Genomic DNA, 164,271 nt, shown 5'->3' on the forward strand with positions numbered 1-164,271 from the left:
CGTTCGGGTTTCATAAAACAAAGGTAAGCAAAGGTAGCTAATTTTAAAACTTAACAACCAGAAATTTCCGCTGAGCCAAGTGATACCACTTGTGCAGCCGTAGAAATCGTTGTCTGTCTGGGTCGTGAACGTTTCTACTTTTCAATCGGTATCTTTCTGAATGCCACTCAATGGCTGGATGGTAAGGTAATCAACCATCCCAAGGCAGCCATTTTCAACGAACAGATTCAAAAGAAGGTAACGGAGTTTGAACGTATCATCATTGCTATGGAAGTAAATGGTGACGATATGACCACCCAACAATTCAAAACCTATCTGTCATCAGATGGCAGCAACCGACGCAACTTCATGGCATGGATGCGCGAACGTATTCAATCCCGCAAAATGAGAGAAGGAACGCGCAAGGGACATTTGACCACTTATAAAGCCCTTCAGCGTTTCGGCAAATTCAAGACATTCGATGATGTAACCCTTACTCACATCTATGAATTTGATATGTTCATTCGTGAAGAAGAGACTTACACATCTACAGGCAAGCTCATTGAACGTAGTCAGGCAGCCATCCACAATTATCACAAACGATTCAAGAGTTACGTCAGCGAAGCCTTCCGTTTGGGGCTTATCAAAGAGAATCCATACAACCGCTTCCAAGACAAACGTGGTGAGAAGGGCAAACGCCCACATCTCACCAAAGACCAGATAAAACGGTTGATTGCCATTCGTGAAGAGTCTGCAGACAGAGTAGCCAATAAATACCTTGACTTCTTCCTCTTCCAAATTTTTACGGGCATGGCGTATAGCGATGCCAAGTCGTTCGACTATACCCAGCACATCATCACGGTAGATGGGCATGCTTACATTGATGGGCATCGAATGAAAACAGGAGAGGAATTCATCACCCCAATCCTTCCCTATACCCAAAAGATTTTGGAACGGAACGACTACAAACTTCACATCACTTCCAACCAAAAGTACAACCAATTCCTGAAAGGTGTCGGTTTGGCTCTCGGTTGCAGTTTTCTTTTGACCACCCATGTGGCCCGCCACACCTTTGCCTGTACCATCAGTTTAGGCGAAGGAATCCCTAAGGAAGTTTTGCAGGTAATGATGGGACATTCTTCCATCAGAACAACCGAACTCTATGCCAAGCTTCCCATGGAGTTCGTCACCCGTAATCTTGACAAAAAGCTTTTCCATATTTGGGGATAACACTTCCTATTAAGCGTAAGAAAAGCCGCATTGCACCACCTGAAACGAGAGGTCAATGCGGTATCTCTTTTTCCATCCCATTTCTACGTTCGGGCTTGCCCGTTATCCACACAAAAACATAGTTGGGTAGCCTAATTCCCCGAAGTGATAAATCACACGGGTGGAGTGTACACTGGAATCAGCAAGCTGAGTAGAGGATTATGTAGACAAACCATCTATAAACATCGAAAAGAAGGTCATAAAAAAGGTCATCACTGTGACCTTTTTTTGTGACCTTTTTTAATCTTGCTTATTTTCAGCAATCACTCATTACCATTTACAATTTTCCAATGTCCACCTTTGGCAGCACCCTCACGTTGTATAAGTCCTAATTTCTTTAAGCGATCAAGATTATACTTGATACCATCCTCTGTTGAATTATCTATATGTAAGGCCAAATCTTTACGAGATGCAGCAGGATTTATCGCCAAGTAAGCCAAAATATCTTTCTGCATCTTGGAAAGTTTCTGGGTAGTTTTCTGGGTAGTGTCTAAGTTGGTGTCTGAGTTAGTGCCTAAGTTGGTGACTAAGTTAGCAGATGCATTAGGTCGTTTGAATGTAATCTAAACAAGTAAACCATCCGTTCTATATTCAAGTTCTGAAATCTTTTCATGTAAAATCGATGTGTGTTATTACGCAAAGAAATGTTTCTTGAAAAAGGCAGATATTTTGTGATTAGCTCTAAATAAAATAAAAAACGAAAAGAAATTTACCATATTATTTGTTGTGTTGAAAAATACATCTATCTTTGCACAAACTTAAAATAAGTGAAGCATGAAACTCAATAAAATAAAAATTTCGGGTATTTTCAATCTGAAGGATGTCGAAATATCTTTGGATGATTTAAGTGCATTGATTGCGCCTAACAATTATGGCAAAAGTAATGTGCTTCGTGCCATTGATTTCGGTGTCTTTTTTATGGAGGCTTCTTTAAAGAGAAAGTTATCATTGATGCGCAATCGTTCTCTCATACCCATTAATACAGCTTTGGAAGGTACTCCGTTTTCTTTTGAATTGGAAGGAGAATTTTCTAATGGAGAGAAAACATTCAGCTTTGTTTACGGCTATTCTTTTGAGTGGTGGAAGACCTCAAAAGATGATGGCGCCAGAATTATAGGTGAATACTTAAGAATGAAATCAGATGATGACTTGAAGTTCAGAAGTTATATCAATCGTGAAGATACGAATGTTGCTTATTATTTGGCTTCACCAACTGGCCGTTGTTCCAAACAACTTCTTGTCGATAACAATATATTGGCATTAAATAAATTGGCTAATTTTGATGACCTTTTCTATATTGACTCTATTCGTCAATTGAACAGATTGGATGTTCGGGAAATAGGCACTTTGCAACATCCGGATAGCTTGTTTAACATGATAGCACCGGACGATGATGTGAATGAGTTAAGTTTGGATTATCCTCGTGAGTCCAAAGTTGGCTATTATCTAAATAGTTTGAAAAAACTTGCTCCCAATAAATACGAATTACTGAAAGATGTAGTAACGGGACTATTGGTAACAATTGAGGATTTTGAACCTGTACAAATAGATTTACGTAAAGATGTAGAAGAGGAGGAAACGAAAGATTTGCCTTTCCGTTTACCGGAAACCTTTTACGATGTTCGTGTAAAGGAAAGATACAATAACCAATATACTTCCATCAGTCGCATTTCTTCAGGGTCAAAGAAAATATTCTTTATCCTAACTTTGGTGATAGCTGCGGAAATAAATAAGATTCCATTGCTTTTGTTGGAAGAGTTGGAGAATTCCGTACATCCAAGACTATTGCAGAACCTGTTAACGGCAATTGTGCAATTAGCGGGCGATACCAAAGTGCTGATTACAAGCCATTCACCTTATTTGATTAAGTATTTGGAGCCGACTAAGATGAAATTTGGTATTCCTACCGAATTGGGGGTTGCCGATTTTCGAAGCCTCAAACCCAATAAGGTAGCCAAGGTATTGAAGAATGCATCAGCGGAAGAAGTCTCTGTGGGTGAATATATGTTTGAGATGTTACTTGACATGGATTGTAACGATGAGTTGATTAACGAATATTTCAAGTAATGGGAAAAGGACAATCAAAATCACATATAGTTATATTCGTCGAAGGAGACACGGACCAGATATTCTTCGAAGGCCTGTTGGAATACTATCGGAATCATTCTTCTACTCCCGTTCATTCATGTGAAGTGAAGAATTTAAAAGGTGTGTCCCGATATACAAGCAAGGTTATAGGCAAGCTTAAAAATGAGATTTGTCCTAAGGCTCGCAAGAAAGGTATGGAAGTGAAAGCAGTTTGTTGCAGCTACGACACCGATGTCTTTGAATTTGCAGAACGCCCCATCGTTGATTGGAAGAAGGTGGAACGTGAAGTAAAAGCATTGAAGATACAGAACTTCTGCCAGATTAAAGTGGAACGTATGATAGAGGACTGGATTTTGGATGACATAGCAGGACTTTCCAGATATTTGAAACTGAATGAAGTTCCAAAGTTATCAGGTGATAATGCCTTTAACAAAATCCAAACTCTGTTCAAACGGGCTAACAAAGTTTACTTGAAAGGCATAAGTATAAAAGGATTTGTTGGAGAAATGGATTTTACACCAATCCGCAAATGCCGCAAATCAGCATTGAGTGAACTTGAAACATTGTTGAACGTAAATATAGATTAGGCCGATGAAATAGTAGTACTGTGACTATAAAAAAGAAGGAGAAAGCACCGCCAAGTAACCTCTCCTTCCAGAAAATTTAATATGGTTGTAATATTTTCCGACAGAATAGTCACCTGTCGTTCTTACAAATACGCTGCAAAGGTAAGGCTTTTATTTGGTTTTTACAAATTTCAGCCTCCTTTGTTGCCTATCTACAACCCTCCGGCAAGTTCTTGTCGCCGTATTTCATTAACAATTTATTAATGCTAAAAGTTTTCTTATGATAAAGAAAAATCAGCATGTTGTCCCCGTTGGTACTAAATGGGGAGTGAAAGGGGAGGGTAATTCTCGATATACAAAGGTTACCGATACTCAGAGAGAAGCTATGGTTGTAGCCCGTACGATTGCACGGAATATGCAATCAGAGTTAGTAATTCATGGAAAAGATGGTCGTATTCGCCAAAAGGATTCTTATGGCAATGATCCGTTTCCACCAAGAGGGTAAATATATGAAATTAGTAGTATTTAATGTCGGAAGCGCACTTTGTGTTTATGCGGAACATCAAACAACTCGAATCGTATTTGATATTGGGAAAGGAAATAACTTTTCACCAGTTAATGATTTTCTTTTACCTTTATATGAAAAAAGAGGAGAGCATAGATTGAAAAATAGAAATAATAGATATGGTATTAGTCAATTAATTGTTAGTCATCCACACAAAGATCATATTTCTGATATACAGGAATTTGATAAAAATTTTTATGCACATTTGTTGACAACGCCCAATTCTAAATCACCGAATGGAAATCCTCAAAATATTAATTGGAGAAAAATTACAACTCCTGACGATCCTGATGTGAAATATTTAAAACGAATGAAGATAGGAAGAAATTTACCGTTAAGAAGTTTTGATAGTGAACATCTTAAAATAGGTTATTTATGGCCATTAGATGTTGAAAACAACTCAGAACTTCTCAATGAGAGTTATACAAATAACGTAAGTATAGTATCCTTCTTGTCATTCGGGAATTATCGTGTTTTCTTACCTGGAGATTTGCAGAAGTTGGCAATGGGTGAATTTCTTAATAAAAAAACATCCATAAGAAATTCTTATGCAGAATCCATTAGAACAGAGTTAGCAAATGGAGTAGATTTTCTTATTTGCCCTCATCATGGTTTGAAATCATCCTTTTCTGTTGATTTGTTTTCATCGATGAAGGATGGAAAAACAAATAAATTGAATATCATCCCCGAAAAGTCTCTGTCAAGCGATGATGTAAGAACAGTTGATAGTCGCTATAGTACTTCTGAATATTGTAAAGGTAACAATAATCTATCTACTAAAGATAAACCTGTTTATCAAAGAAAGACTAGTAATGGTCATATTTACATAAACGAGAATGGTGATGTTGAGGTGCTAACTGATATAACTGATGTTATAAATCGTTTTTTATCGTAATTTGTAAAGCCGCTCTAAACTATGCAGAGCGGCTTTTATCTATTCGGTCACTAATTTGTCGAATTTTCTTTTTATAGGAAAAAATACAAATGAAAAAAGCTATGACATAAAACAAACATTCTGCAACTATCATAGATATATATATTGAAACGTATTTATCATATAAGAGACATATGAAAAACACGAATATGGCCATAGCAATATTTCTACAAACATTAGCTTCCTCCAAAAGAATAGGTATTTTTGCATCTTTAAATGATGCTTCCAAATATTCATTTTTATTTCTCCATTTTAAGAACTTCTTATTATTCCAATGAAGCCGAATAAGAAGTGGTTCCAAAAAAAGAGATGCTAATTTGGCAATAAATAATCCCATCACATAGCACACAATGAGAGTCTTTAAAATACTCTCGTCCACATATCCAAGTTGGGTATAATGGCATAATAACATATTGTATACAAAACCTACAAGAAGATAATTGTATAAATTATAAGACGATATTTTAGACAATAGTTCGCTCATTTTATTAACGTTTTTATTCCTCCTCCAACTTCAACCCCAATTGTTGGGCAGATTCCTTCACTACTTTATAAATCTGTGCAGATTCATCGAGCGGTTTGGATGAAGTTGATTTTGCTTTAAATGAAACTTCTATTTCCAAATTATTTTGGCTTAATGGAACAACAAAACTAGAGAATAGCTGCGTCCATTGCTCAACAGGTACTTTACCGGAAACTTTGATAGATTTGAACTTGCGAACAATAGGAACTGGCGTCTCGCCTGATTGTCCTTCCGCAGTATCAGTTGCGGGTATTTCACTACCCGTAGAAGTGTCAGCCTCAGTGTTAGATAATTCTTCATGCTTAGGCATAACGGATTTATCCACCAACCAATATTGACGGTCTTCAATATTCAATCCAAAGACATCTTCACGATGATAGATGCGTGAATAGTTTCCTTCTTCACCGAATGCTACGTTGAATTCCCCATTGTAACAATACTTTTGAATCGTGTTGACAACAGCATCACGACTTGTTATCATTGGTTTATCATCGTATTGCAGGAATGCTTCGTACAATGCTGTTACATTGATTGGGCTGTCGATAGTCGGATACAGACGATTCGTTTTCAGTGTTCCTATACCTATAGAACGTATCAGCCATTCTTCTTCAATAATGGCATCCAGCAATTTTTCAGTGATTTGCGTTTGCATATCGCGAGCAAAGTCACGCAATTCAACAGCTTCCAATCCGTCTGTCACTGAGTAGCGCATGGCTATGTTATAGACAGAGATGAGCTGTGCATTGGCTTGTGCATTGGCTTCGTTCTTCTTATCTGCAATGTCCCGTTTCTGATCTGTATCCAACTGACCACTGTATTCGTGTTGCACCCGTTCACAAGCCAAATACTCTGTCAGCTTGGATTGCAACAATCCAAGTTGGCTTTCCGAACAAGTCAAATAGAAAATGGTGTTGCGGAAAATACGTTGACTTGTACCTTTCTTCGTAGCTATCTGCTCTACATGGTTTTCAACCTTCTTGCTGATGGAAGTCGCTTGTGTGGCATAGTCAGGACTCAATATGACCAATGTCAACGTCTTCTGTTCAGGAACATCACTGGACGGATTTATCAATACTCGAAGTTGACTGTTTCCATTGATTTGGCTATTCAAGCGTTTCAGTATTTCGGCCTTTACATCGTTGGCAGAAACTTCTGACTTGGCACTATTAATTAATATATTAATGTTAGGCTTGGCTTGGAACCAATAGCTCTTAGTGCCAACGTTTGTGGCATATAAATAATAAGCGACTCGCTCCAATTTGTTGAGTGCATTATTAATTTCACTATGCTGGAATGCTGATGGACGAAGCATACAAAGTTTTAATTGTTCGATGCTTAATCCTTTGCTTTGTGAGCCACCGATGCTGCCCATTAATAGTGTTGTTGCGATACCTTGTGCTAAATTGTATTTGAAAGTATTGCTTTGTGGATCTTCATTGTCAATTTTATACGCATTGCTTGATGTTCCGATGATATCAGCATGCATCACCGTTTCCCACTGGCTTCCCATCAAGCTGGTAATTGTACTCGTCAATGTAGGCAGATTGGTCAAGTTGACATCAGAAGTATGTATCAATGCTTGTGAACCACTCAATGAACCTCTGCGATTCCAAAGGTCTTTGATGATAGACGCCAACAAGCGCAACACACCACGAGTTCGTTGGAAGCGCGAGTCGTTACCCCATTTCAAGCGGAACATATCTATCAGTTCGGGATGGAACGGGTATGCCTTGCGCATTTTGTTGATGTAATCCGTGCGGTCTGCTTCGACTGGTAAGTCCGAACGTCTGTTATGATACGTATTCTTATATCGTGTCAATACCTGTTCTATCACCTCTGGATTACCAACGTTTTCAAATAGGCGACGGCGAACCACTTCAAAGATTTCTTCGTCATCTACAGGTTTTATACCAGTACCCACACGTACAATGCGGTTTTCAAGGGACGAAAGAATTTGTTGTCCGATTTCTGATGATGCCACTTCAGTTGCACTGGCTGGCAGGGTTGCTATTAATACACATTTGGGAACTGCTGCAACCGATTCGGTCAATGTCTGCAAGAAACTTACAGTCTGTGTATAAAGTGTTCCTTTGCCCACAATCGTTCCATTGGCTTTGTTGCAATAGTCGGCCAGCTCATCCACCAATATCAGCGAAGGAGTATGCTGTTCTAGGATAGGTTTGAAAATGGAAGATGTCGGAGCCGTCCTGCTTTCATCATTGGCACGTACCTTATTATATCCTTCCACTCCTCCCAACTGATAGGCGAGTTCTCCCCATAGGGTATAGATGGTGATACCTTCGTTGGTAGTGCGCCCTTGTACTACGTCGGTTGTATTGTTCGTGAATACAGCAACCTTGGCGTTATCAAAATTGGGAACTACACCCTCTTGCAACAAATTGGCAGTATAGGCCGAATTCAGCAATGAACGTCCTGCATTGGCTATATGAAAGAGTGAAATCAAGGTATGTGTCTTACCACCACCAAAACCCGTTTGGAGTGATACAACCCGGTTTTCACTTTCTTCACCATTCAAAGCGCGAATAACCCGGTTTGCAATATCGCGAAGTCCGGCTGTAACGTAAGTCTTTTCAAAGAACATCGTAGGATTGCTATAGACTTCCTGACCGATTCCCAAGGCCACTTCGCTCAGGCTTGCTGCAAATACCGATTCATCCAAAGCACTGTTACGAATATCATAGTGAGGATATACGTTGGTAAACCAGGCTGGGATAGGTGCATCCTCACGCAATGCATTTACCTGTATGTTGGTGACAGGTTGAGGTATAGTCGCGGTTGGTTGGACTATCGTTTGTGTCTGTCCCTTGATGTTATCTATCTCCGTCACCAGTTCGTCCATCTTCATTAACTTGGCGGCTTGTTTGATGTAGAGATAGGCACCTTCTATCTCTTCGTTGTCCAAGGCTTGGTAATGGTTACACTTGTTACGGATGTCCTTTAGTTCTTGCAAATAGCTGATGAACTTGTTGGCTTTGTCGAGATTTTCAAATTCCAATCCTAATTCCCGTTTGAATCCAATGGCGAAATCCGGCAAGTTGTTGTAGTCAATGAAATACATGCACGATTGGTTTTCGCCTTGTGCTCTCATGGCTTGGTTCCAAGTAGTTTGTCTTGCCGGTTTTAATCTGGCAAAAAACAATCCTTCCCATGGTTCATTAGGGAAATGTTGCTGTAAGAAACTTACCACAAATGGACGCATGGCATCCAAAAATATGCCTAATGCTTTATGTATCTTGTCATTCATAACTTTCAGGTATTAACGGGTTATTCAAATAATGTTCCTTGGGTATAGGTTATTTCGTCACTACAATGCTGTATCAAGTCGGCAGAGTTGGAAATCAATCCTTGTACTTGTGTCAAATCATCACCTTCGGGAAGCAGTTCTTTCAATGATGCCAATACTCGCCAGAAAGGACTGCTTGCTTCGCTGCCAACTATCTTGATGTGTCGTAATATTTTGCCTCGGTCACCACTATGCCAATTGTCCATAGCCCGGTGTACTTGGTCAATCAATGGGTCGCTGGCTTCTATACCGAGTTTGTCTTTCACTACACGCTCTTTGTAGGTTGCTAAATGTTGCTTGTTGCCTGTACGGATAAGTAGATGCTTGTCAAAGATGTCGCTGATATTTACGCTCATTCCCACACGAGCAAATTTGGCGGCATCGTCAAAATCTGTATCGCCCATGCCATTCATCTGTAGCCAACCGATGTAGAAACGGGTGTATTCATCCAAACCTTCGAAACCTCGCAAAAGAGCATTGAAAGCGGATAATTTAGCAAGTTCTAATAACTCACCCACTGTAACTTCACTGCCGTCAGCTTTTTCTACTGTTTCATATTTACCAAATTCGCTTACAGCTTGACCAAAGCAAGCGGTAAGCAAGTCTGCACCACGGAAACCAAGTTCATAAAGTGCATTTACTTCTTCGGTAACTTTGGCTTCAATAGCTTTTTTTACTCGTTTAAAACTTTCAAAGCCATTGCGTTCAGAAGGACGACATGAAACCGTGACAGAACTTTCCAGATAAGCCATTTGCGATTTTAATGCTCCTGTCATTTCTGTGTCCATAGGCCAACTTCCCGTTATATTCATCTGAGAACCAATGATGGAATTACATAAAGTTGTCCATGCTTCCGTACTTTGATGAGCAAACATAATGCTCACAATATCATTCGTTTGATATTCTATAGTTCTAAATATATCCGTCAGTTTCCTTTCAAAATGTTCTTTTGCCTTGTCAATGCTATTACCGTGATGATGCTTTAAGGCCGTACATTCATCGGTTTTGGGAGTCTGAGGAGTTGCAAAATTTAAAGGATACAAAGTTCCTAATGTTCTTTTAAGCCATACATAGAAAAATTCTGATATATCAGCGTATGCTATCGCATCGTAATAAGGCGGATCAGTTACGACTGCATTTAATGATTTTTTCTCAAATTGTGATTTCTCTCCACTAGATGCATTTTTCAAAATAGCGGCAAAAGGATAATCACACTCAGATTCAATATAACGTGTTAACCATTCTAATTGATTCAATGCACTTCCAGAACTAGAACAAAAAGGATTTGATTCTGGATAATCAAAAACCATTGGAATAGCTTGTCTTCCCATTGGACGTTCTAATTTTTCACCTCCTATATGCCACACACCAAAAGATGTGTTGGCTATAGCTATTCTATCTACAAGAATTGCTAATAGAGTGGCTAAAGCTTTATCGTAAGATGTGTTTCTCTGTATGGATAATAGTTTTATTTGACGAACTAAATTGTTCAAGAAAAATATTTGTCTTTCAGAAAACATTTCACCATACAATTCAATTCCCCAACCAGGAGTATTAAAGTTTCGATTATTACCAACCTCCATACGTTCTGTTGGCCGTTCTTGGTTCTTAGGAACGTACTCTAGAGATTCAAATTCCGCTCTGTTAGGCAAACGATAATCTTTTCCTATTGGTGATTCAGTTATAACGGCAAGAAGTCTTTCACGTGTCTTTTTTGCCTTGAACTGTTCTTTCAATTGTTCCGTTGTAGTAACACTTCCACAGCAAGGACAAGTTAAAACACAACGATTATTCCATCCAGGTAAATTTTTCTCATCATATTTCCCATGCTTTATTTCAAATTGAATGTCCGTTCCATTGATAATAGGATTCAGATATACCTTTTTTGACTTGGTATTGGCCAAATAGAATTGTTTCAAAAGAGGCACCTCTGCCCTACAAGATGGATTGGAGCAAGTAGCAGTACGTGCCCAATAATAAGCGACAGGTTTATTACCCTTTTCATCTGCAGGATAAAGATGACCTACTTCAGCCTCTGTCGTAGCCAATAATTTCTTGGCATAAAATTCCACATCAAACGAAAGGCGGTTTGGTATTTCCACATTACCTGTAGGCATAACGCCAAACTTCTCTGTATAAAGCTTTACTCCTTCCTTACCGTAAAGAGCCATAAACTCTTCGTGGGTATAAGTGATGGGCTTGCCATACTTTTGCGGGAATTCTACAGAACCTTTCTCTATGATATGTGCCACCGGATTAATGTCGTTACCATACGAACAACATCCCAGTCGGGCTGCTTCCAATGGGATGGCACCACCGCCAGCAAAGGGGTCGAATACGCTTGGCATCCGATTTTGGAAACTCTCTATAGCGGCTTGCAAGGCCGTTTCTTTAACTTCTACATCTGCCGAAGCAAGATGACGGTTAGGGGTGTTATACAAATTATTTTCAGCTTCTTTGATAGCATTGAAAGCCAAATCAAACTCTGTGGCCAGTTCTTTGTAAGATGCCTCCGGATGACGCTCGGCATTATAAGCCACCCATATCAGCAAACGGGCCAAGCGAAGCACAACTGGGTCGTTCTTGCTTTCCCATTTGATCAAACAGCCTTCTTGTATTTGGTCTTTGGATGGTGTTGATTTTCCAGCCAACATATTCAGTTGACACTGGTGTGAGAACTTACCAATAAACATCAATAGACGGTTGCGAAGTGTATCCGGCATCGGGTCATAGATGGCAGTATAAGGAATATCAGGATAAGGTGCATAGAGCAAATTGTTTGCCAACATATCTTGTACGGCATCACAAAAAGCTTTCGGACAGTTGGCGTCCAAAGGGTCGGGTACCAAGCTGGCAAATATGACCGCACGACATACAGGCAGTGGACGGCGTGCCCACCACAGGTGCAAAGTTGATATATGTCCGTGACGGATAGATTTGTCTCGCACGCTCTCTGCCGAGATTTCCTTAATCGGCAAGGCAACTTCTATGAGTTTTTTGGCTTTTGTCATAGTATGATGTTTTTCTTTTATTCCTTTATGTATTTTTGTTGCCACTCTTCCAATGGCAAGTAATATTGAACTCCCTTCGACATCTTTTCAAACGATAGACGTTCGGCCGGGTTCTGTATGCGATATAGTGTAGGAGTGGTTTTGCAATTCACGACAATGTAGAGCCATGCTTTGTTTCCCAATTGAGCCAAACGGTTCCATTCATTTTCAGAAAGTATGACACCATCGGTAGTTGCACGACCTTTCACCTCGATGTAGCGTTTCATTTCGTAAGCATCGATGCTCTTGATGTCGTAGCCCAAATTCTGTTCCGACACATCTTCGGGAGTACGTCCTTGACTCGTTTCATATTCCATCGCAAATTGCATGGCAATAGCTTCTACCTCTTCATCACGCTTCATGTGGAAATGTTGTTCGTATTCCACTTGCGAAAGCGGCACCACGTAGGCACATCCAATAATTTCAGGTTCTTTGGGTGATACCTCGGTCATCTGACCCATTTCCGCAATACGCTCTTCCCGTTTGTGCATCAACTCCTTTTTCCGCTCAATCTTATGCTGTAACTTTTCTTGCAACTTCATATCCCCCATGAATGCCTTCATCTGCATTTCATTGATGGCAATATCCAAGTCCATGATGATTTGACTGAAAGCCGTTCGGAGGTATTCCTGACGTTTGGCTGAGTCTTCCCCAACCTTCACTTTCGTTTCTTCAAACAAAGGTAAGGTAATATTCTCGAACGCCCAACTCATCACTTCATGACTTTGTACTGTTTCGGGTGGCAATATCTCCTTGGCAAATTGCGATGGAGCATGCAAATCGAGGAACTTGGCCGGAGAAGTGCTATGGTAAGAACCGTCAGTCGTCTGATAAATGAAGCTTAACAGTTCGTTGGCAATACTGTCGTCTCCCTTGTTGGGACGATTGTCTGTAATCTGGTTCTTGACAAAGAAGGCAAAATACTCTTCGGTGTCTTCCGGTGACACCAATATGGTACCTTTCAGCATCTCTTCCTTGAATTCCTTACGCACACAATCCACCAAAGCATCAAATAGAGCATTACCTGGATTGATGTAATGTACTTTGCCCAAGATGGCAGCCGTATTCTGATAGTCAAGGAATATCTGTTTGTCGAAACAGAATAGCAGCTGGCTGAGATTATCGGCCAATATATTGTAACTTTCCTTCAACTGTTTGCTCAAGATGTCAGGAATGGATGTTATCTTGTAGATTCCTTTTTGCACAGCTTCGTATTGACCACCTAAATAGCAGAATGCCCGTTCAAAGAACAATTGGATGTAGATAGGTTGCAACCGTTTTTCATCAGAATCCTCTTTCAGTATGCGGGCATCCTTGTAATCGACTTCACTATGTGCTATGGCATTCTGTTGCTCTTCGATGCGATTCTTGAACTCAGATTCCAATTGTTGATTGTTCTGATTCAGGAATAGGTCGAGGTCGGACTCCTTACCATCGAATACAGAAGAAATGATAGCTTCAAGGCTTACATCTTTCAATACATCTTGAATCACATCATACACACGGTCATCTCCCATACTCTCACGGATAACATCCAGCTTGGTAAGCAACTTGGAGAGCACTTGACCTTCGCGTGTATTGTCTGCAACCATATTGAATACAAGCACATCCTCCTTTTGTCCATAACGATGGATACGTCCCATACGCTGCTCCAAACGGTTGGGATTCCATGGTATATCCCAGTTGATAAGCAATCGACAGAATTGCAAGTTGATACCTTCGCCGGCAGCATCGGTTGCAATCAATATCTGAGTATCGGGTGCCATGAACTGCCATTGTGCGGCACGGCGGTCATCGACCGACAAACCTCCATGAATGACTGCCACCTTGTAGCCGTTATTGGTGAGGCGTTCTTGCAAATAGAGTAGCGTATCTTTATGCTCTGTAAAGATAACGAGTTTCTGTCCGTCAATGACACCTTGACTTTTCAGCAACTCTTTGAGTTGAATATATTTCTTTTCTTCTTGATTCTGATTGTAAAGTTGGTTGGCAATATCATACAGACGTTTAACCTCTTGGGCTTCATTGGCTATCTCAATCAAACTCTTTGATGTCGTAAAGAGTTTGAACTTCTTCGGATCAGAAAGAATGTTGTCAAGTGCATCCTTTTCATCATCTTCCAAGTCATCGTACTGGTCCATGTTATCCACATCCACCAATTCCAACTTCTGACGCTGCTTCCAAATGTTCGGATTCTTGTTGACTTCATCCACAATACCCTGCAACGCATTCCAACGTTTGAAAAGTGTGTTTTTGATGGCAAAGATGGAACTGACCAAACGGCGTTGCATCACGGCCAAGGCCAAAGTTACATGAATATTCTTTTCCTCGGTGGCTTCTTCCTTGCGTTGTGTCAAGTAATTGGTCACTTGGTCATACAGGTATTTCTCTTCGGGAGTCAGTTGGTAAGAAATGGTTTTGGTAAAACGATTCTTATAAAGCGGATTACCATTCCAGTCTTTCATATCCTCCTTCAAACGACGAATGAAGAACTTGTTCAGTCCATCCTTGCTAAGTTCCTTTACACGTTCTGTTGCCACATCGTCTGTAGCAAATATATCTTCATCCAATAACTGAAGTAACTTTTTGAACGTATCGGTACGTCCTCGGTGTGGAGTAGCAGTCAGCAACAACATGTGCTCGCATTGTTGAGAAAGTACGTAAGCAGCTTCGTAGCGTTTGGATTTATAGGTTTTCTGTCCATATTCGTAAGCCGACAATTTGTGCGACTCATCAAAGATAACCATATCCCAACTGGTATTGCTTACTACAGAAAGTACATCCTCCCGACTGATAAAGTCGATAGAAGTAACGATTTTGTTGGCTGTACGGAAAATATTAGGATCAGCAGTAAACAGACTGCGATTGACAAGTGTGAAAGGTATATTGAACTTGACACCCATTTCGTCTTCCTGCCATTGTTTGGTCAAGCCACCAGGAGTAATAATCAGAATACGTTCAACAATACCACGCATGATAAGTTCCTTCAAAAGAAGGCCTGTCATAATCGTTTTTCCTGCACCGGTATCGTCAGCCAACAGGAAACGAATCTTAGGCTGGGGTAACAAGAACTTGTAAACAGCTTCCACCTGATGGGGAAGAGGGTCAACCACACTACAGTTGATGGCAAACAACGGGTCGAACTGATATGCTGAATGTATACGCTCGGCCTCAGCAAACATCACAAATTTTTCAGGATTACCCTTAAAGTTAAATTCCCCTTCGGATGTCAATACTTCCAAATACTCGAACTGCTCTTTGGTAATCACTTTGGTACTAGTCTTGTTGGTAGTAACACCCGTGTATTTGATAGAATACATGTTTCCCAGTGCCTGTACTTTAATGACAGTTACAGGCTCAGTTGGTATCAGATTCTTAATGATTTGGTTGACTTCTATCATAATTATTTCTTCAATTCAATATTATCAACCAATAAATCCTTCGCTTCAACCCCTAAAAGGGAAGCAATCTCATACAATAATTCAATACTTGGCTGTCTGCGATTACAGACATAGGCATTGGTCTGGCTAAAACTTTTGCCTATCTTTTCTGCCAGCCAAGTTTGTTTAATGCCTTTTTCTTCAAGTACTTCTTTTATCCGATTCATATTTATTACTTATTTGTGAATGCAAAAATATGAAAAATAATGCGATAAAAAGAAGAAATGAGAGAATATGTTATATTTGAAGTATCATTTTATTGAATATCTATGTTTATATCCTTCTCATACTTCCCCCTCAACGACTTCTCTCGAATAACCACAACATGCATGTTGGCTCTTAGACGGTCAAAGGTGCGAAGTCCGTATTTGGTTTTGATTTCTTCCAAAGTCAGGTTGGTATTGGTAACAAGTAGAGTCCCGTGTTTCTCTATGCCATCGACAATTTCGGAAAAAACGATGTGAGAATTTCCATAATCGTAGAATGTTCCTTCAATACCGAAATCGTCTATGGCAATGAATCGTTGACGCAAAGAACTACGATATGTCGCTTCGTTGCAAAGTTCTGTTGCTTGGTATCGTGAAAAGACTTTGTGTAATGCCATTCGGAATATTAAAGGGATAACTTTCATACAGATTTCGGATTTCCCGACTCCTGGTGGACCAATCAGCAATAGACCTTTTCCTTGATTGTCAGTTAGCCAATTTACTATTTGGTCATAATCAGCAAGCCATTCCACTTTGTGGTGCATGACTTCTTCAAGTCCAGCAATTAAAGCTTCTTTGGCATTAGGGATTCCAAAACGAAAAGGTATTGATGCATAGTCATCATCATTCTTCCGTGCCTCTGAAATAGCATGTTGAAAATCTTCTCTTGTCAATCTCATCATTGCCATTGTTCGATAGGTTTGTATTTATCTAATGAATCATCTGCAAGTATAAGTCCCTGTTGCGACGTGTTTTTACGCAGCGACATAGACGGCTTACAGTTTCCTTGTTTGCATACCCAATTAACGAAATGCCGTTTGGTGTCTTCCTCTGTTTTTCGATTGACACCACTTGCGTGAAGATAACGAAAGAATTGTGCCAACAAGGTTGCCATATCGGTTGATGATGCAACCATATTTTTACCAGACAAGTATTCTTTTACTTTTCCCTTCCATTCCATATCAAGCGAAAGCACTTCTTCCAATTCTTCAATAGAAAGCATAGAATGTTCTTCGTGTGTGCGTTGACTTATAACTTCTTTGTCTATATCTACTTCTTTATTATTGAGGGTCAAGTCTTCCGTCAAGTGTACAGACAAGTCCTCCGTCAATTCAAGTAGCAAATATTTGGACGGTTGAAAGCGAGTTGTTCCATTGGTAAAACTTATCAGTTTTCTTTTCGCCAATCGTTCTCTGGCTGTTACCAATGTTTGTTTCGACATCCGAAGTCGGTTGCAAACATGAAAGGTAGGGCAAGAAAAAGGCATTTTCCAATGAAACTTGTTGCACTCGTTGACAAGAAAGGCATAAAGAGCGACTTCGCTTGCAGCAAAGGATTCGTAGGCCGCCAGTCGCCAAAATTGGTTCATGTAGTCAATATACGTCATAAGCAGACCCTCTTTTATGCAAACTTTGTCAACAGTTCACGGTCAAGAATTGTATCGTCAATCTCCATCCGACTAAAGTACAACCGACTGGCACTTCTATGAAATGGAAGCTGTCCCCGTTGACATCGCTTGCGCACGGCATCTGTAGATATGCCAAGATAATCGGCAACCTGTTTTATATTCATCACGTAATCTGCCTTCCGTTGTAAAAGGATGGCAGCATCATCTACAATGCGAGAGAAATTCTCTCCATTCGCTTCTTTTTGTTTCTTCGTCAATGTCTTCATACGCTTAATTTTTGAAATTTTGTGTTGCGAAGTTACAGACGAAGACACAAATGGACGAAAGTACAAAAGAAAATCAGTCAGAATTTAGGTTTTATTGTGTTTGGGCGAAAAATCATACTCTTATTTCATACTCGTAAAACAATGAACCAACCCCAAACAGCCGTTTGAGATTGGTTCGATTATTACTTTTAATATGCAATTCAATTATTGCAAGGGTCTCTATAAAAATAGGTTTCCCCATTTTGATTTTCGACAATTTTAGAATAAGAGTATTTATCTATCATAATCGTATAACAACTATGAAGACTCAAAACTGCATCGTTTAATGAAGGGAAGTCTTCCAAATCAATAATATTTAAACCGACTTCTTTACAATCATCTTTTGATAATCGTCTTGCATGAGAGCAGGTCGTTTTATGATTTAAAAACTTGTCTCTAATTTTTTCTATATCTATATTTGGATATACCTTGGGAATCCATTTATCCATTAATTCATTAGACCACCTAATCGCATTTTCACATTCATGAATAATCGTAGCACCTGGATATTTTGCAATGAGAGTTTGCCACAAACCTATGGTATTTGGATTTTCTGCAATTTCTTCTTTTGCTTTTTCAAACTCATCAATAATGGCTTGGCATGCGACACCGTTATATTGAGGATCAACAGGCCCCAAGCAAGATTGTTCTCCCATTAGTATTGCTTTAGAAAATAATGCAATCATAGTTCCTGCAGACATTGCAATTTGTGGAATAATAACACGAATATCTCCATTAAAAATTTTATGTAGATAATTAATTAAATTTTCCATTACAGCCAAATCACCTCCGGGTGTATGTATTATTATGTCTAAACCCATACCTTTGTCTAATGAATGAGTTATAGACATAAAAGCATTTTTATCCAATTCATCAATCATGGTATGAACTGTAGGTTGTTTCAGCCACCCAGAATAATAAGAAATCACATTACGGCCAGTCTCACGATGAATAATCTCGAAATACTCTTTACGCATTCTATCAAGGGCATTTACTTGGTTTGAGGCTTCAACCTCTGTTAAGATTTTGTTCCAGTTTGGCATATCTATTCTTTTTAAAAGTTAATATTATATCTGGTTAACAGAATAATTACTAAAATGTTCATCAAATAAAACATTTATTGCATTTGTAGATGTTTTATTCCATTTGTTGCTCATGAGTAGAATTTATTTTGTACCTTTGCATTGTGGTTAGGAATAACATCGAAACCACATGCGAGTTAATTAATGTGTTACACTTTTTGTGTTACATCCTAATAATGAACCCTTTTATGACAGGGCATAGGGCCTTGGAAAAGAAACAGATAACGCAAGGAAATAACCGAAAGGTACAAAATCCAAGCGGATCACCAAAGAATCAGAGAGTTACACCAAAGTAACTCTCTTTTTTTATGCCTTAAACGCGCCGGTTTACATGGTTCAGTTAAACCGAGAGTTAAACCAAGAATGGATTTTCCGGATCAGTTTTCCAAAATATTCTTGGCGTATCAGCCTTTCCCTTCAGCTCCCACTAGAAAGTTCGAAGCATTTATGCCCTCATGCCCTCACTGCAAACATAACAAGCTAACTATAAACCATTTATACGCCAATGGTAAAAATACTTGCTCTCACTCATACCCTCATGCCCTCACTACATTTTCAAGGAAAATTTCACATAGCATACTGTTTATCAATCATATACTCTATTTTTTATAAACTATTCCAGCTTGACACAAAGTAGAGCATTCCAAGGCTTTTTCTTAAAAAAAGCACCATAAAAGATTTGTACCTCCAAGGAATGACGGCTTACGATGCATCGGCAGAGATAAAAAACACCCCTGCCCTGATGTGGATTTTCATTCTGAACGTATGGAAGTTCATATACATACATATAAGAATGAATATAATATATGTATAACCCTGTACATACACCGGATTCATCACTAAAAAATTTTACCTGTATCCCCAAACCTTTCCCGCCGTATGATTAAGGGTTTTCTTCCCGTCTGTTTTATCTCCGCAAGCCTTTGGAGTTATCTCCATAAGCTTTGGAGTTATCTCCCAAGGCTATGGAGTTAACTCCAAAGGCTATGGAGATAGAATACATCCGCATAAAAAGGGTTAATCTGGAGATAGAAAAGGCTTAGGCAACAGGGCTGGATGCGATATGCATTCTTTTAATCCCGCCGACGGATTATTATTTTTCCGTATCTCCTCCTCTTGAATGTCACAACAGCAGAAAAACCGGACCGACAAACTTCTTTCACACACACTACAGATGTTTATACCGAGCCTGAAAAAAGATATGAATGGAACAATAAAAACAACCTTCATTAAATTTCTACCACCTCAATTTACCAACTGTTCAAACAAATGGCCACACTGTTCTATTTCTCCCTTTTAAACATAAATAATACCGATGGCTTGTTCATTCCTAAAATAATAAATACCTTTGCAGCCTTAATAAAAAAGCAATGAAGTTTGATATAAAAAAACATATTTATTTAATACTTTTATTCATCTTATCTTTCACTGTAGAGACAGCTCAGTCACAAGAAGTTACCAACATCCATATAGCAGCGACAGATACGGTGCCAACCTATACCAGCGACTCTGCCGTTATCAATTTCTTAAAGGATGCCGGCATTCCTATCACCCAAAACAGCAAACTGAAATTATTAAAAAGCGGTCGGGCCAAATTCATCGATCTCTTTGAAGAAATACGGCATGCCAAACATCATATCCACTTAGAATACTTCAATTTTCGTAACGATTCCATAGCGAACGCACTATTTGATTTATTGGGAGAAAAAGTGAAAGAAGGAGTGGAAGTCAGAGCTTTGTTTGATGCCTTCGGCAATTTGTCAAACAACAAGCCATTGAAAAAGAAACACATACAAGCAATCCGTGACAAAGGAATCGAAATTGTCAAGTTCGACCCTTTCAAATTCCCCTATATCAATCATGCCCTGCACAGAGACCATCGCAAGATTGTAGTCATAGACGGAAAAATAGGATATACCGGTGGCATGAACATAGCCAATTACTATATAAAGGGTCTGCCGGAAATAGGCGACTGGCGCGACATGCATATCCGTATAGAGGGAAATGCCGTAAACGAATTGCAGGACATCTTCCTGGCCATGTGGAACAAAAGCACTAAACAACACGTAAGCGGAAGCCAATACTATCCCCTACGAAACGATTCTACTTTCAAGGGAAATAAGAATGTAGCCATTGTAGACCGCATTCCGAAAAAAGAGCCCAGACTGATGAGGCAGACTTATATCAAGTCCATTGATGCCGCACAGGATAAAATACAAATAGTGAATCCCTATTTCACTCCCATTCCAAGCATTAAAAAAGCCATAAAACGTGCGTTGAAGCGAGGCGTTGAAGTAGAAATCATGATACCGGGCAAATCGGATATTCCTTTTACCCCCGATGCCGCGTTCTATACAGCAAACAAGCTGCGTAAGAAAGGAGCAAAGATTTATGTGTACAATGGCGGGTTCCACCACTCTAAGATCATGATGGTGGACAGCCTGTTCTGCACTGTGGGAAGTACGAATCTGAACAGCCGCAGCCTACGCTATGACTATGAGGTCAACGCTTTCATTTTTGACAAAGAAACCACACATGAACTGAACACCATGTTCGAGCATGACAAGCTGGACAGTACCCTGTTTACCAAGGAAGAATATAAAAAACGCTCCGGATGGAAACGCTTCGTCGGTTGGTTCGCCAATCTGTTCACTCCGTTCCTATAGACCTCTGCCACTTCCCCAAACAAAGGTTTACAGATTGTTTCATCTCCTGCAAGGACGGGGCTTATCCCATCCGCAAGTATTCTCCATGCAGTAAAGCTTGACAGGTCATCATCAAAGAGAGCAATGCCTGTAAGCAGGAGAAATGTTACTCCACCATCACGGACGGTATCCCTGACAAGTGTGGAAAACCACGGCTTAGCTGCAAGGAAACGCTTTTCTCTCCGTATGTTTCACTTTATTATAGAATAAAGATAAAATAAATCGCTTTTTCATCCCCATAAACTACGATATTTTTCTTATTTTTGCCCAAATATGTAATTCCGCCCGAGAAGGCATAAGAGAACGAGACAGAACGATGAGAGTAGTTGATTTAATAAAAAGCACGGACAATACGGCTTTTTCTTTTGAAATTCTCCCTCCGCTGAAAGGAACGGGTATTGAAAAACTGTATAAAACGGTTGATACGCTACGCGAATTCGACCCTAAATATATCAATATTACAACCCACCGCAGCGAATATGTGTACAAGGAGCTGGGAAACGGGCTGTACCAACGTACACGCCAGCGCCGCCGTCCCGGAACAGTTGCTGTTGCCGCCGCTTTGCAGAACAAATACAATATAACGACAGTGCCACATATCCTGTGCAGCGGTTTTTCCCGCGAAGATACAGAATATGTATTGTTAGATCTACAATTCCTGGGCATCACCGACTTGTTGGTACTGCGTGGTGACAAGGCAAAGCACGAATCAGCTTTCGTACCCGAAAACAACGGTTACAACCACGCCATAGAACTGGAAGAGCAGATCAATGATTTCAATAAAGGCGTATTTGTAGACGGTTCCCCCATCAAGGTAACAGGAACTCCGTTCAGTTATGGAGTAGCCTGCTATCCTGAAAAACACGAGGAATCACCCAATATGGAACAAGATATTTATTGGCTGAAGAAAAAGATTAAAGCAGGAGCTGAATATGCTGTGACACAGATGTTCTATGACAACCGCAAATATTTCGAATTTGTAGAAAGGGTAAGAAAAGAAGGAATCAATGTACCTATTATTCCGGGTATCAAGCCTTTCCGCAAATTATCCCAGCTGAACACGATACCCAAGACGTTCAAGATAGACTTGCCGCAAGAACTGGCAAGCGAAGCGATGAAATGTCAAACAGATGAAGAAGCGGAAAGTCTTGGCATAGAATGGTGCATACACCAGTGCCGTGAATTAATAGCCTGTGGGGTTCCCAGCATTCATTTCTATACCGTAAGTGCCGTGAACAGTGTAAAGGAAGTTGCAAAAGCAATTTATTAAACAGTAAATAAATGACTATAAAAAGCAATGTTATTTAAAGATGTAATAGGACAAGAGGAAGCAAAACAGCGGCTCATAGCCGAGGTAAAAGAAGGAAGAATCCCTCATGCACAACTGATTTGCGGTCCCGAAGGTACAGGAAAGTTGCCTTTGGCAATAGCTTATGCCCGTTACATCTGCTGTGAAAACCGTGGTGAACAAGATGCCTGCGGAATTTGCCCCACTTGTGTGAAATTCAATAAACTGATACATCCCGACCTGCATTTCGTTTTTCCTGTTATCAAGAAAAAAGCCGGAAAGGATACCGTATGCGATGATTTCATAGCAGACTGGCGCAACTTTGTCCTGCAGAACCCATATTTTAATCTGAACCATTGGCTGAAAGAGATGGGAGCAGAAAACCAACAGACACAAATCTTTGTAAAAGAGAGCGATGAGATTGTACGAAAGCTCAGCTTGAAATCCAGTCAAGGCGGTTACAAAATCATGATTATATGGCTTCCCGAAAAGATGAACGTGGAATGCAGCAACAAACTGCTGAAGTTACTGGAAGAGCCTCCTGCCATGACTGTCTTTTTATTAGTATCCGAAGAGCCTGATGCCATTTTGCAAACGATCCAAAGCCGTACCCAACGATTTAACATTCATGGGATCAAAGAACCTGAGATCTCAAAAGTATTGCAAACCAAATACGGACTACAACCGGAAGATGCTGACGATATAGCACACCGCTCAGAAGGCAATTTTCTGAAAGCACTGGAAACCATACATCTGAGCGAGGAAAACAAACTGTTCTTTGAACTCTTTATAAATTTGATGCGCCTTTCCTATCAACGGAAGATACGCGAAATGAGACAATGGAGCGATGCGGTAGCCTCCATGGGGCGTGAACGTCAGAAGAATTTTCTGGCCTACTGCCAACGTATGATACGAGAAAACTTCATATACAACTTTCATCAACGTGATTTAGTGTATATGAATCCCGAAGAACAAAATTTTTCCACCCGTTTCGCACCGTTTGTCAACGAGCGGAATGTGATGGGCATAATGGACGAACTTAGTGAAGCACAATTACATATAGGACAGAATGTGAATCCCAAAATGGTGTTCTTTGATTTCTCTTTAAAAATGATTGTGCTATTGAAAAATTAAAAGTTGAGAATTGAGCATTAAAAAATAACAGAACCGCATGGCATTTATTTCTTAGTTCTCAATTTTCAATTCTCAATTAAAACAGAATTATGGACAATGAATTCAAATTAAAGAACGGAAGCGGCTGTTTGTGTTGCAAAGGCTGCGGACGACAGGATAAGCAGCTGAACACCTACGACTGGCTGGCTGATATTCCCGGCAACACCGAGGAACAGGAAATGGTTGAAGTTCAATTCAAGAATACCCGCAAAGGGTATTATAAGAACAGCAACAAACTGAAGCTGGAAAAAGGGGATATAGTAGCTGTAGAAGCAAGCCCCGGACACGATATCGGTACAGTAACCCTGACGGGAAGATTGGTACCTTTGCAAATGCGTAAGGCAAACATCAAACCCGATGCCGAAATCAAGCGTATCTACCGCAAGGCAAAACCTGTAGATATGGAAAAATACGAGGAGGCAAAAGCCAAAGAACATGACACAATGATCCGGTCCCGCCAGATAGCCAAGAATCTGAACCTAGACATGAAGATCGGTGATGTGGAATATCAAGGCGATGGCAACAAAGCTATCTTTTATTACATCGCGGACGAACGTGTAGACTTCCGCCAACTGATCAAAGTACTGGCCGAAGCTTTCCGTGTACGTATAGAAATGAAACAAATTGGCGCCCGTCAGGAAGCCGGACGCATTGGCGGTATCGGACCTTGCGGACGTGAATTGTGCTGCGCTACCTGGATGACAAATTTTGTATCTGTATCTACCAGTGCGGCACGTTATCAAGATATTTCTCTGAATCCCCAAAAGTTAGCCGGACAATGTGCCAAGCTGAAATGCTGCCTAAACTATGAAGTAGACGCTTATGTAGAGTCCCAAAAACGCCTTCCAAGCAAAGAAATGACTTTAGAAACGACGGATAGTACATTCTATTTTTTCAAAGCGGATATTTTGAAGGGAACTATCATGTACTCTACTGACAAAAACTTCATAGCTAATGCCGTAACCATCACCGCACGCCGTGCTTTTGAAATTATTAATATGAACCGACGGGGTGAGAAACCGGAAAGCTTAACCGAATCTGTCAAAAAGAACGAACCTCAAAAGCCCGTTGATTTAGTAGAACAAGAAAGCTTAACCCGATTCGACAAACGAAAAGGCAACAACAGCAACCGAAAGAAAAAACGTAAGCCGGAAAATAACGGTAATAACGGAGAAGGTACTCCCAATGAAAACAGACGTCCGCAACAACCTAAAGAGAACCGGTCACAACAACCCAAAGAAAACCGGCCACCTAGAGAAGGACGTCCCAAACAACCTAGAGAGCCTAAAGAAAACAAGGCTCAGCAGCCACGCGAAGAGAACGGAAACCGCCCTAAAGAAGAAAATCGCAACAGGGAAAGTCGCAACCGGGAAGAACGCAGTCGTGAAAATCGGGAAGACGGAAACCGGAACCGCAATAAACGCCGCCCCAATAATGGTAATAATGAAGGAGGCAGTGAAAACCGGAATAACGGAGGAGGAAAGGAAAATGACAACAAGAACAACGGAAACAATAGCCAAATCCCGAATGAAAAGCCACAAACTCCTGTATCAACTAAAGAATAAACTGACATGGCTGCCAATACTCATATTGGCAGCCTGTCAAAACAATATCATCTATCACTCTTACGCCCCCGTCCCCCTTAACGGATGGGATAAAAGTGATACTCTTGTTTATACCCTGCCCAATTCTATCCCTGCCGGAAATTACGAAGCAGAAATCGGTATCCGTTATCAAGAATCTTATCCTTACAGAGATATTTGGCTAGAAGTCAGCCATAACACAAAGGATACTTTGACTTACGTCACAGACACTTTACAACTTTTTTTGGTTGACGAAGCTGGAAATAAAACAGGAAATGGTCTTTGTGGATTATATCAATGTGACCTGCCTTATAAAGCATCTATTCCTATCCGTACAGAAGGAAGCGCACGTACTTTCCGCATCGTCCATATCATGACGGACAACCCGTTGACGGGAATCAGCGATATAGGTATCCGGTTGCGCAAACCGGAAAACCAATAAGCTCTAACGTTTTCCCCGCCCTGCATCAATACGCAAGAATACAAAAAGCAAGATCGTAAATCCCCACAAAGAAGATCCCCCATAACTGAAAAAAGGCAGTGGTATGCCTATAACGGGAGTCAGTCCTAAAACCATACCTATATTAATAAACAGATGGAATAAGAAAATGCTTAATACCGAATATCCATAAACACGGGCAAAACGAGTATGCTGACGCTCCGCCACCACAATAAGACGCAAAATAAGTCCGGTAAAAAGAAACAATACGGCCGCCGAACCTATAAAGCCTTCTTCTTCCCCTACCGTACAGAAGATAAAGTCTGTATCCTGTTCAGGCACATACTTCAGTTTAGTCTGTGTACCATTCAAAAAGCCTTTCCCCCATAAGCCTCCCGACCCAATAGCAATCTTACTCTGATTCACATTGTATCCTGCCCCCGCCAAGTCTTCCTCCATACCAAGCACCACTTTAATACGTATCTGCTGATGTGGCTCCAGCACATTATTGAAAACATAATCGGCAGAAAAAAGAAATCCCACCGAACCTATCGCAAATAGAGCAATATAAAAATAATTACGCATACGTTCATGCATAGAAAGGAAGATCAAATAGAACAATAAAACTACGCACAATCCATATTGGAACCAAGTAATGTCAAAAGGGATAACATAATACGAAAATAATAAAGCCAGCAAGGTACCACCAACACCAATCCCTCCGATATACCACACTACCGATGCTTTTTTGCAATAACTATTAACTAATAAAGCAGAAAGGATGACTATCAGCAGCAACACAGAAAATTCACCGATGGAAGTACAGTCATCCGCCATCAATTCATTGCCAAAACGGATTCCAACTACAAAATAGACCACGGCGCAAATCCCGGCAAACAAAATAGAACCCGGCATCCCCTCCCGGTACAACATAAAAAAGAAAGCCAGATAAACCAAAGCCGACCCCGTTTCCCGTTGCAAAATAATAAGCAGCATGGGCAGCAACACCATCCCTACCACAGGCAATGAATACTTTAACTTACTCATTGTAAACCCGTAGACATTCATAAATTTAGCCAAAGCCAGCGCCGTGGCAAATTTAGCAAATTCCGCCGGTTGCAAACTTACAGGTCCGAATTTTATCCATGAGTAAGATCCCTTAGTATCCTCTGCCAGAAAAGGTGTTATCAACAACAGCAGCATCATGCCTCCATATAAAATGTAAGCAAACATATCATACAACTTATCCTCCAACATCATCAGGATAAATCCGAGCCCCAAAGAGCAACAGATCCATACAAACTGTTTTCCTGCCCTAGTGTCGAAACTAAAAAAATCAATCTCACCATAATCATAGCTGGCTCCACATACGCTGAACCATCCAAAGATAACCAGCATCAGATAAATGCAGATAGTCATCCAGTCCACTGATTTCCATATACTATCGTTCGTGTATGCCATAATCTATTCGTCTGTTTTGTATTTCCGCCGCTTTCGCCTCACTTTCCGGTGAAAGTTCGCCTTTTAAATATTTCTCCATCATCAATGCACCGATAGGTACACCATAGGTTGCTCCCCAACCTCCATTCTCTACATAGACTACCACGGCAATCTTAGGATCATTCATTGGTGCAAACCCCATAAAAGCAGAATGGTCCTTTCCACGGTTTTGCGCCGTACCTGTCTTGCCACACACTTCAATTCCCGGAATATTCGCATTACGGCAAGTTCCTCCCAATACTGCCGAACGCATACCTTCGACTACCGTCTGATAATGTTCACGGCTTACTTTAGTATAACGTTTGGTCGTATACAGGGTATCCAACGGCTCGTCTTCCACTTCTTTCACTACATGCGGAGTAATATAATAGCCCCGGTTAGCAATAGTAGCCCCAAGGTTAGCAATCTGCAACGGAGTAGCCGTCACTTCCCCCTGGCCGATGGAAATAGAAATAATCGTCAGTCCGTTCCATGATCCCCGATAGTTCTTATCATAATAAGCAGCATTCGGGATCATCCCACGCTTCTCACCCGGAAGGTCTACTCCCAAAGGATAACCAAATCCCATAGAAACCATATAATCACGCCATGTATTCATGGCAGTCTGTACAGAACCATACTTCTTCTTCGCCCCTATCATGTGAAACAACCCCCAACAGAAATAACCGTTACAGGAAGTTGCAATGGCAGGCACCAAAGGCAGGGGCGACCCATGAGAGTGGCAGCCCACCCTAAGACCGGCATACACAAAGCCATGATAGCAAGAATAGGCTGTCTGAGGAGTAATAATCCCCTCTTGCAGGAAAGTCAACGCCTGAGTAGTCTTGAAAGTAGATCCCGGTGGGAATTGCCCCATAATAGAACGGTTCAGCAATGGTTTCCAACTGTCACGCGCCAGTTCCAGATGATTTTTACCCCGTTGGCGCCCCACCATCAATCTTGGGTCAAAAGTGGGAGCAGATACCATACAAAGTATTTCTCCTGTGGATGGCTCGATAGCCACTATACTGCCTATCTTCCCTTCCAACAGACGCTCTCCCAACATCTGAAGCTCTATGTCTATACCTAGTTTCAGATTCTTCCCCGGAACGGGAGTCTTGTCATATTTCCCGTCCATATACCGTCCCTGAATACGTCCACGGGCATCGCGCAGTAATATCTCCACTCCTTTCTCGCCCCTCAACTGTTTTTCGTATGAGCGTTCCACCCCCTGTTTCCCTATGAAGTCACCGCGTACATAGTAATCATCGGCTTCAATATCCCCCTTGGACACTTCTGCAATATCTCCCAGAACATGAGCAGCCGCATTGTAATTATACTGGCGGATAGTACGCCGCTGAATATAGAAACCGGGAAACTTGAACAGTTTTTCTTGGAAGACTCCGCACTCTTCTGCCGAAAGCTGGGTCATAAATACCTGATGAGTATATGGAGAGTAGCCCGGATTGGAACGTCTGTCCTTTATCTCGCGGATACGCTTTTTAAAATAGTCGGGGGTAATATTCAATGTTTTACATAAATCAAGCGTATCAAGGTTGTGCACCTCTTTCATCACCATCGTAACGTCATAGGCAGGTTGGTTATACACCAGCAGGTTACCGTTCCGATCGTACATCACCCCACGGCTAGGGTATTGTGTCTTGTTCAGAAAAGCGTTGCTATCGGCGTTCTTTTTATAATCCTCACTCATAATCTGCAAGGTAAAAAGACGTATCAGGTAAATCAGCACAATAACGATCACCGATGCACCGATTACATATTTCCGCTTCTCCAGATTATAATCTCTTTCCACTATTTTTTCCTCCTGATCGCCTCAGCACACAATATACAAATGATGGTTATTGAGGCATCTGTCAATATTTTCAACAATAAGACAGGCAGGTTGAAGAATGAAAAAGTATCTATGACAAGTAAAATGGTACAAAATAAGAAAGTACACAATAAGATATACCGGAAGAAAGGCGAGAATCCCATACTCTTGATACCCGGTTCAAAATCCTCGACGCTATCGCGGAGCGTGACTAATCGTAATACAGGTTCACGCATAAAAGCCAGTACAGTGGCCGCAGCCGCATTCATCCCCGGAGTGTTGCCTAATATATCGACTGTCAATCCCAACAGGAATGCCCATATCATAAGGACATTACGGCTAACTCCCGAATTGTACTTCAAAACAAAATAGATAAAAAAGAAAGGAGTGGCATACCCGTTGATATGCATATGATTCAGCACCAGCACTTGCAACAGTACCAGTCCGATAAACCACTCTATTCTTTGTAGATAAGTCAACATCAACCTTCTTACTTAGTCGTTTTTACCTGCTTTTCCAACTCCAATTGTTCCTCCTGCCCTTTTTGGGCAATTACGCGCACATCATTCAAACGGGCGAAGTCCGTAAATAGTTTCACCCGCAGCAAATAAGACAAGCCATCGTGACTATCGGCGATATCATCTACCGTACCCACCGGAATGCCGGAAGGGAAAACAGCACTGTGTCCACTGGTTACAATGGTGTCACCTAAAGAAAATAATGAATGACGGGGCATATCCTTTATAAAAGCAAATTCGGATGAACCGCCATCCCATTTCAAGAAGCCGAAATAATCACTCCGTTTTATCTTACAGCTAATACTGCTTTTGGAATTCAATACCGGAATGACAATGGAGTAATGTGGAGAGGTGAGATAAACAATACCAACCACACCGCTTCCATTTACCACTCCCATCTCACTACGAATGCCATCCGCTTCTCCTTTGTCAAGTGTAATATAGTTATCAGCATGAGTCACACTGTTATTTATCACGCTAGCCTTGAATATATCATATCCTGCCAATGCTTCCTGCTTAAGCTGTTCTACACCACTGCTGTCTTCCGTCGCTTCAATCAAAACTTTACGGATACTCTCCAACTGCAATTCCAGTTCCACATTTTTCTGTACCAACTCATCGTTGATCGTTTTCAGATGAAAATATCCGGTAACATTATTGGCTGCATCATACATAGCTCCCGAAACAAAATTAGCAGATGTAAAGAACGCACTCCCCTGATAACTGTTGAAGCGGAATAATAAAGCAAAACTGATTATCTCCAAAAGAACAAAGAGAAACCAGTAGTTATACTTTAAAAAGAAATTCAGCAGATTTTTCATTAATACCAATTGTTCAATGTGCTAATTTGCCAATGTGCCAATGTACTGCGCTATCCATACCGCATGGCATTAGCAAATTAGCAAACTGCCTCATTAGCAAATCATTTACCGCATCAAAAAAGAGAAACGATCTACATTCTTCAGTGCAATACCGGTACCTTTCGCCACACTCAGCAAAGGATCTTCGGCTATATGGAACGGAATATTGATTTTGTCTGTCAGACGCTTGTCCAAACCGCGCAGCAAAGCACCACCACCAGCCAAATAAATACCGTTCAAAACAATATCAGCATAAAGTTCAGGCGGAGTCTGTTCCAATGCACTAAGGATAGCTGTTTCAATTTTTGCAATACTCTTTTCCAAACAATGCGCCACCTCCTGATAACACACCGGAACTTCCATGGGAAGAGCAGTGATACGGTTAGGCCCGCGTACAATGTAATCTTCGGGAGCATCATCTCCCAAATCAGTCAAGGCAGCGCCTACATGTATCTTGATACGTTCGGCCATACGTTCACTCACCTTCACATTGTGCTGGCGGCTCATATATTCCTGAATATCGGCTGTAAGATCGTCACCGGCAATACGTATCGAATTGTTGGAAACAATACCACCCAATGAAATCACGGCAATTTCTGTAGAACCACCACCTATATCAACAATCATATTACCTTCAGGAGCCTCTACATCAATGCCGATACCAATAGCCGCGGCCATAGGTTCAAAAATCAAATAAACATCCCGTCCTCCCGCATGCTCAGCACTGTCACGTACCGCACGAAGCTCTACTTCAGTGCTACCTGAGGGAACTCCGATCACCATACGCAAAGAAGGAGAAAAGAAACGATTACCCATGTTCACTTTCTTTATTAAACCGCGCATCATCTGTTCACAGGCATTAAAGTCGGCAATAACCCCGTCGCGTAGCGGACGTACAGTACGAATATTCGGATTTTCCTTCTCGTACATCATTTTAGCCCGTTCGCCTACGGCAATCATCTTGTCGGTACGGCGATCAAGCGCAACGACCGAAGGTTCGTCCACTACAATCTTCCCGTTATTTAAAATGATGGTATTGGCAGTGCCAAGGTCCATCGCAATCTCTTGTGTAAAGGAGAATAATCCCATAAATTCATTTACAATTTAGCAATTTACAATTGACATTTGCAATTTACCATTTACCTGAACAATGCTGTATAAACAGTCCGATTGTAGCCGCAAATGGTAAATTGCAATGATCTTAGTGTTTAAAGTGACGAATCCCTGTAATGACCATAGCTACACCATGTTCATTGCAGTATTGGAAAGTCAACTCGTCTTTTACAGAGCCTCCCGGCTGGATAACAGCTTTCACACCCTCCTTATCCGCTATCTCTACACAATCGGGGAAAGGGAAGAAAGCATCACTGGCCATCACTGCGCCATTCAAATCAAACTCAAATGATTTTGCTTTTTCAATGGCTTGTTTCAATGCATCCACACGTGAAGTCTGACCTACACCGCTAGCCAGCAGTTGTTTGTTCTTGGCCAGTACAATAGCATTACTTTTACTATTCTTCACAATCTTATTTGCAAATAACATATCTTCTATTTCAGTCGCCGTAGGAGCTTTTTCAGTAACCTGCTTCAAGTCGGCAGGAGTTTCCACGTCCAGGTCTCTTTCCTGAACCAAAACCCCATTCAATAAAGAACGGAATTGTTTCTTCGGCAATTTAGCTTCCTTACGAACCAAAATAATACGGTTCTTCTTCTGTCCCAGAATCTCTAATGCATCTACATCATAATCCGGAGCAATAATTACCTCAAAGAACAGTTTATTGATTTCTTCCGCTGTTTCTTTATCAATCACGGCATTAGTAACCAACACACCTCCGAAAGCCGACACCGGATCGCCTGCCAACGCATCTTTCCATGCTTCCAGCACAGTAGGGCGCGAAGCTAATCCACAGGCATTATTATGCTTCAGAATGGCAAATGTCACCTCATCAAATTCATCAATCAAATCAACGGCCGCATTGATATCCAACAAATTGTTATAGGAAATTTCTTTTCCATGAATCTGGTCGAACATCGCATCCAGATTTCCATAGAAATAACCTTTCTGATGAGGATTTTCACCATAACGAAGTTGTTTTTGTTCTTCCACCGCGCAACGGAAAGCCGAACCTTCACCACCATCAAAATAGTTAAAGATAGCAGAATCATAATGAGAAGAAACAGCAAACGCTTCTTTTGCGAACCAACGGCGTTCCTCGCGTGAAGTAGTAGCGCCATGTTCCAGCAACATATCACGGAACGGCTTATATTGTGCCTGACTAGCGATAATCACCACATCATTAAAGTTCTTAGCAGCAGCACGAATCAAAGAAATACCACCTATATCAATTTTTTCGATGATAGCTTGTTCTTCGGCCCCCGAAGCCACAGTTGCCTCAAACGGATACAGGTCAACGATGACCAAATCTATTTCGGGTATTTCATATTTTTCTATCTGTTGCATATCTTGTTCCAAACCACGACGGCATAAAATACCTCCAAAGACTTTAGGATGCAGTGTCTTCACACGTCCGCCCAAAATAGAGGGATAAGTAGTAAGATCCTCCACCGCTTTGCAAGGGAAACCTAAAGATTCGATAAACTGTCTTGTACCTCCTGTTGACAGGAACTCTACTCCTTCTTCGTGTAGTTTGGTTATAATCTCGTCCAAACCTTCTTTGTGATAAACCGACACCAATGCGGTTTTAATTCTCTTAGCCTCTGACATTTTTTATAGATTAAGTATTTGGGCTACAAAGGTATAAATTTTCACTCTATAAATTCCACACATAAACGTGAAATATTATTTATCCACTCATATTTGTTTCAAAAAAGAAGAGATCCGCCACTAAATATGGATAATAATAAATTAAAAATCAAGTTGTGTGAATCCGTGCAATCCGTGGCGAACAAAAAAACGCCTGTAACACAAATGTAACATATATGACATTTTATCATAATATACCTCCCGTACCTTTGCGCCCAATAAAATAGAGAGACAAAATTATATGGAAACAATGTTTTTGGGAATCGTCGTATTCCTTTTTCTGCTAGCTATATTCGATTTGGTAGTAGGCGTCAGCAACGACGCAGTGAACTTTATGAATTCCGCCATCGGTGCTAAAGCCGCGTCATTCAAGACCATCATCGCCATTGCCGCTTTCGGTATCTTCATCGGCGCCACACTGAGCAACGGTATGATGGAAATCGCACGGCACGGTATTTTCAGGCCTGAACAATTTTATTTTCAGGAGTTAATGTGTATCTTTCTAGCAGTTATGGTAACAGACGTAGTCCTATTGGATATTTTCAATTCCTTAGGAATGCCTACCTCCACTACCGTATCCATGGTATTCGAACTATTGGGAGGTACTTTCGTTCTAGCTCTTATCAAAATAGCAGGAGACGAAACTGGAATGCTAGGATTTGCTGATCTGCTGAATACGGAAAAGGCATTGTCCGTCATTTTAGGTATCTTCCTCTCAGTAGCAGTAGCTTTCTTCTTCGGCACATTAGTACAATATCTCTCCCGTCTTCTCTTCACATTTAATTATACAAAGAAACTGAAATACACTATCGGACTGTTCGGCGGTATTGCTGTTACGGCCATTATCTACTTCATGTTGATAAAAGGTCTGAAAGATTCCGCCTTCATGACCACCGAAAACAAACATTGGATTCAGGAAAACACCTTGATGTTAGTAAGTTGCAGTTTTGTGTTCTTCACCATTCTGATGCAAATATTGCATTGGTGCAAGATAAATGTATTCAAGGTGGTGGTAATGTTAGGTACTTTTGCCTTAGCTATGGCTTTTGCAGGCAATGACTTAGTAAACTTCATCGGTGTGCCCTTGGCAGGTTTCTCAGCTTATACAGACTTCATGGCTAATGGAAACGGTGAACCAATGGGATACTTGATGAACTCACTGAATGGTCCGGCTAAAACCCCATTTCTTTTTTTATTTTTAGCAGGCGTCATTATGGTATATGCGCTGATTACTTCAAAAAAAGCGCAAAATGTAGTGAAGACTTCGGTAGATCTCTCGCGTCAGGATGAAGGTGACGAAATGTTTGGTTCTTCCGCTGTAGCACGCAGTATTGTCCGTTCTACCATGAGCGCTTCGGAAAGTATAGCCAAAATATTGCCCGACAATCTGAAACGATGGGCCGACAGCCGTTTTAACAAAGATGTGATGATTATGGAGAACGGGGCAGCATTTGATTTGATACGCGCTTCTGTCAATTTGGTACTGGCCGGTCTGCTCATAGCTTTGGGAACCTCTTTGAAACTCCCTCTTTCTACCACTTACGTAACTTTCATGGTAGCTATGGGTAGTTCATTAGCCGACCGTGCCTGGAGCCGTGACAGTGCCGTATACCGTATCACCGGTGTGCTTTCTGTTATCGGTGGATGGTTCATCACTGCCGGAGCCGCTTTCACTATCTGTTTTGTGGTTACGCTCATCATGTATTATGGAGGCACATTCGCCATGTTGGCCCTTATTGCACTTGCCATCTTCTTATTGGTGCGCAGCAACATACACTACAGCAAGAAACAGAAGGATAAAGGCAAAGACGACATATTCTCCCGCCTCATTGCCAGTAAAGACAAAGAAGAGCGTTGGAGATTGCTCCGCCAGCATGTAAATAACACATTGGTAGCCGAAATGGCATTCACCAATGAAACCTACCGGCAGATAACCGACGGTTTCATCAACGAAAATCTGAAAGCTCTGCGCAAGGCCGTGAACAATACCGACAATCAGAAAGAAATGTTAAAAAAGATACGCCGTAAAGAAATACTAGGTCTGCGCCGTATAGACAACTTTACTGCTATCGAGAAAAACACTTGGTTCCACTTGGGAAGCAACAGTTGTGAACAAATGCTTTACTGTCTGAAACGTATCTGCGATCCTTGTAAAGAACATGTGGACAATAAGTTCACCCCATTATCGGAACGTGCCACTAACGAGTTCATCCCTATCCGCGATGAGATGACCGCATTAATGACCAAGGCTACTGAAGTACTTGCCAACAAGGCCTACGATCAGACTGATGCCTTGCTACGTGAAGGCGCCCTTCTGAAAGGCAAGATCTCTACCTTGCGCAAAGAACAGATGGACCGCATACAAGAACGGGATGTCAATGTAAAAGCTTCCATGGTGTACCTCAATGTATTGCAGGAATCACAAGAATTGGTTTCCTACTGGCGTCATCTGTTACGCGCCGACCGTATGTTCCAGACTGATTTGAAAAAATAAAAAGATTTATATTCCTATTATATGTTTTTTAAGATAACTTCTTTCCTCCAATTGAAGGAAAGAAGTTATCTTTGTTTCGTATATATAGACATTATTTAAACAAACCTATGGAAAACCTCAAAAAAATTATCAAACAGTTCCCCAAAGTGGGTGAAGTGAAAGAAATCAAAGCTTTGACATCCGGCCTCATCAATCAGACTTATCTGGTAAAATCGGTATCTCCTGAAGAGCCTGACTATGTATTGCAACGAATCAACCATTTAATATTTACCAATATTGAAATGCTGCAACACAATATAGAAGTAGTAACCAGACACATCCGCCAAAAGCTGGAAGCCAGACACGAAGAGGACATTGAACGTAAGGTACTCCATTTTCTACCTTCCACCAATGGCAAGACCTATTTCTATGACGGAGAAGGTTATTGGCGAATTTCAATATTTATTCCGCGTTCACAAACATTGGAAACAGTTACACCGGAATCTTCCTATCTGGCAGGACTGAAGTTTGGTGAATTCCAGGCCATGCTGGCTGATGTGCCCGAACAACTCGGAGAAATCATCCCCGATTTCCACAATATGGAATTCCGCTTAAAACAATTACGTGAAGCCGTATCCGCCAACATATCCGGCCGTTTGGCAGAAGTACAGGACATAGTGGACGCTATAGAAAAAGATGCTGATACGATGTGCAGCGCTGAACGTTTTTACCGTGAAGGCAAATTGCCCAAACGCATCTGCCACTGTGACACAAAAGTAAGCAACATGTTATTTGATGAAAACGGAAAAGTGTTGTGTGTCATTGACCTGGACACGGTAATGCCCAGTTTCATTTTCTCCGATTTCGGTGATTTCCTCCGTTCGGCAGCCAATACCGGCAAGGAGGATGAGGCTGATTTAAATAAGGTGAAGTTCAACATGGAAATCTTCAAAGCATTTACCAAAGGTTATATTGAATCGGCCCGGACTTTCCTGACTCCTCTCGAAATAGAAATGCTACCTTACGCTGCCACCCTGTTCCCCTATATGCAAGCTGTACGCTTTTTAGCAGATTATATAAACGGAGACACGTATTATCAAACCCGGTATAAAGACCATAATCTGGTACGCACCAAAGCGCAGTATAAACTGTATCTGGAAGCAAAATCCGCTACACCGGACATGAAGGCTTATATCAACAGTCTGCTATAATATAAAAACAACAAGGAGCACAAAGGTATCTTAATGACACGAACCTCTGTGCTCCTTTCATATTCGTCCGGCAATGACCCTAAATCTACCGTTTCGGTATATCTACCGATTTTTCACTTTTCCCTTTCAGATGTTCGGAAAAGTAATCAACCAGTTTCCAGTAGAAATATTCATTCATATCACCGAATCCATGACGCTGTTGAGGAAGAATCAGCATATCAAAACGCTTCCCGGCACGAATCAAGGCGTCAACTACCCGCAAGGTATTGCCCGGATGCACATTATTATCAATATCACCATGAATCAGTAACAAATTTCCTTTCAATTGCTTCGCTATTTCAGGATTAGTAGCAATCTTATAAACGAAAGTTGTATCCCCTTTCTCACTCACCACCTCTTTTACGCCGTGATGCGTTTCACTCCACCAACGGTTATAGATATTGTTATCATGATTTCCGGCACAAGAAACAGCCACTTTGAAGAAATCCGGGTATTGGCACATAGCCGCCGTACTCATAAATCCACCTCCCGAATGTCCATGAATACCAACCTTATCTATATCTATAAAATGATGACGCTGCGCCAATTGCTCGATAGCATATTTATGATCGGCCAGCGGATAATCACGCATATTTCCATATCCATAATTATGATACCATTTAGAGCGGCTAGGATGCCCGCCGCGTTGTCCCACAGAAATAACAATAAATCCGGCCTGTGCCAAACGGTCGGTACGGGGGCTCATACGGGTAAACGGATAATAAACACCTTCCACCTGTGGCCCAGGATAAACATAATCCACAATAGGATAAACCTTAGTTGAGTCAAAATTAAAAGGTTTATACATCACACCATACAGATCTGTCACGCCATCAGCCGCCTTTACCTTAAATATTTCCGGAAATTTATAACCGGCAGCAAAAAGCTGTGAAAAATCACTCTCCTGAATATCCATTACCTTATTGCCATTAGTATCCAGCAGGATGGCGCAGGGCACCGTATTTACACGCGAATAGTTATCCACCACAAAACGAGCATCATCATCCACTTCCACACGATGGAAATAATCCCCTTTGGTCAGTAATTTCAAACCGCTGCCATCCAGATTCACACGATACAAATGTTCATAATAAGGATGTTCTTTCGCATTCATTCCATTGGCAGTAAAATAAATCACACGCGCCTTGTCATCTACTTTCAAGATTTCCTCCACGTGCCAGGGACCTTTTGTGATACGATTTTTCAAATTACCCTGATCATCATATAAATAAAGATGTGCCCAACCATCACGCTCACTCCATTGAATAATTTCCTTTCCACCATTCAAGACTCTTAAAGGACGAGTTTCCTGATAGGTATTCATCCGTTCCTTTATTACTGGTACAACAGAATCCTGTCCTATCGTATAGGAACAAACATCAATCCGATGTAAATCACGGCTGCTGCGGGTCAGGAAGAAACGGTTGTTATCACCCTGCCAAACGGCAGCCTGATCTTCCATATCACGCTGTTTTTGCATCATTGGTTTGTATTCCAGGCCAATGCTTTGATCTTTATAAGCTGCTACTTTAATTTCCTTACGTTTATTATCAACCAAGTCAAACAAGTACAGGTGTTCTATGGGAGCTTCCTTTTCTCCCGGCATCTGGTATTTATAAGTTTCCAATGTGGGACGTGGACAGGCCATCGAATTTATTACCCATAACTCTTTCACAGCGCGATCGTCAGAAACTGTCATAGCAAAATAACGTGAATCCGGAGACCACACTCCACCTACACGACGACGCTTGCCATTACATAAAGTATCTGTATTCAACATACTATAGGGAATACCATAGCCAAAATCCTTCATGCCATCTGTAGTAAGCTGGATTTCCACGATCGTACTATCCTTTTCATTTTTTTTCGCCTTTTCATAATCTTCACGACTCATGCGATACAAATTCAAATCCTTGGCATAAATCACCGTTTTACCATCAGGAGAGACCGATCCCCAATAGATTTTCTTCAGGTCGTCTTCTTTATCTTTCAGATGAGTCAATTTACGGGTAGGATAGTCATAAGAAAAATAAAAGATTTCCTTCTCATTCTTCTTGTCCTTCTTATCCTTGCCATCTTTCTTTGGTGTCGCATCTTTTGTTGACTTTACTTCAAAAGTAAAGGTACGCCCATCTTCTTCCGCTTTCAGATTTGTGATTGGCAAATGGCGTGCCTCAAAGGGATCTTTTACAATTTCGGTAAGCTGGGAAGCTAATTCATCCCTATCAAACAAAAGCTTCTTTGTCCGGGCAGCCGGATCAACCACATACCAAAAGGTTCCTTCACTTGTTTTGTACTCGAACCAGAAATTATTACCTTTCTGGAACCAATGCGGATCCACCACAGTAGAAAACAACATGGTGTTCAATTTTTCTTGTGTGTATTTCTCTGCCTGCAGATATTCCGGCAAGCGTTCCTGCGCTTTTGCAACAGAAACTGTCGTACACAGACCGCCCATTAAAAGGGTAATGAATAGCATTTTCCTCATAGATTGAACTTTTATCGTGTTTATAAAAAACAAACATACACAAAATTCTTCATTTAACAATCTTAAACAAAGAATTTTGTGTATGTTTGTTTCATTTATCCTTTTCTTATCAGAAACTATACCCTGAAGTAAAGCTAACCATATGATTCCGTATCCTTAAATCATTCTGTTCCTTATTATATTTTCCCCAAGCCAAATCATACCCGATAGTAAATGAAATCCGTTTAACAGCAATCCCGACAGAAGCCGTTCCTCCCCAATCCAAACGAGGGGACGCCTCAAAACCAAATTCCTCATTTACTGTTTTTCCTTTAAATGTGCCAAACCGGTAATAATCATTCCGGTATTCGTACTGTCCAACACCTGTTTCTTCATCTATATTATATTTTGAGGAAGAAACATAAGCATTAGTACGTCCACCAATTCCTACAGCTACATAAGGTCCTACTGCTAATTTAAGACGCACATCATCACAAAGTTTAAACCCCCAATGAGCCATAACAGGCAATTGCAAATAATAACGCGTGGACTCAACATTCGTTTTTTCATAATCCATGCTAAATCCTCCCCCTGTTGATATGTTTCCCCAGCTCATAGGATGATACCCACCTTTCTGCATTAAGATATAAACCCCGGACTTCAAGCCAAAAGAAGGCTTCTTTCCCACCCCTTCCTTTAACTGATACAACACACCGGCACCGGCTTTAAAACCTAATGTAACTGATGTCCCTTCATTTTCCTTATTCACTACCAAGCCGGCTTCCGGCGTAACACTCCAACGAGACTGAGCGTTCAACATCATACTCGCCAAAATACCTGCCATAAATAAAATTACTTTTTTCATCTTTTTCTTCTTTTTAGTTCATTATCTATGTAAAAGACTAAAAATTCAGAAAAACCCCCATTGCATATCCGGAAAAATAATAAAATAACATGAGCAACTCACTCACATAACAAAAGAAACACCCTACATTTAAACATACCGTTCAAGAAATCAAAAAAACAAACGCTGCAAAAACCAACCAACAGCAGCAAAAGTTATCGCTTATTTTTCGCATTCTCTTTATATTCGGTAGGTGTCATACCAAAACGTTGTTTAAAACATTTGCTGAAATAACGAGGATCATTAATACCCACCATATAAGCAATCTGTGTCATATTATAATCACCACTCTCTATCAATTGTGCGGCACGTTTCACACGCATCTCTTTAATAAACTCAATGGGGGCAAGTCCTGTCAGGGTCTTCAGTTTCTTGAAAAAGACAGAACGGCTCACCGCAAGCTCCTGTACCAAATCATCCACGATCAAATCGCCATTATCCATATTCTTCTCCATTAATTCCGTCAGTTTCTCCATAAACTTACGGTCATGGGAAGACATCTCAGGCTGTGTTTGCTGTTCTTCCTCCGCAACAGGCTGAATATTCATCAGATTCGCACAATACAACTGTTGCAACTTGACACGTTGTGTCAGAATATTCTCCACCCTGGCCTTCAGGTAAGTAGCACTGAACGGTTTCGTTATATAATCCTCAACTCCCAGTTCCATACCTTCCAACTTACTGTCCATATCCGTTTTAGCCGTCAGTAAAACGACTGGAATGTGACTGGTCGCCATATTAGCACGCAAATCTTCTGTCATGGTAATACCATCCTTTTCCGGCATCATGATATCACTAATAATAATATCCGGAACAAACTTCAAAGCCTTATCCAAACCTTCAGCCCCATTGACAGCCTCTATGACGTTGAAATTTGAGATGAAGATACTACGCAAAAAGAAACGAAGTTCCAAATTATCTTCAACCAGCAACATCGTTTTGCTTTCATTCCTCTTCTCTTCATGTCCCTGAACAGATTCTTTCACCTCTTCCGGCCTCATTTCGACAGAATCAGAGAGAATGAACTCTACATTCTCCGTATAGTGCTCCTTGCCTTTCAAAAACTCAACCGTGAAACAACTGCCCTCCCCCTCTTTACTATCCACACGGATAGTCGCTTTGTGCAGTTCCACCAATTCCTTAACCAAAGAAAGACCGATACCAGAACTTTGCTGATTAAACAAATTCTTGTCCAACAGATTTTCAAAACGGACAAAAAGGGAAGCTTTCTTGCTTTCAGAAATTCCTATACCTTGATCCTGCACACCAATCGCCACATTATGTTCATTTTCATGAATGAAAAGCGTAATCATCTTACCCTGTGGAGTATACTTGAAAGCATTGGAAAGCAGATTGAAGACAATCTTTTCCAACTTATCCGCATCTACCCACAGTTTCAAGGAAGGCATTTCACTTTCGAATACAAAATCAATATGATGCTCTTCGGCCAGCGATTCAAAATTATCCATGATATGGCGTACAAAAGGAACAATATCTATCTGCTCTATACGCAACTTCATCTTATTTTTCTGTATTTTGCGGAAATCAAGAATTTGGTTCACCAAGCGAAGCATACGGTCGGTATTACGTTCCACTACATGCAATTGTTCACGTACATCATCCGGCAAAGTCTTGTTTTTCAGAACATATTCCACAGGACCTGCAATCAATGTCAGCGGAGTGCGAAGTTCGTGAGAAATATTTGTAAAAAAGCGAAGCTTTATATCAGAAACCTGCTGTTCCACAGACACTTCATGTTTCAGACGATAAATAGTAAACAATATATATACTCCTGAAAACAGAATCAACAGAAAAGCAAGAATATAAATTGCCATAGCCCAAGCCGTTTCCCAAAACGAAGGCTGAATGGTGATTCTCAAACTGCGCTCATTCTCTACCCAAACCCCATCACTATTGGTCGATTTAACCTGAAAGACATACTCTCCTTTCGGAAGATTAGTATATGTAGCGGTACGCTGTCTGTCTACATAATTCCATTCTTTATCAAATCCGCGTAAACGATAAGCATAACGGATATTTTCAGGATAAATCATATCCAACGCAGCAAACGATAAGGTTACAATATTCTCCTTATGTGAAAGCACCAGATGTTCTGTATTATTGAGTGACTGCCGCAACAAGCTTCCCGGTACGCCTGGAACTACCTCCTGATTGGATATCTTCAAAGTACCTAAAATAATGGATGGAACATAATTACTCTTCTTAATGTGCTCCGGTTCAAAATAAAGCACGCCACGACTGGTGCCAAACAAAATAGTGCCGGGACCAAGCTTCAACGATGTTCCTTCCTCAAAACGTATCTTACCACCAAAATCCCTTTCATTATAATTCTCAAAACGTTGTTCGGACGGAATAAATTTACTCAATCCGTTTTCCGTACTTATCCACAAGTTTCCTGCGCCATCCTCTTCTACAGACAACAGGATATCTGAAGGCAGGCCATTCTTCACTGTATAAGATTTAAATACAGCTCCCCCTTCTCCGTTCATGGAAACAAGCCGGTTAAGACCACCCCCAAATGTAGCCAAATAAACTTCTCCTTGAGAAGTGGTTACAATCCGATATACGTTATTGTTGCTCAGACAATTCATATCATCGGGGATACGTGCATAAAGATGGAACACAATCGACTCCGGATCTTTAAAATCCTCTTTAAAACTAAGCGCGCCATCACTGCTCCCCACCCATATATTCCCCTTCTTGTCAGAAGTGATATGGCGTACACGGTAACAACGGTCATACGGAAAACCTTTCAGGTTATTTCTAGAACTAATAAACACATATTTCCCTTCAGGAGTTTTCTGAATATAATTCAACCCTCCACCGAAAGTTGCCACCCAAATGCGTCCATGCTTGTCTTCATGTAACCAGTAAACACTATTATGACTCAGGCTATAAATATCATCTTCATCATATTTGAATCGAGTAAACTTAAAATGGGTCCCCTCCTTTTCTGCCAGAATAATACCATCCCCTTTGGTCGCAATCCAAATGTTTCCGTGAGAATCTTGCATGATATGATAAGGAACTCCCCGTAACGGCCTGCCAGATTTGGCTATATCCCCCTCTTCAGTCAGAATACCCTGAAAATCTAAATCAGAAGAATAAATTTCAATCTGACCATCCCGTTTTCCCATCCAGATGCGATGTTCGCTATCTTCAAACAACGCACGTACCGTATTGGAATTCAAGTCATAACTGTGACCCATGCGGGGATAAATATGGAACTGGCTTCCTAAAAAAGTAATCTTCTCCAACCCCTTAGAATGAGTACATAACCAAAGATTGCCTTGCTTATCGGATAACATGGAATGTAATTTATTGGAAAAGTGCCAATCGGGTGAATCGGGGTCATTATAGAAAGGTAACAGCCGATTTGCCTCTCTGTCATACCAAGAAAGCCCTCCTCCTTGCGGATGTACCCACAAATTACCGTTCAAGTCTTCACAAATATGAAAACTGGGATAGGAACGATCGGCACCACGAGGCTCCACTTGCATCTTTTCTTGCTTAAATACTTCTGTCAAAGGATTGAAATGACAAACCTTTCCCCATTCGGTCATCTCAAACCATGCTTCCTGCTTACTGTCAACATAAACAGAACGGAAAGCGTCTGCCGGGAATTCGGGACAATTGGACTTATTATAGACTTTACACTCTTTTGTATCCGAATGGTACAATATCAATCCTTCATGGGCAGTTGTTATCAACAGCCCCGTACCTTTTATTTCATTTATAGCAATCACTTTATCCTTTACCGGCAATTCCCAAAGACGAAAGATTTCATTCTGCAAAGAATAGCACCATATCCGTCCTCTGTCTGATCCAAAATAAAGTTCGTCACCATAACTGCAAAAAGAGTAGAAGGCCTGTACGGGTTCATCTTTGCCTGACTGGATATTCACAAAATAAGAGACAGGCTCTTCTTTATCATTCGTAATCTTCAGCAGACCGTTATCAGTAAGCAACCACTCTTGATTGTAAGCATCGCTAAAAACCTGATTAATATGAACGGCATTTCCTCCACGACTATGAGTAGCATATACTTGGGTAGTTATACTGTAATCTTTAGGGTTTGTTTTCACACGGACAGCCCCCTCATTTTCAGAAAGTAGCCAAATGACACTGTCGGGCAATATTTTAATAGAAGAGAAACGCATGCCCTCCTCTTCACCTTCGGCAGGAATTTGTTCGAACTTCTCTGTTCTTTGGTCAAAACGATACACACGATAATCATACGTTTGCAGCCAAATATAATTATAAGGGTCTACTTCCAATAAGTCTACCCGGTTGTTAGTCATAGTAATTTTATTCCCTTGTCTGGCTTTATAAACTTTGAAGTCATAACCGTTGAACCGGTTGATTCCATCCCAAGTAGAGAACCATAAAACTCCATTATGGTCTTGTACCATGCTCATGATGGAGTTCTGAGACAAGCCGTTTTCCGAAGAATAATGAGTAAAGATACAATTAGGCTGACTTTTTGCATGAAAAAAGAGCAGCAAAGTAAGTATAAACAGAATGTGTCTTTTCATTTCGTAGATTTTCATATATAGTAGGCAAAAATACATAAAAAACGAGAGATACTGATATACAAGCTCCTAAAAAAACAAAAGGGGAAAAGTTAAATCCCCCCCTTTATCATTCTACTCTTCCCTGACACTTTCCATAGGAACAAATAGAATTCCTCCCTACAGTGACAAAGTATTATTACTGGTAGAAAGAACAGCTTATCTCTTTAAATTCTGCAACAATACATTTCCATTTTCCACCGGATTCCACCCGTCATCACCTGCCAAAATCTGTGCTTCATTATAATTACTGATATCGTTCAGCTGCTTTCCAAACGAAGCACGCGAAGCGGTAGCCGCCCCTTCTCCCGTATTCCGGTATTCAGCATAGAATACGGTTTCCTCATTTTCTTTTTTGCCCCAGTTGTTCCAACCCACCGGAAGAATATGCTTTCCCAAATCACAATGAATATAAACAGCCTGTGCATAAGGACGCCAAGGACGGGACAAATACACCTTCTGAGCCTCAGCCACACCCGTCAATTTACAGCCTATAAAAACATAGCCATATTTTTTGCCTTGATCTGTAGAAGGAGCGGTAACATACCCATCACCCAAACTATGGATGGTGCAATCCTTAAACAATGCCGTAGACCAGCCAAAAATAAAATCCACCGTACCCTCTATATAACAATGGTCATAAAACTGACGACTGTCTTTGCCATAAGTGTACAAAGTATCCTGATTTCCCAAAAAACGACAGTTTTTGAAATAAGCGCGATCTCCACTAACAAAACAGGCCACTGCCTGCCCCACTCTGCCGGCACTATTCTCGAAAGTGATATTCTCAGCATAGAAATCGGGAGCATAAATATAACAGGTTGATGAACCGGAGGTAGACATTTCTTCTCCGAAATAGTTCTTTTTAGAAGCAAAATCATCATTTGTCAGAATTGCTCCGTCCTCACCTATCAAAGAAATACTAATCTTGCTTTCAGGAATAACCACTTTTTCTTTATATACCCCTTTACGGACTAGAATAGTAGTGCGTCCTGCTTTACGAAAATCGGGGACAGCATGAATCGCTTCCTGAATGGTAAAGAAATCACCACTGCCATCTTTTGCCACTACAAAATCATAATGACGTACAAAAGGCGCCAATGCAGGAACCTCTTTAGCTATAGCATCCACTGTCAAACCAGCAATAGTACGCGCCCCATATACATTCAGGTGCGTATTATCCTCACGCCCTTTCGGACAAGCTGCACACACACCTTCAGGAATCCACATGAACAATTTTTTTGAAGCCTCCGGCCCCATCTCCTGCACCAAATCATGCGTTATCTTGTTCATATCCACAAAAGGCACATCCAACTCTTTTGCCACGTTACGCGGAGACTCCAAATATTTTCCATGAGTATCAATCAACACTTCTCCATCTTGAGAAGCACTCCCCTTTGACAAATCCTTGCGCACATCATCTTCGGCTACCGCATTTTTATTATTCCGGAAATTACGACGGACAATGGCATTGAACAACACGGGAATTCCCCCTTTAGCACGTGTTTCTTTTACAAAACGGCGTAGATTGGCATCAAAAGTAGATCCGGGATCAGTATGACGTTTCTCATCGGCCTTCTCATCATTATGCCCAAACTGAATAAAAACATAATCACCCGGCTTTACTTTATTAATTACTACCTCCCACAATCCTTCATCAATAAAACTTTTAGAACTCCGACCATTTCTAGCATGGTTTTCCACACGAATATTCTCACTGAAATATCCTCCCAGCACATGGCCCCATCCACGTTCCTGATTACCTCCCTCTAAGGGTTTGTTGGCCATAGTCGAGTCACCTATCATAAAGATAGTAATTGTGCGGTCTGCCGTAAAAGCAGAAAATAACAACAAGGCAACAAATGCCATCAACATCTTAATTTTCATCGCTTTTTATTTTAAATTTTGATTAAAGAACTCAAGTATATCATCCTGTATCTCCTTACTGCAAAAATGGGGCAAATCATAGAACTTGGTGGTCAACAGATTTTCTACCGATTGACTCTTCCATACATCCTGCATGGTAGAGAAAGCGCTTTCAACGCCCTTTACAGGAAAAAGTTTGTCCCGCAAGCCATTGATGAACAACATCGGTTTGGGACAGGCGATAGATGCCACATGAGGATAATCCATCCAATTCCGTATTCCGGGAATAATCATGGAATAAGCAGACCCACCTTTGTTCTGATTATTGGTAAGTGTCATTAAGCTATCTGTAGTATTCATCCAGCACACAGCAGCGCCTGCCTTCACCACATCTGTAGCGGCACTGACCATCCAGGCACGATGTGCTCCCATGGAAAAACCCATCGTTCCTATCTTGTCCTTATGAACCATGGGCAATGAGGCCAGAAATTCCGCGCTACGAATATCATCCCAGGCTATCAAGGCTCCCCAAGACATTCCCATCTGTAACATATTGGCCGCCAACGCTTGCTGTGAGTCATAGCGTACTCCTTCCTTACGTCCCCGTTCCCCCCAAAACAAGGCATCCACAGCAAGCACTACATATCCGTGACTTGCCAGATAATCACCTACATACTGTTTGTCATAACATTTTTCCGCCCAATCGTCCGCATCGGCCAGTACAGATGCTTCCACACCGAACGGACGTACCATCTTCTCTTTCCCTATCGAAAAATGCGCACCGTGATCGTGAAGCAGCAATACTGCCGGGAACGGGCCATTCCCGTCAGGAACCAACAGATAAGCAGGAACACGAGAATATTCCGAAACACTGAACAAAATCTTCTCCGCCCTATATCCATTCCGTTGCTCGGTATCTATCACTTCCTTATCAAAAGCCGTAGCAGGAGGAGCAGGCAACATGCAATCCAATAACGTTTTTCGAGCTTCCTCACGCCACTTTTCGAAATTTCGGATAGCAGAGTTCCCCCATGCCATAGGATAAGTCAGGTTTTCTTTCATCTTCTGATAGAACAGCGGCATATCATTCTGCGTTTCATAACGCATAGAGACTGTTTCCACCTTTTCCTGAGCAGAAGCCGTCAGACTTATCCCGAACAACAATAAACAAATTACAGTATTCTTCATAAACCTATACCTAACAAACTTTACTTTTCAAGGTAACTAATTAATTTTATCATATTATCAATATAATCCCCAACAGAGATGCACAATTCTCCGGTGGTACACGGATAAGGTGATGTATCGTGCTCGTCCCCTACAAAGGTAGCTATATATTTCGTTTCCTCACTAGGTCCTGAAACAGTATATGGCTTATACGGGTTCGAGGTTGACTTTAAAGGAGAGAGCCAGCAACCGTCCTTAGTCAGTGATTTCACCAATTTCCGGGCAACTTCTTCCGTAGCTTTTCCACGTAAACGAGTATAATATTTAGGTAAAGGAACCAAATGATCCTGCAGCAAAGGTGAATTCTTCGCCAATTCGGATACAGGAAGTTTTTTCACTTCCTCATAACGACGACGCAGTTCACCAGGATTCACAAAAGTTGCCGAATTATAATGAGCTATTGTATTTTCTATATTCTGATCTATATAATAAGTACCGTTTTTCACATTACTTCCCTTACGATGGACATACAGTGGTTTACCAGTATCAGGATCTACAAAACGAGGAACCAAAATAGCTTCCGGATTAGTCGACTGACTCTTCCATTTCTTCACATCCGATTCCGGTAATTTCATTGATTCCAAAAAACGAATTGCAGCAGGAATCCCCGACAGGAAACGAGTATCAGCTGTAAGTTTATAGTAATCCATCATTAAATTAACAAGACGGACGGTAGTACCGGTGTTCACACTGCGCGGTTCATAAGAACGGGCATGAGCCGGTTTCAAATCATCTACTGTATATTGGTCTGCCCAGCCTGCATAAGGTTCCCCTTGTTGAAGGGAAATCATCAAGTACATAGCACGCATAATAGGCTCCTTTACCCCTTGCAACCCCATTGCCTGATAGCATTGAATCAAAAACTCGGTCGCATCAGGAATCACATCATCATTCAGAGTAATAAAAGACGAATAATCTTTCTTACCTTGAAAAGGGTGATCATACATCAAAGGATACCGTTGAGGCCATCCACCCACCGGATATTGACTTTTCAAAACAAAATCAATGGTTTTCTCCAAAGCCGGACGGAAAGCAGGATCATTTTTTTCCACATACATACGAAGTAGAAATTTGGCAGCCTCCATAGTACCCGCATCATCGTAAGTCGCATTTCCATAATAATGTTGAAATTCTTCCAGACGCCAGCCATTTTTACCAACGGTATCATACCAGGACTTTAAGGAGTTCTCTCCTGCAAAATCGAACACATAATTCCATCCGCCACATTCAAGCTGTCCCCAAATCAAGGTGTTAGCCACTTTTTTCGCAGCTTCATAATAATACTCATCTCCTGTAGCATGATAAGCGTCAAGCAACAAATGACCGACAGAAGGAGTTCCCGGCGGCTGAATCCATACCATTGTCCTCTTGGCTTCCATCTCTCCCCATGAACGGGACATATCCGGCAAATAATTCCATACGAAGCCACCATTATAACTCACTTTGTCCATCATAAACCGAGTGGCGGTTTTCATCGTATTTATAACTTGGTCATCTAATTTTTTATTAGTTTGGGCTATACCTATACAAGCAAAATTTGCCATGCACAGGCAAAGGACAATTCTTTCCCAGTTCTTCTTTAATGTGCTTTTCATTGTTGTTTTAGTGTTTTGATTCAAGTTTAAATATCATTATGAAGCAAAATAAGCCATTTTCCGGAGCTTGGATTTGTAATATTTGGTCTTTTCCTCGTATATTTTAATCACGACGAACTACCCTCCCCATATTATAAGTATATTTGAAGAAAAGTTTTAGTTATTCATTTTATATTAAATGCAAGATCATGAATCGTAAGGTAAGAACCGCATTGTATGCTTGCGCCTTGATGGCACCACTACTATTGCAGAGCTGCAATGCACAAAGTGAAAAAAAAGAGAGCAACAAAGAGTGTACTGAAGAAACAAACAAAAACACTGAAAAAAAGGTTATGAAAACAGGTAGTGAAAACTTCATTTTTGCAGAAGGCAAAGAATGGGAACCTGCAGGCGAAGGTGTAGTGCGCCAGATCATGGGTTACAATGATGACATCATGGTTGTTAAAGTAAAATTTGAAAAAGGTGCCGTAGGAGCTGTTCACCATCACGTTCATTCACAAGTAACATATGTGGAAAGCGGAAAATTTGAGTTTACCATCAATGGTGTGAAAAAAATTGTATCGGCCGGCGACTGTCTGTATAAGGAACCGGATGCTGTACATGGTTGTGTATGCCTGGAGCCGGGTATGCTGATAGATTGTTTCAGTCCGATGCGTGCTGATTTTCTGGAAAAGAAATAGACAAGCCATATATTCCATCCACTGCAGGAGCAGATTGCTGTGCCCTCCTTTGGGCATTTAATATGCTCCTACAGTGGAAATGAATTCTATTTTTTAATCTGCAAAACGAATGGGACAATTGCTTAACCTTATCAAATCCGGTAAATCATAATATTTCAAAGCACCATACAACACATTAGAATACATATCCCACTGCATAGGCCTCTCAATGTATTCCTTCCAAGTCTTCATACTATGTTTTATCTCCACACTGCTGATTCTTTCATCCAAATAAGCAGCATGAATTGCAACCGGACCATAAATACCATTGGCAAATACCTTGACGGGGTGTCCTTTCAGAAATTCGTGTTCTGAACAAAAATCAAGCAAAGTCAAAATATCGACAACACGTTGTCCCATAATAGGACGCCCTATATGCATACTGACCATTGCATTGCGATACTCACGGTTCCAATATTTAGCATCCGTATAGAATGCAGGATCCGTTGTTTCCCCCAATCCGCGCAAATCTGCCAACAACAAGATTTTTCCTTCCGTCAAGGCAGCAGCAAAATTCGCATATTCACTCAAATAAGTTCCTTTTCCCTCTTCCTGTAACCTTAACTCAACAGGAGAATCAGCATTCGCTCTGAACGGCATGATAAGAATACAAGGAACAGGCATCTCCCCTTCCCTTATAAGCTGAAACTTATATTGTTCATATTCACGCATTGAATCATGTCCGGTTGCTTCAATTCTTATTTTATGGTCAGGAAGATCTTTAAGACCTAATAAATCCAGCATTCTTGCTTGAATAGTTTTCTTTCCTTTCGAAAGAAACGCCTCACGCTTGGAAGCCCATTCATCCAGCTGATTCACATTTTCCTGCATAATACTGAGTGCTCCAGGCATAGATACATTCACCTGCCCTTTAGTCGTACAAAGCATATCTGACAACTGGAAACGTTCTTGTTCCGCTTTCTTCACCGGAGATTGATCATCTTTCAGCCAACGCTTGAACCAACTGACCAACTTTTGCCTTTTTTCAGTTCCAAGTCCATGCCCTGTTTCTACTGTCAGCATATCCACCTTTTCGGGAACTCCCAATACTTTATAGCACTGTTGTAATTCAGCAAACCCTTGTTGTGCACCCCATAAATCGACAAAATCATATTTACCGCTTAAAATCAATAAAGGCCGTGGAGCCATCATTAAAGCAAAATCAGGTACTTCCAGTTGTTCACGCCCTTCGTATGGTATATGTTGGCAACCATCGGAAGGACCTTGCAACTCCATAGTACGTTCTCGGGTAGAAAAGAAACTACAAATGGCCGCTACCTTTACACGGGGATCCAAACCTATATAATAAGCGGTCTGAGTACCACCACCAGAAGATCCATATACTCCGATACGCTCCGGATCAATATCCTTACGAGTCAATAAATAGTCCAAAGCCCGATGATTATCCCAATATTCCTGTGCCGCCAAACTAGTACCAAGCAAGTTAAAGCCCGCATTCAGTAAGGTATGTTCCGTGGTAGCCCCCCGTGTCAGCGGTTTTCCTTCCCTATCAATAAGTTGCAACCGTTCTCCCTGGCCTATGGGATCTACCACTAGTACAGCAATACCATTGGATGCCATCAGCATAGCGGCATGAGACGAAGAACCTTTACCATTCAATCCATGTCCGCAAAGTTCCAATGTTGCCGGAACAGGAACAGTCATGTTCTCCGGCATATAAAGATGTACTGTGACATAGCGGCCGGGCTTGCTTTCAAAAATTATTTTCTCTATATGATAGCCGGTACCTTGTATCTTCCCCACCACCTGAACATTTAAATTCTCTTTTTCAGGAAAAGTACCTACTATTTGTTTATATCGTTCACGGCAACCCTCCAGGTACTCCTGCATCCCGGCAGGAGAAGTAAATGCTTGCTGAATGGCTGACTGCCGGGATGCAAACTGCCGATGTACATCACGCATCAGATAAGAATTATAAGCAGTACTTTGACTCCAAGGTAATGCCTTGAACTCCCCCTGAGCAGAAACCACAACAGTCCCCACCCATATTCCCAAACCTACACATAAAGTGCGAAAACCGATAATTTTTCTCATAGAATCATCCCTTTAAGTTATTGTACCACAATTTCAATTTTCTGACGGTTATCTCCGGCTGTCTTCACATACAAACGTTTATGCTCTATATCATAAAACCAGCCTGTATTCCGCTCTGCATCTGTAACTGATGAAAGAACGGGCAACGATTTACCATTTTCTATCACAGATTGCGGAACGTTCTGCAAATAAGCCTTCACCAGATAAGTGTGTTTGGCAGGTTTGTACTTCCCTACCGGTTTATCTGCAGTAAACGTCCAGCTACCATCAGCGAGCCTGCTGGTAAAGCGGGTCAATGAACCAATCCCTTTTTGATAATCCATTGATATACCATCATCTTCATACATCTCGTAAGAAGAAATACCTGACGGATAGACATCCAATGTTATCACATCTACAGGATGCTGATCTACCCACTGCATAGCAGGTTGCATGGGAATAATAGCTCCTGCTTTTATATAGACAGGCAACACATCCAGCGGAGTAAGAAAAGACTTATATTGACGGCCCTCGTAACGCTCACCGGTTTCATAATCAAACCATTCTCCACCGGGGAAATAGACATGCTGACTCAGTGCACCTTTGGTAGTGACAGGACAAACCATCATCCATGGTCCGAACATATATTGACGTGTCAGCTGATAGGTATTCTCATCCTGAGGATAATCCATCACTAAAGGAGTCATCATGGGACGTGCCGTTTTATAAAGCTGATAGGCATTACTATAAATATAAGGAATCAATGTATAACGCAAACTATCGTATTTGATAAAATTAGCCAAGGCCTCCGGACCATAAGTCCAAGGTTCATGATAACGGGGGTGATCCATACCGAACACCATGGCGATAGGTGAAAACATACCGAACTGTACCCAACGGGTATATAACTCCGTATCGTAAGGAGAATATTGTTCAAATCCCCCCATGCAATGAGTCCAGTTACCTACACCACTCATACCGATATTAAGTCCTGCACGTATCACCGGTTCAAACCACTGCCATTCACTCCCCCAGTCTCCGGCCCAGATATAAGGATAACGCTGAATTCCCGCATAACCTTCACGGGTATGTGTCAATCCTCTCATATTATTATATTCCTGGAACTTGCGATAGGGAGCTTCCGCATAAGCCAGAGGAAAAATATTATGAAGTTCCTTCAGATTCATCGTTCCTCCGACATCCGTCTTTACAAACCTGGCCCCGATGGAAGCTACTTTCATTACTCCGTTCTCCCACCACCAGTCCACGGCTTTCGGATCAAAGAAATTCACCAGCCCTTCTGTCTTTGCTCCGGGATACAGAACATTTCCCTGCTCACGCGCCTTATCCAACAGATGATATTCAGGGCCATTATCTAATATGGAACGGATATGAAGCCCCACCATCTTTACATTTTGCGCATAACAACTGTCAAACATGGCTTTCGGATCTTTGAACGTATTGCGCCATTCAAAACAGCAACCACCATTTCCGTAAGTCGTATTAAACAGTCTCCAGGTAGAATCCAGCCAAAGCAAATCAAAAGGTACTCCTTCCTCACGCAAACGTTTACATAAAGCAGGCGGGTATTTATCGGAAGTCATCTCTTCATTCTTCCAGGTTCCACCGGAATAAGTACCGACATGCAATCCCATTGCAAAACGAGGAAGCATGGGGGATTTTCCAGTCAATTCCGTATATCGGTCAATCATGGTATAAAAATCGGGACCATACATAAAATAATAGTCCAAATCACCGCCAAAAGCTTTGAACGAATAATAATCACTACTATCCCACCCCATATTCCATTCGGTAGCAAACGGAGTATGAAAGAACAAACCATATCCTTTGGTACTCATCATAAAAGGTACGGGACAATAATTGGCACGTAAAATATCTTTTCCTCCTACAGCCGGTTTTATCCCTCTTCCCAACTCTACATTCAGATAAATCTTACGCCCTCGCTGATCCATGAAATCCATACGTTCCCCAAAACCAAAGAAATGCTCATCCGGCTGTAGAACAGCTTTCATCTTGACAGAATCCTTATAAAAACGTTGTTCCTCAAGTTCTGTATAAAGCATCTTGCCGTTTTTATCAGAAACAGACAGACAGAACGGATTCTTGGTAGCCTCTATAATCAGTTTTCCGGTCGTAATCAACCATGCAGTACCTCTATCTTCCACCGTATAGTTGACAGAAGAAAAATCATATTTCCGAACCATCCACTGTTCATTCTCAGCGAACACAGTACCTTGAGAATGACGTACACGGAACATATCATCTGTACAAAATTCCAATTTCACATTTCCCTGAGGCAAAAAAAACAACAAATCATTTCCTGTCTTCTTAAAAGAAGCACTAGCCGCCCATACCCCTATACAATACAGGCATAAACAAAAGCATAGGATTGTTTTTTTCATGGTATCTGTTATTTTATTTAAAATCAATCATATTGAAAATCAGCTTTTTGGCTACAAGTCCGGCAGCCGAATCATTAATGATGTTCCCATAGATATCCAATGTAGAGAACAAAACACTACCCTTACCCATCGGTACAATCCCCATAGCAGTTCCGATAGCCATAGGATAAGTATGATAGGCTCCGACCAGCAATTCTTCACCTTCCATCACTAATCCCATACGCTCCACCCCTGTATGTATCAATGCCTGATAAGGCCAGTTGAGAGCATTTCCGACAGGAAGTTCCTTGAAAATATCATGCGGCTTATTAAACATCACCCCGCCCAGCCAGTTGGTTCCAACAAAGAATTTGTCCTTAAACACCACTTTACTATTAGCCGCTATAAATTCCGACCATTCATCAGCACTCTGAATAATAAAGATTTTGGTTCCATCATTTACGGCACGTTCCATTAAACGCTGTGCATCCGGCATCTTATCATTAGGAACAGCCCAATCCAAACGACAACGCGCGTTACTACGAGGATGCCTGAAACGGATCTCTATATCGGCAGACTTGCCTCCTTCCAAATAGACTTTTCCATCGCCCAAATGCTCTTTCTTCCTGGTAATTTCATATATTTTCTTACCATTGACAAAGACTTCAATCATACTACGATCATTACTCTGAGGAATAATCGTATATTCACCACTGACAGAAGGAAGTAGTTTACCACTCCATTTAATACCATAACCATCAAGCATATACACAAAAGGACTTGGTGTAGCTCCCTCAATAGCACTCAGATTAACCACCTTGGCCACTTCATGATAAACTTCCTTCTGAAATTCCATATCCTCATAATAGACCACATCCAATCCCGGTTTGCCGTCGGCAGAGCGTAACGCTTCCATCGGCACCATTGTCAACTGATCTTTCCTAGGAGGACGGGCCACCATAATCCAATCCAACTTTCCTAAATTATCCTCGTAAGCTGCAACCGCTTCTTTCGTTTTACCCTTCAAGAAATTCTGTAAAGCACTCCCATCTTCCCAAACGGCCCCTTTACCATCCAACATATTGGATGCCAGATTTACAGACAATATATCATCATACCCAGTTGTAACAACAGAATTTTCCTTACACAGTTTTGCTTCAATCCTACAAAGTCCTCCAGCTGTAGGAACAGGTATTTTTACATCTTTCACCAACAACTGACCATAAACCTCACCTCCGGCGGCTTCCGTTTCATAAGTCCCTACCTCCATCACTTTTCCTTGATAGTCTGTCACCGAGATTTTCAATTGATGGTTTCCCCGGACATTCTTCTCATTAATCAGATAAAAATCAACGGTCACCTTTCCCTCTGCGGCTGCAACCTGTTGCCTGGTCTTTACCGCTACATACAAAGGCTGATTATAACGAGCTATGATAGCCGGATCTGATTTGGGATAACGAAAACAATCGACAATTCCCGAATAATTCTCCGTCAATTCCGATTCCCATCCATTAACAACGTATGCATCCGTCAAATTATTCATTCTGGCCGATTCTATTTTACGTCCCTGATGTTCATAGGATACAGTTCCCATAGCCACACACAAATCATCCACGGTAGGATAAACAGTCCTTAACTGTTTAGCATCCAGAAATTTATTGAATTCATCATACCAACGTAGAAACTCTCTGCCATCCCATCCTTTATAGTTATATTTTTCCAAATCTTCTTTATTCTTTTCCAAACGAGGAGGTGATGATAAAGCCCCTTCCTCACCAAAGAATACAATTTCACGCTTATTCTTGGTATCATTATAATAATCGTCAGGGCCTTTGTACAAACCTTCATTCCAAACAGCAGGTCCTCCGGCACGATGATAATCATACCAACCACTCCAATACACTTTTTCATCGTAAGGACGAATATGAATTTTAGCCTGATCTTCTATATCATCTCCCTTAGCCCAAGCCGAGGTACGAAGAATCAACCGGGAAGGATCCAATACACGCATATCCTTCATCGCTTGAATTTCCAATTCTAACTTTTCAGGAGCAGCATTTCCCGATTCATTCATCATATTATAGATAACCAGACAGGGATGACTGCGATCCCTCTTTACCATACGGATGACCTTTTCATGCAAAACAGCATTCATAAACGGCTGTCTCACATCCAGACGGAAGCCGCCAGGCTCTTCAAAATAGAGCAGTCCCAACTCATCAGCATAATTCATTACGTCAGTATTACCGATAAAACGATGAAAATTCAACATATTCAATCCTAACTCCTTAGCGATGCGAATTTGCCTTTCAGCCAATTCTTCCGATGGAAAAATACCATTGACCGGCCAAAAACTCCAACTGATGGCCGAGCGAAGCATGATACGTTTTCCGTTTAAACGAAAAACAGCATCCTCACCTATACCGGAAGCCTCGAACCAACGGAATCCAAAACGGCGGGAATCTTTATCTACCCAGTTCTTTCCTTCGGATAACTCCACCTCACATACATACAGATTAGGATCATCCACGCTCCATAATTTCGCATCCGGAGCTGATACAGGAATCTTCAGTTCATTTAGGCCTTTATTTAATGAAACACCCTTTATCTCTTTAGAATAAACTATTTTTTCTTTATTTTGCCACTCGTACACCGTTATACGAAGATCCTGCTTCGTAGTCTTTCCTTTTTCATTCTGTAACGTCAGAATAGCATTAGCGGTGGTTATCTGAGGAGTGTTCTGCATATAAATATCCGCCACATAAACAGCATTACAGACCTTCATACCAACTTTTCCTGTTATTCCTCCAAAGCCATGACCGGGAGGCAACATTTTATCTCCCCACGGAATAGTTCTGGAGTCACGCCAATCATGGTTACCACCCGCATCCGTTATACGTACAGCCAATTGTACTTGTTCTCCCGATTTTATATAAGGAGTAATATCCGTTTCGAAAGAAACATTGTCCACAATCTGATAATCCACTAATCTCTGATTAATAAAAATCTCCGCCCGTGAACGTATAGAGCCAAAATTCAAAAAGACTTTTTGTCCTTTCTTCAACACCGGAATATCCATTGTACGACTCCACCATGTAACTCCTGTAATATCTCCTTCGGGTCCGGACTGAGTTTGAAGATATTCTTCAGCTGTTCCGGGAACCTGTACCGGAAGAGTCTGGGCAGAAGTCAATATATCCCATCCCGCTGTAGGAACAATTACAGGACTTTTCTGTGCCTCTTCCAATGTCAAATAAATATCCTCTGTCTGCCAAGCTGCATTTTTATCCTGCCATAAATGCCATCCTTTTCCTGACAAATCAAAAAACGGTCTCTCCTGTGCTCTCACCCCATAAAATGGACATAACAACAAAAATGCTATGGCAACAATACTCTTCTTCATAATTATCTATTACTTTCTTTTAATCACTCTACTCCCATTCCACCTTCATATAGTGCAGCATCGTTGTACTTTCACCACAGCTGCCCGTATGCTGGATACCGGTGCCCCCAAAAGTGTTCGAGGCTATATCCGCCTCCAAATCTACCGAAAGTTTCAAGTTCGGATCAGTTACAGGCGCCGGAAGCGGAGTTGTTGTTGAAGCATGTGCTGTCAATTTTCCTCCTTTAGCAGTCAATGTCAGAGTACAATTTGTACGATAGCAGGTAGAAGACACCGGTTGACTGATGGCCTCAGCCACCCCGTTCTCATATTTCATCAAGATAAAATCAACTGCATTACTATACTTGGTCGTACGAATGATACGCAATGCATATCCCGTTAAAGTACGGGTATCAAACTTGATATACAAATCCAAATACTGTCCTGTTGCACTACCAAAACCTTGTCCTGCTGTTTTACTGGCATCCACATTCAAGGTTATTGCCATATCTCCATAGCTGCCATCCAATGGAGTATACAGCAAACGGGCTCCTTTCTGATCTTGCAACAAACCGGTTCCGTGAGAACCATTCATTCCCGGCCCATAAATCCAATAATCCTTATCCGGAACTACCTGCCAATCGTATGCTGCCGTATCCAAAGGCTTATATCCACCAATCGTCCAAAATCCCGGTAAAAGTTGTGGTTGATTCTTACATGGAAAGTTCTGAAAATCCGTTTCAAATATATGAGTGATGTTCACTTGCCCTTTTTTTATCGGAGAGTTGGAAACAACAATTCGTTCTTCCCCCGGCAAACAACGCAGATGCTTGGGAGCGATAACTGCCATCAGATAATAACCAACATCTTCTTTTACCAAAGTATAGGAATATTCCGGTTCATTCAAGCGGGATACCAAAACCGGAAGTCTATTAGTCCCGTTCCTGTCCGTACATCTATACCAGGTTATCAATGATTCATCCTTGCGCCCATTCAAATCCAAAGCATAACTGACAGTAGCTACTCCTTTAGTAATATTCAGCTTTGGATTTTCCGTAAACGAAGGAGCCGATACATAGTCCGGTGCAACCGTAAGTTCTGTGGCACATTCCAAACCATCCTCTGTATAGGCTATCACTGTAAAATGCTTTGTTTCATCCTCCACATTAGTTGCCTCGACAACACATTCATATCCCTCGGAAGTGGATAATTTCACATTCTTTTCATAACCTTGTTGTACTTTCCACTTCACGGGAACATTATTCAGCACATAGTTGCAATGTCTTTTTACCGTTGCAACCAGTCTGACCGGCTGGCCACCAGTCTGAATGGAAGCCGTTAAGGGCTCTACAGAAAGACAAGAAGGCATCCGAGTATAATCCCTTCCATCTCGCTTACCTATAGCAATAACACAGTCTTTCACCCGAAGAGGATCCCAGTCATCCTCTCCTCTCAATAAATTGTAAGTATTATAAATCACCTCTCCATTCTCTTCCAACCGGAAAGCTTTCAGTTGATTCAACTGATCCATGCAAACCGTATTATAAGGCTTGTCAGCCCCTATTACATAAGGTTGCCCGTTCAGCTTCACATTATATTGATAACAACGTAACCAATCTGTAGGATCATGTGTCCAGCCCGCATAAACCGGCTTCTTCGAATGATAACGGCAATCAACAATACTTAACGGCCCGACCGACTTACAAAAATATTGCCGGTCTTCCTCATGACACACATAAAAGTCACAGTTCAAAAATACAGCTCCGCCCATATCACTTCTCCAAAAAGGTTTCTGACCATAAAAATGAAGTGTACAATCCAGATAAACCCCTGTTCCGGTCAATGCGTCATCCGTACTTTCCATGTGGCATTTATTAAAAAGTATCCGCTTGGCGCCATTCAACGGATTCATATTCAAGCGGCTGATGAAATGTACATTATCCGCCACAATCTTGTCGCCATGACAATAAGCAACGTGTGCCTGAGTGATGGCAGACATTCGTTTTTTCCTGCTTAATTCTTTCTTCAGAGGATATTCCAAATCGACATTACAGAAATTCCCCATGGTCAAGTCCTTTACCAACAGACCGTTTCCCCAAAAATCAAACATGGTGAAATTACCGACAGCCCCCTGTGTCTGTCCACGGCTGGATGCCAGGACTGTATTTTCAGGATGGCTATTCAATCCGATAATATGGAGATAAGGGCATTTAACAACCAAGCCGAACGGTTCACGTCCGTCTTTACCAACACGAATAGCAGGGTCATCTGGATCATCAATCCAATAGACATAAGGAGCCAAATAAACTTTCATCGGTTCCGCTTCCGTACCAGCTGAGAAATTAGCGGCAGCTTTATTGAAACTATTAAAGACATAAGGATTATCCGCCACTTCCCTATCGGACAACTGCCCATCAACAAAAAATGTTTTCGGACCTAAAATAATTTCTTTATCTGTATAACGAAGGCAGTTCCCTTTAAATTCTATAGGTTGTGAAGGATCTAACGAACTATAATGATCAATACTTTGTGCTTTTAACAGATGTCCCCATACAAGCCAGCACAAGGCAAAAGCGAGGAAATGTAAATGTTTCATTTTGTATAGATTAAGATTTGTTCTACTACAAAAGTAAACGAGAGACAGGGGACAGAAAGGTAAAAATTGGTCTATTATGTGCAAATTTTGAAGAATGTGCTAATTTGCCAATTTGCTAATAGGCCAATTGACATGCGAACATAGCGGAACCAAACGGCAAATTAGCATATTAGCAAATTAACACATTCATAAATTATTCTACTTCAGTTATCCTTAGCAGCAGATAAGGACTTGCAGGCAGTCTTACTCTCCCTTGATTTTTATCATACACCCTATCCTTTACAGGAGCAGTTGTTTCAAAAACGGCAGGCCATTCGGCTATCGTCATGTTCCAAGTATCAATGACTTCCACTTTAAAACGTACTCCTTCTTTCAAACGTGGATAAAAAGCGTTTTTTACCGGTAAATCAAATGCCCATTCCGGTTTTATTTCCTTGCCCAGATAAATCATATAATAATTTTCTCCGGCAGTCGAAGTATAAGGGTCCCAACTACTATCACATAAATGCAGAGGATTAGGAAGTGCGTCCAAAATCTGTCTTGTAAAGCCGATGCGCTTCCAGGACTCCCCTTGAAAAGTTCCTCCTACAGCCAGAAAATCACGAGAATAATCTTTTGAATTATCCATATAACATTCTCCGTGAGTTACGTAAGTTCCCACAATCAGCCCTTGCCACAAGCGATAAAGATATTCCTGACCGCTCAAGCTTCCCCATCGGTTATCCATATTACCCTCATAACATACCTCATCAAAAATAATCGGTTTCTTATAAATATTCTTCACCGTAGCCGCCCTTCCAAAACCTTCTACAGGTGCCTGGTCCTGTATACTGGCATGAGTGTATTCAGGTTCCCAATATTTATAATACTTAGCTGTATAAGTATGAATGGAGCATAAATGGGAATAAGGATCATTCTCTACTACCGTATGTGTAAAAGTATCCCAATATTCCGGTTTTAATTCTCTCAAAAAATCATATTCATTGGCCAATGACCACCAAATATTGCGAAATGAACTCATACGGGCTGTCAGATACTTCAAGTATCGGACACCGGCTTCCAAAGGCATTCTGTCAAATCCCCAACGACCACCATCATAAGGGTGGAAAAGAATCAAATCAGCCTCTACTCCTATTCCGGCCAATTTATCCACACATGCTTCCACATGAGCAAAATAAGCAGGATTGAAGCGGGTGAAATCCCATTCATACACAGGTTTTCCCTTTTCATCCTTTACTATCTTCTTTATCTCAAAAGGAAACATGGAGGGTTCAGGATAATCCGGATCAAAGTTTTGCACAAAAAACAGCATCCTGATTTTATTGAACTTGGATAGTTCCAATGATTTCACTGTCTGATCAGGCTGGTTACCTGCCACATGCATCCAATCATAAGAAGTAGTTCCAACTGGATAATAACGCGTTCCGTCAGCATATTTAAAATTATAAGTTCCATCCACTTTAACTGGACCATGATTTCCTTTACCCGGAGCAATACATTCTATCCGCCCTTTCACCTTATTCAGCACGGGAATCTCACTCTGCGTCACGTACGACCATACTCCCTGGCTCACAGGCATAAAGCGAATTTTGAAGGTATCATTTCCGTCATAGAATCCACGTACAGTCAATGTAGTATCCGGTCCGCTAAACGTTGCCGTAAGCTCAATATCAAAAGGGTTCCCCTTTACTTTGGCAGGCAGGGAGATTTCATAACGTCCCCAACACTCCACCTTATCTTGGGCAAATCCACCGGAAATCCCCAAAAGCAATAACAATAAAAAAGAGCAGCAATATTTCATAAGCAATTCAATCATTAAATTCCAGCTAAACAACGCATCAATCAAGATTTCTCAAAACAAAATCTGTTACTTCCACCTGCCCGTCACCACCGGCAAAAATACCTGGGCGGACAAACAAGAAACCATATACCGTATTATGATGTACTCCCGATATCTCAAATCCCCATGGATACTTATGCCATTTTTTACCATCGGCACTGTACCAGGCCGACAATACATTAGCATCATTCCGCAAACGTAACCACATCTTTCCACATTGGTTTGCTTGAGGAAGTTTTGATTCCGTACGACTTACTTGCCCACGCCGATAACGAAGCATCTGCTTATGATTAAAACCAAATCCAAAATGATAATTCTCATCATAATAAGCCACCAATCCGGCAGATGTATTTTCACCTTTCAGTTCAAAACAAGCCTCCACTTCATATTTATGAGCACTGGTACGTGCTAATAAGGGAGATCCTTCTTTTGGAGTATTCCCCTTTGCCTCTACACTGATTTTATCAGAAGTAATCCGGAACCGATCATTTAAGTTATGTTCCCGGCACGTCTGCCATACAAAATCTTCTATACCAGATAATTTCAAACGTTCCGGTGCAGGTAAAGAAATGGCTCCTTCTTTCAAATGTAACCATCCATCTTCTTTTTGGACCAGTTCACGTAAAAGGGTCTGACGCCCCAATGTCTGGAATCCGTTTTCATAAGCATGGAAAATCATAAATAACCGTCCATCTTCCGTATCAACAATAGAGCCATGCCCTTTACTCCACCATTTTTCATTACGGGATTCCGTACGAAGAAGCGGATTGAAAGGAGCATTCTCCCAAGGACCCATTATATTTTTACTACGTGCCTGTACTACCATATGACTGGTGGGAGGACCTGCCGTACCTCCTTCGGCCACGAACAAATAATAGTACTCTCCTACTTTTTTCACGTTCAAGCCTTCCATGGAAACTCCTTCTATATCCCATTCCTCCGGTATTTCCCATTCCTTATAAATCCGAACCGGTTCTCCTGTAATAGAGCATCCGTCATCCGACAATGGATATAAAGCACCGGAACTGAGCAACAGATAGCGTTTTCCATCACCAACCACATGTTCCGGATCAATTCCTCCTATTTTCAAATCTACCGGAGTACTCCACGGACCTTCCGGAGTATCCGCCCAAGTTACCATATTGGTTTTCTTTCCTTTCCCATTCAAAGTCGGAAAATAGATATAAAAACGCTTGTTATGAAATACGATGTCCGGAGCCCAGATATCTCCAGTAAAAGTAGTTAAAGCCGTGGAACATGGAACCCAGTTCACCAAATCATCTGATTTGTAAACTACCAATCCTGGAGTATAAACAAAAGAAGAATGAACTAGATAATAAGATTTTCCATAACGGACAATAGAAGGATCCGAATTATCACCTTCTAAAATACGTACAGTTGTTTGATCCTCATTCAAAGGATCTTGGGACTGCCCCCATAAAGGGAGCGCCCCAAAGGCTAGCAAAAATGCGCAAACAGATAAAATGTTTTTCATATATAATCTTTATTCTTGTGCCAAACCATATCCATTCGTTATCTTTCCTTTAGACTTGCTCAACGTTTCGAATGGAATAGGCCAATAATATCTGGGAGGAACATTACCTTCCTTTACTCCCGGCAACAAATTACTATTTGTATAATGATCAGCATATTTCACTAATGTCACTCCCCAATCAACCTTCGAATATCCCTCGTCAAACAATTTCTTTGCTTCAGTACCATTGGGATCTATATAATTAAACAACCCCTCAATAGCCAAGTTGTGGTCTGTTCCAGTAACTTTTACCGGAGTGGTACTATAATCGTATTGTCCTCTCCATCCTGGATACAGAGCTGGATTTGACTCGTCAGGATCAAAAGTCAATGGTGAACTTAAATGCACTTTTTTAGTATATATATAATTCGAGATCACATTCCCATTAGCAAATTCATGGTATCCTTTTGTTTGCAAATCATTAACCATCTCCGTCATTTCTGCACGAACAGCTAAAGCTTTTTCCACAAACTTACCCGAACGAATCAAATCCCAGCGACGAGTGCCTTCACCTAAAAGTTCTAATTTGCGCTCCTGCAAAATAGCTTCCTTCAAAACTTCACCTGAAGCTGAAATATCATGTTCAGCATTCCCGAATGCACGTTGACGAATTTGGTTAAGTAATTGGATTGCTTCTCCTTCTGCTCCTAATTCTGCTTTAACCTCCGCTTGCATCAAAATAAGGTCAGCAAGCCTCAACACCGGCCAATTCATTCCCGAAGTACGTTGAGATGTAGTATAAGGAGGATTCATACGATTCTCATCCCATTTATTAATAGCAATTCCCCCATCCAACTTGCTACCCGGAGCAAAAGACAACAGAGCTTCATTGCCATCACCTTTACTGCCAGTAACAGTCACACTAGCATCTCTACGCATATCACCCGCTTCAAACTCACCATAATAGAAAGAGGGAATAATACGTAACGCTCCAAACGACTTGCAAGGCGCAGCCTGATTACTACCACCACTAGACGGGCGTCCAAAAGCATAAGAATATTCACTGGTAGTAGTCTGCCCACTTTGTCCCCCTTGTATATTACCTACTTCAAAAATAGATTCCGGACTAAGAGCCAGATCATGAGTGTATTGGAAATGACGCTGAAACGGATTATTCGCATAACTCCGGTCATCAACCGTAACTAAAGCAGCCGTTCCTTTATTATTCAAAGCAGCCTGAAAATACTTCTCGGCAATCTTATAATAATCTAGATAATCATTGCGCCGAGCATAGACACATCCTAGTTCTTCTTTTCCTTTTGTCGTAAACTGTACGTCACCATACAAACCGGGAACATCTGTACGAATTGTCTGATATCCACCGGAATAAAGAGCTATCTGTCCTAACAACGCGTCAGCAAACCCCTTGGAAAAACGTTCAGCAGTAATGCCACCTTCTCCCAGTGGATACATCAATGCTTCTGCCTCCTTCAATATCTCAATAAGATTATCATAAATTTCAAAACGGGAAGTCAATGAATAATCTTCCACATTGTTATTTTCATATCCATAAGGTACATCACCATAATGTTTTACCAAATCAAAATAGCAGAAAGCCTTCATTGTTAAAGCCTCACCATAAAGTTGAGTCCAATCATTTACTTTTCCTGCTGCCACAGCATCTTGAAATGCAGGTTTATCAACTACCAATTCCGCTACCTTAGATGCACGTGCAATCGTAGTATAAAGCCCGTTGAAGCCTGAACCACCAGCATTTACACTTAACAATTCCGGTAATAGTCTAGCGTTGGCATTATTTAAAGAGCCTATTTCCGGATATATTTCAGAGTCTGAGCCAATGGGATCATTCCAACGATAAGCTCCCATAATACAATTCTGCCGATAATTAGCATAACACCAAGACAGGATTTTAAAAGTTTCGGAAGTAGAAGAGGTTACAAACTCATCTCCAGTGTTCTCCGGTGAAGAAGTATTCAGATAATCACTACATTGAGCAAAGGAACAGCATAGTGCCAATGCAGATATATATGTTGCTAATTTATTCATAATAATTAATTTAATGATTTGTTTTTTTGATTAGAAAGCAAGATTTAAACCAACCACAAACGAACGTGCTCTAGGATAAGTACCCCAGTCCAATCCTACTGTAGGGTATTTCGCCTTATTCTGAGAGGTATTAGCACTAACTTCAGGATCCAGACCTGAGTAACCGGTTAAGGTAAACAAATTATAGATTGTTCCATAAATACGCAATTTACTCAAACCAGCCTTATGCAAGACCTTATCGGGCAATGAATACCCCAATGTCAACGTGTTCAGACGCAAATAAGAACCATCTTCAATAGCAATACTGGAAGTAACCCCATTTTCACTATAAGGTAATGGTAAATTAGCATTTACATTAGCTGCATTTAATTGCTCAGGAGTAGTGAGACGAACTAATTTCCCATCTACCACGTCATAAATCTTATAGGAGTCTTTCATAAAGCCAAGTTTATTCTCATATACTCCTTTTTCTTTTGCACCGTACAAGGAAGCGATTTTATTCACATTATACACATCATTACCATAACTCCAATTAAAATACAATCCTAAATCAAAATTTTTATAAGTTGTATTGATATTGAAACCACCTGTATGAACAGGATTCATATCACCAATAATGGTAACATCTTTCTCATCAATGCTGCCGCTATTATCCATATCCCTAAATTTCGGAAGACCCGGATAGGCATTTTGTCCGGACGGACGGTCTACCCCATGTACAGGATTAATAAAAGAACCTAAATCTGCCACGCCCTCTTTCAATATATATTGTCCGTTTACATAATTAAAGTCATCTGTAGTATAAAAGCCATCATATATAAAACCTCTGACCATACCCACAGGTTTACCTTCCTGTAAAATATAATCCTCACCCGGGAAACTGCTACTGCCACACCAACTAGAGCCATATAAACCTGTTACATTTTCTGCCAACTTATCGACCTTACCCTTATTGAAATTTATATTCATACCAGCCGTAATATTCCAATCTTTATTTTCAAAAATCACACCTGACAAAGAAAACTCAATTCCCTTATTACTAGTCTGACCAATGTTATCATACGTAGATGTGAATCCGGTAATCCCCGGAAGCGAAGTCAACATCAGCAAATCCTTTGTTGTATTCCAATATAAATCCAAAGATCCCCACAAACGGTTCTTTAAAAATCCGAAATCAAAACCAAAATTACGTGTAATAGTTGTTTCCCATTTTAGATTTTTATTTGCCATTTGTTCCGTTGAAAGGTCATAAGAAGATGAATACTGGTTATTTAGTATATATTGATATCGTAAATCTGTTTCAGAAGTCCACGTTTGTGACCATAAATCTGAGCTGATACCATCATTACCTACCGTACCATAAGACAAACGAACTTTCAAGTTATCTAACCAATCTTTCGTCCCTTCCATGAAAGTTTCTTCAGAAAGGCGCCATCCAAAAGCCGCAGCAGGAAAATATCCCCAACGGTGTTCGGGGGAAAACTTAGAAGAACCATCGGCACGGAATGTCACAGTAAACAAATAACGATCCATCAATGTATAATTAGCACGACCAAAGAATGAGAGAATACGTCCAGGAATATCTACTCCAGAAGAAAATTTACTTGTTCCATGCTCCGCATCATATTGGTTAATCATGGCAAATGCATTATCCTTTGTAAAATTAGAGGGAAAGTGACTAGCTGAAATTGACATTTTACTACCTCCGGAGTCTGTAACTTCATGTCCCAACAGAATATTCAAACGATGCTGTTTAGGTAAAAAATTGAAGTCATAACTGATTGTATTCGTCCAACGCAGTCCCCAACTGTCACGCTTTGTATATTCCACATTTCCTGCATATAGTTTGGCTCCTGTTTCGTCATCCAAATAATTATTATAAATAGCTCCCCCCCAAATCTTATCTTGTTCCCATGATTGGTTTAAAGTAAAATCAGTATGATATGCAAAGCCGTCAAACAATCTCCAATTTAAAGATAAAGTACCACGAAGTCTTTGTTTAATATATAGTGGATCATAATCTCCGATACGAGCCACAGGACTATAAGTATCCCAGGCAGACTGACGACCATACATCTCCATATTCCCTTCACGCAAAGCATTCAAGTCCCCCAAAATATCACGAGTAGCAATCGGACGAAAACGATAAGAAGATGAAAGCAATGAGCCGGAACCATTAGTTGTTCCTTCATCTCCCATAGTACGCATATCACTATAACGGGTATCTAAATTAATATCCAAATTATCACGTAATTTCTGATTAATTTTCAACGAAACACCTCCACGCTTTGCATAAGAATTAAGTTTCATACCTTGCTCATCCATATAATTCATCGCAAACAAAACTTTTGTTTTTTCAGTGCCTCCACTAACCGACAAATCATGGTTATGAGATACAGAACTATTATACACATCTTTTTGGATGTTATAATTCCTGGTGTTACGATAACTTTCTATACCTCCTGTATTACTACCAGAATAATCACCGATGCCATACAATTTTTCGAATGGTAGACGATATGCATCGCCACTAGCAGCTGCATTTCCCCAAACAAACGATAAATAATCATAAGGATCCAATGTTGCCAAATATTTAGTCGGTGTATTAAATTTAACATAACCATTATAAGAAACAGAAACTTTCCCTTCTTTTGCTCCCTTTGTAGTTACAAGAATTACTCCATTGGCACCACGTGCACCATAAATAGCAGTAGAAGATGCATCCTTCAACACATCAATACTTTCCACTTGATCAGACGGAATATCATTTAAAGAATTCACAGTTACACCATCTACCAGAATCAAAGGTTCATTACTTTGCGAAATGGAACCTCCTCCTCGCACACGAATAGAAATCGCCGCATCAGGACGTCCATCTTGTGAGGTAATGTTCACACCAGGAAGTTTACCTTGCATAGCCTGTGCTACATTAGAAACAGGCATAACAGACACGGTTTTACCACTAACAGAAGCAACAGAACCAGTTAAGTCCTTACGTTTAATAGTCTGATAACCAATCACTACAACTTCATCAAGCACCTCATTATCACTCTCCATCTTAATGGCAAACGTATTTTGGCTACCGACTTTTACATTCTGAGTTTTGTATCCGATATAGGAAACAACTAATGTAGCGTTTGCAGGAACTTCCAATGTAAATTTACCATCCAAATCTGTAACAGTTCCAGTAGTAGTCCCTTGAACTAAAACCGACACACCAATCATAGGTTCACCTGTTTCATCAATAATGGTTCCGGTAATATTCTTTGTCTGACTAACAATTTGAACACCAATGTTTTTTCCACCGACAGAAACCTCAGCCATCATCGGTATAACACTTATGAACATTGCGGCCGACAAGCCCCAAATAAGAAAAGAACGGCTGGCTTTACAACCGTATGCGCTTGCAAACAAACGCCTTGTTTTCTGAACATTTTCCATACTTTCCTGGGTTAACAAATAATCATTTTAGATTTAATAATTCTTTTTGTGTTCTCTTTAAGCGTGCTCCATAATCATAGTATCTTAAATCACACATTGCAAAAGTAGAAATATTTTCGGAAAACAAAAGTAATTTTGCACTTTTTTTCTTTATTTTATTTCGTTTACTTTCATTTATAACAAACAATGCAACCTGAAAACAAAAAAAACGATACAAAGTATTGGATATATGTGTTCTACACCCTTTAGTCAGACAAAGAATGAGGAGATATAGAACTTTCGTTTCCTTTCAACCAAGCTAAATTAAATTTATAATAGAAGCGGCTTGTTATCAAATGAATCATATTATCAGGTGTTTGTGTTCCGGCCAGGTAGCCACGAGGCTCAGCATGATTCTCATCCATTTCAAAAAACTGAGTCCAAGCCCCACCATTAAGAAAACGATAAGTGCCATCAGTCAACAAACGTTTTACAGGCCAGGTCTTACCTTCATCGTATGACAAAGCAGCGTACATGCCATATCCCTTAAAAGGCTTTCCTGATTTATCAGTAAACATCATACCACGCTCCTCTTTCGGAGTACGATAAGGATGCTCTGTAAAAGATATCAGTAAAATAGGACCTTCATTTAAACGCATCAATACCAGCCGTTGTCCTCCATCAATGGGTGGAAATTCCGAAGCGGAATAATGCCAAGTCTTGCCCATATCATCAGATACACTCATGGGCATACGTAAACGTCCTTCTTTATCACGAATGCTATTGTTACGTCCCAATGCCATCAATCTGCCATCCTTCAATTGCACTACTCCGGCATGGATTCCAGCGATAGTGGTACCTGTTCTCCCTTCTTTAAAATCAGGCAAGGGTGCTCCATCCCATGGGTCCGTCCAAGTTTTTCCCTTATCCTTACTGATATGAACAGCAGCCCCGTCTCTTCCACCGGGTCCGGCATCACAAGCCTGGACAAACCAGCCTTCCTTTGTAATAGAGGTTCCGGCTATCACTTGATGGCGTTTCGTATGCTCGGGAGCAATCATACGAGGTTTACTCCAAGTTTGTCCATTATCTGTACTTGTACGCAAAGTCATCATCAAATTCTGCCAATGTCCGGCCGCTTCCACTCCATTGATATGATAAAGAGTCCCTTGACGGTCGTTCAACAATGCAGTTCCGGTCAAGTTACGATCAGCTATCTGATAAAACATACGGGGCTTTTCCCATTCACAGCTTCCAGCACGCAAGCGCGAAGAGAGCACCACCATCTCACGGCCTTTTTCTTCATTGGTAGAAAACCACACTGCTAACAAGTCTCCATTATCACACCAAGTCAATGCCGGCTGATGATTATGCTTGAAAAAAGGCGTTCCACTATGCACATCCGGTTCATGCACATAAACCAAAGGAGCAACGAAGACAGGTTCCGTGACACATTGAGAGTCCCAATCCCATTTTATCTGAGACACAACATACTCATCTTTTGGCTGAGAAAGCGGAGCAGTTTGCGGATACTCTGCCTGTACCACCCGAAAGCCCGTCATTGTATGTTTATCCTCCGGCAACATAGCCATACGGTTTGCCGAACGGAGATATTTCACCGGTGTATTATGACTGCCTCCTCTGGTCACACGTGCTATACCGTCCGAATAGCCGACAGGATCAGTCTGTTCCTTGTCTATATATGGCCCATACCAGTCCAAACACCATTCCTCCACATTTCCGCACATATCATATAGCCCCCATTCGTTAGGAGGAGTTTGTGCCACTTTCAAAGACAAGGGTTTGGGAGTAGCCGCTATCACTTGATTCTTTTGCCAAGCGGCAGGAAGCTTGTCATCCATATAGAAATTCCAGTAACGGCCTGCCTTACATGCATATTCCCATTCAGCTTCGGTAGGCAGACGATAAGTTTTTCCTTCTTTCCGGGTCAACCAGTCACAAAAGGCAACGGCATCTTGATAAGTTACGAACACCACCGCTTCGTCATCTTCACTTGAGAAACCATTTTTACCACGCAGCGACTTATGTTCAGGGCAGAACAATTCATATTGCGCATTAGTCACTTCGGTCAGTCCCATTTTAAATGGTTTGGATATGTACACCTTATGCATAGGTGCTTCATCATAATTCTCATCTTCACCCAAAGTTCCCATATAGAAATTTCCTGCGGGTATTTCTATCATTGGAATCAATTCACCTTGTGCCGCAATACTTGCCGGCCATATCATGATGCTAACTATTGTACTTACTAAAACCTTTAATTTCATTTCGTATCTGATTAAAATATGTCTTGATACAAAAGTAACAGGCTATCAAAGAAGAACAAAGTAAAAATTGGTCTTTTATGTGCACAATTTTGCAACAGGCGAACAAACCTATCACAAAAAAGATTTCTACCTTTCTTATTGTAACTTCCTACAACAAACTGCTGCCCTCTACATCTACCTATCCATAGGTGATTCGGTAAAATGGTAACAGCTATGGTAGCAGAAATTACAAGCTTTAAGAAAGCAAACCTTAAGTTCAAATTGTCAATGCGATAATAACAGGAATGCCTGTTTAGAAATACATTCTTAAGAAACACAAAAAAGGAGAGAGCATTTACAATACGCCCTCTCCCCATACATTTATTTTCGTTTAACGAATGAATTATTATTCCTGTTTAAAGCCATAACCATTCGTAAAGCCACCGGCTGCCATTACATTAGGAGTAAACGGCCACAAATAGATAGGAGCCGAAACGTAATCATAATCCCAAAACAGATACTTATCATATTCATCCCTATTATCAACCAAATCAATACCCCAATTAACTTTGGTATATCCTTGGCTTTCAAGAGATGCTGCCTCTTCTTCAGACACTATTTCAAACAACCCTTTTATTGCTAAATTGGTAGCAGGAGTCGAACTTCCATAATTCAATCCCATTTCTTCCCAATTATCCTTTTGTCCGCGCCATCCCGGATAAAGCACCGGATCATTGACCTTGTCTGTCGGACACTGTGCTGTCAAACGATGACCATATATAGTTTTTGCATCAACTAACTTTGTCCATATATAAGCAGAAATGATATTACCATTTTCAAACTCATAATAACCTTTAGTTGCCAAACCATCCATCATAGCTTTAGTCATATCTTTGATTCTTTTTATATCTTCCGGAAGATAACCAGAACGAATCAATGTCCAACGACGATCACCTTCACCTGCATATTCAAACCCCCGTTCTTCAATAATCGCACGAACTAAGTCATTACCAAAAGATGCAATAAAAGCATCTGTGTTAGCCAAACCTTGCGGGAACGAACGTTCACGAACCGTTTTTAAATACTGTTTACCTGTAACTACATCACCTAATGCCGCACATACTTCCGCATAGCCCAAATAAACTTCAGACATACGCATATACGGACCATTGATACCTGATTTACGTTGTGCTGCCACCCATGGATTAGCCTGACGATTCTCATCCCATTTATTCAATGTCAAGCCACCGCCTTCAGCTTTTGAGTTGGGGACAAAAGGAATTAACTTCTCAACCCCTTTACCATTACTGCCGGTCATAGTAATGCTCACATCACGACGCATATCATTCGGATCAAAGACTCCATAAAAATAAGCAGGATTTATACGTCCCTGTCCATAGCTCTTACATGGATACGCAGCCTTTGAGCCACCAGACGAAGGACGACCGAAAGAATAGGGGCGACCATCATTTCCACCACCTTGCTGCATGGGATATTCATAAATAGACTCATCCGCATAAATAGCATCATCCATATGCATCTGTTCAAAGAAATACTGGTACGGATTATTAAAAGTACGTCCGGATTTATCCGAGGCACCCCGTGGATCAGTCAAATGAAACAGTGCATTACCCGGATCAGCCAACAAAGCCTCGTAGTATTTTTTAGCTATTGAGTACAAGTCTTGCCAGTCAGAACGACGTCCATAAGTAGCTCCATTATTTTCTTTCCCTTTGGTTTCAAATGTCATGCTTTCCCCTTTTCCGTTCACACGTTTGATATCGCCACGACGAGTCTGATATCCAGCTGCATCCAAACACATTCTTCCAATCAAAGCCTGCACATAGGTTTTAGAAAAATAATTTTTATTAGCAGCAGCAATGCCGGGAATGGAACCGATGGTGTACATCAAAGGCTCCACTTTCTGCAAATCTTCAATGCATACATCATAAATAGAATCACGGGAAACCAAACCTTTAGGCACAACACCATAAACGCCAACGTAAGGAACATCTCCAAAATTTTTACACAGTTCACGGTAAGCCGTAGCACGCATAGCTACCGCCTCACCATACATTTGCCCCATCTCTGATTGTCCACCATTGATGATCGATTCAAAATTTTCCGCATTTTCCATGGATGTTATCACCGCATTGGCCTTGCTTACAACCGCATACAAGCTAGCATAAATATCATTCTCCTTCAAATACGAAGTCAATCCATAACTACTTGCATATGTACCGTTTTGATAAAGACATTCCGGATAATGGCGTCCCAACTGATTAGAGAAAGACTCCGGATGCCGTTCTATATCAGACCCGGCAATATCAGCAGCATAAAACAATCCATCGCCAAAAACCTTATTCTGCGCACAATCCCTCCACTGTTCATAAGCACCGTCTAATGCGGCACGTGCTGTTGTCGGATTAGAAAAGACAAAATCCGAATCTACAATAGAAGGAGAGCCAACCTCCAAATAATCACTACATGCTGTAGTCAAAAACATTCCAGCAAAGAAAAGGGTCGAATATACTATTTTTTTCATACGATTCATCTCCATTAATTAGAAAGTTAAATTAACACCAAAGGTATAAGTTCTAGCCTTAGGATAAGACTGGTAATCAAAATAAGGTGTAGGGAAACCATCCTTACCATCAGTCTTCGTGTTTACATCCGGATCTATACCAGAATATCCATCAATACAGAACAAATTACTTCCTGTAAAGTACACACGTGCATTCTGTAATCCAATCTTATTCATCCAATTTTTCGGGAAAGTATAACCTACTGTCAATGTATTCAAACGCAAATAAGACGCATCTTCAATAAATTTAGAACTTACGATTCCATATTCAGAAAAGAAAGAACTGTAGTTTGTATTCGCGTTAAGAGCCGCCAAAGCTGTAGGATCTTTCACCAGCATCAAGTCACCGTTTGTATCGACATCATAATATTTGAAAGTTTCAGAAACGAACTTCAAACGATTCTGACCAGCGGAATTGTCTTTATTTCCCATCAAGGAATGCATTGCATTGGCATTATACACATCACCACCAATCTGATAAGTAAAGCCTACAGAAAAATCGATTGCCTTCCAATTACCGTTAATTGTAAAACCACCTGTATGTTGTGGCATAGCTTCGCCGATAATCGTTTTGTCATCCTCGTCCACAACACCATTACCTGTTGTATCTGCAAATTTAGGCATACCCGGTACGGCGGTTTGTCCATCTGCTGCCAGTACTTTAACTCCATCCGGATAATTCACAATACCTTGAATATCCGGAATGCCTGGTTTCAATGTGTATTTACCATCCGCATAAGTAAAATCATCAATCGTATAATATCCTTCAGATTTAAAACCTTGGATCGTACCTACAGGATGCCCCTCACGGATAATATAATCATAAGCAGGCTTAGCCATAGATGAACCCCAATCATTCATAGCTCTCGTATCTGCCAAGACCCCATCCATCAGTTCGTCAATATTATTCTTATTATAATTATAAGTCAAGTTTACACCTAAATTAAAATCTTTACCACGAACAATGTCAAAGCCTAAAGCCAATTCAACTCCCTTATTTGAGGTTTTACCTACATTTTGGAACTGATAGCTATAACCAGACGCTGCATCAATAGGCACTTTCATTAAAATATTTTTTGTCGTATTCCAATAATAGTCCAAACTACCACGAACCCAATTATTAAAGAAACCAAAATCAACACCTAAATTACGACTAATAGTAGTTTCCCATTTCAAATCAGGATTTCCTTTCATATCACCAGGCACATAAGTGGTAACCTTTTCACCATCCACTGTAATTTGTTCTGTTTTCCATGTTTCTCTCCATAAAGAAGCATCAATATTATCAGAACCAGAAGTACCATACGATACACGAAGTTTCAGATTATCCAACCAATCTCTTGTATTTTCCATGAAAGCTTCATCTGAAATTCTCCATGCTGCAGCTGCTGCCGGGAAATACCCCCACTGATGACTAGGTGCAAATTTAGAAGAACCATCAGCACGGAATGTAGCTGTCAAAAGATACTTACCTTTATAAGAATAATTAGCACGACCAAACCAAGATAAAGTATGATTAGGAGTACCTATCTCACCTTTAAAATAATCTTGTCCCAATGAAGGAGTAGTCATATTAATCATACCAAACGCATCATCCATTGTAAATCCTTCAGGATACCCTACACCATATATTTCAGTGTAATCTGACTTTGAAGCCAAGACCTCATTACCAACCAAGAAAGACAAATTATGATTATCTCCAAGTCCCTGTACTTCATAATTCAAAGTAGTTGCCCAACGCACACCGTAACCATCACTTTTCTTCAATTTAGCAGAACTATTATCTTTTTCTGTCTGTCCTGCATTCCATGTCTTTTCCTGGTTCCAATTACGATTTAACGATAGCTCCGTCTTTGCCGTCAAACCTTTAATAACATTCCAAGTTAAAGCACCTTTTGCACGGATACGGTACATGTTTTTTATATAATCTACAGTATTCAAGTAATACAAAGGATTACTAGTTTCTTCCATATTTGTATCACCTTGACCAAATCCAGCGGTAAAAGAAGCATCCCCCAAAGGATTATCCACAGGACGATAAGTGTAAGCAGAGGTTGCATTACCAAAACCAGAACCATTAATTTCTATTTCACTATAACGTAAATCAAAGTCCGCAGTTAACTTTTTATTAATCTTTTGCGTCAATTTGAAATTCGCATTCCAACGTTGGAAACCAGACTTCACACGGATACCTTCATCATCCATATAGTTAACTGATGAATAAAACTTAGTTTTGTCTGTGCCACCAGATAAAGATACATCATGATTCCAAGAAGACGCAGTCTGCATCAAATCATTTATATAATTATGAGTGGTCATATTTTTATATTCATTCAAATGATTTCCATACTTGGATCCTAATCCAAAATATCTGGCAACTCCATCCCCATAAGAATCCCCCAGACTCTTCATATATGCCCATGTATTATATACATAATCATAAGGATCCATAGTTTCCAATAATTTTGGATTCTCCTTCATCTGATAATACATATTATACTTGACGGAAACCCGGCCATCCTTGCCTCCCTTAGTAGTAACCAATATTACACCGTTAGCACCACGGGCACCATAAATAGCCGTAGAAGCAGCATCCTTTAACACATCAATACTTTCGATATTGTCAGCAGGAATATCATCAATGCCACTAACTTGAACACCATCTACAATGAATAAAGGATCATTAGACTGGGTGATAGAGCCACCACCACGAATACGAATAGACATACCTGCACCCGGACGACCGTCTTGAGAAGTCACACTTACACCAGGCAATTGTCCTTGTAAAGCCTGTGCGACATTGGCAACTGGATTAGCCGCTAATTTTTCTCCAGTAACAGAAGCGACAGAACCAGTCAAATCACGTCTTTTCACCGTGCCATAACCAATAACAACGACTTCATCCAAAGTCTTGTTATCTTCTTCCAATACAATTATCAAATCTTTTCCAGATTTTACCTCTTTGGTAAGATACCCAATATAAGAAACCACCAAAGTAGCATTACTCGGAACATCCGGAATTGAAAACTTACCATCGAAATCCGTGATTGTACCATTGGTTGTTCCTTTTACCAGTACATTCACACCAATCATAGGTTCGCCTGTTTTGTCTTTCACCAAACCTGTTGCGGTTTGAGCAAAAGCAACCAAACAAAGCATACTCAAAAAGAGAGTTGAGACAGCTTTTCTAGCTAATTCTTTTAGATTCATAAGATGTGTTTTTATAGTTATTAAAATGTTTTTTAAGGTTTTGACCTTAGTTTCACTGTTGCAAAATTATGGATATAACATTACCTTGATGTGTAGTTTTTATCTTTTTATGTGGATTTATTAGGTGTTTTTTACGGGTTCCAATTATTCAACACAACAAAAAAAGGAGACCTCCACCAACGTAGAAGTCTCCTTTTCAAGCAATTACAAAATCAATCTAGTCTATTGGGTTCCAATCACTTTGAGTACGAAAAATAGCATCGACCGTCACCTCCTCAGCTTCTTTCTTTGTTAATTGTTTGCTCCACGCCACCCTTTCCGAAGTATTTGCGCCCTCACCGGTATTTTTATATTCCATATAACGGGCGGTTTCTTCATTAGACTGCTTACCCCAATTGTGCCATCCGGCAAGAACAATATGTTTCCCCAATTCACATTCTATAAATAAAGTATAAGCATATGGACGCCAAGGACGACCTAAATACACTTTATCCACTCCCGGTTCTGCCGTCAGCTTACAGTGCTTAAAGACATATCCATATTTAGCCTCTTTCGGAGTGGAAGCAGCCGTTACATACGAATTGCGTTTACTGTGAATAATACAATCTTCAAATAAAGCGGTGGAAGGACCGAAAATAAAGTCGGTAGTACCATCAATATAACAATCCTTGAAATAAAGACGGGTAAATTTAGCACCTGTATAAATAGTGTCCTGATTGCCCAAGATACGACAATTGATAAATTTCAAACGGTCACCTTCCGTATGTAAAGCTACCGCCTGTCCCAACTGAGCCGCATTGTTCTCAATAGTCAAATTTTTAAAAGTGATATCACTGCCCTCTACCTTCACCGTATAAGTGCGGAAAGTACCCATTTTATTTATATTCGCATGATCATCATAAGTAATAATCGTCTTATCACGATCTTCACCTATAATATCTATATTTTCCACCCATGAAGGAACAATCACTTTCTCCTTGTATACTCCGTTCTTCACATAGATCGTAACAGTATAATCCATGAAAGCCCGCGCACTCTCTATAGCCTCCTGCAAAGTACGAAAATTCCCCGTTCCATCACGTGAGACTACAATTGTATCCTGACGTTCCTGAGCCCATGCTGCGCTTACAACAGACAATAGCAACAATAATCCTAAAACTTTCCTCATCGTATCACCTCCTATTATTCACATGCAGTTCCACAACTGTTTTTCTGAAACAAACGTTCCCATTCCAGACTGGCCATAATAAACGGACCTACTGCCTTCGCATCATTAGAACGTATTTTTTCAGTTATATAATAATTATAATCTCCAGTACGATACACTGGCTTGCCTCCCAAACCTGCAACAGCACAACCTTTAGTAATAGAAACCACACCTCTATCATCCACTTCTATAAATTGGGTCAAAAGCCCTTCATATCCCTTTTTAGCCACTTCCATGTACGAAGGACAAATATATCCCTTACGTAACGCTTTCAACAGAGTATATACAAACATGGTAGAACAAGAGGATTCCAGATAATTCCCCTCATCCCCGCTTCTGTCAATCACCTGATACCATACCCCTGTTGCTGGATCTTGAGTACGTTTAATCTGGGCAGCCAGTTTATTCAATATTTCGATAACAGATTCACGTCCGGCTTCGTGTTCCGGTATAAAATCGAGTACATCCACACAAGCCATTGCATACCATCCCATGGCGCGTCCCCAACAGTGTTGTGACCACCCGGTAGTTTTATCCGCCCACTTTTCACGCTTGCTCACATCACATGCATGACGGTATAGATCAGTCTTCGGATCATAATTATGGCGGGCCACTGTGACAAACTGATTGATAATATCAGCATAATCATTCACACGGTTGTTACGGTAAGCATACTCCGCATAAAATGGTTGCCCCATATAAAGCCCATCCAGCCACATCTGATTCTCATAAATCTTCTTGTGCCAGAAACCGCCATCGGCATTACGAGGATGCGTATCCAACTGACTGCGCAACAAATCCAATGCTTTCTTGTATTTCTCGTCCTTAGTCTGCTCATAAATACGGAAAAGCATCTTGCCGGAATTCAGACGGTCAATATTATATTCCTCCAGTTTATAAGTTTCGATAGAGCCATCCTGATGAATCATTGTATCAGCATAAGCCACAGCATAATCAAAAAACTTTTTATCACCGTATGCATCATATACATCCAGCATAGCTTGAAGTTCCAGGCCATGACAGTAATCCCACTTCAAACGGGTCTGAAAATCCAATTGCCAAGATTCGGGACAACGCACCATTTCTGATTCCGCCATACGTACAGACCAAGGCTTATTACCACAAACCTGCTGAGCCATGCCCATCAAAGGAACAGCCGCAAGCAAACCGGACACAATAATTTTACAAATAGAATTCTTTTTCATGAAGACATTTATTTTTAGTATTAGACCTATTTATTTTATGAAACAAAAGTAGTATTTTCCTCGAAAAGCAGTGTGCACTTTTCAACCTACTAAGTGTATTATTTGGTATTCGTGTGCGAAAACGGTTATTTTGTGCACGATAACGATAAAAATCGTTCAAAAATTGTCTTTTTACTAATTATTATGTCTTTCAGGTTTGATAAGTTGAGAAAAGGTTTTATTTTTGGGGCAGTTTTTAATTTATACTATTGTAGAAAACACAGTCATTTACTATTAATTCACAAGAGAATGGAACAAGTTTTTAGTTATATCATCGGTTTAGGAGCAGCGGTGATGATGCCTATAATTTTTACAATCTTAGGCGTTTGTATCGGAATCAAATTCAGCAAAGCATTAAAAAGCGGTTTGTTGGTAGGTGTTGGTTTCGTTGGTCTATCAGTGGTTACCGCACTTCTGACCAGCAGTCTGGGTCCGGCCTTAAGCAAAGTGGTCGAAATATATGGCCTGCAACTGAAAGTATTCGATATGGGATGGCCTGCTGCTGCAGCCGTAGCTTATAACACTTCCGTAGGGGCATTCATCATTCCGGTATGTCTGGCCGTTAACATCTTAATGTTATTGACTAAAACCACCCGTACGGTTAACATTGATTTATGGAACTATTGGCATTTTGCTTTTATCGGAGCCGTAGTTTATTTTGCAACAGATAGTATTTTGTGGGGATTCTTCGCAGCTGTTATCTGTTATATCATCACATTAATCTTAGCAGATTACACAGCAGACAAATTTCAAGGTTTCTATGATAAAATGGAAGGTATTTCTATTCCGCAGCCCTTCTGTGCAGGTTTCGTACCATTCGCTCTCATTATAAATAAGGTATTGGACAAAATTCCCGGATTTGAAAAGCTGAACATTGATGCGGAAGGTATGAAAAAGAAATTCGGTTTATTAGGCGAACCTCTCTTCTTGGGTATCCTGGTAGGATGTGGCATCGGTGCATTATCTTGCAAGAACGGACAAGAAATAGTAGACAAGATTCCTTATATTCTAGGTTTAGGTATCAAGATGGGAGCGGTAATGGAGTTGATTCCCCGTATTACCAGCCTGTTCATCGAAGGGTTGAAACCCATTTCGGACGCTACCCGCGAACTGATCGCCAAGAAGTTTAAGGGTGCTGTAGGCTTAAATATCGGTATGAGTCCTGCCTTGGTGATCGGACATCCGGCCACGTTAGTTGTATCATTACTATTAATCCCTGTTACTATCTTATTGGCAGTGGTGCTTCCGGGCAATGAATTCTTACCATTGGCTTCATTAGCTGGCATGTTCTATGTATTCCCATTGATATTACCTATCACAAAAGGAAATGTAGTAAAGACTTTCATCATTGGTTTTGTTGTGCTGGCCATCGGTCTGTATTTTGTAACAGATCTGGCTCCTTATTTCACCAAAGCAGCACATGATGTATACGCCAAGACACAAGATGCTGCCGTAAACATCCCGTCTGGTTTTGAAGGTGGTGCGTTGGATTTTGCTTCAAGTCCTTTCTCATGGGCTATTTTCCATTTGACTTATTCATTCAAATGGATTGGTTCCGGAATTTTAGTACTGATAACACTATTCTTAATGGTGCTGAACCGTCGTTCCATCATTAAATACCAGAAAACAATGAAAAATTAAAATTTAAAGATAATGATTATGAAAAAATTAGCGATTGCAATGATGCTGAGTGTTTCTGCCTTGGCAGCTTCAGCTCAAGTAAATTACAAAGTACAGACCGCTTGCCATCCGCAAGATGTGAAACACTATGATACAGAACGTCTGCGTAGTTCATTTATGATGGAAAAGGTGATGGCGCCGGATGAGATCAATGTTACATACACCCTTTACGACCGTCTTATTTACGGAGGAGCTATGCCGGTAAACAAAATTTTGAAGCTGGAAACTTTCCGTGAACTGGGTCCGGAAATCACTTACTTCCTTGAACGGCGTGAACTAGGAGTCATCAATGTAGGCGGTGATGGCGTAGTTACTGTAGACGGTAAAGAATATCCTATGAAATACAAGGAAGCCCTCTATGTAGGTTGCGGGAATAAAGAAGTTACTTTTAAAAGTAATGACGCTGCCAAACCGGCTAAATTCTATATCAATTCGGCACCGGCTTACAAGCCATACGTTACTCAATTGATCACTACCGACGCCAAGCTTCAAAAAGCAAATCCTAAACAGTATGCTTTAGCTATCTCAGATCATTATGGAAAAATGGAAGATAGCAACGACCGTATTGTAAACCAGTTAATTGTAAAAGATGTATTGGAAAGAGTGAAAAACGGCGGTACAAACCAATTACAGATGGGACTTACCGAACTGGCTCCGGGTTCTGTATGGAACACCATGCCGGCCCATACACATACCCGTCGTATGGAAGCCTACTTCTATTTCAACCTGCCTGAAGGAAATGCCATTTGCCACCTGATGGGCGAACCGCAAGAAGAGCGTCTGGTATGGTTACACAATGAACAAGCCATCACTTCTCCCGAATGGTCTATCCATGCCGCTGCAGGTACCAGCAACTATACCTTTATTTGGGGTATGGGAGGTGAAAACCTGAAATACAGTGACAAGGATGAAATAAAATACACAGATATGAGATAAGTAGAATGGTACACACCATTACTCATTAACTCTTGTCATTCTGAATGTTGCAAGAAATCAACTCGTTTTCAGTTTTTTTTGCGACATTCAGAATGATTTTTTTAGAAATCTTACCATTGTACCGATTTATACAGGCTTTCCACCAATTTTTGCATAGAGAATAGGTACAGAATGGTTATTTTTGCGTCTAATAAGAAAAACATAATTAAATCTATTATCATGAGTACATTTCAAAAAGTAGGTGAGAAGATGACAAACTTCAGATGGATAATCTGTGGTCTGCTATTCTTTGCCACTACAGTCAATTACCTCGACCGTCAGGTGCTTTCACTAACCTGGAAAGACTTCATTGCTCCGGAATTTCACTGGACGGATTCGAATTACGGAGATATCACAGCTATTTTCTCTATAGTGTATGCCATTGCCAACCTGTTCGCCGGTCGTTTCATTGACTGGATGGGAACTAAAAAAGGTTATCTCTGGGCTATCTTTGTCTGGTCCTTAGGAGCTTGTCTTCATGCATTGTGCGGTTGGGCAACCGAAGAAACATTAGGTATTCATAACGCAGAAGAGATGCTTTCTGCAACAGGAGCCGTCGCTTCAACTATCGCCATTACCAGCGTTTATTACTTTATCGCTGCCCGAATCGTATTAGGTGTAGGTGAGGCAGGAAACTTCCCAGCAGCTATTAAGGTAACAGCCGAATATTTTCCGAAAAAGGACCGTGCATATTCCACTTCCATCTTTAATGCAGGTTCTACAGTAGGTGCTTTAGCCGCTCCGATCACTATCCCTCCTTTGGCACGTTATTTCCAAAGTATTGGTGTGGGCAACGGATGGGAAATGGCTTTCATCGTTATCGGTGGTTTAGGATTCATTTGGATGGGACTTTGGATGTTCCTCTATAAGAAACCCAATGTCAACCCTCGCGTGAATGCTGCCGAACTGGAATATATCGAACAAGACAACAACAATCCTGAAGAATCAGCAGAACAACAAGCTGCTGCCAACGACTTCGACAACAAGAAGATTTCATTCTTGCAATGTTTCAAATTTCCCCAAACATGGGCTGTATTTGTCGGTAAGTTCATGACTGATGGCGTATGGTGGTTCTTCCTGTTCTGGACTCCGGCATATATTTCGGATGTATACGGTTTCGCTTCAGATACGGGTACCGCACAAATGTTGATTTTCGTATTATATGCTATTACCATGTTATCTATTTATGGTGGTAAGTTACCTACTATTATCATTAATAAAACAGGTAAGAATCCATATGCAGCCCGTATGCAGGCTATGCTTATCTTTGCCTTGTTCCCACTGCTGGCATTGTTTGCCCAACCTTTAGGCAATTATTCATATTGGTATCCTATCATTATTATCGGTATTGCAGGTGCGGCACACCAATCATGGTCTGCCAATATTTATTCTGTAGTAGGTGATATGTTCCCCAAAAGCACCATCGCTACTATCGTAGGTATTGGTGGTATGGCAGGTGGTATAGGTTCATTCTGTATTAATATGGGATCTGGCAGACTGTTTGACTATGCAGCAGAAACGAATATGACTTTTATGGGATTCGAAGGAAAACCTGCCGGCTACTTCATCATATTCTGTGTATGTGCCGTAGCTTATTTGGTTGGTTGGATTATCATGAAAGCATTGGTTCCCAAATACAAACCGGTTGATGCCTAATTAAAGAATTCACCACAGACTACACACCTAAGTAGCCTGTGGTATTTTTTTCCCTAATAAATAGTTTTCAGAAGATATTGATAGATAGAATTATGACTTAATATTTCAGGGACTCCTGTGATAAAAAGCTGCTTGCGTGCACGCGTTAAAGCGACATTCAGCTTACGGTCAATCTGTACACCGTCCTCTTCTGTCAGGTTGGGCAGAAACCTTAATTGATAGAGGTGATTCACACAAAAAGAATAAATAATGACATCACGTTCGCTGCCCTGATACCGTTCCACAGTGTCAATGGAAATCCTACTCAAAGCAGGAATAGCCAATGCCTGAAGCTCTTTACGTATCAAAGCAATCTGACTTCGATAAGGAGTAATGACCCCTAACGTTCGATTCGGATCAAATTCCTCTTCATGAGCCAAATACACCTCTTTGGCTAAACCGGCGACAATCTGTGCCTCATATCTGTTTGTTTTTCCGGAAACGCTCTCCAAATCTTGCTTCGAAGGGATAAAACGTACCGGAGCCTCTATGTGCTCCAACTGATGAGGTAATCCCAAAGCCTCCAATTTTCCGGCATAAAATGCTTTATTGGGAAAAAAAGCCACTCCCGGATGCATACGCCCCTGACGGCAAAGCATATCTATCGCTTTAGGAGATTCTTCTTTTAAATGAAAACGATAAAGCCGCTCAAACAGAGAATCTTTTAAATTAAAAAGTCCGGCTTCCCTAAGTCCCTCATCATGCACTTCAGAATGTCCGCTATTCTGCAAAATAACGGCAGGCAACTGTTTATGATCACCTATCAGGATAAATTTACCCACTGCATTTCTTTCATCAGCAAACTTGGCACACAGAATACCCAACAATTGGGGTTCTAATATTTGGGTGGCTTCATCCACTATGGCTACATCAAAACGTTTTAATTTAAAAAGTTCAGCTTTAGCCGCAATAGAGGCCACGGTTCCAACATATACTCTGCAATCTGCCATACGGATATTCACCTCTCTCCTACTGTTGCATTCCGCCAATATATTCTCCAACAGATGTCCTCTAAAGCGTACATCACAGGAAAGCTCACTTCCCACCCGTATATAATCTATACAGGGAGTGATAGAGGACAGTGACTGACAAATTTCATCAACAGCCCGGTTGGTATAAGCCAGTAACAATATCTGCATAGATGATGCTGCATAGAAATGTTCCACCATTCTACGCAACGCCCTCGAAGTCTTTCCTGTTCCGGGAGGTCCCACCAGAAGAAAATAATCACGGGCCGACTCAGCTTTCAACGCCACCCTCTCAAAATCATCACCGGTCAGCGCTATAGCTTCATCAAAAGACGAATCAAAGCGGGGAGGCCGTTGTCCCAGCAATAATTCCCGTCTTTCCGTATTCGCATCCAGAAAAGCGGAGAGTCCCAAATACATACTGCGAAATGTAGTATCCATCGTATCATGTTCTACAGCATAACGACTGTCCGGAGAAAAAACGGAAGCATTACGTTGGGTAGCACGTAAACGAATACGCAATTCTGTATCTGTAATCTGCTCAATATTACCCTTAAAAACCATTTTATTGGTCGCATTATCCAAGTCATTATTACGCTCATACAACACAACCACATCTCCTGTACGGAAATTGGGAAGAAACATTTCATCATATTGCGGAATAGACAAAAGTATATAAGCCTTATGAGCCTGTGATGCCCTATTTTCCATTATCTGCAAATCATATAATATCTCTCCCGCCTCACGTTTCTCATCCAGTGTACTCAGCCAAAGAGCTGAAGCCCCTGCACGTCCTTCATAATCCACATCTCCCGATTTGGAGGTATAAAGTTCTTTTGTAATGAAATTATAAAGCGTATAAAAATAGGCCTGCTCCAAAGGTTCCAACGCCGACAGCTTCTCCCGGAAACGCGAGATAGAGGGCTTCAAATACTGTTCCCAGAATCTGCCGCTCAGTTTTCTTTCATTCACCACCTCCGGATTGATTTGTGCCAACAAGTTGCGTGTAAAATCAGGATGATTATGGAATTGTACCCCATACTCGGCAGCAACAATACGGTTACGCAAATTGATAACCCGCCTTACCTGAGCCCACGATGCTCTGGCCGGATACAATAAAGGATAACGGGTATAAAGCAAATAGGGATGCATACGCCGCCGGTCCTGTCCCATGCTATATTCCAACACTGCCATATATAGCAGCATCTGAACCTTATTATTTTCCTTGGGTTCCACTTTTCCCTGCATGGAAAATTCATCCGCTTTGCCCGATTTCATTTCTATAAAGCTGCTCATATCCCGCTGCATATAGTCCAGACGTCCCTGAATGCCCAACGCCTCGCAAATATAGGACGGTTCCAGCACAGCCTCCTTTTTATCCAGATTATACCCCGGCTCCAAAAAAGTGTGTTGTACAACGTCCCGTATATGCTCAAAATGCATCCGGCAATCCTTGGCAAACTCTTTCTCTTTGGACGGGTCACGAAGTTCGGCACAAGCAGCCAGTTCAATGGGATACTGCCGGAATGCCTTCTTCATACAGTCTATATAGTCCGGCTCCTCCTCACCTGCATGTATCCATTCATCCAGAAACAGATTGGCTATATTTCCCAACAGCAAAGGGCGGGCATTATCAATCGGCACCAGCCGGCTCAAAAAATAGTTTGCCGGATGGCTGCCATAATCCTTGTAACATTCCGCCAGTGAGCTGATATCTATCAAATAATCCGGTTCCAATACGATAAAAGAAGGGGTATAAATTCCATCCCTATCTACAGAAACATCCAGCAGATTAAGCTGGGCATATCGCCAAAGTTCCTTTATGGTTTCTTCAAATTCATGATTTATACCGGGTTTATTATAAACCACCCGTATAGGTTCATCGGCTGTTACATCTACAGGATGTACATACAAATAGGTATCATCGGCATAATCAAAGCATACACGGATGCGGCGGATGTATTCCATCTTTTCTTTTTTCCCTGAAGATGCTATTTCCTGCTTGGGAAGAACTGAGAACAACTTCAATGGAATATCCTGTGCAAACATCTTCCTATATGCGTATGCCACTGCACGCAAATCACACAGGAACTCTTCTTTTACAGGAGACTTACGATGGTTCAAAATATCATTGGAAGTCAGACGAAAGGTATGTAACTGATTCTGTTCTTTCAGATCCAGCCCATATTGAGTGGCTACATAATTAATACGGGCGGCCAAATCAGTGGTCTGCAAACTATTCCCTTGTATCTTTTCACGCACCACACGCTCCAATGATTCACGCAATTGCCTGTAACGGCGTTCCAATGGCTGGTTTTCATCTATATAAAGCCTGTATAACTCTTCGTAATACTCTTCTATCTCTTCATTCATGCCGTAAAGATACACAAATTATTATTTATAGAATACCGGCATAATAATAGGATGGGTTTCCCATTTACGGGTCATCGGATTAAATTCCCTCTCTGCTCCCGCTTCAATTCCGAAACTATCCGATATTTTAAATTCCAAAGTGCCTCCGTATGAATTCTGGTTCATAAAAAGCTGTGAAGCGGGAGTCATACCATATCCGTTATACACCGAGTATGTGCCGAACATATTGATCTTCATTCTGTCATTAATGCGAAAAGACAACTTTCCCTTAGCACCTAAATCATTAAAGCGGACTCCATATACATTGTATTTAGCAGCATATACTCCTCCCGTCACGGTTATAAAATCATTGAGACGCTGTGTGTACATCACTCCGGCATTACGTGCCTCACCTATAGAAGGCAACCCTTGAAAGGAATGATAACCACTCAGAATCCCTGTACTATTAATCTGATAAGCACGTCCATCTATATAATCATGTCCGAAAGGATTTCCGGAAAAAGTATAAGGGGATATCTTAGGCATTTCTTCACGGGAAGTAAAATCAAATTTTGGCATCCGCAATGTATCAGATAAAACGGGAGGTGTCAACGTAGGAGGTTCGTTTATAAAATCCATACTTTTATCAGCCTCATTCATCTCATTGATAAACTCATTGATTTTATCTTGCCGGATGATGAGCGTATCCTTGTCATTTTCAACCTGAGCTATGCCATGCAAGGAAAGAATACAAAAGAATAAGAACAAGCCAATGCGTTTCATTTGTAAATGTGTTTTTTCAAAATTACAATTTCCGCATTGACTTTTCCCGTTTCATTAAGACTTAATAAGACTTTTTGGCTGTATTCCTTAAAAATGCTATTGATTTACCATAGGAAGTTCCAGCCATTCGGTAGAAATATAATTCTTGCTTGAATCTATAGCAATTAATACCTGGTCATTATCCCGATTATAACTGCCGTCATAGGTAAAGGGAGTAATTTTACTATCAAATTCTCCTATAAAAGAAAGTTTTCCATCTTTAGGACTATACCACCATACTTTCTTTTTTGCGCCACTGATTTTAGTCAAGTCAACAGACATCGGATTTCCGGAGTAATTGTATACTAACAAATAATCCTTTCCGCGAGTCGCAATGGCTCTGTCATAACGATTCCCATTCGTACCGGCAATTACACTTTGATCCGGTACACGTTCAAAATAAGGGAAAGTTAACATCAGATTCTTCAGATATTTCATCTGATTGAAGCCGGGATCCTGCATTGCTTTATACCAAGGTTTCTCTATTCCATCAGCTCCATACCCACCAGGTGTACCCGGTTTCAAGAACTGCATGATATTATTATGTCCGTATGTATGTCCGCAAGAGCCCGCAAAAACAGACCAATATCCATAGCGTCTCACATCACAGTCACGCCAGCGTGGCTGGGCAGGATCATGCAATCCCTGAGGAATACCTTCATAACTGGGTTCTGCATCCAGAACAGGCTTCAGTGGAGTCATGGACAAAGCCTCTTCTACATAACGCCAATTGTCTTCCTCCAATCCCGTAACAGAAGTATCACCATCTCCTTTTTTCTGGCCATAACGCCTGTGTCCACTTTGGAACATATTCATATCCATCCACTCCTTATTATTCAGATGGGTAGCACTGGATGTACGACCAAACGGATGAAAGGTCATTATATGATTCTCGTCCACAGCAAGAATACTATTCGCCAACGCCTCCCAAATCTCAGTATTCCGGTCAGCATAAGTATCTCCACCGATTACCCAAATAATATTAGGGGCATCTTTATATCGTTCACCTAAAAATCTACCATACGCTTTGGCCTCTTCAACATTCATCTTTCCGGAGCGCACAAGCCCTCCCCAGATACATACCATCGCTATGTAAATGCCGTTCTGCTCAGCTTTCTGAATAATATAATCCATGTGATCCCAATACCCGTAAACTCCTTTTCTGTCTATATTCTTAAAATTGAAACCATCTATCATGGAATACTGGCCATAGAAATTCATGGCAGGAACTCCATTTATAGTCTGTACCTGCACCACATTGAAACCTGCCTGACGACAATGTTCCAGATAATAAGCAGCCTCATCTCTATTCAGTTTCTCGGGCAACAGCCATCCCGTATCTCCCAACCAGAAAAAGGGAGTTCCGTCCGCATTCATCAGATAACGGTTCTCTTTACTTACTTTCAGTTGTCCATGACTCCAAGGCTTATAAACCGACGATTTGCTCTGTGCTGCTGCCGAAAGCAGCCCTCCTTCCACCATCAGAAGAAGGAATAATAATACTAGATTCTTGTTTTTCATTTGTGCATTCATCTTATAAATTTCAAAAGCCCAAAGTAACTTATTCAAGCAGACAATTCTGGGTAATAACTAGTCTTTTTGAGGGAATCTTTTAGCTTCCTCCGCTTTCAGGTTGAGTAAAACTGATTCGGGAACTTTTATGATAGTACCATGCTTATGTCCTTGTGGAATAGAAATCTGATCGTCAATGGGAGTAAAGTTCTTGAAGTCTTTTGTAGACACGGCTCCAAACCGTCCTTCCCGATAAACATCAAAATAAATCAACCATTCATCACCTACTTTCACGGCACACGGACCTTCAGAGTAAGTCGGTGCAAATTTTACTGACGGATCAGCATAAGGTCCTTCTGCCGATGGCCCGGATACACAGAACAAATCACTGTAACCAGGCTTGCGATTGTCTTTTATAATTAATACATAGTCGTTTTTATCACGCTTTACTATAAATCCGTCAATAGAATTAAATCCCGGATCATAAAACGCCTTTGCAGGAGTAAACGTTTGGAAATCCTTGGTCGTGGTATAATAGGCACGGTGACTTTTATTAGCTCCCAAACTATCGGCTGCCGTATATCTTTCTACAGGAATGGCAGAAGACCAGGCAACGATGAACTGTTCCTTTTCATCATCATAGAAAACTTCCGGTGCCCACACATTGTTAGTCAAAGAGTCTTTCATCACTTTAATTTCGCGTTGTTCACTCCAATGAATCAAGTCTTTAGAACTGGCATAACCAAATCCCTGTTCTCCATTCCAACTGATTGTCCACACTAAATGGAAAGTTCCATCCGGGCCTTGGGTCATGGACGGATCACGCATCATCGAATTGGGAGCATATTTCTGTTCTTCGGTCTGTTTAGTGAAATAATTATAATAAGGAGTCTTATTTCCTATTTCCGGTTTCAACCATGAACCTGCGATACTATCCCAATGATAGCCGTCATAGCTGTAAAGATAATGTAACCCGTCCAATGCCGGCTCACGATGAGAAGTGAAGATATAGACTTCCTTTTCGGGTTTTGTACAAGCTGTAAAAGCCAATAAGGCAAAAACGAAGGAAAAAAACAATTTCATAGCATGCTGTTTTATGATGAATAAACCTTTTCCAACAGGACGAAACAACAAGTATTTTGTACTCTATACTTCTTAAAGTATCAATCCAAATCAATAATAAATATCCATCATATAACAAGATGTATCTCGAGACATAAAATACGAATTATATCCCGAGACAATCCTACATAGAATAATGATGAGAATCAGCCTTTAGTTTCCAAATAAACCAGCTGCGTCTGTAAATACTCTTCCAGCCCATGTTTACCATCCGCGCCACCGATACCAGATTTACGCCATCCGGCATGGAATCCCTGCATCGCCTCAAAATTCTCACGATTCACATAAGTTTCACCAAATTTCAACGCACGAATCAATTTGAATGTCATATCCAGGTTCTGGGTATAAATAGAAGAAGTCAGCCCATATTCACAATCATTAGCCCAGGCAATGGCGTCTTCCACCTCTGTAAACTCAACAACCGGAAGTACCGGTCCAAAAGTTTCTTCCTGAATAATATCCATCTTTTGGGTACAATTAATCAAAATCGTCGGTTCAAAGAAATATCCTTTAGTACCGATACGATGACCACCGCATAGCAACTCAGCTCCCTGCTCAATAGCTTTTTTCACTTTCTCTTCTACTGATTTCAGTGCATTGGCATCAATCAACGGACCCATATTGAGGTCTGTATACTGATTCGGATCACCCACTTTCACCTGCTTGAATCCTGCCAACAGTTTCTCAAGGAAAGCCTCTTTTATACTAGAATGTACATACACGCGCTCACAGCAATTACATACCTGTCCTGTATTAATAACACGCGAAGCAATAATGGATTTTACAGCTAAATCCAAATCTGCATCCGGCATTACAATACCGGGAGCCTTCCCTCCCAATTCCAAAGAAACCTTCGTCACATTGGCAGAAGCGGCTGCCATGGTCTGTATTCCAGCCTCCACACTTCCGGTCAGACTAACCATACCTACTTTAGGGTTAGCAGCCAGTTCATGTCCAATCACCGAACCACGACCGTTCACCAGATTGAATACACCTTTAGGCAACCCAACTTCATCTACAATCTGTGCGAAAACATACGCGTTTTCCGGTGTCAGCTGACTCGGCTTTACCACAATTGTATTCCCCGTCAACAGAGCAGGAGCGGCCTTACGGGCAATCAAGAAAAAAGGAAAATTCCAAGGCAGGATGCCTGTTGTCACCCCAATAGGTTTCTTAAAGACAAATATATTTTCGTGAGGACGGTCACTAGGAATGATTTCCCCTTCATAGCGACGGGCCCATCCAGCCATATAATCAAGGTAATCAGCCGTAAATAACACCTCTACATTAGCTAATCCTCTTGTTTTTCCACCCTCCCGGATAATAATATCAGTCAATTCCTGTTCCCGCTTGCGGATACCTTGTGCAATCCGAGTTAAATAGCCGGCACGTTCAATAGAGGTAAGACTCTCCCAAGAAAGCTGTGCCTTCACGGCAGCATTTATAGCAGCACGTGCATCTTCCGGTGTGCCATCAGGCATTTTAGATATCACTTCTTCCGTAGAAGGGTTCAATACATCAATCCACTTATCGGATTGGTTTTCGATGAATCGCCCATCGATGTACATCTTTAGTTCTTTCATGGTCTTAAATGTAAAATGAGTACCTTATTTCTTTCAATCTGAAATATCCAAGCAGCATTTTACAAATATATCATTATTTATAAAGCCCAAAAATGTATTTTTGTTCATTAACATGGAAATTTATACACTTTAATTGAACTTTATGAATCATATTTATAATTATTCCTCTATCAACTGCCACAAAAGCCATCTCCTTCTTATCACTAAAACATCACTTATTATATTGTGTAGGCAACACCCCAAACAGTTTCTTGAATGATTTTGTGAAATAACTAGGCGTATTAAAACCAACCTGATCAGCTATCTCAGCAATGGAAAGCCCTCCTTCTTTCAATAATTCGGCAGCTTTACGAAGACGTACATTCTTCACGAAATCAGAAGGCGAACTTCCGGTGATAGATGTAATCTTCCGGTAAAGAGTAGCACGACTCATGCACATATCCCTACTTAAATCTTCTATGGAATATTCAGGATTACTAAGGTTCTTCTCAACCATATCCAATGCCTTCCTTATTAATTGCTCATCAGATGCTGAAATAGAATTCGCTTCTACTTTTCCTTCTTCCGGCAATGGATCTATCTCTTGCCTTTGCTCCGGATTTTGTTCCAATGGCAGAACAGTCTGTGCAACAATGGACTCCCGTAATTTCATATACATCCGGCCCAATCCCCAAACAACCGATAAAACAACAAGCACATAAAACAAATACGCCCAGCCTGTTTCATACCAAGCAGGCAAACATTGGATCATGACCGTCAATGTACTCTTACTCCACAGCCCATTCTCATCTGTAGCACGGACTTCCAGTTCAAATTCCCCCTTTGACAAATCAGACAAGCCGATACTATTTTCCCCTGCCGGAAAGGCCACCCAATTATCGTTTCTTTGTTTATAACGATAAGCATATCTTACCTTATTCGTATTCAAATGGTCAAAAGTAGAAAAAAACAATTTCACATTTCTCTCATGAGGAGACAGGCTTATTTTCTTTTGATTATCCACCCCGATTTCAGAGGTGTTATTCATTTCGACGGATGTCAAACACACCGTTGGCTCAGGTATCCTCCTCTTTTTTTCATTATAGTGAGGAAAAGTCACAATTCCACCTCGTCCACCCACACTCATTTCTCCCCGAGGACCTTTATACAATGACTGGAAATCTTCCAGATTTATCCAAGAATCAGTACAAGACATCATAGTAAAGATATGTGTTCCGGGATGATAGACCATCACCCGCTGTGATGTAAGAATCCAAAGATTCCCATCGTCATCCGACTTTATATCCAACACAGCATCCCCTGTCAATCCACAATCTTTTGTCCGGGAAATAAAATCATTCGTATCCGGAGAATAACTATACACATTGCCCTGTTTAGTACCCACCCAAAGATTGTTGTCCGGTGCGACAGTCAATACCGAATAATTTTCTCCTGTATCCTTTATTTGCAACCGGCTTTCTCCGGAAACTCTCCACAACCCTCTACTTTCAGTTGCAAAATAAACAACTCCTTCATTAGACGAAACGATAGCATTTATAAAACCAACATCATCACAAACTGTAGTCAATCGGCCATCCTTCATCCTATACCGGAATAAATGGTAAGTGGTACCTATCCAAAGATTCCCACGACGGTCATCATGCAAAGCGCGGATACGCTCACCTTGTTTAATGGGTATGGTACATACGATGGATTCAAAAAGCCGGTCCTCCTTATACCGAATTAATATAACCGAATGATCCCTTACCATATAGATTCCCTCTCTATCCGATGGCTTCTCAAAGAAAAAAGAAAGCTCCCTGTCATTCTTAACAACAGACATACGATCTCTCTGGGGATCATAAGCATACAGTCCCAATTTCTTTTGTCTGATCCAATAATAATTCTTCTCTTGAGAAAACTGCATAGGAGACGCGATTACCCCCAAATTTTGCTTTACCCCTTCCATAGACAAAGAAAGCACTTCATTAGGAAGAAAAGAAATAATGAAAGAAGAAGGATAATAACCTGTCACCCATAAATTTCCGGATTGATCGGAAAGAATCTTTGTGAGGATTTTCCTGTCAGCTGATAATAAACGGGAGAGATCCACCTTATCCAAGGATACATCGGCCGTTATTTTATAGGCATATAAGTTATCTGCCGCAGTCACCCACAAATATCCCTTAACAGAATCTTGTATAATATGATGAAGCTTTCGGGTATCGGAGTTAGAAGACGCATTATCCACTGTTTGCAATCCAAACATTTTGTCCGTATCCTGTGCCTTGGGGTCAAAACGTACAATTCCTTTTCCCCAAGTAGTAACCCAATAATACGGAGTGTTATGATCTTCCGTCATGCTTGTGGGATACTCATCATAGGGCCAAGGATATGAAATAAAAGAGTCCTTTACCTTATCATAGCAAAAAAGCCCGCCTTTTGCTTGAGTTACCCAAACAGTCTTTTTCTTATCCTCATAAATAGAATTGACGGTATTCTCCCGTCCTTTCCATTTAAGAATATATTTTCCAGTTCTTTCCCCTGACTCATTGTATCGAAACAAATGCCTGTTAGTCGAAATCCAGATCGTACCATCAGACGTCGCTGTCATTGTAGTTATAGTCCAGCTCTTTATCGTTTCATCAGCAAGCGCCCTTATCTCATAATCTGTTTTTGACAAAATATAGGCGCCACGCTTCGTTCCAAACCATATTTTCCCTTCACCGTCTTCAGCAATACACGTCACACTGTTGTTTTCCAAGATTCCCGGATTTTTGAAATCAGAACGGAATACTTTCACCGTATATCCATCATCACGACACAAGCCTCCCCCTTCAGTGCCATACCACATATATCCTTCCGAATCCTGGAAGATACAAAGCAATTCTTTGGTCGGCAACTGTTCCGAATTAGGAAGGTTTCTTACTATCATATCAAATGCTTTGACCGGAACGGCATTTATCCGCACAGTCAATAACAAAATAATGATTGGTAATACTATCCTTCCTATGCTTTTCATATTCTTCACGCAAGTACTCCTGTTGAAAACAAACGAATACAAAGCTAGGAAGAAATTCAAGAACTTGCAACTTGTCGGTTTAATCAAGTACATTAAGAATGACTTAATAAAGAATATGGCTATTGAACAGACACTTTTTTCTATTCAACGCTCAGTCCTTCAACCGGAAACTGTACCCGCCCTGTTTTCTCAGTACCAGTGGCTTCTTTCCGGTCTTTTTTATAATTCTGACTGTACATCCTGCCGGAATGTCAATAGTGCTCTCCCCCTCGGCATTCAGTTTCAAGACAATATATCCTTCCTTTACCGGAATTCTGGAATGAATCCACTTCAAATGGAGTAACTCCGGTTTAATGGTATATTCATTCGTCTTCATCGAAGACTGGCTGAAACCGATAAGACCGTTCAATGCGCCTACCACTACCGGGACTCCATTCGCCCCATGACAAAGACTCAGGCCGTACGGACGATTATAAAATACCAGTTGACGGGCCCTGGAGGCGTTCATCATAAAGTTCTCCGGGAAACGGGTATGTCCCTGATCCATCCAGTCGCCGAACACACCATAGATATGATCCCATAACTCTTTTATCCGCCCGGCTTTGGCATAAGCCAGAAACTCATAACCTTTCTCATAACTGACCACCTCATAATAGTTCGGCAAATTCGGCAGAACATTTTCAAACAGGTTGTCATAATGTTCTTTGGGAAAGATATCGGCCAGTATTCCCCAATATTGGGCATGATGCGAAATACGCTTGTCCACAGTCACATTGTCATTCATTGTACCGTTGATGAAGACTTTCCGGTCATTATCCCAAAAATGTTCAAAAATCTTCTTTTTCAGATTCCGGGCCAACTTGCGGTATCTGTCCGCCAATGCACTCTCCTTCCACAGATCCGCGAAATAAGCTCCGGTCACATAATTATAATAGAGCATGATCTGGGCATAGGCCGCCACCCCTTTCCGAACAGGACCGTTATAGGTGGACCATCCGGGGGTATAACCGAACTGCCTGTCTCCATAATTGCCGTGTACAAAACCATTCTCATCCACGATGGAGGCATAAAAATCAAGCAACAGGATGATGCGGTCTTTGTATTGAAGGGAAGTGGTCAAGTCACCGAAACGCAGATAGTTCTGTTTCAGGCCGAACAGAGCATGCAACGGATAATCAGGAATCCCTATATCTGATTTCTGCGGATCAAGCGGCATCAGTGCTATGGAAATTCCGTTTTTTGACACTTGCTGGTCACCGAAAAGATAATCCCCCGCTAGGGTGCTGACCAGCGCATCCATGGACCAGGGAAGAAAATCACGCTTCACCCCGTCCAGATAAAAGCGGTGCATACTGGTATGCAATGTCGCACTGCTCATTTTGAACAGGTTGTTCACATAATCATCATCCGTTTCAAACTGCATCTGGTGCTCTACCGGCCACAATGACGCATCAAAACGAAGGGAGGTAATCTCAGCCCCCTTGTCGCATTCCAGTGAAACATATCGGAGAGCGCGTTCCGGCAAAGTGATGGTGCCGCCTTCTTCTGACAAGGTAATAGGAACCAATGGATATTGTTCCAGTTTCTTATCATCCCGTTCCAGTGCTTCTTCGGGAGTTTCGCCAACGCGTACGGTTATAGTTCCCTTTCCTTTCGCTTGAAAGGTCAGTGTTCCAATCTCAAGATGGAAAAAGTCGATGAGGACATAACCATTCTTTCCGATACTAATTCCGTCTTTACCTTGCATCTCAGCATTGCGCATGGGGAGTATTTGTGAAGGTTTAATCCGGGCTGTCATATCTTGCGGAGCATCCGGCAACACGCCCGGTTTATTATACATGACGGCACTCTCGGGTATTGTCCAATGCTCTTTATCCATGCTGACCTGCCATTCATCCGGATTTTCCAGTCCCGCCCCTTTCAGAATGATACAAGGTAACGAGTCATCCGTTGTCACCTCAAACAATAAAGAGGATCTGCCCACGGGTAAAATAACCTGTTTACCGGAAACAGACTGTTTTACACCATTTATATAAAGAACAATATCCGACGGGCCCTCCCAGCAAAGACTACTTTCCTTTTTCAATCTTACCTCTTTTCTGAACCAGGCATGATTGTTCTTTGCAAAAAATTTACCCGGATATCCTACATTGACACAACGCTCTTTTGAGATACGGGCACATTGTTGCTGGTAGAAAGCAGCCAGTTGTCCCGGATACCACATATAGCGACTGTTCCATTCCTCCTGAGATTGCCGGCTCACGATGGTTACATTAGGATCCAGAGAAGGATCGAACTCTTTTGTCTGGGCATAACAACATAAAGATGCTGTTATAAAGATGCCAAGTAATTTTAATCTTTTATTCATATATTTCCTTTCATTCTTTTATCGTTTTCAACCGAAGTGTGCCTTTCAATCCAGCTGAGGATATTTTGACCGTAACATTCCCAGCCTCCTGATCGCTTCGGAGAATAATTTGCATCCTTCCCTGATACATTCGTTTGGAAGTTATGCCATGAAAGAGCTCATCCGTATAATGATCCCCGTTATCCAATGCCACCAACCGTGCCGCACCTTCCATTTGTAAAGTAAGTGGCTCGTTGTAGTCCCATACCGGACGACCTTTTTTGTCTATGACCGTCACGTTTATATATTGCAAGTCCATACCGTCTGCCTTCCAGTCCGTCGGTGTTTCCGCCTCAATCCGGAGTGCCACGGCTTTTCCGGCAGTTTCAATACGATGACGCGCCACTTCTTTGCCCGACTTGTCACGGGCTATTGCCACCACAGAGCCACCGTTGCCATAAGGAACATCCTTCCAATAAATCATATTACGCAGGTTTGCCCGTGTCGTATCGTTTTCTTGAATTCCCATGCTCTGACCGTTTACCAACAACTCTACAGAATGTGCATTAGTGAAGGTGAAGAGTGACCGTCTGCTGCCCGGAGTATGATTCCAGCACTCGTTCAGTGCCATGCGTCCCACTATGACGTCATTCCAGTTGACACTTTCCGCCCCCGCCGCATCGACCACTCCGATATGTACTTCGGGAATTTCTGGCATGAAAGCCGATTTAATAAGGTAGGCTTGGGGATAGGGACGCATGGTATGGTCAAAGAAAGAGTAATTCCAGCCTTTCTTGGGCCACTTGTTGGATTCTCCCCAATACTCGGCGGATCCCCAATAGGCCATGCCCACCGTCCGTTTTCTATCCATATTATAATAAGGCTGTAACAGATTACTTGTTTCAGCCTCACTCTGGAACAAGATAAGGTCAGGTTTATATTTCAAATAAGCGTCATATTTATCCGACTGGTAATTGAACGATGCCACTTCTGTAGCACAAGCCAGTTCGGGCGGCACCAAATAGTCGTTGAACTCCTTGTCATGTCGGGTTATAGCTCCCGCACGAGCAGGGAACATGGCAACAGTAGTGAGGCGTGTATTATCCCACCTCTTTACCAGCTGGTTGAAGATGTTATAGGTAGTGATTCCCCAATCGTTGGTTCCTTCAAAACCTGCCCATCCTTCACGAATCTGAAGCTCGTTTCCCAAACTCCACAAAATGATGGACGGACGATTACGGTCGCGTTTGATCCATTCTGTAATCAGTTTGTGCCAGATATGGGTGAACGGTTGACGTCCGCCCCAATAGTCATTGTCACTCCATTTGTCCGTCAGTTCGTCCACTACTAACATCCCCACACGATCTGCAATGCGGGCAAAACTGTCACTGTACGGATTATGTGAACAGCGGATGCAGTTGTAACCGAAGGATTTGAGTTGTAGCATCATGCGTTCGATGGCCCTGTCGTAACTGGCAGCTCCCAATGCGCCAAGGTCATGATGGTTGGCATTTCCCTTTAGGAATATTTTCTCACCATTGAGTCTGAAACCAAATTCGGAAGAGAATTCCAATTTACGGATACCAAACTGTTCAGTAAGACTGTCCACTACCATACCGTCCGCCATCACAACTACATCAGCACTATAAAGTTGCGGAGAGTCACATGACCAAAGTTGTGGATTCTCCAGAGTAAGCGCCGGTAATTTCACTTCCGTACAGGTTTGGTGCGTATGTTCGGGCATACCGGATTGCACGGAGCCTACTATGACACCTTCCGGATTGCGGAGGGTGGTCCGTATCCGTACGTCATGTTTCTGCCAGCCGTCCACCTCAACCTGTACGGCTACCGTTGCCCGAGAAGAGGAAACCTCGGGGGTAGTAATATACACCCCATGGCGGGCGATGTGTGTGGGATTCTGCACCTGCAGATATACATCACGGAACAGACCGCCTCCCGTGTACCAGCGTGAACCTTTCTTGGGACCGGTAGAGGCATAGACAGCTACCACATTTTCTCCATCGTGACGTAGAAAAGGGGTAAGGTCCGCTTCAAGTCCCACATATCCATAATCTGTCGAGACTATTTTGGTACCGTTCAGATAGACATCGCCCCAATAAATGATGCCTCCGAAATCCAAGACTACCCGTTTCCCTTTCCACGACGGATCGGTAGGGAAAGACTTGCGATACCATCCTTCACACATAGGTTTGAATCCGCGTGCACCTCCACCATTTTCAGTCCAGGGTTGTTCGAACTGGAAATCATGAGGAAGGTCCAATGTACGCCAGGAAGAGTCATCCAAGGCAGGTGAGGCGAAATCGGTATTTTTATTCTCGTTTGTAACCAACTGGAATTTCCAGCCAAAGTTAAAAAGGACTTTCTGCTGTGATGCAAAATTTTCCAAAGGTACATTGACCAGAGGAGCTTTTTCCTGTGCTTTCTGATATTGGGCTGTTACTCCGACAGGAGCAAGCATCAAGAAGAAAGCGATAATGATGTTTTTCATTTGATACATTATTATAAAGAATGAACACCGATTTGTGTCGGCTCGTTTATTATGCAAATATCGGAATTATAAAGAGTTGCAGACATGGAATTTAGTTGCAATACCTGTATTATCGTACAAAAAATACATACAATGGCTACTCTTTTCTTATCAGTCGTATGATATCAAGTTATCAGGGCATTCCAATCATAAGATATTAGAATGCCCTGAAACTTATTTTTCAGCAGGCATATCCGGTACTATAGGCCAATATGGATTTTGATAGAGAGGAGAATTCTCTACTGTTTTGTTATCGGGGGCGGTGATCAAAAACTGCTTAATCATAATGGGGTGCAGATAATGAGCCATACGCCAAGTAAAACCATTATAACAGGTCTGTTTAGAATTCTTTTGGTAAGGGCGCAAGTATTCGCTGACATTAGGTGAAGATACATTGGATGCGTCTGATCCATCATACAGCAAATCTGTATACCAAGCCTGCATGGGGGTATTCCATAAATGGAAACCTTCCGGTATATAAGGATGTTCAATCAACTGGTCCATAGCACGCCAACGGCATAAGTCCATATAACGAAGCCCATCCGCCATAAATTCACATCGGCGCTCACGACGTATATTATAGAGAGTTGCGTCTATTAATTTACCACCGGAATACGCTCCCCAATCATTTTCAGCCTCTTTACTCATATCCGTTAAAGCAATGGTCTTTTGAAAATCCTCATCTACATGAGAACGACGGCGAATAATTTTCCAATATTCGGTTGCTGTTCCGTCCAAAGTACCATTCTTTTCATAACTGGCTTCCATGTAATTCAACAAGGCTTCTGTCGCACGATAAGCAATAGAGGCGGTATATCCTTTTGAATTGGAATAATATTTCTGATGGAAAGCTCCTCCTTTGCGTAAAGCATACCCAGTTACATAACGACGGGCACCATCTGTAATGGTAATCAATGGATAAGTTTCTTCAACATTGGCTGTCTCACCAACCACATCTTTTATTAAGATGTTATGTTGTCCGGGGTCTTTCAGAAAGATAACCAATCGGCTGTCTCTGTTTTGACGAACGTCGTGTATGGTTTTGTCTCCCATATAATATCCGTCTCCGTTCATATAATCACCGTGGGTATAAACAGGAGTGCCGTCAGCCATCAAAAAGTTATTCACAAAGCTACGGGTGACGCCTACGCCATTGTTTCCCCAGCTAGCATAGACATTTACGTTGTGGTGTACTAAGTTATAAGCGTATCTGCGCCATAACAAAACTTCATCGACAGAAGATAAATCTTCTTGAGCAAACATGTCAAAATAGGGGTTTGCAGCTTCGCTAGTTGACTGTTGCAGGGTACCTGTATTTTCTGTAAGCTTATTTTTGTAGCGTTCTGCGATATCTTTAGAAGCTGTCATGGCGATTTCTAAGAAATAATCTATCTCACTATCAATATTCCCGCTGGGATATTGATAAGTGGAATTGTAATCTTTTGCCTTGCCAGGCCAACCGTTACCATTGGGTACAAAAGCCGTATTCTTAAAATATTTCAACCAAGTACCTTCAAATAGAGCTACGCGCGACTTTAATAAAATGGCAGCATCCGCATTAATTCTAGTCGTCGGCATGTTTTTAGCTTTTAATAAAGTAATAGCTTTATCCAAATCACTTAGAATAAAGCGAGCCACCTCATTGCGTGGTGATCGTTTACTGGCTTCACTCAATGCTTCTTTGTCATCTGGCAATGGGTAGATAATTATGGGAAAATCTCCAAACAACTGATAACGTTTAAAGTATTCACAAGCACGTAGGAAAAATAATTCACCGATATAGTGTTTTATGCTGTTAAGGTCACCATTGATGGTATTGGCATTACCGCTCAGGTCGTTCCCATTAGCATTATTATCCCCAAATTTGGGCAACACATTCGATAATACAAAATTGATCTTGTATATTTTATCGAAGTTCCAATTACTGTTTTCCGCATTGTCCACTTTCCACAAAGTGGAAGTAAAACGATTGGGAGCTGTAACTTCTATTTGATTGTCCGTTGTTGCATCATCTTTGTAGATGCCGTATGTATTTCCAGTTCCGTGAGAGGGAAGAATATCAGAGTACAAATTATCTGCAGAGGCTTGAATATGGGTTGCCTCTGTAAAATATACTTCCGGGGAAATAGATGCTTCAGGTACTTCATCCAAATAGTCATCGCAAGCAGTAAATGCAAATCCTGCCGAAGCGATTAGTACAGATAAGAATATATGTTTTGTTTTCATTGTATACGTATTATTAAAGTGTTAAACTTAAGCCAAAAGACCAGGTGCTTGATAACGGATAAGCATTACCACCATTACCGCCACTAATTGTTTCCGGATCAAACAAAGAAGACAATGATGTTCCGGTCCAAAGATTTTCTCCGGAAACAAACACACGGCATCTGGTCAAACCCATACTTTTCATCCATTTTGCTGGGAAAGTATAACCTAATTGGAAATTTTTTAAACGGATATAGGATGCATCTTGCAAATAACGTGTCTGAATTTCTTGGTTCTTACCTCCTTCGGAGAAAATAGGACGAGGATAATAAGCGTCAAGATTTGCAGGAATGGTATGACCTGACAATCCTATATCCTCTGCACGAAAATAATCCTCATGTTCCTTAAGTCCACGAGCCCCCCACATACTTTGAGTTCCATAAGCACCAAACAAATAACCACAGAAATTATTTGTACCCCAAAAATCACGCTTCATTACACCTTGAAAGAATAAACGTATGTCGAATCCTTTCCAATCAGCATTCAAGTCAATACCAAAGAAATATCTAGGAGTACTATTGCCTATTACTTTCAAATCTCCATGATCATCCAATGTACCCGCACTTTTAGATATTTTTCCATCTTCATTCAAATCACGATACATAATATCACCGGCAGACCATTTGGAACCAATCGCATCCTGTCCTCCATTAGGAAGGGAAAGGAGATGGGCTTGCATTTCATTTTCAGATTTTGCTATTCCTATTGTTTCCAATCCCCAAATCTCGCCCACTTCGCGTCCTTCAACGTATTTGTTCAAACCGATAGTATTTGTTGCGTTGCTCGGATAGCTGGTAACAATTGTTTTAGCATCGGAAAGAGTTAAATTAGCACTATATCCAAACCCGTTTTTCAAACGGTCTCTCCATCCAATAGATAGTTCCCATCCATTCGTTCTTAAATTACAATTGTTGGTTTTAGGAGCAGATGTACCCAAAATAGATGGGAGTTCAGGTGCAGGCCCTACCATACCATCCGTATAACGAATATAGTAATCAAAACTACCTGTCAAACGATTACTGAGAAAGCCATAATCAAAACCGATATCCCAAGTACGAACCTTTTCCCAAGTCAAAGAATTGCTGACCAAATTTCCCGGCTCTGCTGTATTAGGCTTCACTCCATCTTGCAACCATGTTCCATTAGAAGACTTCAGTATCATATCACGATAGGTAGGATACCATGCTGTAGTATTCTGGTTGCCCAATTCACCGTAAGAAACACGCAATTTTAATGTGTTGGCTATATCTGTCAGCGACTCCCAGAATTTTTCCTGAGCGATGTTCCAGCCTAAAGAGAATGAAGGAGACCATTGCCAGCGACTTCCTCGACGGAAACGGGAAGAACCGTCATATCGCATATTGATTTCCGCCAAATAACGTCCCAGGTAATCGTAATTCAAGCGACCGAAGAAACCTGCCGTTTTCCATCTTTTCCCATTTCCACCCGCTTCTGTCGCTTTGGGGTTACCTTGTCCGTCCAATCCGGTTGTGACATCAAAATAAGGCATCCCCCCCATCATTACACCATACTTTTTTGTAGAAGAAAATTCCTGTTTCATATCTTCTATCTGGAAGCCAAGCATAACTTTTGCATTATGGGCATTATTAAAAGATTGGGAATACTCACTATAAATATTTAGGTTCAGATAGTTCTCTTTAGTCTGATCTTGATAAAGATAAGACGTACCATGAGTATCTATTAAATTGCCTTCCACATCATGATTATAAGTAGGAATTGAAGTTTCTTTTACCGATGAGTTCATTATACTGTAATTAAACTCCACATGTGTAATCCAATTTTTGATCGGTTCAATTACTAAAGACGCTTGTTGATAAAGACGGTCTGTTTGTGCATTACGTTTTCCACCTTCAACAAGATTTTGGACTGGATTAGTCCAACCATTATTGGTATAATAGCCATTGGGATCTTTTACGGGCATATTGGGCCAAGTAGCTCTTCCTAACTGGTCATAAAAAGAACTGTTGAAACTGGTAGGACGCCATACATCATTACGAGTAAAACGGGTACTGTAATTGAATTTTAACCATTGAGTCAAATCAGCATTGATTTTAGCTGTTACATTGTAACGATGAAGTCCATCGTCACCAGCTTTCAAAAGTCCTCCTTGATCCAAATAATTGAAAGAAGCATAATAAGCTACAATATCACTTCCTCCATTTAGACTAACGTTATGTTCTTGAGAAAAACTTGAAGATTTGTAAACTTCATCATACCAATTTGTATTAGCCCAAGCTGTTGTAAATGGATCATAGTCTGGTTTACCCCATTGACCGTTGGATGAAGCTTTTACTCCCCCCGTGCTTCCACCTCCGGCAGCTTGCCAATCCAGCATATCCTGCATCAGGTCTTCTGTAAAGATAAGCCCACCACCCTGATTAAGCGAACCGGCGTTCATAAAGTTTGCAAAAGTGTAGGAATCCATCATCTTCGGCATATTTACAGGAGTAGATATACGGAAGCTATTGTTATAGTTTACAGAAGTCTTTCCTTTTTTGCCCGATTTGGTAGTCACCAGAATTACGCCGAAGGGGGCACGGGAACCATAGATGGATGATGCGGCAGCATCTTTCAATACAGAAATATTTTCTATGTCTTGAGGATTGACTGTATTCAAATCTCCTTCCATTCCATCAATTAGAATAAGAGGTGCACCGCTGGAACCCTCACCAATAGTTCCTGTACCACGGATACTGATATCTGCGGTCTTGTCCAGTTCACCCGTACTTGTTGATATCTGCAAACCAGGTACCAATCCTTGTAAGGCTTGTGTAGCTGAAGTCACAGGACGAGATTCTAATTCTTTAGCAGTAGCAAGTCCTACAGCTCCTGTCAGATTCACTTTCTTTTGCGTACCAAATCCAACCACCACCACTTCATCAAGAGTTTCTGTATCTTCCTTCAATACTACATTAATTTCTCTCTTTCCAGAAACTTTCACTTCTTGAGAAACATACCCGATATACGTAATCTGTAAAACGGCTTCTTTCGGGGCATCCAACACAAACCGCCCATCTATATCTGTTATCGTACCTATTGACTGACCTTTAACCATTACATTGGCACCGATTACCGGCTCGCCATTCGCATCTTTCACAATACCTGTCACTTTATTTGCCTGTTGGGCAGCTTCCCCGTCTTTCGCCTTACTCATCAGCATGATATTCTTACCCTCCATGGCATAATAAATATCAGTACCTTCAAAAACCTTATTCAGCACTTCGGCTACAGATTTGTTCTGCGCATTCACCTTCACATTGCGCTTCAGATTCACCTCGTTCACATTATACACAAACAGATAATCTGTCTGTTTTTCTATTTCACTGATTACCTTGCCTGTTGACACGTTATCCGCCACAACAGTCACCTTCATTGTCTGAGAATAAGACTCAGTGGCAAAGGCTGTTCCGGCAAAGACAAACAGGGCTAAGAGTGTGTTTCTCATCATACGGAATAAATGTTTAATTTCTACAATAGATTCCTGATACAAAATATTTTTCATATATTTGCATTACTAATTTTAGGTTCAACTTAAGATTATTTGAGAAAAAATTGTCAATGCGTCATTGACATTCCATGGGATGGTGTTGCAGCACTATCCCATTTCTTTTTTAGACCAGGTGTGTTATTTCATAGGCATATTCTTTTTTAAGGGTTAATTAATTGTTATCACATTTGTCTCATCATTCTTTGTATAAGTAAACTTATTATTGAGTTTCAAAACTTTCAGTACGTGTTCCACCCCATCTTTCGTGCGGAATTTACCTGTATAACGGTTCTTTAGAATCCGGGTATTATTTACTACAATATCCACCCCATAATACAGTTTCAGTTTCTCTATCATATCACGTACGGATATATCATTGAAACAAAGCAAGCCCTCACGCCACAAAAAATAATCGACCTCCTTGATGCGTCCTTTCACCAGTCTGTTGCCTTTCAAGCTGGCCATCATGTTCGGTTCCAGCCTCATTCCACTGTTATTCGAACCGGGCACTAAAATTTCTACAGCACCTTCCAACAAAGAAGTTTCCCATACGCTATCCGCTGCATAAGCCATTACATTGAACTCTGTACCCAGCACCTTCACATTACATTTGTTCGTCTCTACAATAAAAGGCTGTTCCACATTCTTTGTCACCGCAAAGTAACCCTCACCATCCAATTTCACATTTCGGATATTCCCTTTGAAACTTCCCGGGAAAGTCAAGGTACTGCGTGAGTTCAACCAAACCTTCGTACCATCCGCCAACATCAATTCCGCCCGTTGGCCCGCCGGCACATAAATAGACTGCCATGTTTTGTCTTCCGGTACCTGATGTTTTCCTGTCCAATAATGTGTACCCAACAAGACGATCGCCAATACCGCTGCTATCTTGGCAGCTTCCATACATACTCCGCGTAACGAGAAATGTTTCCTTTCCCGGCTATTCTCCTCCGCCACAGGTTCCGTACGCCACAATGCCATGTCATGCAACTTCCGTTGTGCCATATATTCACGCATGTTCTCAGGATTTTCCTGTATCCATTCGGTCACACGCTGCTTTTCGGCTTCAGTAGCATTTCCGGCTATATATTTTTGCAATAATTCAGGATTCATATTCTATGCTGTTTTATTAGAAACGACTCAAGAAGAAACTACCCTAAAAGAAAATGAAGAAAAATATAAAAAAATCATTTCTGTCCTCAAAAACATCCGTATCCCCCATCCGGTCAGGCTTAATAATAAAAGAAGAAATAAAATAAAGGAAGATAATCTTTTAAAGTCACCCGCAGTACTTTCAATGCTTTTGATATATGATATTCCACCCCCTTTATAGAGATTTCCATCTCTTCGGCAATCTCTTTATTGGGTTTATTTTCAAAACGGCTCAAAATAAATGCCCGTCGCGTCTGTTCCGACAAGGTACTTAAAGTAGCACTGATGATTTTTTCCACTTCTTCCGAAAAAATCTCATCAGGATTGCACGCTTCCAAGGCAGACATACGGATAGACAATTCCTGTTGTTGCCAGTCGGCCATCACTTCAAAAGCACTGCGTTTTACCTCCTCGTGCTTTAGATAGTCCAAAGCCTTGTTCTTCAAAATTGTCAGTAACAATGGTAAGATATATTTCTCTTCAACAGGCTCGGCCTTCAACTTTTCCCACAACTTTATTAATGCCTCGGAGGCAATATCTTCTGCCGCCAAATCATTATGAACGTATGATTTGGCAAAGAAAAAAGACTTCTTATAATAAGAGGTATAGATATCATTAAAAGAATTTCCAGGCATTTTGCTCATTTGTATATCGGTTGTGCTTTTCATCCATATTACGATGGTAGAGCAAAGTTAGCAATAAACCTTCGATAAAAACAAAATTATCCTGTTAATTCTTTCCCTTATATGCTATGAGCTTGCCTTATATGCAATCGCCCTCCACCGTCAGACCAAGTGGCAAAAAGGGAAAGTTGCCATAGATATGAAATTCACGGACAAACACCCCTATGCTGTCCGACCGGAAGGAAACTTTCAACTGCAAAGTATCTCCCGGAGCAGCATGAAACTTGGAGTATCTCGTTTCCGGACAATCCCAAGAAGAAACAATGTAATAAATATGTAAACTGTCACTTCCATGTTTTTATAGATAAAAACACCACCACTAAAAAAGTCGAACAAACAAATCGCCAAGCAATCTTTTTCATTTATTTCTCCTTATACGATTCCCCCTGAAAAATCCTTCAAAAGCTTCAGCCCTCCCGCAAACCCTTTGCAGAAGGGCGTTCCGGCTGAAGGATCACACCGGGAAAAAGTATCAGGCCGCGGAAGAATCCTTCAGCTTCACCAGCCGGTACACATTGCCATACTCGGTATGAACACGCTGTATCCCTAATGCAACCATCATCCTGCCCAACCGGTTCGGAGTCACCCCACGCATGGCCGCCGGATAATGTTTCTGCAAATAATTGAACAAATCCGTCGTGGTATAGGGCTTGGACAACTCCCCTTCCTGCGGCATTCGGAAACAACGCAAAAACAATTCCTGTTCGGCAGGCATTTTATAAAAATTCCGGTTGCTGTGCTGTATCTCCTTTTCTTCCTCTTCCGAGAACCAGTAACGCTCTCCTCCGGCCAGCTCCGCTTTCAGCTGGGCGAACAGCTGCGCATGATCGGGCGGTGTGCAGTCAATCTTGCCGTCCACTTCCGCACAAAGGAAACGGCGGCTTCCTGTGGGATCAGTCAGCAGGTCCGTCATATTGGACGTACCGATGAAAGAGGCGATACGGGGCAGATGACTGAATGCCGGACGATGTGCCCTGCGGAAAGTCAGTGTGGTCATCTGCATCAGATTCTTCAAGGCAGGCATCTGCCCGGCACGGTACTTGTCGAACTCATCCATATTGATCAGTCCGAAAAGCGAAAGTTTCTGTTCACATCCACTCTCGCTCGTCAGGTCGAACTTGTCTATATAATAAGGTGTAAGTTCCTTGGGCATCAAAATCTTGCAAAAAGAAGACTTGCGCTTCCCCTGCTCACGACTCACCAACATAGGCGCCACCGCATTGGCGCAATCCTGCGCCTGCCCCAGCCATTGGGCGGCAACACCCAGCATCCAACGGTGAAACCCTTTCACCCACATCGGCTTACGCGATATACGCACGGCCAGCGGAGTAACACGATCCACCCCGTCCCATTGAGGCAAGTGGCTCATATAATGCAGAAAAGGATGATAGTTTTCCACCTTTCTGGAATGGAGCAGACGGCTCACATCCTTATCCCAGCAGTTGATGCCACCGGTACGCGCCTCCAGGCAGAATGTATTCAAATCACGTTGAGCCACCATGGCATACTCTTCATCCGGCATCTCTTTCCCACGATACTCCGTCTGTTCGGTGAGAAGATTGTAACGGAAATCATACCGTGCGGTCAAAAAGCACTGCAAGGCCACCAGCATATTCTCCGGCTTCTTGCGTCCCAATTTACCAGAAACCGCCTTTTCATCGATAGTTTCTGCCATACCAGCTGTTTCGACAGCCGCTGGAAGAACAATATCATCCACCGTTTCCGTAGCCGTTGAAGGCAACACCCCTTCCGCATTTTCGGTTTGCCCCACCGACTGCCCGGTAACCGGAGCCGTGCTTTTTCCCACGCATCTCCTCATTTTCATACTCTTTTTGCACCAACTCAGTAAATTTTCCACTAATTTTTTCATCCTTTTTCATTATTTGGGGTTGTGTAATATCACAAAGATAACACTCAAAATGCCCTTTTACAAGCATTTACCCCACACTACCGCAAAAAAGTGACTAAGCGAAAATAACTGGGAAATTATTCGTTTTTATCAAGATTATTTCATACTTTTGCACCGTCAAGTTAATCGTTTCACTAGAATGATGAAGTTTCATCACCTAAGTGATACAACTTCATCACTCAAGTGATATTATTTCATCACTAAAGTGAAATGATTAACTTGAAAGGAAGTTGCAACAAACTCTTCCGTACAAGAAAGCATAAACAACCGGATAAAAACAAATAAGCGAATGGCTATCAAATTTGAATTTTATGAATCACCCAATACGATAGGTACGCGCAAGAAGCGCTATCACGCCCGTGTAGTAAACTGGCAGCGCATCAACACCGACTATCTGGCGCGGGAAATACAGTACGGCTCCTCGCTCACCGTGGCGGACATCAAGGCAACCATTATCTCGCTCAGCGAGAAACTGGCCTACTACTTGAAGGACGGTGCCCGGGTACATATCGAAGGGATAGGATATTTCCATATATCGCTTACCTGCCCCGAGACACGGACACCAAGCTCCACACGTGCCAACAAGGTGAAATTCAAATCGGTGACATTCCGTGCGGACAAATACCTGAAGCATCAGTTGAGCGACGTCAAGACCGAGCGTTCGAAATACAAGCCGCACTCCATGCCGGTAACCAAAGAGAGTATAGACGAAGCACTGACGGAATACTTCCTGACAAACAGCGTGCTGACACGCCGGAAGTTTGAATCGTTATGCGGACTGACACGAGCTACCGCGGGACGTTATATCGCTCAGTTGGCGAAAGATAAAAAACTGCGCAATATCTCCATTCCGCGCAACCCCATCTATGAACCGATGCCGGGATTCTACGGAAAAGAGAAATTGCCCGAACCAGAGAACGAAACGGAAAACGTATCGGCAACAAACGACACGGACCTGACAATAAAGTAAATATACAACGAAACAATATAATAGAAAACTTCTACAAACGAAGCTCAAACCATAAAGAGCTGAAACTTCTACACTAGGCTGAAGGAATTCCGGGAGGAAATCCTTCAGCCGCTTTTCTTTATTGACGGGCGTTTGCGAAGGGGCTGAAGGATTTGAAGGAAAAAACAAGGGAAACTCAGGAAGAGGTACTTTTCAGCCCACCAGCCATACCAGCATAGGCAAGTAATCCTTTAAGGAAACACGAAGCAGCTTCAATGCCTGCTGGATGCGGTAAGCCACCGTCTGTGGCGACACATCCAGCACTTCAGCAATTTCTTTATAACTCAGTTCCTTAAAGCGATGCATCACAAAGGCTTCCCGATAACTGTCGGGCAGAGCAGCCATCGCCTCCTTTATTTTCCGGTCCAATTCCTCAAAACGACCATAGTCCACTTCACACAATGCCGCCTGTGTCCGCTCATAAAAGGCAGCTTCCGCCTTGGTTTTCACCTGTTCCCGCGTCAAGTGGTTCAAGACCCTCCGATAAGTCATTTTGAACAAATACTGATTCAATGAAGACTCGATTATCAAATCCCCACGATTCTCCCACAGCCATAACATCACCTCCTGAACAATCTCTTCGGCATCTTCCAGCGACACCAAGCGGTGAGCATAGGCACACAGCATAGGATAGTACCTTCTGAATAAATGGTCAAAAGAATTACCATCCCCCTGTCGGAGAGCATTAAACAAAGACAAGTCTTCCACGGTATGATTCATAGTATAATAACTGTTTTCCTTGTGTACAAAGATAGTTGTTTTTATCGGAAAAAACTTTTTTTTTAAAAAAAAGCATTTTTCGTTTAGATACCTTTCATTCTCGCTTGTCTTAATAATATAAAGGAAAACATTAAAGTATAATTCATGGAAAACCATACCGATATAGAAACTTTGTTGACCAAGTATTTCGAAGGAAACTCCACTCCGCCGGAGAACGAACAGATAGAAGCCTGGCTGAATGCCGATGAGGAGCATTTGCGCATAGCCAAGCAGCTGAATACGCTCTATCTGGCTGTAGACACACAGCACATCACAAAGAAGATAGATACGGAAAAGGCATTAGACAAGGTAAAAAGCAGAACAAAAGTTAGAAACCTGTCCTGGTGGGGATGGACACAACGCATTGCGGCCATCCTGTCCGTTCCCCTCCTGATAGGTGTATTGGCTCTGTATCCGGACAGACAGCAGCCGGTAGTCACCGCTCAGATGGTGGAAATAAAAACCAATGCAGGCATGACTACCTCCGTCCTGTTACCGGACAGCACGGTAGTTCACCTCAATTCGGAATCCTCCCTTCGCTATCCCACCTTTTTTGCCGGCGATGTACGCCAAGTGGAATTAAACGGTGAAGCTTATTTCGATGTGACCCAACATCCCCGGAAACGATTCATCGTTTCCACCCCTCACCATTCGCAGGTGGAAGTGTACGGAACAAGTTTTAATGTGGAAGCATACGGTAATGAAACTCCCATTTCCACCACGCTTATCGAAGGCAGCGTAGGGTTTATTTATAAGAATAGCAAAGGAAAATTTCAAAAGAGTATGCTCTCCCCCAGACAGAAGCTGGTTTATTCTCCACAAACCGGAGATATCAAGTGCTACGCTACCTCGGGCGAATCGGAGATTTCATGGAAAGACGGCAAGCTTATCTTTAATGACACTCCGCTGGATGAAGTGCTGCACATGCTTGGAAAGCGGTTCAATGTGGAATTCGTATTGTCCAACAAGGGGCTGAAAGGCTGTTCGTTCACAGGAACATTCACCCATCAGCGTCTGGAGCGTATTATGGAATATTTCCGGATTTCTTCCCGCATACGCTGGCGTTACATTGACAGTGCAGATATAAAGACGGAAAAGCTGAAAATAGAAGTGTACTAATATACGTTTAACCCTTAATTTAAATACTAGAAAAATGAACAGACAACAGGCTCCCTAAACAAAAACATACGGGAGGATATTGGCGTATCACCCCGTATGAAAAAATCATCTTTCCATGCTTGTTTGGCGACAAGCAAAGACAACATTTTATTCACTTTATCTCAATTACAAAATTATGAAAATTTATTTTAGCGTCCAATTATTATGGATGATAAAGTCGTGTAGGTTAATCTTAAATAAAACTCCATTACCTATGAAACTGAGTGTACTCTTTTTAATCTGTTCGCTAAGTATGACTTATGCGGCAGAGTCGTATGCGCAAAAGACCATGATCAGTCTTGAAGTGCGTAATGAAACAGTTGGCACTGTGTTGGAAAAGCTGAAAAAAGAATCGGGGTTTGATTTCTTCTTCAACAATAAACACGTAGATCTAAAACGTATTGTATCAGTCTCGGCAAACAACAATAATATCTTCAAGATATTGGATCAGATTTTCGCAGGAACGAATGTGAAGTATTCGGTGCTTGAAAAGAAAATCATTCTTTCTACTGAGATTGTGCAAGGAATACAGCAAGAACAAAATAAGGTGACAGGTATTGTGAAAGATAATGCGGGTATTCCCATCGTCGGTGCAACGATTATGGAAAAAGGAAGTACAAACGGCACAGTTTCTGATCTTGACGGAAACTTTAGTCTTCAAATGAACAGTCAAGGAACAATACTCATTTCTTACATCGGTTATATTACACAAGAAATTAAAGTCAATAAAAATGATAAGCTTATTATAACATTAGAAGAAGATACAGAAACATTGGACGAAGTAGTGGTGGTAGGCTATGGTGCCATACAAAAACGTTCGGTATCCACCGCCATCTCAACTGTAAAGGGAGGAAAAATTTCAGAGATGCCGACATCAAATATATCACAAAGCCTTGTGGGTATGTCGTCAGGTATCACCTTACAACAAATCAGTGGAGAGCCGGGAGCCGCTCCGGCAATCCGGGTCCGAGGAGCAGGCTCCATCAATAGCGGAAATGACCCCTTATTTGTAATCGACGGTTACCCCACAACAGACGCAGAACTTTTTAATAATATCAACCCTGCAGACATTGCTGACATTCAAATACTAAAAGATGCAGCCTCCTCTGCCATTTATGGTTCCAAAGCAGGAAACGGTGTAATTATTGTCACTACTAAACAAGGACAAACAGGAAAACCTAAAGTTAGTTTTTCCACACAAGTAGGATGGAGTGAAGCCCAAAATTATGTGGACGTACTAGAAGCTGATGATTATATGGACATGATCATTGAAGCACGTACAAACAACGGAAGTATTCAAAATTTTCCCAAGTTGATTCAGATGAGAGAGAGTGGGAATTACGAAAACACGAACTGGCAAGATGCCATATTCCGTAATGCACTGAATTATAGAGGAACAGCAACCATTACAGGAGGTACAGAAATTTTAAAATACAACTTCTCTGCCAACTATCAAAACGAGGATGGCATCCTGTTAAACTCTTTTTACAAAAGAGTCGGAATCAAAGGAGGATTTGAAGCAAATTTATCAAAGAAAATAAAACTAGGAGTCAATTTCAGTACAACCTATAGCAAAAGACGCCTCCAACAACCAACCGGTGGAAATACTGAAGACGTAACAGGCGTAATTGCCCAGGCATTGTCTATGCCACCTATACTTCCTGTTTACCAGAATAACGGAGATTATACTCAAATAGCTCAACATTATGCAGACTTAGGACTTAATAACCAACTTCGCAATCCTGTTTCGAATTTACTAGAAAATCGAAATGACAAATGGTCTATCCGCACAATGTCCAATGCCTATTTTGAAGTAAAACCCATTAAAGGACTGACATTACGCACATCGGTAAACTTTACGACTAATGCAGCAAAACAAGATTATTACCAATCTGCCTTTTTACTAGGTAAAAGTTATACAGGTAACAAATCCACACCGGATTTGACTAGCATAGACGGTTACCGTCTGTCTGGATTTGGTTATAATGCCTATTGGTCCACTACAGCAACTTATGATGTTACATTTAATGAAAAACATCATTTGAACACCATGATCGGATATGACTTCGAATACAATAGTGATTTTGAAGTACAACAAGACGATCGGACTGATTCTGATAATCCCATTGCCTATAACAATACATCTATTACCAACGTAAATGGAGCGAAACTGTGGACAGGTTCTTCCGAATACTCCAACTATGTATTTGACGCCATGTTTGCCCGTCTAGTGTATGATTATAATTATAAATATGTCCTTTCAGGTTCTGTCCGTCGCGACCGTTCCAGCAAATTCGGACCGGACAAACGCGCAGGATGGTTTTATTCGGGGTCATTGGCATGGAATATAACCGAAGAAGACTTTATGAAAGATATACACTGGCTCGACATCGCTAAATTACGTGCCAGTTATGGAATAACAGGTAATGATCAGATAGGAAATGATTATGCATGGATATCTACTATCAGTTCAGACCAAAATGTGGTGTTTGGTACAACAGCCATACCTACTTATTATCCTAGCGGTTATTCAAACCGACAATTAGGATGGGAGAAAAACAAACAAATGGACTTAGGGTTTGATATTGGCGTATTCAATGCCTTGAATATAGTAGTAGATCTCTACAAGAGGACTAGTGACATTGTGATGCCAGCCAATATTCCTAATTTCAATGGTATAGCAGGCAGCGTTTATATGAATGCCGGACAAATTGAAAATAAAGGTATAGAAATCCAAGTTTCCGCCACTCCGTTTAAAGGAGATTTTTCCTGGGAAACGACTCTTAGTTGGTCCAAAAACAATAATAAAATTCTTTCACTTGCCAACAATCAAAATCAACTTGCCAATGCAAGTGCAGGAACCAAATGGGGAAATGTAATGAGAAACTATGTAGGACGTCCGATGGGTGACATGTATATGCTAAAAGTTATAGGCACATTTAATACAGAAAAAGATTTAGCCCAATATGCTAAAAACGGAACTCAGGATATTGGAGATTTAATATTTGAAGATTATAATAAAGACGGCACTATTGACGTCAACGATTATCAATTGGTAGGGAACTATCAACCGGATTTTACCTTTGGATGGAATAATACTTTTATTTATAAAGATTTCGATTTGGCGGTCACTATTGACGGACAATGCGGAGGTAATGTAATTTATGCAGCCGCACGTGCTTTTTCTTTAAACCGATACGATGACAATGTACTAGCTGAATCCGGATTAGGACGCTGGAAGTCATCAACCGATCCCGGAAACGGAAGGTCACACAAAGCTGGGACAAATAACCTAGGCAGCAATATTGGCCCCTCCACAAGATATCTTTATGATGCAGACTTTCTACGTATCCGTAACGTATCCCTTGGATATACATTACCGAAAAAATTCTGTAAAATAATAGGCATAGAAAATATGCGCATCAGTGCTAATGTACAAAACCTATGGACTTTTGACAAATATCCAGGTTATTCCGTTGAAGCAAATTATGAAGGGAACTCCGCCACAAACAACGGGGTGGACTTTGGTGGATATCCCATCTCCCGCACATTTACTTTCGGTCTTAATTTTAACTTTTAACAACGATACAATATGAAAACTTTCAATAAATTAATTTCATTTGCGATCATTTCCATGACAAGCCTTACCTATACCGCTTGTAGTGACGGATTTTTTGACCGTTACCCTACCGATTCCATGCAAATGGAAACCTATCTGAAAAATGATGCAGAACTGCAAAACATACTTCTCAATGGTTATTATCACCTACAGGACATCACACTAAATGTGAATTATGTTAATAGTTTGGCTACAGATGAAGGATACGACTATAAAAAAAATAACTCCCTTGATCACATCAGTCTGAACGAAAGTACATGGGATGCGACTTTAGGAATCACTAGTGAAATATGGGAACATTGTTTCAATATGATAAACCGCTGCAACAATGTTCTTCAAAAACTAGATAATGCCTCGGAAACGAACAGAACACAATATGAAGGTGAAGCTAAGTTTCTCAGGGCGTATGCCTATTTCACGCTTGTAAGACTTTTTGGAGCAGTACCTATCACTACAGATCCAATAGATGATTACTCAACCCTTTATGATTATGGACGGAGCAGTGTGAACGAAGTCTACAGCTTGATAAAAGACGACTTGAAAACAGCCATAGCCAATCTGCCAAACTACTATTCCGCCAATAACATGCAAGGACGAGCGACAAAAATAGCAGCTTATACCATGCAAGCAGACGTTTTTATGACATTGCAGGATTTTAATTCAGCTAAAAATTCTTTAGAAAACATTCTGGATTATGCCAATCAAAATAAGGAAAAATTAGATTTAGAAAATGATGTCTTACAGATTTATGCTTCAGACAACCCAATGGGAAAAGAAATCATTTTTGCTGCTCAATACAACAACGGTGCAACAGTAGTGGCTAACCCACTTATGGGACGTTGCATACCAGCAGCTCGACCATCTACTCAGCCCGCTTACATTTATCCAGACGGAACCAGTTCTACCATCACTGTTTCACAAGGCACCAGTTGTCTGTTAATGACATGGGAACTTTACAATACATTCAAAGCCAACAGTAATGACCAACGCTTTCAAAAATTAATATACAATGGAATTTATACAGATGACATATCAGTAGCCAGCAACGAGGTAGACATCACAGAAGAAGGATACACTTACCTTCCTGTCACATTAAAATATTTCGACTTTGGTAATGAGGGTATGACAACTTGTGCTTGTGGTAACGACAATATCATTTATCGATATGCAGATGTATTGTTAATGTATGCCGAATGTTTAAACGAAACCGGCAATACCCCATCTGCCGCCAACTATCTAAATATGGTAAGGACTCGTGCCGGACTATCAAATACAACTGCTACAACACAAAAGGAAATGAGTATAGCCATCGAAAATGAAAGAATGTTGGAACTATGTTTTGAAGGACATAGATGGTATGACTTAATCCGTCGGGGAAGAATTACAGAAGTAATGGAAAAACATTTTAGCCACCGTACACAAGGACTCAACCCTACATTTCAGTCCAGTAATAATGGAATGAATGTAAGTAGTCCATCCGACATCACCGGCACACCTACAACATGGAAGTGGACGGGAACATCCGCTGCTGTTCTGTTTGGAATCCCTTACGACCAAATTCAGCTTTCAAACAATTGGGAGCAAAATGAGTTATATTAATCCTTTATCCATAAAATATGAAAAATAATATCTTAACCGGCAGTTTATATACTGCCGGTATCCTTCTACCCCAAATTACCTTTGCAGAGATTCAAAATGACAAAGTAAGTCCAGACAGACCGAACATCATCTTTATTTTAGCAGACGATATGGGGTATGGAGATTTATCCTGTTACGGTAATCAATATGTAAAAACACCTAATATTGACCAACTAGCCGAAACCGGTACCCGGTTCAATCAATGTTATGCAGGAAGCGGTATTAGTTCACCATCCAGATGTGCATTGCTGACTGGTAAAAATACAGGAAATACCCGTATACGGGATAACATGTGTACAGCCGGAGGTATTGCCGGAATCAAAATAAATCCCAATGGTGATTCCACCATTGTCAGGAGAGCTAATCTATTACCACAAGATACAACCATTGCCACCGTATTAAGCGCAGCGGGTTACCGAACTTGCTTAGTAAACAAATGGCATTTAGATGGCTACGATAAAGGAGCCTCTCCTAATCATCGCGGATTTGACGAATTTTATGGATGGACTATCTCTACGGTACACAGTAACTCTCCTTATTATTATCCCTATTATCGTTTCCACGGTGACTCACTCATCCACATCCCAGAAAATGCAAATGGAAAACATGGTATTCATAACAACGACTTGAGCACAAACGATGCCATCGCTTTTATAAAAAGGAATAAAGACAATCCTTTTTTTCTTTATTTAGCTTTTGACGCCCCTCATGAACCCTATAATATAGATCAAACAGCATGGTATGAAGGACAAGAAACATGGGAGCCTAATACCAAACGCTATGCTTCATTGATTACTCACATGGATGCTGCTATCGGACGTTTATTAAACGAACTAGAACAACTTAATTTACGAAAGAATACATTAATTATTTTTGCCTCAGACAATGGGGCCGCTATCCAAGCTCCTATTAAAATATTAAATTGCAATGCTGGATTCAAAGGTCGAAAAGGAACGCTTTACGAAGGTGGGATCCGAGTACCTTTCATTGTCAATCAACCAGGAATGGTACCTATACAAACACTAGACAATCTTATCTACTTTCCAGATATGATGCCCACATTAGCAGCATTGGCTAAAGGAACGAAGCATTTGCCAAAACAAATTAACGGTATAAACATCTTACCGCTTTTCTATGGAAAGCAAGTTGATACAGACAACCGCTTATTATATTGGGAATTTCCAGGGAAACAACGTGCAGCCAGAAAAGGAGATTGGAAGTGTGTAACCATCCATCCTAATCAACCTCTAGAATTGTATAACTTGAAAGAAGATCCAGAAGAGACGAATAATCTCGCAAAAAAATACCCTAGACGAGTAAAGGAGTTCGATGAAGAAATGCAAAGAATGCATATTCCTACCCCCAATTGGCCTCAACCAGGAGAACAATTCTGAAGTCTATATGTAGAACGAGGGCTAATGCAGTCCTCGTTCTACATATAACTACAAATAATTTTATTAGCAAAAGTATATACAAACATTTTTATACATCCATTTTTAAATAGAATTCTGTTGAACACTAAAAAAACTATTTTCACTGATAACAATGAGATTCTTATTAGCCAATATAAATGTTGACATAAGAGAAGCACAATACTTCCCCCCCCTCAAGATTAAAATCAAGTGAAAACCTTTAAGATAAAGCCTACTATGAGAACTTGACACCCATACTTTCAACAAAGAACAATAACACTTCACGCGTTTTTTTGTACGATAATACAGGATTTGAGACTAAAATCCATGTTAGAAATTATTTATAATTCAGATATTTGCACAACAAAAAGATAAAAGAACATGATGAAATATTTACCATTCTTGTTGTTCCTCTTATTGAAAGCAGGAACAGCTACAGCTCAAAACAATTTAGTAATCAACGGTATTCCATGGTTTGATGACAAGGGAAATATTGTCAATGCACATGGCGCTTGTATTGTGGAAGAAAACGGAAGATATTATCTTTTCGGAGAATGGAAATCGGACAAAAGTAACGCTTTCCCCGGCTTCTCATGTTATTCTTCGGATGACCTTGTAAACTGGAAATTCGAGAACATTGTCCTTAGAGTCCAACCCGAAGGCATCCTCGGTCCCAATCGCGTAGGTGAGCGTGTAAAAGTGATGAAATGCCCTAAGACGGGCGAGTATATCATGCTGATGCATGCCGATGATATGGGATACAAGGACCCTTATATCGGTTTAGCCACCTGCAAAACGATTGCAGGTGACTATCAGTTGCAGGGACCGTTGCTCTATAAGGGACAACCGGTAAAACGCTGGGATATGGGAACTTTTCAGGACACCGATGGAAAAGGATATTTACTGATTCATCATGGTCCTGTTTATCGGTTAAGCGATGATTACCGTTCGATAGAGGCTGAAGTGGCCCACATTAAAGGCATGGGCGAATCACCGACCATGTTCAAAAAGAACGGTGTCTATTTCATGCTTACCTCAAACCTGACCAGTTGGGAGAAAAATGATAACTTCTATTTCACGGCTCCCCAGATAGAAGGCCCTTGGACGAAACAAGGACTGTTCTGCCCGAAAGGCAAGCTGACCTACAATTCGCAAAGTACATTTGTATTCCCGCTGAAATGCGGTAATGATACCATACCTATGTTTATGGGGGATCGTTGGTCTTATCCGCATCAGGCCTCAGCCGCCACATATGTATGGATGCCTTTACAAGTGGATGGAACAAAAATATCCATCCCTGAATATTGGCAGGCATGGGACATCAGGAAGCTAAAACCGGCGGACGCTCTGAACAAAGGGAAAAAGTTGTACGGAGCATGGAAGTCCAATCAAAAAGGAAACGTGTTGGAGATAGCGTTCAAAGGAACTCATGCTGCTATTGTTGGAGAAACAAACCCTCATGGCGGATATGCCAAAGTAAGTGTATTAAATGCCGAGAAAGATACTGTATATTCTTCATTGGTAGATTTCTACAGCAAGTATCCGGAAAAAGCAATTCGAATTATAACACCGAAAATGCCGAAGGCAAATTATACCTTACAGGTTGAGATAACAGGGGTACGACCGGTATGGACAGACAAAACAAAAACAATCTATGGAAGTGATGGCACTTTCGTAACGATAGACAATGTCTATCACTTTTGAGCTATTCCATATCTTATGCAAAAGGGCTGAGATATAGAATGAACCATGCAAAAGACAGAAGAAATGTAACACTGGAAAATTTGAAATATAATAATTGCTAATATATTAATAACGATGAGAAATATTATAATAATGCGCAATTTCATATTTCTAAACAGAAAAATAAGAAGATTACTTTTACTGTTAGTTACTTTTTTTTGTGTGTTAGAATGATGGGAGAAACGATTATTCCGGATTCCATTTCCAATCCCATTTGCACGGGATTCCATCCAGATCCTTCTATCTGCCGGGTAGGAGAAGATTATTATTTAGTCACTTCATCATTCACATGGTTTCCCGGACTTCCCATTTATCATAGCCGTGACCTGACTAATTAACGGTATGACGGATAATGATGGCATCTGGGCACCCACTTTGCGTTATCATAATGGAACATTCTATCTTATTACCACAGCTCATGGCTGTGGTGGCAATTTCTACATGACAACCAAGAATCCGGCCGGTCCCTGGTCGGATCCGGTATGGCTGAAAGATGCTCCCGGCATTGACCCTTCTCTTTTTTTTGATGAGGACGGACGCTGTTATTATACAGGCAATCGCTGGGATTTTAAGAGCGCATGGCCTGCCCAGTGTGCCGTATGGATGCAGGAGCTGGACCTCCAAAAAAGATGTCTGGTCGGAGAACGAAAAACATTGGCCTATGGCCATGCGGCTAATGCAAAGTACGCCGAAGGGCCTCATTTATACAAAATAGAGGATCACTATCTATTGTTGATGGCTGAAGGAGGATCGGATTATAACCATGCTGTTACCGCCCTCACTGCTAAATCCCTCTGGGGACCATATGTACCTTGTACCGTCAATCCCGTATTGACACACCGCCATCTTGGCAAGGACTACCCTGTGCAGTCTCTCGGACATGCCGATTTGGCACAGACACCAACCGGACATTGGTATGCTGTGTTTCTCGGTAAACGGATCGTGGAAGGAGGTCTGGTGCCTTTAGGACGCGAAACCTTTCTTTGTGAGGTGAGTTTTCAAAACGGTAAACCTATCTTCAATCCCGGCATTGGTGTTATCGGAACCGGTTGAAACGTCCACTTTTACCATAGACGCCGGTGTCGAAGACAGATAAACAGAATGATTTTGAAAATTCTGCTTTATCACCGGAATGGGCTACAATGCGTATCCCTGAGCAACCTTTCCATCATTTTGCCGATGGCAACTTGTTTTTGTCTCTCCGACCTGAGATGGCAGACAGTCTGGTATGTCCCTCCATGCTTCTGCTCCGTGTACATTCCCATAATTTTTCTGCCACCACAACAATGAGTTTCTCCACCCGTCGGGCGAACGAATGGGCGGGCTTGGCTCTGTATCGTACAGCTAAAGGCTATTATTCATTACTGAAAGGAAAGAATGAAATCCGTTTGACAATCGATAAATAAAGCATCATACCAATGGTTTGAATATAAGGAAGAATAATTGTAAGTTTAATCCCCTCTTCCCATAATTTCCAAGATATTTTTAGTATCTAACTCTAAAATCAACCGGAAGTTATGGGAATATGTCTGATAATTTATCAATATTAATTAAATCCGTTCCTTGCAACTATATTTAGAATACAGAAATTCGAATCGCACTTTTGCCCAGTTTGCATCCACTTATTCGTTTCTTTTTTGTACTTTAGCCTAAACTTATCTTACATAAAGTGACAGATAAGTACAACGATAAATAATTGTTTATACCATGTATATACCACCATTTACCATATCAACCAACGCTATCAACTTGATTGCAGAAATATCTGCACAGATTGAGCGATACGCCATTCGTTTAGAGCAAAGCGATGGGCTGAGATTGCGAAAAGCCAATCGAGTAAGAACAATCCATAGTTCATTGGCCATTGAAGGGAATATGCTGTCGGAAAACGAAGTGAAAGACATTATTGATGGTAAAACGGTTATGGCACCTTTGCGGCAGATTCAAGAGGTTAAAAACGCTATAAAGACCTATGAGCTTTACGAAAAATTAAATCCGTTTGATGTAAATGACTTGTTAAAGGCACACGGTACAATGATGATGGCACTGACCGACGATGCCGGCAAATTCCGCCGTGGTGGAGTCGGTGTTTTCTCAGAAGAAAGATTGGTACACATGGCTCCCCCTGCCGATCGCGTTCCTTTTTTGATAGATGATTTATTTGAGTGGCTCAAACAGGCCAAAGACCATTTACTCATTCGCAGTTGTGTGTTCCATTATGAATTTGAATTTATTCATCCATTCAGTGATGGTAATGGGCGTATGGGCCGTCTTTGGCAATCACTAATTTTAGGCAGACTGCATCCGCTTTTTGAATATCTGCCCGTAGAAAATATGGTCTATGCCAATCAAGAAGCTTATTATAATGCAATACAGCACAGCACTGCAACAGCTGATTCAGGACCTTTCATTGAATTTATGCTTCAAGAGATTTTAAACACCCTCAAGAGACATCAAGGCAGTCTTATATCTCAGCACAATGTGATGGAAGTTCGGGATAAAATTCGGGATAAGTTCGGGATAAGTTCGGAACAAATCATTGAACAAATCCAGCGTAATCCGGCTGTCACCCTTGATGAAATCGCAGCTGCACTCTCCGTCACCCGTCGCTCGATTGAAAAGAAAATCAAGGAACTGCGTGATGCCGGTTACATAAGACGCGAAGGAAGCAATAAATCGGGACGTTGGATAGTGAATGATGAGGTCTAATGTCTGGATGCGACATTCATCAAGCCACAAAGATACTTGTTATCAGTCGCCCATCAAAAGCCAGGATTCATAAAACCATTGACTAAGTTTATCAAAAGAATTATATTCCTTTTAGCCTGTTTAAATTTGCATCAGCATTGTCATTCTGAAATGAAAACAAAAATTTAAACAGGCTTTAAAAACGATCATGTCACTTTCCGTGCGCAGCCATATACGCCTTCACCTGTTCACTAATCTGTTTCATCCCTTTCACCGAAGGATGGCCGCTCATCTTATCAAGCCCTTTCAATTCGATGCAATCGATCTGATAATGTTTGCAAATTGTTCTGACTGATTCAGTTATCTCGTTTCCCAAACCATCATTCAACAAAAAATAGATCTCCACATTAGGATAGTAATCAATCATTGTATCCAGCATATAAGCCATGGCAGGGCGGAAAGAATACAAATCTTTTTTAGACCAATCCGCATACTGATACTCTCCTAAAGGTGATTTCGCCCAATAATCATTAGTCGCGCCAAAAATAAAAATAATATCAGGACAGCCCAACGCCTTCATCCGGGTGATGAAAGAACGGTCGCTATAATCCTCCGAACGGTAACCGGTATGGCAAATAGTAGCACCGGAAAACGAATTATTCACACAAAGACGGTAGTTGTTCTCCTTAATAAACTGATGCCACCAGGTATTACGTACAGAAACCATATCTGTCTTCCGTCCTTTAGGAGGCGTCTTCAGATACCATACAAAATTAGTATCGGGCTGAACATAGCCTTCGAAAGTGGAATAAGAATCCCCCAGAATAGAAACCGATTTCAAACCTTGGGCAATGCCTAAATGACAAAATAACGTACAAAACAGCAGAGTTATAATATACTTTTTCATAGATATTTGATTATTTCGCCTTCAAATATACATCATATTTTGATTTAACACCTATAAAAATAACCTTTTTCTTCTATTTACAGACAAACAAGAAGACATCGAACCGCTTTATAAAAATAAGAACAAATCCAATGGTTACAAATCCTATCTACAAACGTCATTACTTATAAGCCGTAAAATGGGGGCCATTTAATTTTTAAAAGACTAAATATGACAAGAAACGCTTTTTGGGGACTGTGTATCGGATTATGTCTGACGGGTACGCAAGCCATCGCTCAAAAGATGGAAAGCAAAAGTATCAAAACGACTGATAAAACAGATAGTATATCATTCCATATCGATGGAATCACCGAGGGAGAAACTTTATTTACTGTTATCGGAGGACCTGAAGCCCCCGTTATCAACGCAGGAATGCCAGGTACGGAAGGGATTCAAGGAGGATTTGAAGGAGGCTCTATCGTAAAAATAAACGGCGTTTACCACATGTTCCCTACCGAACGTGCCGGTGTGAAAGGAATGCCCGCCTATCACGACAGAGTAAAGACACGGATAGGACACTGGACCAGCACCGATGCTGTTCACTGGACACGCCAATCCACTATATTAGAATCAAGCGGTGTCTATGCATTGGTACATGAAGACAATCCCATGAATGACCGCCGTTCCGCCATCTGGTCTTATATGCCTGTATTCAGCGAAGAAAACAACCGATGGTACGGATTCTATCTGGCTTACACCACAGATAAAGAAATTGCACCCAATCATTCTTTCGGCCGCATCTGGAGATGTGAATCCGAAAAGGAAGGTCTAGAAGGAATAGGCGGTCCTTACCGGGATATGGGAATCATGATAGAACCGGGACTGGACTCCCAACTTTGGGAAGGACGGCAAGGGGTCGCTTCTTTCTTCCCATATAAAGTGGATAAAGGCTGGAATGCGTTTATCAGTGGAGCTTATCCTTACGAAACCCGTGCAGATTATCCCTTGAAAGGAGGGGAAAAGCGCAAAGTATGGGCTGTGGGACTGGCCGAATCAGAAAACTTGGAAGGACCATGGAAACGTATGGGTGAGGAAATCAATCCAATAACTTCCATTCACCCGCAGTTTGTAGAGAATCCTATCGTATCCCGATTACCCAACGGAACCTACATAGCGATGTTTGACGGAGGACCGGACTATTTAAACCTGCCCAACAGAATGGGATACACTTTATCCATAGACGGAAAAAACTGGAGCAAAGCACGTTATATCGCCATTGATACCAAAGTAAAAAAATGGTGGACCGTCATGCGGACCCCGCTTTGCCTGATACCCGAAGGAAACAATGTATATACCATTGTTTATACAGCTTGGGATGATACGCGCTTCCACCCCATCGGGATGGTAAAAGTAAAATTAAATCCGGAAGTATTGGATAAACTGACAGCAGAACTGAAACCGGCTATCCCCTATTTAAATGAAGTAGGTGCACAAGCCATGCCCCGGAATATCGTTCCAATCAAGAATCCCTATTTCAATATGCCTCAACTGAAGCGTCCCGTTTTCCCTGATTTCATCGTCAATATGAAAGGCAAAGGAATGACAGAAGATGCCCCTATTACGGATGTAGTGAACCGGACGATTGCCGAAGTCAGCAAACAAGGAGGAGGAACAGTCGTCATTCCTGAGGGAAAATGGAAATCGACCCGTATTGTACTGAAGAGTAATGTCAATCTGCATTTAGCCAAAGGAGCCGAAATAGAGTTTGCCGGTCGCGCGGAAGATTATCTGCCGGCGGTTTTCACACGCCATGAAGGGATAGAAATAATGGGGCCGGCCGCCTTTATTTACGCCAATGGGGAAAACAACATCGCCATTACGGGAGAAGGAACCATTTACGGACCACCTATGGATGCTGAAATCAGAAAACGTCCTAACGGTGCTTCAGTGGTAGAAAAAGATGTTCCGTGGGACATGCCTATAGAACAACGTATCTATGACGGTATGGAAGGCAGGACTTTCTATCGTCCTAAAACAATCTCTCCCATCAACTGTACCAATGTATTAATAGAAGGGATCACGATGGAACGAAGTACCTTGTGGAATGTGGTACCCATTTATTGCGAGAATGTAATTATAAGAGGCATTACCGTCAACTCTACCAAGGTGCCCAGCGGAGACGGCATTGACATAGAATCTTGTAAAAACGTACTGATTGAATACTGCACGCTGAACTGTGGTGATGATTGCTTTACCCTGAAAGCCGGCAGAGCAGAAGACGGATTACGTGTAGGCAAACCTACAGAAAATGTAGTTATCCGCTACTCGCTGGCCCAGCATGGACATGGCGGGATAACTTGTGGTAGTGAAACAGCCGGAGTGATCAAGAATCTGTATGTACACGATTGTGTATTCGACGGAACCCGTACCGGCATCCGTTTCAAGACACGACGCAACCGTGGAGGAGGCAGTGACAACACGTACTATGAGAGACTGCGCATGATCAATGTAGGAAAAGCCTTTACCTGGGATTTGTTGGGCAGTGCTTATTATATGGGCGAACTGGCCGCACGCTATCCGGCAAGAAAAGTAAACCGGCTGACGCCTGATGTAAAGAATATCCTGATCAAAGATTTCATTGTAGAATCAGCCGACCAGTTCTTTACCGCCAATGGTATTCCCGAAATACCTTTCAACCAGGTAGTGGTGGAAAATGGAGAGATCAAATGCAAGAAATTAATCGGCGCCCTGAATGATGCCGCCGGATTTACGATGCGGAAGCTGACGATAGAAGCACAGCATAATGACATTCACATATTGGATGGAAAAGACATCCTGTTCGAGGATATACATTTCAAACTCCCCGCCGGAGAGATCATGGTGAATGTGGAAGGGGAAAGATCCGGAAACATTGTTTTCAAGAACATCAATGCCAATCAGGAAAAGGTTGAGTATAAAAAGGAATCTCCCATGAGGATAGAAATAAAGTAACTAAATATCGGTCTGATTTGGAACGCAAATGACGCAAATGACACAAATTTAACCTTTCGGTAGGTTTTGCCTCTATGTAGTGAGGGGGCTTTATTTGTGTCATTCGCGTCATTTGCGTTCCAATCTTTCTCCTAAATAATCACACTTATCACACCCACTTCCGCAACTATAATCCCCTATAACTGTATCATTTTTCATCATAATGTATGATTTTCCATTGTAAGGCGGGTTATCCCGCCTTATTTTTGTATCATGAAAACAGTATTCAATGGTATTATGAAAAACAAATGGACCAAACTGGCGGCTTTAGCAATAGCTGCCCTGTGGAGTGGACCAACCGTGCAGGCACAAGCTCCGCACCCCGAACGTATCTATTTATCGGGAACCGGTATTGACAACACCAAGACTTGGGAGTTCTTTTGTTCGGGAGGACAAAACAGTGGGAAATGGAAAAAGATCGAAGTACCCTGCAACTGGGAACTGCAAGGATTCGGAGAATATACTTACGGTCGTTGGTATACTATAAAAGGTGAAAGGCCAAGCGACGAAACGGGTATTTACCGATATAAATTTGAATCTCCGGCAACAACTCCCGGTGAGCGGATAAAAATATTCTTTGACGGAGTGATGACCGACACGAAAGTTTTCATCAATGGAAAACCCGCAGGCGAAATGCACCAGGGAGGATTCTACCGCTTCAGTTATGATATCACCGATTTATTGAAGCCCGACAAAAAGAACCTGCTTGAAGTAAAGATAGCCAAAGAATCAGCCAACAAATCCATCAATGCAGCCGAACGTAAAGCCGACTGGTGGCTGTATGGTGGTATTTACAGACCCGTATGGCTGGAAGTTGTCCCGGCAGTCCACATGCGACATTTTGTTCTGAACGCCGATCAGCATGGAAAATTGCAAGCGGCAATAGAAATGGAAGGGGATGCCAAAGGATATGAATTGTCTGTTTCCGTCCGTTCATTAAAGGATGGAAAAGAAATGTACACTCAAGGACACAAACCTACCGTTTCTCATCAGATTAAGGATTCGAACAAGGAACAGTTGATGGAAGGAAACTGGATGAATATCCAGCCTTGGTCTACAGAGGACCCTAACCTGTACGTAGCCAGACTGGAACTGAAAGACCCCGAAGGGAAAACGGTGCAAAGCCGTGAAACGCGGATAGGTTTCCGCACCATTGAGTTCTTTCCACAAGACGGAGTTTATCTGAATGGAACCAAACTAGTGGTGAAAGGTGTCAACCGCCATTCTTTTTCTGTAGATGGAGGTCGTGCTACCAGTGCGGCTATGAGCCGTCAGGATGCCTTGCTGGTAAAAGAGATGAATATGAATGCCGTCCGTTCACATTATCCGCCTGATGAACATTTCCTGGATATGTGTGATTCATTAGGAATTGTCTATATGGACGAACTGGCAGGATGGCAAAACGGATACGATTCAAAAGTAGGTCCTAAGTTAGTCAAAGAAATGATAGAACGCGATGTCAACCATCCGTCCATCATTATTTGGAGTAATGGCAACGAAGGAGGATGGAATTATAATCTGGATCCTTTATTCGCCAAATACGATAAATTACAGAAACGCCACATGGTACACCCTTGGGCCGATTTCAATGATCTGGACACCCACCATTATCCCACTTATCTGACCGGAGTGGCACGTTTTACCAACGGCTATAAAGTATTTATGCCTACCGAATTCATGCATGCCATGTACGATCAGGGAGGTGGTGCCGGACTACGTGACTTTTGGGATCGTTGGTGCACGAACCCTCTGTTTGCCGGAGGCTTTATCTGGGTATTCTGTGACGAAGCCCCCAAACGTTCTGATAAAGGAGGCATATTGGATTCTGATAAATCCAATGCTCCTGACGGGGTAGTTGGTCCGCGTAGAGAAAAAGAAGGAAGTTACTATGCTATCCGCACACAATGGTCGCCCATCCAGTTAAAACCGCTGCTGATTACCGACCACTTTGACGGCAGTTTCCTGGTTACTAATGAATATACGTATACTAACCTGGACAAATGTCGCATGACTTACAAAATACGTACTTGCGAAACACCTTTGAAAAATGCCATGGAAAGCGGTAAAGTTATCGCAGAAGGCCATGTACAACTGCCTGCCATCACACCGGGTGAAACCGGAAAAGCCCGCTTCACTCTTCCTGCTTCTTTCCGGGAAGGTGATGTACTGGAGTTAGAGGCATTTGACAAAGAGGGGAAAAGTATCTGTAACTGGACTTATCCTATCCGGCTGGCCAAACAATACTTTGATCATAAAATGGCGCAGACTCCGATGACCTTGGAAGCGGTACAACCGGCAACCGCCACTCAAACCGCTACCTCCATCGAACTGAAAAGCGACCGTGTAACCGTCACTTTTGACCCGGCTACCGGCATGATCAGCCGTATCATATCAGGAGGAACAGAAGTTCCATTCAAAGACGGTCCTGTGGCAGTGGGCATGAAAATGCGCTACGAGCCAACATTGAGTTATGTCCGCAACAGCAACGAGGGGGCTGTTTACTGTGCCAAATACAAAGGTGCCGCCGACTCCATCGTATGGCGTCTTACGGACAAAGGATTACTCTATATGGATGCCATTCTGCTGAATCGGGCTTCCGGCGGAGGTGGATTTGATGACGCTTTCATGGACTCCAAAGTATTCAATCTCGGTCTGACTTTCTCTTATCCTGAAAAGAATTGCTCCGGCATGAAATGGATGGGCCGTGGCCCGTACCGTGTCTGGAAAAACCGGATTCCGGGAACGAATTATGGAGTATGGCACAAAGAGTACAACAATACCATCACCGGAGAAAGTTTTGAAAATCTGGTTTATCCGGAATTCAAAGGATATCATGCCAATATGTATTGGGCCACTTTGGAAAGTGACACGACACCGTTCACCATTTATTCACGGAATGACGGTATCTTCTTCCATGTGTTCACTCCCGAAGAACCGAAAGGACGCGTAAAAGACACCATGCCCAAATTCCCCGAAGGGGATATATCCTTCCTGCTGGACATCCCGGCTATTTGCTCCTTTAAACCCATCGAGCAACAAGGACCGAACAGCCAGCCGGGTAATATCCGTATCAAATCGGGGGATGAAGGGTTACATCTGAATTTGATGTTTGATTTCCGACAATAAACAAGCGAATAGTAGTTAGTGATTAATTTAATAGCAGAATCATGAAATTAATAACTTTTGTATGTGCCGCCTTTCTATGCCTTCCGTCTTTGGCACAAGAAAAATTTCCGGACGGCACGCCTGTATCCGATTGGTTTAAGGACAGTAAGATAGTAGATATAAACACATTAGGCAAGAAATACATTCTGACAGATTACGGTGTCATCAATGACAGCACCCTGTTACAAACAGAGAAAATCCAATCTGCCATTGATGCTGCCGCACAAAATGGCGGCGGAGTTATCGTCATTCCCAAAGGAACCTATTTAAGCGGAGCGCTGTTCTTCAAACCCAAAACACACCTGCATCTGGAGGAAGGAGCTGTGTTGAAGGGAAGTGATGATATCAGCAACTTCCCCATCATAGATACCCGCATGGAAGGGCAAAGCTTGAAATATTTCGCGGCGTTGGTCAATGCCGACAAAGTGGACGGTTTTACGTTATCCGGAAAAGGCACGATTGATGGCAACGGATTAAGATACTGGAAATCATTCTGGCTTCGTCGAAAAGTCAATCCCCAATGTACCAATATGGATGAATTACGTCCCCGGCTGGTTCATATCTCCCATAGCAATAACGTCCAACTCTCAGGAGTACGCCTCATCAACTCTCCCTTTTGGACTACCCATCTTTATAAATGCAATCACATAAAATTACTGAACCTCTATATTTTCTCACCGGAGAAACCGGTAAAGGCTCCAAGTACGGATGCCATTGATATTGATGTATGCAGCAATGTACTGGTGAAGAACTGCTATATGTCTGTCAATGATGACGCCATAGCCTTAAAAGGCGGCAAAGGTCCCTGGGCAGACCAAGACCCGAACAATGGAGGAAATTCCAACATCATCATCGAAGATTGTACCTACGGCTTCTGCCACGGCGCCCTCACTTGTGGAAGCGAATCCATCCACAATCGCAATATTATCTTGCGACGCATTCACATCACCAATGCCAATCGTTTGTTATGGTTAAAGATGCGGCCGGACACTCCTCAACAATATGAATATATTCTGGTGGAGGATATCACCGGAGATGCAGACCATTTTCTGTATATCAAGCCTTGGACACAATTCTTTGACCTGAAAGACAGAAAAGACATTCCCGTTTCTTACTCAAACCATGTGACAATGAGAAACATTGATTTTAAATGCGATAATTTCTTCAGCGTAGAAAAGTCTGATCAATATCAACTTACTAACTTTACATTCGAAAACCTGAACATTAAAGCTAAAAACGGGGAATGCGACAAAGAAATGATTGACAATTTCATTTGGAAAAAGGTAAGTATAAATAATATAAAATAAGATCAGCAGTTGAATAAATCAAATTCAACAATATCTAATCACGAGCCACGGCTGGCACTATCCAAACGTGGCTCCTGTTTTTTCAACATGAAATTCACAAGATCCCGGTGTATTCCACATATATCCGGCATTCGTTTCTTTACTTAATAGTTCAATAACTCTTCCAGGCATCAGCCTCTTTGGCATTACGGGCTTTTGCACGCATTTTCTTACTGAAAATGATTCCCAGCAGCTTATCGGCATCAAACGTAGCACTGATACCCGCCCCCACCATCAAAGCGCTAGGAGTAAATTTGCCTGCCGGCGCAGGTTCCAAACGAGGATCATAGCCTGCCAACAACTCTTTGTTGATAGGAATCTCTACATAAATTTGTTCCTCTTCCGGAGTTTCAAACGGTCCGTACGGCAATAACCTGATATACCCTCTACCATCTATTGTATCCATTTGAGAGATATAATAACGAGGAAGTTCCGTTTCAAACTTCATGTTTTTTTTAGGGAAGGGAGTTGATTTCATTTTCCACTTTTCGGGATTGAACAATCTGTCAATCTCTTTCTGTGTTTCATCATCTATCACAATTTCTACTTGACCGCTCAATAGTTGCTGCAAACGCAAAGAGTCCTGTTTGGTCAACTGCTTGGTCTCATTCGTTCTCTGGGCAAATGACAACACCGAGAAACAAAGACATAACAAAAGGAAGAATATACGTTTCATAGCTATCTATTTTTAGTAACTTCCTAAAGATACGCAAAAGTAACGTATGTTCATCCTTTTCAAGTCTTTTTCTTTCGTTCTTTTTTTCGTTAATTCTGGTAATAAACTCGTTTTACCCTATTAGACACACTGGTCAAGATCTCGTATGGAATAGTTTCCAGAATCTCTGACAGGACAGTGACCGGTAAATCATCTCCGAAAATGATAGCTTTATCCCCTTCCTTACAATCAATATCCGTCACATCAATCATGCATACATCCATACAGATATTACCCACGTATGGCGCTTTCTGCCCATTCACCAAACAGTAGGCATGTCCATTTCCCAAACGTCGGTTCAGCCCGTCGGCATAGCCGATAGGAATAGCGGCAATGCGGGAATCCCTTTCCAAATGTCCTTTACGACTATACCCCACTGTTTCCTCCTTAGGAACCACATGAATCTGAAGAATAGTGGTTTTTAATGTACTTACATTATGGATGATCTGATTGGTAAACGGATCAATTCCATAAAGACCGATTCCCAAACGCACCATATCGAACTGGGCACCCGGATAACGTTCTATCCCGGCTGTATTACAGATATGACGCAATATCTTATGCTGAAAAGCCTCCTGCAAACATTCAGAAGCAGCTTCAAACATTTCTATCTGTCTGCGCGTAAACGAATCAAACTGAGCCCCGTCACTGCCTACCAAATGGGAGAATACAGAACGTGGAATAACAGCTGTCTGTTTCTTCAGACGGTCTATCAGTTCCGGAATCTCTTCGGGTGCAAAACCCAAACGGTGCATTCCCGTATCCAATTTAATATGAATGGGGAAATTCGTTACCCCTTCTTTTTCGGCAGCTTTAATCAGTTCATTCAATAAATGGAAACTGTAAACCTCGGGTTCCAATTTATAATCAAACATGGTCTTGAATGCTGTCAACTCAGGATTCATAATCATAATGGAACAGGTAATTCCCGCTTTCCTCAGATCCGAACCTTCATCAGCCACAGCTACCGCCAAGTAATCCACACGATGATCTTGCAGTGTCTTAGCTATCTCGTATGAACCGGCACCGTATGCAGAAGCCTTCACCATACATACCATTTTTGTTTCCGGCTTCAGTTTGCTGCGATAATAATTCAAGTTATCAACCAAAGCATTCAAATTGATCTCCAAAATGGTTTCATGCACTTTCAGTTCCAAACGATCTGAAATCCGGTCAAAATGAAAAGCCCGCGAACCTTTTACCAAAATCACCTCATTACGCAGCCCAGCCAGCAAATCCGACTCCAACAGTTCTTCTGTAGTACGGAAAAAATACTTTTCTATCTCAAAACGGGCAGCAGCAGTCCGAATTTCCTCTCCTACCCCGATAATCTTCTCTACTCCCCGGCTATGTACCAATTCGGCTACCTGACGATAAAGCAGTTTGCCGCTCTGTCCTGTTTCAAGCATATCCGAGAGGATAAGTGTCCGTTTTTTTCCTTTATCATCAGAACGACGCGACATAAAGTCAAGAGCAATATCCAAAGAAGCCAAATCCGAATTATAACTATCATTGATCAACACACAGCCATTCTTGCCCTCTTTTACCTCCAGACGCATAGCAATCTGTTCCAAACGCGCCATGCGCTCGGTTATTTGTTCAGGGGAAACCATCATATACAAAGCCACAGCCAGACAATGCAGCGAATTCTCAATAGAAGCGTCATCTATAAAAGGAATACTAAATTCATTCGGCATCCCCAGATAACGGTATTTAATAGTGGTAACATGTTCTCCTTTTTGAATGGACTCAATAAACAACGGACGTTCATTGTCCTTTTTCGACCAAGCAATCTCACGCGAGGTAAAAAGAGATTTTGCCACACACGAACTGATCAGTTCGTTATCGCCATCATAAATGATGACGTCACAGTCTTTGAACAAAGTAAGCTTCTCCATACATTTATCCTGTAAAGAGAAAAAGTTCTCTTGGTGCGCACCACCAATATTAGTCAAAATCCCCACAGTAGGTTTAATGATAGTCTGCAACGCCTCCATTTCCCCCATTTCGGAAATACCCGCTTCAAAAATAGCCAACTCAGTGCGTTCATTCATCAACCATACCGAAAGTGGCACACCTATCTGTGAATTATAGCTACGTGGCGAACGGGTTACCACACGGTCCGGGCTCAGCAATTGATACAACCATTCCTTCACAATGGTTTTTCCATTGCTGCCTGTAATTCCTATAACCGGAATCTGAAACTGCTCCCGATGCTTTTCCGCCAATTTCTGTAATCCTTTCAGAGGATTGGCCAACTGCAGGAAATTCGCATCTTGAAAAGATTTCATATCGGCCGGCAATTCGCCCACTACAAAATTACGGACTCCACGTTCATACAATTCCGGAAGATATTTATGCCCGTCATTCCGTTTGGTTTTTAAAGCAAAAAATAATGTTTCTTCCGGAAAGCACAATGAACGGCTATCAGTTAAAATCCAATCAATCTGTGCACTACGGTCACCAAACCGCTTTGCTCCCAGAACTTTTTCTATATTTTCAATCGAGCTTGACATTGTTCTAATTCTTTTTGAAGGTCAAAATACGGGAACTTTTCTTTAAGTCGCTCTATCTTTAACACTATTTGAGTTAAAAATTTGCGATATGTTTCAGATTGGGCATTAAACGGTTTGTGAGCTAAAGCCTTCCGGATATCCTCCCACTCTTTCATTATTCTATCCGTTTCTTTACTAAAATAACATTCTGTAAAACATTCCCATAAATAAGATACAGCAACAGGAGAAGGATGCAACATGTCATCTGCATAAAAACGATAATCACGAAGTTCATCCATCATGATTTCATAAGAAGGGAAATAGTAACAATCAGACCAGCGGCGGCATAATTCATCCACCGCAAGAAGCAAAGTGGACTTACTTATCTGATTACCATGCATACCATCTTTGCTATGCCGTATGGGGCTGACAGTGAAAAGTATCTTCAAGAACGGATTTACTTTTCTCAATTCCACCAACACACATTCCCATTCAGTGACAATTTCCTCTACCGTAAGAAGTTGTCGGGTAAAAAGGCTGTCGGGCTGTTTGTGGCAATTTCCTACCACCATGGTCCTTTCCTTCAGCCAATAAGCAAATGCAGTCCCCCAAGTAATAACCAGCCAATCAAGCTGAGGAAGTCCGGCTGAAGCCTGTTCCAGCCGCGTATTTATAGAAGACAAACAAGATGCTGCCGTAGAGGCTGAAAAAACGCTATGATGCATCCAACTGTGCCAACAGCCTCCGGCATAGAACAAATCCTCTTCCGTATATGTTTGATGGGATAGAATTTGCCAAAGAGCTTCCACTATGGATAAAGGATTATAGAGGATTCCAAAAGGATTTACATCACAACGGAACTTATTTGCCAACAACAAATTTCCGATGTTTTCTGCAAAACAAGAACCCAATAGCATGATTCGGTCCGAATGCCGGATTTCTGTTTCCCTTTTAGGTAATTCTACTTGCGTTCTGAAATTCATACGATAAGGAAAGCTTTTAAAATTTAAGGGCAAATGTAATCATAATACACATATTTATGCTATTTTTGCACGATATTTATCATATCATAGGAATGGAACAGGATAATTTATATAACTTACTGCAAAGCATAGATACTCCGGATGATTTGCGCCATTTAAGCGCAGACAAACTGCCCGAAGTGTGTAAAGAGCTAAGGCAAAAGATTATAGATGAGCTCTCATGTAATCCGGGGCATTTCGGTTCCAGTTTGGGCGTAATAGAACTGACCGTCGCCTTACATTATGTATTCAACACACCCTATGACCGCATTGTATGGGATGTAGGGCATCAAGCTTACGGGCATAAAATTTTAACCGGACGCCGGGATGCGTTCTGTACCAACCGTAAACTGAATGGCATACGTCCTTTTCCTTCTCCATCCGAAAGTGAATATGACACATTTACTTGCGGGCATGCGTCAAATTCTATTTCCGCAGCTTTAGGTATGGCTGTAGCAGCCAAAAAGCACGGAGAGAATAACCGGCATGTCGTTGCTGTAATTGGTGACGGTTCCATGAGTGGAGGGCTGGCTTTCGAAGGGCTGAACAATGCCTCGGCAACTCCTAATAACCTTCTGATTATCCTGAATGACAACAACATGGCTATAGACCGTAGTGTAGGAGGCATGAAACAATATCTGTTGAACCTGCAAATGTCTGAAGGATACAACCGGATACGCTATAAAATATCACAAATGTTCCATCGATGGGGCATCCTGAACGAAGAACGCCGGAAAAGCCTGATACGATTTAACAACAGCCTGAAATCCATGCTGGTACAACAGCAAAACGTATTTGAAGGCATGAATATCCGTTATTTCGGACCTATTGATGGACACGATGTCAACAATTTGGCACGTGTATTAAAAGAGATTAAAGATATGCAAGGACCTAAACTGCTCCATATACATACCACCAAAGGAAAAGGTTTCGGTCCGGCAGAAAAAGCTGCCACCATCTGGCATGCTCCGGGCATATTCGACAAGGAAACCGGAGAGCGTATCGTTGTCGATACCAAAGGAATGCCCCCTTTGTTTCAGGATGTTTTTGGAAATACCCTATTGGAACTGGCCCAAACAAATGATAAAATCGTAGGAGTCACTCCCGCAATGCCCTCAGGGTGCTCTATGAACATATTAATGAAAGCCATGCCCGAAAGAGGTTTTGATGTGGGAATTGCCGAAGGACATGCCGTTACCTTTTCAGGAGGAATGGCAAAAGATGGTCTATTGCCTTTCTGCAATATCTATTCGTCTTTCATGCAACGTGCCTATGACAATGTGATTCACGATATAGCGATACAAAAACTCAATGTAGTATTGTGCCTGGACCGCGCTGGATTGGTAGGAGAAGACGGTCCTACTCATCACGGAGCATTCGATCTGGCTTATATGAGACCGATACCCAATCTCATTGTGGCCTCCCCTTACAACGAACATGAACTGCGTTGTTTGATGTATACCGCCCAGTTACCTGACAAAGGTCCTTTTGTCATCCGTTATCCACGTGGAAGAGGTTCATTGGTAGACTGGAAATGTCCAATGCAAGAGATTGAGATAGGAAAAGGAAGAAAATTGAAAGAAGGAAAAGACATAGCGGTCATTACGCTGGGGCCCATTGGCGTTCAAGCAGAAAAGGCTGTCACACATGCCGAACAGGAAACAGGAAAAAGCATTGCTCACTATGATTTGCGTTTCTTAAAGCCGTTAGATGAAAGTATGTTACACGAAATAGGCAAGAGATTCAAGCAAGTGGTCACTGTTGAAGACGGTGTGCTAAAAGGTGGAATGGGCAGTGCCATACTGGAATTTATGGCAGACAATGAGTATAATCCGCAAATAAAACGTATCGGACTACCGGATCAATTTGTCCAGCATGGTTCAGTAAAAGAACTATATCATATTTGCGGCATGGACGAAGAAGGTATTTACAAAGTTTTGATATCATTCTAAGAGAGACGAACAATGAAAATCATTATTGCAGGAGCAGGAGCAGTAGGCACCCATCTGGCGAAATTATTATCGGATGAAAAGCAAGACATCATTTTGATGGATGAAAACGAAGAAAAGTTGAGCAAACTTGATTCCAACTTCGATTTAATGACTGTCAATGCATCCCCCACCTCCATTTCCGGCCTTAAGAATGCAGGAGTGGCAGGCGCGGATTTATTTATCGGGGTCATGCCGGAAGAAAGCCGCAATATGACGGCCTGTATGTTGGCTACCAATATGGGGGCAAAAAAGACTGTAGCCCGGATTGACAATTACGAATATTTACTTCCTAAACATAAAGAATTCTTTTCCCAACTAGGAGTACACTCACTGATTTATCCGGAAATGCTGGCCGCCAAAGATATAGTAGATGCCATCAAAATGAGCTGGATACGCCAATGGTGGGAATTTTGCGGTGGTGCATTGGTCCTGATAGGTACCAAAATGCGCGAAACGGCAGAAATTCTGAACGTTCCCCTTCATGAACTGGGAGGACGTAATATTCCATTCCACATTGTAGCTATCAAACGGGGAAATGAAACAATCATCCCCCGGGGAGATGATGTTATCAAACTGCATGATATTGTTTATTTCACAACAACAAAGAAATACATTCCCTATATCCGCAAGATTACAGGAAAAGAAAATTATCCCGATGTACGCAATGTGATGATTATGGGCGGCAGCCGCATAGCTGTTCGCACCACACAATATGTACCGGATTACATGCAGGTCAAGATTATTGAAAATGACATCAACAGATGTAACCGGCTGACCGAAGTGGTAGATGACAAAGTAATGATTATCAACGGAGATGGACGGGATATGGATCTGCTCATGGAAGAAGGGTTAAAAAACACGGAAGCATTTGTCGCTCTGACGGACAATTCTGAAACAAACATTCTGGCTTGTCTTGCCGCCAAACGTATGGGAGTAACCAAAACTGTGGCAGAAGTAGAAAATATCGATTATATCAGCATGGCAGAAAGCCTGGATATCGGTACGGTTATCAATAAAAAAATGATTGCCGCCAGCCATATCTATCAAATGATGCTGGATGCAGATGTTTCCAACGTAAAATGTCTGACTTTTGCCAATGCTGATGTAGCCGAATTTACGGTTAAAAACGGTTCACGTATAACCAAATGCGCTGTCAAAGATGCCGGCCTTCCCAAAGGTGCCACCATTGGCGGACTGATTCGCAACGGTGAAGGGATACTGGTGACAGGTAATACCGTCATCCAACCTAACGACCATGTCGTAGTATTCTGTCTAGGTATGATGATTAAGAAAATAGAAAAATTCTTCAATTGATGATAAATGCAAAAATGATAGCCCGGATTATGGGGGCGTTATTCTTCATCGAAGCGGGGTTTCTTATTCTATGCTCGTTTCTCGCTGTCTATTATAATGAATCAGATATTTCAGCTTTCCTATATTCTGCCGCAATAACAGCCGGAGCAGGTAGCATAGCCGCTTTAGCAGGGAAAAATGCAGAAAAGAGAATCAGCCGCCGCGATGGATACGTTATTGTAACCCTTGCCTGGGTGTTTTTTTCTTTATTCGGTATGCTTCCATTCTATCTAAGCGGATATATTCCCACTATAACGGATGCTTTTTTTGAAACCATGTCAGGATTCACCACCACCGGAGCAAGTATTTTGGACAATATAGAGTCATTGCCACACGGGCTTTTGTTCTGGCGAAGTATGACACAATGGATCGGAGGATTAGGAATTGTCTTTTTTACTATTGCCGTATTACCGATTTTCGGAGTAGGCAGTGTACAATTATTTGCAGCGGAAGCCACCGGTCCCACCCATGATAAAGTACATCCGCGTATTGGAGTTACGGCCAAATGGATTTGGACTATCTATTTGGGGCTGACCATTACAGAGATTATTCTGCTGGTTGCTGGAGGCATGAACTTTTTCGACAGTGTATGTCATTCTCTGACTACTACCGCCACAGGAGGATATTCAACCAAACAAAATAGCATTGCCGCCTTCAACTCTCCTTACATAGAATATATAATTACGCTATTCATGTTTTTGGCAGGTATCAATTTCACCTTACTATATCTACTGTTCTTAAAAGGAAATTTCAAACGCTTATTCCAAAATACAGAACTCCACTGGTATTTGGGAACTGTGGGATTTTTTACCCTTTTCACTACCGTCACTCTTATTTTCACCAGTCCGTTCGGTATTGAAGAATCTTTCCGTAAAGCCATATTTCAGGTTGTTTCCTTACAAACCACTACCGGATTCATTTCTGCAGATTATATGACTTGGGTACCTGTACTTTGGACATTAATGTGCATCATCATGCTGTTTGGAGCTTGTGCCGGATCCACCACAGGAGGAATAAAATGTATACGCATAGCCATTATGAGCCGTGTTTCTAAAAATGAATTCAAACATATCATTCATCCCAATGCTATACTTCCTGTACGTATCAACCGCCAAGTTATTTCATCAACAACCAAGTCAGCAGTACTTGCATTCATTTTTCTATATATGGCTATTATTTTTATTGGATGGCTGGTTCTTATGCTGTTTGGAGTAGGGTTTGAAGAAGCTTATAGCGTAGTCATTTCCAGTTTGGGCAATGTAGGACCAGGTATTGGAAAATGCGGCCCTTCCTATTCATGGAACGGGTTGCCGGATGCAGCAAAATGGATAAGTGCAATATTGATGCTGATAGGACGTTTGGAATTATTTACCGTACTTCTGCTCTTCATGCCGAGTTTTTGGAAAAAGCATTGACATTTACGTCCTATAACCATTTTTATACATAAATAATTCAAAAAATCTCAATGAAGCTTCAAATATTGGCTATCTTTGCACCCTCATTTAAAGGGTAACAAGATGAATAATATGTTGAGATACATTGTATATATCCTATTATTTCTACTGTTTACGATAACAGTAGGTCAGGATTATCATACGGTTGAGACAACAGATTTACCCCCACAGACCTCTTGTTACCAGCAACAACAAGACCCCTGCAAAAGAACAGTGGACTTCCTGTTTACCAACAATTTTGCAGATATGCCACAAATAGCCATATCACTTGACAACCCTTCCACATCAAAGTTCAAATGTATAGTCCGCATTTTAGCAGCATTGAACGAACTTAAAAAGCAGGAGCTACAAACAAACCATATAGTTTGCCACACTTTTCATTCGCTTTACACTGATGCAGTAGATTATTATATCTATGCACTCCGGCGGATCATCATTTAATTTTTAATCTTTTTTCAGCATTTTGCTGAGTAGAAATCCTTATAACAAACGTCTTATAAGGAAAATTTTTCTATCCGTTTGTCTAATCAAAAAAAGTTTAGATATGTATTTTACATTATTAGTTGTCGTTATCCTGACGGCAATCGCATTAGTTGCCGTAGCATTGGGAATTGCCCGTGCCATTTCTCCCCGTTCATACAACTCACAAAAGGGAGAAGCTTACGAATGTGGTATTCCTACGCGGGGACGGTCGTGGATGCAATTCAAAGTAGGTTATTATCTATTTGCTATCCTCTTCCTGATGTTCGATGTGGAAACAGTATTTTTATTTCCTTGGGCTGTAGTGGTACAAGACCTAGGAGTGTACGGTCTGTTTAGCATCCTTTTCTTTTTAGTTATATTAGTTTTAGGTCTGGCATATGCCTGGAAGAAAGGAGCGTTGGAATGGAAGTAAAGAAACCAACCATAAAGTCTATTCCTTATGAAGACTTCAAAGACAATGAGTATTTGGAAAACATGGTCAAGCAGCTCAATGAAGGCGGTACCAAAGTACTGGTGGGCTGTTTGGATGACCTTATCAACTGGGGACGCAGCAATTCGTTGTGGCCGCTTACATTTGCAACCAGTTGTTGTGGAATCGAGTTTATGGCAGTGGGTGCTGCCCGGTATGATTTCGCCCGCTTCGGGTTTGAAGTAGCCCGTGCCAGTCCGCGCCAGGCAGATATGATCATGGTAGCAGGAACTATCACACACAAGATGGCTCCGGTACTAAAACGTTTGTATGACCAGATGGCGGATCCTAAATACGTCATTGCAGTAGGCGGATGCGCCATTAGCGGCGGTCCTTTTAAAAAATCATATCACGTATTGAACGGAGTAGACAAAATTCTTCCCGTTGACGTATATATTCCCGGATGTCCGCCCCGACCTGAAGCCTTGTTGTACGGCATGATACAATTGCAACGTAAAGTAAAACTGGAAAAATTCTTCGGCGGAGTGAACCGCAAAGAAAATGAACCACAAAATCCCGAACAAGCATGAGTGAAAGAATAGAAATACCTGCCGAAAAGCTACATGAAGAAATGCTGAAATTGCGGCAGGGTAAACATATGGATTTTCTACGCAGCCTTACCGGAATGGACTGGGGCGAAGAAGGACTAGGTGTAGTCTATCATCTGGAAGATACGAATACAAGAGAAAATATAGTGGTCAGCACTCGCACAACCAACCGAGAAAAGCCGGAACTTCCTAGTGTAAGTGATATTTGGAAAGGTGCTGAATTCAATGAACGCGAAGTGTACGACTATTATGGTATCCGCTTTATAGGACATCCTGATATGCGCCGTTTGTTCCTGCGTGATGACTGGGTAGGCTATCCATTGCGTAAGGACTACGATGAAAGCCTCAACCCACTCCGTATGACCAATGAGGAACCTGTAGACACGACACAATATATAGAAGTACAACATGATGGCAGTGTAATAGAAAAACGCGAAACCATTTTTGATGAGGACGAATATATCATTAACATAGGTCCTCAACATCCGGCAACCCACGGTGTACTTCGTTTTCGTGTTTCACTGGAAGGTGAGATTATCAAAAAACTGGATGTGCACTGCGGATACATCCATCGAGGTATCGAAAAAATGTGCGAAAGTCTTACCTATCCCCAAACCTTGGCCCTGACCGACCGTTTGGATTATTTAGGTGCGCACCAAAACCGCCATGCTCTCTGTATGTGCATTGAACAGGCAATGGGCGTAGAAGTAAGCGAACGGGTACAATACATTCGTACCATTATGGACGAATTGCAACGTATAGATTCTCACTTGCTTTTCTTCTCCTGTCTCTGTATGGATATGGGTGCCTTGACCGCATTCTTCTATGGATTCCGTGATCGTGAGAAGATATTGGATATCTTCGAAGCAACTACCGGAGGACGTTTGATACAGAATTATAACACCATTGGAGGGGTACAAGCTGATATCGCTCCGGACTTTGTACAGAAAGTAAAAGAATTCATTGCTTATCTGCGTCCGATGCTAAAAGAATACCATGAAGTATTCACCGGAAATGTCATTGCCCAAGAACGTTTGAAAGGTGTGGGAGTTCTTTCACGGGAAGATGCCATCTCTTTCGGAGCGACAGGAGGTACAGGACGCGCCAGCGGTTGGGCATGCGATGTCCGCAAGCGTCATCCCTATGCGATGTATGGCAAGGTAGATTTTAAAGAGATTGTCCACACTGAAGGTGACTGCTTTGCACGTTATATGGTCCGTATGGAAGAAATACTGGAAAGTATGGATATCATTGAGCAACTGATAGACAATATTCCTGAAGGGAACTATCAGGAAAAGATGAAACCGATTATACGTGTGCCCGAAGGGAATTATTATGCCGCAGTGGAAGGTTCTCGCGGAGAGTTCGGTGTTTATCTGGAAAGTCGTGGAGACAAATTTCCTTACCGCATGAAATTCCGCGCTACCGGTTTGCCTTTAGTATCAGCAATGGAAACTATGTGCCGCAACGCAAAAATTGCCGACTTAATTGCTATTGGTGGAACGGTAGATTATGTAGTACCGGATATTGACCGATAATAATGTGCCGATTCTTCAATATACAATTTGGAGAATGCACTATTTATCAGACTGAGAATTAACAAATTAAATAATTACAAGTTTGCCTATTGGCAAATTAGCAAATTGACACATTATTAAATTATGTTCGATTTTAGTATAGTCACCCAATGGGTACACTCACTGCTCACGTCATTTATGCCTGAAGAACTGGCAGTGCTCATAGAATGTATAGTAATTGGCGTATGTATCATGTTGGCATATGCAGTTATTGCTATCATTATGATTTTCATGGAACGTAAAGTGTGCGCCGCTTTCCAATGCCGCTTGGGGCCAATGCGTGTAGGTCCCCAAGGTACCATACAGGTGTTTGCCGATGTATTCAAGATGTTGATCAAGGAAATTATCACCATCCGGCATGCTGACAAGTTCCTGTACAATTTGGCACCTTACATTGTTATCCTCGCCTCTATCATGGCTTTCAGTTGCCTACCCATCAACAAGGGCATGGAGGTCCTTGATTTCAATGTAGGTATTTTCTTCTTATTGGCAGCATCCAGTATCGGTGTGGTAGGTATTTTGCTGGCAGGTTGGAGTTCCAATAACAAATATTCATTAATCGGAGCCATGCGAAGTGGCGCTCAAATGATTAGTTATGAATTATCTGTAGGATTAAGCATCCTTACCATTGTAATCTTAACAGATACCATGCAACTAAGCGAAATTGTAGAACGCCAAGCTGACGGCTGGTTCCTTTTTAAAGGACATATACCTGCATTGATCGCTTTTATCATTTATCTGATAGCCGGAAATGCAGAAGTCAACCGCGGCCCGTTTGACTTGCCTGAAGCAGAAAGTGAACTGACTGCGGGATATCATACCGAATATTCCGGTATGCACTTCGGCCTGTTCTATGTGGCAGAATTTGTAAACTTGTTTATCATCGCCGCAGTAGCCACAACCATCTTCCTGGGAGGATGGATGCCGCTACATATTCCTGGGCTAGACGGATTCAATGCCATCATGGATTATATACCCGGATTTATTTGGTTCTTTGGCAAGTCATTCTTTGTAGTATGGTTACTAATGTGGATCAAATGGACATTTCCCCGTCTGCGTATTGACCAAATTCTAACGCTGGAATGGAAGTACTTGGTTCCAATAGGTTTGTGCAACCTGTTGTTGATGGTAATTATTGTTGTATTTAAATTACATTTCTGATGAAAGAAGAAAAACATTCCTATATAAAAGGGCTGCTTCATGGCATCGGTACATTACTTACCGGCATGAAAGTGACAGGACGAGAGTTCTTCACTCCTAAAGTCACTGAACAATATCCCGAAAACCGTGCCACATTAAAAATATCGCCCCGTTTCCGAGGACGGCTTATCATGCCGGTTGATGAGAATGGTAATAACAAATGTATTGCTTGCGGACTTTGCCAGATGGCTTGCCCCAATGATACAATCACCATTACCAGCGAATCTGTGACCAACGAAGAAACAGGCAAGAAAAAGAAAATATTGGTAAAGTATGAGTACGACCTGGGAGCCTGTATGTTCTGTCAGCTTTGTGTGAACGCTTGTCCACACGATGCCATTCGGTTCGATACAGAATTCGAAAATGCTGTATTCGACCGCAGCAAACTAGTTCTCACTCTGAACAAAAAATAAAAAACAAACGATATTATGACACTACAACTAATTGTATTCATTGTACTGGCGTTGTTTATCGCTGTCTGTTCGGTATTGGCAGTCACGACCTCACGTATCTTGCGTGCAGCAACTTATCTGCTGTTCGTTTTATTTGGTACAGCAGGTATTTACTTCCAACTCAACTACTCATTCTTGGGAGCTGTACAATTACTGATTTACGCCGGTGGTATAACAGTGCTTTATGTATTTAGTATCTTATTGACCTCTTCACAGGGAGACAAAGCAGAGAGATTAAAAAATGGAAAGATGGTGGCCGGAGCTATTTCTACTATAGCAGGACTGGCTATCTGTCTGTTCGTCATGCTGAAGAACGAATTCTTGCCCTCTCATTTTGTTCATGGTGAACTGGATGTACGCACGATCGGTCATGCACTGATGGGCATGGAAAAATATCAATATATCCTTCCTTTCGAAGTAATCAGCGTGTTATTACTCGCTTGCATCGTAGGAGGAATCCTAATCGCTAGAAAAAGATAGAACTTATGGTACACATGGAATATTATCTGGTGGTTTCCACCTTTATGATGTTTGCGGGAATCTATGGTTTCTTCACCCGCCGCAATTTATTGGCCATGCTCATCAGTGTGGAACTGATACTGAATTCGGTAGACATCAACTTCGCCGTATTCAACCGATACCTCTTTCCCGAAGAACTGGAAGGCTTTTTTTTCGCCCTGTTCGCTATCGGCGTGAGTGCGGCTGAAACAGCAGTAGCTATTGCTATCATTATCAATATCTACCGCAATGTACGCAATATCCAAGTGAAGAACTTAAATGAAATGAAAAACTAATTATGGAACATACAATACTAATCCTTATCCTACCTTTCCTCAGTTTCCTGATACTGGGGCTGGCAGGTATGCGTATGAAGAACGGATTGGCAGGGACCATCGGCACCGTTTCACTGGCAGGGGTGACGTTGCTTTCCTACCTCACTGCCTTCAATTATTTTGCAGGAGGGCGTACGGCAGAAGGCGTCTATCCTACTCTCACACCTTATAATTTTGAATGGTTACCTTTCACAACGAACCTGCATATTGACATGGGAATCATGCTTGACCCTATTTCAGTTATGATGCTAGTCGTTATTTCCACCGTCAGTCTGATGGTACATATCTATTCATTCGGATATATGAAAGGTGAAAAAGGCTTTCAACGTTACTACGCATTTCTTAGCCTGTTTACCATGTCCATGTTGGGGCTCGTAGTAGCAACTAATATTTTCCAGATGTATGTCTTTTGGGAACTGGTAGGTGTTTCTTCTTATCTACTTATCGGCTTTTATTACACCAAGAAAGAAGCGATTGCTGCCAGTAAAAAAGCATTTATTGTTACCCGTTTCGCTGATTTAGGCTTTCTGATCGGTATCTTGATTTACGGCTATTATGCCGAAACATTCTCGTTCACCCCCCAACTTCAGGTACTTGCAGTTGCCGGAAGTATGATACCATTGGCCTTGGGGCTAATGTTTATCGGTGGTGCCGGTAAAAGTGCGATGTTTCCATTGCACATCTGGTTACCGGATGCTATGGAAGGTCCTACTCCTGTCAGTGCATTAATCCATGCTGCTACCATGGTAGTAGCCGGTGTATATCTGGTAGCCCGTATGTTCCCGTTGTTTATAGGATATGCGCCCGAAGTGCTGCACTGGATAGCTTATATCGGTGCGTTCACTGCATTCTACGCCGCTAGTGTGGCGTGTGCACAAAGCGATATCAAACGTGTGCTCGCCTTCTCCACTATATCTCAAATTGGATTTATGATTGTCGCATTAGGCGTTTGTACTTCTATGAATCCTCATGAAGGAGGACTAGGCTACATGGCATCCATGTTCCACCTGTTCACACATGCCATGTTCAAGGCATTGCTGTTCTTAGGAGCCGGATGTATCATTCATGCCGTACACAGTAACGAGATGAGCGCCATGGGAGGACTTCATAAATTCATGCCCGTCACCCATTGGACATTCCTGATTGCTTGTCTGGCTATCTCGGGTATCTGGCCATTCTCAGGTTTTTTCTCTAAAGACGAAATTCTGACTGCCTGCTTCCAATTCAATCCTGTTATGGGATGGATAATGACAGGCATTGCCGCCATGACAGCATTTTATATGTTCCGCCTTTATTATTGTATTTTCTGGAATGGAGAATGGAAAGGACACTCCCACGAATCCGGACCTGATGCACATACTCCGCATGAGGCTCCACTTACCATGACATTCCCGCTGATGTTTTTAGCCGCTATCACCTGTATTGCCGGATTCATACCTTTCGGCAATCTGATCAGTAGTAACGGAGAAGCCTATACCATTCATCTGGATATGCAGATAGCTGCTACAAGTATCATTATTGCTATAGCATCCATCGCTTTAGCTACATGGATGTATGCAGGTAAGAGACAACCCGTAGCCAACTATCTGGCGCGCACATTCCCACGTTTGCACACAGCAGCTTACCACCGTTTCTATATGGATGAGATATGGTTGTTCGTAACCAAGAAAATCATCTTCCGGTGCATCAGTACTCCGATAGCCTGGTGGGACCGGCACGTTATCGATCAATTCTTTAACTTCACTGCGTGGAGTACTCATGCTACCGCCGATGAAATACGTGACATGCAAAGTGGAAACGTACAGCAGTACAGTATTTGGTTCCTTGCAGGTGCATTGATATTGACGCTGATACTATTAATTTAATGAATAATAAAAAATCCGCCGCATGGCCATTTTTTAATTTTTAATTTAAAAAGATGAACATACTAAGTTTTTTCATTATAGTTCCCTTGTTGATGCTCGCGAGCCTTTGGGCTTCGCGCAGCGTCAATCAAGTTCGCGGAGTGATGGTTGTCGGATCTTCCATATTATTGGCATTATCCGTTTACCTCACCATTGATTATATCGAACTACGCCAAGCCGGTGCTACAGGAGAGATGCTGTTCACAGCCAGCACAGTTTGGTATGCACCACTCCATATATGTTACTCAGTAGGAGTAGACGGTATATCAGTAGCAATGTTGCTACTTAGTTCCATTATTGTATTCACCGGTACTTTTGCATCGTGGAAGTTACAACCATTGACAAAAGAATATTTCATGTGGTTCACTCTATTGAGTGTAGGGGTATTCGGATTCTTCGTTTCAACAGACCTGTTCACCATGTTCATGTTTTATGAAGTAGCCTTAATTCCAATGTATCTGCTCATCGGTGTATGGGGAAGCGGACGTAAAGAATATGCCGCCATGAAACTTACATTAATGTTAATGGGTGGTTCTGCATTTCTACTGATCGGAATTCTCGGTATTTTTTATGGTGCAGGCGGTGAAACTATGAACTTGCTGGAAATCGCCAAACTGCATATACCTCATGAAATGCAACGCATCTTCTTCCCGCTTATCTTCTTGGGGTTCGGAGTCTTAGGAGCTTTGTTCCCTTTCCATACATGGAGTCCCGATGGTCATGCTTCTGCACCGACTGCTGTTTCTATGCTTCACGCTGGAGTATTGATGAAACTAGGAGGTTACGGATGCTTCCGTGTTGCTATGTACCTGATGCCTGAAGGTGCAGCCATGTGGGGAGATGTATTCCTGATATTGACCACTATTTCTGTAGTTTACGGTGCATTCAGTGCTGTGGTACAAACCGACTTAAAATATATCAATGCCTATTCCTCCGTATCCCACTGCGGATTGGTGCTCTTTGCCCTGCTGATGATGACACGCACCAGTTGTACGGGTGCTATTCTCCAAATGTTGAGTCACGGATTAATGACCGCTTTGTTCTTCGCCCTTATTGGTATGATATACGGACGTACCCACACTCGTGATGTCCGATTAATGGGAGGTTTGATGAAGATTATGCCTTTCCTGGCTGTAGGTTATGTTATTGCTGGTCTTGCTAATTTGGGACTTCCGGGACTAAGTGGTTTTGTTGCTGAAATGACGGTCTTTGTAGGTTCTTTCCAAAATGATGATACATTCCATCGCGTATGTACCCTAGTGGCAACAACAAGTATCGTCATTACCGCAGTCTATATCCTGCGTGTAGTAGGTAAAATTCTTTATGGTAAAGTTTTGAATCCCGAACATCTGAAACTCACAGACGCAACCTGGGATGAACGAGTAGCCGTTATCTGCCTCATCGCCTGTGTAGCAGGTTTAGGAATGGCTCCATTCTGGATAAGCGATCTGATCAGTAACAGTGTAGAACCAATCATAAGTCAATTATTAAATTAAAATTTGAGAATTAAAAATTAAAAAAATAGCAATGATGGACATAACTGCAATACTCCATATGCATGCCGAACTGAGTCTGACAGCCGTTTTTATTCTGATGTTTCTGTTAGATTTATTTTTACCGGCTCCACAACGTCACTGGTTACGCCCCATGGCATGTATCCTGCTGACCATTCAACTCTTAGCAAACCTATGGCCGGAAGAGGTGACTTTATTTGGCGGCATGTATCACTCAACCCCTATGGCGTCTGTTCTGAAAAGCATCCTGACCATAGGTACCATACTGGTGTTTCTGCAAGCAGACACTTGGCTAAAACGTGAAGACACCCGTCATAAACAAGGCGAATTCTACATCCTTACCCTCAGTACCTTGCTGGGTATGTATTTCATGGTAAGCGCAGGGCACTTCCTGCTATTCTTCCTTGGATTGGAATTGGCAACCGTTCCTATGGCTTGTCTCGTAGCTTTCGATAAATATAAAGGGCATAGTGCCGAAGCCGGAGCTAAATTCATTCTTTCGGCTTTATTCTCCAGCGGTATTTTCCTCTATGGCATTTCTATGATTTATGGGACAGCAGGTACTTTATATTTTGAAGATATCCCTGCCGGACTGACAGGAACTCCATTACAAGTTCTTGCACTAGTATTTTTCTTCTCCGGACTGGCCTTCAAATTAAGCTTGGTACCTTTTCATCTGTGGACAGCAGATACTTATCAAGGTGCACCGACTACAGTAAGCGCCTACCTATCCGTTATTTCAAAAGGCGCAGCTGCTTTTGCTTTAATGATTATTTTAATGAAAGTATTCGGACCAATGACTGAACAATGGAGTGAAATACTATGTATTATCATTGTAGCCACCATCACTATAGCCAATCTGTTCGCCATCCGCCAAAACAACCTGAAACGCTTTATGGCCTTCAGCAGTATTTCACAAGCCGGTTACATAATGTTGGCTGTACTGGCTGGAACTCCGCAGGGCATGGCATCCCTAGTATATTATATAGTAGTATACATTGCCGCCAATCTCGCCGTATTCGGTGTCATCAATACCATTGAGCAACATACCCACGGTAAAATAGAGCGCGAAGATTATAACGGACTTTATAAGACCAACCCTAAACTAACTATGGTCATGACACTTGCTCTTTTCTCATTGGCAGGTATCCCGCCATTTGCCGGATTCTTCAGTAAGTTCTTTGTATTCATGGCAGCATTCCATAGCGGATATTATCTTATTGTATTTATCGCATTGGTCAATACAATCATTTCATTGTATTATTACTTATTGATTGTAAAAGCCATGTTCATCACACCTAATGAAGACCCTATCGGCAATTTTCGTACAGCAACTCCGATGCGCATCAGTCTGTTGGTATGTGTAGCCGGCATATTCGTTTTAGGAATTATAAGTGGGGTATATCAACTATTAAGTGATACAGCAATACTATAAAAGTTCAGTTACAAAAAGAAGAATAATAACTGAAATGATTATTGTATTTCTATGATCAATATTCTTTTACTTTGGAAGCAGAATCAATCTGTTTTCAAAGTAAAAGAATACCTTAAAGTTTCTCTTCAACAAATTTATCATTATCTTCGTAGCAAATTATAAAAAAATAAGTACTATGAAGAAAGTCCTCTATATTACAATACTCGCTTGCTCTACTTTATGGGGATCTTGCACAGAGAAAAATAAACAATCCGCCAGAACAGATTCCTTTATAGAAAAAAATGTAGCATTTGCACGTGCACAAATCGGGAATGAAATACAAATTATAGAAAAATCAGAGAAATTTATAAACCCTGTGACACTGAAAACTGACAGTACCATTTATTATTGTGACTACGCCGACTGGCGAAGTGGTTTTTTCCCTGGGTCAGTGTGGTATCTATATGAGTTAAGTGGCGACACTACTCTCTTATCATTAGCTGATAAATACACTTCGGCCATAGAAGAAGCCAAAAAACTGACTTGGCACCATGATGTAGGTTTCATGATAAATTGTAGTTTCGGCAATGGATGGCGAACAACTAAAGTACCCAGATACAAAGAAGTCATGATAGAAGCTGCACGTTCATTAGCTACTCGTTTCCGTGAAAAGCCGGGAATTATCCAATCATGGGATGTGACCCGCGGCTGGCAATCGGAACGCGGTTGGGAATGTCCGGTCATAATAGATAATATGATGAATTTAGAGTTACTATTTGAAGCAACTAAATTATCTGGTGATTCCACCTTTTATCATATAGCAGTGAACCATGCAGACCGCACTTTGAAAGAGCATTTCCGTACAAACGGAAGTTGTTATCATGTAATAGATTATAGTTTGGCAGACGGCATGGTACGGCATAGACAAACAGCCCAAGGATATGCAGACGAATCGACTTGGAGTCGTGGACAAGCATGGGCGATTTATGGTTACACTGTGTGTTACCGGGAAACTCATGATAAAAAGTATCTGAATCAGGCATTGAAGACTTTCCAATTTATGAAAACACATCCCCGGCTTCCCAAAGACTTGATTCCTTATTGGGATATGGATGCTCCCAATATTCCCAATGAACCACGAGACGCTTCAAGTGCTTCTTGTATAGCTTCTGCACTTTATGAAATTAGTACAATGGATGTGCCTGATGCAAACAGTTATAAGAACTATGCAGACAGTATTATGGCCTCTCTAGCCTCACCAAACTATCTGGCATCTCTTGGAAAAAATGGTAACTTTTTATTAATGCATTCAGTGGGCAGTATTCCTCATGGCACAGAAATAGATGTACCTTTAAATTATGCAGACTATTATTTCCTGGAAGCATTGAAACGAAAGCGTGACATTGAAGAAGGCACACACTAAGTTATACAGACAAACACAGAAATATTTCCTCCCGTTCTTCGGGAGGAATGCCACAGCCGGTATCGGTTACTTCAATTCGTAACTTACTTTGTGCCTTATCCAACTTTATTTTAAGAGTTACAGATCCAGAATCTGTAAATTTATTAGTATTATCAAACAGGCTCTCTATCACTAGCGACAAATGCAATTCATTGGTGGAGATAAACATTTCCCCTTTTGGTAATTTCACCAATACAAGTACCATAAAAAGTCTAATTACTAAAAAACTCCTGTTCTTAGTTTCCAAACGGTAATTTTCATAGTTCAATTGATCTACTCCATACTTTACAGGTAGTTCACTAAATTATTTTTTCAGACTAGAAGAATTAATGGAATCCTGCGCTTGTATATCTTATAATATTCAGAAGACTATCTTTGGTAGTAGAAATACTACCTCCTATCACGACAAGAATTCCCCAACAGATATCAATATATACAAGTGATGTATTTCATAATATCAGATTATTAAGGTACGAATATACAAATAATATAAAAATGTAGCAGCAGTTATTCCTCTATTATTAGAATTTACACAATAATGGGCAATTAATCCACTTATTTTCTAATTATATGCTTTAATATTGCATCGTAGATATTTTTTGGTAACTATGAAATTATTAATTATTAAACATCAAAGATATGGTAAAAAAGTTAGTTAGTGTACTTTGTATATGTGCATATTTTGGACTTGCTCATGCACAAATACCACAAGAGATTTGGAAAGAAAGTGAGCAAATAGAAAAACAAATCAAAAAGACTTCTTTTCCCGATCGTGTGTACAACATTAAAGATTTCGGTGCCAAAGAAGGAAATAATGGTGAAATACTCTGCCATGAAGCAATCAATCTAGCTATCCTCACATGCAGCCAGACAGGTGGAGGAACTGTATTAGTTCCACCCGGAGAATTTCTAACAGGTCCTATCACACTGAAAAGTAATGTAAATCTGCATTTGGAAGAAGGTGCCTATCTAAAATTTTCTTCAGAGAAATATCTATATACTCCAACCGTACTCACTCGTTGGGAAGGAGTAGACTGTTACAATTTGCATCCATTAATTTATGCTTATGGTGAAAGCAACATAGGCATTACCGGTAAAGGTATTATAGACGGACAGGCCAGTAATGATAACTGGTGGAGTATGTGTGGTGCTCCACACTATGGCTGGAAGGAAGGGATGACAGCTCAAAAAAATGGCGGCAGAGACAAATTACTGATGTACGCCGAAACATTTGCCCCGATAGATAAGCGCCAAATGACTTTTGAAGACGGTTTACGTCCCCAACTTATCAATCTATATCGTTGCAACACTATTTTAATAGAAAATGTAACATTGAAAAATTCTCCGTTTTGGGTTATCCATCCTTTATTTTGTGAAAGTCTAACAGTGCGTGGGGTTAAAGTTTCCAGTCACGGTCCCAATAGCGATGGCTGCGATCCGGAATCAAGTAAGAACGTATTAATTGAAAACTGTATATTCGATACTGGAGACGACTGCATTGCCATTAAAAGCGGACGGAATGCTGACGGACGGAAATGGAATGTACCAAGTGAAAATATCATTGTACGCAATTGCGAAATGAAAGACGGACACGGTGGTGTAGTTGTAGGCAGTGAGATTTCGGGAGGATATAATAACCTGTTTGTTGAAAACTGCAAAATGGACAGCCCGAACCTAGAACGTGTCATCCGCATCAAAACCAACAACTGCCGTGGTGGTGTCATTGAAAATATTTATGTGCGTAATGTAGAAGTAGGTGAATGTCGCGAAGCCGTTTTGAAAATCAACCTGCAATATGAAAACCGTGAAAAATGTGACAGAAGTTTCCCACCTGTAGTACGCCATGTATATCTGGATAATGTTACCAGTGAAAAAAGTAAGTACGGAGTCTTGATTACCGGATATGATGACCGTGTTAATATTGAAGACATCCATGTAACAAACAGCCGTTTCAATAATGTAGAGAAAAAGGGAAATTTAATTACGGGAGCTAAGGATGTAGTACTGAAAGAACTGTATATCAATGGAAATAAGGTAAGAAAATAAGATAAAAAATCTTTGGTATAATGAGATACCATCATACCAAAGATTATATCCTCTTTTGAGAACCTATTCCAGACACTCATCAAGTTCACGTATCAACTCTTCTTTATCAAGATGTCGCCCGATAAAAACTATTTTCTGCATACGATCTCCATATTTATCATCCCAATCCCGCAATAAGCCCGGTTCCTGACGCATTACCTCTATCAGTTCTTCTTCAGGTGCCGTAGCATACCATAAACCGGCTTCCTTCAACTTTTTCTGCACACCGGCCTGTTCAAAAAGAAAAGACATATCACGATTATTGCTGAAATAACAGACTCCTTTTGCTCGAATAATATTACGACTCCACTGGGTTGATACAAAACGATCAAATTTATGGATATCAAAAGCCGGACGACGATAATACACAAAAGTACTGATGCCATATTCATCCACTTCACTACCTTCATGATGATGATGGTGTGCATGCTCCTCATCGTGATGATGATGCTCATGCTCCTCCGCTTCTTTTTTCTGCTCTTCCGTAAGGGCACTCTCTATTCCACGTATCCAACCGGCAGAAGTGGCAGTACGTTCAAAGTCAAATGCTTCAGTATAGATTATCTTATCCAAATCTGCATTAGCATAATCACATTCTATTATTTCAGCTGCAGGTTGTAATGTACGGATAATCTGTTTGATACGTTCCAATTCGTCACGTTTCACTTCCGAGGCCTTATTCAACAATACAACATTACAAAATTCAATCTGTTGGATAATCAAATTTTCAATATCCTCTTCGTCAATACCCTTACAGGTCAAATCGTTGCCACAAGAAAACTCACTTTGCAGACGCAAGGCATCTACCACAGTCACAATACAATCCAAACGACATCCCCCGTACGTATTCCCCATACTTGAAATAGAACAAATAGTCTGTGCGATAGGAGCTGGTTCACAAACCCCACTTGCCTCAATCACAATGTAATCAAAACGCTCCTGCTTCATAATATCATCTATCTGCTCCACCAAATCCATCTTTAAAGTACAACAGATACAACCGTTCTGAAGTGCTACCAAGCTTTCGTCTTTCTTTCCTACAATCCCCCCCCTCTGTATGAGGTCGGCATCAATATTCACCTCACCGATATCATTGACAATAACCGCAAACTTAATACCACGTTTATTAGAAAGAATATGGTTCACTAATGTCGTTTTTCCACTGCCCAGATAACCGGTCAAAAGCAGTATAGGAATTTCTTTTACTCTCATATAAAATTCAATATTACTTTCACAAAGGTATAGAATGATTAATTTCCAAACAATAGAAAACATCTTTTTATACCTTATAAACAAAAAAGACTCTTTACATACCCCCAGTTAGAATCCATTAAAATTCAATTCGCAGTGCAACATTTTTCAAAAAATGCTTTAAATATTCCAAGAGTATAACTATATTTCGCAAAACAAATTTATAATAACAATGAGAAACAAATTAGCACAAAAAATCAAATTAGGCGCAGCCTTGTTATTGATGGCGGGAACTTCAGCCTTCGCACAAACCTCCAATCAAATTTATACACCTACTCCTGAAAATATAAAAGCACGGCAGGAATTTCAAGATAATAAATTCGGTATATTCCTTCATTGGGGCATTTACAGTATGACCGCCCAAGGAGAATGGTATATGAACACTCACAACATCAACCGTAATGAATACGCCAAACTGGCATCCGGATTCTATCCTTCGCGCTTCGATGCTGCCGAATGGGTTTCTGCCATCAAAACCTCCGGAGCCAAATATATCTGTATTACCAGTAGACACCATGACAGTTTCTCAATGTTTGATACAAAAGAATCCGATTTTAATATCGTAGATGCCACCCCTTTCAAACGAGACATACTAAAAGAACTGGCAGAAGAATGTCAAAAACAAGGCATCAAACTCCATTTTTATTATTCACATTTGGACTGGTTTCGTGACGACTATCCGGAAGGAAACACCGGACATGGAACAGGACGTCCCAAAGGACATGGAAACTGGGCAAGTTACTACAAGTTTATGAATAAACAGCTGACCGAACTTTTGACTAACTATGGTCCTGTCGGTGCCATTTGGTTTGATGGTATTTGGGATCAACCTACCAACTTCAATTGGCAACTGGAAGAACAATACGCATTAATTCATAAACTGCAACCATCCTGTCTAATAGGTAACAATCATCACCGAACTCCTTATGCAGGAGAAGATTTCCAAATGTTCGAACGTGATTTGCCCGGTGAAAACAAAGCCGGTTTTTCAGCAGGACAAGGAATAAGTGAACTCCCTTTAGAAACTTGTGAAACAATGAACGGAATGTGGGGCTACAGAATTGAAGACCAAAATTACAAATCCCCTAAAGAATTGATACACTATTTGGTTAAGGCAGCTGGAAAAAATGCAAATTTGCTAATGAATATTGGACCTCAACCCAACGGAGAATTACCTGCTACAGCTGTAGAACATCTAAAACAGGTGGGTAAATGGATGAATCAATATGGAGAAACGATTTATGGAACCCGTGGTGGTGATGTAGTTCCTCATACATGGGGGGTATCAACTCGCAAAGGTGACCGTTTATTCATCCATATACTAGATTTGCAGGATGATGCACTTTATATACCTCTGAAGGCAAAAGTAAAGAAAGCAATACAGTTCATTTCCAAAACTCCACTTTCTTTCAAACAGGAGAAAGACGGCATATTTATAAAACTGCCTCAAGTACCTGATGACATAGATTATGTAATAGAATTAGTCATTAAACAATAAAATAGCATTCATCTTTAAACAAGCGTCTTTTATGGAAAAACAAGAATTTCTTTAGAAAAAGAGAGAAAATGTATTCTACACAAATCAGAAAAGAAACATGAGTAGGCTACATACATTACTCTTCTAAAAAATAATTCGTCCTTGGATTATGGAAACCCAAGGACGAATTACTCTTAGTTTGTGGAGCTGGAGGGAGTCGAACCCTCGTCCAAACGAGGAAGCCATACGCTTTCTACATGCTTATCTTCGCCTAAATTTTCGAGTATAAGCAGGACCGAAGCCACCAACTTATACCTTATCCTCTAAATTTTCGTAAGAGACACGAGGCGGATCTCTAACTATTCCCGATTTTACTGCACCACTTGATCAAACGCTTCGGAACAAGAGCTTTTGAGTGATGTCTCGTTTCCACCACTTTGGCAGAAATAAAGCTAATCTACTATGATTCGATTAAGCAGCAAGAGCATAATTTTCGTTGCCAGATAAAATTTTGAAAACTGGGATTATAGTGCCAATCAACCACGCACTGCATGCTTACATACCACTTAGCCACGCTGTCAAATCCAGTCAACCCCGTACTGGTAACTCATAAAGAGATTACAAATATACACACACTTCTGTTAATATCCAATTATTTATTCATTTATTTAGCGCATTTTAATGAGAACAATGTATCTTTGAAAATAATTTTTCTAATCCTAACAGATCAGACAATATGAACAAAAAATTAATGGTATTGTGTATGAGCAGTATGATACTGGGAGGCTGTATACCCTCTCCCAAGAAACAAACGGAAGCAATTACAGTTGAAGAAAATCCGAATATGATGTATATGTTGGTAGGCAGTTATGCAACTCCGGAGGAAGAAGGTATCAAGGTTTATAACTTTGATGAACAAAATGGCAACTCACAATATATCAGCGGAATAAAAGGAATATCCAACCCATCTTTCCTCATCCCGTCGGCTGATGGAGAAAGAATATATGCTGTAGGGGAGGATTCCGGAAAAAGTTCTACCGCCAATGCCATCAAATTCGATAAAGAACAAAAGAGACTAACTTTGCTTAATTCTCAACCCACTGACGGCGGTGCACCTTGTTATATAACTCTCAGCCCGTCGGAAAAATTTGTCTTGACAGCAAATTATATGGGAGGTAGTATTACCGTTTTCCCACTAGATAAAGACGGCAAATTAAAATCCGAAACACGCCTTATTTCCTTTACAGGAAATAGTCTTGACAAAGAGAGACAAACACAGCCACATTTACATTGTATAGAATTCACTCCAGACCATAAATATCTACTTGCCAGTGATTTAGGTACAGACCAGATTCATGTATTTCCTGTTAGTGAGAATGTAACTGATGGTGTATCCCATTCCTTGCTGAATGAATCCGAAGAATTTAATATAAAAGTAGAATCAGGATCAGGACCACGCCACATTTGTTTCCATCCGAACCAAAAATTCGCTTATTTGATTAATGAAATCTCAGGAAAAGTTATAGCTTTCTCTTACGACAAAGGAAAATTAAACACCATACAATATATAGAAGCTGACACAGTGGGTGCCAAAGGTAGCGGAGATATTCACATTTCACCTGATGGAAAATTTCTGTATGCATCCAACCGCTTAAAAGCAGACGGTATCGCTATTTTCTCCATAAATCAGGAAGAAGGAACATTAACAAAGACAGGTTATCAGCTTACTGGTATCCATCCACGTAATTTTATTATCAGCCGGAACGGACGATACCTGTTGGTGGCCTGCAGAGACAGCAACTCCATACAAGTATTTGAAAGAGATTCCCAAACAGGGCTACTGAAAGACACAGGCAAAACAATAAAAACCAATAAGCCTGTATGCCTAAAGTTTACCTTTTAAACAGGAAACATTGTTTTTAATAAAATAAACTGCTGTTTCCAATACATACAATGAAAGCAGCAGTTTATTTTATCAAAAACAAAACGAATCTTTATACATAAGTTTCCAAGAACTTAACATGACCTTCCACAGTCACTTTCACCTCTTTTGTTGTGGCAGGGAAAAGGATAGATTCACCGGCTTGCAATTCCAATGAGTTACCATCCCCATCAGTTACCGTACATGTACCTTCCATGCAAATATAAATTACAAATGAATCAAGTTCACTATAATCTATCGTCATATTTTCAGTCAAATCATAAACAGAAGTAGTGAAATACGGACAGGTAACCAACTCGACAGATTCATTCTGTTTCGGAGTATAATGAGTACGATAATCCTCTTCTACAGAATAATCTATGGCATCTTTTGACAATTCTGTATGCAACTCACGAGTATTGCCATTTTTATCCTTACGATTGAAATCATAAATTCGATAAGTCACATTCGAGGTCTGCTGAATCTCAGCAATAAAGCATCCGGCTCCAATACTATGGATACGTCCTGCAGGCAAGAAAAACACATCACCCGGTTGTACGGCATAATCAGCCAATGCATCACAAATAGTATTATCAGCAATCATTGCAGCATATTCATCGGGAGTAATTTTTTTACTTAATCCCGAACGCAGATGTGCTTTCCCCCCGGCATTGTCAATAACATACCACATTTCGGTCTTGCCCATCGAATTATGACGCTTCTTTGCCAGTTCATCATCTGGATGCACTTGTATAGAGAGATCGTCACAAGCATCAATGAATTTGATCAACAAGGGAAAATTATCGCCAAAACGCTGATAATTACTATCTCCTACCAAAGAACCTTTATATTCTTTTACCAACTGGCTCAAATTTTTGCCGGCTTCAGTTCCATTAGCAACAACAGACTCATCGCCTGGGACATTAGAAATTTCCCAACTTTCGCCAACCTGAGGCTGTTCAATATTCAGATGTTTGAACGGGATAATCTTTTCTCCACCCCAAATGGTGGATTTCAGAATGGGGTTAAATTTAAATGGATACATAGGTGTATTAATTAATAGTTTCTAGGTTTGGATACAAAAATAAGGGAATTCTATGACTTTACCGCATAGAATCCCCTAAAATTAACAGCTATGTGTGTATATTCAAAGGTGTATTAGTCGTCTGTATTATTAGGATCGAAATTAGTCCAGCCATCCAACCAATTATCATCTGTTCCAAACGCTCCGATATATTCTACTGTCTCAAAACCGCTGCTCAACAGTGCGTCATTAAATGAAGCGGCTGTCAACACAGGGCTATCTGCATCCGGCATATAATTAACACCGAAGCACCAAACAAATTATTATCCATATCCAGATATGTCTTATATAGTTCACTGTTCCTAACATAGCCAAAGTACGTCCGCTACTATCCACCCAGCAACGGCTGAAATTCATATTCAGGCTAAGATCTACCAAGGGCCTACGATCTTTAACGGTCCAGTCATTGTTTAACCCATTATTTAATAAATCATAGCCATTGTTCATCGGACTAAGCACAACATTGATTCCACCCTTCAAGCTACAAAAGCCATTATCGAAACCTAGAAAATCTGTGCCACTTCCTTTATTATACAGAATTTTTTTTAAATGAGTCTGATCATTTAAACTAGTTCCAACCGAAATAGTAAACAAATTACTGCTAGGAACATCTTTGGTATTCACTAAAATAAAACCACCACTGAAATCAGCCGGATATTCCAGTGCAGGCGATTTCACTACCAACATATTATCCAACTGCGACGATGGAATAATATCGAAAGAGAAAGCACGCGCATCGGCTTCAGAACTAGGTACGGCACTATTATAAATCCACACATTATTATACCGTTGTGAAAACCCACGTACCATAACGAATTTCTCCTCAATCATACTGATACCCGGTACACGGCGAATCACTTCCGGAGCATCTTTATCTTGCGTCTTGGTAATCTGCTGGGCAGAAGCTCCCGTTTGCATAACCAAGCTGGTACGTTGTTGGGTAATAATAGCATTCTCCGTATTCTTTTTAGCATCCGCTACAACCACAACTTCTCCTAATTGTTGATGATCCTGTTCTAGTTCTACTTTTATTTCGAACATACCGTTTATTGTAACCTCAACAGTCTGTGTACAATAAGACACATAAGATATAATAAGCTTGTACGTTCCATTTCTTAATCCCGCAAGTTAGAAATTACCATCCACATCAGTAATAGTTCCTGTATTTATACCACTTAACTGTACAGCAGCACCAATAAGTGGCTCTTTAGTCGCTTCATCTGTTACAGTTCCTCTCAAAGCAGCCGCCTGTACGGTCAATACCAACATCAAGAGAATTATCATAAGGCTAATGCCTTTCATCTGAGCTTTCATCATACTTTTACCTTGTTATTTTTCCGATGACAAAGATCAGATAAAAGCATTACATGTATAATACATCTGCATGATGCTCCTTTTGCGTATTTATTTCAATGATGTTTCATTGCATTTTGTTGAAAAAGCTCCTACCTTTACAAATAAATTGTAAAATAGAAAAAGAATATGAGAAGTTTTGCATCTGACAATAATTCAAGTGTACATCCCCGCATCATGGAAGCGTTAATGAAGGCCAATAACGGACATGCACTTGGCTATGGAGATGATCCATGGACAGAAGAAGCCGCCCACAAAGTGAAAGAACAATTTTCACGTCCATGTGAAGCACTGTTTGTTTTTAATGGCACAGGCAGTAATACTATGGCGCTGCAAATAATGACCCGTCCTTACCATATTATCTTCTGTGCCGACACAGCTCACATTGCTGTAGATGAATGTGGTGCCCCCAGTAAAGCGACTGGCTGTTTCATGCGCACAATTCCTACTCCGGATGGCAAACTGACTCCGGAATTACTAAAACCATTTATGGTTAACTTTGGTATAGAACACCATTCTCAGCCCGGAGCAATTTACCTAAGTCAATGTAGTGAATTGGGAACAATTTATAAACCAGAAGAAATATGCGCATTGACAGAATTTGCACACCGGCATGGACTGTTTGTGCATATGGACGGTGCCCGTATCTCTAATGCCGCGGCAGCATTGGGAATGAGTCTTGATGATATATCAGGAGCTTGCGGAGTTGACACATTGACTTTGGGAGGAACAAAGAACGGACTGATGGGAGCCGAATGTGTAGTGATGTTCAATCAGGATTTGATAAAGGAAGCACGTTATGCCAGAAAACAATCTTGCCAATTGGCCAGCAAAATGCGTTATATCTCTTGCCAGTTCACAGCCTTCCTTGAAGATAACCTATGGTTAACATGCGCACAACATGCCAACGCAATGGCGCAACGCTTGTACAAGAAACTTTCCACAATGCCTGATATAAAGTTTACCCAAACAGTGGAGAGCAACCAATTATTCTTCATCATGCCGCGTGAAAAAGAAGATAAGCTACAAGAATATTATCATTTCTACTTTTGGAACGAAACCATAGGAGAAATGAGACTTGTTACCTCTTTCGATACAACAGAAGAAGATGTCGACAAACTGATAGCTTGCATAAAGACTCTATAATCATCTCCCGGTTCTCTATCAGGGCAGGCCTTCAGACCTGCCTGTTCTATTTCCAGTCCCTATTCCAAGGCATAAGTACCCGGTGAGGGTTTCCGGACCTGCCCCTGCCGGAGAAAAGACATGGCGGAGCCTTCCGGACAGTTCCATGGGAAAGGTACCCACACCCACGGGAAAAAAACGGTAGAGGTCACATTTCACACGTGCGGATACAAAAAAAGCCTCCGGAACTTCTTCAAGTCCGGAGGCTTCAATCAAAACGGCGGCTACCTACTCTCCCACTGTGACGCAGTACCATCGGCGTGACAAGGCTTAAC

The 164,271-nt window shown here is 41.3% G+C and carries 104 protein-coding genes, 1 other RNA gene and 2 pseudogenes; 46 read left to right on the forward strand and 61 right to left on the reverse strand.

The window, feature by feature from the left end:
* Positions 1–267 precede the first annotated feature (267 nt).
* Positions 268–1,209: a site-specific integrase gene (locus RE317_RS09155; RefSeq protein WP_237470993.1), complete on the forward strand. Its 942-nt coding sequence runs from the start codon at positions 268–270 to the stop codon at positions 1,207–1,209.
* 302 nt (positions 1,210–1,511) lie between these two features.
* On the opposite strand, the gene RE317_RS09160 is transcribed toward RE317_RS09155, so the two are convergent.
* Positions 1,512–1,703 carry a MarR family transcriptional regulator gene (locus tag RE317_RS09160; RefSeq protein ID WP_050505491.1) on the reverse strand — a complete coding sequence of 64 codons (192 nt, stop codon included), beginning with the start codon at positions 1,701–1,703 and terminating at the stop codon, positions 1,512–1,514.
* Positions 1,704–2,022: 319 nt separating this feature from the next.
* Here RE317_RS09160 and RE317_RS09165 point away from each other — a divergent pair, with 319 nt between their 5' ends.
* From RE317_RS09165 to RE317_RS09180, 4 genes are all read left to right on the forward strand, one after another.
* Positions 2,023–3,315 (forward strand): AAA family ATPase, encoded by a 1,293-nt coding sequence (locus RE317_RS09165; RefSeq protein ID WP_032953485.1) that lies wholly within the window; start codon positions 2,023–2,025, stop codon positions 3,313–3,315.
* Entirely contained in the window at positions 3,315–3,923 is a 609-nt protein-coding gene (locus RE317_RS09170) for a hypothetical protein (RefSeq protein ID WP_032953486.1), read from the forward strand. The genes RE317_RS09165 and RE317_RS09170 overlap by 1 nt, the downstream gene beginning before the upstream one ends.
* A 259-nt stretch (positions 3,924–4,182) precedes the next feature.
* Entirely contained in the window at positions 4,183–4,407 is a 225-nt protein-coding gene (locus RE317_RS09175) for a DUF2188 domain-containing protein (RefSeq protein WP_227195500.1), read from the forward strand.
* Positions 4,408–4,411: 4 nt separating this feature from the next.
* Entirely contained in the window at positions 4,412–5,362 is a 951-nt protein-coding gene (locus RE317_RS09180) for a hypothetical protein (RefSeq protein ID WP_081028108.1), read from the forward strand.
* 19 nt (positions 5,363–5,381) lie between these two features.
* Here RE317_RS09180 and RE317_RS09185 read toward each other — a convergent pair whose 3' ends face one another.
* The 10 genes from RE317_RS09185 to RE317_RS20980 all read right to left on the reverse strand — a co-directional run bounded on the left by RE317_RS09185 (position 5,382) and on the right by RE317_RS20980 (position 19,728).
* Complete coding sequence (locus RE317_RS09185) at positions 5,382–5,885, reverse strand: hypothetical protein (protein ID WP_117856012.1); 504 nt, start codon at positions 5,883–5,885, stop codon at positions 5,382–5,384.
* Between the two features lie 13 nt (positions 5,886–5,898).
* Entirely contained in the window at positions 5,899–9,189 is a 3,291-nt protein-coding gene (locus RE317_RS09190) for an ATP-binding protein (protein ID WP_303266235.1), read from the reverse strand.
* Between the two features lie 20 nt (positions 9,190–9,209).
* The gene (locus tag RE317_RS09195; RefSeq protein WP_032953490.1) at positions 9,210–12,239 is read right to left on the reverse strand and encodes a DUF1156 domain-containing protein; all 3,030 of its coding nucleotides are present in this window, start codon (positions 12,237–12,239) and stop codon (positions 9,210–9,212) included.
* Between the two features lie 17 nt (positions 12,240–12,256).
* On the reverse strand, positions 12,257–15,679 hold the full coding sequence (locus tag RE317_RS09200) for a helicase-related protein (protein ID WP_075317186.1): 3,423 nt from the start codon (positions 15,677–15,679) through the stop codon (positions 12,257–12,259).
* 2 nt (positions 15,680–15,681) lie between these two features.
* Positions 15,682–15,885, reverse strand: coding sequence for a helix-turn-helix transcriptional regulator (locus RE317_RS09205; RefSeq protein WP_172774463.1), 204 nt, complete (start codon positions 15,883–15,885; stop codon positions 15,682–15,684).
* 89 nt (positions 15,886–15,974) lie between these two features.
* Positions 15,975–16,613, reverse strand: a complete 639-nt coding sequence (locus tag RE317_RS09210) for a hypothetical protein (RefSeq protein ID WP_075317187.1) — start codon at positions 16,611–16,613, stop codon at positions 15,975–15,977.
* A complete protein-coding gene (locus tag RE317_RS09215; protein WP_032953495.1) occupies positions 16,604–17,311 on the reverse strand; it encodes a hypothetical protein in 708 nt (235 codons plus the stop codon). The genes RE317_RS09210 and RE317_RS09215 overlap by 10 nt, the downstream gene beginning before the upstream one ends.
* 14 nt (positions 17,312–17,325) lie before the next feature.
* A complete protein-coding gene (locus RE317_RS09220; RefSeq protein WP_050505498.1) occupies positions 17,326–17,598 on the reverse strand; it encodes a helix-turn-helix domain-containing protein in 273 nt (90 codons plus the stop codon).
* Positions 17,599–17,798: 200 nt separating this feature from the next.
* Positions 17,799–18,680, reverse strand: a complete 882-nt coding sequence (locus tag RE317_RS09225) for a hypothetical protein (RefSeq protein ID WP_032953498.1) — start codon at positions 18,678–18,680, stop codon at positions 17,799–17,801.
* Positions 18,681–19,626: 946 nt separating this feature from the next.
* A complete protein-coding gene (locus tag RE317_RS20980) occupies positions 19,627–19,728 on the reverse strand; it encodes a left-handed beta-roll domain-containing protein (protein ID WP_080597022.1) in 102 nt (33 codons plus the stop codon).
* A gap of 361 nt (positions 19,729–20,089) precedes the next feature.
* Between RE317_RS20980 and cls the strand changes: the two genes are divergently transcribed.
* The 5 genes from cls to RE317_RS09250 all read left to right on the forward strand — a co-directional run bounded on the left by cls (position 20,090) and on the right by RE317_RS09250 (position 25,910).
* Positions 20,090–21,385 carry a cardiolipin synthase gene (gene cls / locus RE317_RS09230; protein ID WP_005842718.1) on the forward strand — a complete coding sequence of 432 codons (1,296 nt, stop codon included), beginning with the start codon at positions 20,090–20,092 and terminating at the stop codon, positions 21,383–21,385.
* A gap of 355 nt (positions 21,386–21,740) precedes the next feature.
* Positions 21,741–22,694: a methylenetetrahydrofolate reductase [NAD(P)H] gene (gene metF, locus RE317_RS09235; RefSeq protein WP_117873540.1), complete on the forward strand. Its 954-nt coding sequence runs from the start codon at positions 21,741–21,743 to the stop codon at positions 22,692–22,694.
* Between the two features lie 27 nt (positions 22,695–22,721).
* Entirely contained in the window at positions 22,722–23,846 is a 1,125-nt protein-coding gene (locus RE317_RS09240) for a DNA polymerase III subunit delta (RefSeq protein WP_117873542.1), read from the forward strand.
* Between the two features lie 89 nt (positions 23,847–23,935).
* Entirely contained in the window at positions 23,936–25,450 is a 1,515-nt protein-coding gene (gene ricT, locus RE317_RS09245; protein ID WP_008669663.1) for a regulatory iron-sulfur-containing complex subunit RicT, read from the forward strand.
* Positions 25,413–25,910, forward strand: a complete 498-nt coding sequence (locus RE317_RS09250; RefSeq protein ID WP_057279507.1) for a gliding motility lipoprotein GldH — start codon at positions 25,413–25,415, stop codon at positions 25,908–25,910. The genes ricT and RE317_RS09250 overlap by 38 nt, the downstream gene beginning before the upstream one ends.
* 3 nt (positions 25,911–25,913) lie before the next feature.
* On the opposite strand, the gene rodA is transcribed toward RE317_RS09250, so the two are convergent.
* The 6 genes from rodA to purH all read right to left on the reverse strand — a co-directional run bounded on the left by rodA (position 25,914) and on the right by purH (position 33,320).
* Positions 25,914–27,368, reverse strand: a complete 1,455-nt coding sequence (gene rodA, locus RE317_RS09255; protein WP_005849160.1) for a rod shape-determining protein RodA — start codon at positions 27,366–27,368, stop codon at positions 25,914–25,916.
* A complete protein-coding gene (gene mrdA, locus RE317_RS09260; RefSeq protein ID WP_005842733.1) occupies positions 27,349–29,199 on the reverse strand; it encodes a penicillin-binding protein 2 in 1,851 nt (616 codons plus the stop codon). The genes rodA and mrdA overlap by 20 nt, the downstream gene beginning before the upstream one ends.
* A complete protein-coding gene (gene mreD, locus RE317_RS09265; protein ID WP_117677755.1) occupies positions 29,199–29,699 on the reverse strand; it encodes a rod shape-determining protein MreD in 501 nt (166 codons plus the stop codon). Before mreD ends, mrdA begins: the two co-directional genes overlap by 1 nt.
* Before the next feature lie 8 nt (positions 29,700–29,707).
* The gene (gene mreC / locus RE317_RS09270) at positions 29,708–30,556 is read right to left on the reverse strand and encodes a rod shape-determining protein MreC (RefSeq protein ID WP_117873544.1); all 849 of its coding nucleotides are present in this window, start codon (positions 30,554–30,556) and stop codon (positions 29,708–29,710) included.
* A gap of 105 nt (positions 30,557–30,661) precedes the next feature.
* The gene (locus RE317_RS09275; RefSeq protein WP_005842742.1) at positions 30,662–31,684 is read right to left on the reverse strand and encodes a rod shape-determining protein; all 1,023 of its coding nucleotides are present in this window, start codon (positions 31,682–31,684) and stop codon (positions 30,662–30,664) included.
* Positions 31,685–31,796: 112 nt separating this feature from the next.
* On the reverse strand, positions 31,797–33,320 hold the full coding sequence (gene purH / locus RE317_RS09280; RefSeq protein ID WP_005842744.1) for a bifunctional phosphoribosylaminoimidazolecarboxamide formyltransferase/IMP cyclohydrolase: 1,524 nt from the start codon (positions 33,318–33,320) through the stop codon (positions 31,797–31,799).
* Between the two features lie 280 nt (positions 33,321–33,600).
* On the opposite strand from purH, the gene RE317_RS09285 reads away from it, so the two are divergent.
* On the forward strand, positions 33,601–35,853 hold the full coding sequence (locus tag RE317_RS09285; protein ID WP_005849162.1) for an inorganic phosphate transporter: 2,253 nt from the start codon (positions 33,601–33,603) through the stop codon (positions 35,851–35,853).
* Between the two features lie 107 nt (positions 35,854–35,960).
* Positions 35,961–37,043, forward strand: coding sequence for a phosphotransferase enzyme family protein (locus tag RE317_RS09290; RefSeq protein ID WP_005849163.1), 1,083 nt, complete (start codon positions 35,961–35,963; stop codon positions 37,041–37,043).
* 85 nt (positions 37,044–37,128) lie between these two features.
* Here the strand turns inward: RE317_RS09290 and RE317_RS09295 are convergent, their stop codons facing one another.
* The 6 genes from RE317_RS09295 to RE317_RS09320 all read right to left on the reverse strand — a co-directional run bounded on the left by RE317_RS09295 (position 37,129) and on the right by RE317_RS09320 (position 49,733).
* Positions 37,129–39,570, reverse strand: coding sequence for a DPP IV N-terminal domain-containing protein (locus RE317_RS09295; RefSeq protein ID WP_008669653.1), 2,442 nt, complete (start codon positions 39,568–39,570; stop codon positions 37,129–37,131).
* Positions 39,571–39,679: 109 nt separating this feature from the next.
* Positions 39,680–40,414: an outer membrane beta-barrel protein gene (locus RE317_RS09300; RefSeq protein ID WP_005849165.1), complete on the reverse strand. Its 735-nt coding sequence runs from the start codon at positions 40,412–40,414 to the stop codon at positions 39,680–39,682.
* A gap of 194 nt (positions 40,415–40,608) precedes the next feature.
* The gene (locus RE317_RS09305) at positions 40,609–45,009 is read right to left on the reverse strand and encodes a two-component regulator propeller domain-containing protein (protein ID WP_117873548.1); all 4,401 of its coding nucleotides are present in this window, start codon (positions 45,007–45,009) and stop codon (positions 40,609–40,611) included.
* A 195-nt stretch (positions 45,010–45,204) separates the two neighbouring features.
* Positions 45,205–46,932 (reverse strand): pectinesterase family protein, encoded by a 1,728-nt coding sequence (locus tag RE317_RS09310; protein ID WP_022508697.1) that lies wholly within the window; start codon positions 46,930–46,932, stop codon positions 45,205–45,207.
* Between the two features lie 6 nt (positions 46,933–46,938).
* Complete coding sequence (locus tag RE317_RS09315; protein WP_022508698.1) at positions 46,939–48,099, reverse strand: dienelactone hydrolase family protein; 1,161 nt, start codon at positions 48,097–48,099, stop codon at positions 46,939–46,941.
* A 20-nt stretch (positions 48,100–48,119) separates the two neighbouring features.
* A complete protein-coding gene (locus RE317_RS09320) occupies positions 48,120–49,733 on the reverse strand; it encodes a pectate lyase (RefSeq protein WP_008669644.1) in 1,614 nt (537 codons plus the stop codon).
* A gap of 188 nt (positions 49,734–49,921) precedes the next feature.
* On the opposite strand from RE317_RS09320, the gene RE317_RS09325 reads away from it, so the two are divergent.
* The gene (locus RE317_RS09325; protein WP_117829733.1) at positions 49,922–50,413 is read left to right on the forward strand and encodes a cupin domain-containing protein; all 492 of its coding nucleotides are present in this window, start codon (positions 49,922–49,924) and stop codon (positions 50,411–50,413) included.
* Between the two features lie 93 nt (positions 50,414–50,506).
* Here RE317_RS09325 and RE317_RS09330 read toward each other — a convergent pair whose 3' ends face one another.
* The 13 genes from RE317_RS09330 to RE317_RS09390 form a co-directional block, all read right to left on the reverse strand.
* Positions 50,507–52,507: a S9 family peptidase gene (locus tag RE317_RS09330; RefSeq protein WP_117873546.1), complete on the reverse strand. Its 2,001-nt coding sequence runs from the start codon at positions 52,505–52,507 to the stop codon at positions 50,507–50,509.
* A gap of 17 nt (positions 52,508–52,524) precedes the next feature.
* Positions 52,525–54,909, reverse strand: a complete 2,385-nt coding sequence (locus RE317_RS09335; RefSeq protein ID WP_008669640.1) for a glycoside hydrolase family 31 protein — start codon at positions 54,907–54,909, stop codon at positions 52,525–52,527.
* A gap of 13 nt (positions 54,910–54,922) precedes the next feature.
* Positions 54,923–58,291 carry a sugar-binding domain-containing protein gene (locus tag RE317_RS09340; RefSeq protein WP_008669639.1) on the reverse strand — a complete coding sequence of 1,123 codons (3,369 nt, stop codon included), beginning with the start codon at positions 58,289–58,291 and terminating at the stop codon, positions 54,923–54,925.
* Between the two features lie 28 nt (positions 58,292–58,319).
* Positions 58,320–60,866 (reverse strand): hypothetical protein, encoded by a 2,547-nt coding sequence (locus tag RE317_RS09345; protein WP_008782309.1) that lies wholly within the window; start codon positions 60,864–60,866, stop codon positions 58,320–58,322.
* 193 nt (positions 60,867–61,059) lie between these two features.
* Positions 61,060–62,667 carry a DUF5060 domain-containing protein gene (locus tag RE317_RS09350; protein WP_008669637.1) on the reverse strand — a complete coding sequence of 536 codons (1,608 nt, stop codon included), beginning with the start codon at positions 62,665–62,667 and terminating at the stop codon, positions 61,060–61,062.
* Positions 62,668–62,704: 37 nt separating this feature from the next.
* Positions 62,705–64,201 (reverse strand): family 43 glycosylhydrolase, encoded by a 1,497-nt coding sequence (locus tag RE317_RS09355; RefSeq protein WP_008669636.1) that lies wholly within the window; start codon positions 64,199–64,201, stop codon positions 62,705–62,707.
* Between the two features lie 9 nt (positions 64,202–64,210).
* Positions 64,211–66,247 (reverse strand): RagB/SusD family nutrient uptake outer membrane protein, encoded by a 2,037-nt coding sequence (locus RE317_RS09360; RefSeq protein ID WP_008669635.1) that lies wholly within the window; start codon positions 66,245–66,247, stop codon positions 64,211–64,213.
* A gap of 30 nt (positions 66,248–66,277) precedes the next feature.
* Positions 66,278–69,688 (reverse strand): TonB-dependent receptor, encoded by a 3,411-nt coding sequence (locus RE317_RS09365; protein WP_008669634.1) that lies wholly within the window; start codon positions 69,686–69,688, stop codon positions 66,278–66,280.
* A 245-nt stretch (positions 69,689–69,933) separates the two neighbouring features.
* On the reverse strand, positions 69,934–71,955 hold the full coding sequence (locus RE317_RS09370) for an SUMF1/EgtB/PvdO family nonheme iron enzyme (protein WP_008669633.1): 2,022 nt from the start codon (positions 71,953–71,955) through the stop codon (positions 69,934–69,936).
* A gap of 385 nt (positions 71,956–72,340) precedes the next feature.
* The gene (locus tag RE317_RS09375; protein ID WP_005842785.1) at positions 72,341–74,494 is read right to left on the reverse strand and encodes a RagB/SusD family nutrient uptake outer membrane protein; all 2,154 of its coding nucleotides are present in this window, start codon (positions 74,492–74,494) and stop codon (positions 72,341–72,343) included.
* Positions 74,495–74,497: 3 nt separating this feature from the next.
* Positions 74,498–77,728, reverse strand: coding sequence for a TonB-dependent receptor (locus tag RE317_RS09380; RefSeq protein ID WP_008669628.1), 3,231 nt, complete (start codon positions 77,726–77,728; stop codon positions 74,498–74,500).
* Between the two features lie 217 nt (positions 77,729–77,945).
* Positions 77,946–78,896, reverse strand: coding sequence for a pectinesterase family protein (locus tag RE317_RS09385; RefSeq protein ID WP_117873392.1), 951 nt, complete (start codon positions 78,894–78,896; stop codon positions 77,946–77,948).
* A 14-nt stretch (positions 78,897–78,910) separates the two neighbouring features.
* Positions 78,911–80,140, reverse strand: coding sequence for a glycoside hydrolase family 105 protein (locus RE317_RS09390; RefSeq protein WP_117889402.1), 1,230 nt, complete (start codon positions 80,138–80,140; stop codon positions 78,911–78,913).
* Between the two features lie 288 nt (positions 80,141–80,428).
* Here RE317_RS09390 and RE317_RS09395 point away from each other — a divergent pair, with 288 nt between their 5' ends.
* The 3 genes from RE317_RS09395 to RE317_RS09405 all read left to right on the forward strand — a co-directional run bounded on the left by RE317_RS09395 (position 80,429) and on the right by RE317_RS09405 (position 84,490).
* The gene (locus tag RE317_RS09395) at positions 80,429–81,820 is read left to right on the forward strand and encodes a PTS galactitol transporter subunit IIC (protein ID WP_005842794.1); all 1,392 of its coding nucleotides are present in this window, start codon (positions 80,429–80,431) and stop codon (positions 81,818–81,820) included.
* 18 nt (positions 81,821–81,838) lie between these two features.
* Positions 81,839–82,795: a 5-dehydro-4-deoxy-D-glucuronate isomerase gene (kduI, locus tag RE317_RS09400; protein WP_008782301.1), complete on the forward strand. Its 957-nt coding sequence runs from the start codon at positions 81,839–81,841 to the stop codon at positions 82,793–82,795.
* 219 nt (positions 82,796–83,014) lie between these two features.
* On the forward strand, positions 83,015–84,490 hold the full coding sequence (locus RE317_RS09405; RefSeq protein ID WP_005842798.1) for an MFS transporter: 1,476 nt from the start codon (positions 83,015–83,017) through the stop codon (positions 84,488–84,490).
* A gap of 53 nt (positions 84,491–84,543) precedes the next feature.
* On the opposite strand, the gene RE317_RS09410 is transcribed toward RE317_RS09405, so the two are convergent.
* From RE317_RS09410 to RE317_RS09475, 14 genes are all read right to left on the reverse strand, one after another.
* Positions 84,544–87,870 carry a DEAD/DEAH box helicase gene (locus RE317_RS09410; RefSeq protein WP_032938673.1) on the reverse strand — a complete coding sequence of 1,109 codons (3,327 nt, stop codon included), beginning with the start codon at positions 87,868–87,870 and terminating at the stop codon, positions 84,544–84,546.
* A gap of 21 nt (positions 87,871–87,891) precedes the next feature.
* Entirely contained in the window at positions 87,892–88,632 is a 741-nt protein-coding gene (locus tag RE317_RS09415; protein WP_005842802.1) for a hypothetical protein, read from the reverse strand.
* Positions 88,633–88,728: 96 nt separating this feature from the next.
* Positions 88,729–90,192 carry a glycoside hydrolase family 140 protein gene (locus RE317_RS09420; protein ID WP_005849183.1) on the reverse strand — a complete coding sequence of 488 codons (1,464 nt, stop codon included), beginning with the start codon at positions 90,190–90,192 and terminating at the stop codon, positions 88,729–88,731.
* A 69-nt stretch (positions 90,193–90,261) separates the two neighbouring features.
* Positions 90,262–91,266, reverse strand: coding sequence for a glycoside hydrolase family 43 protein (locus tag RE317_RS09425; RefSeq protein WP_005842806.1), 1,005 nt, complete (start codon positions 91,264–91,266; stop codon positions 90,262–90,264).
* Positions 91,267–91,451: 185 nt separating this feature from the next.
* Complete coding sequence (aldA, locus tag RE317_RS09430) at positions 91,452–92,888, reverse strand: aldehyde dehydrogenase (RefSeq protein ID WP_005842808.1); 1,437 nt, start codon at positions 92,886–92,888, stop codon at positions 91,452–91,454.
* Positions 92,889–93,099: 211 nt separating this feature from the next.
* Entirely contained in the window at positions 93,100–95,889 is a 2,790-nt protein-coding gene (locus tag RE317_RS09435; protein WP_117873402.1) for a two-component regulator propeller domain-containing protein, read from the reverse strand.
* 151 nt (positions 95,890–96,040) lie between these two features.
* Complete coding sequence (locus RE317_RS09440) at positions 96,041–98,257, reverse strand: family 78 glycoside hydrolase catalytic domain (RefSeq protein WP_008669612.1); 2,217 nt, start codon at positions 98,255–98,257, stop codon at positions 96,041–96,043.
* 10 nt (positions 98,258–98,267) lie between these two features.
* Positions 98,268–100,745, reverse strand: a complete 2,478-nt coding sequence (locus RE317_RS09445; protein ID WP_117873404.1) for a glycoside hydrolase family 2 TIM barrel-domain containing protein — start codon at positions 100,743–100,745, stop codon at positions 98,268–98,270.
* A 213-nt stretch (positions 100,746–100,958) separates the two neighbouring features.
* Complete coding sequence (locus tag RE317_RS09450) at positions 100,959–103,010, reverse strand: RagB/SusD family nutrient uptake outer membrane protein (RefSeq protein ID WP_016270997.1); 2,052 nt, start codon at positions 103,008–103,010, stop codon at positions 100,959–100,961.
* A 13-nt stretch (positions 103,011–103,023) separates the two neighbouring features.
* Positions 103,024–106,572: a TonB-dependent receptor gene (locus tag RE317_RS09455; protein ID WP_117873394.1), complete on the reverse strand. Its 3,549-nt coding sequence runs from the start codon at positions 106,570–106,572 to the stop codon at positions 103,024–103,026.
* Between the two features lie 153 nt (positions 106,573–106,725).
* Positions 106,726–107,670, reverse strand: coding sequence for a FecR family protein (locus RE317_RS09460; protein WP_008669606.1), 945 nt, complete (start codon positions 107,668–107,670; stop codon positions 106,726–106,728).
* A 119-nt stretch (positions 107,671–107,789) separates the two neighbouring features.
* Positions 107,790–108,377 (reverse strand): RNA polymerase sigma-70 factor, encoded by a 588-nt coding sequence (locus RE317_RS09465; RefSeq protein ID WP_117694033.1) that lies wholly within the window; start codon positions 108,375–108,377, stop codon positions 107,790–107,792.
* A 94-nt stretch (positions 108,378–108,471) separates the two neighbouring features.
* Entirely contained in the window at positions 108,472–108,666 is a 195-nt protein-coding gene (locus RE317_RS09470) for a DUF1573 domain-containing protein (protein WP_224205411.1), read from the reverse strand.
* A 198-nt stretch (positions 108,667–108,864) separates the two neighbouring features.
* Positions 108,865–110,262, reverse strand: a complete 1,398-nt coding sequence (locus tag RE317_RS09475) for a DUF3874 domain-containing protein (RefSeq protein ID WP_117695922.1) — start codon at positions 110,260–110,262, stop codon at positions 108,865–108,867.
* 328 nt (positions 110,263–110,590) lie between these two features.
* On the opposite strand from RE317_RS09475, the gene RE317_RS09480 reads away from it, so the two are divergent.
* Complete coding sequence (locus RE317_RS09480) at positions 110,591–111,271, forward strand: HU family DNA-binding protein (protein WP_005842814.1); 681 nt, start codon at positions 110,591–110,593, stop codon at positions 111,269–111,271.
* A 192-nt stretch (positions 111,272–111,463) separates the two neighbouring features.
* Here RE317_RS09480 and RE317_RS09485 read toward each other — a convergent pair whose 3' ends face one another.
* Entirely contained in the window at positions 111,464–112,030 is a 567-nt protein-coding gene (locus RE317_RS09485) for an RNA polymerase sigma-70 factor (RefSeq protein WP_011965321.1), read from the reverse strand.
* A 144-nt stretch (positions 112,031–112,174) separates the two neighbouring features.
* Between RE317_RS09485 and RE317_RS09490 the strand changes: the two genes are divergently transcribed.
* The 7 genes and pseudogenes from RE317_RS09490 to RE317_RS09520 all read left to right on the forward strand — a co-directional run bounded on the left by RE317_RS09490 (position 112,175) and on the right by RE317_RS09520 (position 124,348).
* Positions 112,175–113,188 carry a FecR family protein gene (locus RE317_RS09490; protein WP_117694039.1) on the forward strand — a complete coding sequence of 338 codons (1,014 nt, stop codon included), beginning with the start codon at positions 112,175–112,177 and terminating at the stop codon, positions 113,186–113,188.
* A gap of 253 nt (positions 113,189–113,441) precedes the next feature.
* Positions 113,442–116,807 (forward strand): TonB-dependent receptor, encoded by a 3,366-nt coding sequence (locus tag RE317_RS09495; RefSeq protein WP_117873396.1) that lies wholly within the window; start codon positions 113,442–113,444, stop codon positions 116,805–116,807.
* 12 nt (positions 116,808–116,819) lie between these two features.
* Complete coding sequence (locus RE317_RS09500; RefSeq protein ID WP_005842822.1) at positions 116,820–118,445, forward strand: RagB/SusD family nutrient uptake outer membrane protein; 1,626 nt, start codon at positions 116,820–116,822, stop codon at positions 118,443–118,445.
* Positions 118,446–118,462: 17 nt separating this feature from the next.
* Positions 118,463–119,878, forward strand: coding sequence for a sulfatase-like hydrolase/transferase (locus tag RE317_RS09505; protein WP_005842823.1), 1,416 nt, complete (start codon positions 118,463–118,465; stop codon positions 119,876–119,878).
* Between the two features lie 399 nt (positions 119,879–120,277).
* On the forward strand, positions 120,278–121,600 hold the full coding sequence (locus RE317_RS09510) for a family 43 glycosylhydrolase (RefSeq protein WP_016271006.1): 1,323 nt from the start codon (positions 120,278–120,280) through the stop codon (positions 121,598–121,600).
* Positions 121,601–121,797: 197 nt separating this feature from the next.
* Positions 121,798–123,033 (forward strand): annotated as a pseudogene (locus RE317_RS09515) (family 43 glycosylhydrolase); the annotation flags it as partial.
* 313 nt (positions 123,034–123,346) lie between these two features.
* Complete coding sequence (locus tag RE317_RS09520; RefSeq protein WP_016271009.1) at positions 123,347–124,348, forward strand: Fic family protein; 1,002 nt, start codon at positions 123,347–123,349, stop codon at positions 124,346–124,348.
* A gap of 190 nt (positions 124,349–124,538) precedes the next feature.
* Here the strand turns inward: RE317_RS09520 and RE317_RS09525 are convergent, their stop codons facing one another.
* Positions 124,539–125,234: an SGNH/GDSL hydrolase family protein gene (locus tag RE317_RS09525; protein WP_016271010.1), complete on the reverse strand. Its 696-nt coding sequence runs from the start codon at positions 125,232–125,234 to the stop codon at positions 124,539–124,541.
* Positions 125,235–125,444: 210 nt separating this feature from the next.
* Between RE317_RS09525 and RE317_RS09530 the strand changes: the two genes are divergently transcribed.
* The 3 genes from RE317_RS09530 (at position 125,445) to RE317_RS09540 (ending at position 132,715) form a co-directional block, all read left to right on the forward strand.
* Complete coding sequence (locus RE317_RS09530) at positions 125,445–128,204, forward strand: glycosyl hydrolase family 28 protein (protein ID WP_172773225.1); 2,760 nt, start codon at positions 125,445–125,447, stop codon at positions 128,202–128,204.
* 252 nt (positions 128,205–128,456) lie between these two features.
* Complete coding sequence (locus tag RE317_RS09535; protein WP_016271012.1) at positions 128,457–131,369, forward strand: glycoside hydrolase family 2; 2,913 nt, start codon at positions 128,457–128,459, stop codon at positions 131,367–131,369.
* A 41-nt stretch (positions 131,370–131,410) separates the two neighbouring features.
* Positions 131,411–132,715 (forward strand): glycoside hydrolase family 28 protein, encoded by a 1,305-nt coding sequence (locus RE317_RS09540; protein WP_005849236.1) that lies wholly within the window; start codon positions 131,411–131,413, stop codon positions 132,713–132,715.
* A 151-nt stretch (positions 132,716–132,866) separates the two neighbouring features.
* Here RE317_RS09540 and RE317_RS09545 read toward each other — a convergent pair whose 3' ends face one another.
* From RE317_RS09545 to RE317_RS09555, 3 genes are all read right to left on the reverse strand, one after another.
* Positions 132,867–133,430 carry a DUF4858 domain-containing protein gene (locus RE317_RS09545; protein ID WP_005842844.1) on the reverse strand — a complete coding sequence of 188 codons (564 nt, stop codon included), beginning with the start codon at positions 133,428–133,430 and terminating at the stop codon, positions 132,867–132,869.
* An 89-nt stretch (positions 133,431–133,519) separates the two neighbouring features.
* Positions 133,520–135,985 carry a bifunctional UDP-N-acetylmuramoyl-tripeptide:D-alanyl-D-alanine ligase/alanine racemase gene (locus RE317_RS09550; RefSeq protein WP_016271013.1) on the reverse strand — a complete coding sequence of 822 codons (2,466 nt, stop codon included), beginning with the start codon at positions 135,983–135,985 and terminating at the stop codon, positions 133,520–133,522.
* Positions 135,961–136,947 carry a GSCFA domain-containing protein gene (locus RE317_RS09555; protein WP_117873398.1) on the reverse strand — a complete coding sequence of 329 codons (987 nt, stop codon included), beginning with the start codon at positions 136,945–136,947 and terminating at the stop codon, positions 135,961–135,963. Before RE317_RS09555 ends, RE317_RS09550 begins: the two co-directional genes overlap by 25 nt.
* A 56-nt stretch (positions 136,948–137,003) precedes the next feature.
* Here RE317_RS09555 and dxs point away from each other — a divergent pair, with 56 nt between their 5' ends.
* The 15 genes from dxs (at position 137,004) to RE317_RS09630 (ending at position 153,601) form a co-directional block, all read left to right on the forward strand.
* Positions 137,004–138,938, forward strand: a complete 1,935-nt coding sequence (dxs, locus tag RE317_RS09560; RefSeq protein WP_372584130.1) for a 1-deoxy-D-xylulose-5-phosphate synthase — start codon at positions 137,004–137,006, stop codon at positions 138,936–138,938.
* Between the two features lie 12 nt (positions 138,939–138,950).
* On the forward strand, positions 138,951–140,291 hold the full coding sequence (gene trkA / locus RE317_RS09565) for a Trk system potassium transporter TrkA (RefSeq protein ID WP_005842854.1): 1,341 nt from the start codon (positions 138,951–138,953) through the stop codon (positions 140,289–140,291).
* Positions 140,291–141,745, forward strand: a complete 1,455-nt coding sequence (locus tag RE317_RS09570; protein WP_016271016.1) for a TrkH family potassium uptake protein — start codon at positions 140,291–140,293, stop codon at positions 141,743–141,745. The genes trkA and RE317_RS09570 overlap by 1 nt, the downstream gene beginning before the upstream one ends.
* 102 nt (positions 141,746–141,847) lie before the next feature.
* Positions 141,848–142,225: a hypothetical protein gene (locus tag RE317_RS09575; RefSeq protein ID WP_005849251.1), complete on the forward strand. Its 378-nt coding sequence runs from the start codon at positions 141,848–141,850 to the stop codon at positions 142,223–142,225.
* 103 nt (positions 142,226–142,328) lie between these two features.
* Complete coding sequence (locus RE317_RS09580; protein WP_005842860.1) at positions 142,329–142,679, forward strand: NADH-quinone oxidoreductase subunit A; 351 nt, start codon at positions 142,329–142,331, stop codon at positions 142,677–142,679.
* Entirely contained in the window at positions 142,670–143,266 is a 597-nt protein-coding gene (locus RE317_RS09585; RefSeq protein ID WP_005842862.1) for an NADH-quinone oxidoreductase subunit B, read from the forward strand. The genes RE317_RS09580 and RE317_RS09585 overlap by 10 nt, the downstream gene beginning before the upstream one ends.
* Positions 143,263–144,822: an NADH-quinone oxidoreductase subunit D gene (locus RE317_RS09590; protein ID WP_005842864.1), complete on the forward strand. Its 1,560-nt coding sequence runs from the start codon at positions 143,263–143,265 to the stop codon at positions 144,820–144,822. Before RE317_RS09585 ends, RE317_RS09590 begins: the two co-directional genes overlap by 4 nt.
* 123 nt (positions 144,823–144,945) lie before the next feature.
* Positions 144,946–146,022, forward strand: a complete 1,077-nt coding sequence (nuoH, locus tag RE317_RS09595) for an NADH-quinone oxidoreductase subunit NuoH (RefSeq protein ID WP_005849254.1) — start codon at positions 144,946–144,948, stop codon at positions 146,020–146,022.
* Positions 146,022–146,474, forward strand: coding sequence for an NADH-quinone oxidoreductase subunit I (locus tag RE317_RS09600; RefSeq protein ID WP_005842869.1), 453 nt, complete (start codon positions 146,022–146,024; stop codon positions 146,472–146,474). Before nuoH ends, RE317_RS09600 begins: the two co-directional genes overlap by 1 nt.
* 15 nt (positions 146,475–146,489) lie before the next feature.
* The gene (locus RE317_RS09605; protein WP_005842872.1) at positions 146,490–146,993 is read left to right on the forward strand and encodes an NADH-quinone oxidoreductase subunit J; all 504 of its coding nucleotides are present in this window, start codon (positions 146,490–146,492) and stop codon (positions 146,991–146,993) included.
* 5 nt (positions 146,994–146,998) lie between these two features.
* Positions 146,999–147,307, forward strand: coding sequence for an NADH-quinone oxidoreductase subunit NuoK (gene nuoK, locus RE317_RS09610; RefSeq protein ID WP_005842874.1), 309 nt, complete (start codon positions 146,999–147,001; stop codon positions 147,305–147,307).
* 2 nt (positions 147,308–147,309) lie between these two features.
* Complete coding sequence (nuoL, locus tag RE317_RS09615; protein ID WP_117677745.1) at positions 147,310–149,211, forward strand: NADH-quinone oxidoreductase subunit L; 1,902 nt, start codon at positions 147,310–147,312, stop codon at positions 149,209–149,211.
* Positions 149,212–149,264: 53 nt separating this feature from the next.
* Positions 149,265–150,746, forward strand: coding sequence for a NuoM family protein (locus tag RE317_RS09620; RefSeq protein ID WP_005842878.1), 1,482 nt, complete (start codon positions 149,265–149,267; stop codon positions 150,744–150,746).
* Between the two features lie 31 nt (positions 150,747–150,777).
* On the forward strand, positions 150,778–152,199 hold the full coding sequence (locus tag RE317_RS09625) for an NADH-quinone oxidoreductase subunit N (protein WP_005849259.1): 1,422 nt from the start codon (positions 150,778–150,780) through the stop codon (positions 152,197–152,199).
* Positions 152,200–152,374: 175 nt separating this feature from the next.
* Entirely contained in the window at positions 152,375–153,601 is a 1,227-nt protein-coding gene (locus tag RE317_RS09630) for a glycoside hydrolase family 88 protein (protein ID WP_022508347.1), read from the forward strand.
* A 1-nt stretch (position 153,602) separates the two neighbouring features.
* Here the strand turns inward: RE317_RS09630 and RE317_RS09635 are convergent, their stop codons facing one another.
* Positions 153,603–153,845, reverse strand: a complete 243-nt coding sequence (locus RE317_RS09635) for a HAMP domain-containing sensor histidine kinase (protein ID WP_005849262.1) — start codon at positions 153,843–153,845, stop codon at positions 153,603–153,605.
* A gap of 434 nt (positions 153,846–154,279) precedes the next feature.
* On the opposite strand from RE317_RS09635, the gene RE317_RS09640 reads away from it, so the two are divergent.
* Positions 154,280–155,686, forward strand: a complete 1,407-nt coding sequence (locus tag RE317_RS09640; RefSeq protein WP_117814768.1) for a glycoside hydrolase family 28 protein — start codon at positions 154,280–154,282, stop codon at positions 155,684–155,686.
* A gap of 63 nt (positions 155,687–155,749) precedes the next feature.
* On the opposite strand, the gene RE317_RS09645 is transcribed toward RE317_RS09640, so the two are convergent.
* The gene (locus RE317_RS09645) at positions 155,750–157,000 is read right to left on the reverse strand and encodes a GTP-binding protein (RefSeq protein ID WP_032952779.1); all 1,251 of its coding nucleotides are present in this window, start codon (positions 156,998–157,000) and stop codon (positions 155,750–155,752) included.
* Positions 157,001–157,148: 148 nt separating this feature from the next.
* Here RE317_RS09645 and RE317_RS09650 point away from each other — a divergent pair, with 148 nt between their 5' ends.
* Positions 157,149–158,474, forward strand: coding sequence for an alpha-L-fucosidase (locus tag RE317_RS09650; protein ID WP_005842890.1), 1,326 nt, complete (start codon positions 157,149–157,151; stop codon positions 158,472–158,474).
* Between the two features lie 178 nt (positions 158,475–158,652).
* Here RE317_RS09650 and ssrA read toward each other — a convergent pair.
* Positions 158,653–159,049: a transfer-messenger RNA gene (ssrA, locus tag RE317_RS09655) on the reverse strand.
* Between the two features lie 140 nt (positions 159,050–159,189).
* Between ssrA and RE317_RS09660 the strand changes: the two genes are divergently transcribed.
* Positions 159,190–160,356, forward strand: coding sequence for a lactonase family protein (locus RE317_RS09660; protein WP_057280081.1), 1,167 nt, complete (start codon positions 159,190–159,192; stop codon positions 160,354–160,356).
* A gap of 91 nt (positions 160,357–160,447) precedes the next feature.
* On the opposite strand, the gene RE317_RS09665 is transcribed toward RE317_RS09660, so the two are convergent.
* The 3 genes and pseudogenes from RE317_RS09665 to RE317_RS09675 all read right to left on the reverse strand — a co-directional run.
* Entirely contained in the window at positions 160,448–161,419 is a 972-nt protein-coding gene (locus RE317_RS09665) for a type I phosphomannose isomerase catalytic subunit (protein WP_016271028.1), read from the reverse strand.
* Positions 161,420–161,532: 113 nt separating this feature from the next.
* On the reverse strand, positions 161,533–161,691 hold the full coding sequence (locus tag RE317_RS09670) for a hypothetical protein (protein ID WP_303266236.1): 159 nt from the start codon (positions 161,689–161,691) through the stop codon (positions 161,533–161,535).
* 14 nt (positions 161,692–161,705) lie between these two features.
* Positions 161,706–162,775, reverse strand: a pseudogene (locus tag RE317_RS09675) (carboxypeptidase-like regulatory domain-containing protein); the annotation flags it as partial.
* Between the two features lie 165 nt (positions 162,776–162,940).
* Here RE317_RS09675 and RE317_RS09680 point away from each other — a divergent pair.
* A complete protein-coding gene (locus RE317_RS09680) occupies positions 162,941–163,957 on the forward strand; it encodes a low specificity L-threonine aldolase (protein ID WP_008669567.1) in 1,017 nt (338 codons plus the stop codon).
* Positions 163,958–164,271: the final 314 nt, after the last annotated feature.

The organism is Phocaeicola sp. GP0067, assembly GCF_031119655.1.
GTDB classification, from domain to species: domain Bacteria; phylum Bacteroidota; class Bacteroidia; order Bacteroidales; family Bacteroidaceae; genus Phocaeicola; species Phocaeicola vulgatus.

Bases quoted from the DNA above. Each gene is read 5' to 3' on its own strand.
- trkA (WP_005842854.1), top strand. From the start codon at position 138,951: ATGAAAATCATTATTGCAGGAGCAGGAGCAGTAGGCACCCATCTGGCG.
- RE317_RS09250 (WP_057279507.1), top strand. From the start codon at position 25,413: ATGAAAAGCCACAAACTCCTGTATCAACTAAAGAATAAACTGACATGG.
- RE317_RS09200 (WP_075317186.1), bottom strand. From the start codon at position 15,679: ATGATAGAAGTCAACCAAATCATTAAGAATCTGATACCAACTGAGCCT.
- RE317_RS09500 (WP_005842822.1), top strand. From the start codon at position 116,820: ATGAAAACTTTCAATAAATTAATTTCATTTGCGATCATTTCCATGACA.
- RE317_RS09460 (WP_008669606.1), bottom strand. From the start codon at position 107,670: ATGAATCCTGAATTATTGCAAAAATATATAGCCGGAAATGCTACTGAA.
- RE317_RS09640 (WP_117814768.1), top strand. From the start codon at position 154,280: ATGGTAAAAAAGTTAGTTAGTGTACTTTGTATATGTGCATATTTTGGA.
- RE317_RS09620 (WP_005842878.1), top strand. From the start codon at position 149,265: ATGAACATACTAAGTTTTTTCATTATAGTTCCCTTGTTGATGCTCGCG.
- RE317_RS09180 (WP_081028108.1), top strand. From the start codon at position 4,412: ATGAAATTAGTAGTATTTAATGTCGGAAGCGCACTTTGTGTTTATGCG.
- RE317_RS09160 (WP_050505491.1), bottom strand. From the start codon at position 1,703: ATGCAGAAAGATATTTTGGCTTACTTGGCGATAAATCCTGCTGCATCT.
- RE317_RS09525 (WP_016271010.1), bottom strand. From the start codon at position 125,234: ATGAAAAAGTATATTATAACTCTGCTGTTTTGTACGTTATTTTGTCAT.
- RE317_RS09475 (WP_117695922.1), bottom strand. From the start codon at position 110,262: ATGAAAAAATTAGTGGAAAATTTACTGAGTTGGTGCAAAAAGAGTATG.
- RE317_RS09585 (WP_005842862.1), top strand. From the start codon at position 142,670: ATGGAAGTAAAGAAACCAACCATAAAGTCTATTCCTTATGAAGACTTC.
- kduI (WP_008782301.1), top strand. From the start codon at position 81,839: ATGAAAAAATTAGCGATTGCAATGATGCTGAGTGTTTCTGCCTTGGCA.
- RE317_RS09340 (WP_008669639.1), bottom strand. From the start codon at position 58,291: ATGAAGAAGAGTATTGTTGCCATAGCATTTTTGTTGTTATGTCCATTT.
- RE317_RS09410 (WP_032938673.1), bottom strand. From the start codon at position 87,870: ATGAATGAAGAGATAGAAGAGTATTACGAAGAGTTATACAGGCTTTAT.
- RE317_RS09490 (WP_117694039.1), top strand. From the start codon at position 112,175: ATGGAAAACCATACCGATATAGAAACTTTGTTGACCAAGTATTTCGAA.
- RE317_RS09670 (WP_303266236.1), bottom strand. From the start codon at position 161,691: ATGCCGGATGCAGATAGCCCTGTGTTGACAGCCGCTTCATTTAATGAC.
- cls (WP_005842718.1), top strand. From the start codon at position 20,090: ATGAAGTTTGATATAAAAAAACATATTTATTTAATACTTTTATTCATC.
- RE317_RS09320 (WP_008669644.1), bottom strand. From the start codon at position 49,733: ATGAAAAGCACATTAAAGAAGAACTGGGAAAGAATTGTCCTTTGCCTG.
- RE317_RS09190 (WP_303266235.1), bottom strand. From the start codon at position 9,189: ATGAATGACAAGATACATAAAGCATTAGGCATATTTTTGGATGCCATG.
- RE317_RS09590 (WP_005842864.1), top strand. From the start codon at position 143,263: ATGAGTGAAAGAATAGAAATACCTGCCGAAAAGCTACATGAAGAAATG.
- RE317_RS09600 (WP_005842869.1), top strand. From the start codon at position 146,022: ATGAAAGAAGAAAAACATTCCTATATAAAAGGGCTGCTTCATGGCATC.
- RE317_RS09310 (WP_022508697.1), bottom strand. From the start codon at position 46,932: ATGAAAATTAAGATGTTGATGGCATTTGTTGCCTTGTTGTTATTTTCT.
- RE317_RS09315 (WP_022508698.1), bottom strand. From the start codon at position 48,099: ATGAAGAATACTGTAATTTGTTTATTGTTGTTCGGGATAAGTCTGACG.
- RE317_RS09335 (WP_008669640.1), bottom strand. From the start codon at position 54,909: ATGAAAAAAACAATCCTATGCTTTTGTTTATGCCTGTATTGTATAGGG.
- RE317_RS20980 (WP_080597022.1), bottom strand. From the start codon at position 19,728: ATGCGGATGTATTCTATCTCCATAGCCTTTGGAGTTAACTCCATAGCC.
- RE317_RS09330 (WP_117873546.1), bottom strand. From the start codon at position 52,507: ATGAGAAAAATTATCGGTTTTCGCACTTTATGTGTAGGTTTGGGAATA.
- RE317_RS09275 (WP_005842742.1), bottom strand. From the start codon at position 31,684: ATGGGATTATTCTCCTTTACACAAGAGATTGCGATGGACCTTGGCACT.
- RE317_RS09345 (WP_008782309.1), bottom strand. From the start codon at position 60,866: ATGAAACATTTACATTTCCTCGCTTTTGCCTTGTGCTGGCTTGTATGG.
- RE317_RS09405 (WP_005842798.1), top strand. From the start codon at position 83,015: ATGAGTACATTTCAAAAAGTAGGTGAGAAGATGACAAACTTCAGATGG.
- RE317_RS09355 (WP_008669636.1), bottom strand. From the start codon at position 64,201: ATGAAAAACATTTTATCTGTTTGCGCATTTTTGCTAGCCTTTGGGGCG.
- RE317_RS09205 (WP_172774463.1), bottom strand. From the start codon at position 15,885: ATGAATCGGATAAAAGAAGTACTTGAAGAAAAAGGCATTAAACAAACT.
- dxs (WP_372584130.1), top strand. From the start codon at position 137,004: ATGCTATTTTTGCACGATATTTATCATATCATAGGAATGGAACAGGAT.
- RE317_RS09445 (WP_117873404.1), bottom strand. From the start codon at position 100,745: ATGAAAAACATCATTATCGCTTTCTTCTTGATGCTTGCTCCTGTCGGA.
- RE317_RS09650 (WP_005842890.1), top strand. From the start codon at position 157,149: ATGAGAAACAAATTAGCACAAAAAATCAAATTAGGCGCAGCCTTGTTA.
- RE317_RS09390 (WP_117889402.1), bottom strand. From the start codon at position 80,140: ATGAAAAAGAATTCTATTTGTAAAATTATTGTGTCCGGTTTGCTTGCG.
- RE317_RS09240 (WP_117873542.1), top strand. From the start codon at position 22,722: ATGTTATTTAAAGATGTAATAGGACAAGAGGAAGCAAAACAGCGGCTC.
- RE317_RS09570 (WP_016271016.1), top strand. From the start codon at position 140,291: ATGATAAATGCAAAAATGATAGCCCGGATTATGGGGGCGTTATTCTTC.
- RE317_RS09300 (WP_005849165.1), bottom strand. From the start codon at position 40,414: ATGAAAAAAGTAATTTTATTTATGGCAGGTATTTTGGCGAGTATGATG.
- RE317_RS09360 (WP_008669635.1), bottom strand. From the start codon at position 66,247: ATGAATAAATTAGCAACATATATATCTGCATTGGCACTATGCTGTTCC.
- rodA (WP_005849160.1), bottom strand. From the start codon at position 27,368: ATGGCATACACGAACGATAGTATATGGAAATCAGTGGACTGGATGACT.
- RE317_RS09215 (WP_032953495.1), bottom strand. From the start codon at position 17,311: ATGACGTATATTGACTACATGAACCAATTTTGGCGACTGGCGGCCTAC.
- RE317_RS09420 (WP_005849183.1), bottom strand. From the start codon at position 90,192: ATGAAAAACAAGAATCTAGTATTATTATTCCTTCTTCTGATGGTGGAA.
- RE317_RS09455 (WP_117873394.1), bottom strand. From the start codon at position 106,572: ATGAAAAATATTTTGTATCAGGAATCTATTGTAGAAATTAAACATTTA.
- RE317_RS09535 (WP_016271012.1), top strand. From the start codon at position 128,457: ATGAAAACAGTATTCAATGGTATTATGAAAAACAAATGGACCAAACTG.
- mreD (WP_117677755.1), bottom strand. From the start codon at position 29,699: ATGTTGACTTATCTACAAAGAATAGAGTGGTTTATCGGACTGGTACTG.
- RE317_RS09220 (WP_050505498.1), bottom strand. From the start codon at position 17,598: ATGAAGACATTGACGAAGAAACAAAAAGAAGCGAATGGAGAGAATTTC.
- RE317_RS09450 (WP_016270997.1), bottom strand. From the start codon at position 103,010: ATGAAAACAAAACATATATTCTTATCTGTACTAATCGCTTCGGCAGGA.
- RE317_RS09195 (WP_032953490.1), bottom strand. From the start codon at position 12,239: ATGACAAAAGCCAAAAAACTCATAGAAGTTGCCTTGCCGATTAAGGAA.
- RE317_RS09630 (WP_022508347.1), top strand. From the start codon at position 152,375: ATGAAGAAAGTCCTCTATATTACAATACTCGCTTGCTCTACTTTATGG.
- RE317_RS09495 (WP_117873396.1), top strand. From the start codon at position 113,442: ATGAAACTGAGTGTACTCTTTTTAATCTGTTCGCTAAGTATGACTTAT.
- RE317_RS09480 (WP_005842814.1), top strand. From the start codon at position 110,591: ATGGCTATCAAATTTGAATTTTATGAATCACCCAATACGATAGGTACG.
- RE317_RS09520 (WP_016271009.1), top strand. From the start codon at position 123,347: ATGTATATACCACCATTTACCATATCAACCAACGCTATCAACTTGATT.
- RE317_RS09530 (WP_172773225.1), top strand. From the start codon at position 125,445: ATGACAAGAAACGCTTTTTGGGGACTGTGTATCGGATTATGTCTGACG.
- RE317_RS09540 (WP_005849236.1), top strand. From the start codon at position 131,411: ATGAAATTAATAACTTTTGTATGTGCCGCCTTTCTATGCCTTCCGTCT.
- RE317_RS09435 (WP_117873402.1), bottom strand. From the start codon at position 95,889: ATGAAAAGCATAGGAAGGATAGTATTACCAATCATTATTTTGTTATTG.
- RE317_RS09225 (WP_032953498.1), bottom strand. From the start codon at position 18,680: ATGCCAAACTGGAACAAAATCTTAACAGAGGTTGAAGCCTCAAACCAA.
- RE317_RS09290 (WP_005849163.1), top strand. From the start codon at position 35,961: ATGGAAAACCTCAAAAAAATTATCAAACAGTTCCCCAAAGTGGGTGAA.
- RE317_RS09545 (WP_005842844.1), bottom strand. From the start codon at position 133,430: ATGAAACGTATATTCTTCCTTTTGTTATGTCTTTGTTTCTCGGTGTTG.
- RE317_RS09510 (WP_016271006.1), top strand. From the start codon at position 120,278: ATGATGAAATATTTACCATTCTTGTTGTTCCTCTTATTGAAAGCAGGA.
- RE317_RS09370 (WP_008669633.1), bottom strand. From the start codon at position 71,955: ATGAAATTAAAGGTTTTAGTAAGTACAATAGTTAGCATCATGATATGG.
- RE317_RS09305 (WP_117873548.1), bottom strand. From the start codon at position 45,009: ATGAAAAGACACATTCTGTTTATACTTACTTTGCTGCTCTTTTTTCAT.
- RE317_RS09350 (WP_008669637.1), bottom strand. From the start codon at position 62,667: ATGAAATATTGCTGCTCTTTTTTATTGTTATTGCTTTTGGGGATTTCC.
- RE317_RS09170 (WP_032953486.1), top strand. From the start codon at position 3,315: ATGGGAAAAGGACAATCAAAATCACATATAGTTATATTCGTCGAAGGA.
- aldA (WP_005842808.1), bottom strand. From the start codon at position 92,888: ATGAAAGAACTAAAGATGTACATCGATGGGCGATTCATCGAAAACCAA.
- RE317_RS09375 (WP_005842785.1), bottom strand. From the start codon at position 74,494: ATGGAGATGAATCGTATGAAAAAAATAGTATATTCGACCCTTTTCTTT.
- RE317_RS09635 (WP_005849262.1), bottom strand. From the start codon at position 153,845: ATGGTACTTGTATTGGTGAAATTACCAAAAGGGGAAATGTTTATCTCC.
- RE317_RS09485 (WP_011965321.1), bottom strand. From the start codon at position 112,030: ATGAATCATACCGTGGAAGACTTGTCTTTGTTTAATGCTCTCCGACAG.
- RE317_RS09385 (WP_117873392.1), bottom strand. From the start codon at position 78,896: ATGAGGAAAGTTTTAGGATTATTGTTGCTATTGTCTGTTGTAAGCGCA.
- RE317_RS09325 (WP_117829733.1), top strand. From the start codon at position 49,922: ATGAATCGTAAGGTAAGAACCGCATTGTATGCTTGCGCCTTGATGGCA.
- RE317_RS09380 (WP_008669628.1), bottom strand. From the start codon at position 77,728: ATGAATCTAAAAGAATTAGCTAGAAAAGCTGTCTCAACTCTCTTTTTG.
- metF (WP_117873540.1), top strand. From the start codon at position 21,741: ATGAGAGTAGTTGATTTAATAAAAAGCACGGACAATACGGCTTTTTCT.
- RE317_RS09550 (WP_016271013.1), bottom strand. From the start codon at position 135,985: ATGTCAAGCTCGATTGAAAATATAGAAAAAGTTCTGGGAGCAAAGCGG.
- RE317_RS09165 (WP_032953485.1), top strand. From the start codon at position 2,023: ATGAAACTCAATAAAATAAAAATTTCGGGTATTTTCAATCTGAAGGAT.
- RE317_RS09645 (WP_032952779.1), bottom strand. From the start codon at position 157,000: ATGTTTTCTATTGTTTGGAAATTAATCATTCTATACCTTTGTGAAAGT.
- RE317_RS09285 (WP_005849162.1), top strand. From the start codon at position 33,601: ATGGAAACAATGTTTTTGGGAATCGTCGTATTCCTTTTTCTGCTAGCT.
- RE317_RS09440 (WP_008669612.1), bottom strand. From the start codon at position 98,257: ATGAATAAAAGATTAAAATTACTTGGCATCTTTATAACAGCATCTTTA.
- RE317_RS09605 (WP_005842872.1), top strand. From the start codon at position 146,490: ATGACACTACAACTAATTGTATTCATTGTACTGGCGTTGTTTATCGCT.
- RE317_RS09465 (WP_117694033.1), bottom strand. From the start codon at position 108,377: ATGAAAAGCACAACCGATATACAAATGAGCAAAATGCCTGGAAATTCT.
- nuoL (WP_117677745.1), top strand. From the start codon at position 147,310: ATGGAACATACAATACTAATCCTTATCCTACCTTTCCTCAGTTTCCTG.
- RE317_RS09660 (WP_057280081.1), top strand. From the start codon at position 159,190: ATGAACAAAAAATTAATGGTATTGTGTATGAGCAGTATGATACTGGGA.
- RE317_RS09625 (WP_005849259.1), top strand. From the start codon at position 150,778: ATGATGGACATAACTGCAATACTCCATATGCATGCCGAACTGAGTCTG.
- nuoH (WP_005849254.1), top strand. From the start codon at position 144,946: ATGTTCGATTTTAGTATAGTCACCCAATGGGTACACTCACTGCTCACG.
- RE317_RS09580 (WP_005842860.1), top strand. From the start codon at position 142,329: ATGTATTTTACATTATTAGTTGTCGTTATCCTGACGGCAATCGCATTA.
- RE317_RS09365 (WP_008669634.1), bottom strand. From the start codon at position 69,688: ATGGAAAATGTTCAGAAAACAAGGCGTTTGTTTGCAAGCGCATACGGT.
- RE317_RS09680 (WP_008669567.1), top strand. From the start codon at position 162,941: ATGAGAAGTTTTGCATCTGACAATAATTCAAGTGTACATCCCCGCATC.
- purH (WP_005842744.1), bottom strand. From the start codon at position 33,320: ATGTCAGAGGCTAAGAGAATTAAAACCGCATTGGTGTCGGTTTATCAC.
- RE317_RS09415 (WP_005842802.1), bottom strand. From the start codon at position 88,632: ATGAAACGCATTGGCTTGTTCTTATTCTTTTGTATTCTTTCCTTGCAT.
- RE317_RS09395 (WP_005842794.1), top strand. From the start codon at position 80,429: ATGGAACAAGTTTTTAGTTATATCATCGGTTTAGGAGCAGCGGTGATG.
- RE317_RS09175 (WP_227195500.1), top strand. From the start codon at position 4,183: ATGATAAAGAAAAATCAGCATGTTGTCCCCGTTGGTACTAAATGGGGA.
- RE317_RS09425 (WP_005842806.1), bottom strand. From the start codon at position 91,266: ATGAAATTGTTTTTTTCCTTCGTTTTTGCCTTATTGGCTTTTACAGCT.
- RE317_RS09555 (WP_117873398.1), bottom strand. From the start codon at position 136,947: ATGAATTTCAGAACGCAAGTAGAATTACCTAAAAGGGAAACAGAAATC.
- nuoK (WP_005842874.1), top strand. From the start codon at position 146,999: ATGGTACACATGGAATATTATCTGGTGGTTTCCACCTTTATGATGTTT.
- RE317_RS09665 (WP_016271028.1), bottom strand. From the start codon at position 161,419: ATGTATCCATTTAAATTTAACCCCATTCTGAAATCCACCATTTGGGGT.
- RE317_RS09575 (WP_005849251.1), top strand. From the start codon at position 141,848: ATGAATAATATGTTGAGATACATTGTATATATCCTATTATTTCTACTG.
- RE317_RS09210 (WP_075317187.1), bottom strand. From the start codon at position 16,613: ATGGCAATGATGAGATTGACAAGAGAAGATTTTCAACATGCTATTTCA.
- RE317_RS09185 (WP_117856012.1), bottom strand. From the start codon at position 5,885: ATGAGCGAACTATTGTCTAAAATATCGTCTTATAATTTATACAATTAT.
- RE317_RS09505 (WP_005842823.1), top strand. From the start codon at position 118,463: ATGAAAAATAATATCTTAACCGGCAGTTTATATACTGCCGGTATCCTT.
- RE317_RS09295 (WP_008669653.1), bottom strand. From the start codon at position 39,570: ATGAGGAAAATGCTATTCATTACCCTTTTAATGGGCGGTCTGTGTACG.
- RE317_RS09155 (WP_237470993.1), top strand. From the start codon at position 268: ATGGAAGTAAATGGTGACGATATGACCACCCAACAATTCAAAACCTAT.
- mreC (WP_117873544.1), bottom strand. From the start codon at position 30,556: ATGAAAAATCTGCTGAATTTCTTTTTAAAGTATAACTACTGGTTTCTC.
- ricT (WP_008669663.1), top strand. From the start codon at position 23,936: ATGGACAATGAATTCAAATTAAAGAACGGAAGCGGCTGTTTGTGTTGC.